The sequence below is a fragment of the Amorphoplanes digitatis genome (assembly GCF_014205335.1).
GTDB lineage: Bacteria > Actinomycetota > Actinomycetes > Mycobacteriales > Micromonosporaceae > Actinoplanes > Actinoplanes digitatus.
Genome location: NZ_JACHNH010000001.1, coordinates 6,276,358 through 6,507,043, shown reverse-complemented (window position 1 = coordinate 6,507,043; position 230,686 = coordinate 6,276,358). Strand labels below are relative to the sequence as shown.

Annotated in this window: 172 protein-coding genes, 1 tRNA gene and 6 pseudogenes (2 of these 179 running past the window's edge); 104 read left to right on the top strand and 75 right to left on the bottom strand. The window is 69.4% G+C overall.

Annotated elements, in window-relative coordinates; all coding sequences use genetic code 11:
• Positions 1-1,494: the start of a TIR domain-containing protein gene (locus tag BJ971_RS28305; protein WP_184996230.1), read on the bottom strand. 1,971 nt of this gene lie to the left of the window's left edge; 1,494 of the gene's 3,465 nt are visible here — the first part of the coding sequence; the start codon lies at positions 1,492-1,494; its stop codon lies beyond the left edge, outside the window.
• Here BJ971_RS28305 and BJ971_RS28300 point away from each other — a divergent pair.
• A complete protein-coding gene (locus tag BJ971_RS28300) occupies positions 1,478-1,951 on the top strand; it encodes a hypothetical protein (RefSeq protein ID WP_239087846.1) in 474 nt (157 codons plus the stop codon). The genes BJ971_RS28305 and BJ971_RS28300 overlap by 17 nt on opposite strands.
• A 1-nt stretch (position 1,952) precedes the next feature.
• Here the strand turns inward: BJ971_RS28300 and BJ971_RS28295 are convergent, their stop codons facing one another.
• Positions 1,953-4,928 carry an AfsR/SARP family transcriptional regulator gene (locus BJ971_RS28295; RefSeq protein ID WP_184996228.1) on the bottom strand — a complete coding sequence of 992 codons (2,976 nt, stop codon included), beginning with the start codon at positions 4,926-4,928 and terminating at the stop codon, positions 1,953-1,955.
• Positions 4,929-5,547: 619 nt separating this feature from the next.
• Here BJ971_RS28295 and BJ971_RS28290 point away from each other — a divergent pair.
• A tRNA-Leu gene (locus BJ971_RS28290) sits at positions 5,548-5,632 on the top strand.
• Positions 5,633-6,640: 1,008 nt separating this feature from the next.
• Here BJ971_RS28290 and BJ971_RS28285 read toward each other — a convergent pair.
• Entirely contained in the window at positions 6,641-6,988 is a 348-nt protein-coding gene (locus BJ971_RS28285) for a hypothetical protein (protein WP_184996227.1), read from the bottom strand.
• 454 nt (positions 6,989-7,442) lie between these two features.
• On the opposite strand from BJ971_RS28285, the gene BJ971_RS28280 reads away from it, so the two are divergent.
• Positions 7,443-7,772 (top strand): PadR family transcriptional regulator, encoded by a 330-nt coding sequence (locus BJ971_RS28280; RefSeq protein ID WP_184996226.1) that lies wholly within the window; start codon positions 7,443-7,445, stop codon positions 7,770-7,772.
• Positions 7,769-9,019: a hypothetical protein gene (locus tag BJ971_RS28275; RefSeq protein WP_184996225.1), complete on the top strand. Its 1,251-nt coding sequence runs from the start codon at positions 7,769-7,771 to the stop codon at positions 9,017-9,019. The genes BJ971_RS28280 and BJ971_RS28275 overlap by 4 nt, the downstream gene beginning before the upstream one ends.
• A gap of 715 nt (positions 9,020-9,734) precedes the next feature.
• On the opposite strand, the gene BJ971_RS28270 is transcribed toward BJ971_RS28275, so the two are convergent.
• Together BJ971_RS28270 and BJ971_RS28265 are read right to left on the bottom strand one after the other, a co-directional pair.
• On the bottom strand, positions 9,735-11,351 hold the full coding sequence (locus BJ971_RS28270; protein ID WP_184996224.1) for a recombinase family protein: 1,617 nt from the start codon (positions 11,349-11,351) through the stop codon (positions 9,735-9,737).
• A gap of 272 nt (positions 11,352-11,623) precedes the next feature.
• Entirely contained in the window at positions 11,624-12,055 is a 432-nt protein-coding gene (locus BJ971_RS28265; RefSeq protein WP_184996223.1) for a hypothetical protein, read from the bottom strand.
• 255 nt (positions 12,056-12,310) lie between these two features.
• Between BJ971_RS28265 and BJ971_RS28260 the strand changes: the two genes are divergently transcribed.
• Entirely contained in the window at positions 12,311-14,920 is a 2,610-nt protein-coding gene (locus BJ971_RS28260) for a DEAD/DEAH box helicase (protein ID WP_184996222.1), read from the top strand.
• A gap of 804 nt (positions 14,921-15,724) precedes the next feature.
• Here BJ971_RS28260 and BJ971_RS41675 read toward each other — a convergent pair.
• The 3 genes from BJ971_RS41675 to BJ971_RS28250 form a co-directional block, all read right to left on the bottom strand.
• Positions 15,725-15,859, bottom strand: a complete 135-nt coding sequence (locus tag BJ971_RS41675; RefSeq protein WP_260415182.1) for a hypothetical protein — start codon at positions 15,857-15,859, stop codon at positions 15,725-15,727.
• A gap of 214 nt (positions 15,860-16,073) precedes the next feature.
• Positions 16,074-17,546 carry a recombinase family protein gene (locus BJ971_RS28255; RefSeq protein ID WP_184996221.1) on the bottom strand — a complete coding sequence of 491 codons (1,473 nt, stop codon included), beginning with the start codon at positions 17,544-17,546 and terminating at the stop codon, positions 16,074-16,076.
• A gap of 227 nt (positions 17,547-17,773) precedes the next feature.
• The gene (locus BJ971_RS28250; RefSeq protein ID WP_203709780.1) at positions 17,774-18,073 is read right to left on the bottom strand and encodes a hypothetical protein; all 300 of its coding nucleotides are present in this window, start codon (positions 18,071-18,073) and stop codon (positions 17,774-17,776) included.
• 319 nt (positions 18,074-18,392) lie between these two features.
• On the opposite strand from BJ971_RS28250, the gene BJ971_RS28245 reads away from it, so the two are divergent.
• Positions 18,393-19,271 carry a S41 family peptidase gene (locus tag BJ971_RS28245; protein ID WP_184996220.1) on the top strand — a complete coding sequence of 293 codons (879 nt, stop codon included), beginning with the start codon at positions 18,393-18,395 and terminating at the stop codon, positions 19,269-19,271.
• A 348-nt stretch (positions 19,272-19,619) separates the two neighbouring features.
• On the opposite strand, the gene BJ971_RS28240 is transcribed toward BJ971_RS28245, so the two are convergent.
• Both BJ971_RS28240 and BJ971_RS28235 read right to left on the bottom strand, forming a co-directional pair.
• Positions 19,620-19,949 carry a hypothetical protein gene (locus BJ971_RS28240; RefSeq protein ID WP_184996219.1) on the bottom strand — a complete coding sequence of 110 codons (330 nt, stop codon included), beginning with the start codon at positions 19,947-19,949 and terminating at the stop codon, positions 19,620-19,622.
• 5 nt (positions 19,950-19,954) lie between these two features.
• On the bottom strand, positions 19,955-22,735 hold the full coding sequence (locus BJ971_RS28235; protein WP_184996218.1) for a transglycosylase domain-containing protein: 2,781 nt from the start codon (positions 22,733-22,735) through the stop codon (positions 19,955-19,957).
• A 405-nt stretch (positions 22,736-23,140) separates the two neighbouring features.
• Here BJ971_RS28235 and BJ971_RS28230 point away from each other — a divergent pair.
• The 3 genes and pseudogenes from BJ971_RS28230 to BJ971_RS28220 all read left to right on the top strand — a co-directional run.
• A pseudogene (locus BJ971_RS28230) lies at positions 23,141-23,392 on the top strand (hypothetical protein); the annotation flags it as partial.
• Between the two features lie 728 nt (positions 23,393-24,120).
• Entirely contained in the window at positions 24,121-24,285 is a 165-nt protein-coding gene (locus BJ971_RS28225) for a hypothetical protein (RefSeq protein ID WP_184996217.1), read from the top strand.
• Positions 24,286-24,470: 185 nt separating this feature from the next.
• On the top strand, positions 24,471-25,976 hold the full coding sequence (locus tag BJ971_RS28220; RefSeq protein ID WP_184996216.1) for a glycosyltransferase family 2 protein: 1,506 nt from the start codon (positions 24,471-24,473) through the stop codon (positions 25,974-25,976).
• A 12-nt stretch (positions 25,977-25,988) separates the two neighbouring features.
• Here BJ971_RS28220 and BJ971_RS28215 read toward each other — a convergent pair whose 3' ends face one another.
• Positions 25,989-26,306, bottom strand: coding sequence for a response regulator (locus BJ971_RS28215; protein WP_260415876.1), 318 nt, complete (start codon positions 26,304-26,306; stop codon positions 25,989-25,991).
• A 252-nt stretch (positions 26,307-26,558) separates the two neighbouring features.
• The gene (locus BJ971_RS41670; protein ID WP_239087795.1) at positions 26,559-27,143 is read right to left on the bottom strand and encodes an integrase core domain-containing protein; all 585 of its coding nucleotides are present in this window, start codon (positions 27,141-27,143) and stop codon (positions 26,559-26,561) included.
• On the opposite strand from BJ971_RS41670, the gene BJ971_RS41665 reads away from it, so the two are divergent.
• Positions 27,130-27,420 (top strand): hypothetical protein, encoded by a 291-nt coding sequence (locus tag BJ971_RS41665; RefSeq protein ID WP_239087794.1) that lies wholly within the window; start codon positions 27,130-27,132, stop codon positions 27,418-27,420. The two genes, BJ971_RS41670 and BJ971_RS41665, sit on opposite strands and share 14 nt — an antisense overlap.
• A gap of 564 nt (positions 27,421-27,984) precedes the next feature.
• Positions 27,985-28,527, top strand: a complete 543-nt coding sequence (locus BJ971_RS28200) for a PLL family lectin (RefSeq protein WP_184996214.1) — start codon at positions 27,985-27,987, stop codon at positions 28,525-28,527.
• A gap of 282 nt (positions 28,528-28,809) precedes the next feature.
• On the opposite strand, the gene BJ971_RS28195 is transcribed toward BJ971_RS28200, so the two are convergent.
• The 4 genes and pseudogenes from BJ971_RS28195 to BJ971_RS28180 all read right to left on the bottom strand — a co-directional run.
• A complete protein-coding gene (locus BJ971_RS28195; protein ID WP_184996213.1) occupies positions 28,810-29,415 on the bottom strand; it encodes a hypothetical protein in 606 nt (201 codons plus the stop codon).
• Entirely contained in the window at positions 29,415-29,933 is a 519-nt protein-coding gene (locus BJ971_RS28190) for a SigE family RNA polymerase sigma factor (protein ID WP_184996212.1), read from the bottom strand. Before BJ971_RS28190 ends, BJ971_RS28195 begins: the two co-directional genes overlap by 1 nt.
• A gap of 122 nt (positions 29,934-30,055) precedes the next feature.
• Positions 30,056-30,334: a hypothetical protein gene (locus tag BJ971_RS28185; RefSeq protein WP_184996211.1), complete on the bottom strand. Its 279-nt coding sequence runs from the start codon at positions 30,332-30,334 to the stop codon at positions 30,056-30,058.
• 371 nt (positions 30,335-30,705) lie between these two features.
• Positions 30,706-30,996 (bottom strand): annotated as a pseudogene (locus BJ971_RS28180) (DDE-type integrase/transposase/recombinase); the annotation flags it as partial.
• 62 nt (positions 30,997-31,058) lie between these two features.
• Here BJ971_RS28180 and BJ971_RS28175 point away from each other — a divergent pair.
• A complete protein-coding gene (locus tag BJ971_RS28175) occupies positions 31,059-32,471 on the top strand; it encodes a TolB family protein (protein ID WP_184996210.1) in 1,413 nt (470 codons plus the stop codon).
• 394 nt (positions 32,472-32,865) lie between these two features.
• Entirely contained in the window at positions 32,866-33,621 is a 756-nt protein-coding gene (locus tag BJ971_RS28170; protein ID WP_203709645.1) for a zinc-binding dehydrogenase, read from the top strand.
• A 99-nt stretch (positions 33,622-33,720) separates the two neighbouring features.
• Here BJ971_RS28170 and BJ971_RS28165 read toward each other — a convergent pair whose 3' ends face one another.
• Complete coding sequence (locus tag BJ971_RS28165; RefSeq protein ID WP_184996209.1) at positions 33,721-35,340, bottom strand: carboxylesterase/lipase family protein; 1,620 nt, start codon at positions 35,338-35,340, stop codon at positions 33,721-33,723.
• A gap of 204 nt (positions 35,341-35,544) precedes the next feature.
• Here BJ971_RS28165 and BJ971_RS28160 point away from each other — a divergent pair, with 204 nt between their 5' ends.
• Positions 35,545-36,144, top strand: a complete 600-nt coding sequence (locus BJ971_RS28160) for a TetR/AcrR family transcriptional regulator (protein ID WP_184996208.1) — start codon at positions 35,545-35,547, stop codon at positions 36,142-36,144.
• Between the two features lie 15 nt (positions 36,145-36,159).
• Here the strand turns inward: BJ971_RS28160 and BJ971_RS28155 are convergent, their stop codons facing one another.
• Complete coding sequence (locus BJ971_RS28155) at positions 36,160-36,663, bottom strand: MarR family winged helix-turn-helix transcriptional regulator (RefSeq protein ID WP_184996207.1); 504 nt, start codon at positions 36,661-36,663, stop codon at positions 36,160-36,162.
• A gap of 84 nt (positions 36,664-36,747) precedes the next feature.
• On the opposite strand from BJ971_RS28155, the gene BJ971_RS28150 reads away from it, so the two are divergent.
• From BJ971_RS28150 to BJ971_RS28130, 5 genes are read left to right on the top strand one after another with little or no spacing between them, the layout of a single operon-like run.
• Positions 36,748-37,323, top strand: coding sequence for an NADPH-dependent F420 reductase (locus BJ971_RS28150; protein WP_184996206.1), 576 nt, complete (start codon positions 36,748-36,750; stop codon positions 37,321-37,323).
• 27 nt (positions 37,324-37,350) lie between these two features.
• Positions 37,351-38,316, top strand: coding sequence for an NADPH:quinone reductase (locus tag BJ971_RS28145; RefSeq protein WP_184996205.1), 966 nt, complete (start codon positions 37,351-37,353; stop codon positions 38,314-38,316).
• An 11-nt stretch (positions 38,317-38,327) separates the two neighbouring features.
• The gene (locus tag BJ971_RS28140; protein WP_184996204.1) at positions 38,328-38,837 is read left to right on the top strand and encodes a VOC family protein; all 510 of its coding nucleotides are present in this window, start codon (positions 38,328-38,330) and stop codon (positions 38,835-38,837) included.
• Positions 38,834-39,469: an alpha/beta hydrolase gene (locus tag BJ971_RS28135; RefSeq protein ID WP_184996203.1), complete on the top strand. Its 636-nt coding sequence runs from the start codon at positions 38,834-38,836 to the stop codon at positions 39,467-39,469. The genes BJ971_RS28140 and BJ971_RS28135 overlap by 4 nt, the downstream gene beginning before the upstream one ends.
• 27 nt (positions 39,470-39,496) lie before the next feature.
• Positions 39,497-40,057, top strand: coding sequence for a 2-keto-4-pentenoate hydratase (locus BJ971_RS28130; RefSeq protein ID WP_184996202.1), 561 nt, complete (start codon positions 39,497-39,499; stop codon positions 40,055-40,057).
• Between the two features lie 35 nt (positions 40,058-40,092).
• On the opposite strand, the gene BJ971_RS28125 is transcribed toward BJ971_RS28130, so the two are convergent.
• Positions 40,093-40,845 carry an IclR family transcriptional regulator gene (locus tag BJ971_RS28125; protein WP_184996201.1) on the bottom strand — a complete coding sequence of 251 codons (753 nt, stop codon included), beginning with the start codon at positions 40,843-40,845 and terminating at the stop codon, positions 40,093-40,095.
• A 112-nt stretch (positions 40,846-40,957) separates the two neighbouring features.
• Here BJ971_RS28125 and BJ971_RS28120 point away from each other — a divergent pair, with 112 nt between their 5' ends.
• The 7 genes from BJ971_RS28120 (at position 40,958) to BJ971_RS28090 (ending at position 50,700) form a co-directional block, all read left to right on the top strand.
• Positions 40,958-42,694 carry a GMC family oxidoreductase gene (locus tag BJ971_RS28120; RefSeq protein ID WP_184996200.1) on the top strand — a complete coding sequence of 579 codons (1,737 nt, stop codon included), beginning with the start codon at positions 40,958-40,960 and terminating at the stop codon, positions 42,692-42,694.
• A gap of 67 nt (positions 42,695-42,761) precedes the next feature.
• Positions 42,762-44,336 (top strand): FAD-dependent monooxygenase, encoded by a 1,575-nt coding sequence (locus tag BJ971_RS28115; protein ID WP_184996199.1) that lies wholly within the window; start codon positions 42,762-42,764, stop codon positions 44,334-44,336.
• Positions 44,333-46,444 carry an acetate--CoA ligase family protein gene (locus BJ971_RS28110; protein ID WP_184996198.1) on the top strand — a complete coding sequence of 704 codons (2,112 nt, stop codon included), beginning with the start codon at positions 44,333-44,335 and terminating at the stop codon, positions 46,442-46,444. Before BJ971_RS28115 ends, BJ971_RS28110 begins: the two co-directional genes overlap by 4 nt.
• Before the next feature lies 1 nt (position 46,445).
• A complete protein-coding gene (locus BJ971_RS28105; protein ID WP_184996197.1) occupies positions 46,446-48,125 on the top strand; it encodes a (2,3-dihydroxybenzoyl)adenylate synthase in 1,680 nt (559 codons plus the stop codon).
• A 42-nt stretch (positions 48,126-48,167) separates the two neighbouring features.
• Positions 48,168-49,286, top strand: coding sequence for a cupin domain-containing protein (locus tag BJ971_RS28100; RefSeq protein WP_184996196.1), 1,119 nt, complete (start codon positions 48,168-48,170; stop codon positions 49,284-49,286).
• Complete coding sequence (locus BJ971_RS28095; RefSeq protein ID WP_184996195.1) at positions 49,286-50,116, top strand: fumarylacetoacetate hydrolase family protein; 831 nt, start codon at positions 49,286-49,288, stop codon at positions 50,114-50,116. The genes BJ971_RS28100 and BJ971_RS28095 overlap by 1 nt, the downstream gene beginning before the upstream one ends.
• Positions 50,113-50,700: a maleylpyruvate isomerase family mycothiol-dependent enzyme gene (locus BJ971_RS28090; RefSeq protein WP_184996194.1), complete on the top strand. Its 588-nt coding sequence runs from the start codon at positions 50,113-50,115 to the stop codon at positions 50,698-50,700. The genes BJ971_RS28095 and BJ971_RS28090 overlap by 4 nt, the downstream gene beginning before the upstream one ends.
• 13 nt (positions 50,701-50,713) lie before the next feature.
• On the opposite strand, the gene BJ971_RS28085 is transcribed toward BJ971_RS28090, so the two are convergent.
• From BJ971_RS28085 to BJ971_RS28055, 7 genes are all read right to left on the bottom strand, one after another.
• Entirely contained in the window at positions 50,714-51,535 is an 822-nt protein-coding gene (locus tag BJ971_RS28085) for a PaaX family transcriptional regulator (protein WP_184996193.1), read from the bottom strand.
• Positions 51,536-51,651: 116 nt separating this feature from the next.
• Positions 51,652-52,758 carry an NAD(P)-dependent alcohol dehydrogenase gene (locus BJ971_RS28080; RefSeq protein ID WP_203709644.1) on the bottom strand — a complete coding sequence of 369 codons (1,107 nt, stop codon included), beginning with the start codon at positions 52,756-52,758 and terminating at the stop codon, positions 51,652-51,654.
• A gap of 19 nt (positions 52,759-52,777) precedes the next feature.
• Positions 52,778-54,232 carry an aldehyde dehydrogenase gene (locus BJ971_RS28075; protein WP_184996192.1) on the bottom strand — a complete coding sequence of 485 codons (1,455 nt, stop codon included), beginning with the start codon at positions 54,230-54,232 and terminating at the stop codon, positions 52,778-52,780.
• A gap of 203 nt (positions 54,233-54,435) precedes the next feature.
• Positions 54,436-54,714, bottom strand: a complete 279-nt coding sequence (locus tag BJ971_RS28070; protein WP_221478848.1) for a muconolactone Delta-isomerase family protein — start codon at positions 54,712-54,714, stop codon at positions 54,436-54,438.
• A 15-nt stretch (positions 54,715-54,729) separates the two neighbouring features.
• Positions 54,730-55,575, bottom strand: a complete 846-nt coding sequence (catA, locus tag BJ971_RS28065; RefSeq protein ID WP_184996190.1) for a catechol 1,2-dioxygenase — start codon at positions 55,573-55,575, stop codon at positions 54,730-54,732.
• 37 nt (positions 55,576-55,612) lie between these two features.
• On the bottom strand, positions 55,613-56,716 hold the full coding sequence (locus BJ971_RS28060; RefSeq protein ID WP_184996189.1) for a mandelate racemase/muconate lactonizing enzyme family protein: 1,104 nt from the start codon (positions 56,714-56,716) through the stop codon (positions 55,613-55,615).
• A 103-nt stretch (positions 56,717-56,819) separates the two neighbouring features.
• Positions 56,820-57,722 carry a LysR family transcriptional regulator gene (locus BJ971_RS28055; protein ID WP_184996188.1) on the bottom strand — a complete coding sequence of 301 codons (903 nt, stop codon included), beginning with the start codon at positions 57,720-57,722 and terminating at the stop codon, positions 56,820-56,822.
• 175 nt (positions 57,723-57,897) lie between these two features.
• Here BJ971_RS28055 and BJ971_RS28050 point away from each other — a divergent pair, with 175 nt between their 5' ends.
• The 5 genes from BJ971_RS28050 to BJ971_RS28030 all read left to right on the top strand — a co-directional run bounded on the left by BJ971_RS28050 (position 57,898) and on the right by BJ971_RS28030 (position 64,343).
• The gene (locus tag BJ971_RS28050; protein ID WP_184996187.1) at positions 57,898-59,241 is read left to right on the top strand and encodes an ABC transporter substrate-binding protein; all 1,344 of its coding nucleotides are present in this window, start codon (positions 57,898-57,900) and stop codon (positions 59,239-59,241) included.
• 60 nt (positions 59,242-59,301) lie between these two features.
• Complete coding sequence (locus tag BJ971_RS28045; RefSeq protein WP_239087793.1) at positions 59,302-60,228, top strand: carbohydrate ABC transporter permease; 927 nt, start codon at positions 59,302-59,304, stop codon at positions 60,226-60,228.
• Positions 60,225-61,079 (top strand): carbohydrate ABC transporter permease, encoded by an 855-nt coding sequence (locus BJ971_RS28040; protein WP_184996186.1) that lies wholly within the window; start codon positions 60,225-60,227, stop codon positions 61,077-61,079. The genes BJ971_RS28045 and BJ971_RS28040 overlap by 4 nt, the downstream gene beginning before the upstream one ends.
• A 109-nt stretch (positions 61,080-61,188) precedes the next feature.
• Positions 61,189-62,745 (top strand): tannase/feruloyl esterase family alpha/beta hydrolase, encoded by a 1,557-nt coding sequence (locus BJ971_RS28035; protein WP_203709643.1) that lies wholly within the window; start codon positions 61,189-61,191, stop codon positions 62,743-62,745.
• A 2-nt stretch (positions 62,746-62,747) separates the two neighbouring features.
• Positions 62,748-64,343 carry a benzoate-CoA ligase family protein gene (locus BJ971_RS28030; RefSeq protein WP_184996185.1) on the top strand — a complete coding sequence of 532 codons (1,596 nt, stop codon included), beginning with the start codon at positions 62,748-62,750 and terminating at the stop codon, positions 64,341-64,343.
• On the opposite strand, the gene BJ971_RS28025 is transcribed toward BJ971_RS28030, so the two are convergent.
• Entirely contained in the window at positions 64,333-65,208 is an 876-nt protein-coding gene (locus BJ971_RS28025; RefSeq protein ID WP_203709640.1) for a PaaX family transcriptional regulator, read from the bottom strand. The genes BJ971_RS28030 and BJ971_RS28025 overlap by 11 nt on opposite strands.
• Positions 65,209-65,441: 233 nt before the next feature.
• Between BJ971_RS28025 and boxC the strand changes: the two genes are divergently transcribed.
• The 5 genes from boxC (at position 65,442) to BJ971_RS28000 (ending at position 70,932) form a co-directional block, all read left to right on the top strand.
• A complete protein-coding gene (boxC, locus tag BJ971_RS28020; protein WP_239087792.1) occupies positions 65,442-67,094 on the top strand; it encodes a 2,3-epoxybenzoyl-CoA dihydrolase in 1,653 nt (550 codons plus the stop codon).
• Positions 67,095-67,096: 2 nt separating this feature from the next.
• A complete protein-coding gene (gene boxB, locus BJ971_RS28015) occupies positions 67,097-68,515 on the top strand; it encodes a benzoyl-CoA 2,3-epoxidase subunit BoxB (protein ID WP_184996183.1) in 1,419 nt (472 codons plus the stop codon).
• Positions 68,516-68,528: 13 nt separating this feature from the next.
• Complete coding sequence (locus tag BJ971_RS28010; RefSeq protein ID WP_184996182.1) at positions 68,529-69,047, top strand: gamma carbonic anhydrase family protein; 519 nt, start codon at positions 68,529-68,531, stop codon at positions 69,045-69,047.
• Positions 69,048-69,807: 760 nt separating this feature from the next.
• Positions 69,808-70,017 carry a hypothetical protein gene (locus tag BJ971_RS41660; protein ID WP_239087791.1) on the top strand — a complete coding sequence of 70 codons (210 nt, stop codon included), beginning with the start codon at positions 69,808-69,810 and terminating at the stop codon, positions 70,015-70,017.
• A 300-nt stretch (positions 70,018-70,317) separates the two neighbouring features.
• Positions 70,318-70,932, top strand: a complete 615-nt coding sequence (locus tag BJ971_RS28000; protein ID WP_184996181.1) for a hypothetical protein — start codon at positions 70,318-70,320, stop codon at positions 70,930-70,932.
• Between the two features lie 59 nt (positions 70,933-70,991).
• Here BJ971_RS28000 and BJ971_RS27995 read toward each other — a convergent pair whose 3' ends face one another.
• Positions 70,992-71,465 carry a DUF1269 domain-containing protein gene (locus BJ971_RS27995; protein WP_184996180.1) on the bottom strand — a complete coding sequence of 158 codons (474 nt, stop codon included), beginning with the start codon at positions 71,463-71,465 and terminating at the stop codon, positions 70,992-70,994.
• A 232-nt stretch (positions 71,466-71,697) separates the two neighbouring features.
• Between BJ971_RS27995 and BJ971_RS27990 the strand changes: the two genes are divergently transcribed.
• Both BJ971_RS27990 and BJ971_RS27985 read left to right on the top strand, forming a co-directional pair.
• Entirely contained in the window at positions 71,698-72,078 is a 381-nt protein-coding gene (locus BJ971_RS27990; RefSeq protein WP_184996179.1) for a response regulator, read from the top strand.
• A gap of 120 nt (positions 72,079-72,198) precedes the next feature.
• Positions 72,199-74,070, top strand: coding sequence for a hybrid sensor histidine kinase/response regulator (locus tag BJ971_RS27985; protein ID WP_184996178.1), 1,872 nt, complete (start codon positions 72,199-72,201; stop codon positions 74,068-74,070).
• Between the two features lie 35 nt (positions 74,071-74,105).
• Here the strand turns inward: BJ971_RS27985 and BJ971_RS27980 are convergent, their stop codons facing one another.
• Together BJ971_RS27980 and BJ971_RS27975 are read right to left on the bottom strand one after the other, a co-directional pair.
• Complete coding sequence (locus BJ971_RS27980; protein ID WP_184996177.1) at positions 74,106-75,476, bottom strand: flavin monoamine oxidase family protein; 1,371 nt, start codon at positions 75,474-75,476, stop codon at positions 74,106-74,108.
• 415 nt (positions 75,477-75,891) lie between these two features.
• Entirely contained in the window at positions 75,892-77,262 is a 1,371-nt protein-coding gene (locus BJ971_RS27975) for a flavin monoamine oxidase family protein (RefSeq protein ID WP_184996176.1), read from the bottom strand.
• A 389-nt stretch (positions 77,263-77,651) separates the two neighbouring features.
• Between BJ971_RS27975 and BJ971_RS27970 the strand changes: the two genes are divergently transcribed.
• Positions 77,652-79,061: a chloride channel protein gene (locus BJ971_RS27970; protein WP_184996175.1), complete on the top strand. Its 1,410-nt coding sequence runs from the start codon at positions 77,652-77,654 to the stop codon at positions 79,059-79,061.
• A gap of 152 nt (positions 79,062-79,213) precedes the next feature.
• Here the strand turns inward: BJ971_RS27970 and BJ971_RS27965 are convergent, their stop codons facing one another.
• A complete protein-coding gene (locus BJ971_RS27965) occupies positions 79,214-80,515 on the bottom strand; it encodes a cation:proton antiporter (protein WP_184996174.1) in 1,302 nt (433 codons plus the stop codon).
• Positions 80,516-80,712: 197 nt separating this feature from the next.
• Between BJ971_RS27965 and BJ971_RS27960 the strand changes: the two genes are divergently transcribed.
• Together BJ971_RS27960 and BJ971_RS27955 are read left to right on the top strand one after the other, a co-directional pair.
• On the top strand, positions 80,713-81,363 hold the full coding sequence (locus tag BJ971_RS27960; protein WP_239087864.1) for a hypothetical protein: 651 nt from the start codon (positions 80,713-80,715) through the stop codon (positions 81,361-81,363).
• 196 nt (positions 81,364-81,559) lie between these two features.
• Positions 81,560-82,411 (top strand): carbonic anhydrase, encoded by an 852-nt coding sequence (locus BJ971_RS27955; RefSeq protein WP_184996173.1) that lies wholly within the window; start codon positions 81,560-81,562, stop codon positions 82,409-82,411.
• 160 nt (positions 82,412-82,571) lie between these two features.
• On the opposite strand, the gene BJ971_RS27950 is transcribed toward BJ971_RS27955, so the two are convergent.
• Together BJ971_RS27950 and BJ971_RS27945 are read right to left on the bottom strand one after the other, a co-directional pair.
• Positions 82,572-84,785: a LuxR family transcriptional regulator gene (locus tag BJ971_RS27950; protein WP_184996172.1), complete on the bottom strand. Its 2,214-nt coding sequence runs from the start codon at positions 84,783-84,785 to the stop codon at positions 82,572-82,574.
• A gap of 774 nt (positions 84,786-85,559) precedes the next feature.
• Entirely contained in the window at positions 85,560-86,024 is a 465-nt protein-coding gene (locus tag BJ971_RS27945) for a DUF2550 family protein (RefSeq protein ID WP_184996171.1), read from the bottom strand.
• A 241-nt stretch (positions 86,025-86,265) separates the two neighbouring features.
• Between BJ971_RS27945 and BJ971_RS27940 the strand changes: the two genes are divergently transcribed.
• On the top strand, positions 86,266-87,849 hold the full coding sequence (locus BJ971_RS27940) for a DUF1254 domain-containing protein (protein WP_203709742.1): 1,584 nt from the start codon (positions 86,266-86,268) through the stop codon (positions 87,847-87,849).
• Between the two features lie 27 nt (positions 87,850-87,876).
• Positions 87,877-88,341 (top strand): GFA family protein, encoded by a 465-nt coding sequence (locus tag BJ971_RS42560; RefSeq protein ID WP_184996169.1) that lies wholly within the window; start codon positions 87,877-87,879, stop codon positions 88,339-88,341.
• Positions 88,342-88,442: 101 nt separating this feature from the next.
• On the opposite strand, the gene BJ971_RS27930 is transcribed toward BJ971_RS42560, so the two are convergent.
• Positions 88,443-90,143 carry a SulP family inorganic anion transporter gene (locus BJ971_RS27930; RefSeq protein ID WP_203709740.1) on the bottom strand — a complete coding sequence of 567 codons (1,701 nt, stop codon included), beginning with the start codon at positions 90,141-90,143 and terminating at the stop codon, positions 88,443-88,445.
• Between the two features lie 496 nt (positions 90,144-90,639).
• Here BJ971_RS27930 and BJ971_RS27925 point away from each other — a divergent pair, with 496 nt between their 5' ends.
• From BJ971_RS27925 to BJ971_RS27900, 6 genes are all read left to right on the top strand, one after another.
• A complete protein-coding gene (locus tag BJ971_RS27925; protein ID WP_184996167.1) occupies positions 90,640-92,211 on the top strand; it encodes a DUF1254 domain-containing protein in 1,572 nt (523 codons plus the stop codon).
• Positions 92,212-92,226: 15 nt separating this feature from the next.
• A complete protein-coding gene (locus BJ971_RS27920) occupies positions 92,227-92,949 on the top strand; it encodes a ZIP family metal transporter (RefSeq protein WP_184996166.1) in 723 nt (240 codons plus the stop codon).
• A gap of 50 nt (positions 92,950-92,999) precedes the next feature.
• On the top strand, positions 93,000-93,428 hold the full coding sequence (locus BJ971_RS27915) for a DUF7144 family membrane protein (RefSeq protein WP_184996165.1): 429 nt from the start codon (positions 93,000-93,002) through the stop codon (positions 93,426-93,428).
• 64 nt (positions 93,429-93,492) lie between these two features.
• Entirely contained in the window at positions 93,493-93,819 is a 327-nt protein-coding gene (locus tag BJ971_RS27910; protein WP_184996164.1) for a carboxymuconolactone decarboxylase family protein, read from the top strand.
• A 366-nt stretch (positions 93,820-94,185) separates the two neighbouring features.
• On the top strand, positions 94,186-95,400 hold the full coding sequence (locus tag BJ971_RS27905) for an AI-2E family transporter (protein WP_184996163.1): 1,215 nt from the start codon (positions 94,186-94,188) through the stop codon (positions 95,398-95,400).
• A gap of 79 nt (positions 95,401-95,479) precedes the next feature.
• Positions 95,480-96,361, top strand: coding sequence for a YhjD/YihY/BrkB family envelope integrity protein (locus BJ971_RS27900; RefSeq protein WP_184996162.1), 882 nt, complete (start codon positions 95,480-95,482; stop codon positions 96,359-96,361).
• Positions 96,362-96,589: 228 nt separating this feature from the next.
• Here the strand turns inward: BJ971_RS27900 and BJ971_RS27895 are convergent, their stop codons facing one another.
• The 5 genes from BJ971_RS27895 to BJ971_RS27875 all read right to left on the bottom strand — a co-directional run bounded on the left by BJ971_RS27895 (position 96,590) and on the right by BJ971_RS27875 (position 100,530).
• Positions 96,590-97,291: a hypothetical protein gene (locus BJ971_RS27895; RefSeq protein WP_184996161.1), complete on the bottom strand. Its 702-nt coding sequence runs from the start codon at positions 97,289-97,291 to the stop codon at positions 96,590-96,592.
• Between the two features lie 73 nt (positions 97,292-97,364).
• The gene (locus BJ971_RS27890) at positions 97,365-98,408 is read right to left on the bottom strand and encodes a tyrosine-type recombinase/integrase (protein WP_184996160.1); all 1,044 of its coding nucleotides are present in this window, start codon (positions 98,406-98,408) and stop codon (positions 97,365-97,367) included.
• Positions 98,405-98,731, bottom strand: coding sequence for an AbrB/MazE/SpoVT family DNA-binding domain-containing protein (locus BJ971_RS27885; protein WP_184996159.1), 327 nt, complete (start codon positions 98,729-98,731; stop codon positions 98,405-98,407). The genes BJ971_RS27890 and BJ971_RS27885 overlap by 4 nt, the downstream gene beginning before the upstream one ends.
• A gap of 222 nt (positions 98,732-98,953) precedes the next feature.
• Positions 98,954-99,517 (bottom strand): universal stress protein, encoded by a 564-nt coding sequence (locus tag BJ971_RS27880; RefSeq protein WP_184996158.1) that lies wholly within the window; start codon positions 99,515-99,517, stop codon positions 98,954-98,956.
• 41 nt (positions 99,518-99,558) lie between these two features.
• Positions 99,559-100,530, bottom strand: coding sequence for a magnesium transporter CorA family protein (locus BJ971_RS27875; protein WP_184996157.1), 972 nt, complete (start codon positions 100,528-100,530; stop codon positions 99,559-99,561).
• 433 nt (positions 100,531-100,963) lie between these two features.
• On the opposite strand from BJ971_RS27875, the gene BJ971_RS27870 reads away from it, so the two are divergent.
• Both BJ971_RS27870 and BJ971_RS27865 read left to right on the top strand, forming a co-directional pair.
• Positions 100,964-101,170, top strand: coding sequence for a hypothetical protein (locus BJ971_RS27870; RefSeq protein ID WP_184996156.1), 207 nt, complete (start codon positions 100,964-100,966; stop codon positions 101,168-101,170).
• A gap of 648 nt (positions 101,171-101,818) precedes the next feature.
• Positions 101,819-104,182, top strand: a complete 2,364-nt coding sequence (locus BJ971_RS27865) for a glycoside hydrolase family 65 protein (protein WP_184996155.1) — start codon at positions 101,819-101,821, stop codon at positions 104,180-104,182.
• Positions 104,183-104,210: 28 nt separating this feature from the next.
• On the opposite strand, the gene BJ971_RS42555 is transcribed toward BJ971_RS27865, so the two are convergent.
• The 3 genes from BJ971_RS42555 to BJ971_RS27855 form a co-directional block, all read right to left on the bottom strand.
• Entirely contained in the window at positions 104,211-104,423 is a 213-nt protein-coding gene (locus tag BJ971_RS42555; RefSeq protein WP_203709738.1) for a hypothetical protein, read from the bottom strand.
• Positions 104,424-104,814: 391 nt separating this feature from the next.
• On the bottom strand, positions 104,815-104,940 hold the full coding sequence (locus BJ971_RS41650) for a hypothetical protein (protein WP_260416112.1): 126 nt from the start codon (positions 104,938-104,940) through the stop codon (positions 104,815-104,817).
• Positions 104,941-104,981: 41 nt separating this feature from the next.
• Positions 104,982-105,287, bottom strand: a complete 306-nt coding sequence (locus tag BJ971_RS27855; RefSeq protein ID WP_184996154.1) for a three-helix bundle dimerization domain-containing protein — start codon at positions 105,285-105,287, stop codon at positions 104,982-104,984.
• A 528-nt stretch (positions 105,288-105,815) separates the two neighbouring features.
• Between BJ971_RS27855 and BJ971_RS27850 the strand changes: the two genes are divergently transcribed.
• Positions 105,816-106,856, top strand: coding sequence for a zinc-dependent alcohol dehydrogenase family protein (locus tag BJ971_RS27850; protein WP_184996153.1), 1,041 nt, complete (start codon positions 105,816-105,818; stop codon positions 106,854-106,856).
• Positions 106,857-107,086: 230 nt separating this feature from the next.
• On the opposite strand, the gene BJ971_RS27845 is transcribed toward BJ971_RS27850, so the two are convergent.
• The 3 genes from BJ971_RS27845 to BJ971_RS27835 form a co-directional block, all read right to left on the bottom strand.
• Positions 107,087-109,873, bottom strand: coding sequence for a cation-translocating P-type ATPase (locus BJ971_RS27845; RefSeq protein WP_184996152.1), 2,787 nt, complete (start codon positions 109,871-109,873; stop codon positions 107,087-107,089).
• A gap of 68 nt (positions 109,874-109,941) precedes the next feature.
• Positions 109,942-110,943: an Acg family FMN-binding oxidoreductase gene (locus BJ971_RS27840; RefSeq protein WP_184996151.1), complete on the bottom strand. Its 1,002-nt coding sequence runs from the start codon at positions 110,941-110,943 to the stop codon at positions 109,942-109,944.
• A gap of 37 nt (positions 110,944-110,980) precedes the next feature.
• Complete coding sequence (locus BJ971_RS27835; RefSeq protein WP_184996150.1) at positions 110,981-113,386, bottom strand: phosphoketolase family protein; 2,406 nt, start codon at positions 113,384-113,386, stop codon at positions 110,981-110,983.
• A 495-nt stretch (positions 113,387-113,881) separates the two neighbouring features.
• Between BJ971_RS27835 and BJ971_RS27830 the strand changes: the two genes are divergently transcribed.
• Positions 113,882-114,514: a DoxX family membrane protein gene (locus BJ971_RS27830; RefSeq protein ID WP_184999135.1), complete on the top strand. Its 633-nt coding sequence runs from the start codon at positions 113,882-113,884 to the stop codon at positions 114,512-114,514.
• Positions 114,515-114,745: 231 nt separating this feature from the next.
• Positions 114,746-117,550 (top strand): bifunctional acetate--CoA ligase family protein/GNAT family N-acetyltransferase, encoded by a 2,805-nt coding sequence (locus BJ971_RS27825; RefSeq protein ID WP_260415176.1) that lies wholly within the window; start codon positions 114,746-114,748, stop codon positions 117,548-117,550.
• 158 nt (positions 117,551-117,708) lie between these two features.
• Here BJ971_RS27825 and BJ971_RS27820 read toward each other — a convergent pair whose 3' ends face one another.
• The 5 genes from BJ971_RS27820 to BJ971_RS27800 all read right to left on the bottom strand — a co-directional run bounded on the left by BJ971_RS27820 (position 117,709) and on the right by BJ971_RS27800 (position 123,300).
• On the bottom strand, positions 117,709-118,410 hold the full coding sequence (locus BJ971_RS27820; RefSeq protein WP_184996149.1) for a GAF and ANTAR domain-containing protein: 702 nt from the start codon (positions 118,408-118,410) through the stop codon (positions 117,709-117,711).
• Positions 118,411-118,424: 14 nt separating this feature from the next.
• The gene (locus tag BJ971_RS27815; RefSeq protein ID WP_184996148.1) at positions 118,425-119,120 is read right to left on the bottom strand and encodes an ANTAR domain-containing protein; all 696 of its coding nucleotides are present in this window, start codon (positions 119,118-119,120) and stop codon (positions 118,425-118,427) included.
• Positions 119,121-119,391: 271 nt separating this feature from the next.
• Positions 119,392-120,411 (bottom strand): NAD(P)-binding domain-containing protein, encoded by a 1,020-nt coding sequence (locus BJ971_RS27810; protein ID WP_184996147.1) that lies wholly within the window; start codon positions 120,409-120,411, stop codon positions 119,392-119,394.
• 409 nt (positions 120,412-120,820) lie between these two features.
• On the bottom strand, positions 120,821-122,377 hold the full coding sequence (locus BJ971_RS27805; protein ID WP_184996146.1) for an ABC transporter permease: 1,557 nt from the start codon (positions 122,375-122,377) through the stop codon (positions 120,821-120,823).
• Positions 122,377-123,300, bottom strand: a complete 924-nt coding sequence (locus tag BJ971_RS27800) for an ABC transporter ATP-binding protein (protein ID WP_184996145.1) — start codon at positions 123,298-123,300, stop codon at positions 122,377-122,379. The genes BJ971_RS27805 and BJ971_RS27800 overlap by 1 nt, the downstream gene beginning before the upstream one ends.
• 408 nt (positions 123,301-123,708) lie before the next feature.
• Here BJ971_RS27800 and BJ971_RS27795 point away from each other — a divergent pair, with 408 nt between their 5' ends.
• The 14 genes and pseudogenes from BJ971_RS27795 to BJ971_RS27740 all read left to right on the top strand — a co-directional run bounded on the left by BJ971_RS27795 (position 123,709) and on the right by BJ971_RS27740 (position 156,237).
• Positions 123,709-124,215: a flavodoxin family protein gene (locus BJ971_RS27795; protein ID WP_239087428.1), complete on the top strand. Its 507-nt coding sequence runs from the start codon at positions 123,709-123,711 to the stop codon at positions 124,213-124,215.
• Positions 124,216-124,295: 80 nt separating this feature from the next.
• A complete protein-coding gene (locus BJ971_RS27790; RefSeq protein ID WP_203709274.1) occupies positions 124,296-131,036 on the top strand; it encodes a type I polyketide synthase in 6,741 nt (2,246 codons plus the stop codon).
• A 23-nt stretch (positions 131,037-131,059) separates the two neighbouring features.
• Positions 131,060-134,053, top strand: coding sequence for a type I polyketide synthase (locus BJ971_RS27785; RefSeq protein ID WP_184996143.1), 2,994 nt, complete (start codon positions 131,060-131,062; stop codon positions 134,051-134,053).
• A pseudogene (locus BJ971_RS27780) lies at positions 134,053-138,545 on the top strand (amino acid adenylation domain-containing protein); the annotation flags it as partial. The gene BJ971_RS27785 and the pseudogene BJ971_RS27780, both read left to right, overlap by 1 nt.
• A complete protein-coding gene (locus tag BJ971_RS27775; protein ID WP_369076837.1) occupies positions 138,528-140,531 on the top strand; it encodes a non-ribosomal peptide synthetase in 2,004 nt (667 codons plus the stop codon). The pseudogene BJ971_RS27780 and the gene BJ971_RS27775, both read left to right, overlap by 18 nt.
• Positions 140,528-146,119 (top strand): type I polyketide synthase, encoded by a 5,592-nt coding sequence (locus BJ971_RS27770; protein WP_184996140.1) that lies wholly within the window; start codon positions 140,528-140,530, stop codon positions 146,117-146,119. Before BJ971_RS27775 ends, BJ971_RS27770 begins: the two co-directional genes overlap by 4 nt.
• Positions 146,116-147,525 (top strand): annotated as a pseudogene (locus BJ971_RS42695) (condensation domain-containing protein); the annotation flags it as partial. The gene BJ971_RS27770 and the pseudogene BJ971_RS42695, both read left to right, overlap by 4 nt.
• A pseudogene (locus tag BJ971_RS42690) lies at positions 147,508-148,899 on the top strand (non-ribosomal peptide synthetase); the annotation flags it as partial. The pseudogenes BJ971_RS42695 and BJ971_RS42690, both read left to right, overlap by 18 nt.
• Before the next feature lie 165 nt (positions 148,900-149,064).
• On the top strand, positions 149,065-151,908 hold the full coding sequence (locus BJ971_RS42685; RefSeq protein WP_438839540.1) for a condensation domain-containing protein: 2,844 nt from the start codon (positions 149,065-149,067) through the stop codon (positions 151,906-151,908).
• The gene (locus tag BJ971_RS27760) at positions 151,905-152,819 is read left to right on the top strand and encodes a thioesterase II family protein (RefSeq protein WP_184996138.1); all 915 of its coding nucleotides are present in this window, start codon (positions 151,905-151,907) and stop codon (positions 152,817-152,819) included. The genes BJ971_RS42685 and BJ971_RS27760 overlap by 4 nt, the downstream gene beginning before the upstream one ends.
• A 347-nt stretch (positions 152,820-153,166) precedes the next feature.
• Positions 153,167-153,646: a universal stress protein gene (locus tag BJ971_RS27755; RefSeq protein ID WP_184996137.1), complete on the top strand. Its 480-nt coding sequence runs from the start codon at positions 153,167-153,169 to the stop codon at positions 153,644-153,646.
• Between the two features lie 104 nt (positions 153,647-153,750).
• Positions 153,751-154,275, top strand: coding sequence for an SRPBCC family protein (locus BJ971_RS27750; protein ID WP_203709276.1), 525 nt, complete (start codon positions 153,751-153,753; stop codon positions 154,273-154,275).
• A gap of 49 nt (positions 154,276-154,324) precedes the next feature.
• A complete protein-coding gene (locus tag BJ971_RS27745) occupies positions 154,325-154,837 on the top strand; it encodes a flavodoxin domain-containing protein (protein ID WP_184996135.1) in 513 nt (170 codons plus the stop codon).
• Positions 154,838-154,878: 41 nt separating this feature from the next.
• The gene (locus tag BJ971_RS27740) at positions 154,879-156,237 is read left to right on the top strand and encodes a wax ester/triacylglycerol synthase domain-containing protein (protein ID WP_184996134.1); all 1,359 of its coding nucleotides are present in this window, start codon (positions 154,879-154,881) and stop codon (positions 156,235-156,237) included.
• Between the two features lie 308 nt (positions 156,238-156,545).
• On the opposite strand, the pseudogene BJ971_RS42550 reads toward BJ971_RS27740, so the two are convergent.
• Positions 156,546-156,911: pseudogene (locus BJ971_RS42550) on the bottom strand (recombinase family protein); the annotation flags it as partial.
• Here BJ971_RS42550 and BJ971_RS27735 point away from each other — a divergent pair.
• Positions 156,807-157,283, top strand: coding sequence for a hypothetical protein (locus BJ971_RS27735; RefSeq protein WP_184999373.1), 477 nt, complete (start codon positions 156,807-156,809; stop codon positions 157,281-157,283). The pseudogene BJ971_RS42550 and the gene BJ971_RS27735 overlap by 105 nt on opposite strands.
• 11 nt (positions 157,284-157,294) lie before the next feature.
• Here BJ971_RS27735 and BJ971_RS27730 read toward each other — a convergent pair whose 3' ends face one another.
• The 4 genes from BJ971_RS27730 to BJ971_RS27715 form a co-directional block, all read right to left on the bottom strand.
• The gene (locus BJ971_RS27730) at positions 157,295-158,017 is read right to left on the bottom strand and encodes a hypothetical protein (protein ID WP_184996133.1); all 723 of its coding nucleotides are present in this window, start codon (positions 158,015-158,017) and stop codon (positions 157,295-157,297) included.
• Positions 158,010-158,513: a SigE family RNA polymerase sigma factor gene (locus tag BJ971_RS27725; RefSeq protein ID WP_184996132.1), complete on the bottom strand. Its 504-nt coding sequence runs from the start codon at positions 158,511-158,513 to the stop codon at positions 158,010-158,012. The genes BJ971_RS27730 and BJ971_RS27725 overlap by 8 nt, the downstream gene beginning before the upstream one ends.
• A gap of 33 nt (positions 158,514-158,546) precedes the next feature.
• Positions 158,547-159,218, bottom strand: coding sequence for a hypothetical protein (locus tag BJ971_RS27720; protein ID WP_184996131.1), 672 nt, complete (start codon positions 159,216-159,218; stop codon positions 158,547-158,549).
• Between the two features lie 98 nt (positions 159,219-159,316).
• A complete protein-coding gene (locus BJ971_RS27715) occupies positions 159,317-160,198 on the bottom strand; it encodes a UbiA prenyltransferase family protein (protein ID WP_184996130.1) in 882 nt (293 codons plus the stop codon).
• Positions 160,199-160,438: 240 nt separating this feature from the next.
• Between BJ971_RS27715 and BJ971_RS27710 the strand changes: the two genes are divergently transcribed.
• The 5 genes from BJ971_RS27710 (at position 160,439) to BJ971_RS27690 (ending at position 170,044) form a co-directional block, all read left to right on the top strand.
• On the top strand, positions 160,439-165,088 hold the full coding sequence (locus BJ971_RS27710) for a glycoside hydrolase family 2 TIM barrel-domain containing protein (RefSeq protein WP_184996129.1): 4,650 nt from the start codon (positions 160,439-160,441) through the stop codon (positions 165,086-165,088).
• An 826-nt stretch (positions 165,089-165,914) separates the two neighbouring features.
• Positions 165,915-168,131 (top strand): glycoside hydrolase domain-containing protein, encoded by a 2,217-nt coding sequence (locus BJ971_RS27705; RefSeq protein WP_184996128.1) that lies wholly within the window; start codon positions 165,915-165,917, stop codon positions 168,129-168,131.
• A 9-nt stretch (positions 168,132-168,140) separates the two neighbouring features.
• On the top strand, positions 168,141-168,626 hold the full coding sequence (locus BJ971_RS27700) for a hypothetical protein (RefSeq protein ID WP_184996127.1): 486 nt from the start codon (positions 168,141-168,143) through the stop codon (positions 168,624-168,626).
• Entirely contained in the window at positions 168,623-169,375 is a 753-nt protein-coding gene (locus BJ971_RS27695; RefSeq protein WP_184996126.1) for a hypothetical protein, read from the top strand. Before BJ971_RS27700 ends, BJ971_RS27695 begins: the two co-directional genes overlap by 4 nt.
• A 243-nt stretch (positions 169,376-169,618) precedes the next feature.
• Complete coding sequence (locus BJ971_RS27690) at positions 169,619-170,044, top strand: DUF2690 domain-containing protein (protein WP_184996125.1); 426 nt, start codon at positions 169,619-169,621, stop codon at positions 170,042-170,044.
• A 136-nt stretch (positions 170,045-170,180) separates the two neighbouring features.
• On the opposite strand, the gene BJ971_RS27685 is transcribed toward BJ971_RS27690, so the two are convergent.
• A complete protein-coding gene (locus BJ971_RS27685; RefSeq protein WP_184996124.1) occupies positions 170,181-170,906 on the bottom strand; it encodes a hypothetical protein in 726 nt (241 codons plus the stop codon).
• A gap of 303 nt (positions 170,907-171,209) precedes the next feature.
• Here BJ971_RS27685 and BJ971_RS27680 point away from each other — a divergent pair, with 303 nt between their 5' ends.
• Positions 171,210-171,608 (top strand): hypothetical protein, encoded by a 399-nt coding sequence (locus BJ971_RS27680; protein WP_184996123.1) that lies wholly within the window; start codon positions 171,210-171,212, stop codon positions 171,606-171,608.
• Positions 171,609-171,755: 147 nt separating this feature from the next.
• On the top strand, positions 171,756-171,956 hold the full coding sequence (locus BJ971_RS42545; RefSeq protein WP_203709278.1) for an HflX-like GTP-binding protein: 201 nt from the start codon (positions 171,756-171,758) through the stop codon (positions 171,954-171,956).
• A gap of 104 nt (positions 171,957-172,060) precedes the next feature.
• On the opposite strand, the gene BJ971_RS27670 is transcribed toward BJ971_RS42545, so the two are convergent.
• The 4 genes from BJ971_RS27670 to BJ971_RS27655 all read right to left on the bottom strand — a co-directional run bounded on the left by BJ971_RS27670 (position 172,061) and on the right by BJ971_RS27655 (position 174,651).
• The gene (locus BJ971_RS27670; protein ID WP_184996121.1) at positions 172,061-172,858 is read right to left on the bottom strand and encodes a hypothetical protein; all 798 of its coding nucleotides are present in this window, start codon (positions 172,856-172,858) and stop codon (positions 172,061-172,063) included.
• Positions 172,859-173,142: 284 nt separating this feature from the next.
• A complete protein-coding gene (locus BJ971_RS27665) occupies positions 173,143-173,700 on the bottom strand; it encodes a hypothetical protein (RefSeq protein WP_184996120.1) in 558 nt (185 codons plus the stop codon).
• Between the two features lie 284 nt (positions 173,701-173,984).
• Complete coding sequence (locus tag BJ971_RS27660; RefSeq protein WP_184996119.1) at positions 173,985-174,152, bottom strand: hypothetical protein; 168 nt, start codon at positions 174,150-174,152, stop codon at positions 173,985-173,987.
• A 58-nt stretch (positions 174,153-174,210) separates the two neighbouring features.
• The gene (locus BJ971_RS27655; RefSeq protein ID WP_184996118.1) at positions 174,211-174,651 is read right to left on the bottom strand and encodes an OsmC family protein; all 441 of its coding nucleotides are present in this window, start codon (positions 174,649-174,651) and stop codon (positions 174,211-174,213) included.
• Between the two features lie 20 nt (positions 174,652-174,671).
• Between BJ971_RS27655 and BJ971_RS27650 the strand changes: the two genes are divergently transcribed.
• The gene (locus tag BJ971_RS27650) at positions 174,672-176,252 is read left to right on the top strand and encodes a calcium-binding protein (protein WP_184996117.1); all 1,581 of its coding nucleotides are present in this window, start codon (positions 174,672-174,674) and stop codon (positions 176,250-176,252) included.
• A 24-nt stretch (positions 176,253-176,276) separates the two neighbouring features.
• On the opposite strand, the gene BJ971_RS27645 is transcribed toward BJ971_RS27650, so the two are convergent.
• Positions 176,277-176,885 carry a TetR/AcrR family transcriptional regulator gene (locus tag BJ971_RS27645; RefSeq protein ID WP_184996116.1) on the bottom strand — a complete coding sequence of 203 codons (609 nt, stop codon included), beginning with the start codon at positions 176,883-176,885 and terminating at the stop codon, positions 176,277-176,279.
• 140 nt (positions 176,886-177,025) lie between these two features.
• Between BJ971_RS27645 and BJ971_RS27640 the strand changes: the two genes are divergently transcribed.
• From BJ971_RS27640 to BJ971_RS27590, 11 genes are read left to right on the top strand one after another with little or no spacing between them, the layout of a single operon-like run.
• Complete coding sequence (locus tag BJ971_RS27640) at positions 177,026-178,039, top strand: NADP-dependent oxidoreductase (RefSeq protein ID WP_184996115.1); 1,014 nt, start codon at positions 177,026-177,028, stop codon at positions 178,037-178,039.
• Positions 178,036-178,791, top strand: coding sequence for an SDR family oxidoreductase (locus BJ971_RS27635; protein ID WP_184996114.1), 756 nt, complete (start codon positions 178,036-178,038; stop codon positions 178,789-178,791). Before BJ971_RS27640 ends, BJ971_RS27635 begins: the two co-directional genes overlap by 4 nt.
• The gene (locus BJ971_RS27630; protein WP_184996113.1) at positions 178,791-179,573 is read left to right on the top strand and encodes an SDR family oxidoreductase; all 783 of its coding nucleotides are present in this window, start codon (positions 178,791-178,793) and stop codon (positions 179,571-179,573) included. Before BJ971_RS27635 ends, BJ971_RS27630 begins: the two co-directional genes overlap by 1 nt.
• A complete protein-coding gene (locus tag BJ971_RS27625) occupies positions 179,570-180,565 on the top strand; it encodes an NADPH:quinone oxidoreductase family protein (RefSeq protein WP_184996112.1) in 996 nt (331 codons plus the stop codon). Before BJ971_RS27630 ends, BJ971_RS27625 begins: the two co-directional genes overlap by 4 nt.
• Entirely contained in the window at positions 180,562-181,221 is a 660-nt protein-coding gene (locus tag BJ971_RS27620; RefSeq protein ID WP_184996111.1) for an HAD family hydrolase, read from the top strand. Before BJ971_RS27625 ends, BJ971_RS27620 begins: the two co-directional genes overlap by 4 nt.
• Positions 181,222-181,226: 5 nt before the next feature.
• Entirely contained in the window at positions 181,227-181,988 is a 762-nt protein-coding gene (gene fabG / locus BJ971_RS27615) for a 3-oxoacyl-ACP reductase FabG (RefSeq protein ID WP_184996110.1), read from the top strand.
• Positions 181,985-182,437, top strand: a complete 453-nt coding sequence (locus BJ971_RS27610; protein WP_184996109.1) for a MaoC family dehydratase — start codon at positions 181,985-181,987, stop codon at positions 182,435-182,437. Before fabG ends, BJ971_RS27610 begins: the two co-directional genes overlap by 4 nt.
• On the top strand, positions 182,437-183,471 hold the full coding sequence (locus BJ971_RS27605) for a phosphotransferase family protein (RefSeq protein WP_184996108.1): 1,035 nt from the start codon (positions 182,437-182,439) through the stop codon (positions 183,469-183,471). The genes BJ971_RS27610 and BJ971_RS27605 overlap by 1 nt, the downstream gene beginning before the upstream one ends.
• A complete protein-coding gene (locus tag BJ971_RS27600; protein ID WP_184996107.1) occupies positions 183,471-184,703 on the top strand; it encodes an acyl-CoA dehydrogenase family protein in 1,233 nt (410 codons plus the stop codon). Before BJ971_RS27605 ends, BJ971_RS27600 begins: the two co-directional genes overlap by 1 nt.
• Positions 184,700-185,896: an acyl-CoA dehydrogenase family protein gene (locus BJ971_RS27595; protein WP_184996106.1), complete on the top strand. Its 1,197-nt coding sequence runs from the start codon at positions 184,700-184,702 to the stop codon at positions 185,894-185,896. The genes BJ971_RS27600 and BJ971_RS27595 overlap by 4 nt, the downstream gene beginning before the upstream one ends.
• Positions 185,893-187,047 (top strand): acyl-CoA dehydrogenase family protein, encoded by a 1,155-nt coding sequence (locus BJ971_RS27590; protein WP_239087429.1) that lies wholly within the window; start codon positions 185,893-185,895, stop codon positions 187,045-187,047. The genes BJ971_RS27595 and BJ971_RS27590 overlap by 4 nt, the downstream gene beginning before the upstream one ends.
• Before the next feature lie 222 nt (positions 187,048-187,269).
• Here BJ971_RS27590 and BJ971_RS27585 read toward each other — a convergent pair whose 3' ends face one another.
• Complete coding sequence (locus tag BJ971_RS27585) at positions 187,270-187,728, bottom strand: MarR family winged helix-turn-helix transcriptional regulator (protein ID WP_184996104.1); 459 nt, start codon at positions 187,726-187,728, stop codon at positions 187,270-187,272.
• A gap of 63 nt (positions 187,729-187,791) precedes the next feature.
• Between BJ971_RS27585 and BJ971_RS27580 the strand changes: the two genes are divergently transcribed.
• From BJ971_RS27580 to BJ971_RS27555, 6 genes are all read left to right on the top strand, one after another.
• Positions 187,792-188,160, top strand: a complete 369-nt coding sequence (locus BJ971_RS27580; RefSeq protein ID WP_184996103.1) for a VOC family protein — start codon at positions 187,792-187,794, stop codon at positions 188,158-188,160.
• Positions 188,161-188,432: 272 nt separating this feature from the next.
• The gene (locus tag BJ971_RS27575) at positions 188,433-189,542 is read left to right on the top strand and encodes an N-acetylmuramoyl-L-alanine amidase (RefSeq protein WP_203709279.1); all 1,110 of its coding nucleotides are present in this window, start codon (positions 188,433-188,435) and stop codon (positions 189,540-189,542) included.
• The gene (locus BJ971_RS27570) at positions 189,539-189,979 is read left to right on the top strand and encodes an NlpC/P60 family protein (protein ID WP_184996101.1); all 441 of its coding nucleotides are present in this window, start codon (positions 189,539-189,541) and stop codon (positions 189,977-189,979) included. Before BJ971_RS27575 ends, BJ971_RS27570 begins: the two co-directional genes overlap by 4 nt.
• Complete coding sequence (locus BJ971_RS27565; RefSeq protein ID WP_203709280.1) at positions 189,976-190,788, top strand: ABC transporter permease; 813 nt, start codon at positions 189,976-189,978, stop codon at positions 190,786-190,788. The genes BJ971_RS27570 and BJ971_RS27565 overlap by 4 nt, the downstream gene beginning before the upstream one ends.
• Positions 190,785-192,596, top strand: coding sequence for an ABC transporter ATP-binding protein (locus BJ971_RS27560; RefSeq protein WP_184996100.1), 1,812 nt, complete (start codon positions 190,785-190,787; stop codon positions 192,594-192,596). Before BJ971_RS27565 ends, BJ971_RS27560 begins: the two co-directional genes overlap by 4 nt.
• Positions 192,597-192,638: 42 nt before the next feature.
• Entirely contained in the window at positions 192,639-193,616 is a 978-nt protein-coding gene (locus BJ971_RS27555) for an ArsR/SmtB family transcription factor (protein WP_184996099.1), read from the top strand.
• Here BJ971_RS27555 and BJ971_RS27550 read toward each other — a convergent pair.
• Positions 193,564-194,622, bottom strand: a complete 1,059-nt coding sequence (locus tag BJ971_RS27550; protein WP_203709281.1) for an ABC transporter permease — start codon at positions 194,620-194,622, stop codon at positions 193,564-193,566. The genes BJ971_RS27555 and BJ971_RS27550 overlap by 53 nt on opposite strands.
• A complete protein-coding gene (locus BJ971_RS40730; RefSeq protein WP_203709282.1) occupies positions 194,619-196,331 on the bottom strand; it encodes an ABC transporter substrate-binding protein in 1,713 nt (570 codons plus the stop codon). Before BJ971_RS40730 ends, BJ971_RS27550 begins: the two co-directional genes overlap by 4 nt.
• Positions 196,332-196,544: 213 nt before the next feature.
• On the opposite strand from BJ971_RS40730, the gene BJ971_RS27545 reads away from it, so the two are divergent.
• On the top strand, positions 196,545-196,961 hold the full coding sequence (locus BJ971_RS27545) for a helix-turn-helix domain-containing protein (RefSeq protein ID WP_184996098.1): 417 nt from the start codon (positions 196,545-196,547) through the stop codon (positions 196,959-196,961).
• 80 nt (positions 196,962-197,041) lie between these two features.
• Here BJ971_RS27545 and BJ971_RS27540 read toward each other — a convergent pair whose 3' ends face one another.
• Both BJ971_RS27540 and BJ971_RS27535 read right to left on the bottom strand, forming a co-directional pair.
• Positions 197,042-201,070 carry an SGNH/GDSL hydrolase family protein gene (locus BJ971_RS27540; protein WP_184996097.1) on the bottom strand — a complete coding sequence of 1,343 codons (4,029 nt, stop codon included), beginning with the start codon at positions 201,068-201,070 and terminating at the stop codon, positions 197,042-197,044.
• Between the two features lie 120 nt (positions 201,071-201,190).
• Complete coding sequence (locus BJ971_RS27535; RefSeq protein ID WP_184996096.1) at positions 201,191-201,655, bottom strand: hypothetical protein; 465 nt, start codon at positions 201,653-201,655, stop codon at positions 201,191-201,193.
• A 328-nt stretch (positions 201,656-201,983) separates the two neighbouring features.
• Between BJ971_RS27535 and BJ971_RS27530 the strand changes: the two genes are divergently transcribed.
• On the top strand, positions 201,984-206,273 hold the full coding sequence (locus tag BJ971_RS27530) for a golvesin C-terminal-like domain-containing protein (protein WP_184996095.1): 4,290 nt from the start codon (positions 201,984-201,986) through the stop codon (positions 206,271-206,273).
• 282 nt (positions 206,274-206,555) lie between these two features.
• Here the strand turns inward: BJ971_RS27530 and BJ971_RS27525 are convergent, their stop codons facing one another.
• On the bottom strand, positions 206,556-206,801 hold the full coding sequence (locus tag BJ971_RS27525; protein WP_184996094.1) for a hypothetical protein: 246 nt from the start codon (positions 206,799-206,801) through the stop codon (positions 206,556-206,558).
• Between the two features lie 2,180 nt (positions 206,802-208,981).
• On the opposite strand from BJ971_RS27525, the gene BJ971_RS27520 reads away from it, so the two are divergent.
• The gene (locus BJ971_RS27520) at positions 208,982-210,418 is read left to right on the top strand and encodes a nitroreductase family protein (RefSeq protein ID WP_239087430.1); all 1,437 of its coding nucleotides are present in this window, start codon (positions 208,982-208,984) and stop codon (positions 210,416-210,418) included.
• Between the two features lie 160 nt (positions 210,419-210,578).
• Here the strand turns inward: BJ971_RS27520 and BJ971_RS27515 are convergent, their stop codons facing one another.
• The 3 genes from BJ971_RS27515 to BJ971_RS27505 form a co-directional block, all read right to left on the bottom strand.
• Positions 210,579-210,830, bottom strand: a complete 252-nt coding sequence (locus tag BJ971_RS27515; protein ID WP_184996093.1) for a hypothetical protein — start codon at positions 210,828-210,830, stop codon at positions 210,579-210,581.
• 388 nt (positions 210,831-211,218) lie between these two features.
• A complete protein-coding gene (locus BJ971_RS27510) occupies positions 211,219-211,395 on the bottom strand; it encodes a hypothetical protein (protein WP_184996092.1) in 177 nt (58 codons plus the stop codon).
• Between the two features lie 90 nt (positions 211,396-211,485).
• Positions 211,486-211,818, bottom strand: a complete 333-nt coding sequence (locus BJ971_RS27505) for a Trp biosynthesis-associated membrane protein (RefSeq protein WP_184996091.1) — start codon at positions 211,816-211,818, stop codon at positions 211,486-211,488.
• 740 nt (positions 211,819-212,558) lie between these two features.
• On the opposite strand from BJ971_RS27505, the gene BJ971_RS27500 reads away from it, so the two are divergent.
• The 3 genes from BJ971_RS27500 (at position 212,559) to BJ971_RS27490 (ending at position 215,325) form a co-directional block, all read left to right on the top strand.
• Positions 212,559-213,797, top strand: coding sequence for a trypsin-like serine peptidase (locus BJ971_RS27500; RefSeq protein WP_184996090.1), 1,239 nt, complete (start codon positions 212,559-212,561; stop codon positions 213,795-213,797).
• A 290-nt stretch (positions 213,798-214,087) separates the two neighbouring features.
• Positions 214,088-214,666, top strand: coding sequence for a TetR/AcrR family transcriptional regulator (locus BJ971_RS27495; RefSeq protein WP_184996089.1), 579 nt, complete (start codon positions 214,088-214,090; stop codon positions 214,664-214,666).
• Positions 214,663-215,325: a maleylpyruvate isomerase family mycothiol-dependent enzyme gene (locus tag BJ971_RS27490; protein WP_184996088.1), complete on the top strand. Its 663-nt coding sequence runs from the start codon at positions 214,663-214,665 to the stop codon at positions 215,323-215,325. Before BJ971_RS27495 ends, BJ971_RS27490 begins: the two co-directional genes overlap by 4 nt.
• 130 nt (positions 215,326-215,455) lie before the next feature.
• On the opposite strand, the gene BJ971_RS27485 is transcribed toward BJ971_RS27490, so the two are convergent.
• The 5 genes from BJ971_RS27485 to BJ971_RS27465 form a co-directional block, all read right to left on the bottom strand.
• The gene (locus tag BJ971_RS27485; RefSeq protein ID WP_184996087.1) at positions 215,456-215,953 is read right to left on the bottom strand and encodes an NUDIX domain-containing protein; all 498 of its coding nucleotides are present in this window, start codon (positions 215,951-215,953) and stop codon (positions 215,456-215,458) included.
• Between the two features lie 124 nt (positions 215,954-216,077).
• Positions 216,078-219,401: a TIR domain-containing protein gene (locus BJ971_RS27480; RefSeq protein WP_184996086.1), complete on the bottom strand. Its 3,324-nt coding sequence runs from the start codon at positions 219,399-219,401 to the stop codon at positions 216,078-216,080.
• A 255-nt stretch (positions 219,402-219,656) separates the two neighbouring features.
• Positions 219,657-221,069, bottom strand: a complete 1,413-nt coding sequence (locus BJ971_RS27475) for an FG-GAP-like repeat-containing protein (RefSeq protein WP_184996085.1) — start codon at positions 221,067-221,069, stop codon at positions 219,657-219,659.
• Between the two features lie 119 nt (positions 221,070-221,188).
• Positions 221,189-221,452 carry a hypothetical protein gene (locus BJ971_RS27470; RefSeq protein ID WP_184996084.1) on the bottom strand — a complete coding sequence of 88 codons (264 nt, stop codon included), beginning with the start codon at positions 221,450-221,452 and terminating at the stop codon, positions 221,189-221,191.
• An 86-nt stretch (positions 221,453-221,538) separates the two neighbouring features.
• Positions 221,539-221,700 (bottom strand): hypothetical protein, encoded by a 162-nt coding sequence (locus tag BJ971_RS27465; RefSeq protein ID WP_184996083.1) that lies wholly within the window; start codon positions 221,698-221,700, stop codon positions 221,539-221,541.
• Positions 221,701-221,958: 258 nt separating this feature from the next.
• Here BJ971_RS27465 and BJ971_RS27460 point away from each other — a divergent pair, with 258 nt between their 5' ends.
• From BJ971_RS27460 to BJ971_RS27445, 4 genes are all read left to right on the top strand, one after another.
• Positions 221,959-222,990: a helix-turn-helix domain-containing protein gene (locus BJ971_RS27460; protein ID WP_184996082.1), complete on the top strand. Its 1,032-nt coding sequence runs from the start codon at positions 221,959-221,961 to the stop codon at positions 222,988-222,990.
• Positions 222,991-223,874: 884 nt separating this feature from the next.
• Entirely contained in the window at positions 223,875-224,369 is a 495-nt protein-coding gene (locus tag BJ971_RS27455) for an RDD family protein (RefSeq protein ID WP_239087431.1), read from the top strand.
• An 827-nt stretch (positions 224,370-225,196) separates the two neighbouring features.
• Positions 225,197-229,069, top strand: a complete 3,873-nt coding sequence (locus BJ971_RS27450; RefSeq protein WP_184996081.1) for a ThuA domain-containing protein — start codon at positions 225,197-225,199, stop codon at positions 229,067-229,069.
• 176 nt (positions 229,070-229,245) lie between these two features.
• Positions 229,246-230,686: the 5' portion of an Ig-like domain-containing protein gene (locus tag BJ971_RS27445; protein ID WP_184996080.1), read on the top strand. The gene runs 71 nt beyond the window's last position; only the first 1,441 of its 1,512 coding nucleotides appear in the window; its start codon is at positions 229,246-229,248; its stop codon lies off the right edge, out of view.

Genomic DNA, 230,686 nt, shown 5'->3' with positions numbered 1-230,686 from the left:
CAGCACCACCCTGCGGTCGAGGCCGACGACCGCCAGGACGCCGTCCGGCCCGTACTCGGCCGATGTCACGTCTGGGATCCTGCCGGCGTAGCTCGTCGCTGTGACGAGGCTGGTGACTTCCCCGCGGGTCTCGATGTCGGGCAGGAGCGCCTGGGCGGCCGCCCCCAGCATCAGGGCCGTCTTCGGTTCGCTGACGATCGTCGCCTTGGCCTGACTGGTCAGCCGCCGACTGATCGCGATCCGCTGCTGGTGGTCCGCCTTGGCCTGCTGCTTGGCGGCTTCCTCAGCCGCCTTCTCGGCCGCGCGCCGGTTCTCCTCGGCGATCTTCGCCAGCCGCTGGGCCTCCGCCTCCAGCCGCTGCGCCTCCTGCTCCAGGTCCTGCGCCCGCTGCGCGGCCTCGTTCGCCAGCCGCTGTTGTTCCCGGGTCCGCCTCGCCGCCTGATCGGCGATCCGCTGCTGTCGCCGTGCCTCGGCCTTCGCCTGGTCCGCCAGCCGCTGCCCCTCCTGCGCCAGCCGCTCCGACCGCTCCGCCTCGGCCGCCGCGGCCGTCGCCAGGGCCTGCTGCTCGCGCGCCGCCTCCTGCTGCCGGCTCGCCTCCGCCTGCTGCCGGCTCGCCTCCTCGGCGGACCGCTCGGCGCTGCTGCGCTGCGTCTCCGCCGCCTGCTGCTGACGCAACGCCTCCGCCGCCGCGGCCGTCGCCCGCTCCGAGTTACGCACCGCCGACACACTGGTCAGCGCCGCCAGCAAGGTCAGCACCACCAACGTCGCCACCGCACCGGACCGCAGCCGGCGGGCCCGGCGATGCTGCCGGACGTCCTCACCCTCCAGCTCGTCCTTGCTCACCCCGTGCATCGGCGCCGCCAGCTGGGCGATCGCGTCCCGGAAACGGGAATGCTGCAGGCTCAGATGCTCGCTGCCGCGCGCCCACCGCAGATCCAGGAACAGCGGCTCCTCGGCGAACACCCCCCGCAGCGCCTCGGGCACCGCCGTCGAGTCCTCGGTGAAGTCGTGACGCTCCCGATCCCACTCCCACTCACCGTCGGTCACCACCGGCAGGATCCGATCCGCCGACTTCGTCGCGATCCAGTGCTCGATCTCCTTGTTCACCCAGTGCGACTGCGCGGCCTCGGGACAGGAGAGCAGCACGAAGTACTCCGAGCCGTCCAACGCGGTCTGGATCGACGACCATAGCCCCGGCGTCACCGCCAGACCGGTCTGATCTCGGAAGATCCACAGGGCGCGCCGTCGATGCCAGGGCTTGGCCAACCTGTGCAGACCTCGCTGCACGGCGGGAGCCAGCCGCCCGTCCGCGGCATGACTGTACGAAATAAACCCATTGAAGGTCATTGCAGGTCCCCCGACGGTCGGCGCGTACGGCGACGACAGATTGTGCCCTGTCTCTGCCCCCATGAGAAAGGCGGGAGACCGTATCGTCATGGTGCGCTCGAGCTGGACGAGCCCTGGTACGGAGGTCGATGTGCGATTCGGTGTCACCGGTCATCGAATTCTCCCGCCGGCCATCGTCGACCACGTGGTGGACCATTGGCGCCGGGTGCTGCCCGCCGGGACCCGGCTGCACGGGGTGTCGAACCTCGCCGATGGCGCTGACCAGCTGTTCGCCACCCAGATCCTGGCGGCCGGCGGCACCCTTGAGGTGGTGCTGCCGTGCGAGGGCTACGCCGGATCGCTGATCGCGGACGACAGCCGGGCGCGGTTCGAGGACCTCAGGCGAGCGGCAGTGACGGTGATCACTATGCCCTACCCGGAGCCCAGCGAGCACGCCTTCCTCGCCGCCGGTCAGGCCCTGGTGGAGCGCTGCGATCATCTCTTCGCCGTCTGGGACGGCCGCCCGGCCCGCGGCCTGGGCGGAACCGCGGACATCGTCGCCTATGCCCGGGCCCGTGGACTCCCGGTCACCGTGCTGTGGCTGGACGGCGTCCTCCGCGCCTGACCTAGGACGAGGACGCGGGAGATCCGAGGCTCGGCGCGGCGGGCACCGCGAGGTCGGCGAAGATGCGCCGGGCGAGCTCCAGGTTCGCCCCGTCGCCGTCTGTGGCAGCGATGCCGTCGTGAGCGCGGGCCTGCTCGTACCGGTCGCCGATCTCCCGGGCCAGGACCAGCGCCTGGTCGTGCTGGGTGCGGGCCTCCGCCGCGTCGCCCGCGGCGCGCAGAACCTGGCCGAGGTCGTTGAGCGCCTCGGCCTCGCTGGCCCGGTCCCCGATCCGCCGGTGCAGGACCAGGGCCCGGCGCAGATGACCGGCGGCGTCGGCGAGCCGGTCACCGCGGGCGTAGACCGCGGCGAGATCGGTCAACACGTACGCCTCAGCGGTACGGTCCTCGGCCTGCCGCACCGCGGCGAGGCTCTGTTCGAGCTGCAAGGCGGCCCGTTCGAGCTGAGCCGGCCGGCGGGACAGCCGCGCGAGCAGGGAGAGCGCGTACGCCTCGCTGAACCGGTCGCCGAGCCGCGCGGAGAGTTCCAGGGCCGCCTGGAGCCGCTCCGTCGCCTGCGCCTCGTCGCCGAGCCGGGCGTCGACCAGCCCGAGCCGTACCAGGGCGTCGGCCTGCCCGGCCTCGTCGCCCAGCTGCCGGTGGTGTGACCAGGCCCGCTGATAGTGGTCCGCGGCCCGCCGGTAGTCGCCGAGTCGCCAGTGGACGCTGCCCAGGTTGCGCAACGCCACCGCCTCGGCGGCGCGCTCGCCGAGGTCGGCGTAGAGCGCCAGGGCCTGCCGGTAGGTCTCGGCCGCCTCGTCGAGGCGACCCTGCCGCCGGTGCAACCGGCCCAGATCGGACAGTGCCCGGGCCTGCGCCGCCCGGTCCCCGACGGCCCGCGCCGCCGAAACGGCGGACGCGGTGACGGTGACCGCCTCGGCGACCGGCCCGCCGGCGTCGAGATAACGGAACAGGGTTCCCGCCAGGTCGATAGCGTGCCGATACCAGCCGTGTGCGGCGCCGTACGTGCAGGCGGCGGCCAGGTTGGGCCGTTCGGCCTCGATCCAGTTCCGGGCCGTGTCCGGATCACCCGCGGCCGCGGCGTGCTCCGGGTAGAGCGCGTCCATCGCCGCGACGGAACCGGCCAGATAATGATCGAAGAGCCGGGTCAGCGCGGCCTTGCGGTCCGGCGCGGCGTCGTGCGCCGTCGCGAGTTCCGCCGCGTACGCCCGCAGCAGATCGTGCATGCCGTACCGCCCGCCGCGCCCGACGTGAATCAGGCTGGCGCGGACCAGCACGCCGAGCAGCCGCCGGGCCTCGCCGACGTCCGTGCCGGTCAGCTCCGCAACGGCCTCGACGTGCACGCTGTCGCCCGGATGCAGCCCGAGCAGCCGGAACGCCCGCGCCGCGTCGGCCGGCAGATGTTGGTACGACCAGGAGAAGACGACCCGGACCGCCGCACGCGGATCGCCACCCGCGTCGAGCAGGTCCAGCCGCAGCCGGTGATCGCCCAGCTCGGCGACGAGCTCGGCCAGCGAGACATCGGCACGCGCCGCCGCCAGCTCGGCGGCGATCCGCAGCGCCAGCGGCAGCCGGGCACACGCCGCGGCCAGGTCCGCCGCGACCGACGGCTCGTGGTCCACCCGCACGCCGATCAGCCGCCGCAGCAGCCCCACCGCGTCCGCCGGCGGAAGCAGATCCAGACTGACCCGCTCGGCGCCGTGTACCGCCACCATCCCCGGCAACGAGTCCCGGCTGGTGATCAGCACCAGGCAGGAACCGGTGCCCGGCAGCAGCGGCCGTACCTGCTCCACCGAGGAGGCGTTGTCGAGCAGCACGAGCATCCGCCGCCCGGTCAGCTCCGACCGGTAGCGGCCGGCACGCTCCTCGACCCCCGGCGGAATCTCCGGCCCCCGCACGCCGAGCGCGGTCAGGAACGAGGCAAGCACGTCGGCGACCGCCACCGGCTGCTCGGCGTCGTAGCCGCGCAGGTTCACGTACAGCTGCCCGTCGGGAAAAGCCTCCCGGACGCGGTGCGCCCACCGGACGGCCAGGGCGGACTTGCCCACTCCGGCCGTACCGGAGAGAAGAGCGACGGTCAGCGGCGGCTCGTCGCCGTCGGGCGGCGCGAGCAACCGGTCGAGCGCGGCGAGCTCCCCGGTACGCCCGGTGAAGGCGCGCACGTCCGCCGGCAGTTGCGCCGGCACCGTCGTGGGAGCGGCAAGCTGGACACCCGGGCCACGGGCGTCACCCACCGGGACGTCCAGGGTGGGGTCGGCGGCGAGGATCCGCTCGTGCAGCCGGCGCAGCGCGGTGCCAGGATCGCTGCCGAGTTCGTCGGCGAGCCCCCGGCGGATCCGCCGGTACTGCTCGTCGGCGTCGGCCTGCCGACCGCACCGGTAGAGGGCGAGCATCGACTGCTCGGCCAGCCGCTCATCCAGCGGATACTCGGCGGCCGCGGCGGACAGGGCGGGCAACAGCTCGCCATGCCGTCCCAGCCGGAGCAACACGTCGTTACGGTCCAGCTCGGCGGCGAACCGCTCGTTGAGCAACAGCCGCCGCGTCGAGTCCAGCCACGGAGTGTCCAGGCCGGCGAACGGCTCGCCACGCCACAAGGCCAGCGCCTCAGTTATCAGATCCGTGGCCGCTTGGTCCGACTCCGACGCCCGCGCCGCCGTGATCAGCCGACGGAAGCGATGGAGATCCACCGTCTGCGGGTCGACGGTCAGGACGTACCCGCTGGGCTGACGCTCGATCGCCGCCTCGGCGCCGGCGACGGCCCCCCGCAACCGGGACAGGTAGCTGTAGAGCGCACCGGCGGCCCGCTGCGGGGCGTCCTGCCCCCACACCCGGTCGATCAGCTGGTCGACCGTGACCGGCCGACCGGCCTCGACCAGGAGAACACCGAGAACGCACCGCTGCCGAGCATGTCCGAGAACGATCGACCGGCCGTCGATCCGGGCCTCCACCGCGCCGAGAACCCCGAACTCCGCCGCCAACTGACCTCAGCACACCCTTCGCCCAGATGGGTCCCACCAGGGGATTCAAGATAACAACAAGGAACAACATCATTGTCCCATGCTTCGCACAAGGTCCGTCGACGACCATTGATCTCGTTGCAGGGATAAGGTCGCCCTCGCCCGGTTACGCGGAGCGTTACGGGGGAATCGGGACGTCAAGGTGAGACCAAGAGCGACGGGCGACCTTCCCTTCGACAAAAGCTCCACCCGGCCCAGAACGTCCCCGCGTCGCGGGTGCCGCCGGTACGGCGTGCGAACCGCTGGTCTCAGGCCCACCCCCAGCGACTCCGCCGGTTCGGCCGGAGCCCCCACCCGCCGGCGCGCTGCGCCGACCGGACGCGCCGCAACCGCCGGCGCCGGGCTCGCCGCAAGATCTCCCGCGACTACGCCTGCCACGCGACATCGCGTACCCGCCGGCCGCTACATCCGGCCGGAGTCGCCCACCGATCCGATGGACCGATTCCTCCCCCCGGCGCGACGGGGTGGCCCGGGTTCGGGTCCGGTGGCGGGCCGTGTAGAGTTCTCTCCTGTGCGGCCCGCCGGGCAGCCGATTGTCGGTGTAAACCGCAGGTCGGCTCGGTTAGGCTGAGCAAGGCAAGTCCGGGTGGCGGAATGGCAGACGCGCTAGCTTGAGGTGCTAGTGCCCTTTATCGGGCGTGGGGGTTCAAGTCCCCCCTCGGACACGTTAACCCCCACCAGAGTCATCCCATCGAGGGACGGCTGTGGTGGGGGTTACCTGTTTCTCCAGGTCGATCGGTTCCAGGCTGAGTGTGTCCAGGCCGCAGGCGATGACCGCGCCCCGGGCTCGGAGATGGGCGATCAGGTCGTCCGTGCCGGCCAGGATTGGCAGCTCGCCGGAGTAGCTCAAGCGGTAGAGCATGGCGTCGATGATTCGCCGTTCGGACCAGTACACGTTCCGCCCGTGGTGGTCGTGTAGTCGGGCGCTGGTACGGCCGTACCGGCAGCGGTAGCCGGCCCGGCCGTGAACCCAGTGAGCTTTCCAGACGCCGACCACTGACCGCGCAGATCATCAGCCCGGTCAGCCGGTAGGTGCGGACGGCCTCACCGGTGGGGGCAGGGATCGCGGTGACCTGCTGTGCGGCCAGGAAGTCGGCCTCGCTGACCAGGGCGGGATGCGCCGGCTGCTGGGAGATCACCCATTCGCTGCGCGGGTTCCAGGCGCGAGTAGGTCCTTGGCTGGTGCGCTTGTCGCCGGGGATCGTCTCGTGGTGGTCGGTGCGCTGCCGGTTCCACACCTGTCAGCCGGTGTAGCGCGGGTTGGCGAGGATCTCCGAGACCGTGCGCACTGTCCAGGCCGTGCCGGCGCGATGCCTGTTGCGCTCGGGATCGTGGGCTGCCGGGGGACGGGATGTTGCGTTCGTTGAGGGCCCCGGGCGATGCCCGCGGTGCTGGCTCCGGCGAGCCTGCGGGCGAAGATCCACCGCACGTGTGGGGCCGTGACCGGGTCGGGGTCCAGGCGGTGCAGGCGCCGCCCCCACCGGGCGCGGATCCGGTTTGGGTGCGGGCCGGCGTTCATAGGCGATAACCGTAGGGAGGCCGGCCACCGAGGTGGCGGCCCTGTTCCCGGGCCTGAGCACGCATCGCGTTGGTGGTCCGCCGTCGCGCCCGCAGCACTTCGCGTGCGGACTGGTGCCCGAGCAACATGAGCAACGCGCGGTGGGCCGGGTCGTCTAGGTCGACAGGCCCATCGAATTCCGGCAGCCACACCGCCACGCCGTGCACGCGCGCAGGTACGGGATGATCTGCAGGGCTTGTCGACCGGTGAACGCCCGCTCGTATTCGCCGATCACCACGGCGTCGAAGCGGCGATCCGACTGTGCCGCTTCGGCGAGCAACTCCGCAGCTCCGGGCCGCTCGTGCCAGGACAGGTTGCGGGAGTATCCGGTGTCGAAGAACTCGACAGCGATGCGGCCCTGGCCCTCGATCGGGCGGGCTTCGAGGTCGAACTGCCACTGCCGTGACGACGCCGGATCCTGGTAGCCGTCGGTGGAGATCCGCCCGTAGAACGCAAACCGCACCTCACGGTCACGTTGCACAGACGCCGACCACGGCGGCGGTCGTCCGGCGATGAGTTCAGCCAGGGCGTGAACAGAGCGTCAGGTGCCGCAACGGCCGTAGCCAGGGGTGTGAACATCGGCATCACCAACCAAGGAGCTGATACGAGGTTGATGTGCTCGTGCTGCGCCACGTCTCTGCGTCCAACCTGCGCCGCACGGGGGTAGGAACTCGGCGCGTCGTTGGGTCGGGCGGGCCGCCTCGGGTTCCCCTTTCCGCAGACCCGCGGCGACCGTGGCCGGGCTGGGCGAGCCTCGGCCCTGTCACCGTGGATGGCTCCGCGGCCAGGGCGTTCCGGCGGCGTCGGATCCTCGGGTTCCGGCTGGTGTGTGCAGGCGTGGGAGCCGCTGTCGCAGCGCCTCATTGTGGAGCAGGTCTACCGTTGACTGCCTAACTCTAAATATATAGAGTTAGGCGATGACCCGGTCCCGGCGTCCGTCCGTCCAGACCACGGCGGTGCTCCTGGCACTGGCCGAGAAGCCGACCGCCTGGCGCTACGGCTACCAGCTATGTCAGCAGCTGGACATCAAGCCCGGCTCGCTGTACCCGATCCTGGTGCGGTTGGCCGATCGGGGCCTGCTCGAGACCGCCTGGGACACCGACGTTCCGCCCGGTCGGCCACCCCGCCACCTGTACCGGCTGACCGGTTCGGGGCGAGCGCTGGCCACCGAACTCGCCACCACTACGGCTGGGGCCGCGACGGCTACCCGACGCACTGGTCTGACAGAGGGGTGGCAGGGCGCATGAGCCGGACCCGACGCAGGCTAGCCACCGTCACGACCTGGGTCGTCACGGTGGCGTGGGTCGTGGTCTACGCCAGCGCCGTCGCGACTTCCGATCAGCCGCCTGAGCCCGTGACTGCCGTGACGCGACTGGTCGTTCCGCCGCTGCTGTGGGTGGCACTCCTGCAGATCAGCTCGGCCGCCGAACTCGCCGCACGGCTCGTGCTGCGCCACTGGCGGTCCGGGGCCGTGTCTCGCCGATCCGCAATGGACCCACCAAGTCAGTTGCTCGCCGCCGCGGTTGCGGCGCTTCCCGAACGTCGACGCGAGTGGGGCAGCGCAATGCTCGGCGAACTGGCCGAGATCCGAGGCCGGTCGGCGCGGTGGCGGTTCGCGCTCAGCTGTGGCCGAGCCACGCTGTGGCTGCCACCGGCGGGCGGGTGGCCGATGCTCGCGTTGATGACCGGGGTGGTCGTGGCCTCAGCCGCGGCCGTCGGGCCTGTAGTCGGCACGGCGGTACCGGGCCTGACGGTGTTCGCGGTGACCTTTACCGCGCTTGTCGGTGCGATGGTGATCCTGGTCGTGGCCCGCTCGCGTCGGCTGCGGCTGCCCGTACCCGTGCCGACCGTCCTGGTGATCGGTGGCGTGGCCGCATCGATCGCCGCAACCGTAATTTTCCTGCGCCGAGAGCCGGCCGCGGCGCAACACCTGCCGCCAACGGCGGCGGTGTATCTCGCCGCCGTGCTCGCTGGCTGCCTATGGATCGCCGTGGCACCCCCACGGTGGCTGGGCACCCAACGGCTTGCCCCACACCTCGGCGCCGCGGCCGCTGTCGTGTTCACGGCCTGGTCTCTGCTGTTACACCGCCTCGAAACGGCGACGGAGCCATCGCTCCCGCTCCTGCTGGTGCTCGCGGCCGTGCTCGTGTCTACACCCTTCGCCGCCTTCGTCGTCCCGGCGTTCACGGCGGGGCGTGCCGGCAGGTCGTTCCGCTCGGGCCTGCAGGCCGCCGTCTGGACCGTGACCGCCACGATGCCGCTCACCTACGCCCTCATGCTGCCCGAGGCGCTGCGTCGTCACGCCATCGATGGCAAGACCCTCGATGGCGAACTGGTGGCCCCGGTCGGCGTCAACCTGCCCTATGCTTTGGTCTTCTGTCTCGGCGTCTTTCCGGTGTTCGGCCTCACGCTCGGGGTGCTCGGCGCTGCCCTCGGCGCCCGCCGCACCCTCCCCAGCGATCCAGGCCAAGCGGGTCCAAATCCGACGACGTGACGGATCCCAAGCGGGTGGCCAGGCCTGCGACACCCGACCCCGGCCCACCTCGGCCACCCGATTACGGCCCAGGGCGCGGTCGGCTGCTCCACCGGAGACCTCCGGCGGACGGCGCGGGCGGGTCTGCGACCGGCGTGTGTGTCAATGCGCTTACCTGCTCCGATTCCGTGGCCGGTTTCGTCCACAATGCCGGGCGGAGCGCTCCCGCGGGCCATTCCGTACGGTGAACCTGCGGCGACGACCCGGACATACACCCAAAGGTGTGGGCCCGACCGGCCATTGGAAACCTCGGCCGCACCCGCGGGTCGGTGTTGGCGTCGCACCACGCGTCGCGCCGTCCTCCCCGAGGTCGCGCACGACCGACGAGGTAGTGGTGGCGCTCGGATACATCCGTTCTCACCCGGAGCTGCCCTTCGGCCCGCAGCGGCGGACACGGTGTGCGTGGCGCTGATCTGCGCCGCGACCGCGCCGGCGCCCGGCGCAGCACCTACCGCAGCGTGATCGCGGCCGGGGCGGCGGCGATGATGGCGGGGGCCCCGTCGAACCCCGATGCGTTCGGTCGAAGAGTGGCCGCACCGAGCTGGACTGTCGCACCCTTCGATCGGCACCCAGGAGACAACAGTCGCAGGCGAAGCGGCCACGGGCCAGGCGGCGTTCGGCAGGCCCGCAGCGCTGCTCTCGGACTCGGACTCGGACACGTTAAACCCCATACAGATCACTCACGTTTCTTGGGAGATCTGGTGGGGTTTTCTGCTGCGTGGCGCCGCTTGGCCATTCGGCTCCTGCGCGTCGCGGGGCGCCGGAGCGGCCGCCGCGCGACCGGTGTCGGGGTCTCGGCCTCGCTGATCGCCGGCTCCGCGGGCGCCGGCACAGCGGCTGCGGTCTGAGCGGCGCCGTGGTCGGCCGCGGCGACGGGTGCGTCCACCTGTATGCCGGCCGTGTCCTCGATCGTGAGAGTGCCGCGACCGCAGACGACCACCATGTCCCGCGTCGTCAGATACGCCGCCAAGTCGTCGGCGTCATCCAGCTCCGCGAGAGCTTCGTGGGTGGCGGTCAGGTCTTCCACGAGGCGTGCCTCGGCCCAGTACACCCAGCGCGGTGCGTCCTCGGATGCGGGGTGGGCGCTGGTGTGTCCGTGGCGGCAGCGGTAGCCGGGACGGCCGTTCACCCAGTGTCCGGCCAGCCGTCTGCCGCAGGTCCCGCAGACCAGCAGGCCGGTCAGCGCGTACCTGCGTGCCTGTCCGTCTTCGGGTGTCGCGCGGGCGGTGATCTCCTGCGCCGTGGTGAAGTCCTGGTCGCTGACCAGCGCGGGGTGGGTCTGGTCGGGGCAGATCACCCACTCGTCGCGGGGGTTCCAGATCCGTACCGGGCCGAGGCTGCTGCGTTTGTCTCCGGGTACCGCCTCGCGGTGGTCGGTGAACTGCCGGTTCCACACCTGCCTTCCGGTGTATCGGGGGTTCGCGAGGATCGCCGCGACCGTCTGTAGGGTCCACACGGCCCGCGGCCGGTGCGGGTTGCGGACCCGGTCGTAGACACCCGGCGACGGAACCCGCCGCTCATTGAGGCCGCGGGCGATCCCGGCCGCACTCATGCCGTCCAGGCGGCGGGCGAAGATCCACCGCACGTGTGGTGCGGTCACCGGATCCACCTCGAGGCGATGCCGGCGCCGGCCCCAGCTCGCGTGCATCTTGTTCAGGTGCGGGCCGGCGTCGACGAGTTGGTAGCCGTAGGGTGGGCGGCCGCCCTGATGGCGTCCCTGCTCGCGGACCTGGGCCGCCATCGCCGCCCGGACCCGGAACCGGGCCCGTAGTACCTCCCGCTGCGACTGGTGACCCAGCATCATCAACAGCGCCCGGTGATCCGGGTCGGTGAGATCGACCGGGCCGTCGGTCTCGGGGAGCCACACCTGCACGCCGTAGCCCTGCAACGTGTCGATGATCCGGCGGGCCTCACCACCGGCGAACGCCCGTTCGAACTCGCCCACCACCACCGCATCAAACCCGCGGTCCGGCTCCGCTGCCGCGGCGAGCAGGGCTGCCGCCTGCCGGCGTTTGCGCCACGGCATGCTTCGCGACGCGCCGGTGTCGAAGAACTCTGTCACGATCCGGCCCCGGCCCGCGGTCACCCGCTGCGCTGATTCGATCTGCCACGCCCGTGACGACACCGGATCCTGATACTCGCTGGTCGAGATCCGTCCGTAGAAGGCGAACCTGACACCGCCCGCACCTGGGCGTACTGACCGGCCTCGGGCCCGCGGCGCTGGGGACGCGGACAGCCAGGCGTCGAACGAATTCGGTGGGGGAGTGGATGGAGTGGAGGCGTGTGCAGGCATCGCCGATCACCTCACCGAAGAGGAGACGAGCCACTGCTATTTCGATAGCAGGCCCGACCCGGGGCGGTCTGCAACGACCTCGGCGGCGTTCACCCCCACGACGCTCCCGGGATCCCAAGAACCACCCGGTAAGGCGAAGAGCCCGAACTGGAGAACCCACTCGTGCCTCCCCGGTTGGCGAGGCCGGCGACACTGACATCGAGGGTGTTCGCACCGTCAAACCGGCACTGTCCTGTTTGGCGCACTGTCCTGTTGGCACACCGTGCCGCCGGTCAGTCGAGCAACCAGTTGTGCAGCTGCCGGCCGTACGGGCTCAGGGTGACGGCCAGCAGCACGACCCAGGCCGCGATGGCGGCGAGGCTGCCGAGGAGCACCTTGCGGTCGCCGACGCGCTGGGCATGCGCTACGGCCGCCACCCCGGATATCAGCCCCACGAGCGCGACCGGGAAGACCAGCATGGCCACCAGCCGGCAGATGCCGAACACCCAGGACAGCGGGTTCCACACCGAGTCCGGGAGGGCGACCTTCGGGTCGTCGAGCCGTTCCAGCCTCGGATCCAGCAGGGCCCCGAGATCGCCGGCTTGCACCACGGCGGCGAGCAGGGTGCCGAAACTGCCGACCAGGTAGGCGGTCAGCAGCCCCCACTGCGCCCACAGCACCACCCGGCCGCCCTGTGTGTCCTGTTGCTCCGGCACCTGCGTCATGGCGGGGAACCTATCTCAGGACGGCAACCACCACTGACAAGGGCATGGCCGATCCGCTGACAACGACGGGCTCTGGCTCGCTTTTGGTGGACTCATCACGCATGGTGACGAGCCGGACAGCAATCCCCGATCGCCTACGAGAACACTCGAACCGCAGCGGCTACGCTGACCCCAGCCGCATAACCCCGTGTCCAAGATCCGGGGGCAAGCCCCCAGGGGGCAACGCCCATTGATGTGCCCAGGCAGACTGGCGTTATGGACCGGACCGAGCTGCGTGCCTTGATGGCCGACTTCACCCAGTGGAGCCGGCAGGCCGCGGCCGTTCAGCGCCGGTATGCCGTCGTGCGGGAGGCTGCGGAGGCCGCCGAACGCCTCCTGGAGTCACGCGCCGTCCTCGTTCAGCACGCACGACGCAACGCTTGGCGGGTGGTGCCGCTGGAGCGCAAGCACAGCTCCGTCGTGCGGCCCCTGCGCGAACGCGCCGTCCTGCCGACGCTCACCCGCGGCGATCAGGCTCTGATCCGGCTGCTGGCGGTCGAGGTGCCCCGTGCGCGGGCCGACGTGAACGCCGCCGTGGGCCTGCGGCGCTATCTCGCCGGGCCGGGGAGGCGCCGGCGGGCCGAGGCGTCGGCCGCGTTCCTGCGCCGTCAGCATGACGTGTTCGCGGAAACGGGTTGGCCGCAGCGGCTCAAGGAGCTGAGCGAGCACACCCTCGACGACGACATCGGCGTCGAGGCGCTGGTCGATCCCATGCTCGGTGTCGTTCCCGAGGATCCGGCCCACAGCCCCGAGGTGATTCAACGGTCCGCGCTCGATGGCCTGTCCAAGGCGCTGGCCGCCATCGACAGGATCGTGCAGGCCGAGGCGGAGTACCGCGCCGCGGCCAGGGACGCCGCGATCACCGTGCGGCGGGTCGACACGATGCGCGTGCTGCGGGAGATGTCGACCGATGCGCTGAAGACAGCGACCCGTGACCGGCTCCGGCTCGGCGGCCTCGCCCCGGCCGGCATCCACACCGTCCAGCAGGTCCTGGCCAACGCCGCCACGCTGTCGACGATGCCGGGCGTCGGCGAGGTGTCGGCGCGACACATTCTCGGCGCGGCGCAGACGTTGCGGCACACGACCTTCGAGGAGACGCCGGTCCGCATCGACGTCATCCGGCGCAGCGCCGAGGAGACCGAACTGCTGCGCTGCCTCGCCGAATGGGACGCCCGCCGCCGCACCAGGGGCGCCGCCGCCGACCTCGAACGCGCGGCCGAACTGGCGCCGATCGTGGCGGGGCTCACCTCCTCCACATCGCATCTGCTGGTGGTTCCGCTGCGGGAGCTGCCGGTGAGCGAGCTGTGGGAGAGCATCAACGTTGTGCGGCACCGGGCCGAACAGTTGCGTCGCACCAAGCCGTCGGGCCACCGGACCCGCGACCCGTGGGAAGACTTCCTGGCCCGGCCGGCCGACTACTTCGCGATGCTCTCCGAACTCGGCTTCCTCACCGGCGACGAGGAGGCCACGCACGGCAATCTTCCCGACGACATCGTCAAGGCGGTGCGCGACCAGCCGCTCAACGGCGAACATCTGAAGGCATCGCTGCGCGGCTATCAGAGCTTCGCGGTGCGTTTCGCCCTCGTGCAACGCAAAGTAATCATCGGTGACGAGATGGGCCTCGGCAAGACGTTCGAGGCGATCGCCGTGCTGGCACACCTGCGCAGCCGGGGCGAGAACCGCTTCGTCGTGGTGTGCCCCGCGGCCGTCGTGACGAACTGGGTGCGCGAGGTGACGAGCAAGTCGACCCTCAGCGCCCACCGGGTGTACGGTGCCGACCGGGACCACGCGGCCAGCGTCTGGGAACGCGACGGCGGTGTCGCGGTCACCACGTTCGAGACGCTGGCCGCGTGGCAGCCCGGTCCCAACCTCGCCTGTGTCGTCGTCGACGAGGCGCACTACATCAAGAACCCGAACGCACAGCGTTCCGTGCGCACCGCCGCTATCGTCGAGCGCGCCGCCCGCGCAGTGCTGCTTACCGGCACACCGCTGGAGAACAAGGTGTCGGAGTTCCGTAGCCTCGCCTCCTACGTGCGGCCCGACCTGACGGTCGACAGCGACGGCGACGCACTGTCGGCGAAGGCGTTCCGCCGCCAGATCGCACCGGCGTACCTGCGGCGCAACCAGGAGGACGTGCTGTCCGAGCTGCCGGGGCTGGTGGAGGTCGACGAGTGGCTGTCTCTGTCGAAAGAGGACGCTACGGTCTATCGGGCGGCGGTCGACAGCGGAAACTTCATGGAGATGCGTCAGGCGGCGATGCGCCAGGGCGCGAAATCCGAGAAGTTGCGGCGGCTTGTCGAGCTCGTCCGCGAGGCGGAGGAAAACGAGCGGAAGGTCATTGTCTTCTCCTACTTCCGAAGCATTCTCGATCTGGTGACGGCGGCCCTGCCGGGACCGGTCTTCGGGCCGCTCACCGGCTCGGTCAGCTCCGACGAGCGACAGCAAATGGTGGACCAGTTCTCAGCGGCACAGCACGGAGCCACTCTCGTAGCGCAGATCGTGGCCGGCGGTGTCGGGCTCAACGTCCAGGCCGCATCGGTGGTCATCTTCTGCGAGCCACAGCTCAAGCCGACCATCGAGGCGCAGGCAATCGCGCGAGCGCACCGGATGGGTCAGGTGCGTTCGGTGCAGGTGCACCGGCTGCTGTCCGAGGAGAGTGTCGACCAACGCATCGTCGAACTGCTGGAGGCGAAGCGAAAACTGTTCGAGGACTTCGCCCGAGGCAGCGACATCGCCGACGCGGCGCCGGACGCGGTCGACCTGTCCGAGGCGCAGCTGGCCCGCGAGGTCGTCGCATCGGAACGGAAGCGGCTCCTGAGCTCCTGAACCGACGACCCAGCAGCGCCGACCTGGGCACCATGGGCTACCTCAACGGCCGGGAGACCGCGGTGACCCGAGCCGCCCGGCGGCTGGGCGTCCCGGCTCTTCTCCCGGCACGCCGAAATCAACGGGCTGCGCCACATTCGCAAACAGGGCTACACCCAGTAAATGTGCGCTGCATATGATGGCCGGTTTCGACTAGGACCTCGGCGAAGATGACAACTACGATCGGGAGCTCGGCTTCGAGGAGGGGGTCCGGCGGGAGCTGCGTCGCTTTCCCGACCTCACTGCCAACAACGTGTCAGCGCTTCGACAACAGGCGCAACATGACGCTGAGGCGACCCGAGCCGCGGTGGCCCGGTTTCACTGAGTGTGACACCCGCGGCGGAATGAGGAGTTCATCCGCCCAAGCACCGTGACGGCGCGGCGCTCGATTGCCCCGGTTGGGCGTCAACCTGTCGCCCAACCGCGCCGTGACGGCGGTATCCGCATGGGCCGGTTCGACTGCCCCCGTTTACCCCTCGATAACCCGTTCGAAGCGTTGACAACGGACGGCAAACGATGATCACGCTGTGACGGCGTTTGTGCAGGTCAACGCCAAACCGCGACGACCACTGGCAAGCCGTGTGCCGTCGCGGCCGGTAACAAGGGGTCGCAGGTTCAAATCCTGTCAGCCCGACTAATCTGACCAGGGGATATGCCGATGAAGGCATATCCCCTGCGATCGTTTCGGAGCCATGTTGTCGCGTGGCTGTCGCAGCCGTGCACGAATCTTGCAACGGCGGTCAGGCTGCCTGGGCGTCGGCGGCGTCAGAGGCCGCGCAGGTGGCTCACACCGTCGTCGGCGGCTTCGCGGGTGAGGTGGCCGTAGAGGTTGATCGTGGTGGTCACGTTCTTGTGCCGCATCGTCTTGGAGAGCACGGCCAGCGGCACGGCATGGGACAAAGCGACGTGCTCTCGTGTCGCTAACCGAACTCCTGCGGTGCCGGGCCGCCAACGGTGAACCAAGATCATCGGTGTTCCCGCCGGGAACACCACATGATTGCTGCGGCCACAGAGGACTACACAAAGCTCCACAGTTGACGGTCCCATACCCGGACAGATAGCGTTTTCCCAGGTTAGCGGCAGTATCATCGTGGGGGTTCAAGTCTCGAACACGTTAACCCCCACCAGAGTCATCCCATCGAGGGATGGCTGTGGTGGGGGTTACTGTTCTTTCCAGGTCGATCGGTTCGAGGCTGAGGGTGTCCAGGCCGCAGACGATGACCTGGCCCTGGGCCCGAAGATGGGCGAGTAGGTCGTCGGCGCCGGCCAGGACTGGCAGCTCGCCGGAGTAGCCCAGGCGGTAGAGCATGGCGTCGATGATCCGCCGTTCGGCCCAGTACACGTTCCGCACGCGATGGTCGCCGGGTCGGACGCTGGCGCGGCCGTGGCGGCAACGGTAACCGGCCCGGCCGTGGACCCAGTGGGCTTCCAGGCGCCGTCCGCAAACCGCGCAGACCAGTAACCCGGTCAGCAGATACCTGCGGACGGCCCGCTCCTTCGGGGCCGGGACTGCGGTGACCTGTTGAACCGCGAGGAAGTCGGCCTCGTCGACCAGGGCCGGCTGCGCCGGCTGCTGCGAGATCACCCATTCGCTGCGCGGGTTCCAGGCCCGAGTCGGGCCGAGACTGGTGCGCTTGTCACCAGCGACCGTCTCGTTGTGGTCGGTACGCTGCCGGTTCCACACCTGCCGGCCGGTGTAGCGCGGGTTGGCGAGGATCTCTGCCAGGGTCCGTAACGTCCACGCCGTGCCGATCCGGTGCCTGTTCCGTGCGGGATCATGAGCGGCCGGTGACGGCACGTTCCGCTCATTGAGTGCCCGAGCGATACCCGCGGCACTGTCGCCGGCCAGCCTGCGGGCGAAGATCCACCGCACGTGCGGGGCTGTTACTGGATCCGGGTCCAGGCGATGCAGCCGCCGCCCCCACCGGGCGTGGATCCGGTTCGGATGCGGACCTGCGTCTACGAGCCGGTAGCCGTAAGGTGGCCGGCCGCCGAGGTGACGGCCCTGTTCGCGGGCCTGGGTGCACATTGCACGGATGGTCCGCCGGCGGGCCCGTAGCACCTCGCGTTCGGACTGGTGCCCGAGCAGCATAAACAGCGCACGATGGGACGGGTCGTCCAGATCGACCGGCCCATCGAATTCCGGCAGCCACACCGTGACGCCGTGTGCGCGCAGAGACGGGATGATCTGCAGGGCTTGCCGGCCGGCGAACGCCCGCTCGTACTCACCGATCACCACGGCATCGAACCGTCGATCCGGTCGCGCCACCTCGGCGAGCAGCTCCGCAGTGCCGGGCCGCTGATGCCAGGGAAGGCTGCGGGAGTAGCCGACGTCGAAGAACTCGGCGGCGATGCGCCCGTGGCTGCTGGTCAGGAGCTCCGCGATGTCGAACTGCCACTGGCGTGACGACACCGGATCCTGATAGCCGTCGGTGGAGATCCGCCCGTAGAACGCGAACCGCACCCCACCGGCCGCCCGGCCAGCGCGCCGACCACGGACACGAGGCTGGCCCGCTGAACGGTCCCACCAAACCGTGAACAGATCGTCAGGTGGCGCGGCAAGAGCAGTCATCAGCGGTGTGAACATCGACGTCACCAACCAGAGAAGCTGATATCGACATCCCGATACCCCGTCCCGCCAGCACCATCACCAGATCATCAAGACTGTCACCCCAAGGAGTGACCTACGCACTGTTGATGATTATCTACGTCGCCGGGTCCCCATCTCGAAGTCGCATCTTCGCCCGACCAACCGCTCAGCTGAGCGTCGTCGGTGCAGAGCCAGTGAGCACATGCAAAGCACAAAGCACGTGATCAGCGCAGTGCGACACATTCGCCGATAAGATCGTGGAGTTCATAGGCCACGCTCATAACTTTGTCGGCCAGCTCGCCCTGGTAAAGATTTGCGTTGGCTTCCGTCGCGGCGAATACATCAACAAGAATGTTCGCTCCGAGGCGCGGGATGGCATCGAACTCGGCCCACGCCTCCGCGCACGCACGAAGACTCTCCTTGAGAGACTTCAAAGCCCCTTCGTTAATCCCTTCCCCAGACCTAAGAGATTCGTCGAATACGGTCCATGAGCCAGCCATTGTTTCTAGCGGATCAGCCGCCATCAAGGACCTCCTCCACTCAGGCGGTTGCTGCCGGCAACACATAATCAGTAACCAATATTTCTCGGAATGACTATATGCGATTGGTTGCAGTCGGATGTGACCCGGAGGCCGCGGGCTCAGGCCAGCTGGTGCCGGGGCAACCACACCCCTCCCGACCCTGTCCGAACGGATGCGAGCCGGTTCACGACTTGTGGAGGGATCGGCACGGGGCGGTGTCCTTGTGCAGCGGGTCGGGCCGCCCGTTCGCTCTCGGCGCAAGGTCCGGGCCACCCTGGCGGCCTAACCTGAGCGAGTGGATAACCTCGCCGACGGAGCGGCCGTGGGTTCCGTGGTCGACCGGCTCGTGGGTTGGCTGCCGCGGCTGATGCCGGACCGGGAGCGCGCCGACGCGTTGTGCGCGGTGCTGACCGCTCGGTTCAGCGGTCGGCGCGATCCCGTCACTGCGGCCGCGTGTGCCGGGATCGAACGGGTCGCGTGGGCGTACTCACGGCATCTGTTGCTGATCTTCGATCCGGACGGCACGTCGCCCGCCGACGTCGACAGTCCCGGTTGGCCCGCCGAGGACCTGAGCGCGGCCCGGCACCGGGCGGGCGCGGTCAGTGGGGTGCGGCGGTTGCCCGACGGCACGTGCGTGGTCAGGATCGACGGCCTGGAGCCGGCTGCCGCTGCGCTGCCGTATGTGGACGCGGCGTTCGCGCTGGCGCGTTCGGCGTCTCGGATCGTGCTCGACCTACGGGCGAACGGCGGTGGCGACCCGGCTACGGTCGCGGCGATCGCCGGGTGGTTGCTCGGCGACGAACCGGTGCACCTGTCCGACGTTCGCTACCTGGACCGGATCCGCCAGTGGTGGACCCCGGCCCGGCCCGCAGGCACCGCCGTGCCCGCGGACGTGCCGGTACACGTACTGGTCGGGCCGGGGACGTTCTCGTCGGGCGAGGCGCTGGCGTACCACCTGCGCGTGCGCCGCCGGGTGACCGTCGTCGGCGAACGCACCCCCGGCGCGGCCGATCACGTGACCCCGGTCCGGCTCGCCCCGACGGTCCTGGGCCTGTTGCCGGAGGCGCGGGTGGTCGATACGCGCACCGGAACGAACTGGGAAGGCGGCGGGGTTCGCCCCGACCGGGAGTGCTCGGCGGACGACGCCTTGGCCATCGCATGTGGACATGACTTCGCCAGCCGCACGGATGGCGGCCCGTAGCTCGACACTTCCGCAATCTTTCAGGAAGGCCTAGTCAGTGCGGACCCGACGGCGGTGGCGCGCGGAGGGCGAACACTGCGCTATCCCGAGTGTTTGGCTCGGACACAGACTGAGTCCCGACGGTGCGCGGCAGGATCCACTTCTGCCCGCACCGTTCGTGTTTCCTAGTCCTGGCCGGGGTTGCTGATAAAGCGTCGTTTCCAACGTGGTTACCGGTTAGGTGACGGCCTCTACTGCGACGCGGGCGGGGCGTGCGCGGTGATCCGAACGGAGATCACCACGCACGCCCCTCACACCCGCGGCCGACAGCACCGCGGGCCGGACTGCGGTCCTGCGGTGACCGGGGACTCAGCCGAAGTAGAGCTTGCCCTGGCCGGTGTTGCCCATGAAGTTGGACCAGCCCTGGGTGAAGATCCGACCGGCGTCGAAGTAGGTGCCCTGGTTGTAGCGCACCGAGATGTCGCCGTCGGTCTCGTGCACGAGCAGGTCGGCCTTGCTGTCGCCGTTGATGTCGGAGTCGTAGAGCCGGCCCTTGCCCGGCGTACCGAGGAAGTTGCCCCAGCCCTGCGTGAAGATCCGACCACCGTCGAAGTATTGCTGGCGTTTGAGGCGGTTCTTCACGGTGGCGGCGAGGGCGACGGCGATGCGGATGCAGTGGTTGGCCAGGCTGCGTTTCATCCTCGTCACCAGCCCAGGTAGCTGCGCGTCAGGGCGGCGATGTTCTCGGCGACCTCGATGCCGCCCTGCTGACTGGAGTGCCCGTGCGAGAGCACGGAGATGGCCACGTCCGTCTTCTCGCCGGAGATCCGGCCGGTGCTGTTGATGATCCAACGGTTCTGCTCGGTCGACCGGGCCAGCCAGCCGTTCTTGAGTGACGTCCGCTCGCCGTCGAACGCCGCCGCGCTGATGCCCCACGTCTGGTCCGCGTTGACCGATGACATGAGCCCGAGGATGTAGTCCCGCGAGCCCTTGTTAAGCGGGCTGTCGGGAGCGGTGAGCGCGTCGATCATCCGGACCTGGTCGTTTGCCGTGGTCTTGCTCAGGCCGGATGACGGCGAGGGTTCCGTGTCGTCAATGCCGAGCCGGTGCAGGGCTTTCCGGAATTTCGCGGCGCCGCCGACCGCGTTGTAGATCTGCTTCGCTGTCTCGTTGTCGCTGGCTCGGATCATCTTGGCCGCCCGGGACTTCTCGGCCTTGGTGAGTTTGCGGTTCTTGTCCTGCGCTCGCAGCAGTAAGGCCGCCAGCAGCTCGACCTTGATGACGCTGGCGGCCTCGAAGCGCTGGTCGCCGTGGTAGTCGTACCTGCGTCCGGTCTTGCGGTCGACGACGGAGACCGCGAAGTCCGGGACCTCGCCCGCGTACTTGTCGAGGGCGTTCCTTAGCCGGTCGACCCGCTGATTCCAGGAGCCACTCGCCAGGCTCTTGTCGACCTTGTCGCCCTTCTGCGGTCCCGGGTAGACGACCCCACGCTCCTTGACCAGGGCGGTCTTGATGTCGGGACCGAGCGTCTTCAGGTCGTCGCCGTTGCGCTTTCCCACCATCGCCGCCGCTGTCATCGCACCCGCGGGCCGGCCTTGCAGCGCGCTGGTCAGGAACTTGCGCCAGATCTGGTACGGCATGCCGTCACCGTTGATCGACTTGCCGTCCTTGGTGCGGATGGGTCCGGGCTTCTCCCTGCCGACCCAGGTCACCGCGGCCAGTCCCGGTGTCCATCCGGCGGTCCAGGCGTCGGATGAGTCGTTGGTGTCGGACCACTGCTGCGAGCCGGTCTTCGCGGCCGCTTGCAGGCCGGGGATCGCACCGTCGCGCTCCACGACCTTCGTCAGAACGGACTGAACGTCTGCCGCCACGCCACTCGACATGACCCGCTCGGAAGACTTTGCCGATTTGTGCAGGACAGCGCCGGTGGCTGTGGTGACCGACTGGACGAAATGGCGCACGGTGCGGCGCCCGCCGCCGGCCAGGGTGGCGTAGACGGTCGCCATGTCCGACGGGGCGACCGGGTAGCGACCCAGTGCGATGTCGGCCCGGGTGAGGCCAGGCTTCGGCTCGCCCTTGATGTCAACCAACGTCCGCTGCTTGCCGTACTTTTCCGGTACGCCGAGACGGTGGGCAAGATCGCGCACGGTGGCCGGGCCGATCTGCTCGGTCAGCGCGTAGAAGGGTGTGTTCAGCGAATGCACCATCGCGGTGTCGAGCGGGCAGACCGGGCACTGCAGGTTGTCCTTGTTGTACAGGGGTGCACCGTCACGATCCTGGAACTGGCGCGGCGAGGTGCCGTTGTAGAGCGACAGGAAACTGATGTCGTGTTCCTCGGCGGCCGCGAGAACCAACGGCTTGAAGGTCGAGGCAGGCGGGCGCGCGGCGATCGCGTCGTCGAAGTAGCCGCGTCCGCGATCACCGCCGTAGTAGGCGCGCACCCCGCCGTCGGCCGGGTCGATGGCCACCAACGCGGTCCGCAGTTCCTTCGGCTGGCTTTTGAGCGCCGCGCTGATGCTGATCGTGGCGGCCTGCTGCGCGGTGGCGTCGATGGTGGTCGTGATGTGCAAGCCGCCGATACGCAGCTGCTGGCGGCTGATTCCCGCCTCGACGAGCTCGTCCTCGACCCGGTCGGTGATCAAACCGGCCGGACCGCTGATGGTGCTCCTGGTGACGCTCTCCGCGGCCACCCGCGGGTACGGCGTCTGCTCGGCGGCTCCGTCGGGGAGCCAGCCCTGCTCGCTCATCGCCCGCAGGATCCACGTCCAGCGGTCCTTCGCCCAGCCGGAATCCACCGCCGGGTCGCCTCGGGTCGGGTCCTTGACCATCGCGGCGAGCACAGCGCCCTGTGCAGCGTTCAACCGACCGACCGACGTACCGAAGAACGCACGCGCCGCCGCCTCGATGCCGTAGGCACCCCGGCCGAAATAGATGGTGTTGAGGTACCGTTCGAGAATTTCGTCCTTGCTGTAACGGTGCTCGACTTTCAGCGCGAGCGCCGCCTCCTTGGTCTTGCGGCTGATCGTGCGATCCTGTGTGAGGTAGGCGTTGCGGACGTACTGCTGGGTGATGGTGGATGCGCCCTCACCACTGTCACGGACAACGTTGGACCACAACGCGCGCAGCAGACCCCGCACCGAAATGCCGGAGTGGTCGTAGAAGCCCCGGTCCTCCGCCGCCAGGAAGGCCTGCCGGACCTGTTCGGGCACCTTGGCAAGGGTGACGTCGGTGCGGTCGGTGAGTCCGACCCGGGCGAGCACCGTCCGGCCGTCGCGATAGTAGAGCACCGATGCCTGCGGCGGCGCCGGTTCCGGTGGCAGGTCCATGCTTGCGACGTAGCCGGATGCGGCGATCCCCAGCGCCAGCGCCACCGCCACCAGAGCCGTCACCGTCCGGCGGCACCACCGCGGCAACCACAGCCACCAGCGCGGCAATGTGGGCTTCCTGCGATGCCGGGTTGGTGAGATGACGTCGGCTGCCGGCATCATCACGTCCCTTCGCCGTCTCCGTAGCGCCGAGTTGCGCTACCCCTGAAGACGGTGAATGGCAGATTTTCGTTGCAATACAGCGAAAACTTTACGAACCGCTAGGACGCGACAACGCAAGGTCATCATCCCCAATTCGTAATGACGATCGTCCACTTTCAAATAGCCGACCCTCGCAGTTGGCGGTGGCCAAGCGGTATCGACGAATGCCGCTATCGGGGAACGCGTCGCCGCGCGGCAAACCCGGCTCGAAGATCCACGTACTGTGCGACAGCACCGGCATCCCGCTGACCGTCCTGCGGCGAGCGTGGGCTACCTGAGCCTCGGCGACGACCTTCTGTCGAGGTTTGCCCGATCGGCTCTGTTGCGTCGGCTGATCCGATGTTCAGGCAGGGTTGACCGGTGATGTCCGCGGCTCGGTCTCGTCCTTGGTCTCCTCCTCGCTCGGCGTTCGCCGGGTTTCGCTTCCCTGCCGAGGTGATCGTGGTGGCGGTGCGCTGGTACCTGCGATACGGCCTGTCGTACCGCGATGTCGAGGAGCTGCTCGCCGAACGCGGCATCGACGTCGACCACGTGACCGTCTACCGCTGGGTGCATCGGTTCACCCTGCTGCTGGCTGACGCCGCCCGGTTCGCGCGGCATTCGCCGGGTGACCGCGTCACCCCAGCGCCCTCGTCCCGGGCAAGCCGAGCAGACCCCCGCCGGCCCGGGGCGCCCAGTGTCAAGGCCGTCTTGACGCGGCGGGAGCCGGCGGGGGCCCGCTCCCACGATGGCGGGTCGAGGGCGATGGGATGGCGCTCAGGGCTCAATCCGTCTGTTCCATCTGCTCAGGTGCCGCCGGATCCAAGGCAGTGGCTGTCTGAACAGTAACTACTTCACGAGCCTTTGCTGTTACTTCCTCACGCACACCGTCATTTATCGAGAGGATCTCTCCCAAGATCGTGTAGGTTTCCAGAAAGAGGAAACGTGCTTCGGAATGGGATACGTCGTTGTCTACTCCCGTAGACACGCGGTCATATATGCCCCGCAAGGTCTGCTTAAGTCGTCTGCGTCGACTTCGCTTTCACCGTCGTCAGAGCGCGTTGATGGCGGCATTGCTTTCGAGCGCTGCAGCGGCATCCGCGTACGTCCAGTGTGGCAGCCAACGCGGCAAGCCAGCCAGTGCGCGAGCCCTCGCTTGTGGTTCTAGGCGCGTCGTCCGGCGACGTCCGCCCGTGACCATGACCTCGAAGGGTTGTCCATCGCTGCGTCGCCCTGGCCGTCCGTCGTCCGCGCCGATTGCTGTCAGCGTTGCTGTCAGACCGGACTCCCACACTCCCAAGGGGGATGGTCAAGCACAAGGTGTCGTAGGGCGCGTCTATGGTTCCCGTGTTCCCACAGGCCCGGTGATCCGGGTCGGTGAGATCGACCGGGCCGTCGGTCTCGGGGAGCCACACCTGCACGCCGTAGCCCTGCAACGTTTCGATGATCCGGCGGGCCTCGCCACCGGCGAACGCCCGCTCGAACTCGCCCACCACCACCGCATCAAACCCGCGATCCGGATTTTGTAGCAGCGGCGAGCAGGACGGCGGCCTGCCGGCGTTTGCGCCACGGCATGCTCCGTGACGTGCCGGTGTCGAAGAACTCCACCACGATCCGGCCCCGGCCCGCGGCGTACCCAGCGTCACACAAGAAACGGTCAAAGGTCCGCGCTCGGACACAAGCCCGTAAACGTTCTCACGTACCGTCGCCGCACGTGGTAATCGATGTGCTGTTACTGACCGTGCCCGCCCTTCTGCTGCTTTATTTCGGATTCTTCGCCGTATACAACTACGCCTACGCGTTCGCCGCGCTGTCCCGGCGGCGCCCGCACACGGTGGATCCGCCGCTCGACGCTCACGTCGCGGTGGTGGTCGTCTCGTTCAACGAGCGCGAGGTCATCGCCGACACCGTCGCGGCGTGTGAGCGCATGACCTTCCAGAACAAGACGGTCATCGTCGGTGACGACTCCAAGGACCCGGAGACGATCGCGATCCTGCGCCGCCTTGCCGCCGAGCGGGGCTGCGTCCGCAGACAGTCCGCCCGGTACGCCGGCACCGATGTCGAGCTCTGGGAGTCGGACTCCTTCGTCGTGTTCCACCGCGCGGACAACGTCGGCTTCAAGGCGGGCAACCTCAAGACCCTGGAGGGCTTCCTCCAGGAGCGCGGCTTCACGCACATGTACCTGCTGGACGCGGACTGGCGCCCGCAGGCCGACGCGATCGAGCGCTGCCTCGAGACGATCGAGGTCGACCCCGCGATCGGGTACGTGCAGACCAAGCGGCTGTACCACTTCGGCCGCACCGACCACTTCCAGCGCTGCCTCGCCATCAACGAGGAGGCCTGCTACCTGTCGGACCTGCCCGGGCGGCAGCGCCTGGGTCACATGATCCTGTTCTCGGGCTGCTGCGCCATGTTCAACCTCAAGGCGCTGTACGCGGTCGGCGGCTTCCACGCCGGGCACCTCACCGAGGACATCGACCTGTCGAACCGGTTCTACCTGGCCGGGTACCGGGGGATCTACCTCGAGGACGTCACCAACGTCGGCGAGGTGCCGCCGAACTACAAGGCCTTCCGCCGCCAGCAGGAGCGGTGGGCGATCGGCTCCGCCCGTACCTTCAAGGAGTATTTCCGGCCCGTCCTGCGCTCCGGGCTCGACCTGCGCACCAAGCTGAGCCTGCTGCGGCAGAACGCCTATTACACGGCCGCCCTCGGCATCGAGCTGGCCGCGGCGTGGAGCCTGATGGTGGTCGCGCTGGTCACCGGCGGCACGGCGGTGGGCCAGAACGTCGTCGAGCCCGCGGTGCTGCGCGTCATCGGGTACGTGCTGCCGCTGGCGATGCTGCTGACGCTGTTCAGCGGCGTGGCACCGCTGCTGGTGACCGTGGTGAAGAAGCGCGAGTGGGCGAGCCTTGCCTACATCCCCGCCGCCTGTTGGATCGCCCTGTCAGTGGTGCACACCTATGCGATCGCGAACATCAAGGGCTTCCGGGACCTGGCGCAGACCTGGTTCGTCACCCCGAAGACCAACCGGAAGAAGGGCGACGTCGCGGTCAAGGCCGCGCGGCGCATCCGGGCGCTCAACCTGGTGACGCTGCTGGCGCTGACCGCGACCTACCTGGGCGTCTACCGCCACGCGCCGAACTCGTCGGCGCTGGTGATGGTCGGCGTGTACGCGCTGCTCTGGATCCCGTCGATGGTCATCGCGTCGGTCAAGAGCTGACGGCGGGCCCCGCTACCGGTGCTCGGGCGCGAGCAGGCCGAGGTAGGCCAGCTTCTGCTTGATTACTTCCTCCGTGAACCGCTTGAGGACGTACTCGTGTGCACCGGCGGCGAGGGCACGCACCATCTGGCTGTGCTCGGCCTCGGTCGTCACCATCATCATGCACATGTCACGCAGCGGCGGCATCTTGCGGATGTAGCGGACCAGCTGGAGGCCGTCCATCACCGGCATGTTCCAGTCGATAAGCGCGACGTCCGGCACCGTGGGGATCTCCACCAGCAGGTCGAGAGCCTCCTGACCGTTGGAGGCCTCGTAGGAGGAGAAGCCCAGTCCGCCAACGGTGCGCTGCAGCTTGCCCGAACACCCTCGTCGATGCCCGATTGGGAGCGCGGATTCGTGGATGTTCTCGGTCGTCCTTCGCTCTCAGCGATCGGCCAGAAAGCGTCAGGTCGAAGGTGATTTAGCCGCACCACTTTATCGGGTGACTAAATGGACCACCGCGGACCAGGTGGTCTACTCTTTACTTAGAGGCCAGCAGGTAAAGTAAAGAGCAAACCCTTGGGCGATAATCACGTCTCGCATTTATGGAGCGCAGGCCAGCACCCTGGATGCGATCTCCGTGTACTTGTCACTCATGTTGGGCCTCGGACACACACTAAGCACACGGCCGAGGTCGGAGACGACCTCGGCCTTCAGTGTCTTCAGGCCCGGCTTGTAGGTCAGCCTAAGCCCGATGCGGCTGTACAGCTCTGCCTTGTCGCGCGGGTCAGCCTCGCGGAGGACACCGAGCAAGCTGCCGAGGCCGTCGACGATCGCGGCGATCTGATCCTCGTTGCGGCGCTGTGGTGGTGCCGCGCTCATCCGCAGCTGCGGGTGCCGGAAATCCCATCCGTGCTGGTCAAGCGGCACGGGCGTACTCGTGTAGTAGTCCGCCGAGCGGTCGTTTCGGCGGACGTTTAGCGGTGTCAACGAGGTGGCTTCGGTGACTGGGTCGGGTAACGGCCGCAGGGGTCGAGCGTTGGCGATGCCCTGGTGCGGCCGATGGCTGTTGTGGTGGCGTTCGTACTCGCGCAGGGCGTGCCGCAGATGGGCCTGATTCCAGATCAAAGTCCGGTCGAGCAGTTGGTGGTGGAAGGCCTGGATCCACCGTTCCATGATCGAGTTCATGCGGGGCATCCGGACCCCGCTGGGCACGACCTCGATACCGGCTGTCGAAAAGGGCTGGGTACTTGCCGTCGCGATCCCGGATCAGGTGCCTGACCTGGCAGCCGGTGTCCTCGAGATCCATGACCAAGTTCCGGGCGGCCTGGGTCACCCAGGCGGCGGTCGGGTGCGCGGTGACGCCGAGGATCCGGATCCGGCGGGTGGCGTGCTCGATCACGGCCAGCACGTACAGGTGGGCGCCGGTCAGCGTCACGGTTTCGAAGAAGGTCCGCGGCAATGATGGCCTGGGCCTGGGAGCGCAGGAACGTCGCCCAGGCGTTGCTCGCACGGTCCGGCGCCGGGTCGATCCCGGCGTCTTTGAGGATCTCCCACGGTCGAGGCGGCGACCTTCACACCGAGGACGAGGAGTTCGCCGTGGATGCGCCGGTATCCCCAGCCGGTGTTCTCCGACGCCAGGCGCAGTACCAGCGTCCGGATCGATCGGATCGTCGGCGGCCGTCCGGGCCGGCGGGGCCGGGACGGTCGGGTATGCCGGCCTCTCGTCGTCCGGTGCCGTCCGGTCTGCGATCCGCTGTGGCCGATGACGAGCAGCATAGTCACCGGCCTCATCCGGGATCGGTCGGCGTTTCACCATGCGGGAGCCGGCGCCGGTTGACTGTGACGGTACGGACGGGGATCGCCGACGTGTCGGTGGCTCGACGGCGGCCGGCACGTCCGGAGACCGAATTCCGGCACCGGAGCCGGAAATGTCATCGATGTTGCTCACTGAGTGAGTGTTTACGAAGTTCTCATGTGGATGGTGTGGCGGCGTGACGGCTGGCGTCAGAGTCGGCAGGGTGGCCGGGTGTCATCGCGCCGCGGGCTGGTGTTGTTGGTCGCCGGATTGGAGACGCAGGTGCAAGTAAAGAAGCTCAAGGGCGCAAGGCGACATGTCGCCAAGGTGCTGATGGTGGCTGTTCTCGGCGCATTGGCTATGCTCCCAGCCGGTAACCCGGCCCACGCGAACCCCGGAGATGTGTGCAAGACCGAGAATGAAAACCGCGCCGGCTACCAGCTGCCGACTGGCAAGTACATTTGCGATCTTGGCATTACCGTTACCTATTATAATTCGGGCTACCACGCCTTCGTTGTCGGCTCGGACTATAAGGTTTGGCACACCTGGACGACTTCGAGCGGCGCGTGGAGGAGCACGTGGGAGAGTCTCGGCGGCACTTCAAAAAGCCGTGTTTATTTGACGCAAGGTACCAAGAGCGGCCGAAATTACGTCAACCTTTACGTGCTTGGCACGACTGACACTTGGTACTGCAAGGCACACAACGGCACCCATCTTGCCAACGCCTGGTGGCCCAGCAAAACCACCTGGGCGACGGGCCAACACTGCGAGTGACCTGGTACGCCGGGCGCCTGCGAACAGCAGGCGCCCGGCGTCATTCATTACCCGGGCTCTGTTGCATTGAGCCATCGCCAAGATCGCTTGCCGCAAGGCTTCCTGCGAGCTCGACTACGGTGCCTCTTCCGCGGGCATAGATCGGGCAGACCACCGCTTGTGCCGCCCCGGCCCTTCGGGAAGCTAGCGCTCGCGGAGGGTACTCCGAAGGATTTGCGGCGCTCGAGACGTTGGATCGCTCAATGCAACAGAGCCTTTCCGGGCAACGGCCTGAGCAGGGGCTCAGTCCACCTGGCAGAACGGCGGGTTGCCGGAGGTGATCCCCAGCTCTGCGCAGTGATATCCGCTGCCCTGGCTGTGGTAGCGCCAGCCCTTGCCGGCCTTGTACTGGAACAGGTAGATGCCGTCGCCGGGCGTCGGGCCCTCCGGGTCGGCCGTCGCCCAGCCCTTCCAGCACTCGACACTGGACGGAACGAAATACCAGCCCTTCGGCAGATCGGCCAGCTTCTCGAGGGCCTTCGCGGAAGGGCAGGCAGGGTAGCGGGGACGGTCGCTCGTCCGGACGGATGAAGGCGTCGAGGACGGCGAGGACGGCGGTGTCGAGGACGGCGGTGTCGGGCTCGGCGCGGTGGTCGCCGCCGAGGTCGGGGCGGCGCTGGGTGCCGGCGGGCGGGTCGCCACCGGGGCCCGTGGGCCCGCCCGGCCGGCGAACGCGATCGCGCCGCCGACGGCGAACACCGCCACCGCGGCCGCGGCCGATGTGGCGACCGCGGTGCGCCGTTGCGACCGGCGCGACTTGTGCAGCGCCCGCTCGTACAGGTCGGTGCTTCCGCCGTGCTCGGCCAGATCGGACATGGCCTGACGCAGCGGCCCGAAATCGTCGGTCATCAGGCTTCCTCCAACACGGCCGAGAGCAGGTCGGGCGCCACCTCGCGCATGCGGGCCAGCGCCTTGCTGGTCTGGCTCTTGATCGTGCCGACCGAGCAGTGCAGCAGCTCGGCGGCCTCGGCCTCGCTTCGATCCTCGAAGAACCGCAGCACCAGCACGGCGCGTTGCCGCGAGGTGAGTCGCGCGAGGGCCTCGTGCAGGGCGAGCTTGAGATCGGTGCGGCGGGCGTGGTCGCTGCCGGGCTGGACCATGTCGGCCAGCTCGCCCGGCATCGACTCGACCACCTTGCGGCGCCGCCACCAGCTCACATGCAGGTGGTACATCGCCGTGCGGGTGTAGGCCTCGAAGTGTCCGGGGTCGTCCAGCCTGCGCCGGCCCCGATGGGTGCGGGCCAGCGCGTCCTGCACCAGATCCTCGGCGAGGTGCCGGTCGCCGGTCAGCAGGAACGCCGTCCGCAGCAGCGCGGGCGAGCGGGCCCGGACGAACTCACAGAAAAGATCATCTATGGACTTCGCCATGCTCCGCCCGCGCTCCCCCGTTGCCGAAATCGTTCAGGCGGCGCCGTCATCGATGCCTCCGGCCGGCCATGCGGCACACCGTAGCCGGTGCGACCGGCTACGGTGTGCCCGAATCGGCACGGTCACTGGTACTGGCAGAACGGCGCGGGCTCGTCGATGCCGAGTTCCTCGCAGTGGTATCCGCTGCCCTGGCTGTGATAACGCCAGCCCTTGCCGGGCTTGTACTGGAACAGGTAGATGCCGTCGCCGGGGGTCGGACCCTCCGGGTCGGCCGTCGCCCAGCCCTTCCAGCACTCGACACTGGACGGAACAAAATACCAGCCCTTCGGCAGATCGGCCAGCTTCTCGAGGGTCTTCTCGGAGGGGCACTTGGGGCCCGCGGCCGGACGGTCCGTCGCCACCGCGGGCGAGGTGGCCGCGGTGGAAGGTGCCGGAGCGGCCGGCGTAGGACCAGCCGACGTGGGTACGGCTGGCGTGGGAACGGACGACGGCGACGGAGCCGCGAGCGGAACAGGAGCCGGCGTGGAACCGCAGGCGGCGAGTCCGAACAGGACAACGGCGGCGGCGGGCGACAGCAGGCGGTGACGTGCGGACATTACAGGTTCCCCCGGATCGTGGCGGTGTCGGCTTACATCCGGGTACATGCGATCCACGGCCCACAGGTTGCCGCCGATCAGAAACAATCTCAGAGAATTTTCCCCGGTGGGGTGACAGAACGGGCGCCGCTGCGTTGCGAGATCAGTGGACGCGTCGATCTCGGCCGGGATGGGCGTCAGATCGCTCGGGCGAGTTCTGTGAACGCAGCGGCGACCCGCTCTGCCGGGGTGACTTCGACTGCGAGCTCGTAGTGACCACGGCGCAGGTTCTGCAGGAAGGCGTGCCCAGCGATCACGACCTGCGCTGTGCGATCGCTCTTTAGCCCGCGCATCGGTCGCAGCCGCCTCTTGAGCTGGCCATGATCGGCCTCGATCGGGTTGTTCGCGTACTGCTCGACGTGGTGCCACGCCGCCGGCACCAGTTCTTTGAGCACTCCCGGGTAAACCGGTGCCGTGTCATCGGTCAACCCTGCCTGGCCCATTCGATCAGCGAACGCAACAGAGCCACAGACCCTCATCGGACGGTTCCTTGGGAACCTGGACGTACATCGACATTGATACCCTCGGCGCCGCTCCCGGCTCCGCCCGGGAGGCATTCATCGATGCACGGGGGAGGAACACGATGCGTCGCATCGTATTGTCAGCTGCTACCGCTGTGACTGTGGTGACCACGGCAGTCGCCGCCTCGCCGGCCGCTCAGGCCGACGAGCCTACGGGCGTGTCCCGGGTCAGCGTCGCCTATGACGGCGAACCCGCCAGCGACTCCAGTCACTTCCCGGTCGTCTCCGGGGACGGCCAGGTGGTCGCCTTCGGGTCCAATGCCGCCAACATCGTCCGGCAGGACTTCAACAATGTGTACGACACCTTCGTCCGAGATCTGAGTACCGGAGTCAGCACACGGGTCAGTGTCGCGACCGACGGCACCCCGGCCAACGCCGCCAGCTACGGAGCCGCGCTCTCGTACGACGGAAGGTTTGTCGCGTTCTACTCGGCCGCCAGAAATCTGGTGCCGGGCGACACCAACAACGCCTCCGACGTCTTCGTTCACGACCGGCAGACCGGCACCACGAGCCGGGTCAGTGTGGCAACCGACGGCACCGAGGCGAACGGTCCGAGCCAGAACCCGCAGCTGTCCGCCGACGGAAGATGGGTCACCTTCAGCACGACCGCGACCAATCTCGCCCCGGGCGCGATCGGCTCGAAGTCCAAGGTGCTGCTGCACGATCGGGAGACCGGCACCACCACCGAGGTCAGTGTCCGGCCCGACGGTACGTCCGGTACCGAGGACAGCCGCCTGCCGAGCATCTCCGCCGACGGCCGGTACGTCGGCTTCATCTCCTCGGACTGGCAGATCGTGCCCTCACCGCGGTTCATCGCCACGAACGCGTATGTGCGCGACATGCAGTCCGGCACCACCGCTCGGGTCAACGCGACATCGCTGTCGAGCCTCGGCTACGCGGTTCCGAAGGCGGGCACCCCCGTGCTGGTGTCCCCGGACGGCCAGTACGCAACCTTCTTCACCGACACGGCCATGGTGCCCGAGGACACCAACCGCGCCGCGGACGCGTACCGCATCGAACTGGCGACCGGCTCGGTAACCCGGGTCAGCGTGGGAGCCGGCGGCGTCCAGGGCGACAAGGCCAGCGGCCTCACCATCACCGGCGCGCCGATGTCAGCCGATGGGCGGTACGTCGCGTTCGACAGCGAGGCGACGAACCTCGTTCCCGGCGACACCAACGGCGTGCGCGACATCTTCGTCCGGGACACGGTGAACGGCACCACCACCCTGGTCAGCACGGGCGAGGCGCCGAACACTCGGCCCTCCTACTACCCAGCGATCTCGGCGGACGGGAGCATCGTGGTGTTCACCACCGACGGAGCCCTGACGGCCGACGACACGAACCTCCGCAATGACGTCTACCTGGCCCGTCACCAGGGCTGATCTCGAGTGAGCAGCACTCGCCAAGATCGCTAAATCCTGAATGCGAACACAGCGGGCCCCGACCTCCTGGTCCGGGCCCGCGGTGGGCGGTGGTGCAGGTCGGATCAGGCGAAACGTTTGCGGCCCCGCCATGTCGAGCCCTGCGGGCGCGACATCGGCTCCGCCGGCGCGGCGTCGGCTCCGCCGATGTCAGCGCCTCTCGGACCAAACCGCCGGTGTACGCCGTGCTTACCAGCGCCGGATCGACGGCTTGAACGGTGCGCACTATCGCGGCCACCTTCACCAAACCTCGCCACACCGGCCGGCCAACGCCAGCTCGCGGGACGCGATCAGCGTGGGCGTATCTCGAGTGTTGGGCCTCGGACACCATTTGCGGTGGATTCTCACGATACTGGTGAGTTTCCACCGTTTTCATTTCCTGTGTCGGCGGTGGGCGGCGTCAGTAGGTCTGACTTTGCCGTTTTTGAGTCATGATCTTCTCGGCGGCGTCACGCTGGGCGTCGTGGGCTCGTCGATGGTGTCGAGTGCCGGGCGTACCGAACAGATGATGGCGGAGTACACCGTGGTGCCGCGCAACCAGGTGCATCACCTTCCCGACGGAGTGCCGCTCGAGCTCGGTGCGCTCGTCGAACCCATGTCCGTCGCGTACCACGCGGCGACCCTTGCCGAGGTCAACGACCAGAGCAGCGCACTGGTGTACGGCGCCGGGCCGATCGGAATCGGCATCTGGTTCGCGCTGCGCGGCATGGGCCTGACGGAGATCGACGTGGTCGAGCCTACGGAGACCCGCCGCCGGTCGATCGAGGCGCTCGGCGCGCGCACCCTCGACCCGACCACCCAGGACGTGCCGGGAATCATCGCCGAACGCTCCGGCGGCGACGGCGTCGATGCCGCCTTCGATGCCGCGGGCGTCGCGCCGGCCATCCAGTCGGCGCTGGACTCCCTGGGCGAACGGCGCGCGTTGATCAGCGTCGCCATCTACGAGAAGCCGCTCGTCACACCCCTGATTAATCTTGTGCTCCGGGAGCGCCGGATCCAGGGCACGATCTGCTACACGGGCGACGACTACCGCGCCGTCATCGACCTCATGGCCCGCGGCCACTACGACACCACGGGTTGGGTCGACACCGTCCCCTCGAGGGCGTTGTGAAGCAGGGGCTCGAGCCGCTGCGCGCCGGCCAGGCGATGAAGCTGCTCGTCGATCCCACGGCCTGAGCCGAACACGACTGAGAGGAAACCGCTGCGCACGTCACCGAGGCCGCCCTGGACGGCTATCCCAAGGGCGCCGGTCCCATCGTTTCCCAGAGGCGCAGTTGTGGTCCTCGCTCGTCGAGGTGGAGACTCGCGGGCCGCCGGGACGTAGGATCAGCGTCCGCTGGTCGCGCTCGTCGTAGGTCGGCCACCGTGGCAGGGTGCGCGCGTTGGGGTCACCATCTTGTGCGAACGATCCCCAGTACCTCTTCATCTGCGTGGCGAGCCGGCGCGAGCCGGGCGGCACCGGCCCGGCACCGAGCGTGAAGTCGAACAGGTATGCGAGTTCGGCGGAGTGGGTGCTCGACATGTCGATACCTGGCGGTTGGAAGCCGTACAGGGTCGGCGAGTTCGGATCGTCGAACTCGTAGCGGAACACCCGGGTCTTCGTCGCCAGCAGGTCTGCCGTCTGCTTGGCAGCACAGTAGAACGCACCGTCGCCCATCGCTTCGGCCTGTGCGTAGAACGGCGCTGGGTAATCAGCCAGGGGATAGCGGGCAGCGACTGCGGCGGCGTTATCGCCGAACGACTCTGTCAGCCATCTCCGGTAATCGTCGGCGGTGATGTCCGGGTTGAGCGACAGGAACAGCTTTCCCTCGTGCGCCATGGCGCCGATGAGGACAGGTACCCGGTTCCACCGGCCGGTCTCGATGGCCGCGACGGACCCGGTCGGCAGAGTCGGCGTGCCGGTTACCGGTCCGGCGCCGCCCGCCACCTGGAAGGCGTCGATCAGCCGTTGCGCGGGCAGTGCCCGCAGACATGCCGGCCGGGTTGCCGTGACCGTGCAGCCGGCCTCGCCCGCAAACGACGCTCCCTGCTGCTGGGCGCTGGCGAGTGGGCGTTCACCGAGCCCGCACGGAGCACTCTGGATGGCGGCGTGCCGGAAGGTTTTCGCCGCCCCGGGCGAGGCGAGCAGTGTGCACACCGCCGAGCCTCCGGCCGATTGGCCGGCGATGGTGACGTTCCGCGGATCGCCGCCGAAGCCCGACGCATTGCGCTGGATCCACCGCAGGGCGGCGATCTGGTCGAGCAGCCCCCAGTTGCCGGATCCGGTCGCGCGATGTTCGGCGTCCAGTTCGGCGAGGGCCAGGTAGCCGAGGGCGCCGAGGCGGTAGTTGATGCTGATCACGACGCTGCGTGTCGTCGCGGCCAGGGTCTGGCCGCCGTAGATGACGCCGGTGCCCTGTGTGTAGCCGCCGCCGTGCAACCAGAGGATGACCGGAAGGGACGCCGTCCGGGTGATGCCATGTGGGCGATACACATCGAGGTAAAGACAGTCTTCGCTGGTGGCCTGGGTTTCCCGGATTCCGCCGGGCGCGAACTGCAGGCACGCCGGAGCCTGCCGGTCAGCAGGCCGGATGCCCCGCCACCTCGGCGGTGGCTGCGGTGGCGCAAACCGAAGCTGCCCCAAGGGTGGCGCGGCGTACGGGACTCCGAGGAAGGCATCGGCAGTGCCGAGTCGCGTGCCACCCAAATCGCCGCTCTCGACTTCGGCGATGGGTGCGCGCGTGGAATGGAGCCCGGGCGCTGCGACAGCCGCTGGGGTGAAGGCGGCCAGCGCTGCGACGAGCAGGGTGAGGGGGAGTACAAGCCGGATTCCCGTGCGCCGTGACGACATGAAGGTGCTCCGATCTCGGAGTACGGCAAGTTCCAGCACGGTAACGCCGAATACCGAGTGATCACTAGGTTTTCAAGCGTTCGATCCGTAGCGCCCTCGGAACGTCGCGGCGCCGCGTTCCGTACGTTGTACCGTGTTCCCCGGGATCGACAACACGATCCCGGACGTCGACGGAAGGGCGCTCCGGCCATCGATGCGCGAGCGGTGCGCGGGGCCAAGCCTCGCGGCTCCTATGCCAAGACCGACGCGAAACGGGACGAGATTCTCGATGCCGCGCTGGTCGTGTTCGGCGAGTCCGGGTATCGGCGCGGCTCGCTGAAGTCCATCGCGGGCCGGGTCGGCATGAGTGATGCCGGCCTGCTGCACCACTTCCAGAACAAGAGCGCTCTGCTGTCCGCGGTGCTGGCGCGGCGCGACTCGAGGTCCAGCAGGCTCCTTGACCTGGATGCCGACGATGGGCTCGTCGTCCTCCGCGGCTTGACCGCATTGGCCGCGCGCAACGCTGGCACGCCGGGCGAGGTCGCGCTGTTCTGCACATTGTCCGCCGAGGCGACGGATCCGGCTCACCCGGCCCACGACTATTTCGCGCGTCGTTACGCCGAGACTCGGCTCACCGTCGGCCGGGCGCTGGGAGATCTCGCGCAGCGCGGACTGCTGCGGGCCGGTGTGGACACGGACTCTGCTGCACGTGTCACCATCGCGGTCATGGACGGGCTGCAGGTGCAGTGGCTGTTGGATCGGTCCGTCGACATGGCCGCGGATCTCCGGCACTTCCTCATGGGCCTGGTGACTGTTGAGCTTTGACCGGTCAGGCCGGCTCTAGGCCGGCTGCGGCGGTTCGTATCGGTGGTAGAGCTGCGCTTTGGCGCCGTCGGGGTCGAGCCGGTGCAGGATGGCGTCGCTGATTTCGCCGAGTTGGGTGATCTGCTCGGGGGTGAGCGCGTCGATCACGTTTTCGCGGACGGTGGCTACGTGGCCGGGAGCGCTGTCGCGCACCTTCTGCCAGCCGGCTTCGGTGAGGCGGGCGTTGGTGGCGCGGCGGTCCTGCGGGCAGGGGAAGCGCTCCAGCAGGCCGCGGGTTTCCAGGCGGTGCACGACGTGGGAGAGGCGGGCCAGGGTGGCGGTGGTGCGTTCGGCGAGCGCTGTCATGCGCAGCGTCTGTTCGGGCGCCTCGGAGAGCATCGCGAGCACGTAGTAGTCGAAGTGGGTCAGTTGGGCGTCGCGCCTGAGTTGGCTGTCGAGGGCTGCGGGCAGCAGTTCCAGGATCGCGGTCAGCCGGACCCAGGACGCCAGCTGCTTCGGGGTGAGCCATTGCGTGTCCACGCTCACATGATGACATTCAAAAGGTTGTTGCTACAACCTCATAAGAAGGTTAGGTTGTAGCTACAACCAATTCAGGAGGCCATCGTGGCGCACATCAGCATCATCGGCAGTGGAAACATGGGACAGGCCATCTCCGGTCTGGTCGCGAAGGGCGGCAACACCGTAGAGCTGGTGAACAGCTCCGACGCCGGCAAACCGGTCACCGGCGATATCGTCGTGCTCGCGGTGCCCTACTCCTCGGTCGCCTCGGTCATCGCCGAGCGTGGCGCGCAGTTGGCCGGCAAGGTCGTCGTCGACATCACCAACCCGCTGAACTTCGAGACGTTCGACTCTCTGACCGTCCCGGCCGACAGTTCCGCGGCCGCCGAGATCGCCGCCGCCCTGCCGGAGTCGCACGTGGTGAAGGCGTTCAACACGAACTTCGCGGGCACCCTGCAGGCCGGGTCGGTCGGCGGGCAGACGACCACCGTCCTGATCGCCGGTGACGACGCGGATGCCAAGGCCCTCCTCGCGGGCGTGGTCGGCGCGGCCGGCCTGCGCTCGGTGGACGCCGGTGGCCTGAAGCGGGCCCGCGAGCTGGAGTCCCTCGGGTTCCTGCAGCTCACGCTCGCCGTCGGCGAGAAGATCTCCTGGACCGGCGGGTTCGCCGTCACCGAATAAGCGACCACGCGAAGCGAAGGAGAAGCGGTGCGCGCCATCTGGTACGACCGGCCCGGCCCGGCCGCCGAGGTTCTGCAGGTCGGCGAGTTGCCCGATCCGGAGCCCGGCCCTGGCGAGGTACGAGTCCGGCTGAGCTTCTCCGGGATCAACCCCGGCGACACCAAGAAGCGTGCCGACTGGGTGGGATACGGCATGCGGTACTCGCGGGTGATCCCGCACAGCGACGGCGCGGGAGTGATCGACTCGGTCGGTGAGGGCATCGATCCGGGCCGCCAGGGACGGCGGGTGTGGGTGTACGGCGCACAGTCCTACCGGCCGTTCGGGACCGCCGCTCAGCTGACCGTCGTCCCGTCGGCTCAGGCCGTCGACCTCCCTCGGGGCGTCGGCGACGAAGTCGGCGCCTGCCTCGGCATTCCGGGGATCACCGCACACCGGGCAGTCTTCGCCGACGGGCCGGTAACCGGCCAGACCGTGCTCGTGCACGGTGTCCTGGGCGGGGTCGGCTCCCTGGCGGCCCAGTTGGCGCTCTGGGGTGGCGCAACGGTCATCGGCACCGTGCGGCACGGTAGGGATCTGCCGACGACCGGCGTGCCGGCAATCGCCTTGGACCAGCCGGACCCGGCCGCCGCGATCCGCGCTCGAGCGCCCGGCGGGATTGATCGCATCATCGAGGTCGCCTTCGCCGAGAACATCGACCTCGACGCCGCCGTCGCACACAACGAGACCATCATCGCGGCGTACGCCACCGGCCGGCAACGGCCCGACCTGCCGTTCTGGCCGATGTTGTTCAACAACGTCACCATCCGGCTGCTCGGCAGCGACGACTTCCCCGCCGAGGCGAAGCGGCAGGCGGCCCACGACCTCACCGCGGCCGCCGACGAGGGCGCGTTGTCGATCCGCGTCGACCCGATGCCCCTGGAACAGGCCGCCGCGGCACACGACCGGGTCGACGGCGGCAGCCGCGCCCGCGTTCTGCTGGCCATACCCCAATGAAGGAGACAGTCATGAGCATCGGCCCGGTGCGGCTCAACCATGCCGTCCTGTTCGTCGCCGACCTCGCCCGCGCCGAACGCTTCTACACCGAAGTGTTCGGCATGGTGGTTGCCGCGCGTGAACCACGCGCGAAGGCAGCCTTCCTGCGCCTGCCGCGCTCCGGCAACCACCATGACCTGGGGCTGTTCGGCGTCGGCCCGGACGCGCCGCCCAAGCAGCGCGGCGGCATCGGGCTGTATCACCTGGCCTGGCAGGTCGACACGATCGACGAGCTGGAGCAGGCCCGCAAGATCCTGGCCGAGGCGGACGCGTATACCGGCGAGTCCAGTCATGGCGCGACGAAGAGCGTGTACGGCGCCGACCCGGACGGCAACGAGTTCGAGATCATGTGGATGCTGCCGCGTACGGAATGGGGCCAGTACGAGAACGCCGCCCCGGTCGACCGGCTCGACCTGGCGGCCGAGGTGCGACGGTGGAGCGGCGTCGGCACGGCCGGCGAGTCCGCAGTGGCACAGCCATGACCACGGCGGGTGTCTTCGCGCCGCCGGTCGTGGCGACCACGGGGTCCGAGGATCCGCTGGCGCCGCTGGTCGTGCTGCTGCACGGCCGCGGCTCCCACGAACAGGAGATCCTCACCCTCTCCGATCACCTTCCGGTCGGTCCGGCGTACGCGGCGGTGCGCGCGCCGATCGCGGAGGGCGGCGGCTACGCCTGGTTCGCCAACCGCGGCATCGGCCGCCCGGTCGCCGAATCGCTGCGCGCGGCCATGGACTGGTTCCGGGACTGGCTCGACAGCGTGGCCCCGGAGGGCCGTCCGGTGCTCCTGATCGGATTCAGCGGCGGTGCGGCCTTTGCCGGCGGACTGCTGCTGGACGACCCTGCGCGCTACACCGGCGCGGCGATCCTCTATGGCACCCTGCCGTTCGACGCCGGCGTGCCGACCACGCCGGCGCGGTTGGCCGGGGTGTCGATCGCGGTGGCCCAGGGCGAGCAGGACTCTGTCATCCCCCGCGAACTGCTCGATCGCACATGGCGGTACCTGCTGGGGGAGTCGGGCGCGGCGACGACGGCCCACCGCGGACCGGGCGGTCACGGCATTACCCCGGACGCGCTGAACGCCGTGGCCGACTGGCTGCGCGAGTGTCTTGCATGACTCCGTTCCTCGCCGCCGAAGCGCTTCGTGCCGTACGAGCCGACCGCAGGCCCTTTAAGCCCTTCACCGACGGCGATTCCAATCTCGACGAGCAGTGGGGCTATCGGGTGCATCGAACCTGAGATCGCCTTCCGGCTCGGTCGCGTCCTGGACCGGCCATTGACCATGGCAGCGGCGGCCGCCGCGATCGACGGGGTCGCCGTGGCCTTGGAAATCATCGACTCCCGCTATGCCGGGTTCGAATTCCGCCTGCCCGACGTGGTCGCGGACAACACCAGCGCCGCGGCCTTCGTTGTCGGCGACTGGGTGGACCCGGCGACGGCAGGCGACCTCACCGCCCTCCGGTGCGTCTTCTCCGGCGACGGCCGCGAGCTGCACAGCGCAACCGGCGCAGCCGTCCTCGGACATCCGCTACGCGCATTGATCCATCTCTCGGAACATCTGGCGAAGCGCGGCGAAGGCCTTCCGGCCGGCGCCATCGTGCTCGCCGGTGCGCTCACGGACGCCGTGCCGATCCGGCCTGGTGTGGTGTACCGCGCCGGCATCGATCGCCTCGGCACCATCTGCTTCAGCACTCCGCATCGATAAGCAGGTCGGGAGCCATTGCCACCGGCCGGACGGGGTTATCCGGCCGTGCCTGCCTCGACCGTCCCGCGGGCGATCGCAGTCGCCGTGTCGGACAGCGCACTCACCCACTCCGGGACCCGATCGCGGTGAAATCGTGCGCTCGGCAATGCGAGCGCGACGGCGGCGATGGGCGGACCCTCCGGGCCGCGTACGGGCACCGCGATCGCGGTGAGCCCGGCCTCGGTGCGCTGTGCGTTGATCGCGAAGCCACGTTTGCGTGCCAGCGTGAGTTCCCGGCGCAACCGGGTGAGGTCGACGTCGGCACATCCCTCGTACAGCGCGGTGATCTTGTCAGGCGGCAGGGCGGCAAGCAGGGTGACACCCCCCGAGGTGAGGTGCGCCGGTAAGGTCCGGCCCTCCCTGCTGCCCACCCGCAGCGTGCGCACGCACTCCGCGGATGCGATGAATCGAGTCTCGGTCCCTGCCAGCACCATCAGGTTGACCGACTCCTGCACCCGCTCGACGAGCGACCGCATGTGCGGCCGGGCGACCTGTCGCAGCAGCGCGACCGGCGCGTGGGTGGCGATCGCCGGCCGTAGTACGTCGCCGGCCTGATAGCGCCGGTCGGGCCGCTGCTCGGCAAAACCTCGATAGACCAGCATGGCGAGCAGGCGGTGCGCGGTCGATGGAGACACCCCCAGTCGCTCGGCCGCGTCGCTGACCCGCAGCGGACTTTCGTGCTGCAACACGATCGCAAGGTGCAGGGCGTGGTCAACCGACGTGATCGGGTAGGGCGGCTCGTTCCTCATAGCAGAAAAAGGTATCCCGCTGACAGGAACATTGTGAAACTTGCGGAGCTTCGCCCGGGCTTTTGGCCGGACACAGCGATCCCCTCTTCGAGACCGATCAGACGGGAACAGGATGGAAACGCACGAGAAGCTCGACCGGCTCGAGCTGGCGCTGATCGCCGGCCGGATCAGTCGCCGAACCTTCATCGCGGGAGCGTTGGCGACGGGGCTTGTCGCCGCCGAGGCGGTTCCCGCGCTGGCGTCCGACCTCGACGCCATGCGTGCCGCTCAGGCGCGTCGCGTCGCGTCGCTGAAACGGTCGTACGACTACGTGGTCGTCGGCGCCGGCAGTGCGGGTTGCGCGCTCGTCGGCACGCTCGCCACGAAGGAACCGTCGGCGCGCATCCTGCTGATCGAAGCGGGTGACTGGGATACCGCGCCGTCCGTCCAGGATCCCCGGCTGTGGTTCACCAACCTGGGCACCGTCCGGGACTGGGGAGACGTCTCGATACCCAGCCCCGGCGTGAACAACCGGGCCATCCCGGAGCACACCGGCCGGGTCGTCGGCGGTGGCAGCAGCATCAACGCGACGATCTGGGCCCGGCCGTTCAAGGCCGACCTCGACCATTGGGCGGCCGAGACCGGCGACTCCCGCTGGGGCTATCGCCATAGTCTCAAGATCTTCAAGGTGGCCGAGGACTGGCAGGGAACACCAAATCCCGCCTTCCGGGGTACGGGAGGCCCGGTCTGGGTGCAGCCGGCCGCCGATCCGCTGCCCATGGCGACCGCCGCGCTCGACGGCTTTCGGGAGGTGGGTCTGCCCGTCGTCGACGATCTCAACGGCGAGCGGGAGCTGACCGGGAACGGCTTCGGCTACATGAACCAGATCATCAAGGACGGCCGCCGGCAGAGCATCGCCCGCGCCTTCCTCTACCCGGTTCTCATCCGTGAGAATGTCACCGTCCTCGTCAACACCCAGGTCAATCGCGTGCTCCTCCGGGGCGACCGGGCGGTGGGGGTCGAGTGCGTCAAGGACGGCAAGGTGGTCTCCTTCGGGGTGGGTCGTGAGGTCGTCCTCTCCGCGGGCGGGTTCAACACTCCGAAGATCCTGATGCTCAGCGGTGTCGGCCACGAGAAGGAACTCCGCGCGGCGCACGTCCCGGTGCGCGTGCACTCTCCCGAGGTCGGTAAGAACGTGCAGGACCACATCCTGCACGGCGGCTGCCTGTACGAGGCGCCGGAAGCGTTCGAGTACCGCAACAGCGCCGCGAACGTTTCGGGCTACTACAAGACCGATTCCCGCCTCGAACTGCCCGATGTCAGCATCGTGCAGATCGAGATCCCGTACGCGAGCGAGGTCATCGCGGAGCAGTACCCGGCGCCGCCCAACACCTGGGCCCTGTGCGCCGGGCTGGTCGCGCCGAAGAGCCGCGGCACCGTCCGGCTGCGTTCCTCCGATCCGGCTGACCGGCCGATCGTGGATATGCGCTTCCTCAGCCACCCGGACGACGTGACCGCCTTGGCGAGGAGCATCGAGATCGCGCGCTCGGTGGCGGCCTCGGCCGCGATGAGGCCGTTCGTGGTCCGGGAGGTCGCGCCGGGCCGTGATCTCGAGGGCGACGAGCTGATCAGATTCATCCGCGACGGAGCGACGACCTACTTCCACTCCTCCGGTGCGTGCCGGATGGGCAGGGACGACAGGGCGGTGGTGGACGCCGAGTTGCGCGTCAACGGAGTGCGGAACCTGCGGATCGCGGACAGCACCGTCATGCCACGGATCGTCGCCGTGCCCACGATGCCGGCGTGCGTGCTCATCGGGCTGCGCATGGCGGAAATTCTGACCGGGCACAGGCGTCACGCCGCACGGTGACGCCGAGCCCATATATGTGTCAGTATTGTGCTTCACGGCTTAGAAATGAAACATTTATGGAGGTCTCATGAGGATCGCGGTGCTGGGCGGAGGCCCGGGTGGCCTGTTCGCGGCTGCCCTGGCCAGGAGCGCCGACCCGACCCGCGAGGTGACGGTCTTCGAACGCAACCGGGCCGACGACACGTTCGGATTCGGGGTCGTCTTCTCCGACGCCACGCTGGCCGCGATCCACGAGGCCGACCCGGTGCTGCGGGACGCCTTGGCGGACCACGGGGTGCACTGGGACCCGATCGAGGTTCGCCTGCGCGGCGAGGCCCTGCGTTGCGGCGGCAACGGGATGGCGGCGGTCGAGCGGCGGGCCCTGCTCCGAGTCATGCAGGAGCGGGCCGCCGCGGCCGGCGTCGATCTGCGATTCTCCACACCGGGCGATCCGGACGACCTGCTCGACGCGGAGTTCGACCTGATCGTCGCGGCGGACGGCGCGAACTCCGCGATGCGGGACCGGTTCGCCGACGTCTTTGAGCCGACCGCCGAGACGGCGTCGGCGAAGTTCATCTGGCTCGGCACGACGTACCCCTTCGAGGGGCTCACCTTCGTGCACGAGCGCGGGGAGCACGGGGTGTTCGCCGTTCACGGGTACCCCATCGGGTCGGGTGTGTCGACCTTCATCGTCGAGACCGACGAACGGTCCTGGCGGGCGGCCGGTCTCGACGAGTTCGACGTGAGCCAGCCGCCGGGTCGCAGTGACGAGAAGAGCCTGGCCTACCTACAGCGACTGTTCGCGGATCAACTCGACGGGCACGCTCTGATCGCCAACAACTCGCGCTGGAGCAACTTCCGCACCCGCAGGGCGGCGCGATGGCGGCACCGGGTCGGCCGCACCGCCGTCGTGTTGCTCGGCGACAGCGCGCACACCGCGCACTTCTCGGTCGGCTCCGGCACGAAGATGGCGATGGAGGACGCGGTCTCCCTTGCCGCTGCCCTCGGCGCGCACGACGACCTCGACTCCGCGCTCGCCGCGTACGAACAGGAGCGCCGCCCCCCGGTCGCGAAGATCCAGAACTCCGCGCGGCCCAGCCTCTCGTGGTGGGAACACTTCGGGCGTACGTATGACGAGCTCCCGCCGTGGCAGTTCGCCTACCACTTCTTCACCCGCTCGCTCACCGATGCCAAGCTGCGTCGCCGCGACGCCGGTTTCGTCGAGGCCGTTCACGAGCAGTGGCGGGCGCGGCACGGGGCCGCACCGCTACAGAGTCCGCTCGACGTCGCTGATCAGTCTCTGAGCGGTCGGCTCGTCGGCGTCGCCGAGAACCTGGTCCGGCTTCCCGAGTTCGACCTGCCGCTGCACCGCGAACCGGTGGACGGCGGCTCCTGGGGCCTGGTCGTGGTGGCGCCTGACGCGGAGGACGACTTGCCGGCTGCCTTCGACGCGGTGGCCAAGGGTGCCGCGGCCGGGGCAGCGCTGATCGCGGTTCGCGGCGGGACCGCCTTGACACGGCGTCTCATCTGCGAGGAGGCGAGGCTCACCCGTCATGCGACGACCCTGCTCGTGCAGGACGCGCGCGATGATGAGGAGGCGCTCACCGAGATCCTCTCCGGGCGTACCGACCTGGTCGGCGTCCCGGCCGGAGATCTGTCATGACGACGGACGCCCGGGACGTTCGCCCGGGAACGGCCGACGCCGGGCCATCCGCCCGGTTGCGGCCGCTCTTCGCCCCTCGCGGCGTGGTGGTGGTGGGTGCGTCCCGCGACTCCTCGAAGCTGGGTGCGGTGATGGCCAGGTCGCTGTCCGCATTTCCCGGACCGGTGGCGGGGGTGAACCCGCGCGACGTTGCTCCTGACGAACGCCGATATGCGGCAGTCGCGGATGCGGCCGACGCGCTCGGCGTACCGCTCGATCTCGCCGTTCTCTGTGTCCCCGCCGCGGCGAGCGCCGGCGCGTTGACGGCGGCGGCCGCCGGCGGTGTTCGCGCCGCCCTGGTCTGCGCCGGCGGGTACGCGGAGGCGGGCGGGCCTGGCATCGGGTATCAGCGCGATCTCGTCGATGCCGCCCGGCGATCGGAGGTGGTCCTGCTCGGGCCGAATACGTCTGGATTCATCGCGCCCGCCCGTGGTTTGACGGCATCCTTCGTGCCCGGCGTTGGTGCGGTACCGGCCGGCTCGGTAGCCGTCGTCGCGGCCAGCGGTGGGGTGAACCACGCACTGGCCTTCATGCTCGCCGAAGCCGGGATCGGCGTATCGCTCGCGGTGGGCCTCGGCAACGCGGTCGACGTCACGGCCGCGGACGTTCTCACCTACCTTCTCGACGACCCGGCCACCCGTGCCGTCGCGCTCCATGTGGAATCCGTCGCCGACGGGCCGGCGCTCGCCTCGGCAGTCGAGGCGCTCTGTGCCCGGGTGCCCGTCGTAGCTCTCGTCGTGGGCAGAAACGACGTCGCCGATTTCGCGCGGTCCCACACGGGCGCTCTCGCGACCTCCTGGCGGGTCACGCGTGCCGCACTGCGCCAGGCGGGCGCCGTCGTGGTGGACGACGAGAGAGCACTGGTCGACGCCGTCACCGCGCTGTCCCTGATCCGGCTCCCCGCCGCCTCGCGGCCGGGCGTGGCCGTGGTGACAGCCCAGGCGGGCCCGGGGCTGCTGCACGCCGACGGGTTGGCCGGAACCGGCGTGCACGTACCGACCCTGGCCGGGGACACCCGCGATCGCCTGAGCGCGCTGCTGCCCGCGCTGACCTATCAGGCGAACCCAGTGGACACCGGCCGGCCGGGGGAGACCTTTCCCGGCGTGCTGGCCGCGGTCGCCGCCGATCCCGCCATCGACGTGGTGAGCGTGTACGCGCTTGCGGAACCGGACTCGCTCGATCTGCCGGCAGCTTTCGCGGCGGCCGGATCCATGGCCGCGCTTGTCGCCACCGGCGGCCCCGCGACCGAGGTGGCCGCGATCCGGGACGCTCTGCTGCCGCTCGGCATCCCCACGCTGAGCAGCCCGGCCGCATTGACCACCGCGGTGACCGCGCTGGTCCATGACGCGCAGGCGCGTGCCCGTGCCGCCGGTCGGCTGCGGCAGCCGAGCACCCCCGCCGAGTCCGATCCGAGAGTGCGCGATGCTCTCGCGCGCACCGAGTTCGACGAGGACGCGGCGAAGGCTCTCCTCGGTATCCTGGGGATCGGCACGCTCGCACGAGCCGCCTGCGACTCCCGGGACGAGGCACATGCCGCTCTGATCGCGCTGGGCGGGCCGGTCGTCGTCAAGCTGCTGGACGCTGCCGTCGTCCACAAGAGCGACATCAGCGGAGTCCACCTCGGCATCCGGGACCCAGCCGAACTCGACCGCGCGCTCGACGCCCTGCACGCCGCCGGCGCCCAGCGATTCCTGGTCGAGAAGCAGGCCGGTCCGGGGATCGATCTGATCGTAGGCGCCACCCGCGACCCGGTGTTCGGCCCGGTCGTCCTTGTCGGCCTCGGCGGGGTGCTGGCGGAGGCCCTGGCCGACGTCGCCACCGCACCGGCGCCGCTCTTCGCCTCCGAAGCCGCCGAATTGCTGGATGAGCTGGTCGGGCGGGCGCTGCTGGACGGCTTCCGGGGCGGCCCGTTCGTGGACCGGGGCGCGGTCGGAAGGATTCTCGCCGTCCTCGGCGATCTGCTCGTGGCCGACGGCCGGCTCGAGTCCGTCGAAATCAATCCGTTGCGCATCACCGCCGACGGCATCCTGGCTCTCGACGCCGTCGTCTCGTTCGAGGAGGTGCCCTGACATGACCGAGTCCACCAACGTCACCGCGATATCCGAGGGCGTTGTCCCCTGGCCGGAGGACGCCGTCCGCGACTACGTCGCGCACGGCTGGTGGCGTGGCCTCTCGCTGGGCGCTGAACTGTGGGCAGCGGCCGATGCGCGCGCCACACACGTCGCGCTCGTCGACGGAGACGTCCGGCTGGACCACGCCGAACTCATCCTGCGCAGCGACGCGCTCGCCGGTCGGCTGGTGGACGAGCTCGGACTCGTGCGCGGCGACCGGATCGTGATGCAGCTGCCGAACTGCTGGCAGTTCGTCGTGCTGACCCTGGCGTGCCTGCGAGCCGGCATCGTCCCCGTGATGGCGCTCCCCGCACATCGGCAGCACGAGCTGCGATACCTCGTGGAGCACAGCGAAGCCCGGGCTATCGCCGTTCCGGACCGCCTCCGCGGCTTCGACCACGAGGCGATGGCCGCGGAGCTCATGAGCGGCTCGGCCACCCTCGAGCATCTCCTGGTGGTCGGCGACAACGTCCGTGCCGGATCCAGCGACCTCACCCGACTCGCCGGCCCACCCGCCGAACCGGCCAAGGCACGGGCCCGCTGGGACAACGACCAACCCGGTTCGCGGGACGTCGCCGTCTTCCTGCTGTCCGGCGGCACGACCGGCCTGCCGAAACTCATCGCACGCACCCACGACGACTACGCCTACAACGCACACGCCAGCGCGGAACTGTGCGGCCTCGGCCGGGACACGGTTTACCTTGTGACTCTGCCCGCGGGACACAACTTTCCCCTGGCCTGCCCCGGCATCCTCGGCACGCTCCTGGCCGGCGGCACCGTGGTGATGCTGCCCTCACCCGAACCGGAGAGGGCGTTCGCCGCGATCGAGGCCGAAGGCGTGACGGCGACGGCGGCGGTCCCCGCCGTCGCGCAACGGTGGCTACTGCACGCCGCCGACCACGGCGCGACGCAGCTGCGCAGCCTGAACCTTCTGCAGGTCGGTGGTGCACGGCTCGCCGACGAGGTGGCCCGCCAGGTGCGCCCGGTACTCGGCTGCCGCCTGCAGCAGGTCTTCGGGATGGCCGAGGGCCTGCTCAACTACACCCGGCTCGACGACCCCGACGGCGTCGTGTGCCGCACCCAGGGCCGTCCGTTGAGCCCTGGCGACGAGGTGCGAATAGTCGACGAGTTCGACAGGGACGTGGCCGACGGCACCCTCGGGTCGCTCTTGACCCGGGGTCCCTACACCCCACGTGGCTACTACCGCGCGGCCGAGCAGAACGCGCGGGCCTTCACCGAGGACGGCTGGTACCGATCCGGCGACATCGTCCGCCGGCTGCCCGACGGGAATCTCGTCGTCGAGGGCCGTGACAAGGACATGATCAACCGAGGTGGCGAAAAGATCAGCGCCGAGGAGGTCGAGAACCTCGTCTACCGACTGCCGCAGGTGGCTCAGGTGGCTGCCGTCGCGATGCCGGATCCCGAGCTGGGCGAGCGGGTGTGCCTCTACGCGGTCCTCAAACCGGGCACCGCGCTGACCCTGGATGAGATTCGCGCGACCATGACCGCCGAAGGCGTGGCGCGCTACAAGATGCCGGACCGCCTGGAGGTGGTCGACGAGATCGCCGCCACGAAGGTCGGCAAGGTCGACAAGAAGGCGCTACGGGCAGACGTCGCGGCCCGGCTCCGCAACCCATGATCCCGCTAGATCAATCACACGACCAGACCCGAGGAGGGCAGCATGACCACGCTCGACCAGACCTCTGGGGGCGCCGCTGCCAGCGGCTTCGACACCCCCGAGCATCAGGCGAAGCTCGCCGCGCTGTACCGCGACTTCGACGCCGCCGGCATGACACCGCTGTGGCGGACCCGCGAGGGACTGATGCCGTTCGCACCGGAACCCAGGGCGGTGCCGCACCTGTGGCGGTGGGCGGACCTGTACCCGCTGGCCGCCCGCAGCGCCGAGCTCGTGCCGGTCGGACGTGGTGGCGAGCGTCGCGCCATCGGTCTCGGCAATCCCGGCCTCCCCGGTGACCCGTATGCCACCCCCACGCTCTGGGCGGCGATCCAGTACCTGGGGCCGCGGGAGAACGCGCCCGAGCATCGGCACACCCAGACGGCGTTCCGATTCGTGCTCGAAGGCGAGGGCGTGTGGACGGTCGTCGACGGTGACCCGGTCGCGATGCGGCGCGGCGACCTCCTGCTGACGCCCGGGTGGCGGTTCCACGGCCACCAGAATGTCTCCGACGTCCCGATGACGTGGCTGGACGGACTCGACATCCCCTTCGTCGCCACCACCGACCAGGGATTCTTCGAGTTCGGACCGGATGTCGTCCGCGACACCACGACGCCGGCCCGCAGTCGCGGCGAACGTCTCTGGGGCGGTCCCGGTCTCACCCCCGTCTCGGCCGTCGGAGCACAACCGTCGTCCCCGCTGATGGCGTACCGGTGGGCGCACACGGACGCGGCTCTGACCGCCCAGCTGGAGCTGGAGGACGAAGGGCATCCCGGCGTCGTCGAAGCGGGACATGCGGCTGTCCGGTTCACCAACCCCACGACCGGAGGGGACGCGCTCACCACGATGCGCACCGAGATGCACCGGCTGCGGGCCGGTGCGGTGAGCAGGCCCGGCCGGACCACCGCGTCGTCCGTCTGGCAGGTGTTCGAGGGTACGGGCACGGTGGTCCTCAACGGCGCCGAGCATTCGCTGACGCACGGCGATGTCGTCGCGATCCCGTCCTGGACGGACGTGTCCCTTCGTACGCACACCGGCCTGGATCTGTTCGCCGTCTCGGACGCGCCGATCCTGGAGCGACTGTCCCTGCTCCGCACACACCCGGCCGAGCAGGTGGAGAGCTGATGAGACTCGCGACGATCCGCACCCCCCAGGGCACCCGCGCGATCCGCATCGACGGCGCGACCGCCGTCGAGACCGGGCACACCGACGTCGGCGCCCTGCTCGCCGACGACGACTGGCCGGCCGTTGCCGCCGCAGCGTCCGGACCGGAGCACGGCTTGGCGGAGCGGGAGTACGCCCCGGTTGTGCTGTCTCCCGGCAAGGTGCTCTGCGTGGGACTGAACTACCGCAATCACATTCTGGAGATGGGTCGCGACCTGCCGGAGTACCCGACGCTGTTCACGAAGTTCGCAGATGCGCTGATCGGCGCCGGCGATGAGATCCTGTTACCGCCCGAGTCAGCGGCGGTGGACTGGGAGGCCGAACTCGCGATCGTGATCGGCCATCCCGTCCGGCGGGCGGACGAGGAGGCAGCGATCCGGGCGATCGTCGGCTTCACCGTGCTCAACGATGTGACCATGCGCGACTGGCAGTATCGGACCACGGAATGGACACAGGGCAAGACGTTCGAGGCGACCACGCCGCTCGGCCCGGTCCTTGTCACCCCGGACGAGCTACCGGGCGGCGTCCGGCCGGCCCTGCCGCTGTCCGCCTCGGTCGACGGCGAGATGGTGCAGAAGGCGGACACCTCCGACCTCGTCTTCGATCCGGTGGCGCTGGTTCGGTACATCTCCACGATCATCACGCTGCGGCCCGGCGACGTCATAGCCACCGGAACCCCCGGCGGTGTCGGACATGCCCGCAAGCCGCCTCGCTATCTGACCGACGGAGCACTCCTGGTCACCGAGATCGGTGGACTCGGCCGGCTCACGAACCGGGCACGCGCGGAGTGACCGCGCGGGACTGGGTGCGCGGCGGCACCGACCTGTTCCTGAGGCAGCTCGACACCATCTCCGACGGGGACCTGGACCGGCCTACGGAGCTGCCGGGCTGGTCGCGGCGGCACGTCGTCGCGCACGTCCACTTCAACGCCGAAGCGTTGCTGCGGCTGGTGTCCTGGGCCGCCACCGGCGTCGAGGCCCGCATGTACGCATCGCCCGAGCAGCGCGCCGCGGAGATCGAGGAAGGGGCGGCGTGGTCGCCCGGGATGCTGCGCTCCGCCGTCAGCGAGTCGGCGGCGGAGCTCGAAAAGGCCTTCGCGGAACTGTCCGCCGACACCTGGCGGAACGAGGTTGTCACGGCACAGGGTCGCACTGTCCCGGCGAGCGAGGTGCCCTGGATGCGCGCCCGCGAGGTCATGATCCACACCGTCGATCTGCGGACCGGAGTGAGCTTCGAGGACCTTCCCGGCGACTTCACGACCACGTTGCTCGCGGACGTCGTCCGTAGGCGATCGGCCGCGGGCGAGGGTCCTGCCCTGGCAGCGTGGCTGACCGGGCGGAGCTCAACGCCTGCGGCCCTCGGTCCCTGGCTCTGAGCGCGGGCCCGAGCTAGGGAAGGGGAGTCTCCGGGAGTTCCCGGCCGATCACGCCTGCGACGTACGCGCGGGCCGCGTCCCCGAGTCGTGCGTGCGCGCTGCGAAAGATCTCGTAGGACTCGACGCCGGGCCACGGCTCGGGCCGCAGCTCCGGCGGCAGGCGCGGGTCGCGGAAAGGGAAGTGCCGGTACGTCGAGATGAGCTCGGTGCGCGCCACGAGCGCGCCCGCGCCGGTGAGCCTGCGGGCTTCACGCAGGAGATGCCGGTGCTCGTCGTTGAACTCGGAGTACTGACTGGCCAGCGCCTCCAGGTCCCAGCAGCGCCGCGCCAGCACGCGGTCGTGCTCGGGCCCCTCGGACATGCAGGAGAGGACATCGACCTGTTCCTCCGTGGACTGGTCCACCAGTTCACGGACCTCCTTGCGGCGGTCTCCGGGCGACAACCACGTCGATGTCGTCAGCGGACCGAAACCGTGCCAGGCGAGCGATTTGCGCAGCTGGATGCGCTCCTGCCGCTCAGACTCGGTCATCTGGTAGATCACCACCGTCCAGACGCCAGCCCAGCGGTCCGCCGGAGGAGCGAAGATCCGGTCACGGCCCTCATCCAGCACGCCGAGGATGTCCGGGGTAAGCGCGTAGATGGTCTCGCGACCGTCGCGGCGGGTTACGAACCATCCCTCCCGGCGCAGTCGCGACAGCGTGACCCGCACGGTCGCGGGCGCGATGTCGAACGCGCCGAGCAGCTCCGTGAGATGACTCAGCCGGGCCTCGGCGTCCGCATACCGGAGGTAGTCCCCGAACAGGTCGAGGATCAGACCACGCGCCTTCAACGTCACCGTCCCATGATGCCGTCAGGCCGTCTGACCGTGACACGGAGGTCCGCCGGCTGGGGTCTATGGTCGCCCAGCGCGCCGGCCGAGAGGCCGGCGCGCCGATGCGGTCCCTTGCGTGATCAGTAGACGATGACCGGCTTGATGGTCCGGCCGGAGTGCGAATCCTCGAAGCCCTGGTTGATGTCCTCGTGGCGGTAGTTCCGCATGATCCGGTCCATCGGGAATCGGCCCTGGCCCCAGAGCTCGATCAGCTTGGGAATGAAGACCTGCGGAACGGAGCTGCCCTGAATCACCGTCTTGAATGTCCAGCCCTTCACCAGCGAGAGCCCGATCTCGAAGCTCACTTCGGTACCCGGGTTCGCGGCACCGACGAGGGCGAGCGTTCCCCGGAGCCCGAGCGCGTCCGCGCCCTTGCGCAGCAGCTCCGGCCGCGCGGTCGTGTCGATCACGTAGTTCGCGCCCTTGCCGCCGGTGAGCCGCATGATCTCCTCGGTGAGGTCGCCCTCCCGGGTGTTGATCGAGTCGGTGGCGCCCAGCTCCATCGCGAGTTCGAGGCGCGACGGGTGGATGTCGACCGCGATCACCTGGGCGCAGCCGGCCACTTTCGCGGCCATGATCGCCCCGAAGCCGACGGCACCGGTTCCGATGACGACGAGACTGCTGTTGAGACTCGGTCTGAGCTCGTTGAGCACCGTGCCGGCGCCGGTCTGTATGCCACAGCCCAGCGGCGCCACAACCTCGAGTGGCACCTGCGGATCGACCTTGATCACGCTCTCCTGAACCACGTTCGCGTGGCTGGCGAACGACGATTGGCCGAAGAAGTGTGACGAGATGGCCTCGCCGTCCTTCGCGAAGGCCGTGCTGCCATCCGGTCGCCTGCCCCCGAAGTCGGCCGCGAACAGGTTCTCGCAGTAGGCCATCTGGCCGGCCCGGCACCGGTCGCATTGGCCGCAGTACGCGGCTGCCAGTAGTACGTGGTCGCCGGGCCGGACGGACGTGACGCCGTCGCCCACCTGCTCCACGACACCGGCGCCCTCGTGACCGAGTACCGCAGGCAGCGGCGTGGGGTAGACCTGGTCGCGGACGATCGCGTCGGTGTGGCAGACGCCGCTCGCCACCATCCGGACCAGGACCTCGTTCGGGCGGAGGTCGTCGAGGTCGAGTTCCTCGATGCTCAAGGGCTCGCCCGGCTTACGGGCAACGGCCGCGGTGACCTGCATGCTCATGGTCGCCTCCCCTCGAGGATCAGAACGGGTAGGGCTGGTCGGAGGGCTCGAGCGTCACCCACTTGAGATCGGTGAACTCGTTGATGACCGCACGACCGTCGAATCGGCCGTATCCGCTCGCCTTCACGCCGCCGTACGGTGCCTGCGCCTCGTTCTGCACGGTCGCGCCGTTCACATGCACGTGCCCGGCCTGGATCCGCAGGGCGACCTGCAGCGCCCGGCCGCTGTCGGCGCCGAACACGGCGGCGGCGAGGCCGTACTCGGTGTCGTTGGCGACCTGCACCGCCTGCTCGACGCCGGAGACCCGCACCACCGTGGTGATCGGCCCGAACGTCTCCTGGTCGTAGATGGCCATGTCCGAGCGCACGTTGTCGACGATCGTGGCCGGCATCGACGCCCCGTCGGCGGGTCCGCCGATCACGACCTTCGCGCCCTTGGACACCGCGTCGTCCAGCAGGCCGTTGATCCGGGTGCCGGACTCCGCCCGGATCATCGGGCCGACGACGCAGGTCGGGTCCTTCATCGGGTCGCCCGCGATCGCAACCGCCTTCGTGCGCTCCACGAACTTCGTGACGAACTCGTCCGCCACCGACTCGTCCACGACGAACCGCTCCGTCGACATGCAGATCTGGCCCTGGTACAGGAACGAACCGAAGACGGCGGCGTTGACCGCACCATCGAGGTCCGCGTCGTCCAGCACGACGAAGGGTGCCTTGCCGCCCAACTCGAGCAGGGCCGGCTTGAGGTGCTTGGCCGACTTCTCCGCGATGATCCGCCCCACCGCGGTGGAACCTGTGAAGTTGACCCGCCGGACCGCGGGGTGAGCGATGATCGCCTCGACAACGCGGTCGGAGTCCTCGGGCGTGCTCGTCACGAAGTTCAGTACCCCCGCCGGGAGACCAGCCTCGTGCATGATCTCGGCGATGATGGCGTGCGTCCGCGGGCTCGTCTCCGAGGCACGGAACACCACCGTGTTGCCACAGACGATCGGGTACGCCATCGCCCGCGCGGCAAGGACTCCCGCCCCGTTCCACGGCGCCATGCTCAGCACCACGCCGGCCGGCTGCCGCACGGTCATGGACAGCGTGCCCGGCTTGTCGGTCGGGAGCGTCTCGCCTTGAATCTGAGTCGCCAGGCCGGCCGCCTCGCGCAGCAACTGCGAGGTGAGGAACGCGTTGAAGCCGGCCCACAGCGGGGCGGCGCCGACCTCGGACATCATCGTCTCGATGAGCTCCTGCGTGCGCCGCTCCATGATGTCGGCGGCCTTCAGCATGACGGCGCGCCGCTCGCTCGGGCCCGTGGTGGACCAGGTGGCGAACGCCCTGGACGCGGACTCCACCGCGTCGATGGCGTCGTCGACACTCGCGGCGGCGCCCTCGGTGACCACCTCGTCCGTCAGCGGGTTACGCCGCTGGAACGTCTTTCCGCCCTCGGCGTCTCGACTCTCGTTGTCGATGATCAACTGGGTCTGCATGGCTGCCTCTCCGTCGCCTTTGACTAGTGCCACCGCCGCCCCGCAGGCGATGTAACGAAATATTGCCGCTACGTTCGAGAGTGTTACATGATGAGCGCGGACGGGTCCAGGGCAAAGGTGGACCGTTCTCACATCAACCTGGGCAAGGCGGCCGACGCGGGCGCCATCGTGCCTTCGATAGCGTTGACGCGCTGGTCACAGCCCTATTCGAGAGTTAGGGACAGATCTGAAGGATGTCGGGCGAGGGGGGTGACCTCGATGGTCATGTACCGGAACAGCGGTAGGTTCCAGAGGATCTCGTGCAGCCGGTCGTTGGACGCCACGTCGAAGATCGACAGGTTCGCGTACCGGCCGGCGATGCGCCAGATGCTGACCCACTCGCCGGCCCGTTGGAGCCCGAGCGAGTAGGCCTTCTCCCGGGCCAGGATGTCGTTGCGGGCGTCGTTCCCCAGGTCGTGGGGGAGTGCGACCTCCATCGTCACCGCGAACAGCATGGGTCAGGCGGGGTCGAGGACGAAGTCGTACTCGACGTCGACGCCGTCACCGGAGGGCCTCGGATCGAGCATGAGTTCGGCCTTGACCGCGGCGGCGATGTCGTCTTCGTTGTGCGGGTCGCCCGGGAAGTACAGCTGTGTGGTGATCAGCTGGTGGCCGTCCGCGGACACCTTCAGGTGTAGGTGGGCTGGCCGCCAGGCGTGCCAGTTCGCGGCACGGATGATCGCGCCAGTGGCCCCGTCGGTCGGGATCTGGTACGGCGCCGGCTGGATGGTGTGGATCGTGAAGTTGCCGTTCTCGTCGGCGGTGACCCGGCCCCGCAGATTCCACTGTGGAATTCCGGGGGCGAACTGTGCGTAGAAGCCGTCGTCGTCGCAGTGCCAGATGTCGACCAGCGCGCCGCCGAGCGGCGTGCCGTCCACCGCCCGGACCTGGCCGTGGAAGGTCATCGGCGTGCCCTTCTCGTCCGGGCGCATCGGGAGGGTGGCCTCGGCGCTGAAGGCGGGCGCGTCGGGAACGTAGAACGGTCCCTCGATCGTGCCCTTGCTGCCCTCGCGGTCCGCGTTCGCCACCTCCTCGACGACGTGCTCCACGAACACATCGAGAAAGAGCGGCCACTCGCCGTCGGCCCCGACCTGAATCAGCCAGGCCTTCAGCGCGTCGTACTCGGCATAGGTCACCTGGTGCTCGCGGATCGTCGCGTGCACGGCCTCGAGTACCTGACGGGCCAGCATGCTCACCCTTTCCGGGGGTGTGTCGCTGGCGTGGGTCTTGTCGACCTGGAAGCGCTCCGTGGCGGAAGCGCCGGTGGCGGCCGCGGTGGCCTTCTCCTCGACGGTCTGAGCCATGTCCGAAAATCCCTTCGTAGAGACGGTGCCGGTCGGGTCAGCCGTCGGTCCGGTAGTGGGTGAGCTTGTCGGAGTCGATGTCGGCACCCAGGCCGGCGGACTCGGCGACGCGCAGCTCGCCGTTCTCGATCAGCAGCGGGCGTTGGAGCAGGTCGTCCGACATGTCGAGGAAGTTGGACAACTCCGCCGGCCGTCGGGTGGTGCGCTCGAAGGCGGCGCCGAACGCGAGATTGCACAGCGAGCCGAGCTGGCCGTCGATCTGGTTGCCGATCACCACATCGACGCCGAGGCCTTCGCAGAGTCCCAGGATCCGCAGCGAGCCGGTGAATCCGGTACGGGCGGTCTTGATGCTGATGCCGGTGACGCCGCCGTCGAGAACCTCCCGGGCGATCTCCGCGGGCCGGGTGGCGCTCTCGTCGGCGAACAGCGGTATGCGTGCCTGGGCGGCGAGCCATCGCCGGCCGATCACGTCGTCGGCGGGGCAGAGCTCCTCGGCGAAGCTGAGCCCGAGGTCGCTCATGGCGTCGAGGGCCCGCGCCGACTCCGCGGCCGTCCATCCCCGGTTGCCGTCGATGTAGAGCGTGATCTCGTCGCCGAACCGGCCGCGCAGGGCGCGGCAGACGTCGATGTCGAGCTGAATCGGCCGGCGGCCGACCTTCACCTTGAAGGTGCGGATGCCGTGCGTCGCGCGCATCCGTTCGGCCTCGGCCACCATGGCGCCGGGCTCCTCGAAGCCGAGCATGTGTGACACCTGGAGACGGTCGGTATATCCGCCGAGCAGATCGGTCACCGAGATGCCGGCGCTCTGCCCGAGGATGTCCCACAGCGCCATGTCGATCGCGGCCTTGGCGGTGTGATTGCCCACGGTGCGGTGCAGCTTGACGGCGACGGCCTCCCGGTCGTACGGATCGTCGCCGATGATCTGGGGCGCGAAGATCGAGTCGATGATCGCCTTGATGGATGCCTGCGTCTCACCGTAGGTGAACGGCCGCGGTGGCGCCTCCGCGATGCCGACGATGCCGTCGTCCGTCACGATCCGCACCAGCACGTGCTCGGCCACGTGCAACTCACCGCTGGCGAAGCGCAACGGCTTGACGTACGGGATGGCGTACGGAATCGCCTCTACCGCCCTGATCTTCATCGCGGTCCCGGCTTGGCGGTCGCCTCGGTCATGTCGCCAGTGTCAGGCGCCGGAGGCGGGCGTGTGAAAGACGCAGTTTGGCTGGATTGAGCCATGCGAGGTCTCAATCGATGCGGTGGGCCTCCGTGGTCAGCGCTATCGCCCGGTCGCGTACCTTCACCGCGAGCGGCGATGCGTCCGCGACCCGGATCGCCACGGCCAGCTCCACGCTCGCCGGATCGCCGACCAACGGCCGGTAGCGGGCGCCGGTCACCCGCAGGTTCGCTACCGACGCGGGCACGAGAGCCACGCCGAGGCCGGCCGCGACGAACGAGATGATCGTCGAGGTCTCGGCGACCTCCTCGACCACGCGGGGCGTGAAGCCGGCGCGGCGGCAGGCGTCCGCGACGAGGTCATGCACGACCGACCTGCCGTGCGAGGGGTAGGAGATGAAGTCCTCGTCGTCGAGATCCTCGAGGCGCACCCGACGGCGATGTGCGAGGGGATGGCTGACCGGCAACGCCACGATGAGCGGCTCCGAGCGCAGTACATGGACATCGAGGCCCGGATCGCGAACCGGTGGCCGCAGAAAGCCGACGTCGAGCTCGCCACTGAGCAGCGCGGCGACCTGATCGGGCGTCAGTAGCTCGCCCTTGAGGTCCAGCTCGATGCCGGGGAAGCTGTTGCGCAGGTCGCGGGAGAGCGTCGGCAGCATCTCGTACGTCGCCGATCCGGTGAACCCGATCGCGAGGTGCCCGGTGTCGCCGGCCGCGATCCGCCGCGCCTCCTCGCCGGCCACCTCGACCCCGCGCAGGACCTCGCGGACGCGTTCGAGGTAGCGCTCGCCGGCCGCGGTCAGCGCGACCCTGCGGGTCGTGCGCTGGAACAGCGCGACACCGAGCTCGTCCTCCAGCTGCCGGATCTGATGCGACAGCGGGGACTGCGCCATGTGCAGGCGCTTGGCCGCTCGACCGAAATGGCACTCCTCCGCCAGCACGACGAAGTAGCGCAGGTGCCGCATCTCCATCGCCCCACCACAGCACCGCCCGCCGCCGAGAGCAAAGCGGCGCGCCCCGATTCCTCGTAGCAGAAAAAGATGTCCCGCCGAGAAGAAGCTTGTAAAACTCTGCGGCACGTCGGCCTCGCCCGGCCTCATGACGATCGACTGATTCGCGCACATCCATTTAGGAGGTAATTCGACGATGGCTCTTTATCGCATAGGTCGCAAGCTGCTCGCCACCGGAGCGATCACCTCGATCGCTCTGCTGACCGCCTGCAGTGGTGGCGACACCCAGGAAACGACTGCGCCGGCCGCGTGCGCGCCGGCCGCCAGCGGGGAGAAGGTCACTCTCACCTTCTCGTCCTGGGTGCCCGGGATGCAGAAGACGGTCGACCTGTGGAACAAGCAGAACCCCGACATCCAGGTCCAGTACAAGGAGGTCGTCGCCGGGCAGCGGGGGACCTATCAGACGTACGCCAATCAGATCAAGGCCGGCAACGCCGGTGACCTCGGCATGGTCGAGTTCGACTCGATGCCCAGCTTCCGCCTGCAGGACGGCCTGGCGAACATCGGTGCCTGTCCGGGCGTACAGGAGGGGGTCAAGGCCTTCGTACCGTGGACGGTGTCGCAGGTCGGTTTCGGGGAAGCGGGTGCCCTTTACGGCGTGCCGCAGGACATCGGCCCCCTGGCCCTCTACTACCGCAAGGACCTGTTCGAGCAGAACGGCATCGCCGTACCGAAGACTTGGGACGAGTTCTACACCGCGGCGAAGCAGGTCAAGGCCAAGGGCGCGACCATCACGAACTTTCCGCCGGACGCCAGCTCATACCTGGCGGCGCTCGCCTGGCAGAACGGCGCCAAATGGTTCGACAACAAGAACGGCACCTGGACCGTCAGCATGACCGACGACAAGACCGAGCAGGTCGCGGAGTACTGGCAGCGCATGATCGACGAGAAGCTCGTCGACAGCGTGCCGGCGCTGACCGACACCCAGTTCAAGGCCCTTGACACCAGCCGGGAATGGTCGGTTGTGGGAGCGGCCTGGACCGCCAAGCTCCTGGAGAACGGCTCACCGGCCACCTCGGGCAAGTGGGCGGTCGCGCCGCTGCCGCAGTGGCAGGCCGGTCAGCAGGCCTCCGGCAACTGGGGCGGCTCGACCACCGTGGTCTTCAAGAACTCCAAGCACCCCGCCGAGGCCGCCAAGTTCGCCCTCTGGGCATTCGGCAACCTCGACGCGCTGGCCCTGAACAACGCCAACGGCGGCCAGTTCCCGGCCACCACCGCCGGCGAATCGGAGCTTCCGGCGCTCAACGAGCCGTACCCGTACTTCGGCGGGCAGGTCATCTGGAAGACCTTCCAGGAGGCGGCGCCGCAGGTCAACCAGTCCTGGCAATGGGGGCCGACCATGACACAGACCTTCGCCGATCTCAGCGACGGGCTCAGCGCGGCCGTCAACGGCAAGGGCACGGTGCTCGACGCACTCACCGAGGCCCAGAAGAAGACCATCACGACGATGAAGTCCCAGGCCCTTCAGGTCGCCGAGTAGAACGCGAGCGGGGTGGCGGGCGATGCGCGCCACCCCTCACACCAAGGAGCACGACGCCTCATGGCGACCATGCAAGCAGTACGCACCGGCTCGGCGGCGGGCGCCAGGAGAAGACGGGTCTCGAAGCGACACCAGCGGCGCGCGATCCTGGTGTTTCTCGGGCCGTTCCTGACCCTCTTCGCCGTCTTCTACCTCGTACCCATCGTCTACTCCGTCTACCAGTCGCTGTTGAAGGTCGAGCGGGTCGGAGCGTTCGGCGCACCCCGCGAGATCTTTGGCGGGCTCGCGCAATACCAGCAGGTGTTCGCCAGCGAGGACTTCTGGGCCAGCATCTCCCGGGTCCTGCTGTTCTTCTGCGTGTCCATCCCCGTGCAACTCGGCCTGGCCCTGGTGTTCGCCCTGCTGCTCGACTCGGCCGTACCCAAGTGGCGCCGCTTCTTCCGGTTGACCTTCTTCGCCCCGTACGCGGTACCGGGCGTCATCGCCGCGCTGACGTGGGGCTTCCTGTACGTGCCGTCGCTGTCCCCGTTCCCCGCCGTCGCCGAGAACGCCAACCTGCTCGGATCCGGCCTGGTCATGTTCTCGATCGCCAACGTCGTCAACTGGGTCTACACCGGCTACAACATGCTGATCATCTATTCGGCGCTGCAGGCGATCCCGGGCGAACTGACCGAGGCGGCCCGCGTCGACGGGGCGGGACAGTTCCGCATCGCCTGGTCTATCAAGATTCCGCTGGTCGTGCCCGCTCTGATCCTCACCGGCGTGTTCTCGATCATCGGCACGCTGCAGCTGTTCAACGAACCGACCGTCTTCCGCCTCTTCTCCAACGCGGTGGCCAGCAACTACACCCCCAACATGATCGTGTACGCGACCTCGAACATCCCGAACTACCACCTCGCGGCCGCCTACTCGGTCGTGCTCGCGCTCGCGACCTGCGTGTTGTCGTTCCTGTTCCTCAAGATCACGCAGAGGCGGGCCTTCGGATGAGCACCTCGACCAGATCGCGGCCGATCGCCACGATCGGCACCACGTTGTTCCTGGTGATCTTCGCCGGGTACTTCCTGGTACCGATCTGGTGGCTGCTCATGGCGGCCACCAAGACCCGGGGCGACCTCATCAACAGCACCGGGCTGTGGTTCGCCGACTCCTTCCACCTGCTCGACAACCTCGGCGACCTGCTGACCCGCGACGGCGGCGTATACCCGCGCTGGCTGGTCAACAGCGCCCTGTACGCCGGCGCGGGCGCGGCGTTCGGCACCCTGTTCGCCACGATGGCCGGCTACGCCCTGGCGAAGTACGTCTTCCCGGGCCGCGAGGCCACCTTCAACCTGGTCCTCGCCGGCGTCCTGGTGCCCGCCACCGCGCTCGCGCTCCCGCTGTTTCTGATGTTCAGCAAGATCGGCGCGGTGGACACCTACTGGTCGGTGCTGCTGCCCAGCATGGTGAGCCCGTTCGGCGTCTACCTCGCACGGATCTACGCGGCCGCGGCCGTACCGGAAGAGGTCCTGGAGGCCGCCCGTCTGGACGGCTCCTCGGAGCTACGGACGTTCTTCACCGTGTCGATCCGCCTGATGGCACCGGCGCTGGTGACGATCTTCCTGTTCCAGTTCGTCGCCGTGTGGAACAACTTCTTCCTCCCGCTGGTCATGCTGCAGGACCAGCGCCTCTATCCGGTGACGCTCGGCCTGTACATCTGGAATTCGCAGGTCACCCAGGATCCCAACCTGCAAATGATGGTCATCGTCGGCTCCCTGTTGTCGATCGCGCCCCTGATCCTGGCCTTCCTTGCGCTGCAACGCTTCTGGTGGAGCGGCCTGTCGGCGGGCAGCGCCAGGTAACAGCCCGGCTCGGCCTCCGCATCGGTCGAGTAAAACGCTACTGATCCTTGACGGATCGTTATCGATATGTAGAAGATGGCCGAATCGTGGAAGAAGGGCGGGAGTCACGATGAGAACGTCCATGGTCGCGGCGGTCGCGGTACTGGCCCTGCCGCTTCTCGTGCCCGGTTCCGCACAGGCCGCACAGCGTCTCGCCGGCGCCGCTCCCGCCTCCGGGCGATGTCCGAGCCTCACCGGTCTAGTGCTGCCGAACACGACAGTCACCAGTGCCTCGGTGGTGCCGGCCTCGGGTGCAACACCTCCGACCTGCCGCGTCCACGCCACCGTGACGCACCCGCCGACCGGTGATGTGGTCAACATCGACGTGTGGCTGCCGGCCGAGGGCTGGAACGGCCGGTTCCAAGGCGTTGGCGGCGGGGGATACGAGGGCGGCAACCCGCGGTCGCTGGCGGTGCCGGTACAGCGGGGGTATGCGGCGGCCTCGACCGACACGGGCCACCCCGGGGGCGACGGCGGATTCGCGCTGGACGAGAACGGGCGGCTCGACTGGCAACTCATCCGAGACTTCGCCTATCTCGGCATTCACGACATGACCGTGGTCGGCAAGGCGGTCACGGCCGCCTTCTACGGGCGCGCCGCCCGATACTCGTACTGGAACGGCTGCTCGACCGGAGGGCGGCAGGGGCTGTCCGAGGCGCAGCGCTACCCGGACGACTACGACGGAATCCTGGCCGCCGCACCGGCGATCAACTGGTCCCGCTTCATCCCCGCCGAGTTCTGGCCCCAGCTCGTCATGTCGCGTACTTCGAACTTCCTGCCGCAGTGCAAGTTCGCCGCCTTCCAGGCCGCCGCCGTGGAAGCCTGCGACAAGGTCGGCGATGGCGTCCGCGACGGCGTGATCGGCGACCCGGCCCGCTGCCGCTTCGATCCGCGCACGCAGATCGGCCGCGCCACACCCTGCGGCACGATCACCGCGCGGGACGCCTCGGTCGTCGCGAGGATTCTGGCCGGACCGCGGTCCTCGACAGGCGAATTCCTCTGGTACGGGCTCACCCCCGGCAGTCCTTTCGGGGCGCTCGCCAACACGGTCACCGCCGGCGGGAGGACCAGGGGAGCGCCCTTCCCGATCGCCCTGACGCACCTGGGCACCTGGGTGCAGCGGAACCCGGACTGGGACTGGGAGTCGACCACGTACGAGCAGTACGACCGGCTCTTCGCCCAGTCGGTCAGGATGTACACCCGCGTGATCGGCACCGCCGATCCCGACCTGCGCGCGTTCCAGCGCAGCGGCGGCAAGGTCCTGATCTGGCATGGCCAAGCCGACCAGCTGATCTTCCCGCAGGGAACGGTCGACTACTACGAGCGGGTGGTGGCCGCGATCGGCGGCACCCAGCGCACCGAGGACTTCGCCCGGCTGTTCCTGGCCCCCGGCGTTGACCACTGCGCGGGCGGTCCGGGGCCGCAACCGGCCGACCCGCTCGGCGCGCTGATCGGCTGGGTGGAGCGGGGACAGGCGCCCGGCACGCTCGCCGGCGTGGTCCGCGACGCCGACGGCCGAATCGTGCGGAGCCGGCCCATCTGCCGCTATCCCGAGGTGGCCGCCTACCGGGGGCGTGGCCCAGTCACCGAGGCCGCAAGCTTCGTCTGTCGGCGTTCCAGGAGCTGACGATGACCGACTACGTCAACGCGAGCGACTATCTGGTCGATCGTCACGTGGCCGAGGGTCGCGGGGCGCGGCTGGCCCTGACCGGGCCGGCCGGCGACATCACCTATTCCGGCCTGCACGCGATGGTCGGGCGCGCGGCGAACGTGCTCCGCGAGCTCGGCCTGCAGCCGGAGCAGCGAATCGTCATGTTCATGGCCGACACACCCGAGTTCGTGACCGTCTACCTCGCCGCGATGCGGATCGGTGCCGTGCCGGTGCCGGTATCGACAATGATCCGCGCCGACGGTCTCACCGAGATCCTGCACGACTCCAGGGCGCGCATGCTGGCCGTGACGGCCGGTTTCACCGACGTGGCGACCGCCGCGGCGCCGAAGGCGCCGGACCTGCGGGCAGTGCTCACGTCCGGCGGGCCCGGCCCGGAACCGAAACGGGACGGCGCGGTGCGCTGGTACGACTGGGACGAGCTCACGATGGCTGCCGACCCGGACGCCACGTGCTATCCGACCACCCCGGACTCGCCGGCGTTCTGGCTGTACACCTCCGGCACGACAGGCAGGGCGAAGGGCGCCATGCACCGGCATGCCTCCGTCGAGGCGGTGTGTTCCACCTATGCCACGCAGGTGCTCGGCATCCGGCCGGACGACCGGTGCCTGTCCGCGGCCAAGGCGTTCTTCGCCTATGGACTGGGTAATTCGGTGCTCTTCCCGCTGTCGGCCGGTGCCGCCGCCATCCTCGAGCCGGCGCCGGCGCGACCCGATCTGCTCGTCCGGCGAACGCGGACCCACGGCGCCACCCTGTTCTTCGCCGGGCCGACCTTCTTCGCGAACATGCTGCGGGCACAGCTCCCGGAGGACTCCTTGCGCGGTGTGCGCCTCGCCGCGTCGGCCGGCGAGCGGTTGCCGTCGGCGCTATACCACCGATGGACCTCCCGTTTCGGGGTGGAGGTGCTCGACGGCATCGGGATGACCGAGATGTTGCACATCTTCCTGTCCAACCGGCCGGGCCAGGTGCGCGCGGGGACAACGGGGGTCGCGGTGCCCGGCTATGACCTGCGCGTCGTCGACGACAACGAGCGGGACGTCCCGGTGGGAACCCCGGGGACGCTGCTCGTGCGTGGTGCGTCAACCGCCACGGGATACTGGTCGCGCTACGACGCGTCGCGGCAGGTCTTCGCGGGCGAATGGCTGCGCACCGGCGATACCTACGTTCGCGACGAGGACGGCTACTTCACCTGTCTCGGGCGGACGAACGACATGCTGAAGGCGAGCGGCATCTGGCTTTCCCCGAGCGAGGTGGAGGCGCGGTTGATGGCGCACCCCGACGTGGAACAGGCTGTCGTCGTCGGCGCTGCCGACCGGGACGGCCTGGAGAAGCCCGTGGCGTTCGTCATCGTCCGGCGCGGCGCGGCGGTCACCGAACAGGACCTCACCGCCTTCTGCCGCGAAGGGCTTCCGGCATACGCGTTACCCCGCCGCGTCCGAATGGTCGACAGGTACCCCACGACGGCCACCGGAAAGGTGAGGCGGTTCGAGCTGCGCGCCGCGGCCTCCGCGCTACTGGCCGAGCCGCCGGGCCGGGCGCAGGCGGTTACGACCTGAGCGCGGCAGGGTCGGTGATCCGCTGCCACTCGGCACGGGCGGCGGCGACCCATTCCTCGTGCCGCCGATGAAACAGCTCGGCCGCCCGGCTGCCGCTCCACCGGGCGGGCAGCAGCTCGCCGGGGAGCTCGGGGTCGATCTGGGGAAACCGGCGCCACGCGTGCACGAGCTGGATGGTCCGGCTCAACGGGTCGCTCGACGGCTCGCGGGCGAACTCGGCCAGGAACTCCTCATACCGCCGCTCGATCGCGTCGAGATCCCAGGCCTGCCGCACCATCGCCGGTAGCGAGCCGCCGTGATGCTCGGCCCGGAACATCTGGGCGTCTTCACGGAGCCCCGCCTCGTCGAGGACCCGCTCGGCTTCGCCGGCCCGGTCCACATGGGTGCTGATCCAGGCCCCGGGGGTCGGGCTGCCGAAACCTGCCCAGGTCAATCGGGTGCGCAGCAGGTGGCGTGCGGCGCGCTCGGTCTCCGGCACCCGCGCAAGGATGAGCAGCCACCGCCCGTCCCAGTCCGGTTGAGCGCCGCGGAAGCCGTAGATGCGCGCGGCGCCGTCGGTGAGCAGCCTCCGGGCGTCCTCGCTCAACGCATAGGCGGTCCGCCGCCCCTGACGTTGGGTGACCAGCCACCCGTCCGCGGCCGTGCGCATCAACGCCTGGCGGGTGGCCTTCTCCTCGACACCGAGCCGGCCGAGGACGTCGATGAAGGCCGAGGTCAGCGTGCAGCGCTCGGCGGGAAGAACCAGCTCGCCCAGGACGGTGAACAGCAGGCCACGCGCACTCTCCGCGCCACCGGCGTGACGGCGATTGAGGGCCGGCGCCAGGTCCGCCGTGCCGTTTCCGGGCGCGGATGGTGCGCTCGCCACCAGGCTCTCTCCTTGCTCGATCAGCTCTCGACCATGCTACGCGGCCCGATCGGCACCCGTGGCTCGTGCGAGGCCGGCTCGACGTTCTACAAGAACTTGACGTACCTTGCCTGTTGTGTAGAACATTGAGTGGAGTATAGAGAACCCCGGGAGGGCGGCAGATGACGACCCAGACCCCAGCCTCCACGTCGACCGGTCTCGGTCGCGCGGCCGAACCGGCTACGCCGGACCATGTGGAATTCCGGACCGATCCGTCGTGCTACCGCCACTGGAGGATCGCCATCGACGGATCGGTGGCCACGCTCACCATGGATGTCGACGAGCGCGGCGGGCTCGCCGCGGGGTACGAGCTGAAGCTGAACTCCTACGACCTCGGCGTCGACATCGAGCTCTACGACGTGGTCCAGCGGCTGCGGTTCGAGCACCCGCAGGTCCGCGCGGTCGTGGTGACGAGCGGGAAAGACCGGATCTTCTGCGCCGGGGCGAACATCCGGATGCTGGCGCTGTCCCCGCACGCCGGGAAGGTCAATTTCTGCAGGTTCACCAATGAGACCCGCAACAGCATCGAGGACGCCACCGCCCACTCCGGGCAGACGTACGTCGCCGCGGTCAACGGCACGGCATCCGGCGGCGGGTACGAGCTCGCGCTTGCCTGCGAGCACATCATGCTGGTGGACGACCGGTCGTCGACGGTGTCCCTGCCGGAGCTTCCGCTGCTGGGCGTGCTCCCCGGCACCGGTGGCCTCACCAGGGTCACCGACAAGCGCCACGTGCGCCGCGACCTCGCCGACTACTTCGCCACCAGATCCGAGGGGATCGGCGGCCGCAGGGCGGTGCAGTGGCGGCTGGTCGACGAGGTTGTGCCCCGGCCCCGGTGGGACGAGTTGGTCTCCGAACGTGCCGCTGACTTCGCCGCCCGTTCCGCTCGCCCGTCCGGCGCGACCGGCGTCACGTTGACCCCGCTGGCCAAGACCAGGTCGGCGGACCGCATCGCCTATCGATTCGTGACCGCGGTGATCGATCGCGCGCGCGGCTGCGCCGACATCACCGTCGCGGGCCCGGACCGCCCGGCGCCCGCCAACGTTGCCGCGCTGCACGAGGAAGGCGCCGAGTTCTGGACCCTCGAGGTGGCACGGGAACTCGACGACCTGATCCTCGATCTGCGCACCAACGAGCTCGATACGGGAAGCTGGGTGCTGCGCACCGACGGCGATCCGCGACTGGTCATCGAGTACGACACGTTGCTGCTCGACAACCGCGACGACTGGCTGGCCAACGAGATCGTCCTGTTCCTCAAGCGCACGCTCAAGCGGCTCGATGTCACGAGCCGGAGCCTGATCGCCCTCATCGAACCACGCAGCTGCTTCGCGGGATCGCTGTTCGAACTCGTGCTCGCCGCCGACCGCTCGTACCACCTCGCCGGGGTTTTCGAGGAGACCGATCCCAGGGCCGAGCCCGCCACGGTGGCCGCCGCCGCGATGAACTTCGGCCCGCTGCCGATGGGCAACGGCCTGACCCGGCTGCAGACGAGGTTCCTCGGCGACCCCTCGGCGCTCGCGGCGGTGGCCGCCGTCGCCGGCGAGGCCATCGCGGCACCCGAGGCCGAACGGCTGGGCCTGGTCACGTTCGCCCCGGACGACATCGACTGGGACGAAGAGGTCCGCATCGCCGTCGAGGAACGGGCCAGTTTCAGCCCGGACGCGCTGACCGGGTTGGAGGCCAATTTCCGCTTCGCCGGCCCCGAGACGATGGAGACCAAGATCTTCGGCCGGCTCGCCGCGTGGCAGAACTGGATCTTCAACCGACCGAACGCCTCCGGACCCGACGGCGCGCTGCGCAGGTACGGCACCGGACAGCGCGCCGAATTCGACCGAAAGCGAGTCTGAGGATGGTTGCCGCGGACTACTCCGACAAGATTCCCAACAACGTCGACCTGCACGAGGATCGCCGTCTGCAGCGCGCCCTGGAATCGTGGCAGCCGAACTTCCTCGGCTGGTGGGACGCGATGGGACCCGCCATGCCGACCCGGGACGTCTACCTGCGTACCGCGGTGAACGTCGGGCGCGAGGGCTGGGCACACTTCGACCACGTGCCGATGCGCGACTACCGCTGGGGCGTCTTTCTCGCCGAGCGCAACCGGGACCGGACGATAGCCTTCGGCCAGCACCGCGGTGAGCCGGCGTGGCAGAAGGTTCCCGGCGAGTACCGGGCAGACCTGCAACGGCTGATAGTCATCCAGGGCGACACCGAACCCGCCTCGGTGGAGCAGCAACGCAACCTCGGCGCCACCGCGCCGAGCCTCTATGACATGCGCAATCTGTTCCAGGTCAACGTGGAGGAGGGCCGTCACCTCTGGGCCATGGTCTACCTTCTGCACGCCTACTTCGGCAGGGATGGGCGTGAGGAGGCCGCGGCGCTGCTGCAACGGAACTCCGGCAGCCAGGAGTCGCCGCGCATCCTCGGCGCGTTCAACGAGGAGACCCCGGACTGGCTGTCCTTCTTCATGTTCACGTACTTCACCGACCGCGACGGCAAGTACCAGCTCGGCACGCTCAAGGAGTCCGGCTTCGACCCGCTCTCGCGCACCTGCGAGTTCATGTTGAAGGAGGAGTCGCACCACATGTTCGTGGGCACCACGGGGATCGACCGGGTCGTCGAGCGGACGGTGCAGTTGATGCTCCAGCACGACACGGACGACGTCGGCCCGTACGGAGGCATACCGCTGGCGGTCGTGCAGAAGTACATGAACTTCCACTACTCGGTCTCGCTCGACCTGTTCGGGTCGGAGACCTCGACCAACGTCGCCAACTACTTCACCTGCGGTCTCAAGGGCCGCTGGTCGGAGGAGCGGCGCCGCGACGATCACCGGCTTACCGGCGATTCCATCCGGGTCGACGCGATCACCGACGACGGCGAGATCGGCACGACCGAGGTCGCGGCGCTGGTGGGGCTCAACACCGACCTGCGCAGCGAGTACATCGACGACTGCCAGATCGGCGTCAACCGGTGGAACAAGATCCTGGAGAGCGCCGGCCTGGCACAGCGTCTGCGGCTGCCGCATCCGGCCTTCAACCGCCGGGTCGGCGCGTTCGCCGGCATCGAGGCCAGTCCGGACGGTGAGCGGATTCCGGATGACGAGTGGGAGCGCCGCAAGAGCGCCTGGCTGCCCACCGCGCTCGACAAGACTCTGGTGCTTTCGCTGATGCGCCCCGTCTACGAGCCGGGAAAGATCGCCGCCTGGATCGCCCCGCCGCGGCAGGGCATCAACGGCAAGCCTTTCGCCTACGAGTACGTCCATTTCACCTGAGTTCGGAGGGCTGATGGTGATCTATGCGCTCGGGGATCTCGTCCCCGACATTCATCCCGAGGCCTTCGTCCACCCGGATGCGGTGGTCATCGGCGCGGTCACGATCGGGGCGTCGGCGTCGATCTGGCCGACGGCGGTGCTGCGGGGCGACTACGGCCGCATCGAGGTGGGCGAGCTCACGTCCGTGCAGGACGGCACGGTCGTACACACCACGCAGCAGTGGCCGACCCTCGTCGGGGCGCGCTGCGTCGTCGGCCACAACGCTCACCTCGAGGGATGCGTGATCGGCGACGACTGCCTCGTCGGATCCGGTTCGGTCGTGCTGAACAGGGCGACGCTGGAGCCCACGGCGGCAGTGGCGGCGGCGGCCCTGGTGGCGGAGGGTGCCTTGGTCCCGGCCGGGCACATCGCCGTCGGTGTGCCCGCCCGTGCCCGTCCGGTGCCCGACCTGACGAAGTGGATTGCCGAAGCGGTGCTGCTCTACCGGGACCTGGCGGGTCGGTACCAGCGCGAACTGCGCCGTATCGCCTGACCGGGCCCCAGAAGCAACATGCTATGAACCATCAGCGTCGCCGACCTACTGGTCGAGCACTCGGACCCGACCACCGTGGCCGAGTATCTACCGCGTGTGCGGGCGGCCGCGAGTGCCGCAGCCAATCGCAGCTATGGCTCGTACTGGAACCGCATGGTCGCGGCGTGGGGCGACCGGCCGCTGACGTCGATCGCCGCGACGGACGTCGAGGCCTTCCAGCGGGAGTGCGCGCGTACCGCTCGCCGGCGGCGCAACGGCAGGGGTGGCCGACACGCGGGGGAGAACGCCATCACCGCGGCCCGGGCCATGTTCAACCGGGCTATCGCCGACGGTCTCATTGCCGCCACTGCGAGCCCGGCGCATCAGGTGTCGAAGCCGCGACGACTGCCGAGCCCACGCCGGGCACTGACACCGCACGAGCTGACCGAGATCAACCAGGTGGTCCGCACCAGCGGTAACGATGCCGTGCTGGACGCGCTGCTGCTGCGCCTGCACACCGAGACCGCCTGTCGGCGCGGCGGCGCCCTGTCCCTGCGGCTGATGGACCTCGACACCGTTCACGGCCTGGTTCTCCTGCAGGAGAAGGGCGAGACGCTGCGCTGGCAGCCGGTCACCCTCGATCTCGCTGCCCGCCTCGTGGAACACGCCGCGACACGCGGCGCGGTCGGGCCGACCGATCAACTGCTGCGTTACCGCCCGGCGCTACGACCACCTCTGGAAACGCATCGGCGACCGGCTGCCCTGGGTCGCGGCCCAGAGCGTGTCGACCCATTGGCTGCGTCACACCACCCTGACCTGGGTCGAACGCAAATTCGGTTACGGCATCGCCTACGCCGGGCACACCGACAACACAGGGCCGGCCACCACGACGTACATCAAAGCCGACCTCCAAGCCGTCGCCACCGCCCTCGCCGCGATGACCGGCCAACCCCACCCACTCGCGGCATCCCTCGAAGACCTCAGCATGTGACGAGGGATCGACTGAACGGGTGTCCACGCCGGCGCAACAACACCAGTCGATGTTCATGTAGCGATCGATGCCGCACGGTCACGACGGTTGGCGGTCGGTCTCGCGGGCTTGTTGCGTCATGGGTTGCGGTGCGTGTCACGCCTACGCCATCGTCGGCCTGGTGACCGCTCCGCCGTTCCGTCCGTCAACGCCCGCTTCGGGCGTCGTCGTCGAGACCGCGTCGGTCGTGGCCGTCAGGCGGTGGTCGCCGACGCCGCCCATCGCCGTTTCTGACCGCCGCGCTCGGGATCCGCGGATCCGATGATCGCGGCTTTCGTGACCACCGCCGCGGTCGCGGCCGTGTCCGCGTTCGTTCCGGCCATACCGATTGAGGCGTACCTGGTCGCAGCGGTCACGACGACCGGCACCGATCCGGTGGCACTCGGCATCGCGGCCGGGCTGGGCCAGACGGCCGGCAAGCTGTTGACCTTCCTTGCTGCGCGGGGTGTCATCCGGTCGAGCCGGCTCAGGCGTTCGCTGGGACGGCGCACCGGTGCGCCCGGATCCGGATCGGCGGACGGTTCGCCGTCGCGCCGCACCTGGGCACGCACTCGTCGGCGCGTCGCGGCGACCCGGGAACGCCTGGCCGCGGCCCTGAATCGCGCCGTACCGCCTGCGCTCCGGCGCTGGTCGAGGGCCGCCACCCGGTACGTAGGTGTCGCGTCCAAGCGGCTGATAGTCCTTCTGGACCGACCCGTCGTCGCGGCGCCGACCGTCTTCCTGAGCGCGCTCCTCGGCGTACCGCCGCTGCTGCTGACCAGTGTCTACGCCGCCGGCACCCACATGTCGGCCGCCACGTTCGGTGCCGTCTGCCTCGTCGGGCGATCGATACGCTTCATCGCCATCGCGCTCGTACCCGAATTGGTCATGAACTGAGACCGGCCTCCTCGAGCGAACGATGTCCGCCCCTTCGAGGATTCGCCGCTTGGGTGATGTCAACCCACGTCGTGCGGCACCTTGGCCACCTCATGGGTCTCAGGGACCCCGCCCAGCTGCTTGAGCTTCTCCGACACCGCCTCTGTCTGGAAGTCCCAGGTGAGCACACCGACCGCTGCGTGATCTGCGTCCAACTCGCGGCCGATCCGGGAGGCATCCTCATCGGTCATCATCAGGCCCTTGTGGAAGAACCCGCCGATGACTCCGCCTCCGGCGGCGCCTGCGAGGACACCGCCGACGAGGGAGAGGCCGCCGGAGGGGATCGCCGCGATCAGGCCGAGGGCGACGCCGACGCCCATCCCACGCTTGCCGGCGCGCTTGCCGAGCTTGTGCTCCTTGACCTTGCCGTCGTCGTCCTTGACGAGCACGCCGACGGCGTCGACCTTCATGTACTCGGTGGTCTTCTCCCAGTCCCTCAGCGCGCTCGCCGCCTGATCGGCGGCGTCCTCGGTGTCGAAGAACGCGAGAACCAATCGCTGTTTGTCCCCGCCGAGGTCCTCCCGGTCCTCTCGGGGGTAACCGCGTCTTCTCGTGAGATCCCGCAGCGTTCGAGATAGGCGAAGACCTTCCGGGCCTGGGGCTGGCCACTGTCTACGGCATCGTCACAGAGGCCGGCGGTGGAATCAGCGTCGACTCCGAACTCAACGTGGGCACCACGTTGCGGCTGCTGCACCGACACGTCCGCCCGCCGTATACGGCCTGCACGTGCTCGTGGTCGAGGACCAGGACGGCGTACGGGATCTCGTCGTGCGCATCCTCGACGACCACGGCTACACCGTTACCGCGGCCGGTGACGGACCGAGCGCGCTGCACCTGGTCGACCGGCAGCGGTTCGACCTGCTGCTCACCGACGTCATCATGCCCACCATGCCCGGCCCGACGCTGACCAAGCTCCTCCAGCAATGCCAAACCCAGCTGCCCATGCTCTTCATGTCCGGGTACACCGAGGGCCTGTTGGGGGAGCGGCGGGTCGGCGAACGACCGATCAGGCCTCCGTCGTCGACGCCACGCGGGTACGGTTTGGGTTATCAGGGCATACTTCACAAAGAGCGCAAGGGGAGCCTGGGGTCGCGCGTGAACGGCTGAGGCTGCCTGCGTGGGGGTCCGGCTATGTTCCACATATCAATGCGTGGGCGCCGCCCGCGACTCGCGCCTGCCGGCGACGCCGATCGCGGCTCGATGTCATCGTCGGCAACCCTGTTGACCGTGGCCGTGGCGGCCGTCACCGTGTCGGCCATCGCGGCCGTGGTGGCGCCGGCAACGCAGCAGTTGTTATTCAGCATGATGGCGGTCGGACCGTGCCTGGCCGTGGGTTCCGCCAGGCCCCGCGCTGTCGCCGCCATCGGTGCTTACACAATGCTGCTGGCCCTGTGGATCTCCACCCCCGCGACGCTGTCGCCTACTTCTCAGGAGATGAAGCGCCTGCTGCTCACCGCCTGCATCACCGCGGTGTGCATCGTCTTGGCGCGTAGTCGGCAGGTCGCGGAGGAACGGGAAGCCAAGGGCAAGGCGAGGTTGGCGGAGATTGTCCGGTCGTCGGGCGATGCGATCATCACCTGCTCCCTGGACGGCACCATGACCGGATGGAATCCGGCCGCGGAACGCATCTACGGATACCTGGCGCAGGAGGCGATCGGCGGCAGTGTCACGATGCTCGGCCTCACGGCGGACGAAATCTCCCTGATGGCTCGGCTGGTTCGCCAGCACCGGATCGAGGACTTCGAGATCGAGCGGAAGCGCAAGGACGGCAGCCCCGCGATCGTGTCCGCCAGCGTCGCGGGCCTGCGCGACCGTGACGGTGGCGTCTTCGAGGTCTGCGTCACCCATCGGGACCTCACCGCCCAGCGGGCCATGGAGGCCCGCGAACGCCTGATGAGTGAGCGGTCGGCGCAGGCCGAACGGCTGGAGAGCCTGGGCAGGCTCGCCGGTGGCGTGGCACACGACTTCAACAACCTGCTCTCGATCATTCTCAACTACACCGACTTCGCCATCGAACAGGGCGCCGGCGTCGGCAGCGCGCAGGACGACCTCGCCCGGGTGCGCAGTGCCGCCGACCGCGCCCGGATGCTCTGCCGCCAACTGCTGATATTCGCCAAGTCCGAGCCGACCGACACCGAGGCGATAGACCTGAACACGATCCTCGCCGGCTCCCGCGACCTGCTCGCCCCGATGCTCGGCGAGCAGGTCGAACTGGTCGTGCACCTGACACCAGAGCCCCTGATGGTCGAGGCCGACCGGACCAAACTGGAACAGGTCATGCTCAACCTCATCATCAACGCACGCGACGCGATGCCGCACGGGGGCACCGTCGTCGCGCAGGCCGGCGTCACCGAGGTCGACGAGGTTCAGCCCGGCATTCACCCGGGAGTTCGACCCGGGCCCTACGTCCAGCTCCTGATCCGCGACACCGGCACGGGCATCGCCCCGGAGGTCGCCGCCCACATCTTCGAGCCGTTCTTCACCACCAAGCCCCAAGACCGGGGCACGGGTCTGGGGCTGGCCACGGTCTACGGCATCGTCGCCGAGGCCGGCGGCGGCATCGGCGTCGAATCCGAACTCGGTGAGGGCACCACGTTCCGGTTGCTGTTCCCGGTCGCCGCCGATCCGGCGACACAGATCGACGCGCCGGCTCCGGCGCGCCCGCCCGTCGCACACGGCCAGCACGTGCTCGTCGTCGAGGACCAGGACGGCGTGCGCGACCTCGTCGTGCGCATCCTCAGGGAGCACGGCTACGCCGTCACCGCGGCCAGTGACGGGTCGAGCGCGCTGCAGGAGATCGAGCACAAGCGCTTCGACCTGCTGCTCACCGACGTCATCATGCCCACTATGCCCGGCCCGACGCTGGCCAAGCTCCTCCAGCAGAGCCAACCCCAGCTACCCGTGCTCTTCATGTCCGGGTACACCGAAGGCCTGCTGGGCGCCGAGCATGGCATCGATCACGACACTGAGCTGATCCAGAAGCCGTTCACCGCCGACGAGCTACTCGACCGAATCCACGACCTGCTGACCGCGGCCGCCACGCCCGGCACCGCCCGCCCGCTGTCCGGCCTCGATAGCGTCGCCCTCCGCCGAGGGTAGGAGAGTGTGCCTGCGGCGCGAGGGCGAGGTCGAGGTCAGGCCTTGATCGGCGAGTTGAGCCTGGCGGGGGACAGGGTCTGGTGACCGGCGGCGGTCAGGTATTCGTCGACGTGGCGGGCGGAGTGGTAGCCGCTTTCGATGGCCCCGTCGATGAAGGAGCGCCACGATTCCGACGAGTCTCCGCTGGCGAAGAACAGCCGGCCTTCGGTGGTGCGCAGCTCCGGTAGGACCTGTGCCAATTGCCCGGGCCGGTAGATGCACCAGGTGCCGAGGGCGTGCGGGTCGTTGCTCCAGTCCCAGCCGACGATGCTTTCCACTTCGACGCCGGGCAGCAGTGGCTGCAGCGCTTCCTGCATGCCGGCGATGTCGTCGAAGCTTTTCATCGGTAGCCGTTTCGGGTTGGCGGCGAACACGATCAGCCACGAACCGTTCGCGTCATGGTCGTAGGTCACCACCCAGTTGACCGACTGGGCCTCGGGGGCCAGCACGGCGACGTTGCCGATGTCGCCCTTGACGCGCACGTAGCACTTCATGCCGGCGCCGGCATGGCGTTCGGCGGACGCGGTCCGCTTGGTCTGTGACAGGGGTGGGTCGAACTCTACGGTGTTCAGTACGTTCATCGGGAGTGTGATCACGGCGGTCGGTGCGGTGATCGTGTCGCCGTCGGTGAGTTCGACGCGGACGTGGTCGTCGTTCTGCGTGATCCGTCGTACCGGTGAGTTGAGGCGGATGTCGGCGAGCCTCGCCTGCGCGGCGATGGCGCCGATCAGCTCGCGGGTGCCTTTCACCAGCTTCGTCGCGGACAACGCGGCCAGCATCTGTTCCGCGCTCCATCCCGACAAGGCGTAAATCCGGAAGTACTCGGTCGCGGCGGCCTGATCGATCGGCCCGAACGCGAGCAGGCTGCACATCGCCTCGACCCAGTCGCGCAGCAACGGCGTCACGTTCAGCGTTTCCAGGTGCTGGCGCATCGATCGGTCGCCGAGGCCGTCCGGGTCCGGGCCCCACGTTTCCGAGTACGGCTCGGGGAACAGCGTCGTGCCGGGCGCGCAGTACTGGGCGAGCGCGTCGATTGCCTGGGCGATGTCGTCGTCGGACAGGTCCACCACGCGGCCGCCGGACACGACTGCCTGCCGCAGCCCTTCCAGCACGGGGAAGGTTTCGGTCTCCACGCCGTAGCGGTCGATCTCGGCCCAGACGTGTGGTTGCAGGGGGTGGACCCAGGTGCCGCCGAGTTCCATCGCGTGCCCGTCGTGATCCGCCGTGTAGGTCCGGCCGCCCAGCCGGTCACGCGCTTCGAGCAGCACCGCGCTGCGCCCACGCTCGGTCAATTCGCGCGCGGCCGTCACTCCGGCGAATCCGCCACCGACGATCACGACATCCGGGCCTGAATCCTTTATGGACACCGTATTCTCCTTTTGATTTCAGCTGATCGCCGGGCGTGCGAAATCGGCCTCCCCTGCGCACCGGCAGGAATGGCGAATCGAAACTCAAAGGGGGATAGGAGCCCACCACATTAGCGGCGACAATGCTCTGTCGCCCAATCCTATCCACCCCGGCCCTCCCTGTCAGGCTGTTGTGAGACCTCCCTGCTGATCGGGGTCGGCTTGTAGGGTGTGACTGGAGACGCGTGAGCAGCAGCAAGTCGCCCGAGCGGGGAGGGAAGGCCGCGGTCGTATCCGATTACGCTGCGACCCCGCGTGGAGAAGTCCGCGGTTCTGCGGCGCGACGGTCTATTCCATTCGTTGGCCAGATCCGGCGTCCGTCACCTGTCTGCGGCTCGGGGCGGTGGCGGTGGCGGTGTGCGACAGAATGTCGAGGTCAGGCCTTGACCGGCGACCTGAGTCCGGCGGGGGACAGAGTCTGGTGGCCGGCGGCGGTCAGATACTCGTCGACGTGCTGGGCGGAGTGGTAGCCGCTCTCGATGGCGCCGTCGATGGAGGAGCGCCAGGATACCGCCGAGTCGCCGCTGGCGAAGAACAGCCGGCCTTCGGTGGTGCGCAGCTCAGGGAGCACCTGCGTCAGCTGCCCGGGCCGGTAGATGCACCAGGTGCCGAGTGCGTGCGGGTCGTTGCTCCAGTCCCATCCGTAGATGCTTTCCACCTGGACTCCGGGCAGCAGCGGCTGCAGCGCCTCCTGCATGCCGGCAACATCGTCGAAGCCGCTCATCGGCAGCCGCTTCGGGTTGGCGGCGAACACGATCAGCCACGAACCGTTCGCGTCATGGTCGTAGGTCACCAACCAATTCACCGACTGAGCCTCCGGGGCCATCACGGCCACATTGCCGATGTCGCCCTTGACCCGCACGTAGCACTTCATGCCGGCGCCGGCATGCCGTTCGGCGGACGCGGTCCGCTTGGTCTGTGACAGGGGCGGGTCGAACTCCACGGTGTTCAGTACGTTCATCGGGAGTGTGATCACGGCGGTCGGTGCGGTGACCGTGTCGCCGTCGGTGAGTTCGACGCGGACGTGTTCGCCGTTCTGCACCACGCGCCGTACCGGTGAGTTGAGGCGGATGTCGGCGAGCCTCGCCTGCGCGGCGATGGCGCCGATCAGCTCGCGGGTGCCTTTCACCAGCTTCGTCGCGGACAACGCGGCCAGCATCTGTGCCGCGCTCCACCCCGACAAGGCGTAGAGCCGGAAGAGTTCGGTCGCGGCGGCCTGATCGAGTGGTCCGAACGCGGTCAGGCAGCACATCCCTTCGACCCAGTCGCGGAGTTCCGGCGCCACCTTCAGCGTGTCCAGGTGCTGGCGCATCGATCGATCGTCCAGGTTCTGCGGGTCCGGACCCCAGGTTCCCGTGTACGGCTCGGGGAACAGCGTCGTGCCGGGCGCGCAGTACTGGTCGAGCGTTTCGACCGCCTTGGTGAGATCGTCGTCGGACAGGTCCACCACGCGGCCGCCGGATACGACCGCCTGCCGCAGCCCTTCCAGTACCGGGAAGGTTTCCGTTTCCACCTCGTAGCGGTCGATCTCGGCCCAGACGTGCGGCTGCAAGGGGTGGACCCAGGTCCCACCGAGTTCCATCGCATGGCCGTCGTGGTCCGATGTGTAGGTCCGGCCGCCCAGCCGATCGCGCGCTTCGAGCAGCACCGCGGTCCGCCCACGCATCGTCAATTCGCGTGCGGTCGTCACTCCGGCGAATCCGCCGCCAATGATCACGACATCCGGACTTGATTCCTTTATAGGCACCGTATTCTCCTCCTGATGTCAGTTGATCGCCACGCGTGTGGAACCGTCCTCCCCTGCGCGCGCAGGAATGGCGGATCGATGAACTCGACGGGGATAGGAGCTCACCACATCGGCGGTGACAGTGCTCTGGCGTTAAATCTTATCCACCCCGACCCTCCCTGTCAGGCTGTTGTGAGACCTCCCTGCTGATCGGGGTCGGCTAGTAGGGTGACCGGAGACGCGTACTTGAGCAGCAAATGGCAGTCGCCCAAGCAGGGTGGGACGCCGCGGCGCCGCATGGGGAGAAATCCCCGGTCCTGCGCCGCTAGGGGTCTAGTCCAATGTTCAGTAAGGGGCAAGGCCCGCGTCACGGTGGTCGATAACATTGAGTACGTCGTAGAGGGGGCACGATGGCCGCCGAGGATGAGCCACGCGCCGCGGCGTCGTCACCGTCCGGTGCACGGGCCGATCAGATGGACCCGGTCGAGCTGATGCGCAGCAGGCAGTATCGGCTACTCCTCGTCGCGGCGGCGGTCATCGGCCTGGTCGTGTCGTTCGCTTCCTGGGTATTCCTCGAGCTCACCCATCTGACACAGGAATGGGTGTATGTCGATCTGCCCGAGGCTCTCGGTTTCCACCGGGCGCCGTGGTGGTGGCCGCTACCAGTGCTCCTGATCGCAGGACTCATCATCGCTTTCGCCGTAACGAGGCTGCCCGGTCACGGCGGTCATGAGCCGTCCGACGGCCTGACGACCGGCACACTCACGACACCCGACGAGCTGCCGGGTGTCGCCATCGCGGCGCTGGCCACCATCGGCCTGGGCCTGGTGCTCGGGCCGGAGTCGCCGCTCATTGCTCTCGCCGGAGGGGTGGCCGTGTTTCTCATCCGGTTGTCCCGCAGCAAGGTCCCCGACCAGGCCACCCAGGTGCTCGGGGCCGCAGCGAGCTTCGCGGCGCTGGCCACCGTCTTCGGCTCTCCGGTCATCGGAGCAGTGATCGTCCTCGAGGCCGCCGGGCTCGCCGGCGCCACCCTCACCCTGATCCTGCTGCCCGGCCTGATCGCCGCCGGCGTCGGTTCCCTGCTGTTCGTCGGGCTCGGTTCCCTGAGCGGGTTGAACACCGACGCGTTCGCCATGCCACCGCTTCACCTGCCGGCCTACCCGGTGCCGACCTTCGTCGACCTGCTGTGGACGATCCCGCTCGCGCTGGCCGCGGCGATCGTCGTGTTCCTGGTGTTCCGGCTCGCGAAGCTGACCAAACGCATCGTCGCGGTGCGGCCGTTCGTCTTCTTCCCGGTGGCGGCCCTGCTCGTGGGAGCGCTGGCCATCCTTTTCGCTCAGGTCAGTGGCAAGGGCGCCGGCGCCGTCCTGTTCTCGGGCGAACACGCGATGGCCGACGTTCTGGAGCAGCAGGACTCCCTGTCCCTGGGGCTGTTCGCGTTGCTACTCCTATGCAAGGCCCTGGCGTGGGCGATCTCCCTGGGTGCGGCCCGCGGCGGCCCGACCTTCCCGGCGATCTTCCTCGGCCTGGTCGGCGGCATCATGGCCTCGCATTTCGTCAACGTCGCGCAGGCACCCGCGATTGCCGTACTGGTCGGCGCCGCCGTCGTCTCGGTGCTGAAGCTTCCGTTGGCTTCGATCGTCCTCGCCCTGCTGATGACCCACGGCGGCGCCGGAGTGGCACCCCTGATCATTCTGGGCGTCGTCGTCGCCCACATCGCCACCCTCGCGTTGACCCGACGTACGCCACGCAAGAGCCCGGAGACCACCGGCGGCGGAGCCGGCCGGGCAAGTGCCGGCGGCCCGACGGTGACGCAGTGAGCAAATTTTCAACCTGGCCTCGGGCCAGAGATATCCGGGCCGTCGACCTCCGCCAGGCGCCGCCGCCCGGGCCACGTTGAAAAAGCTCAGTCAAGATGGCCCCGCTGAGCAGCTCAAGCTGGACAAGATTCCGCTGACCGCGCCGGCAAGCGCTATGACTCAGCCTCGGGTGTCGCCTCCGTCCGCGTCGTCTCCAACGCCGGGTGCCGGCGGGTCAAACCGCGAACCGGCAGTTGTTCAGGCGTTCGCTGTGCGTCTGGTATGGGAGCGGCTGCGCCGGCCCCGTACCGGATTGCGAGCGGCTTGGCGCTCAGGCCGTGCGCGAACACGCTGAGCAGGACGGTCATGCCGATGACGGCTACGGCACGTTCGGCGTCGTTGTGCAGGTCCTCGACGGCCATCAGCGCGAAGATGATCGAGGCTAGGCCGCGTGGCCCGAACCATCCGATGAATGCCACCGTCGGCCGGCTCAGCCCGGTTCCGATCAGGACGAGCGCCACGGGCAGCATGCGGATCACGGTGAGGCTGAGCAGGGCGTAGACGATCACCTGCCAGTCGGCCTGTGCGAGGACGATCGGTACGGCGATGGCGCCGAAGAGCAGCCAGGTCAGCAGCGACACTAGTCCGGAGGTCTGTTCGACGTAGAAGACCTCCTTGACGCCGCCGCGTCCGGCGGCGTGGCCGAACACGAGCCCGGCGACGAACGCGGCGACGAAGCCGTTGCCGTCGAGCCAGAGCGTGCCCGCGTACGCGGCCAGCGCGAGAGCCAGCACGCCCGGCCCGGTGAAATCCTCCGAAACCCAGCCGCGGTCGCGTGCCGTGCGCATCGCGTAGCCCCCGATCAGGCCGGCGCCGATGCCGACCGCGATGCCGATCGCCAGATCGATCAGCGCGTCACCGACGACCTGCGCGCCCTGGATGCTCTCGGCCGCGACGGCGCCGGCGATCGCGACCGTCACTACCGGGGTGGCTATGCCGTCGTTGAGGCCGCTCTCCACGTTCAGGGTCCGCCGCACGCGTTCCGGCACGGTGGGGTCGGACATCACCGCTGCGCCGAGCGCGGCATCGGTGGGTGCGAGGGCGGCTCCGACCAGCAGGGCCAGCCAGAAGCCCAGGCCGTCGAAGAGCCAGGCCGCGAGCAGCGCCCCGGCCGCGATGGTGAGCGGGAGCCCCACGCCGAGCAGCCGGGTGTACAGGCCCGCGTCGGCGCGCAACTTCCGGATCCCGACGCGGGACGCGTCGGCGAACAGCACCCAGACGAGGGTGACCTCCGCGAGCACCTTGACGATCTCCCGCGACTCGTCCGCCTCGCCGAGTTGCAGGCCGTACGAGAGCAGCAGCCCGACCGTGACGAAGACGATGGGCGCGCTCAGGTCCGCGCGACTGAGCCGCGCCGAGAAGAGACCCCAGGCGAAGACCACCAACATGACCACTGCCACGGCTGCGGTATCCATGCTTGCCCTCCTGCCATGCGGCGGGGACCGCCGGCGCCGTTGCGCCTCGTGGTTCACCCTCTGCCACTACCGCGATCGTCGTCTCTCCGGCCCCGACCCGCCTCGCTCACATCGAACGAAATGGCACGATGCCGTCTCCACCTGGGACGGTCGTGTCGGCCGGGCAGGGCGCGACCGATTGCTTTCGTCTCATCTGGATGACGCAGGACGCCCGTCGGTGGTGTCGGCTTGAGATGACAGCTCAGGCAGTCCTTCAGAGAAGCCGACTGCCCGGTACGGCAGCATCGAACAAGGAGCCAACCATGGCAGTCGGACCTGTTCAACTGGTCGTGTTGGGGTTCCCGAACCCCGACTTCCACGGCGAGATCATCGCCGAGCTGGAGCGCCTGCGCGAGAGCGACACGGTTCGGGTGATCGACTCGCTCGTGGTGTACAAGGACGCCGATGGGGCCTTGGCGGTCGAACACCTCAGCAACCTCACCCAGGAAGAGGCGGTCGAGCTCGGCAGCGTCATCGGCGCGCTGATCGGCCTCGGCGTTGAGGGCGAGGAGGGATTCGCCAAGGGTGCCGCCGCCGGCGCGGAAGCGGCCGCCGACGGTGTGCAGGTGTTCGATGACGCGGATGCGTGGGATGTCCTCGAGGACATCCCCAACGGCTCCGCCGCCGCGCTGATCCTGCTCGAGCATCAGTGGGCCGTCCCGCTGCGGGACGCGGTCCTGCGGGCCGGGGGCGTACGCCTGTCCGACGGCTTCATCAGCCCGCTCGACCTGGTCGAGATCGGAATCCTGTCGGCGGCGGAGGCCAAGGAACTGCACGAGGTCGAAACGGCTGGCGCTGCGAAGTCCTGATCTGCGCCCGCCATCCACGAGGAGGGAGTACCAGCATGTTCGGATCACGCAGAGTCGCCCGTCGCACCGGCAGGCGTACCGCCAGGCGAGTCAGCCGTCGTCGGTGACCTTCAGGTAGCCGTACCAACGCGAGGCGATGCTGCCCTGTCAGGTCTGGTGGGACGGGGCAGCATTCGCCGGAAACCGGGAGGTTCTCATGTCTCGTCCACCTTGGATCGGCGCCCACCGGGTCGGTGCCGCACTCGCCGCCGGGTTGCTGGTCGTCAGCCCGTTCGCCTCCGGCGCCGCGCACGGTGCCGAGGCGCCGGCCTGGAACCATGATGTCGCGGACACGGTTCACGGCCCGTCAGCCTGGGGGCGGGTGGACCCGAGCTTCGAGGCCTGCGCATCGGGGCAGGCCCAGTCCCCGGTCGACCTCACCGTCACGCGCCCCGCCCGGTTGGCCCCGTTGCGGCTCGACGACCCGGCCGCGCCGCTGGTGGTGGAGAACACCGGGCACGTGATCGAGGTGCCGATCGCCGCGGAGGTGGGCGCGGAACTGCGAGTCGGCAACGACGTCTACTACCTCGAGCAGTTCCACTTCCACGCGCCGAGTGAGCACACGGTGCGCGGGCGTCATGCCGATCTCGAGGTGCACCTGGTGCACCGGGACTCGACGGGCCGGCTGGCCGTGGTCGCCATCCTGATGAACATCGGCAGGCACCCGAACGCGCTCGTCGACCGGATCGCCGCCGCGGCGCCGCCCGTGGCCGGCGAGGAACGGGACACCGGAACGACCGTCTGGCCGACCGATCTGCTGACTGTCCGATCCCATGCCGGTCGGGCCGCGGTCGCCCGCTACCTCACCTACGCCGGTTCGCTCACCACACCGCCGTGCACCGAGGGTGTCCGATGGTTCGTGGCCGAGCAGCCGACGACGGTGTCCGCGACAGCTGTCCAAAGGCTGCACCTGCGGATCATGCAGTTTCCGGGGTACAACGGCTATCCCGACAACAATCGACCGACCGAGCCTCGCAACGGCCGGCTCGTCCTCCGTAGCGGGCACTGACGCGTTTCCTACAGCCTCGGGGTAGAGCGTCTGATCAGGCTCTGAGAAGCGTACGGCTGAGGACTGGACAGTGACGCGATGTCAGTGGACGAGGCAAGCACGCCGGGGCTCGCGTTGTCCTGAGGTGGCTGGCGGCCATCTGAGTCGTGGTGGACGGCGGTTACCCACCCAGCAGGCCGATCGCGGTTGCCTGTTGTACCGCCTCGCTGCGTAGTGCAACCCCCAGTTTGCGGTAGATCGCGCCGATCTGGGAGCTGGCTGTGCTGCGAGAGACGAACAGCCGCTCGCCGATCTCCCGGATGGTGAGGTGCGTCTGCAGGTACGGGAGCAGCCGGAGCTCGGCTGGGGTGAGCGGCGAGCCGCCGATCGCGCTGGCCTGCGCGCTTGCCGTCAGAACGTCACGGAAGCCCGACACCTGGTCGACGAGCATGCCGAGGTGTGGCCGATGGAGCAGAATGTCGTCGATCTCACGCATCAGATGGCGCGCGGTGTTCTGGTCGCCGCCGGACTGGTAGATCTTGGCGAGCTGCAGCCGTGCGCGCACGGCCAGGAACGGCAGCGTGTATGTACACGTCGGGCGGGCGCGCATCGCCCGCGTGAGCTCGCGGTCCACCCGTTCTCGATCGCCGCGGTGCAGGGCGAGTCGAGCAGCGGCAGCGAAGGCGAGCACGCTGGAGGCGTAGTCGTACATCCCGAGCTTATCGATGACCGTGAGCGCGCCGTCGAGCCGCTCGGCCGCCTCCGCCCACCGTCCGTGATCCATCGCGAGCATCGCGAGCTCGGCCTCGCTGATGGCGATCGTGTCCGCGTTGCCCAGCGTCGCCGCCACCGCCGACGTCTCGGTGAACAACGCCGCGGCCCGGTCCACCTCGCCGCTGAGCAGATGCGCCTCGGCGCAGGCGATAAGTGCGGTGTCCCGCCACACGCTCCAGACCGGCTCCTGCGCGAGCGCGAAGGTCGCATCGGCCATCATCCTCTCGTGGCCGGCGGGGCACATGCATGCCCGCAACATCGCCCGCGCCGAATCGAATGACGCCGCGCCGTCCGGCGAGGCGAGGTCGAACGAGGCCGCCTCGGCAACGGCGCCCCACCGTTGGGCTTCGGCGGTCTGCCCGCTCATCACGGCCATCCAGCCGGCCAGTACGGCCAACGGCGGATACTCCTCGACCGCCGGGGCGCCGAGCGTTGACAGCCACCGCTGCACCGTCGACATGCGACCGGCCTGGTATGTCGGCAGGACGAGCTGGGCCACCAGCTGACGGCACCGGCCAAGCTCGGAGGTGTCCAACAAGTGCTCCAACGCGATCTCCGGCGATTCATGGGACTCGTACCAGTCGGCGGCACGCACGTGCAGCTTCATGATCGCCCCGGGCTCGGCGCGTCGCAGCTCGCCCAGCAGGAACTCCCGGAAGAGGGGGTGATAGCGGTACCACTCCCGGCGACGGTCGAGCGGGACCAGGAACAGGTTCCACGCCTCGAGTCGACGCAGCTGTTCCTGCGCGCCCTGCTTCCTGAGAAGGGCGTCACACAGCGGGGCGCACATCTGGTCGAGCACCGCCGTGCGCCGCAGGAACTTCTGAATGTCCTCCGGCACCCTCGCCAGGGCCTCGTGGTACAGGTAGTCGGCCACGTACGGGTCCTCGCCTGAGACCGTCGGCGCCTCGCCGCTCTCGCGCGCGATCACCGCGGCCAGGTAGAGGCCGACGGGCCAGCCCTCGGTCCGTTCCGTTACGGCGGCGGCAACCTCTCGCGTGACGCGGACCTGGGTACGTGCAAAGATCTCTCCGGCGCCTTCCGCATCCAGGGCCAGGTCGTCCGCCACGAACTCGTGCGTATCGCCCGCCGCCCGCAGCCGTGCGAGGTGCGGCTGTTCGGAGCGACTCGCCGCGACCAGTTGCGCGCCTCGGGGGATGCCTGAGATCACCACCTCGAGTACGTCGTGACAGCCTGCCGACTCCAGCTCGTGCAGGTCGTCCAGCATCAGGACGAACGGGACCGGGCTCGCCTGCAGCGCCGCGGCCAGCCGTGGTGCGGCGCGGCCGAGGGCCGAGATCCCGAGGCCGCTCACGTCGGCTATGAGGTCGGCGTGTCCCGGCACGGCCCCGGCGAACGCACAGGCGAGCAGGGTGAGCAGGGCGCCCGGATCGTCGTCGAAGCGGTGCAGCGACACCCACGCCACCGGCCGATCCTCCGTCAGCGCCCATTGCGTGAGTAGTGTCGTCTTGCCGTATCCGGCCGGCGCCGTGACGGCCACGACACGGCAGTCACTCGCGCGACCCGTCTGGATGAGGTCAGCGCGGCTGACGGACCCCGGCCGGGACTGAGGGATCGAGGTCTTCATATCCCAGAGTGCCTGGGTGAGTTCAGCAACCATGTGGCGTCCCGTCCGTTGACGAGGGAAGCAGCCGAGCGTCCTTCGAGGATTTACGCCGTCCGCTCGGCCCCGGCGCTCTTCATGCCCGACGAGGCTGACCGGCCATGTCGGTGGCCTTGGTGACGACGCGATCGGTTGCCTAGATGTTGGCCGTGACCTGGTCGGCGAGGGTCCCGTGCGGACGATCAAGTTGGCCCGGCCCGTGCCGAGGGTGGCGCCGAGTTCATCCGGATCCCTACGCGACCCCCTGCCGCGCGCGCCTCGTGGTCCGCGACCGCGGTTTGGTGTCGTCGTACGCTCCGGCGATCAGGTATAGAGTGTCGTGGTCATGCTTGGCCATCGTGGACCTCCGTGTCCGGCCTTCACGGCCAGACTGGCTGCGCTGCTACTCCCTCGCGTCATCCGCCTGGGATGATTGCCGCACCGCGCGGCAGGATGGGCGGCGCCTTGGCCTCTCGGGGCAGCCGTAGAGCTCGCTCGGCCGGCTTCAGGCCTTTGTCCGTAGAGCTCGGCGCCGGTGTCGACGGTCATCCGTTGACCGTTCTGTGTGAGTTCGTTATGTACTACAACGATATGAGACGGCGACATCCGATACCCGCACCTGAGCGAACCAGCGCCCAGCGCCCAGCAGCCGCAGCCTCCGCTCGACAAACGAGGGCTGGGCTTGCGTATCGTGCACGCCGCCGATGCGTGGGCGCCATGCCCACCCGCGGGGGCCTATCGGCTTCCGAGGTTTGACGTATCCGGTCATCGCCACCTGGTTGGAGTCCGGGCTCAGTGGTGCGGATGCCCGTCGGTGTCCGCCCGGCGTGCGGAGGTTATGTCGGCGGGTGCTCCCCATGGCCCGAGTGCCCGTCCGCGGTCCTTCGCCGCACTGGCGACCTCGACGCGTGCGCCTTCGTCGCCCGCGAGCGGAACAATCACGGGGTCGTCTCCGAGGCGTTTCACCTCGCCTGACTTGGCGGCTCGCTCCGCTCCGGCGAGCCCGTCGACCGCGACCAAATCATTTCGGAATAGGAATGGTGCCTTCGTCCAGACCAGCACATCGCGGACCCAACGGCCGTAGCCACGCGTCCACTTGGTTCCCAGTCCCGGCACCTCGCCGTTGACAGTGCGGATTGCGCCTTTGAACGCGCCCGGCTGGCGGTTCACCCAGCGCCGGCGGCTCAGCGTGACACCTAGAAGGACGACGATCACGATCAGATTGACGCCGAGTAGTGCGAGCAGTGCGATAGCCACGCTGCGATGGTCGCCTGGTCGGCCGGCTGTGGTATCCCCCGGCGCGGATGAGGCGCTCTGTCGATCACCGTGAGCGGCATCGAGCGGGCGCGGGGGGCAGGTCCAGAGTCTCATGCTATCTGGGGGACGCTGCGCTGCCCGGCGGCCCATAGCGTCGCAGTATGCAGTGTCAGGCCGAGTCCACATGCGTGATTCATCCAGGCGTGAGCTGGTCTCGGTTGGTCGCGTGGAGGGAGTCGCAATGAGTAGCAGCGTGGAGCAAGGGGTGTCGGCCGAGACGCTGAGGTCGATCTCAGTCCCGCACCGGGTCGACAGCCGGCTCGGTACGCTCGACTTCGTCGATGGAGTACCGAGCTCCAAGACCAGTGAACTGGTGTACGACCACCTCGACTTCGTACACGCCCTGAACGTGTTCCTCAATGGCTTCGCGGGAGCCTCGACGTACGCACTGCGCAAGGGCTTCCACGAGGCGGGCGCGAAGGACAACGAGATCCTGATGTTCTCGGAGCTGCTGGGGTCCGAGTCGCTGTTCCTGACGGCGAACGCCGACACGGTCTACTGCATCGGCATCGTCGATCTCTCGTCGGGTCCGATGGTGGTCGAGACGCCGCCGCATTCGCTCGGGATCTTCGATGACATGTGGTGGCGGTGGATCATCGACTTCGGCCTGCCGGGTCCGGATCGCGGCGAGGGGGGCAGGTACCTGCTCGTCGGGCCCGGCTATGACGGGCCGCTGCCGGACAGCGGCTACCACATCGGGCACTCGCGTACGACGAGGGCGTTCATGCTCGGCCGCGCGTTCATCAACGAGAACCCCCGTATGGACCCCGCGCCGACCGTCGAGACGATCAAGCGCACCACGAAGATCTATCCCTACCACCAGGGTGGCGTCGGCACGAGCATCGCCACGCTGCTGGAGGGCCGGGTGCAGGCCGGCCCGGCGTTCGACGTCCCTGAGACGGTGTTCGTCGAGGCGAGCGGGAAGGCGTTCAACACGATCCCGCCGACCGACATGGGTTTCTACGAGCTTTTGAACGAGCTGGTGCAGGAGCAGCCGGTCGGCAGCACGGAGATCGAGCTGATGGGCGAGTTGGCCGCGATCGGGATCGTCAAGGGCAAGCCGTTCGCGCCGGACGAGCGGATGCGTCGCATCCTCGAGGACGCGGCCGCTGTCGGCACCGCGACCTCGCGGGCGCTGGTCTTCGATCCGCGTGCGTCCGAAGGGTTCTCGTATTACGACGGATCGGCGTGGGAAAACAACATGTGGGTCGGGGGGTACGACTTCGAGACGCCGCCGCCGCTCGTGACCGAAGACGGGATCAAACCGTTTCCCCCGACCGGCGTCCGGGCGCTGCACTCCCGTGCCGCCTGGTTCTACGCGTATACCGGGGTCACACCCGCGATGTGCATGCGTCTCACCGGAGTCGGGTCGCAGTACGTCTTCGCCTTCAAGGACGCCGATGGGAACCGCCTCGACGGGTCCAAGACCTATCGGGTGATCCTGCCGCCCGACATCCCGGCGGCTCGGTTCTGGTCGCTCACCGCCTATGACACCGAGACCCGCTCGATGCTGCAGACGCCGCAGCGCTTCCCGCGGGCCGGTAGCCAGTCCTATCCGACACCGGCGGCGACCGCGGACGACGACGGCTCGACGACCGTCGTGTTCGCCCCGGAGCGGCCTGCGGACACCGCGGAGGGTAACTGGATCCAGACGGCCGAGGGCAAGGGCTGGTTCCCGATCCTGCGCCTCTACAGCCCGGGCCAGTCGTTCTTCGACAAGAGCTGGCGGCCGAGCGAGATCGAAGCCGTGACGGCAGAACCATGATCGAGGTGCCAACCGACAGGAGGGGAAATGTCAGTCCGTGAAGCTTCATGCAATTGTGGACAGCTCAGCTTTGTATACGATGGACCCGACCCACAACGCATATCCCTGTGCCAATGCTATGAGTGCCAGAGGCGGACGGGGACCGTGTTAAGCGAGCAGACGCGACTTCCGAGCGAGCATGTGACGATAGCAGGGCAATCGAAGACTTGGACGTTCCCCACCGACAACGGGAAGCCGGTCACCTTCCGCTCCTGCGACAGCGAAGGCGCTACGTATCACTTCTGTCCAGAGTGCGGTTCGACCGTGTACTGGGAGCTCACCATCGCTCCGGGGTTCATCGGGGCCGGAGTCGGCAGCTTCACCGATCCGACGTTTCCGCCCCCAAAAATTTCCGGCTTCGAAGCGTACGGGCCTGCGTGGTTGAACATCTCGGACCTTCCGATGCCGCACTATGACTACGACGGAACATCGCATGGCGGCCCACGGGCGTGACTTACGATGAAATGATGCTCAGCGAGGAAGGCTAACCCCGTTACATCCGGAGTTAGCCTTTCTCGCTGTTTGTCGCGCTATGACCAGCGCCTCGAATCCTGTCATCGAGCCTCGGGTCGGCGTTGTGTCGCCAGCCAATCATTCGCGGCGTGATAGGCCTGGAGGCTGGACTCGCCGACAGTTTCGTCCGCTTCGAATATTCTGACGCCGGTCACCTGTTCGACCGTCTGGTTGCTTCGGAGTTGCTGTAGCGCCAAGGGGTCGATGCCGCTCAGGTAAAGGCGTCCGCCGGCGGTGGCGAGGCGTTCGGCGTAGTCGGAGAGGACGGCGAAGGCGGTCGCGCCGAGCATGGTTCTTCCTCGCAGGCGGAGCACCACGGCGGGGTTCTCGGCCCGGCCGGGGTCGGGCAGCCGGGCCTGGAGGGTTCTGGCGCCTGCGTAGAAGAGGCTTCCGTATACGTCCAGTAGCACGACCCGGCGTGATTCCAGCCGGGGTGCGGCGGGTCGTTCGACGAAGCTGCCGTCGTCGTGCGGGACCAGCTCGACGACGCGCAGGTCGATTGCCTCCTGGTTCAGCTGCATGAGCAGAGATAGGACGAGCCCGATTCCGACTGCTGCGGCGACGGGTAGGAAGAGGGTGGCTATGAAGGTGGCGATCAGGGCGATCTGTGAGATGCGCCCGGTTCGCAGGATGGCTTGTATGTCGCCGATGCGGAATGAGCCGACCGCGGCGTAGATGAGCACCGCGGCGAGCGTCGACATGACGACGGCGCCGACCAGTCCGGAGAAGAGCAGGAGTAGCAGGGCCATCCACAGGCCGGAGAAGATGGCGCCCCACCGTCCGACAGCGCCGGCCGAGACGTTCAGGGCGGTCTGGCCGACCGAGCCGCCGACCGGCATGCCGCGAAACAGGCCGGCGAGCAGGTTGCCGACACCTTGGGCGATGAAGTCCTGGTTCGGGTTGGATCGCGTGCGGTCCGGATTGGGCGCTGCCTCGCTGACCCCGGCGCCCTGTACCAGCACGAGCGCCGCGACGGCGAACGCACCGGCGAGCAGGCTGAGGGAGAAGTCGGCCAGGTGGGGCAGGGCGGGCATCGGCAGCCCGCTGGGAATCTCACCGCCGTCGCGGACGCGGGGCACGGAATCGGCGTGCAGCAGTCCCACGAGCAGGCTGGGTACGACCAGGGCGATCAGCGCGGAGTAGGCGGCCACCCTGGTGCGCTGGAAGGCCAGGAGCACGGCGAGGGCGGACAGCCCGGCGATCGTGGCGGCGATGTCGACTCCGTCGAGGTTCATCAGCAGGTTCCAGGCCTTGGCCAGGGCGAAGGGCCCGCTCGCCTCGGCGCCGACGAGGTCCGGAAGCTGTCCGAAGATGATGTTGGCGGAGACCCCGCTCAGGAAACCGATCATGACGGAGTGGGGTACGAACCTGGTGTAGCGGCCCAGTTTCGCGATGCCCGCGAGGACCATCAACGCTCCGGCCATCATGGTCAGCAGGAACAGGGCTCGTGGCCGGTCGTCGGCGGGGACCGCCGCGACGGCGGAGCCGGCGGCCAGGGCCGCCGCGCTGGTCGTGGTGATGACCATCAGGCGGGTACTCGAGGTGAGGCCGCCGCCGATCGGGCCGAAGATGCTGGCGTAGAGGCCGTGTACGGGGTTCACGCCGGCCAGGACGCTACTGGCCATGCCGTCGGGCACGCTGCTGATCGCCCCGGGCAGCCCGGCGATGAGATTCTTGCGGGTGGTGCCCTTCTCGGGCGCCAGTCCGCGTAGCTGTTGTTTCGCCTTCTTCGCGATACCCACCCGGACATTCTCGGTGCGGCGCTGCCCAGAGGGCATCGTGCAAGCTGAATGAGGATCGCCGGTCGGCTCCGCCCTCCGGTGCCGTACCGGCCGTGCTGTCTCGGCCGCCGAGCCGGGTAAGGCGGCGGACCGTAGTCGTGCGGGCTCCTGCGTTGCGTCCGATGTGGAGGCGGCGGCATCCGCCCCGTATCGCGCCGAGTCCGCCACTCGCTTTCATGTCATATGGATGACGCAGGGAGCCCGCCGGTGGTGTCGGCTGAGGGGACAAGGAGGCAACCATGCCGTCGCCGGTGACCTTGAGGCACAGATACGCGTGTGTCGCCTTCGATGGGTGACTCGAGTCGCGCCGCGACTGTTTCTCACCGAAGGCGACTTCCCTGCACCACCACGCCTGGCGGGGCGTTCTTAGAGCTCGGGTGATGTTCCGGAACGCCTGGGCGCCGGGCCTGATCACAGGCTTGGGAAATGTACGCCGGAGAACTGGAAGGTGACTGCGATGTCAGTGGACGGGGCAAGTAAATCGGGGGTGCCGTCGGCCATCACCACGCCGGCGACCCAGAAGGTCGGAATCGGAACGCTGGAGTTCACGGACGGCTATCCGACGCGTGACACGGCGGCGAAGCTGCGCGACCATCTGGACTACCTGCACGGCATCGAGTCGTTTATGAACTCGATCCAGGGTGTGTCGACCTACGCCATCCGGGAGGGTTTCCTGAAGGCGGGGATCGCGGACGGCGACGTGGCGATCTTCTCCGGGTTGATGGATTCCGCGTCGCTGTTCTTGACCGCGAACGCCGACACGGTCTACTTCTGGACGTTCCTCGACCTCTCGCAGGGTCCGCTGGTGGTGGAGACCCCGGCAGAAACCCTGGGCTGTATCGACGACATGTGGTTCGGCTGGATCAGCGACTTCGGTCTGCCCGGCGCCGACCGCGGCCAGGGCGGCACCTACCTGCTGGTCGGCCCCGGCTACGACGGGCCATTGCCCGAGGGTGGCAGCTACGTCCGCAACTCCCGCACCAACCACATCACCCTCATCGGACGCGCGTTCATCAACGAGAACCCCGGCGACGATCCCGCTCCGACCGTCGATCGGATCAAGGCGCAGCTCAAGATCTACCCGTACGCCGCCGGAGGCGTCGGCAGCAGCATCGGCGCCTACCTGACCGGCCGGGGACGCCTGGGAGCGCCGGGCACTCCCGCATCGCCCCGTTTCGTGGAGGGCACCGGCCTGGTGATGAACACCATCCCGCCCAACGACTTCGGCCACTACGAGCTGCTCGACCGCCTGGTGCAGATGGAGCCGGCCGAGGCCCTCGACCCCGAGCTGGCGGGACAGTTCGCCGCCATCGGGATCGTCAAAGGCGAGACGTTCGCGCCGGACACACGACTGCGCACGATCCTCGATGAGGCAGTCGCGGTCGGCAACGCTGCCGCACGGACCGTCGGTATGGGTGCGCACCCGGGCGACGGCTTCCGCTACTACGACGGTGACACCGCATGGTGGAACATGCTCTTCGTCGGCGGGTTCGAGTTCACCAACCCCCCGCCCGACATCACCGCGGACGGCGTGCGGCCGTACCCGAACAAGGGTGCGCGCCAGCTGCACTCGCGCACGTCGATGTTCTACACCGCGACCGCCATCACGCCCGCCATGTGCATGCGGCTGACCGGCGTCGGCTCGCAGTACCTGCTCTCCAACGTGGATCCCGACGGGAACCCGTTTGACGGCGCGCGGACCTACCGGGTGAGGCTGCCCAAGGACATTCCCGCCGCACGCTTCTGGTCGTTCACCGTCTACGACAATCAGACCCGCTCCATGCTGCAGACTCCGCAGCGCTTCCCACGGGCCGGCAGCCAGGAGTACCCCACACCCGCCGCCGAGGCCGAATCAGACGGCTCCACCGTCGTCCACTTCTCACCCACCCGGCCCGACGGCGTCGCAGCCGGCAACTGGATCCAGACCGACCCCGCCAAGGGCTGGTTCGTCGTCCTACGCCTGTACAGCCCGCTCCAGCCCTTCTTCGACAAGAGCTGGCGGCCCGGCGAAGTCGAACTCGTGGACTGACACGAGCCGACGATCATGTTTGCGGCCTTTGTCTGGGGAGCGCTCGGTGCCTCCGCGCTGTTGATCGGCGCCCTGATCGCGTACCGGTTCGCGCCGGGCCGGCGGGTGATCGCGATCGTGATGGCGCTCGGCACCGGGCTGCTGATCGGCTCGGTCTCGTTCGAGCTCATCGACGAGGCGCTCAAGACTCAAACGGTCGGCTGGGTCGGACTGCTCGTGCTGGTGGGCGGCGCCGTCTTCGCCGCCGGTGACTGGCTGATTTCCCGCAGAGGCGGCGGCCAGCGCAAGGACCCGTCGGGCAAGCAAGAGGACGGGTCTCCGCTGGCGATCGTGCTCGGCTCGGTGCTCGACGGCATCCCGGAGTCGTTCGTGCTCGGCCTGACGGTGCTACAGGGTGGAGTGAGCGTCCCGCTTTTCGCCGGGGTTCTGCTCTCGAACCTGCCGGAGGGTATGTCGTCCTCCAGTGGGCTGAAGGCGGCGGGCTGGCCGAGGGGCCGCGTCGTCGTGATGTGGCTGGCGGTGGTCGCGGTCTCAGGGCTGTCCGCGGCAGCGGGCTATGTCCTGCTGGATCCAGCCAGCGGCCACACCGGCGCGCTGGTGCAGGCGTTCGCGGCCGGCGCGCTGCTGGCGATGCTGGCCGACTCACTGCTGCCGGAGGCCTACGGAGTCGAGGGCGTGATGACCGGACCGCTGGTCGTCGCGGGCTTCGCGCTCTCGCTCGGGCTCTCAGCCATCTGAGTTCGTGATGCACCCACCCCTGGGTGCGGCGAGAGAAGGGAGACTCGGCGATGGCCGAGCAGAGAACGTCACAGCACGGACGCGTTGAAGACAGGCCCCCGAGCGGCTGGGCGATCGGATTCACTACGTTCGCCGGCGTACTCATGATCATGGCAGGCGCCTTCCAGGCCCTCACCGGTCTGGTCGCCATCTTCGAGAACGAGTTCTACGTCTCGACGCGCAACTACCTCCTGCAGTTCGACGTCACCACCTGGGGCTGGATCCACCTGCTGCTCGGGCTGCTGGTCCTGTTCGCCGGCTTCGCGGTGCTGTCCGGTCAGACGTGGGGCCGAGCGATCGGCATCACCCTGGCCGGCCTCAGCGCCTTGGCCAACTTCGCCTTCATCCCGTACTACCCGATCTGGTCGCTCGTGATCATCGCGCTCGACGTCTTCGTCATCTGGGCACTGGCGGCTCACGGCCGCGACATCACGCGATGAACTGACCGGAACACCAACGGTTACAGATGCCGCCCGCTGCCCGCGAGTCGGAGGGATGGGCTACATGGACTACATGGAACGGCTGCGTCGTCTCGCGATCCACGACGCCAGTCTTGCCGATGAACATCTCCAGCTGACCGGATCAGGCTCCGCCCAGCTCGATCTCAAGTCCGTGGCGCTCGTCCGGCTCGCGGCGCTCGTTGCGGTGGGCGGCACGGCGGCGTCCTACGGGGCGTACGCCGATGCCGCCGTCGGAGCGGGCGCCACGGCCGACGAGATCGTCGACGTGCTGTTCGGTGTGCTGCCCGCCCTCGGGCTGCCGCGCGTCGTCGCCGCAGCCCCGGAACTCGCGTTGGCACTCGGCTACGACGTACACGGTGACGTCCCGTAGCTCACCCACCCAGCATGCCGATCCTGTCGCTCGTTGAACCGCCTCGCTGCGTGATGCGACACCGAGCCTGCGGTAGATCGAGCCGATCTCGGAGCCGGCCGTGCCGCGCGATGCAACAATCGTTCGCCGATCTCGTGGACGGTGAGGTCCGCAGGTAGGGGAGCGACCGCAGCTCGGCCGGCGCCGTCGGACGGTGGAGCGCCATCTTCGCGGGCCTGTGGATGGCCCTGTCATGCATCTCGCACGCGGATCCGCCAAGTGATGCACCACAGGTAGCCGCAGCTCCACATCCTGATTGGCGGGGAGCCGTGCGTTTCATGCTTTTCGGATGACGCAGGCGCTTCCTTCGGCGGGCAGGGTCGACGTGTGACCCATTCCGATGGTGGTTCTGCGGAGAGTTCGTCGCGGCCGCGTGGCCTGACCCTCGTGGTTGCGCTGACGGGGCTGCTGGTCGCGTCGCTGGCCCTGCGGCAGTTCGCCGGGATCGCCGCGCCCGCGCTGCTCGCGCTCGTGTTGGTCATTACCGTGCACCCGTTGACCGGGTTCCTGCGCCGACGCGGTCTACCGATGTGGCTGGCGACGACCATCACGGTCATCGCCGTGCTCGGCCTGATCGTGGGCCTGGCGGCGGCGGTTGCGCTGTCTATCGCCCGGCTCGCCACGATCCTGCCCGAGTACCAAGACAACTTCGACGATCTCGTGGCGAACCTGCGGAAGGGGCTCGCGTCGCTCGGGATCGGGCAGGACGAGATCCAGGAAGCCCTGGCGCAGGTCTCGCTCAACAAAGTCGCCGAGCTCGCCGCGACCATTCTCGCGGGGCTCGTCGCAACCTTCTCGAACCTGCTGTTCCTGCTGTTCGTGATCGCCTTCATGGCCCTGGACGCGGCCGGGTTCGCGAGCCGGCTGGCCAGGGCCCGCCGGCGCCACCCCGAGGTCGGCGCGCTGGACACCTTCGTCCACGGTTCCCGCCGCTACCTGGCGGTCGCGACGGTGTTCGGGTTGATCGTGGCAGCCGTCGACGTCGGTTTTCTCTGGCTGGCCGGGGTTCCGCTCGCGTTGCTGTGGGGGCTGCTCGCCTTCATCACGAACTACGTTCCCAACGTCGGCTTCATCATCGGGCTGATACCGCCGGCTCTGCTCGCCCTGCTCGAGGGCGGCCCCGATCTGATGATCCTCGTGATCGTGGCCTACTCGGTGATCAACTTCGTCATTCAGTCGATCATCCAGCCCAAGTTCGTGTCCGACGCCGTCAACATCTCCCTGACGGTGACGTTCCTGTCGCTGGCCTTCTGGACATTCGTCATCGGACCCATCGGCGCGATTCTCGCGGTCCCGCTGACCCTGCTGGTCAAGTCGCTGCTGTTCGACATGGATCCGAGCACGAGATGGATGTCCAGCCTGCTCGAAGGCGGGCCGGCCCCACCCGAGGACATCGACGCCGACGAGGCCTCCGGCCACGAACCCGAGGATTCCCCGGGCGGTGCCCCGTTGGTCGCAGGCGGACAGCACGCTGCGCCAGACCAGGATTCGGCCGGGCCGAACCGAGCGTTGATCAAGAAGCAACCATCGGGCGAAGCCTGAGATCGAACGCCAGGCCGGCAGGCGATCGAAATCTCGAAGGGGCGGTCGGGCAGCCGATGTAGCCGGGAAGGGGCTGTCCATGGAATCTGAGGCCACGATCGGCGGCCGCCTCCGCTCCCTAGCCGAGGGGGCCCGCCGCAAGACGCCGCCGCCATTGCTGCGCACCGCCACCCGGACGGCCACAGGCTTGCAGGAGATCGAGCCGTTCGACCGCGCGATGACGCTGGCCGCCCAGACGTTCACCAGCGTGTTTCCCCTCATCATCGCGGTCGCCGCGCTGCTACCCGCCGGCTCGAAGAGCCTGCCCGACCGCATCTCCGACGGGCTGGGCCTGCCCGACAGCTCCCGCGCCGTCCTGGAACTGGTGCTGCCCGTCCAACCGGAAACCCGAGGCGCTTTCGGCGTACTCGGTCTGGTCATCGTGGTGTTCAGCGCCACCAGCCTGTCCCGGGCACTCGCCCGCATGTACGCGAAGGTGTGGCAGGTGCCGCCCTCCGCCGGCCTGACCAACGGGTGGCGCTGGGTCGCCGTCCTGTTCGGGGTGGCGTTGTCCTTCCTCACGGTGCGGGCGCTCTACGCCGCCAGCCACGGGAACACCTACGGTACGGCGGGCACGCTGCTCCTTACGCTCATCCTGAACAGCCTTCTGTGGATCTGGGCGCCGTGGTTGCTCCTCGCCCGCAGGGTCTCCTGGCGCCGCCTGCTGCCCGGCGGCGTCATCATGGGCGCCTGCACCGTCGTCACGTCGATCGCGGGTGGGGTGTACCTGCCGCGAGCACTGGTCAGCGCCTCCCACCAGTTCGGCGCACTCGGCATCGCCTTCACCTACATCGGCTGGCTGTTCATAGTCGCGTTCGTCCTGGTCTGCTCGACCGTGCTCGGCGCCGTCCTCGCACGCGACGAGAGCCGTCTCGCCCGCCTGATCGTGGGTGAGCGACCGGACCCGGCCGGGCAGGACTGACCAAGAAGCCGAGGATCCGGGCCTTCTGCGCCGCGAGCTCGCCCTCGGTGAGCACACTCAAGACCCTTGAGCCCGCCCAGCTACTCGAGCCGGGGCCAGCTGGTCAGCCGAGGCGCCTGAGCTGGTATCGAAGTAGCAGACGAGGTTGACGTCGCCTGGTTCGGCGACAGCAGCAGGCACACCTCAGAGCCGGACAGCACGCGCTCGATCACAGCGCGAGCGGAACCGTCACCGAGCCTTCCCGGCTGCGCTATCAACGCGGCCCGGCGCTGGCTGCCACTGAAGCCGTCCCGCCGTCTCGAACAATGAGGCTGCCAAGTCCGCCGCGGGCAGCAGTTGAGACACCACCGTCGGGACCAGCAGCGACACGTACCCGCAACGGTGGCAGTACCAGCACCTGTCCCACAGCCAGCGCGCCCGACCGACATCCCGGCCGGTCGCACGTGTGCTGCGGCGCCGCGACCAAACCATCGCCCCGCACAGGGCACCTAACACCAGAAGCGCCATCGCAGCAGGCCACACCCCGAAGCCGCCCTCGCTCGCCACACCGATATTGAGCACGACCAGGAAGAAGAACCCGACCACGCCCAGGCTGATCGCCGGCACCGCCGCCGAGCGCGGCCGGCGCGGCGGTGCCAGCATGCGGGCCAGCGGGGTGACCCGAACCGCACGAGCGCGAATCGGAACAACCCCGGTCGCCGTCCCGAAAGCCTGTCCGCGGACGCTCACCTCCACGCGCCCATCGCGATATATCACCGGCACCCGAGTCAAGAACTCCGCCTGCCCGCAACGCAGACACTGAACTGCCGGGCCGCGACCGCCGCGCGCGTCGGCAATCACGCCAACCCGGGCTACCTGGCCCGACGACGCCGGGCTCTGCTGCGACATGTCGGCATCCGTCGACGGTCGCAACCTGGCCTCTCGTTCCATCGCACTGGCCTCCTCACATGTCGCAATGATCAAATCGGCGGCTGTGCCGCTACAGGACCCTCTGCCTTGCCTTCTACGACTCGGCGTCCCCCGGCAGGGCAAGCGGATGCGGCTCACCGGTCAATGCCGCCAGGGCAGTCGCAACCTCCTCGAGGGTGGCTTTGACGTAGCGGGCGGTGGTCCCGGCGTCGTTGGGGGTCTCGGCGTGCCCGGCATAGGCGAGGGCGACGCCGTAGCCGAAGACGCGTTCGACCCAGGTCAGCGTGGTGTGGCGTAGCCAGTGCGCGGAGACCTGCTGGGTAGCCACCCAGGGCAGGATCTTCCCCAGCCGTTGCCACAGGTAGTCGTACCGGCGCCGGCTGACCGGTCGGGTGTTCGCGTACCGCAGCAGCTGCCCGTCGCCGGCCGCGCGGCGTTCCAGGGCGTGCCGTTGCAGGTACTGCATCAGGGTGGGGGAGACCGGCTGCCAACGGAACGTGCCGCCCTTCTCCCGCAGCATGATCAGACACTGCTCGACGTCCAGGTCCATCGGCCGTAACCCGAGCGCACCGCCACGCCGGCATGCCGTCTCGATATGCAGGCGCACGATCAGGGCGTCCAACTCCGGATCGTTTCCGGTGGTCGAGGCCGCCTCGACCAGTTCGGCGATCCGGCCGTCGGTCAACGCGCTGCGGGTACCGGACAGGCGGGTCGGCTTGGCGACCTTCGCGGCCGGGTTCGCCGCCTCGGTGATGATCCCGTCCGCGACGGCCCGCTTGTACAGGCACCGCAATGCCGCGATCTGATGCTCGCTCGCACTGCGCCCACCTCGACTGTTGCGGCGCTGCAAGGCGTTGGCCTGGGTTTCGCGGGCGAGGGCCTCGATGTCGGTCGGGGTGATCTCGTCCAGGCGCCGATCGCCCCACTTGGTGACGGCCTTGCTCCAGTAGGTGCCATACATCCGGCGTGAACCCGGCGGTACCGCGGCGGCCACGACGGGCACGTACTCGGCGAATGTTGGTGCCGGCCGCCGTGTGCCGCCGACCGCTTGTAGGAGGTCGGTTGCGCTGATGCCGATCTGGGCGAGCATCACCCGTGCGGCGTCGAGGACTTCGGGACGAACTGGGGGCGCGGTCATCGATCCTCACCGCCTGCCACCGTGTCGTGGAGCTCCGCGGTCAGCGTCGCCAGGGTGGCGGGTGGGTAGATGATCAGCCGCTGCCGGGCGGGGAGGGCGGCGAGCAGGATCTGGTCGCCGGCCCGTAGTCGGCAGGCCCGCCGTACCGCGACCGGTAACCGGAGAAGGCCGTTCTCGCCGAGGTCCCGGTGCCCGCAGGGGTCGGTCGCGGCGATGATCAGGCCGTTGCGGATGGTGAACCGGATCCGGTCGCCAGGCGACCACCGCAGGCACGTCACGCTCGCCCGGGCGGTGATCCGGCCACCGGCGTCCAGACGACCCATCCCGAACGTGACGTCCCGGCGGGCGGGTTCCGGCAATAGCGGCAACGACAGCGCAGGCCGGCTACGGGAGCCGCGGCCCGGCTTGCGGTGTCCGCCTTCGCGGTCCTGCGGCGTCAACCGGGGCAACAGTGCAGGCAGCTCGGACACGTTAACCCCCACCAAAGTCATTCACGTTTTGGATGACTTGGTGGGGGTTGAATGCTGTCTGGCGCTGGTACGGGATCACCAAACTCGGTAGGACCGGGTGCCCGGTCCTACCGACGGGCCGCGAGGATCTGCTGCTTTCGTGACCGGGGCGGTCCGTGGCTGTCGCCCGTCTGGTCCTTCCGCTCTTTCCGCCTCGGACTGCTTGTCGATGCCGGTGTCGAGGGTGATGCTGACCGGCGTGCACACGATCATGATCCTCTGGTGGCGGAGCTCCGTGGCCAGCTGCCCAGGATCCAGGGTGCCCGGGTCGAGGCCGGCGAGGTTGGCGAATGTGTCCTTCGCGTGCAGCGCCCGCAGGCCCACACCGCGTAGCGCGGCCTCCTGAAAAGCAAAGCCGATCGCGGCGCCGCCGGCCGCCGAACCGTCCACACCCACCACGACGTCGCCGCCGGCCGGCGGCGGTCCGCGCGTGATCAGGACCGGGCACGCGGCGTGCGCGGCGACCTTGATGGCGACCGAGCCGAGCAGCAACGCGGCGAAACCGCCCCGGCCACGGTGCCCGAGCACGAGCAGGTCCGCCGTGGCCGACTCGCGGATGAGAACATTAGGGCATGTCTGCAGGCGTCCACCGGCGCCCATGCGAAGTCACCTCGGCTGTCAATCCAGGACGGGTTGCCAGGTCAGAGCCAGCCCTTACGGCGAAATATCGCGTACAGCGTGAGCGACAGGGTCAGGGTGACGGCGGTGGAGGTCCAAAAACCGGTCGCATGGCCGTATCCGGGATAGGGCACGTTCTGTCCGTAGAAGCCGGTGATCGCGGTCGGCACCGCGATGATGGCGGCCCAGCTGGTGACCTGTTTCGTGATCACGTTGAGCCGGTTGCTGCGGATGGTCAGGCGGGTCTCCAGGATGGTGGTGACCAGGTCGCGCAGTGACTCGGTCCACTCGGTGGCGCGTAGGACGTGGTCGTAGACGTCCTGGAAGTACGGCTGCATGGCCGGGTCGATGATGTGCAGGTCCCGGCGCAGCAGCGAGTTGACCAGCTCGCGCATGGGCAGCACGATCCGACGCAGCAGCACCAGCGATTTACGCAGCTCGAAGGTGCGCCGTTGCACCTCTCCGTCTCTGGCCTTCTCCTCGAACAGCTCGTCCTGCAGGGCTTCGATCTGCCCGTCCAGGGACCGCACCGCGTCGAAGTGGGTGTCGACCACATGGTCCAGCAGCCCGTGCAGTAGGTACGACACGCCGTACTTGGCGAGGTCGGGTGACTCGTCCCAGCGTTTCACCACCGCCTCGATGTCGAAGCGTTCGTCCGTGCGGACCGTCACCAGGGCGTTGGCGGTGATGAACGCGGAGACCTCACCAGTCACCAACTGCCCCGAGGCCACATCGAGCTGCACCGAATAGGCCTTGGTGAACAGGTGAGTGTCATAGCGATCAAGCTTCGGGCGCTCGTGCTCGTTCGTCGCGTCTTCCACGGCGAGGGCGTGCAGACCCAACTCGTCGCCGATCGCCTGGAGATCTTCGGCAGTGGGCCTGCACAGGTCGAACCAGACGACGCAGGCCTCATCGGCGATGAGACCCGAAATGTCGGCGATGGGAAAGCCTTCGGCTTCCAGGACTCCGTTGCGGTACAGGCGGGTGCGCGGCATGACCGCACCGTAGGCCAGGCGGCGCTCCGGTCAACGTGCCGCCCGCTGACCATAGCCGGGAGGCCGGTTTCGAAGTCGCCATCCGACCCATTAGCTGATCTTGGAGCGCTCCGGACAGTGAACCCGTCCGTCACCACTTTCGCGAGACCATCCTTGGTGGTGTCGGGCTTGGCTATCACCTGGTCAACCCGTGGAGTAGGACCATCGGCCCCGCATGCTCTGTCGCCGCATGGATGTGCCGCAGCTCATGGAGTCGTCCCGGAATGGTGTGGACCTCGATGCCGTAGCGATCGCTTGGCCACCTGCGGGGATGTCGTTCGTCGGACGTCGACCGGACATTCGCGGGTTACCTCTCGTGTGGCTAGCCTCACCGTACGGTGCCGGCGTCTTTGTTCCGCGCGGAATGCGAGCACGCGGAGAAGATCCGAATGTCATGGACATTCGCAGGGGACCGGTACTGTGCGCCGTCGGCACGACACCAGACGAGTTCGAGCTGGACCTGCTGAGCAATCTGTACGAGCGGCGAGGTACGACCCTGGAATCGGCCAGTGCGCAGGACGCGTACTTCAGCCTGGCGGTGACAGTCCGCGACCGGCTGGTCGACCGATACGCGAAGACCGTCGCAACGCGGTCCGGCTGATCAGACGCAACCCGAGTTCGGGCACCCGGGCCGCGTCCAGCGCCGAGTGCTCGGCGGCCAGCGCGAGCCGGGCAGCAACTCCGAGGACTGCCGCACCTACGACGGGGCATCCCGCCGGGCGTGGTCCGCTGTGCCCGCGACTCCACCGAGGCCTTCTAGGTCTGCTCCTCGTGCTTGCCATGCCCAGCGGCCGCGCGGCGCAGCGCTTCGGCCTGGTCGGCGGTGGAGTCGTGGGCCGCCCGGCGCGGATGTCACGCGTCCCGGCAGGCGGGTCGTAACCTCCTAGACGAACCAGCTGCTGTCGTCCGAGTCACTGAACGAGCGAACGAGCCGTGGTTCCGGCGGTCCGACGTCGGGCTGGCCACCCGCGCCTTGGTCTCAGCTGGTGGAACACCCCACCCGCATCGTGAAACATCCGGGGACATCAGCCACGCTATCAAAGCAGGACAGATCACTCTTTGACACAAGTGGATCAGGGTTCGAACTGCTGCCCTCCACACGCGACCCGTCTTGGCATTCATTCGCTGGAGATGCGGTATCGGTCAATGGTTCACCGTGCAGGGCGAAACTGAGCTCAGTGAGCTCCACCTGTGGCGGCGGGTGCGCCGATGCCTGTCTCCGGGCCTACCGAACCGCCTGGGGGACATCTTGTTAGAGCAACGCAGCTTCAGCGTTGAACCTTGGGCGATTCGCGAGATCGGCCTCGATCTTGACAATCTGGGACACGCCGAGTCGGTCTTCGCACTCGCGAACGGGCACATCGGACTACGTGGCAACCTCGACGAGGGTGACCCTCATCGGCTGCCGGGTACGTACCTCAACTCGTTCTTCGAGCACCGCCCCTTGCCGTACGCCGAAGGTGGCTTCGGATATCCGGAGTCGGGTCAGGCGGTCGTGAACGTCACCAACGGCAAATTGTTGCGGCTGATGGTCGACGACGAGCCCCTTGACGTCCGGTATGGGCAGCTTCGGTCGCACGAGCGGGTGCTGGATCTACGGGCCGGAACGCTGACCCGTGAGCTCGAGTGGGTCTCGCCGTCCGGCAAGGCCGTCCGGGTGCGCTCCGAGCGGCTGGTCTCCATCAGCCAGCGAGCGGTGGCCGCGATCAGTTACACGGTCGCCCCCGTCGACGAACCGCTGCTGGTGGTCGTCCAGTCCGAGTTGTCGGCCAACGAGGACCTGCCGTCGGGGGGCCACGACCCGCGGGTGGAGGCGGCGCTGGTCCGGCCGCTGGAGGCGGAGGGGCACTTCGTCGACGACTCGGGGGTGACGCTGCTGCACCACGTACGCGGATCCGGGTTGAGAATGGCCGCGACAATGGATCATGAGGTGGACGGCCCGGCCGGCGTCAACGTGCACTCCACCGCGGCGCAGGACATCGGCAGGACCACCGTCATCTGCCGGCTCGCGCCCGGCCAGCGTCTGCGCGTCGTCAAATATCTCGCATACGGATGGTCGTCACGGCGATCGATGCCGGCGCTCACCGACCAGGTCCGGGCGGCCCTGACGGTAGCGCGCTATCTGGGCTGGGACGGCCTGCTCGCCGAACAGTGGCGGTGCCTCGCCGACTTCTGGGCCAGCGCCGACGTGGAGATCGACGGCGACCCGCAGCTGCAGCAGGCGGTCCGATTCGGCCTCTTCCATGTCCTGCAGGCCGGCGCCCGGGCGGAACGCCGGGCGATCGCCGCGAAAGGGCTGACTGGATCCGGGTACGACGGCCACACGTTCTGGGACACCGAGACGTTCGTCCTGCCGATGCTCAGCCACACCATGCCGGACGCCGCGGCGGATGCCCTGCGCTGGCGTCAGCAGAGCCTCCCGGCCGCCCGGGAACGCGCGGCGCAACTCGGCCTGGCCGGCGCGGCTTTTCCCTGGCGGACCGTGCGGGGCGTCGAATGTTCGGGGTACTGGCCGGCAGGCACGGCCGCCTTCCACATCAACGCGGACATCGCCGACGCCGTGATCCGGCACGGCGACGCCACCGCCGACGTCGACTTCGAGCGGGAGGTCGGGCTGGAGCTGCTGGCGGAAACCGCACGGCTGTGGTCTTCGCTCGGCCAGCACGGCCCCGGCGGCGGCTTCCGCATCGATGGCGTCACCGGCCCCGACGAGTACAGCGCCGTCGCGGACAACAACCTCTACACCAACCTCATGGCGCAACGGAACCTACGCGGCGCCGTCGAGGCCTGCGACCGCCACCCCGAGCAGGCTCTGTCGCTGGGCGTCGACCAGGACGAACTCGCGCTGTGGCGCGACGCCGCCAAGGCCATGGTCCTGCCGTACGACGAGAAACTCGGCGTGCACGCGCAATCGGAGGCCTTCACCGACCACGCGCCCTGGGACTTCGCCAACACACCGGCGGACAAGTATCCACTGATGCTGCACTTCCCCTACTTCGACATCTACCGCAAGCAGGTGGTCAAGCAAGCGGATCTGGTACTCGCGATGCAGTTGTGCCCGGAGGCGTTCACGGCGGAACAGAAGGCCCGGAACTTCGCCTACTACGAGCGCATCACCGTCCGGGACTCCTCCCTGTCGGCCGCCACCCAGGCGGTGCTGGCAGCGGAGACGGGACACCTCACGCTCGCCTACGAATACCTGTGTGAAACGGCTCTGCTGGATCTGGGTGACCTGGCCGGGAACACCGAGCATGGCCTGCACATAGCGGCGCTGGCCGGTGCCTGGTCCGGTGTGGTCGCGGGCTTCGGCGGCCTGCGTCATCTGGGGACCGGCCTGGCGGTCGCTCCCCGGCTGCCGGAGCAGTTGTCGCGGATCGCTTTCCGGCTCCGGTGGCGTGGTCGTCGGCTGCTGGTGGAGATCACCGATGCTCAGGTTGAATACCGTCTGCTGGACGGCGCCGACCTTGAGCTGAGGCACCACGGGACGCTGATCACCGTGCCTCGCGCCGGATCGGTGATACACCCGGTGCCCGCCTTCGGGGCGGTCGAGCCGGTCCACCAGCCGCCCGGCCGTGAGCCCCTCGCCCGCCGGGCCGCAGCCGGGCGGGCGTAGATCGGTGGCAGCCTGTAGCGCCGGCTGTCTACTGGGCGTCCCAGGAGTGGATGTGGCGCATCAGAGTCCGGCTCTTGGTTTGTACTTCGTCCATGCGGGCGAGGATGTCGTCGAGGGTTCGGATGGCCTCGACAATGTACGGGCCCTTGTTGAGCATGACGCACTCGGCGCGTTCGCCGGCCGCAGCGTCGGTGATCTCGGCTCGTGAGGGTTGTCCGGTCTTGGCGAGGGTCTCCAGCACCTGCGTCGCCCAGATGACCGGTACGTGCGCGGCCTCGCACAGGCCACATCCATGCCGGCGTCCACCAGCGAGGCCACGAGCCCGGGGTCGTCCGCGGCTTCGCTCGCGAACGTCACCATGATCCTGGTGGGTCGGCTGGGCCGCGGCGGCCCGAAGACAGCGTCGGAATTGGTTTTCAGGATCGCATCGCCCCCGTCGAGGGCGCTGTTGATCGCGTCGAGGTTCCAGGGCCCGGTGTCGCCGCGCAGCGCGGCCAGCACGTTTCGGGCGGCGTGGACTTTCGCCCGAACGTTGGCCTCTGCCGTCGCCAGTGAGGTGGCACCGATGTCCATAAGGTCGTTCTGCAGTTCTCGTCGATCGTGGCGGCGCAGGCACGTGTAGTGCACCAGGTTCACCGCTCTGCGCGGTGCGCCGGCGCCACGGCGGCGATGGCAGGGCCATTCTCGGCCTCGGCTCGAGTGAGATCGTCGAGCAACGTGTCCAGCCTGGCGATCAACATGTCCAGAGGCTCCGGCATCAACACTCCCGTTCCCTCGGCGTGGTGGTGAAGCGGAATCCCTAGCGACTTGGGAGCGGTGTTTCGATCGACCGGCGCACGAGACGCTCGACGAAAATGCTGACAAAAATGCGGATACGGGCCGCGGCAAAGTCGCGATAGAACCCGCGTACCCGGCTGTCGAGGTCGGCGCTCGAGATCTGTTCTCTGGTGTAGCGTCGCTCGAGCCGGCCGACGATCTCACCGATTTGTTCGTCGTCGTTTCGCTCAATTGTCAGCGATGCCATCCGGCCGGATTCCGTCCCGGGCGGAACTGGAAATGTCGGCTCGGCGGCATTTTGGCGGACACGTTGTTCCGGCATCGTCATCACGGCCTCATCTCGTTGAATTCAAGCCTCGCACGCTTGCTGCGGGTCACCCTCGATGCGGGCATGAACAATGGAAGTCGGCAGGAGCCGGCAAGGTCAATTCATTTGGCTGGAGATCGGCCCGCCACCGGCGGGACTGAAGCCTCTGCCCGACGTCGCGTCGGCGGGACGAGAGTGGACATGACACCGACCGTGCCGGAGAGCGGGAGGAGGCGTACGGTCAAGGCGTCACTCCGGTCCCCGGTGGCTGTCAACACCGCCGCTCGCCGACTCGCCTGCCGAGCCGCAGGACTCATCGACCAAGTCGCCCACCATGGCGCGGTCTTCCCCTCCTATCGGGCAACGCCACGCCGATCAACGGCAGAGTGACGATCGGCGAGGCGGAACCAGCGACGACTCCCACGAGGAACCGCAGGTGCCGACACAATGCCGGGGCGGCCGGTTGCGTGCGCCTGAGTTCGATTGCATGCGCGGCGGAGGCACCCGCGGCGCCATCACCTGGGCACAACCGAACCTGAAGGGCTGGTCATGAAGGCACTCGTCTATCACGGTCCCGGGCAGAAGAGCTGGGACGACGTTGCGGATCCCCGTATCGTCGACGACACCGACGCGATCATCGGCGTCGACGCCACCACGATCTGCGGCACCGACCTGCATATTCTCAAGGGTGATCTGCCGGATATCACGTCAGGGCGGGTCCTCGGCCACGAAGCCGTCGGCACGGTCGAGGCCGTCGGCTCGGCCGTCACCACGGTCCGGCCCGGTGATCGGGTTGTGGTCTCGTGTATCAGCGCCTGCGGTCGCTGCCGTTACTGCCGTGAGGCCGGCTACGGGCAATGCCTCGGGGGTGGCGGCTGGATTCTCGGCCACAAGATCGACGGCACCCAGGCCGAATTCGTCCGGGTTCCGTTCGCCGACACCTCGACCTACCTGATCCCGGCCGGTCTGGACGACGAAGCGGTGCTGATGCTCTCCGACATCCTGCCGACCGGGTACGAGGTCGGTGTCGTCAACGGCGGCATCCGGGCCGGTGACACGGTGGCGATCGTCGGCGCCGGACCGATCGGACTGTCCGCGATCATGAGCGCCCGGCTCTACAGCCCCAGCCACATCATCGCCATCGACCTCGCCGACACCCGGCTGGAGGCCGCGAAACAGTTCGGCGCCGATGTCACGGTCAACCCGGCCCGGCAGGATCCGGCACAGATCATCGCCGGGTTCACCGACGGACTCGGCGCCGACGTCGCGATCGAAGCCGTCGGGCTGAGCGATACCTTCGAGATGTGCACCCGCCTGGTACGCCCCGGCGGCCGCGTCGCCAACGTCGGCGTCCACGGCAAACCGGCGACGCTGCACCTGGAAGACCTATGGACGCGCAACGTCACCATCACCACCGGCCTCGTCGACACCTGGTCCACCCCGACGCTGCTGAAGCTGCTGCGTACGGGACAGCTCACCCCGCAGAGGTTCATCACCCACCGGTTCGCGCTCGACCAGGTCATCGACGCCTACGAGGTGTTCAGCCGCGCCGGCGACACCGGCGCACTCAAAGTCCTACTGCACAAGTAGCGGCCCGGGCGAGGCGCACCCGCTCGGCGAGGCGTCGTCCGGTGGTGCGGTGGTCGCGCCGGTACTGGTCAGCCGGGTGCGGGGTCCGCGGCTTCGCTGCGCTGTGCGTGTTCGGCGGCGGCCAGTTCGAGGACCTGGTCGGGCCGCAGCGTGTACAGCGCGGTGTCCTGGGCCTCGACGGCCGCGGTGACGGCGGCCGCAGGACACGGAAGGTGCGGTTCGGGTCGCGGTCATGATTTACCACCGTCTTTCCGATCGGTGCCGGCCTGTCGCGCGACACCGACAGGAGTGCGGGCGACACGCCCGGTTCCTGACGTCGGCCACGGCCGGGCCGGCTCCGGGCGCGCCGGAGCGGGCCTACCGGCCTTGCCCGGTGCGGGCGGGGTCGGGTGGATGCGGCGGTCCAGGCGGATGGCGGCGTAGCCCAGGGTCGAGACGGCAGTCACGATCAGCAGGTCGGCGGCGGTGACCGGTTCGGTGCCGAGGAGCTGACGCAGCGGCGCGATGTAAACGGCGGCAACCTGCAGCAGCAGGGCGGCGCCGACGGCGGCGAACAGCATGGGGTTGGCCGCCGTGCCGGGGCGGGCGCGTGATCCCAGGGCCACGGCGAGCTGGGCCAGGCCCAGAGCGAGGAACGTCAAAGTTTGCCAGGGCCGGTCGGTGGCATGCGCCCACACGCCGACGCCGATCGTGACGGCGGCGATGACCGCCCCGACGCGCAGGACGCGTTGCCACATGCCGGCGCCGAGGATGGTTTCGGCCGGCGGGCGTGGGGGTTTGCGCATGGCGGCCGGGTCGGCGGGTTCGCTGCCCATTGCCAGGCCGGGCAGGCCGTGGGTGAGCAGGTTGATCCAGAGGATCTGGGCCGGGAGCAGGGGCAGGGGCAGCCCGACGAACGGCCCGGCGAGCATCACGGTGATCTCGGCGGTGCCGCCGGACAGGGCATAGAGCAGGAACCGGCGGATGTTGGCGTAGACGCGGCGGCCCTCCTCCGCGGCGGCCACGACGGTGGCGAGCTCGTCGTCGGCGAGGACCAGGTCGGCGGCTTGGCGGGCGACTTCGGTGCCGCGTTTACCCATGGCCACGCCGATGTCGGCACGGTGCAGGGCGGGGCCGTCGTTGACGCCGTCGCCGGTCATCGCGACGATCTCTCCGGCGTCGCGCAGGGCGTCGATGATGGCGACCTTCTGCTGCGGGGTGGCGCGTGCGAAGACCCGTGCGCCGCGCGTGGCTGCCGGTCCGGGATCGGTGGTACGGCAGTCGACCGCCGCCTCGCCGGCGTCGATGATGTGCAGCTCGGTGGCGATCGCGGTGGCGGTGGCCGGGTGGTCGCCGGTGATGAGGACCGGGGTGATGCCGGCGTCCCGGCAGGCGGCGATGGTGGCGGCCGCGGAGGCGCGCGGCGGATCGAGGATCGCGACGAGGCCGAGCAGGTGCAGGCCGTGCTCGTAGCCTGCGGCATCGTCGGGCACGGTGTCGCGATCGGCCTGGGCCACGGCGAGGACCCGCAATCCTTCGTGGGCGAGCGCGTCGGCGCGATCCGCGGCCTGCCGCAGCACGTCGGGGTGGTCGGTCAGGATCGCCGCGTGCAGTAGCGACTCCGGGGCTCCCTTGCAGATGATCTGTGTGCGGCCGTCGGGCCCGCGGTGTGCGGTGCTCATCCGTTTGCGGTCGCTGTCGAACGGCGCCTCACCCTGCCGGGGCGATGCCTGGTGCAGCGCGTCGACGTCGATTCGGAGTTTGCCGCCGGCGCTCAGCAGCGCCGCCTCGGTGGGATCACCGACGGCCAGCCAGTCGTCATTGTCGGGGCCGGGCGCTCGCAGTGACGCGTCGTTGCAGAGCACCGCCGCCCGTACCAGCTCGACCAGGTCGGGGGCCTGGTCGGGCGAGATGATGTCGCCGTCGCGGTGGATCTGCCCGTCGGGGGCGAACCCGGATCCGCTGATGGATGCGTCGCCGTGTGCGGTCCACAACTGCCGGACGACCATGGTTCCTTCGGTGAGGGTGCCGGTCTTGTCGGTGGCGAGGACGGTGACCGACCCGAGGGTCTCCACCGCGGGCAACCTGCGGATCACCGCCTGGCGGGCGGTCATCCGGCGTGCGCCCAGGGCGAGGCTGAGGGTGACCACGGCCGGCAGGGACTCCGGCACGGCGGCCACCACCAGGCTGACCGCGGTGACGATCATCAGCTGCAACGGTTGTCCACGTACCAGGCCGAGAGCCAGGACCAGCCCGCAGAGCAGCAGTGCGCCGGCGGCGAGCTGCCGGCCCACACCGGCCAGGCGCCGCTGCAGCGGCGTCAGCCCAGGCCGGGTGACCAGCATGGCGGCGATACGGCCCATCGCACTGGCCGGGCCGGTGGCGGTGACGACGGCGTGTCCGCGGCCACGGACGATCACGGTGCCGGCCGAAACGACCGTTGACGCGGGCGCCGCCGTACCCCTGCCGGTGGTGGCGGACTTGTCGACGGGCACGGATTCGCCGGTCAGGGCCGCCTCGTCGACGAGCAGGGCGACCGACTCGACGACGCGGGCGTCCGCGGGCACGACGTCGCCTTCGGCCAGGACCAGCAGATCGTCTATGACGAGGTCGGCGGCGGGGACTTCGCGCTGCCTGCCGTCGCGGACCAACCGGGCGGCCGGGGCGGTCAAGGCGGACAGGGCGGTGATGGCCCGCTCCGCCTTGATCTCCTGCAGCACCCCGACGGTGGTGTTGACGACGATGACCAGCATGATGACGGACGCGTCCGTGAAGTCGGCGGTTGCGAGGGTGAACCCGGCCGCGGCAAGCAGAACCAGGACCAGCGGGTCACGTAACTGCGCGACGATCCTCCGCCACAGCGGGGTGGGCCGCGGTGACGGCAGCACGTTGCCGCCGTCGCGGGCCAGCCGCGCCGCGGCTTCACCCGACGACAGGCCGACGGCGTCGGTCGAGGTGCGGCCCGCGTCGGCGGGCTCCCCGCGTGAGGCGGAGGCGAGGACCGCATCCGGTGCGGTCTGCAACTTCGGTACGGTCATGTCTCGTCCGCCTCCTTGTCGCGATCGTGGTGACGACCCGCGTGGGCCGCCTGGTGTCCCGCGGCGGTTCAGGCTCGCTCGATGACCTGTTCGGTGGGTAGCCGCGGGGTGTGCGGGGGTGCCGTGCCTGCCGGATCGGGGGTGCTGAAGCGCAGCACGAGCTGCGGGTGGCCGAGGTCGGCCAGCAGGCACCGGATGTGTTCTCGGGTGGCAGCCACTTCAATCGTGGCGCTCAGCGGCACGACGGACACGCCGAGCTCGATGGCGGTGAGCCAGGCGGCGGACAGCGTCTCGCCGGCGCGCAGCCAGTCGAGCTTGCCGTCCCCAGGTCCGTAGAGGACCGCGAACCTGGCGGCGTTCTCATGCGCCTCGGAGATGGGCAGGTCGCCGTGGTGCCCGAAGTCGCGACCGGGCACGGTCGTCTGCGGGGCGTGGTCACCGATGGCGGAGTCCGGGATGCCGCTGCCCAGTAGCCGGGTGCCGCCGGTCCAGTAGCCGAGCTCGGCCTGCCAGGCGACGTCCTCTACCTCCGCGCGCTGGGCTTGGTCGGCGGCGGTGGCCAGGTCGTACACCTGGTCGGGGCGGAGCAGATGCAGTCCGGCGCCGGCGGATTCGGCGGCCGCGACGATGGCGCTCAGCGTGTCGGCGTCGACCGGGGTGCTCACGACGGGCCGGCGGTCGGTGTGCCGTACGCCGATGGTCTGCAGGTGGCGTATCGCCGCGGGGGTGACCGGAATCCGGTGGTCGAGGCGTAGTTGCGCGAGGTGGTCGGGGTGCGCGGGGTTCGGCATGCGGGCGATCAGGGTGTGCCAGCCGGCGGCGGCGAGGCTGACCAGGGCGTGGTGCAGGGCGGCGCCGCAGCTCAGGATGGCGAGGCGGGATTCGGGATCGGTGACCTCGAGGCCGCGGCTGTGATCGAGGTAGAGGTCGAGTTGGTTGTCGGTGAGGCGCCAGCGCCACGGTTGGGTGTTGTGGATCGACGGGGCGTGGCCCGCGGTGGTGGCGGCGTTGGACAGTGCCCGGGCCTCGGCGCGGGTGTCGGCGGCTCGGATTGCAGCGTCGGTGTTCATTGTCGGTTCCCTCCAGGAAGGCTGAACCCGGGCCGGGTCAGGGCGTGCGCGGCCAGACCCAGTCGCGGATTTCGGGCAGGTCCTCGCCGGTGCGGCGGACGTAGGCGCGGTGTTCGGCGCGCTTGTCGACCATCTGCTGCCGAAGGACCGCAGCCCGGCGCCCGAGGCCCGGTACCCGGTCGATGACGTCGGTGACGAGGTGGAAGCGGTCCATGTCGTTGACGACGAGCATGTCGAACGGCGTGGTCGTGGTGCCCTCCTCCTTGTAGCCGCGTACGTGCAGGTTCGCGTGGTTGGTGCGCCGGTAGGTCAGCCGGTGGATCAGCCAGGGGTAGCCGTGGTAGGCCATGATGATCGGCCGGTCGGTGGTGAAGATGGCGTCGAACTCCGGGTCCGGCAGGCCGTGCGGGTGTTCGGAGTCGGGTTGCAGGCGCATCAGGTCGACGACGTTGACCACCCGTACCTTGAGGTCGGGCAGATGCTGCCGCAGCAGGTGGGTCGCGGCGAGGATCTCGTAGGTCGGTACGTCTCCGGCGGCGGCGAGGACGACGTCGGGGTCCCCGCCGTCGTTGCTCGCCCAGTCCCAGATGCCGAGGCCGCGGGCGCAGTGCAGGGCGGCGTCGTCCATGTCGAGCCAGGTGGGTGCGGGTTGCTTGCCTGCGACGATGACGTTGACGTAGTCGCGGCTGCGCAGGCAGTGGTCGGTCACCGAGAGCAGGGTGTTGGCGTCCGGCGGCAGGTAGACCCGGACAACCTCGGCCTTCTTGTTGACGACGTGGTCGATGAAACCCGGGTCCTGGTGGGAGGTGCCGTTGTGGTCCTGGCGCCACACGTGCGAGGTGAGCAGGTAGTTCAGCGACGGGACGGGCTTACGCCAGCCGAGGTGCCGGGTGGTCTTGAGCCACTTGGCGTGCTGGTTGAACATCGAGTCGACGATGTGGATGAACGCCTCGTAGCAGGAGAACAGGCCGTGCCGGCCGGTCAGCAGGTATCCCTCGAGCCAGCCCTGGCAGGTGGTCTCGGACAGGATCTCCATGACCCGGCCGCGCCGGTCCAGGTGCTGGTCCACCTCGTCGATGCGGGCCTGCCACGCCTTGCCGGTGGTGTCGAGGACCGCGCCGAGCCGGTTCGACTCGGTCTCGTCCGGTCCGACGACCCGGAAGTTGCGGTACTCGGAGTTGGCGGCCATCACGTCGCGCAGCCAGCCACCGAGAACCCGGGTCGCCTCGGCCGTCTCGCCGGCCTTGACGCCGTAGCCGCGGAAGTCGGGCAGTTCGAGGTCGCGGGGGAACCGGCCGCCGTTGGTGTGCGGGTTCGCCGACATGCGCAGCTCACCGCGCGGTAGCCAATCGACGATCTCCGGGCGCGGTGTGCCCCGGTCGTCGAAGAGCTCTTCCGGCCGGTAGGACAGCATCCATGCCTGCAGGGCGTCGAGGTGGGCGGCGTCGTCGCGGGCCGCGGTCAGCGGCACCTGATGGGCGCGCCAGGTGCCCTCCACCTGCAGGCCGTCAACCGTCGCGGGACCGGTCCAACCCTTGGGGGTACGCAGCACGATCATCGGCCAGCGGGGCCGCTCGACGGTCTCGCCGCAGCGTGCGGCCCGCTGGATCTCGGCGATCTCGTCGAACACCGTGTCGAGGGTCGCGGCGAGGAGCTGATGGACCCTCGCCGGGTCGTCACCGGCGACGAGGTAGGGCTTGTGGCCGTACCCCTCGAGAAGTCTGCTGAGCTCGTCGTCGCCGATGCGGGCCAGGATGGTCGGGTTGGCGATCTTGTAGCCGTTGAGGTGCAGGATCGGCAGGACCGCGCCGTCGCCGACCGGGTCGAGGAACTTGTTCGAATGCCACGACGCCGCCAGGGGACCGGTCTCTGCCTCGCCGTCGCCGATCACGCAAGCGACGACCAGCTCGGAGTTGTCCAGGGCCGCGCCGTAGGCGTGCGAGAGGGAGTAGCCGAGCTCGCCGCCCTCGTGGATCGACCCGGGGGTCTCCGGCGCGACGTGCGAGGGGATGCCGCCGGGGAACGAAAACTGGGTGAACAACCGCCCCATCCCTGTCGCGTCCTGCGAGATGCGCGGGTACACCTCGGAATAGGTGCCCTCGAGCCAGGTGTTCGCGACCAGGCCGGGGCCGCCGTGACCGGGACCCGTCACGTAGATGACCTCACGCCCACGGGCGGCGATGATCCGCGACAGGTGGGCGTAGAGCAGGTTCAGACCGGGCGTCGTGCCCCAATGCCCGAGCAACCGCGGCTTCACCTGCGCGGGCTCCAGCGGCTCACGCAGCAGCGGGTTACCCATCAGGTAGATCTGCCCGACCGACAGGTAGTTGGCGGCCCGCCAGTACGCGTCGAGGTGCTTCAGTTCGTCGACGCCCAACGGTTCGGCCTCCTCGATCTCGAAGATCGAGGAGTCGATGGGAGGTGCGGTTCGGGTTGCGGTCATGATGAACCGCCGCCTTTCCGATCGGTGCCGGCTTGTCGCGCGACGACACCAGGAGTGCCGGCGACACGCCCGGTTCCTGACCTCGGCCACGGCCGGATTGTCGTGCTCGAGAAGAATCGGCGCGAGAAACGCAACTGATCGCCGCAGCGGCGAAGAACGTCGACGTGCCCACAACGGCCGAAGGCCGGCCACCGGGGTCCAGAGCGACACCTTGACCCTACGCCTGCCGGCCCCGGCCGTCGGCGCCGTCGCCCCGGTCAGCCCGCAACGCGAAATGAGCGTACGGTGAGACTTGTCGCTCGAGACCCTGGTGGCCGTCTGCCCGCCGCCGTCGATTTCGCCCTCAGCTGGGGTGATCCTTCCGAGCTGACCAGTCTGTCACTCTGTTGTGCCCGCACCGGCCGATGAGCGGCGTCGCCGTCTGCTTCGTCCGTGGAGTCGCTTGACGCGCCGCGGAACATGTGTACCGAACAAATGCGAAGGAACGTGAGCGCGATGGTCAACATCGCCAAAGGTCACGAAGGCCCTGCCCCCACCACCTCCATCGACCGAACGGAGCGGGAGGCCGCGGACCACCGGCTCCCAACCGCCCGGCACACCACCGCCGGACCGGACACCGCACTGTCCGGGACCGGCTCGGCGGCTACCGCGGCGCGGTACCTGCTGGCCGGTATCCGGCTCGCGCTCGGCTGGATCTTCCTGTGGGCGTTCCTCGACAAGCTGTTCGGCCTGGGCCACAGCACCGTCGCCGCGAAGGCGTGGATCAACGACGGCAGCCCCACCGCCGGGTTCCTCGGCAAGTCCGCCACCGGCCCGTTCACCGGCTTCTACCACTCGATCGCCGGCAGCGCCGTGGCTGACGCGTTGTTCATGGCGGCCCTGCTGGGCATCGGCGTCGCGCTGCTTCTCGGCATCGGCATGCGGATCGCCGCGGGTGCCGGCGCCCTGCTGATGGTGCTGATGTGGACGGCTGTCCTGCCGCCGTCCAGTAACCCGTTCATGGACGACCACCTCATCTACGCGGCGGTCCTGGTGGTCCTGGCGCTGCTGGGCGCCGGCAACACCCTCGGCCTCGGCCGCTGGTGGGCGGCCACCCCGCTGGTGCGACGCAACACCTGGCTCACCTAGGCCGGCACGCGCGGCCCGGGCGCATTGGCCCGGGCCGCGCCCGATCCGCCTGCGCCCGGGCCACCCCCCAACCACGACCGGCACGGCAGCGCCCGATGGCCGCGTGGTCTCGGCCGATGGCGGCGGTCCACCGGGTGGGCCCGCCGGCGCCGAGGTGAACGCGCGGGAGCCGCTCGCGGAGGCGACCTGCGGACATGCTGACGATCGAGTCAGCAGACCTGAGGGGACGCCATGACCAGCGCAATCGTCGATGGTGCCGACGGCACCGAATCGAGCAGGACCGCGATAGGCCGGGAGGCGCAGCGGTGGCCCGCTCCATCAGTCCCGGCCGCCATGACCACGGTCGACGCGGTCGGCGATGGCGTGGACGCGCTCACCGCCGATGGCGGGATCGTCACGATCCGGCCGGTGCGCCCCACCGATCATCGTGCGCTCGCGGCGCTGTACGGAACGGCCTCGCCGGACGACCTGCGCCTGCGGTTCTTCGCCCAGCCAGGTTCCGGCGCCCTGGCCGCCGAGGTGGACCGGTTGTGCCTGCCGGAGACCGAGCGGCACCTCGCGGTTCTGGCAATCGAGGGTGACGATCTCGTCGGGGTGGCTTCCTGTGAGCGCACCGACGAGGTCGGCCGCGCCGAGTTCGCCTTGTTCGTTTCGTCCGCGCAGCGTGGTCGCGGAGTCGGCACTCTGTTGCTGGAACATCTCGCGGCCCGGGCTCGTCGGTGTGGCATCGCCGAACTGGTCGGCGAAGTGCTGCCGGGAAACAGCAAGATGCTGCGCGTCGCCAGGGACCTGGGCGCACACGGATGGTCTCGCTTCAACGACGGAATCGTCGATGTCGGGCTCGGCGTCGACGTCGACGAGGCGACCCAGCTCACCATCGACGGCCGGGACCGGATCGCCGAACGCGCCTCACTGCGCGCCCTGCTCTCGCCCGCCTCGGTCGCGGTGGTCGGCGCTGGCCGTCGGCCCGGCGGCATCGGCCGCGAGACCCTGCTCGCGCTGCGCGACTACGGCTTCGCCGGCAATCTGTACGCGGTCAACCGCACCGGTTCCGACGTCGACGATGTCGCCGGCTACCGCTCGGTCAAGGAGCTGCCCGGGCCGGTCGACCTGCTGGTCATCGCGGTGCCCGCTGACGAGGTGCCGGGCGTCCTCGCCGACGCGGGCGGCGCGGGCGTCCGGGGCGCCGTCATTCTCAGTTCCGGGCTCGGTGAAGCCGGACCGGACGGCGTTCGCCGCCAGCAGGAGGTGCTCCGGCTGGCTCGCGCCCACGGCATCCGCTTGGTCGGACCCAACTGCCTCGGCGTGATCAACACCGATCCGCGCGTGCGGCTCGACGCCAGCTTCGCCCCCGCGCCTCCACCGCCGGGCGGGCTCGCGGTCGCGTCGCAGTCCGGCGCTGTCGGCATTGCCCTGCTGGAGAACGCCATCCGCACCGGGCCGGGTATCTCCACCTTCGTCTCGCTGGGGAACAAGGCCGACGTCAGCGGCAACGACCTCATCGCCTACTGGTACGACGACCCCGCCACCACGGCCGTCGCGCTCTACCTCGAGTCATTCGGCAACCCCCGCAAGTTCGCCCGTACCGTCCGGGCCCTCGCCCGCCGCAAGCCGGTCCTGGCGATCAAGAGCGGCCGCTCCGACGCGGGACAGCGGGCCGGCGCCTCGCACACCGCGGCCGCGGCCGCGCCGGCCGCGACCGTCGACGCGCTGTTCGCCCAGGCCGGTGTCGTCCGCCCGGCGAACCTCGGCGACCTGATGGACGCCGCGCGGATCCTCACCGATCAGCCCTTGCCCACCGGACGTCGCCTCGCCGTCATCGGCAACGCGGGGGGCCTCAACGTGCTGGCCGCCGATGCCGCGGAGACCGCCGGGCTCACCGTGGCCGCGCTGAGCCCCGCGACCCGCCTGCTGCTCGACCAGGCCGCACCGGGTGCCGCGAGCCTCGACAATCCGATCGACCTCGGCGCCGGCGCGTCACCGGCAGCGTTCGCTGCGGTGACCGCCACCGTCGCGGACAGCGGCGAGGCCGACGCGGTGCTCCTGGTCATCATCGGCACACGGGCCAACCGACCCGACGAGATCCTGTCCGCGCTCGCACCCGTCGTGGACGCGCACCCCGACCTGACCGTCGCGGTGACCCTCGCCGGCTGCCCGGAAACCCCGGCCACGTTCGGCGTACGCGAAGCTCCGGTCTACGACGTCCCGGAACGGGCGGTGCGGGCGCTCGGCCACGCCGCGGCGTACGCCCACTGGCGCCGCCAACCGCTCGGCCGCCGCCCGGACCTCGCCGGCATCGACGCCGCGTCGGCCCGCGCCGAGGTCGACCAGGCCCTGCGAGAAGGCGCCGGATGGCTGCCCTACAGCCGGACAGCGGGAATTCTCACGGCCTACGGAATCCCCATCCTGCCCGCAGTGACCGTCGTGAACGCCGACGCCGCGGTCGACGCCGCGGATCAGGCCGGCTACCCCGTGGTGCTCAAATCCGCGGACCCCGACCTGGTCCACAAGACCGACACCGGCGGTGTGCGGACCGGCCTGGCCGACCCGGCCGCGGTGCGGGCCGCGTTCCCGGCCGTCGCCGCCGCCGGCCGGCCCGGCGCCGGCATCCTGGTGCAGAAACAGATCGACGAGCCCGTCGAGCTGTACACCGGCGTCGTCCACGACCCGCTGTTCGGCTCCGTGATCGTCCTCGGCCTCGGCGGCGTCCGCACCGACCTCCTCGACGACCGCAGCCTGCGGCTGGTCCCGCTCACCGACCTCGACGCCGGCCGGATGTGGCGTGACCTGCGCTCGGCGCCCCTGCTCACCGGCTTCCGCGGCGCCCCGCCGGTGGACACGGCAGCACTCGAGGACCTGCTGCTACGGCTCGGCCGCCTCGCCGAAGACCTGCCCGAGATCGCCGAACTCGATCTGAACCCGGTACTCGCCGGCCCCGGCGGTGTCATCGCGGTGGACGCCAAACTGCGGCTCGCGCCGGTCGGCGCCGAGCCGGACCCGACGCTGCGCCGGCTAGGGGCGGCAGACAGCTGCTGAAAGGGGTGCACGGTCCGGATCCAGCTTCCCGCCAGGCACGCCACAGATGATCATCGTCTGCGGCCGGGTCCAATCGAGACCCTGGTAGTTCGGATGACCATGGCCCATCGGCTCGACGCCGACGCCTTGCCGGCGATCGATGCCACTTTGGTCCCGGCCTAGTCCATTCGTTCGGCGCCGTCGACGAGAGCCTGAGCGAGGTCGGACAGCCTGCGGTTGCGGGTGCGGGCGGCGCTGCGCAGGATGGTGAAAGCCTGCTCCACGTCGATCTGTAGCCGCTCGGCCAGCAAGCCCTTGGCCTGTTCGATCAACACGCGGCTGTTGAGCGCGGCCTGCAGTTGTTCGGTCAGTACGTCGCGGGCGTGGATGGCACGTTGCTGAAGCAGGCCCACGGTGGCGATGTCCGCCAGCGCCTGCCCGACCCGCAGCTTCTCCGCATCGAGCGCTCCCGGCTCGGTCTCGAACAGGTTCAGCGCCCCGATGACGTCAGTACGCAGTTTCATGGGTAGCGCGTGTACCGCGGCGAAGCCCACTTCGGAGGCCGCGGCGGTGAATCGGGGCCAGCGTCCGGCGGTGGGCAGATCCGCGACGGACACCGCCGCGCCGGTGTGGTAGCAGTCGACGCAGGGACCTTCGTCGGTCTGCACCTGGAACAGTTCCAAGAGCCGGGTCCGTTCGGAGGACGCGGCCACGACCTGCAGCTTGCCGGTGCCGTCGGTGAGCATGAGCCCTGCGGCGGTGACGCCGAGCAGTTCGACGCATCGTTTGGTCAGCGTGTGCAGGAAATCGAGCAGGTCGAAGTCGTCGACGAGGGTGTCGGCCATCTCGATGAAAACGTCCGATAGCAGGGGCTGGGCCATGTCACTCACCTTCGTCATGCATCGGTGTGGCCACCGGGGTCGGTGACAGTTCTGGTGTCGTGCGGGAACCGCAGGCGGCGGGCGACCACATTGGCGGCGACGTCGCGCAACCGCTGATCGTGGGCGTACGCGTAGGCGCGTAGCCGGACGAGGGCGACTGCCGCGCTCACCCCGATCTGGGCGACGATCATTCCGGTTGCCTGATGCACTTCGGGGTGCTGAAGTCCGGCTTCCTCGGGGCGGCGGCCGTCTGCGGCGACAGTGCCGGCGTCGAGCAGCAGCGCGCAGGCGGTGTCCGCCAACAGCAAGGCGTCCGCGAGCTGCTCCCGATCCAGAGATCCCGGCGCGCTCCGGTAGAGGTCCAGGACGCCGAGGTGGATGCCGCCGACCTGCAGGGGCAGGGCGAACGCGGCTCGCACGCCGAGTGCCACCGCCGCCGGTGCGAAGATGGGCCACCGTGCCTGGCTGGCACTGTCGCTGAGGTCGGCGGCCAGCGCGGGACCGTCGGTAAGGGCCTCGACGCCCGGTCCCTCGCCGAGAGTCGTCGCCAGCTCCTCCATCTCGTCGGCGACCTGATCGCCGGCGTAGATGACCTCGCGAGGTGACGCGGCGAGCGTCACGGCGACGGCGGTGGCATCCACACCGGCAACGGTGGTGACGACGGCACCGACGTGGCCGACGGCGGCGGGCGACCCCCGTGCCTGATCCACCACGAGGCTCCACAGCTGCATCCTGCGGTCAGAACTCGCCATGCGGTCCGCCGAGCGGGTCGGTCGCCATCGTGGATCTCCTCGGAGCCGGGTTGAGTCCTGCATCGGATCAGCCACCGGGTCCAGGGCGACACTACGACCCTACGCCTGCTGGTCCGCGGCGTCCGCCTGCGAGACGCGCACCTGACGAACCTGGTGACGGCTGTAGGCGAGTACGTCTACCGGCCGCGCTTCGCCCGAGTCGGGGTCCAGAGGGGCTGTGATCTGATGATCAGCCAACGAAACAGCCCCTTTCCAAGTCCGCGAAGAGCCGGGCAGCCGCAGCCGCCTGTTTGCGGGCACAACGCATCGACGCGCCCCCGCACCCGTCGCCGGGGTAGTTCAGGGCGGCGATTCGACGGCGTGGGGAAAGACGCATGCCCTTGGTCCTGGCCGGATTCGGGGCGGGGAAGTCGAGGCGGACCGGTGACGCGTACCCGGTCGCAGCGATGATGTGATCGAATTGCTGAACTCTCCCGCCGGAGAACTCAACTCGATCTCCATCGACCTGGAGGACACGGGTCGGCATGATCGTGCAGTGGGTTGAGACCGTTGAGGGGCTCTTGGTGATCACGAATCCGCGAGGCGGTTCACCTCTCGTGGAATATCGCACGCACGTCCCAAGCATGGCGAGGGGGGAGTGCCGGGTTATCAGTCTCACCCTGCGCCCGGTGCACCACGACAGCCGGATGTCGGGCCGTTCCTCGATGATCTCCTCGCAGATCTCTACCCCGCTCTGTCCACCGCCGACCACGAGGACCGACTGGTGGGGTTGAATGCGCGACAGGTCGTGCAGGCCGGAGGCGTGGTAGCAGTTGTCCCCCGTCCGATCGATCGGGACGTGCGGCTGCCCGTAGGGACCCGTCGCAACGACGACGAATGCGTACGGTGTCTCGCCGTGGGGGGTCGCGACGCACACGTGTGAGTCGTACTCCACGACGCTGTCGACGCGGGTGAGGAAACGTCTCCGCTGGAGGCCGGTGTTCTCGTCGGACCAGGACTTCAGGAGAGCGCGAAACTCCTGAACCGTCACAGTCGGCTTCATTCTGAGTTCGGAGGCGATGCACCACCCCGGATTCACCAGCTCGGTGCTTTCGCGGGTCTTACCCCACGGCGTGGCCTGCCAGATTCCACCCGGTTCGGGATCCGATGAGTACCAGTCCACGAAGTTCCCTCGGCGCGTGAGCTCGCGGACGGCCTGGATGCCGAAGATGCCGCTGCCGATCACGGCGCAGTTGTTGTCCGTTGCCATGCGATCGAACTTCCTTCCGGGGATCGACTTGGCACGTGCTCGTAGCCGGTTGAGCGGGCGAGTACGGCGGATCCGGCCGCCGCGATCAGACCAGGCTGACCTCTATCGAGATCGCAGGCCGCCACGCCTGAGCGGGAAGTGGAACCGGAACGTCGACCATCCGGCCAGAGAGCCGCCAGGACGTAGGTCGGCAACGCCGGATTCTCCCGTCGAGGTGCCACGGCTCCAACGACCCGAAGTAGACGCCGAAGGGAGGTGCGGGCCATGACCCGGGCCCTTGGTCGGATCGATGCCCTCGGAGTGAAGAATCGCCATGAGTCGCTCGCTCGAGTGCTATGGCGAGGCATCAGCCACCGGGGTCTCGAGCGACACCACGAGACACTACGCCATCGACGTGCCGGAGACGGACCTAGCCCGCGCTGAGGTCCCTTCGCCGATAGATGAGCGTGGAGGTGACCGCGAGAGCGACGGCGAGCACCGTCATCAAGGCCGCGGCCGGCCGGTCCCAGGCATCGCCGGGCACCGATCCCATCCAGTCCAGCGGGGACAGGTGCCGTGCCCAACCGGGAATGCGCAGCAGGTCGGCGCGCAGGCAGACGATGGTTCCCCAGCCGATGGCCAGCCATGCGAGGGCGACCATCCGCGGGCTCAACGCCGACAGAGCCGCGGCGATGCCGGCGAACAGGATCACCGCGGGGCTGTATGCCAGGGTCGCTGTGAGTCCCCGGCCGAGGTAGCTCCAGTCGTTGAACCCGGCGGTGAGCCCGAGCCCGGTGAACAAACCGGCGCAGCTCAACAGCAGCAGGGACCAGCCGGTGACCAGCACGGTCGCCGAGGTCCACCACCGCGTTCTGCTGACCGGCGCGGCCAGGATGTGGCCGATCCGCCCGGAGGTCTCCTCGCGGGCCAGCCATTGGCTGATCTGCAGCCCGGCGGCAGCCGCGAGCAGAGCGTTCATCTGCACGAAGACGGTCAGGGTGGCATCGACGTTCGAGGCCTGGCCGCCGGCGGCTGACGTCAGGTCACTCATCTGCTGGGTCAGGTATCCGAACGCGAACGCGAACAGCCCCGCTGCGACGATCCAGCCGGCGCCGACGCCCCGGGTCAGGCGTACCAGCAGGCTGAGCGGTGAACGGATCCACGGCGCCGCTGTGGCCGAACCCGGACGGGGGGCGATGATGCCGGCACCTTGGTCACGTCGGGCGGCGACGAGAGCGGCGATGCCGAACAGGGAAGCGGTCAGCGCCAGGAACGCGAACCAGGGCCACCACGGCGGTGCGGCCGAGAAGGGCTGGATCTCGGCCGGCCAGGACTCCGGATTCACCCAGGTCACATTCCAGCCGCGCACGTCGACGACGGCCCGGGTCAGATAGCTCGCCAGCCAGAAGCCGACGGCGAGCACGTACGCGGTCCGGGCGTCCCGGCAGCATTGGGCGGCCACGGCCCCGGCAGCGGTGAACGCGACCATGAACATCCCCAGCCCTCCGGCGTACAGCAGCGAGCCCGTGCCGGGGTAGCCCAGCAGGACCAGGGCGAGCGTGCTGAAGGCGACGGTCAGGGCGGCGGGAACAGCCGCGGCGGTGACACCGGCGGCGGACGGCGCGAGTCGGTGGACGGCGCCGGCCGTGAGGATGTCGAGGCGCCCGGTGTCCTCCACGCTGCGGGTGAACGCGATGGCCAGGTGCAACCCGATCAGGGGGATCAGGATCAGGGTGAGGTAGCCCATCTCGTTGGCGACCATGCCGCCCAACGTGCTCAGATCCCGCCCCCGCCCCTGCAGGGCCGCGCTGGCCTGCATGGCTTCGGAGGCCGCCGCATAGGCATCCCGGTCCGCCTGTCGCGGATAGGTGTCGGCGAGGGTGGAGGCGGTGCTCGCCACCAGCGCGGCCACCAGCAACGGCCAGCCGATCACCTGGAGCCGGGCGGTGCGAAGGCTCAGTACCAGGCAGCTCCAGTACCCGGTCATCACCGTGCGCCGACCGGCTCCGACGCGGCGGCGTCAGCCTGGAAGTTGGTGCGGAACAATTCGTCGAGGCTGGGCGGCTCGACGGTCAGCGTGGCCGGGTCACCGGCCGCGACGTGGCCGACGGCGATCCCGAGGGCATCTCGTCCCGCGCGGAAGCTGGTGTGGACGCCGTCCGGCCGGGACTCGGTGTGCAGGTCGACGACACCGTCGAGGTCCCGCAGCCCCTGCACCGGGCTCGCCGTCACCGCCGTCACGCTGGTGAGCGTGTGACTGCGTAGCTCGGCGAGGGTGCCGTGGCGCACCACCACACCCCGCCGCACGATGCTGACCCGGTCGCACAGGGCCTCCGCCTCGGAGAGGATGTGGCTGCTCAGCAACACGGTGTGACCGTTGTGCTTGAGCTCGCGGACGCACTGCTGGAACACGTTCTCCATCAGCGGGTCCAGGCCCGAGGTCGGCTCGTCGAAGAGGAACAGGTCGGCGTTGGTGCTCAGCGCGGCGACGAGTGCGACCTTCTGTCGGTTGCCTTTGGAGTAGGTCCGGGTTCGCTTGGTCGGGTCCAGCTCGAAGCGTTCGATGAGCTCGCGCCGCCGGACCGGATCGGCGCCACCCTGCAGCCGGCCCAGAATGTCGATGCACGCTCCGCCGCTGAGGCCTGGCCACAGAGACACGTCGCCCGGCACGTAGGCGAGCCGCCGGTGGGCTTGCACCGACTGGTTCCAGCAGTCCAGCCCGAAGATCTGGGCACGGCCGGAATTGAGCCTCAGCTGCCCGAGCAGCGCTCGGATCGTGGTGCTCTTGCCCGCCCCGTTCGGCCCGAGGAAGCCGTGCACTTCACCCTGATCGACCATGAGGTCGAGGCCGTCCAGCGCCTGGGTGTTCCCGAAGCTCTTGCGCAGACCTTGTGCCCTGATCGCATCCATGCCCTCAGAGTGGCACATATATAAAGCATCGGCGTAAATAGACAAGCCAACCTGAGGCCTGTGGCGTTCTGGATGCGAGGTCCGGCAACTTTGTCGCCTTCGAGCGGTATTTCAGCACCAGGGAGAGAATGTCTACCTGCCTCTTGCCAGGACGGCGGGAACTGTGATGTGGGTGTACGGTGGTGATGTCGCTCGAGACCCTGGTGGCTGCAGATGTCCGCCACCGACAAGTCTCTTGAGCCCTCAAGGTCCACTGTAGATGGAACTTCGTCGCGGTGGTTCCTGCTGAAGGATCTGCCTCGATATCAACGCGCTTAGAAATGTCGGCGCGTTCTCCTCGCTGGGTTCCGGCACATTCCAGTCAATCAACAGCACCTTTCGAGTGCTGTTTCTCGCCCATGCGAAGAAGTGGTCGCTGTTCTCGAATTCGGAGCCACGATGAATGTTCTGGTCGTCACTGAAACCTGCTTCGGCAACACCGCACGGGTGGCCGACGCCATCGTCGCCGGCCTGCGATCGCACGGTGCCGTGGTCACCGTCGCCGATGCTGCCTCCGCGCCGGCAGTCGACCACGTGGACCTGCTGCTTGTCGGCGCGCCCACCCACAGCATGGGACTGCCCGGCCCGGGAACCCGTCGACAGGCCGAGGCGAAAGGCGGCAACCCGCCGGCCATCGGTGTCGCGGAGTGGCTCAACGCCCTGCCCGGTAAGCAGACATGCCGCGGCGCCGCGTTCGACACGGTGACCGGCAGGGGGTTCTTCTCCGGATCCGCGGCTAAGGGCATCGAGAAGCGACTGCGCCGCCACGGGGTGGACGTGGTCGCCCGGGAGAGCTTTCTAGTCAATGCGATGGAAGGCCCGCCGGCCGACGGTGAACTGGCCCGCGCCGAGCGGTGGGGCGCCTCGCTCGGGTGAGGCGTTACGCCGGCGACCAGTACCACCTGCGAAAGATGGAGATGCCAGCAATGACGGGGATCCGTACGGACGAGACGCTAGTGGACCGATTCCGAGACGTCCTCGAACGGCGCGCTGACGCGCCGTTCTACCGGTTGCTCGGCGAGGGGGAGGATGAGCCGCGGGTTCTCAGCGGGACGGCCCTCGACCGGAGGGCCCGCGCTATCGCGGTCGCGCTGCGCGAGCGGGCGGCCGTCGGCGATCGGGCACTGATCCTCTGCCCACCTGGCCTCGACTACGTCGCCGCCTTCTTCGGCTGCCTCTACGCCGGGGTGGTCGCGGTGCCGGCCTATCCGCCGGATCCGGGCCTACTCGCGCGGATGCTTCCCCGGTTGCTCGGCGTGATCGAGGATTCCACCCCTGCGGTGGTGCTGGCGCCCGCCTCCGCCATGGCGATGAGCGAGCAGATCGCGGCGCTGGCACCCGGCATCGGGGAACTGCCCTGGCTGGCGGTCGACGAAGTGGACGAGGCCGCGGCGAGTGAATGGCGCCGTCCCGGACTGCGGAGCGAAGATCTTGCCTTCCTGCAGTACACCTCCGGCTCCACGGGCCGTCCCAAGGGCGTGATGCTCAGTCACGCCAACCTGCTCGCCAACCTGTCGGCGATCGACCACCACATGCTGGAAAGAGGCGGCAACGAGCCGAGCAGTGTTATCTGGCTGCCGCCGTACCATGACATGGGACTCATCGGTGGTCTCCTGCTGCCTGCCTACCGCGGCTACCCGGTGACGTTCATGTCGCCGCTCGCCTTCCTGAAACGGCCCGCTCGCTGGCTGCGCGCCGTCTCGGACTTCCGGGCCACCCACAGCGGGGGACCCAACTTCGCCTTCGACCTCTGTGTATCGAAGATCTCCGAGCAGGAGCGCGCCGGTCTCGACCTGAGTGCCTGGCAGGTGGCCTTCACCGGCGCCGAGCCGGTTCGTGCCGAGACAATGGAGCGGTTCGCGCGGTCTTTCGCGCCTAACGGGTTCCGCCGCTCCGCGTTCTACCCCTGCTACGGGATGGCCGAGGCCTCACTGCTCATCGCCGGCGGCGGGCGCACCACCGAACCGCCCATGCTGCGGGTCCGTGCCGCCGCACTCGCGCAGCACCGCGTCGAGCCCGCCGAGCCGGGGGACGACGCCCGGACCCTGGTCGGCTGCGGCCGGATCATCCCCGGGCACCGGCTCGTGGTGGTCGCCCCCGAGACGTGTACCCCGCTGCCGGGCGGACGCGTGGGCGAGATCTGGGTCGCCGGTCCCAGCATCGCGCGGTCGTTCTGGGGCCGTCCGGAGGACAGCGCGGCGCAGCTGGCGGCGCGGCTCGCCGACGGCGACGGGCCGTTCCTGCGCACCGGCGACCTGGGCTTCCTGGACGGCGAGGAGCTGTACGTCACCGGCCGGATCAAGGACCTCATCATCATCGCGGGCAAGAACCACTATCCGCAGGACCTCGAAGCCACGGTCGAGACGACGCATCCCGCGCTGCGCCGTGGCGCCGGCATCGCCTTCTCGGTCGACACCGGCGACGCGGAGCGGCTCGTCGTGGTCCAAGCGGTGACCGTCAACGCCGCCCGTCTCGACACCGAGGCGATCCTCTCCGCTATCCGGACGGCGGTCGCGGCGGACCACGGGCTGCAGGTGCACGAGGTGCTGCTGGTCAAGCCGGGGAGCATCCCGAAGACCTCGAGCGGCAAGCTGCAACGCCATGCCTGCAAGGAGGCCTATCTGGCCGGCTCCCTTCGCGTGGTAGCGGGCTGGAACGCGGACGTCGAAGCGCTCGTCCCGGAAACAACGCCGTCCGAGGTGCGGCTTCCAGCCTTCGCCGCCCGGGTCGCACTGGAGGCACAGCTTCTCCAGGAGATCGCGGCACGCCTGCATGTCGCCCCCGAGCGCCTCGACCCCCGGCGTCCGTTCGCGAGCTACGGCCTGCAATCGCTGGAGCTCGTGGGGCTGATCGGCGATCTCGAGCGTCGGCTGGGCCGCACGCTGCCGGCCACCCTCGCGTGGGAGTACCCGACCGTCGAGGCTCTGGCGGCCTTCCTGACCGCCGACGGTGCCGACGAGCCCGCGCCCGCGTCCGCCCTGCGCGTGGAGGGCTCCGACCCGATCGCCATCATCGGGATCGGCTGCCGGTTCCCCGGCGGCGCCGACGGACCGCACGAGTACTGGCGCCTGCTCCGCGAGGGCACGGACGCGGTGACGGAGGTGCCCGCCGACCGGTGGAAGTTCCAGGACTTCGCCGACGACGACCCGGCCGCACCCGGGAAGACCACCACCCGGTGGGGCGGGTTCCTGCATGGCGTCGACCGCTTCGATCCGGCCTTCTTCGGCATCTCCCCGCGCGAAGCCTCGAGCATGGACCCGCAACAGCGCCTGCTGGCGGAGGTCGCGTGGGAGGCATTGGAGGACGCGGGGATCGTGCCGGAACAGCTGGCCGGCTCGCCCACCGGCGTCTTCATCGGCATCGCCACCAACGACTACGGACACCTGCAGTTCCAGCGGCTCAACCAGATCGACGCGTACACCGGCACCGGTAACGCGCTCAGCATCGCCGCGAACCGCCTCTCCTACCTGTTCGACCTGCACGGGCCGAGCCTGGCCATCGACACGGCGTGCTCATCCTCCCTGGTCGCCGTCCAGCAGGCCTGCACGAGCATCGCACAGGGCGACTGCACGATCGCCCTCGCCGGCGGCGTGAACCTCATCCTCTCGCCCGCGCTCGCGATCAACTTCGCCAAGGCCGGGGCCATGGCCCTCGACGGGCGCTGCAAGTCGTTCGACTCCCGAGCCGACGGATACGTGCGGGCCGAGGGCGCCGGGATGGTGGTGCTGAAGCCGCTCTCCCGGGCGCTGCGCGACGGTGACGCCGTCTACGCCGTCATCCGCGGCGGCGCGGTCAACCAGGACGGCCGGACCAACGGACTCATGGCCCCCAACCCGCGCGCCCAGGAGGCGGTCCTGCGCACCGCCTACGACCGGGCGGCTGTCACGCCCGAAGACGTGCACTACGTCGAGGCACACGGCACCGGCACGCTGCTCGGCGATCCCATCGAGGCCAAGGCCCTCGCCGCCGTGGTCTCGGCACGCCGCGACCGCGCGAACCCCTGCCTCGTGGGGTCGGCCAAGTCGAACCTCGGCCACCTCGAGGCCGCGGCGGGCATCGCAGGCCTGATCAAGGTAGCCCTGATGCTGCGCCACCGCCGCATCCCCGCGAGCCTGCATTTCCGCGAGCCCAACCCGCACATCGCCTTCGAGGAACTGGCGCTGCGCGTCGCCGACGCCGACCAGCCCTGGCCGGCCGGGGACGGCCCGGCCCTGGCCGGGGTCAGCGCCTTCGGGTTCGGCGGAACCAACGCCCACCTGGTGCTCGAGGAACCCCCGCCGCGCGTCCCGTCGCAGCGGACCACCGACGGCCGGACCCATCTGCTGGCCATCTCCGCCCCCACCGAGGCTGCGCTGCGTGAGCTCGCCGCCCGGCACGCGACTCAGCTGGCAGAACCCGGCGCCGAGGCCTTCGTGGCACAGCACTGTGCCGCCGCCGCGGTACGCCGTACCCATCACGCGGAGCGGATGGCCTGCGTAGGCCGAACCGCCGCCGAGCTGAGCGACACCCTCGCCGCCTTCGCCCGCGGTGGAGAACGCCCGGGGCTGATGCGGGGAGACCGGCGCGTAGGCCGCCACTGCCGTGTGGCCTTCGTCTTCTCCGGCCAAGGGCCACGCTGGTGGCCCTTGGCTGCCGATCTGCTCGACCAGGAGCCGGTGTTCCGCGAGATGCTGGAGCGCTGCGACGCCTCGCTGCGACGCCACGTCGACTGGTCGCTCATCGAGCAGCTCACCATGGCGCCGGAACGTTCCCGGCTCGCCGACCCCGGCGTCGTGCAGCCGGCCACCTGCGCCCTGCAGATCGCGCTCGCCGCCCTGTGGCGGTCCCGGGGCGTCGAGCCGGCCGCGGTGGTTGGCCACAGCGTGGGTGAGATCGCCGCCGCCCACGTCAGCGGCGCGCTCGATCTCGACGACGCCCTGCTGGTCGCCCTGCACCGCGGCCGGGTGATCCGCACGGTGATCGGCAAGGGGAAGATGGCTGTCGTCGGGCTCTCCTTCGACGAGACGCAGACAGTCCTGCAGCGACTCGACGACGGGCTGGTCTCGATCGCCGCCAGCAACGGGCCGGCCTCGACGGTCATCTCCGGCGAGGTAGCCGCGGTGGAACACCTCGCCGTCGAACTCGACGCCGAAGGCATCTTCTGCGGCGTCCTCGAGTCTGTCGACTACGCCTCGCACAGTCCTCAGATGGAGCCGCTGCAGCCCCTGCTCCGCGACGCTTTGGCCGGCCTCACGCCGCGGCCGCCGGCACTCACCATGGTCTCCACCGTCACCGGGCGGCCGATCGGCGGCGCCGGCCCCGACGCCGAGTACTGGGCGACGAACCTGCGCCGGCCAGTGCTGTTGGACCGTGCCGTCGACACCCTGCTCGACGACGGATACGACGCCTTCGTCGAGATCTCCGGCCACCCCATGCTCGGCGGCGTGCTCGCCGGCAAGCTCGAGGCACGCGGGCCTCAAGGCACGGTAGCGGCGTCGCTGCACCGCGACCAGTCCGGCCACGTCGCCCTGCTCGGCGAACTCGGCCGGCTGTACTGCGCCGGCTACCCCGTCGACTGGACGCGCCTCTACGGCACCGTCCCGCCCGTGGTGCGCCTTCCCGCGTACCCGTGGCAGCGTGAGCGCTGCTGGCTTGACGACAACGACGCCGAGGTGGCGCCGCCGCCGCGCTCCGCCGTCGAGGATGTGCTCTGGCAGGCGATCGAGCACGGCGACCTCGAGGCGCTGGGCACGGTACTGGGGCTGACCGGCGCGGCCCAGCGCGCCGCCCTCGCCACTGTGCTGCCTGCCCTCTCGGACTGGCGCCGGGACAGCCGCGACCAGGACACCGCCGACGCCTGGCGCTACCGGGTCACCTGGACTCCGCTGCCCGCGCCGGCCGCGCCGTCGCTGGCAGGCACGTGGCTCCTCGTGACCCCGGACAGCCCGGCCGAGGACGAGCTCGCAGGCGGGGTACGTGCCGCGCTCGTCGCACAGGGCGGCGTCGTGGTCGATGTCTGCGCCGCGGACGCCGACCGTGCAGCCATCGTCGCTGAGCTGCGCCGGTCGGCCGGGCATGGGACCACCGTCCGCGGCGTCGTCTCGCTCCTCGCCCTCGACCAGACGCCGTTGCCCGGTCAGCCCGGCCTGACGCGTGGGACGGCGCAGACCATGGCGCTCGCGCAAGCCCTGGGCGACGCCGAGGTGGGCGCGCCGTTGTGGCTCGTCACTCGCGGCGCCGTGTCCACGGGCCCGGCGGACCCGCCCGCGCATCCGCTGCAGGCGCTCGTCTGGGGGCTGGGTCGCGTGGTTGGCCTGGAACACCCGGATCGTTGGGGAGGCCTCATCGACGTCGGCGGCTCGCTCGACGCGGGCACGGTCGAGCGCCTCGCCGTGGCTCTGAGTGGCCCACAGGAGGAGGACCAGCTGGCGGTACGCCCGGCCGGACTCCTCGCCCGGCGGCTGGTGCGGGCGGCTCCCGACGACTCCCTGCCGCCCACCTACCAGCCTCATGGGACGGTGCTGGTCACCGGCGGCACCGGCGCCCTGGGCACCCACCTGGCGCGTTGGCTCGCACGGCGTGGCGCCGACCATCTCGTGCTCGCCACCCGGCGTGGCCCGGCCGCCCCCGGCGCCGCCGGCCTCGAGGCCGAGCTGACCGCACTCGGCGCACGCGTCACCCTGGCCGCCTGCGACGCGGCCGACCCGGATGCGCTCACCGCGCTGCTCGGGCGGCTCGACGCGGACGGCACCCCGGTCCGAGCCGTCTTCCACGTCGCGGGCGACGTCTCGCTGGTCAAGCCGCTCGCCACGACCACCACCTCCGAGCTTGCCCAGGTCGTGTCCGGCAAGGACGCGGGCGCAATGAACCTGCACGAGCTGCTCCCCGGCCGCCTCGACGCCTTCGTGCTCTTCTCCTCCGTCACGGGCGTATGGGGGAGCGGCCACCAGTGCGCATACTCCGCCGCCAACGCCTTCCTCGACGCGCTCGCCGAGCACCGCCGCGGCCTGGGGCTGCCGGCCACCTCGGTGCAGTGGGGCCCCTGGGCCGGACAAGCACACGACACGCACCAGGGTGAGCTCGAGCGTCGTGGCCTACGGCTCATGACGGCCGGCCCGGCCCTGGCCGCGCTTGGCCGCGCGTTGAGCCGCGAGGAGACCACGATCCTCGTGGCCGACATGGACTGGTCGCTCTTCGCCCCCGCCTACTCCGCGGCGCGTGCCCGGCCCCTGCTGTACTCCCTGCCCGAGGCGCAGCACGCCCTCCGGCAGGACGGTCCGTGCCCGATCACCGACGGGGCCCGGCCGGGCGAGCTGCGCCGTGCGCTGCTGGCTGTCGAGCCAGGGCGGCGCCGCCGGGAGCTGCTCGTCGACCGCTGCCGGGTGGAGATCGGCCGGGTACTGAAGCTCGACCCGGCCCGCGTCGATGCGACCGCGCCGTTCGACAGCATGGGCTTCGACTCGCTGCTCTCGCTGGAGCTCAAGAAGTTGCTGGAGAGCGCCGTCGAGGTCGCCCTGCCGGCCACACTCGCCTGGCGCTTCCCGACCATCGACGCGCTCGTCCCGTTCCTCGCCGAGCGAATGGGGATGGCGCTGGACACCGCCACCGTGGACACCGGGCCCGCCGCGCCGGTCCTCGACGTCGAGACGCTGAGCGACACCGACATCGAGGCGCTACTCCTCGATCGGCTCCAGGCCATCGAAGCAGACCCGACATGACGCTGCCGACGAAAGGGCTTGAGATGAGCCAGCCAGACACGACCGGGACGCTCTCCTCGACGCTCAAACGCGCACTCGCGGCCATCGATCGTCTTCAGCGTGAGCTGGAGGAGGCCCGCCGGGGTCGCTTCGAACCCATCGCCGTGGTCGGCGTCGGCTGCCGCTTCCCGGGCGGGGTGGTGGACGCCGACTCGTACTGGAAACTGCTCGAAGGCGGTGTCGACGCCATCCGGGAGGTTCCGCCCGACCGCTGGGACGTCGACGCGTTCTACGAGGCCGGAGCCGGCCGGCCGGGGAAGATGACCACGCGGTGGGGCGGGTTCCTCGACGACATGGACCAGTTCGACGCGGCGTTCTTCGGCATCTCACCCCGCGAGGCCGAGGCGATGGACCCCAATCAGCGCCTGGTACTGGAGGTCGCCTGGGAGGCACTCGAGCACGCCGGCTACGCCCGGATGGCCGGAAGCCGGACCGGCGTGTTCGTCGGTGTGATCGGCAGCGACTACGGCATCCAGCGGTTCACCGATCCCGACGACGTCACGCCCTACGCGGTGACCGGGAACGCACACAGCATCGTGTCGGGCCGCCTGGCCTACCTGCTCGACCTGCGCGGCCCGGCGGTGTCGGTCGACACCGCCTGCTCCTCCTCGCTGGTCTCGGTCCATCTCGCCTGCCAGAGTCTGCGGTCCGGTGAGTGCGATCTGGCCCTGGCCGGCGGCGTCAACGTCATCCTCTCGCCGCTCGCCACCGTCGGCTTCTCGCAGTTCGGAATGATGTCGCCGGACGGGCGGTGCCGGACCTTCGACGCCGCCGCGAACGGGTTCGTCCGCGGCGAGGGATGCGGGATGGTGGTCCTCAAGCGCCTCTCCGATGCCCTCGCCGGCGGCGACGACGTCCTGGCCGTCATCCGCGGTGGGGCCGTCAACCAGGACGGCCGCAGCACCGGTCTCACCGCGCCCAATGTGCTGTCCCAGCGCGAACTGCTGCACAGCGCGCTAGGGGCGAGCGGCGTCGAGGCCGGCCTGGTCTCCTACGTCGAGGCGCACGGCACCGCGACCACCCTCGGCGATCCGATCGAGATGGAGGCGCTGGCCGAGGCCTACCCGGCGGCACCGGGCTCGGAATGGCACCTGGGCTCGGTGAAGACCAACTTCGGCCACCTCGAGGCGGCCGCCGGAGTCGCGGGGCTCATCAAGGTGATCCTGGCGCTACGCCACCGTGCGATCCCCCCGCACCTGCACTTCGAGCGGCTCAACCCGAATGCCGACCTCGAGCGTCCGCCGTTCACCGTCCCGACCCGGCTGACCCAGTGGGCTCCGCGCGACGGCCGCCGCGTCGCCGGCGTGAGCAGTTTCGGCCTCAGCGGGACCAACGTCCACCTCATCGTCGAGGAGGGCCCGGCCCGGCCATCCGTGGGCGAGGACACCCGCCGCCCGCTGTCCGTCCTCGCCCTGTCCGCCCGCAGCGACGCCGGCCTGCGCACCCTCATCGCCGGCCACCGCGAGCGGCTCGGGCACGGAGCGACAGCACCGGCGGCGGACCACTGCTATTCCGCCAACACCGGCAGGGTCCACTTCGCACACCGGCTCGCGGTGGTCGGCGGCTCGCCGCAGGAGCTGGACCTGGCCCTTGCCCGCGCGCTGAAGAGCTCAGCCCTACCCGTGGAGAACCGCAGACCGGAGGTGGCGTTCCTCTTCACCGGTGACGACGGCGAAGGCGCCCTGAACCCGGGTACAGCGCGCGACCTGTACGAGGCAGCACCGGCCTTCCGAGAGGCACTGGAACATTGCGACGACCTGCTCCGGCCGGAGCTGGAGGTTCCCCTGCTCTCGATTCTCTTCCCCGCGGACCCGGACGCGAAGCACCTCCGCCGTCCCGCGCTGGCACAGCCCGCACTCTTCGCGGTCGAGTACGCGCTCGTCGAACTGTGGCGCTCATGGGGTGTGGAGCCCGCTGCCGTACTCGGCGATGGCCCGGGAGAGATCGTCGCCGCCTGCACCGCCGGGGTGTTGAGCCTCGAGGGCGCACTGCGACTCACCACGGCGCGTGCCGCGGCCGCTGAAAGCGCGTGGGACACGGCCGGCCTCGAGTCATTGCGCCGAGCCGCCACTGAGATCACCCAGGTGCCACCGCGGATTCCGTTCGTGTCGAGCATGAGCGGGACGCTGCTGCCGTGGGACGCGGTCCCCGACGCCGAGCACTGGATCCGGCAGGCACGCCGGCCCGCCCGCTTCGCCGACGGCATCTCGGCCCTGCGCGACCTCGGGCTTGTCAACTTCCTCGAGATCGGCCCGGATGAGACCCGGCGCGGCCTCGTCGAAGAGGCCGACTCCGGCGGTGACCTGCGGTACGCGTCCAGCCTCCGCGCGGGACAGGACGACTGGCGCAGCATCCTCCACGCCCTTGCCGGGTTGTACGACCACGGCGTGGAAGTCGACTGGGCCGGGTTCGACAGCAGCTACGTGCGTACGCGGGTACAGGTACCCCACTCGCCGTACGTGCGGTCCCGCCACTGGTACGACCTGCCGAGCGCCGCCAGCGCCGCGGTCGTGTCCCGCGACAGGACCGGACCGCAGGAAGCGCTGGAACCCCTTCTCACCCGCGAGACGCTGCTGGCAGTGCCCGAAGGGCGTTTCGATGTCCTCGCCGGCCAACTCGCGCGCGGTGTGGGGGCGGCACTCACCTTGGGCAGCGGCCCCCGCCGGCGTACCGGAGCCGCCGCCGTCGAGGTGGGACTCGACCAGCCGTTCCTCGAGCTGGGCCTGGACTCGCTCATGGCAATGGGTCTCAGAAACCAGATCCGGACCCAGCTCGGGGTCACCCTGCCCATCGCCACGCTCCTTCAGGGCGCGTCGGTCAGGCGGGTGACGGAGCAGATCCTGGAGCGCCTCGCCGCCGGCGAGGAAACCGGCCCTGCCGCCCCGCCGCAGGCCGACGACGAGACGGCCGCGCTCCTCGCCGACCTGGAACGGCTGCCCGAGGACGAGGCCCGGGCGCTGCTCAGTGAGGGACGCTGATGCCGAGCCTGGGACAGCGACTGGCTGAACTCACACCCGAACAGCGGCTGTCTCTCGCGACGCGGCTCGCGGTTCAGGACCGCGTGAAGACGTACCCCATGTCCTCCATGCAGCGGCGGCTGTGGTTCCTGGAAAGGCTGACACCCGGCACCACTGCCTATGTCGTGCCCGCCGCCGTGCGCATGCGCGGCGCCCTCGACCACACGCTGCTCCGCGGCGTCGTCGCCGAGCTGGTCCACCGCCACGAATCGCTGCGGACGACCTTCGAGGAACGCGACGGAGTCACGGTCCAAGTGGTGGCGCCGCGCGCCGTCGTGGAGATGTCAGAGGAGGATCTCCGGGGTCTGCCCGCACCGGAGCTCGAGACCGCCCGCTCCGCGCGGATCGTCGCCGAGATCTCGGCACCGTTCGACATCGCGGCCGGACCGCTGCTGCGGCTGAGGCTGCTGCGCACGGCGGACGACGAACACATCCTGGTGATCGTCCTGCACCACATCGTCTCGGACGGCTGGTCGGTGAGCGTGCTCTTCGCGGAGTTCGCCGCGCTCTACGCGGCCTTCGCCGAGGGCCGCCCCTCTCCGCTGCCGCCCCTCGAGATCCAGTACGGGCAGGTCGCCCAGCTGGAGGAGTCGGCGGAGGACCTCCACTACTGGACAAGGCGTCTCGCCGGGGCCCCGCCGGTGCTGGAACTGGCGCTGGACCATCCGCGCCCGCCGGCACAGTCGTTCCACGGTGCGTCCTGGCACTTCGACCTTCCGGCCATGCTGGTGGGTGACCTGGCCGCCGCCGGCCGGGCTCACGACGCCACGCCGTTCATGGTCCTGTTGGCCCTGTTCCAGGTGCTCCTGTATCGCCACACCGGGCAGGACGACGTGGTCGTCGGCATTCCCGTGGCCAACCGTGGCCGGGCCGAGCTCGAAGGACTCATCGGGTTCTTCGCCAACACCCTGCCCATTCGTACGGACCTCTCGGGCGACCCGTCCTTCGCCGAGCTGCTGGAGCGCGTGCGTGACACCTGCGTCGGCGCGTACGCCCATCAGGAGGTGGCCTTCGAGAAGCTCGTGGAGGAGCTGAAGCCGCCGCGTGACCTCAGCCGACCGCCCGTCGTCCAGGTCAGCTTCGCCCACCAGACCCAGCCCCTGCCCACCCTGCAGGTGGCCGGTCTCGAGTTCTCGCGGGTCACCATCCGCAGCGTCGCGGCGCGGTTCGATCTGGAGCTGCAACTGGTCGACGACGGCGAGGGCCTGAGCGGCCTCTTCGAGTACAACAGCGACCTCTTCGACGAGGCGACCATCGCGCGGATGGCCGGTCATCTGCGCCGTCTGGCGCAGGCGGCGGCGGCCGATCCGAGCCTGCCCATCGGAGCGCTCCCGCTCCTCGGGGCCGACGAACCGGTCCGCAGCGGGAGCACCCGGCGCACCTGGCCCACACGTGATGCCGCCCACCTGCGGATCGCGCGACAGGCACTCGAGACGCCCGCGGTCGAGGCGCTCAGCTTCGAGCAACAGCGTCTCGGCTATGCGGAGCTGGACAGGCGGGCCAATCAGCTCGCCCATCGGCTCCGTAGGCTCGGGGTGGGCAAGGACGTGCTGGTGGGCCTGTGCCTGGAGCGCTCGCTCGACCTGGTCGTCGCGCTGCTGGCCGTGCACAAGGCCGGCGGCGCGTACCTGCCCCTCGACCCGGCCTATCCACGGGCACGGCTCGCGTTCATGCTCGAGGACTCGCGTACGTCGGTGGTACTCACCCAGCGCCGCGTGCGCGGGGACGTCCCGGCCGGTGCCGCCACCGTGCTGTGCCTCGACGACCTGGCCGAGGAGCTCGCCCACGAGCCGGCATCCGCGCCCGACGGGGAAGTCGACGACGACGACCTCGCATACGTCATCTACACCTCGGGTTCGACCGGCAAGCCCAAGGGCGTACAGATCCCGCACCGCGCCCTGACCAACTTCCTGCACTCCATGCAGGAACGCCCCGGCATCGCCCGCGACGATGTCCTGCTGGCCGTCACCAGCCTGTCCTTCGACATCTCCGTCCTCGAACTGCTCCTGCCCCTGGTCGCGGGTGCCCGCCTGGTGATGGTCCCCCGGGAGGTGACTGCCGACGGCCATGCGCTGGCCGAGGCCCTGGACCGCGCCGGGGCCACGCTCATGCAGGCCACACCCTCGACCTGGCGGATGCTGGTCGCGTCGGGCTGGGCAGGCAACCGGGGCCTGCGGATGCTGTGCGGCGGCGAAGCACTGCCGCGCGGCCTCGCCGACCAGCTCCTGCCCCGGGGCTCGGAGCTGTGGAACATGTACGGCCCCACCGAGACCACCGTCTGGTCGGCGGTGTCCCGGGTCGGCCCCGGACCGGTCTCCCTCGGCGACCCCGTCGCCAACACCGAGCTGCACGTGCTCGACCGGCGCGGGCAACCGGTCCCGGCCGGGGTCTCGGGCGAACTCCACATCGGCGGTGCCGGGCTCGCGCGCGGCTACCTCGGCCGGCCCGACCTCACCGCCGAGCGTTTCGTCGCGCACCCGGCCCTGACCGGTCCGGCCGAACGGCTCTACCGCACCGGCGACCTCGTGCGCCGGCGCGGCGACGGGAGCCTCGAGTTTCTCGGCCGCATCGACCAGCAGGTGAAAGTGCGTGGCTTCCGGATCGAGCTCGGCGAGATCGAACTGGCCCTCGCCGCCCACCCCGCGGTGCACGCGGCTGTGGTCACCACTCGCGAACACGCCGGGGATACCCGCCTCGTCGCCTACCTCGCCTGCGATGAGGCACCGCCGACCGCGCAACTCCTGGCACTTCTCCGGGCACGCCTCCCCGAGTACATGGTGCCGTCGGCGTTCGTGTGCCTGACCGCATTTCCGCTCACACCGAACGGGAAGATCGACCGTGCGGCGTTACCGGAGCCGGAGTTCGGCCGCACCGGCATGCAAACGCCCTACCAGGCCCCCCGAGATCCTCTGGAGCGCGCGGTCGCCGACATCTTCGGCCAGCTGCTCGAGGCCGAGAAGGTGGGCGTCGACGACGACTTCTTCCTGCTGGGCGGCCACTCACTGCTCGCCACCCAGGTCGCCACCCGGCTGCGGACGGTCCTGGGACTTGAGCTGCCGCTGCGGGAGCTCTTCGAACACCCGACCGTCGCCGCGCTGGCAGGCCGGCTGCGCGAGCGAGGCGCGCAGATCGCCGCCGCCCCTCGCCCCGTGACCGTGCCGCGCCGCCCCGATCCCCGCCTCGCGGTTCCGCTCGCCTTTGCCCAGCAGCGGCTGTGGTTCCTGGAGCAGCTGTCACCGGGCAACCGGGCCTACCTCCTGCCCGCGCGCCTGCGGGTGCGCGGGCACCTCGACACCGCGGTGTTCCGGCGGGCCTGCGACGAGGTGATACGGCGCCACGAGGCGCTGCGCGCGGTCTTTCCCGAAGCCGACGGACACCCCCGGCTCGTGGTGCGCCCGGAGGTCCCCGCAGCGCTGGAGGTGCACGACCTCACCGGCACACCGGCAGAAGAGATCGACGCGGAGATCCACGCCAGGGCCGAGCGCTTGTTCACCGACCCCTTCCAGCTCGCCGACGGTCCGCTGCTGCGCTTCGAGGTGCTCAGGATCTCCGAGACGAGGCCGTGGTCCTGCTCGCCATGCACCACATCGTCTCCGACCAGTGGTCCCTTGGCGTTCTGCTCCACGAGGTACTGACCCTTTACACCGCGTTCGCCGCGGACCAGGAGAGCCCCCTGCCCGCCCTTCCCGTCCAATACCCGGACTTCGCCCTCTGGCAGCAGGACACGCTCGGCCACGCGGCGGGCGGAGCCGACCTGGAGCACTGGGTACGGCAGCTGCGCGGCGCGCCCGCCGAGCTCAGCCTGTCGCTGGCGGCCACCCGCCCGCCGGAGAAGAGCTACCGCGGCGCCGTGCTGGAGCTGGACATCGCGGCACCCGTCCTGCGGGAGCTGCGGCTGCTGGGCCGCAGGGAGGGCGCCACGCTCTTCATGGTCCTCGCCGGAGCCTTCCAGGTCCTGCTCTCACGCCTCAGCGGCGCCGAGGACATGGTCATCGGTACGCAGGTGGCCAACCGGCGGCTACCCGAGATCGAGCCCCTGATCGGGCTGTTCGTCAACACGCTGGTCCTGCGCACCGACCTGTCCGGCGACCCGAGCTTCCTTGAACTGCTACGGCGGGTGCGCCAGGTGTGCCTCGACGCGTACGAGCGCCAGGACGTGCCCTTCGAGCGGCTGGTCGAGGCGCTCAAACCGGAGCGCAGTCTGTCGCGTACGCCCGTGTTCCAGGTTGGTTTCGGTCTTCAGAACGTTCCGTTCCCAGCCTGGAGCGCCGGGGGTCTGACCGTCGAGGCGTTGCCGGTCGACGCCGGTACGGCCAAGTTCGACCTCGAGCTGCTTCTGACCGAGGAGGGTGACACCGTCCGGGGGCGCCTGGAGTACAGCCTCGACCTCTTCGACGAGGACACCGCTCACCGGATCGTGCGGTATCTCCAGCGGGTGCTCGCCGGTGCGGCCGCCCAGCCCGGCCAGTCCATCGGCAGCCTCCCGCTGCTCGACGAGACCGAGCACCGCGACGTCCTGGCGCTCGGCGACGGCGGCCGTCGTGAATGGCCCGGAGCCGGCTTCATCCACCAGCTGTTCGAGGCGCGGGCCCGTGCGACGCCGGATGCTGAGGCGCTGCGCTTCGAGGGCGAGCAGCTCACCTACGCAGAGCTGGACCGCCGTGCCAACCAGCTCGCCCACCGTCTCCGCCGGCTCGGTGTGGGCCGCGACGTCGTGGTGGGCGTATGCATGCAGCGCTCGATCGAGATGGTGGTGTCGCTGCTCGCCACGCTCAAGGCCGGGGGCGCGTACCTGCCCCTCGAGCCCGGCTATCCGCGCTCGCGTCTGGAGTTCATGTGCGAGGACGCCCGGGTGCCGGTGCTGTTGACGCAGCACAGCATGCTGGGGCAGCTGGCCGGCGTCCGGGCGGTCGTGCTCTGCGTGGAGGAGCTGGCCGGCGAACTCGGGCGCGAGCCGGGGGAGCCGCCCGCGGTCGAGGTCGGCGGCGAGGACCTCGCCTACGTCATCTACACCTCTGGCTCGACCGGGCGCCCGAAGGGCGTCATGAACGTCCATGCGGGCATCCGGAACCGGCTGTTGTGGATGCAGGACACCTACGGGCTCGATCCGTCCGACCGCGTGCTGCAGAAGACACCCTTCTCCTTCGACGTGTCGGTGTGGGAGTTCTTCTGGCCGCTCATGACCGGAGCCTGCCTGGTGATGGCGCGCCCCGAGGGCCACAAGGACGGCCGCTACCTGCTGGACACCATCCAGCGCGAGGCGATCACCACGGTGCACTTCGTGCCTTCGATGTTGCGCGTGCTCCTGCTGGAGGACGACGTCGAGGACTGCCGCGGCCTGCGCCGGGTGATCTGCAGCGGCGAGGCACTCTCCCGCGAACTGCAGGAGGACTTCTTCGCCCGCTCGGCGGCGGAGCTGCATAACCTGTACGGCCCGACCGAGGCGGCCGTCGACGTCACCGCCTGGGCCTGCCGCCGCGACGGCGACCCCCGGCCGGTACCCATCGGCCATGCCATCGCCAACACGCAGATGTACGTGCTCGACCGGCTGTTGCGGCCGGTCCCGGCCGGCGTGACCGGTGAGCTCTGCATCGGTGGCCGCAACCTGGCCCGCGGGTACCTCAACCGCCCGGACCTCACCGCGGAGCGGTTCGTTGCCCACCCGTTCGACCCGGTACCCGGCGCCCGCGTCTACCGGACCGGCGACCTGGCACGATACCGCGACGACGGGGCCATCGAGTACCTGGGCCGCCTCGACCATCAGGTGAAGCTCCGGGGTTTCCGCATCGAGCTCGGCGAGATCGAACAGGTCCTGGGCGGCCACCCCGGAGTTCGCGAAGCCATCGTCATCGCTCGCCGACACGCCGGCGACACCCGCCTCGTGGCTTACCTGTCCGGTGACGACCCGCCCACGCCAGGTGAGCTCGTCACGTACCTCAAAGCGCTGCTGCCCGACTACATGGTGCCCGCCGTCTTCGTCACCTTGCCCGGCTTCCCGCTCACGCCCAACGGAAAGGTGGACCGCGCCGCCCTGCCCGAGCCGGAGGTGTCCCGAACAGAGCTGGCCACGCCGTACGAGGCACCCCAGGACCGGGTCGAGCGGACCATCGCCGAGGTCTGGACCCGGCTGCTGGGCATCGACCAGGTGGGGGTGAACGACAACTTCTTCGAGCTGGGCGGCCACTCCCTGCTGGTGGCCGAGCTGCGTCACGCGCTGCGAACGCAACTCCAGCGACCTCTCACGCTCGTCGAGCTGTTCCAGTTCCCGACCGTGCGCTCGCTCGCCGAGCACCTCGCCGGCGCCTCCGGCGCCGCGGTGGACCCGATAGTCAACGCCCGCGAACGGGTGAACAGCCGGCGTGAGGCGCTGACGGAACGCCGTCAGGCGGCCGCCCGCCGCGCCCGCTACCGCACCGAATCCCAGGAGAGTGCGCCATGAGCGATGCGACCAACGACCCGTCACAGGTGGCCATCATCGGCATGGCAGGACGCTTCCCGCAGGCGGCCGACGTCGAGGCACTCTGGGCCAACCTTGCCGCCGGTGAGGAGAGCATCTCCTCCTTCACACAGGAGGAACTTCACGAAGCCGGCGTCAGCGCCACACTTCTCACCCAGCCGGGCTATGTCCGTGCCAAGGGCGTCCTGGAGGGCGCAGACACCTTCGACGCTGCCTTCTTCGGTCTGAGTCCTCGCGAGGCCGAGCTCATGGATCCCCAGCACCGTGTCTTCCTGGAATGCGCCTGGGAGGCCCTCGAGTCGGCGGGACACGACCCGCGTGCCTTCCCGGGGCGGATCGGGGTCTTCGCCGGCGCGAGCCTCAACACCTACCTGCTCTTCAACCTGCTGTCGAACCGGAACCTGGTCGAGGCCCTCGGGCCGTACCAGACCCAGCTCGCCAACGACAAGGACTTCCTCGCCACCCGCGCCTCCTACAAGCTCGGCCTGCGTGGCCCGAGCATCACCGTGCAGACCGCCTGCTCCACCTCGCTGGTAGCGGTTCACCTCGCCTGTCAGAGCCTGCTGTCCGGGGAGAGCGACATCGTCCTCGCCGGCGGGATCTCCATCAACGTTCCCCTTCGCAACGGCTACCTGTACCAGCAGGGCGGCATCCTCTCCCCGGACGGCCACTGCCGCCCGTTCGACGCCGCCGCCAAAGGCACCGTCATCGGCAACGGCGTGGCTCTGGTGGTGCTGCGCCGACTCGCCGACGCACGCGAGCAAGGCGACATCATCGACGCGGTGATCCGGGGCTCGGCCGTCAACAACGACGGCGCCCTCAAGGTCGGCTACACCGCCCCCAGCGTCGAGGGCCAGGCCGAGGTCATCGCCGAGGCACTGGGGATGGCGGGAGTCTCGCCGGAGTCGGTGGGCTATGTGGAGACACACGGCACCGGCACAGCACTCGGCGACCCCATCGAGATCGCCGCCCTCACCCGCGCCTACCGCGAGGGCACCGAGTCGCGGGGCTTCTGCGCCATCGGCTCGGTGAAGAGCAACCTGGGCCACCTCGACGCCGCCGCCGGTGCCACCTCCCTCATCAAGGCCACCCTCGCGCTCAAATACGAGGCCATCCCGCCGAGTCTGCACTTCGAGTCGCCCAACCCGGAACTCGCGCTGGAATCCAGTCCCTTCTTCGTGAACACCACCCATCGTCCCTGGGCCCGCGACAGCCGGCCGCGCCGCGCCGGGGTGAGCTCGTTCGGCATCGGCGGGACCAATGCCCACGTGGTGCTGGAGGAAGGGCCTGTGCCCGACAGCGGCGAGCCGAGCCGCCCGTGGCAGCTCCTGCCCCTGTCCGCACGGACCGCACCGGCCCTGGCACAGGCGGCGGAACGGCTGGCGGAGCACCTCGAGCAGCACCCGGAGCAGGAGCTCGCAGATGTCGCCTACACCCTCGGCTCACGGCGGCGGACGTTCGAGCAGCGCCGGGCGGTGGCCTGCGTGGACCGCGCCGACGCCGTTATCCGGCTCCGGCAGGCTGCGCGCGACGGCGTGGCAGTCACCGCGGAGCGAGCCGCGAAGGTCGCCTTCCTGTTCCCCGGCCAGGGCACGCAGTACGGCGGCATGACGCGCGGGCTCTACGCCGACGAGCCGGTCTTCCGCGTCGAGCTGGACCGCTGCCTGGACCTGTTCGCCCCGCACCTCGGCGAGGACCTGCGCGCGGCCCTGTTCTCCGGGCAAGGGGCGGACCTCGATCAGACCGCGCTCGCCCAGCCCGCCCTCTTCGCTGTGGAGTACGCCCTGGCCCGCACCTTGATGGCCTGGGGCGTTGTGCCGCACGCCATGGCCGGTCACAGCATCGGTGAGTACGTGGCCGCCTGCCTCGCGGGGGTGTTCAGCCTGGAAGACGCCACCGCCCTGGTGGCGGCGCGCGGCCGGCTGATGCAGGCGACACCCGGAGGGGCGATGCTGGCCGTTTTCCGGCCCGAGGCCGAGACGAAAGCACTCCTCGATGAGCGGCTCTGCCTGGCCGCCGTCAACTCGACGTCGCTCTGCGTCGTCTCCGGCCCGGCCGGGGCCGTGGACGAACTGGAGCAACGCCTCGCCGCGGACGGTATCGGCCACCGGCGTCTGCACACCTCGCACGCATTCCACTCGGCCCTCGTGGAGGGCGCGGTAGAGCCCTTCACGGCGGAGGTACGCAAGATCCGGCTGCACGCACCGCAGACCCCGTTCACCTCCAACGTGAGCGGGACCTGGATCTCGGACGAGCAGGCCACCGACCCCGAGTACTGGGCCGCGCACCTGCGGTCCGCTGTCCGCTTCGCCGACGACCTGTCGACGCTACTCGCCGACCCCGACCTTCTTCTGCTCGAGGTCGGCCCCGGCCAGACACTGTCCACCTTCGCGCGCCAGCATCACTCCTGGACGCCGGAGCATGTCGCCGCCGGCACCCTCCACCAGCCCCGCGAGCAGCTCGCCGACCGGCAGGTGCTCCTCAACGGGCTCGGCGCGATGTGGGCCGCCGGCGCGGACGTCAACTGGGAGGCACACCACGCGGTCGGGCACCGGGCCAGGGTGCGCCTGCCGTCCTACCGCTTCCAGCGTCAGCGTTACTGGGTGGAGCCCGGACCGGCCGGCGCCTCCGCTGCCGATCCCGTTGACTGGACCTACTGCCCGAGCTGGCGCCGCCTGACGCCGTCTGCGGTCCAGCCCTCAACACCGGCGGGACCCTGGCTGGTGCTCGGGGCCGACCAGCCGTTCGGCCATGCGCTGTCGCAGTGCCTGCAAGCAGCCGGCAGCGCTGTCGTACGGGTATCCGCGGGTGCGGGATTCGCCCGGGAAGGCGAGCGCGTCTTCACCGTCGATCCGGCGAACCGGGAGGACTACCAGAGCCTGTTCGCGGCACTCGACGCAGACGAGGTCCAGCCGGAACGGGTCCTGCATCTGTGGAGCCTCGCCAATGAGCCCGGTCCTGCGCTCGACCCCGCCCGGCTGGAGCAGGCGCAGACCGGTGGCTTCTACAGCCTCCTGGCACTTGCCCAGGCGCTCTCGGAGCGTCCGGGACACCCGCCGACCGCGCTCGACGTGCTCACCCGTGGCGTCTTCAGCGTGACGGGGGAGGAGCAACTGCAGCCGGAGAACGCCACCGTGCTCGGGCCGTGCACGGTGATTCCGCAGGAGATCCCTGGTGTCGCCTGCCGCGTCCTCGACCTGACCAGCGCGACACCTGACACGCCGCTCGGTCCGTTCCTGGAAGGGCTGCGGTCCTCGGTGGCCGATCCGGTCCTGGCCTGGCGTGGTCACCACTGGTGGGCACGAACCTATGACACCGTTCATCTGGACCCGGCCGAGCCCGGCGGCGGGCGACTCCGCGACGAAGGCGTCTACCTCATCACCGGTGGGATGGGTGGGATCGGCCTCGCGATCGCCGAGCACCTGGCGCGCTCCGTGCGTACACCGGTGATCGGGCTGCTCGGGCGTAGTGCCTTCCCGGCGGAGGAGGCCTGGGAGCAGTGGCTCGCCACCCACGACACCGACGATGCGACCAGCGTCCGGATCCAGCGGCTTCGAGCGCTCCAGGGCCTGGGCGCTCGCCCGGTCGTGCTCTGCGCCGATGTCACCGACCTCGAGGAGACCAGCCGCGTGGTCGACGAGTTGCGGGCGCGCTTCGGCGCGCTCGCCGGCGTCGTGCATGCCGCCGGGGTCCCCGCACAGGGACTCCTGGCCGGCACCTCGCGAGCCGCCGCCGACGCTGTCCTCGCCGCCAAGACGCGCGGCACGCTGGTGCTCGACGCGGTGTGCGCCCGGGACCCGCTCGACTTCTTCGTCCTGTTCTCGTCACGGACCGCGATCCTGGGCGGTCCCGGCCAGGCCGACTACAGTGCCGCCAACGCCTTCCTGGACGCCTTCGCCGCCTCGAAGGCCACGGACGGCTCCGCACCGGTGACGGCCGTGGCCTGGGACACCTGGCGGGATACCGGCATGTCGACGGCTCTGCCCGCGCTGCCGGGCGACGGCGAGGACTTCGGCCACCCCCTGTTGCAACGCCGGCTGCAGAAGACCGAGGCCGCCGAGGTCTTCCGCACCACCCTGCGCACCTCAGACAGCTGGATCGTCGACGAGCACCGGATGCTGGGACACGGCCTGGTCCCCGGCACCACCTACCTGGAGATGGTCCGGGCCGCGGTGGCGCCGGAGGCCGCGGGCAACGAGATCGAGTTCCGCGACGTGCTCTTCACCCTGCCGGTGATCGTGCCCGACGGGCAGACCCGCGACCTGTATACGACCCTGGAACGCAAGGACGGCAACCTGAGCTTCCGGATCCAGAGCCGGGCACCGGGGCCGGCCGCGGGCTGGCAGGAGCATGCCACTGGTTCCGTGCTGCTCCGCGAGCCTGTGGAGCGTTCGCGTCGTGAGGTTACCGAGCTTCTCGAGGCGTGCGGAGCCGGGGAAGTGATCGAGGGGGAGGAGCAGCTGCGGCGCCGGCTGCGCCTCGACTTCGCCGCCGGGGACGGGATCATCCGTTTCGCGGTCCAGGGCCGCTGGCGCTGCCTCACCCGGATCCACGTCGGCCCGCGAGGCATGATCGCCACCCTCGAGCTGCCGGAACAGTACGCCGCGGACCTCGACACATACCTGCTGCACCCGGCGCTGCTGGACGTGGTGGGCGGAGCGTCCCGCGTGCACGCCGCCGAGGGCTACTACCTGCCCTTCTGGTACGGGAGCCTGCGTGTCATCCACGGCCTCACCCGCCGCATGTCCTGCCACATCCGCATCAAGCAGGACGGCGACTCCTCCGGCGAGACCCTTGTCTGCGACGCCGACGTCTACGACGACCAGGGCAAGCTGCTGGTGCAGCTCGGTGAATTCATGATGAAGCGCATCCACGAACCCGAGGCGATGCGCGATCAGATGGAGAGCGCTGCGGCGGAACCGGCTGAGGCACCGACCGCGGAGACCGGCGGGCTGGCCGCGCTCCACGCGCTGGCCACGGGCATGAGCGTGGCACAGGGAACCGAACTGTTCGGGCGAATCCTTGCGGCACGTCCATTGATGGCGCAGCTCGTCGTCTCCACCCAGGACCTCGCCACGGCCCAACGCCTGGCCGCCGCGATCGATCCGGCCCGGCTGGCCGCCGAGCTTGAGCACACACCAGCCCCCACCGCAGTACACCCGCGCCCGGAGCTGGACACCCCCTACGAGGCGCCGGTAACCGAGGCCGAGCAGGCCATCGCCGGTATCTGGCAGGACACGCTCGGCGTCGAACGGATCGGTCTGCACGACGACTTCTTCGCCCTCGGCGGCCACTCACTCGCCGCGGTCCAGCTCGGCACCAGGCTGCGCGGGCACTTCGGCGTGGACCTGGCCCTGCGCGACTTCTTCGACCTGCCCACCGTGGCCAACACCGCCCGGCTGCTGGCCGGCGCGGGAGAGCCGGCGCAGGCGCCCGCCCCCATCGCGCGGCTGGCCCCGGACGAGCCGGGCGAGGCCCCGGATGTGGACGGGCTCTCGGACGATCAGGTAGACGCCATGCTGCGGGACCTTCTCGCCGCTGAGGCGGCGGAAGGGGGAACGGGCGCATGAGCACCATCGACCTGAACGGCCTCTCGGCGAACGAGAAACGCAGGCTCCTGACCGAGCGGCTGCTGCGACCGCCGCGCGTGCGCGAGTTCCCGCTGTCCTTCTCGCAGCAGCGGCTCTGGTTCCTGGAACAACTGGTTCCCGGCAGCGCCGCCTACAACGTCCCCACGGCGGTACGCATCCACGGGCCGCTTGACCTCGGCGTGTGGCGGCGCAGCTGCGACGAGATCGTGCGGCGCCACGCTGCGCTGCGCACCACCTTCGCCGAGGTCGGCGGACGGCCCGTGCAACGGGTGGCCGAGACCGGGCGGGCCGACTTCGCGGTGGTCGACTGCACCCACCTGTCCGGCGACGACCGCGAGCGGGAGGTCCAGCGGCTGGCGCGCGAGCAGGCCCAGCGGCCCTTCGCGCTGGGCGACGGTCAGCTCATGCGGGTGAGGTTCCTCCACCTGGCGCCCGAGGAGCACGTCCTGGTGCTCACCATGCATCACATCGTCGCCGACCTGTGGTCGATGGCGGTGGCGGTCCAGGAGCTGACGGCCCTCTACCCGGCGCTGCTCGCCGGCGCCCCCGCACCGCTTCCCGAGCTCCCCGTCCAGTACACCGACTACGCCGCCTGGCAGCGCGACCGGCTGCAGGGGCCCGGTCTGGCCGACGACCTCACCTACTGGAAGGAGGTCCTCAACGATGCCCCACCGGTCCTCGACCTGCCCACCGACCGTCCACGCCCGCCCGTGCAGACCTCACGGGGTGGCTCGACGGCCTTCGAACTTCCCGGCACCCTCATGGAGGACCTGCGCGCGTTGAGCCGCCGCGAGGGCGCGACGCCCTTCATGACGCTGCTGGCCGCGTTCACCGTCCTGCTGTGGCGCTATTCCGGCCAGGACGACCTCGTGATCGGCGCGCCCATCGCCAACCGGACCCGGCCCGAGACCGAGCGCCTGATCGGCTTCTTCGTCAACACGCTGGCGCTGCGGGTGGATCTCAGCGGTGACCCCACCTTCCGCGAGCTCCTGGTACGGGTACGCACGGCGTCCCTCGGCGCCTACGCCCACCAGGACCTGCCCTTCGAAAGGCTGGTCGAGGAGCTGCACCCCAAGCGCGACCTGTCCCGGTCACCGCTGTTCCAGGTGTCATTCGTCTTCCAGAACATCGCCATGCCCGACCTCGACCTCGACGGCCTGCGGGTCACCCCGATGACGCTCGAGAGCGCCACCGCCCGCTTCGACCTGGAACTGCAGGTCTTCGACCGCCCCGACTCTCTGAGCGGCTGGTTCGAGTACAACGCCGACCTCTTCGACAGAGCCACGATCGAGGCACTCTCCGCGGCGCTGCGCCGGCTGGCCGAGCAGATCGCCGAAGACCCCGACCGCCGGCTCTCCGAACTCAGCCTGCTCGGCGAACCGGCCCGGCAGCAGCTGGCGCGGGAACCCAACGACACCCACCGCGCCTGGCCCGACCTCGCCTGGGCGCACCGCGGCGTCGAGGCGCGGGCGCACGCGACCCCCGGGGCAGAGGCACTGCGCAGCGGCGATCGAACACTGACCTACGCCGACCTCGACCGCCGCGCCAACCAGCTCGCACATCACCTGCGCAGGCTGGGTATGGGGCACGGGGACCTGGTGGGGATCTGCACCGAACGCACCCCGGAGATGGTGGTGGCCGTTCTCGGCACGCTCAAGGCCGGCGGTGCCTACGTGCCGCTCGACCCCGGCTACCCGCGCGAGCGGCTCGCCTTCATGCTCGAGGACTCGGGACTGAAGATCCTGCTGACCCAGCGCAGCCTCGTCGCCGGGCTGCCCGAGCCGTCCGCGCGGATCGTGTGCCTCGACGAGGCCGCCGCCGAACTGGACACCGAGGACGCGACACCACCGGACGTCAAGACAACCGGCGACGATCTCGCCTACGTCATCTACACCTCCGGCTCGACCGGCGAACCCAAGGGCGTACAAGTCCCTCACCGCGCCCTGGCCAACTTCCTGCGCTCGATGCAGGAGCGGCCGGGTATCACCGCCGACGACGCTCTCCTCGCGGTGACCACCCTCAGCTTCGACATCTCCGTGCTGGAACTGCTCCTGCCGCTCACCACCGGCGCCCGGGTCGTCCTGGTGAGCCGCGACGTGGCCGCCGACGGAGACCAGCTCCGCGAGGCGTTGTCCAGGTCCGGGGCGACGCTCCTGCAGGCCACCCCCGCCACCTGGCGAATCCTGCTCGACGCCGGGTGGACGCCACCGCCCGCATTCCGCATGCTCTGCGGCGGCGAAGCCCTTCCCGCAGACCTGGGACGCCGGCTGACCCGCACCGGCGCGGAGCTGTGGAACATGTACGGCCCCACCGAGACCACCATCTGGTCGGCCATCTCCCGGGTCGGCACCGGGCCGATCTCCCTGGGCGAGCCCATCGCCAACACCGAACTCCACGTGCTCGACGCCCGCGGTGCGCTCGTCCCGCCAGGCGTACCCGGAGAACTCCACATCGGTGGTGCCGGACTGGCACGCGGCTACCTCGGCCGGCCCGAACTCACCGCGGAGCGTTTCGTGCCCCATCCGTTCCCCATCGGCTTGGGTGGCCGGCTGTACCGCACCGGTGACCTGGTCCGCCGCCGCGGCGACGGCACCCTCGAGTTCCTCGGCCGGATCGACCATCAGGTGAAGCTACGCGGATTCCGCATCGAACTGGGCGAGATCGAGGCGGCTCTGGCCCGGCAGCCGGCCGTACGCCAATCCGTCGTGATGGTCCGCGAGGACGCACCCGGCGACCAGCGCCTGGTGGCGTACGTGGTGGCCGATCCGTTCCGCGCCGAGCCCGACGCGTACGCCGACGATCTGGACCAATGGCGCAACATCTGGGACACCGCCTACGACGAGCCCGGTCCCGGCGTCGACCCCACCTTCGACATCAGCGGCTGGAACGACAGCTACACCGGCGAGCCCCTCTCCGCCGAGGACATGCACGACTGGGTGGACCGGACCGCCGAACTGGTCCTCGACCGCGCGCCGCAGTCGGTGCTAGACGTCGGCGCCGGCACCGGCCTCATCCTGTACGCGGTCGCACCCCACTGCGAGCGTTATTGGGCCACCGACTTCTCCGCTGTCGCGCTGACGCGGTTGCGGGAGACGGCGGGTGCCCCCGGCCGCTTCACCGGCGACGTGCAGCTGCACGAATGCGCCGCCGATCAGCTCGAACAATTGCCGGAGCAGCTCTTCGACATCGTCCTTCTCAACTCGGTGGTGCAGTACTTCCCCGACGAGGAATACCTCGCACGGGTCATCGCCGGAGCGCTGAGCCGGCTCGCGCCCGGCGGTGCCGTCGTGATCGGCGACGTCCGCAGCCTCCCGCTGCTCGAGGCCTTCCACGCCTCGGTCGAGCTGTATCGGGCGGCTCCTGACCTGTCCGAGGAAACCCTCCGCAAGCGGGTGCACCGCAGGGTCGCCGAGGACGAGGAACTTGTCATCGATCCCCGCTTCTTCCTCGCGCTGCAAGCACGGCTGCCCGGCATCGTCGACGTGCGGGTTCTTCCCAAGCGTGGCCGGTACGCCAACGAGCTCACCCGCTTCCGATACGACGTGATCCTCACCAGCGGCCCCGCGCCCGATCGCGTCGAGCACGCCTGGCTCGACTGGCGTACCGAAGGACTGGCGCTTTCGACCCTGCGCGGGCAACTCGTCGCGGCGCCCGTGGACGTCCTCGCCATCCGCGACGTGCCGAACGCGCGCGTGAGCACCTTCGCGGAGCGGAATCCGGCCGGCGCGGTCGACCCGGAGGACCTCTTCTGTCTGGCCGGCGAGACCGGCTACCTCGCCGAGCTGGACTGGTCACGGCACGGCGCGGACGGCGCCTTCGACCTCATCCTGCGCCGGCTCGGCCCCGACGGCCGACCCATCGCCCCCAGGCCCCCGGCTCAGCCGCCGCCGGCGCCCGGACCGTTGTCGGCCTGGGTGAACCCGGCCGCACCGCGCCGCGCCCGGAAACTGCAGGCGGAGCTGCGTGCCGCGCTCAGCACGACGCTGCCCGAGTACATGATCCCCTCGAGGTTCGTGTTCCTCGACATGCTTCCGCTCACGCCCAACGACAAGGTGGACCGCAAGGCGCTGCCCGAACCCGACCTGCTCCGGCCCGACTCGCAGACGACCTACGAGGCGCCCCGCAACGACCTGGAACGCGCCCTCGCCGAACTTTGGGGCCAGTTCCTGCGCGTGGACCAGATCGGCATCCACGACGACTTCTTCGACGCCGGAGGCCACTCACTGCTCGCCACCCAGGTCACGTCGCGCATGAGAGCAGGGCTCGGACTCGATGTGTCGCTTCGGGATCTCTTCGAGTACCCGACCGTCGCCGCGCTGGCCGATCGGCTGGCCGATCGAGGCGCCCCGCCCACGGGTTTCGCACCCATGCCGAAGGTCGCGCGAGGTGGAGATCTTCCGCTGTCATTCGCCCAGGAGTGGCTCTGCAACGACTACCCGGACGCGCCTGACAATCCCGTCCACAACGTGGTGACGGCCGCGCGCCTGCGGGGACCGCTGGACGAGGATGCCCTGCTGCGAGCCTTCGCTCACGTGGTGCGACGGCACGAGTCACTGCGTACCCGCCTAGTGGCGCGGCCTGCCGGGCTGGTGCAGGTGATCGAGACCGAGGGGGTCTGGCCCGTCAGCCGGTCCCGGCTCGAGGGGCTCGCGGAGCCGCTACCGGCGATCCGCCGGATCCTCGACGAAGAGAGCCGACGGCCGTTCCACCTGGCACAAGGCCCGCTGATCCGTGCCCGCCTGGCCACCCTCGGCGAGGAGGAACGCATCCTCGTGCTGTCCATCCATCACGCTGTCACCGACAACTGGTCGTACGGCGTGCTGCTGCGCGACCTGGCCATCGCCTACGACGCGTACGTCGAGGGACACGACCCCGCTCAACCGCCCCTGGACATCCAGTTCGCGGACTTCGCGGCATGGCAGCGCCACGAGGTCGAGAGCGGCGCACTCGACGGGCACCTCCGGTACTGGCGGCACCTGCTCGGCGAGCTTCCCGCTCCGCCACGCCTGGTCGACGACCACCTGTCCGAGGAGGAACCGGTAGCGGTGTCGGGCAACGCCTTCGCACTCACCCCGGAACTGACCGTCGCGCTGCGGGTGCTCGCTCAGCGCGAGGGCGCCACCCTCTTCATGACGCTGCTCGCCGCCTTCGGGGCGCTGCTCACCGCGTACACCGGGAGCCGGGACCTTGCCGTGGGCTTTCCCACCGCCGGCCGGGACCGGCCCGAGGCCGAGGAACTCATCGGCTTCTTCGCCAACTCCCTCGTCCTGCGCGCGGACCTCAGCGGAGATCCCACCTTCCGGGCGCTGCTCGCCCGCGTCCGGGAACAGACCGTCGAGGCGTACGCCCATCAGGAGGCTCCGCTGCAGCCGTTGCTACGGGAATTCGCAGCAGAGCACGACCGAATCCGACTGGGGTTCAACCTGCTCAACGCCCCCCTGGCGACGCCGGTGCTGGGCGAGGTACGGCTGGAGCCGCTGTCCGACGACTGGGGTTTCGTCCACGTGCCACAAGGCGTGGAACCAGGCACGGGCGACCTCAGCCTCATCATGCTCGAAGACGCTGGAGTGCTCCGCGGGACCTGGCTGCACGCTGTCGATCGGGTCGGCCCGCGGCTGGTGAACCGGCTCGTCCGCCAATGGAGTCAGCTCTTGAGAACCGTGGTGGCCGATCCTGATATCCGGATCGAGGAGCTGGGCCGGCGACTTCGCGAATCGGGAACGCCTCCCGCACGAGACCTCCCCGGCAACCAGAGGAAGCAAGGATGACCGAGCCCTGGTTCTGGGCACGCCAGGAACGCCCGGCCGCGGTGACCCGCCTCGTGTGCCTTCCGTACGCAGGCGGGATCGCCTCGGCGTATCGCACGTGGGAAAGCCTCGTCCCGCGCCACATGGAGGTGTGCCCCGTCGAACTGCCCGGCCACGGTGCACGCATGAGCGAGGAACCCTTCCACCGTCTCCAGCCTCTTGTGCATGCACTGGCGGACGCGCTCGAACCTCTCCTCGATCGGCCATGCGCCCTCTTCGGCCACAGCATGGGCGGACTGGTGGCATTCGAACTGGCCCGACTGCTGCGTCGTCGCGGGTGGCCCGCGCCCTGTCACCTGTTCATCTCCGCGACTCCGGCGCCGCTACGGCGCCGTGATCCCGTCGGCGGCCACGACGCCTCCGATGCCGGACTGAAGGCGCGACTGCGCACACTCAACGGGACACCCCATGAGGTTCTGGAGAACGACGAGCTCATGGCGCTGGCCCTCCCGGTGCTCCGCGCGGACTTCGCGGTACTGGAGACCTATGAGTACCAGGAGGAACCGCCGCTCAAGGTGCCGATCACCGTCTTCGGCGGCATCGACGACCGCACGGTACGGCCACAAGAACTGGAGGGATGGCGCGCGCAGTCAACCAGCTCGCGCGTGCGACTGCTGCCCGGCGACCACTTCTTCATCCATGACCTCGCCCCTGAACTCATGGGCCTCGTCGTCGAACACCTCACCATGCGCTGGCCGCATATCGTCCGCGGCGGAAGAGCGAAGGCATCGATCGGTGCCGAGCGCTTGCCGGCCGGGGACCTCGAGTATGTCGCCCAGGTCGATCTCGCATGCGGACAGCGCGACGGGCTCGGTGCTGGGGAGAGCCATTCTGGCCATCCCTCTGAACTGGGCCCCCAGCCAGATGAGTGAAATGGTCTGGCGATGGAGGTCCATGCGTGTGCCGTGAGCACTGATACAAAGGTCGGTCAGCGCTTGGGGCTGCGCTCACGAGTCCGCAGCGACTTGAGTTGGTGGTCCGAGCAGCAGATCTTGCGGGCTGCGCTGAGCGTTTCGGCCGGCACCGACGCACCGTGGGACGCGGCGCAGGTGCCCCCGCCATCGGCTTCACGCCGCGACTTCCGGCGCAAAAGACGCGGTATGGGCGCGAGGGTTCTGGTACAGGATGGGCCGTTTGGCACTGACCGCTTGCGGGGATGCGGCGTTCTACTCGAGGTAACAGATGCCGGAGATGCGAACAAACATACGTGGAGGTAGCGATGACCGATCAGACATATCCCGAGGGCCGATACATCGTCGTGGGCGTCGACAGTTCGCACGGCTCCAGGACCGCGTTGCGCTGGGCGCTGGGCCAGGCCCGGCTGACCGGCGCGACTGTCGAAGCGGTAGCCGCCTGGCGGCAACCGCCGACCTACGAATATTCCTACGGTGCGATCCCGTACCCGTCTCCCGGCGACAGCATCGCCGCCGTCACCGAGAAGGTCCTCACCGAAACCGTGGCGGATGTCGTCGGGACGGGGGATCAGCCCGTCGACGTACGTATCAAGGTCGCTCACGGGCCGGCCGCTCAGATTCTGTTGGAGGCCGCGGCCGGTGCGGAGCTCTTGGTCGTCGGCAGCCGCGGGCACGGCGCCTTCGCCGGCATGTTGCTGGGATCGGTCAGTCAGCACTGCATCCAACACGCTCCCTGCCCGGTGATCGTCATACCGGACGCCGAGCAGTCCAAGATCGCGTCGTGACCAGGACGCCGCGCGTTTCATCGCTCATCACGTCGATGGCTGTCGTCGCGGCGGTTTTCGTCTTGCGGAGGTGGCAGTTGCGGTGGGGCGCGACCGATGCCGAGATGACCGAGCCCCTGCCCGGCGATGAGCTGGTTCCTGATCCGGACCTGGCGGCGACCCGGGCAATCACGATCGACGCCCGTGTCGACGACGTGTGGCCCTGGATCGTCCAGCTCGGTCAGGGACGAGGCGGCTTCTACAGCTATGACCGTCTGGAGAACCTTGCCGGCTGCGACATTCACAGCGCGCTGCAGGTCAACCCGGACTGGCAGCGACTCGACGTCGGTGACGCCGTCCGGCTCGCGCCCGAGCTCGCCGTGAACGTCGCCGTCGTCAAGCCACCAAACGCGCTGGTCCTGCAGGGCGCGGTCTGGCCCGGAGCCGCCGCGCCGTACGACTTCTCCTGGACCTTCGATCTGTCGCCGGTCTCGGCGACCACGACCAGGCTGGTCGTGCGGGAACGGTACGCGTACACGCGGTGGTGGGCGCGTTTCGTGGTGGAGCCGGTGACGGTCGTCAGCTTCGTGATGAGCCACCGGATGCTGCGCGGCATTCGTGATCGCGCCGAGCAGTCCGACCAGCGATGACCGAAGGCAGTGGCCCGAACACGACAGCCCACAGATTGGAGCGACAGCCATGAGAATTCTGGTCAGTGCCGCGAGCAGGCACGGCTCCACCGCCGAGGCTGCGACCCGCATCGCCGGGTCGCTGCGCGCCGGGCTGCCCGCCGACGTCGTCGTGGATGAGCTTCCCGCCGCTGACGTCGGCGACCCGACGCCGTACGACGCCGTGGTCCTGGGTAGTGCCGTATACCTGGGCCGGTGGCTCGACGACGCCCGAAGGCTCGCGGAACGGATCGCGGCGCACCCTCCGCGACTGGTTTGGCTGTTCTCCGTCGGCCCGATCGGTGATCCGCCCAAGCCGGACGAGGATCCGGCCGAGGTCGGCGACATCGTCCGGGTGACCCATGCTCGCGGTCATCGCCTCTTTGCCGGGCGCCTGGACCGGCACAGGCTCGGCTTGGGGGAGAAGGCCGTTGTCATGGCTCTGCGGGTGGCGGACGGAGACTTCCGCGACTTCGATGCCCTCGACGCGTGGGGTACGCAGATCGCCGCTGACCTCAGACGGGCGAGGACCGGGACGGCGTGATGCCCGGGGCCGTGGCCGGTGGCGCTGGGGTGCGGGGGAGGGTGTCGATCGAGCGGACGAGCCCGACCGACCTGATGCAGCTCGCCTGCGACCTTCCCGGCTCACCGATGCAGGTCGCGGCGGTCCTCGTCCTCGGCACCACAACGGCGTTGGACCTCGCGGCGGTGCGCGAGGCGATCGGCCAACGCATCCACGGGGTACCACGGCTGCGGCAGCGCCTGGTCCGGGCTCCGCTCGGGGGCGGGCGTCCGGTCTGGGTCGACGATCCGGACTTCGATATCCGCGACCACGTCAACGCCGTCCGCTGCCCCGCGCCGGGCGACGAGGCCGCGTTGCTCGGTGCCGTCGCGGAGACCACCGCTCGCAGGCTTCCCAGGAACCGGCCGCTGTGGTCGGCGACCCTGGTCACCTCACTGTCCGGCGGCCGGGCCGCGCTGGTCGTGATGCTGCACCACGTCCTCGCCGACGGGCTCGGCGGCCTGGCAGTCCTCGCCCGCCTCCTCGACCATGCCCCCACCACGCCGGACACAGAGTTCCCGCGCCCGGAGCCCCGCCGGCGCAGCTTGTTCCTCGACGCGTCGGGCACCCGGCTCCGGGCGCTGGGCCACCTCCCGGTGAAAGCTCGGCAACTCCGCTCGGCCATCGCCGAACTCGCCACGGGCGGCGTCAACGGCCCGCCGCGGTCCTCGCTGAACCAGCCCATCGGAGCACACCGCGGCCTGGCCGTGGCTCGCGCCGACCTGGCCGGCGTGCAGCGGCTGACGCACGCACACGGCGCGACGGTCAACGACGTCGTCCTCGCGGCGGTGACCGGCGCCCTGCACGCGGTGCTGCAGCACCGTGGGGAGAGCGTCGACCGGTTCGTCATCTCTGTGCCGATCGCCGGCCGGCGCGAGGCGACGGCCGGGCACCTCGGCAACGAGGTCGGGGTCATGACAGTTCCGGTGACCGTCGCCGGCGACCTGCATCAGCGGCTTACGGCGATCGCCCGTACCACTCGCAGCCGCAGGCCGGCCAGCCCGGGCGCGTCCACCGCATTGCTCGGACCGGTGTTTCGCATCCTGGCGTGGTGCGGCGCCTTCCGATGGTTCGTCAACCGGCAGCAATCGGTGACCACGATGGTCACCGACCTTCACGGCCCGGACGTCCGCCTGTCCTTCCTCGCCGCGCCGATCACCGAGATCATTCCGGTGTCGCCGATCACCGGGAACGTTACGGTCGGATTCGCGGCGCTGTCGTACGCGGGCACACTTACTGTCACCGTCACGGCGGATCCGCAGCGCTGCCCCGATCTCGCCGTCCTGCTGGCGCAGCTGCAAAGTGAACTCGACCTGCTCACCACGGACTGGACGCCGAGCCCCGCGCCCTCCGCTTGGCCGCCGGTGTCTGAGGCTGGGTGACGAGGTGTCGTTCGGCCTGTGTTTCGGCGATCCAGGCGGTGACCACGGCGGGGTCTGCTCCGGCGTCCAGGCGGCGCGGTAGCGGGCGAGTTTGGCGTCGATCTCTGCGGTGATTGCTCTTGGGGGAGTGGCCGGGGCTGTGTGGGGGCGCCGATGGCGGCTTGGTTGATGAGGTCGGCGATTGTTTGCCGGCGTTGTGAGGGTTCGAACAGCTGGACGAGCCAGGTGTCGAGGGGCGTGATGAGGATGTCTTCCCGCAGGAGGACGTTGCGCGGGTGGTTGATCTTGTTGGCGAGGGCGTACTCCAGGGGGTAGCGGCAGCGGTAGTAGGCGACGCCATGGGAGTGCTGGCCCTGCATTTTCCGTCCGCAGGCTGCGCAGCTGACCAGGCTTTTGAAGACGTAGGGGTGGCGGGTGCGGCGCGACCGTTTGGGTGAGGTGCCGGTCCGTGCCCGCCGGGCGAGTAGTTCTTGGGTTCGGTCGAAGGTTCCCTGGTCGATGAGGGCCTCGTGGGCGGGGTTCTTGGAGGCGACCCACGGGTCCGGGCGGTTCCATCGCATGATCGGGGTGTGGCCGAGGGCGACGTCGTTCACGTCGAGCAGGACCTCGTCGGTGCGCTGCTTGTTCCAGATCTGCCGGCCGGTGTAGCGCGGGTTGGTGAGGATTACTCGCACGGCCTGCTCGTCGGAGATGTCCGGAGGCTGCGAGCCCACCCGATCCGCGGCACCGCCGTCAGATTGGGGGGCCGCCGCCAGCGCCGCCGCGCGTTTCTCATGCGCCTGCCGGTAAGCCGCGAACACCGCCTCGCCCAGCCGGTCCCCGGCCAGCCGCTCGACCCACTGCCGGCTGATTCTCACATCCACGACCGCGCCATCGGAGGCGACGATGACCCATACCGAGCTAGAAGCATCTTCGCCTTCCTGGTGCGCGCCGGGCCGCAGATCCGGTGCGAGCCTGGTCATCGCCGCCTCGGCACCGTGTCCGCGCGGACCTGGAACGTCTGGGCGATCAACTGCGCAGTCTCCGACGACATGCCAGCACGATAACCACCACCGCGTCAGCGGTTGAAGGGGATGGTCTGCAGGCCGGTGCGGCCGGTCTGGTCGGCGTCGACCAGTCCCTGGTCGACGGTCAGGATGCCGAATTGCCCCTGTAGCTGGAACTGGCCGGAGTCGCCGGCCGGCACCACCCCCCAGGTCTGCGCCGGGTCGCCGTCGCGGCACGGCCGCAGGATCAGCGGCGCCTGCGGCGTGTCCGTGACGCAGGAGCCGGGCCGCGCCGGCGGGGCGATCACCACCCGGTTGCGAGCTGTCACCGGAGCGGGCACGAGCGACATCTCGGTGGACGCGTCCTTGGCCGCGCCGGTGAAGTCGACCACGTCGTCCGGGCCGACCTGCATCCACAGGTCCACGCCGTCGTCGGCGACGTCGATCAGGACCCCGGTCTCCAGGTCGACGCCGAGCTCGCGCAGCTGGCTCACGTTCGACGACTTCGTGCCGCGCTTCGGCGGCGCGGATGCGGAGGTGGACGGCGACGCGGAGGCGGACGGGCCGGGGGTGCCCGAGGCGGCCGGGGTCGGCGGCCGGCCCGGGTCGCGGGCCAGGGCCGTACCGAGACCGACCGCCGAGATCAGCACGGCGGCGAACGCGGCACCGGCCGCGCGGTTGCGCCGGCGCCGGACGGCTCGCCGGCGTACCTCCCGGGCCGGCGCCAGGCCGGCGGTGCGCTGCAGGTGTTCGGCGTACGCGTCGAGGCCCTGCTGGATGCGGTCGTCAGACATCGCGGTGCTCCCGGTCCGTCTCGTTGTCGGACAGATGGGCGGCCATGGCCCGGCGCCCGCGGGCCAGCCAGGTGGTGACTGTTCCGGCCGGTACGCCGGTCTCGGCCTTGATCTCGGCGACGCTCAACCCCACGAGATGATGCAGGACGATCACCCGGCGCTGGTCGGCGGGGATCCGGCGCAGCGCCGCGACGATCGCGACGTGGTCCGGGCTCAGCGCCTCGACGTGCCCGTCGCCGGCGTCGCGCCGGTGCGCGTACAGCCGGTTGACGGCCTTACGCCATGCGCTCACCGCGTGCCGGTAGGCGACCTGGCGCACCCAGGCCTCGGGGTTGTCGTACCGGCTGATCCGGTGCCAGCGGTTCCAGGCGCGCAGGTACGCCTCGGCCACGGAGTCCTCGGCCTCGGCGCGGCCGCCCACCATCATCGCGACGTGCGCGAGTACGCGACGTGAGGACGTCGCGTAGAAGGTGTCGAAGTCCTCAGCGTCGCGCATGGATGGACGGGCTCCGTCTTCGGCGGGCGAGGCTCAGCTCGCGAACGGGATGGTCTGCAGGCCGGTGCGGCCCGATCCCCCCGTGGTGATCTTCCCGTCCTCGACGCGGATGACGCCGTACTTTCCCTGCAATTCGAACTGGCCGGAGTCGCCGGCCGGGACGATCGTCCACACCTGCGCGGCCCGGCCGCTGCGACAGGCCTCGAGCCGCAACGCGGCGCCGGAGGTGTCCGCGACGCAGTGGCCCGCGCCGACCTCCTCGTTCCAGAACGGCGGCTTGATCAGCACCCGGTTCTTCTCGCGTACCGGCGCGGCCTTGAGCGACATCATGGTCGAGTCGGTCCGGGTGGTGCCGGTGAAGTCGACGCCAGTGCGGCCGACCTGCAGGTAGCGGTCCACGCCGTCGTCCGCGACGTCGATGAGCACGCCCTCGTTCAGGTCGATGCCGAGTCGCTCGAGCTCGCTCAGATCCGAGACCGCGGGCCTCGCCCTGCCCGCGGCGGTGGTCCCGCCCGACTTCGCCGCCGCGGTCGGCGCCGGCGACTCGCCGCTGCCGGCGGCGGTGCCGCCCAGCTTCGCCGTCCCGGCCGCCTGCGGGCGGGCAGCGGTCGCGGAGGGTGCGGCCTGCGGGGCAGCGGTGGTGGTGCAGGCGGACAGCGTGGCGGCGGTGGCGAGGCCGGCGGCTCCGAGGACGAACGATCGCATGGGTGGTGTCTCCTTCGAGGGGTGGTGCTGGTATGCCCTGGACACGCGCCGCACGCCCCGCCGATTTCACCGACTACATAACGAACAGATAACGGGCCTCACCCGATGTAGGCGAGCGCGAAGCCGACGGTCGGCACCCCGAAGAGCACGGAGACCACGGCCAGCTTGGCGATGGTCGGGCGGCGGGTGAGGATCGCGTACGCGGCCAGCAGCATCGGCGCCATGACCAGCTGCGCCGTGAGCGTCGATCGGGGCACCAGCACGTCGAGCGCGGCGCACACGATCGAGACGGCCAGCGCGCAGCCCCACAGCGCGACCCCGATGCGGTGCGCGAGCCGGTGGCCGTAGCGGACCGCGAACGTGGTGTAACCGGCATCGCGGTCGGCGGCGAGGTCGGTCACCGTGGTCGGCACGTAGAGCGCGGCGGCGAACAGGACGCCGATCAGCGCGAACTGCCACGGGAACCCCCACGGCGGCCGGGTGATCGCCCAGCCCGCGGCAGGCGACACCACGCCGACCACCAGCGCGTTCACCGCGACGTCCCAGCCCGGCCGGGTCTTCAGCCGCAGCGGCGGCACGCTGTACGCCCAGCCGAGCAGCAGCACCCCGGCGACGCCGAGCACGAACAGCGGCCCCACGAACAGCGCCACCGCGACGCTGCCGATCGCGAGGCCCGCGTACCAGATGCGCAGCCGCCGGGCCGAGACCGCGCCGGTGACCAGGGGTGCGGTGGCCTTGCGCGGGTTCATCCGGTCGCTGGGCAGGTCGTGCAGGTCGTTCTGGGCGAGGACGGCACCCCAGATCAACGGGCCGAGGACGAGCAGCGCCGCCGCGGCCCGCGGCGCGTCGGCCCGGGCCGGCAGCCAGGCGTGTCCGGCCAGGACGGTGCCGAGGTATGCGGGCACCCAGGAGACCGGCCAGAACCACGGCCGCGAAACCGCGAGCAGCAGTACGGTCGGGCGTTGCAGCACCGTGGTCATGCCCGCATCATTCGCGCCGGCGGCTGTGCGCGCGCCGAAGGGGGCCGCGGGTGACGCCTGGATCACCCCCAGCACCGTGCGGCCGGGTCGTAGAACCATCGAACACACACGTTGACACGAAATCCCAAGCAAGTAAACATAGACACACCTGGATTGAATGTGTCCTCTCGACCGGTCCGGGCTCGTGCTTGCGATATGCGCCGTGCTACCGACGTGCCCTGACCAAACAGGAGCGGCCCGATGCGCCGTACGTTCTTGGCCCTTGTCCTTGCCGGCGCCATGTTCGGCCCGCCTGCGGTCGCCGCACCGGCCGGTGGCTTCGCCGCCGAGCCGTCCGCGGCCGAGATGCGCGCCGCGACCGCGGCAGCCGCGACGGCCCAGGCGGCGCTCAGTGGCGCGGTCGACCCGACCGGTGGACCGAAGACCAGCGAGGACGTCTACCGGTACCTGGAGAATCCGCAGCTGACCGGCGAAGGTCAGCAGCCGCCGCACTCCGACCTGCGGCCTTACGCCGGCGCGGCGGCCGCGATCGCCGATGTGTCCGAGCACAGTGCCCGCAATCCCCAAGTGGCGCCTCTCGACGGCGACTGGAAGCTGAAGATCTTCAATCGACCCGACGACGTGCCTCCGGCCTTTCACGCGGCCGGCTTCGACGCCTCGTCCTGGCCGACGGCCAAGGTCCCGCACACCTGGCAGTCGGACTTCATCGACCATCCGATGTTCCGCAACATCCCCGAGGAGATCTCGCCGGACAGCCCGCCGAACGTGCCGCGCGACGTCAACCCGACCGGGGCGTACGTGCGCACCTTCGATCTGTCCCCGCAGTGGGACGGCGACCGGATGTTCCTGCGCTTCGAGGGTGTCACCAGCGGCTACCTGGTCTGGGTCAACGGCGGCTACATCGGATACGACCAGGGCGGCTACACGCCGGCCGAGTTCGACGTCACGGAGCGGCTGCATCCCGGCCGCAACCAGATCGCCGTGCAGGTGCATCGCTGGGGATCCGGCGCCTACCTGGAGGACTACGACCAGTGGCGGTTCAGCGGCATCTTCCGCAGCGTCTCGCTCTACCGCACCGGGCAGACCCGCCTGCAGGACGCGTACATCACGACCGATCTTGATGCGGACTACCGCGACGCCACCCTGCGGGCCCGGGTCGACGTGGCCCGCAGTGCCCGCGGTGTTCCCGGCCGCTACGTCGTGCGGGGGACGCTGCGCGACGCCGGGAAGAGGATCGTGACGACCCTGACGGCCCCCGTCGACCTGACCGCCGACGGCACCGGCGCACAGGTCACCCTCGCCGGCCGGGTCGCCGACCCGGCGAAGTGGAGCGCCGAGGAGCCGAACCTGTACTCGCTGGTGCTGGAGCTGGTCGGGCCGGACGGCCGGTCCCTGCACATCACCGCGCAGGCGATCGGCTTCCGCGAGATCGAGGTACGCGACAAGCAGATCCTCGTCAACGGCAAACGCATCATGGTCAAGGGCACCAACCGGGCCGAGACCGATCCGGACACCGGGCGGTACAACACCCGTCAGCGCCAGCGCGACGACGTCTTCGGAATGAAAAGGCTGCACCTCAACGCGGTACGGACCTCGCACTACCCGTCGGATCCGTACCTCTACAAGCTCGCCGACAAGCACGGGCTGTGGATCGACGACGAGGTGGACATCGAGACCCACGCCCACGAGAGCTGCCCCTCGGCCTGCCTCGCCGCCAAGCCGGAGTGGCAGGCCGCGTTCGCCGACCGCTTCCAGGCGATGGTCGCCCGGGACAAGAACCACCCCAGCGTGCTCATGTGGGACACCGGCAACGAGGCCGGTCTCGGCACCGCGCACTACGCGATGGCCGCGTGGGCCGACGCCAACGAGCCGACCCGGCTGCTGTACCACCAGTCGAACAGCCCGGACGGTGACGCACCCTTCGCCGATGTGGATGGCCCCCGCTACAACACGCCGGCGCGCCTGGCCGCCCGTACGAACAGCTCCGCCAAGCCGATCGTGATGGGCGAGTACGCACACGCGATGGGCAACGGGCTCGGCAACTTCGACCAGTTCTGGGCACTCGCCCGGCGCAACCCGCAGATGCAGGGCGGCTTCATCTGGGACTGGGCCGAGCAGAACCTGCGCCAGCCGCTGGTGTTCACGCCGGACTCGTCGAAGAGCAGGATCCAGACGTTCCTGGTCGGCAAGGCCACCGCAGCCCCCGGCCGGCGCGGCCAGGCGGTCGACCTCTCCAGCCTGGACGACTTCGTCGACGTCTTCCGCGACCGCCGGCTCGACCTCACCGGTCCGCTGACCCTCGACAGCTGGGTCAAGCCGGGAGAATGGGCCGGCAGCTTCCCGATCCTCACCAAGGGCCAGGGGTACGGGTTGCAGATGCGCGACCGCGACACGCTGGAGTTCGGCGTCGACGCCGGCGGGTGGGCCACCGCGTCCGCCGACGTGCCGCCCGACTGGTACGGCAACTGGCACCGGGTCTCCGGTGTCTACGACGGTGCGGCGCTGCGGCTGTACATAGACGGCCGGGAGGCGGCGACCACGCCGCGCACCGGGGCGGTCGATCCCGGCCTGTTCGAGGTCAACCTCGGCCACAACGCGGAGACCCAGCGGGACAACGACCTGTGGAGCGTCCGGACGGCACGGGGGCTGATCGACGACGCCCGCGTCTACGCCGCCGCGCTGACCCCGGCCCAGCTCGCCGGTGACCCCACCGGGCAGGCCGTCCTCGCGCTGAACTTCGACGCGTTCCAGCGCAAGGGCGACTTCCTCAGCCTCGGTATCAGCCTGTCGGGCACCGACGGTCTCGTCGGCTCCGACCGGTACCTGCAGCCGGAGACCCGGGAGATGGCGTGGGCACAGGCGCCGATCCGGTTCACCGCCGTGGACGCCGTGAACGGCAGGGTCCGGGTACACAACGAGCAGCAGGCCGGCGCCTTCCGGCTCCGGCTGCGGTACCAGATCATCGAGCAGGCCCGCACGATCCGTTCCGGCAGCCGGCCGCTCACGCTGGCCCCCGGCCAAGCCGTCGACCTCGACCTCGGCGGGGTGCCGGCCAACCCGGACGACCGGGAGCGGTTCCTCAACATCAGCGCCGAGACCACCACCGACACCGCCTGGGCCAAGCGCGGGTGGATCGCCGGGTACGACCAGTTCTCCGTCGGCGGTCGCTCGGTGCCCGGCATCCTGCCGGCACCGGTCAACGGAGCACCCGCCGTGGCGACCCGCGGCGACGTACTGACCGTCTCCGGCCCCGGCTGGACGTACCGCTTCGACGACGGCGACCTTGCCTCGATGAAGGCGCACGGGCGGGAACTGCTCGCCGGTGGACCGCGTCTGGACGCGTACCGGCCGCCGACAAGCAACGAGACCTACGACTGGGGCACCGACGACCGCCGCATCTGGCACGACATCGGCCTCGACCGCCTGCAGACCACGATCACCGACGTGCGGAGCAGCACCGAATCCGACGCCGTCGTGGTGGAGGTACGCAGCACCGTCGCCGGGGCCGGCACCGCCGCCCTGCTCTCGTTCGATCAGTCGATGCGGTACCGCATCGACCGGCGGGGCACCGTCACGCTGAAGCAGGACGTGGTCCCGAGGGGTAGCCGCGTCGGCTCCCTGCCCTACCTGCCACGGATCGGCGTCCAGCTGCGGCTGCCGGACGAGATGCAACGGTTCGCGTTCTATGGCCGCGGCCCGCACGAGTCGTACAACGACCGGCGTAGCGGTGCACCGATGGGCGTCTACCGCAGCACCGTTGACGGGGAGTACGTCCGCTACTCCCGTCCGCAGGCGTACGGCAACCACACCGACACCCGGTGGGCGTCGCTCAACGACGGACGTTCCGGGCTGCTCGTCGGCGGCATGAGGGACGTCAGCGTCACGCCCTACGACGACCTGGACCGGGCCGAGTACGACCACCAGCTGCCACTGGTCCACAACAACGGCTGGGTGACCCTGCACGCGGAGGCCGGAGAGACCGGCATGGGTGAGACGCCGAACTCGGTACTCGACCCGTTCAGCCTCTCGCCGACCAGGCCGTACTCCCACGAGTTGGTGCTGCGCCCATTGACCCGGGCCGAGGTCGCCGTCGGCGGCGTGCCGGACTCCGACGTGCCGGCGCCCTGCCCGCCGGACGTCACCGCGACCACTGACGGTCAGATCGCGGCCGGCACGGAAGAAACCGTGGAGATCAAGGTGTCGGCCCGGTGCGCCGGAGGGCTGCGCGCGACCACCGTCCGGCTCACCGCGCCGGAGGGCTGGACGGTGACCCCGGCTCAGGCCGACCTCGGCGACGTCGCCACGGGCAGCCCGGAGACGACGGCGTTCACCGTCATCGCCCCGGCCGGCACGGACTTCGGCAGCTACGACCTGACCGCCTCCGTCACCTCCAGCACGGCATCCGGCTTCACCACCACGGTCGCCGCCACCACGACCACCCAGGCGCCGCTGCCGGCCGGCTGGGAATGGCTCAGCGACCGGCCGTATGTGCAGCAGGCGAACGGCTGGGGCCCGGTCGAGAAGGACCGCAGCAACGGCGAGCAGGGCGCCACCGACGGTCGCACGCTGACCATCGCCGGCGTCACCTACGCCAGGGGCCTCGGCGTGCACGCCGTGTCCAACGTGCTGGTGGAGCTGGGCGGGGACTGCACCCGCTTCCGGTCCGATGTGGGCGTCGACGACGAGGCGTCCGGCTCGGTCGGCTTCGAGGTCTGGGTCGACGGGGTACGCAAGGCGCAGAGCACGATCCTCACCGGGGCCGGCGGGGCTGAACGAATGGACGTCGACCTCACCGGCGGCCGGCGGATGGAGCTGCGGGTCACCGACGGCGGGAACGGTGTCGGCAGCGACCACGGTGACTGGGCCGCGGCCCGGCTCACCTGCTCCTGACGTACCGCCGTCGTGGCTCAAGCGGGCCTCGCGGTCGTTCAGCTCGCGGGTGATCTGGGCGACGCTCTCTCGTAATCCCCGACTGCCGCGGGCGGCGAACACGGAACTGACCGGAGCGGACAGAGGAGCCCGATTCTTGCGGTGTCGGGAAATGCTGAACCGATTGAAGGTCCACCCGGGCTGGAAATGGATGTACGACCAACCCGCCACCCCGTAGTAACGGGGATTTTCCTGGGCGTAGGCCGACGAGAAGGCCGGCAGGAAATAGCGAACGCCGTGGTACTCGAATTCCCAGGTCCCGCTCGCCGTGCACTCGCGGAGATCGACGTTCACTTGCAGTTTCGGATATGCCGATGCTTTCGGCTCGGAGCCGAGCCGGTCGCGGCGTTCCACATTGGCCGCAGTGTCAGCGACGTCCAGGCTGGTCGCGTCGATCGCCGTCAGCCGGCGCCGGGCCGGCCAGGTGCCCTTCGTGCCCGGCCCGGCGAGGGCGCGCATGCCCTTTCGAACAGTTCCGCGAGGGTTTGCGGGCCGAACTCTAGCTGTTCAAGCCTCTTCGAGCAGGTCACGCTCGAGCGGGGCCGACACCCTCCCGGCCCGATGTGATCAGTAAACCGGCCCTGAGACCGCCCCTGGCTCCACTGAAGACGACGCCACGGCCCGACACGCTGCCGGGCCTGCTATCGCACCGTCACCTCACCCGCGGACCAGCGCCGAGGCCCTTAACCGAAGGGCATTGACTCTTGACGGCCAGTTGATCAACTGTCATTGTGTCATCGTCCGCTGTGGATTGATGGCAAGGGATTTGTTAGGGAGTTGTGCATCCGTGGCGGATGAGATGGTCTTGCAGGCGCAGCGTTTTGTGAACACAATCTATGGGACCCGCATCGGCATGACAGTCGATGAGGACGGCAAGACGAGCTGGACCATGATGTACGCCTTGACCAGGGCGCTGCAGTGGGAGCTCGGCATCACTGCATTGTCCAACAGTTTTGGACCCACGACGCTGTCGACCTTGACCTCCAAATACCCTGCGTTGAATCAGAACACGGTTCCTTACGCCAACTTCACCCGCATCATCCAGTCAGCCCTGTATTGCAAGGGATATGACGGCGGTGGCGTCGACGGAGTCTATGGTGCCCGTATTCAGGCGGCGGTCAGCCAGCTCAAGTCCGACATGGGCGTGGGCGGGACCACCCCGAACGGCGATCTCACTCCAAAGGTCTTCAAGGGTCTGCTCAACATGGATCCCTACGTTAAGGTCGCCACGGGCTCGGATGCGGTTCGCGGTGTTCAGCAGTGGTTGAACGGCCGGTACCTGGGCCGAGCGGACTTCTTCGTCATTCCCTGTGACGGTCGGCATTCGCGAGACGTGGCCAAGGCCATGCTGCTGGCCGTGCAGTACGAACTCGGCATGGCGGACGGCGTGGCCAACGGCGTATTTGGCCCAGGAACGCAGTCCGGCTTGAAGACGCACCCCGTTGCGACGGGGGCGACCGGTGTGTGGGTCTCGCTCTTCTCGGCGGCGATGATCCTCAATCAGCGTGCCGTGACATTTTCGTCGACCTTCGGATCTGCGCTCGTATCTGAGACCACCGCATTTCAGTCCTTCGTCAAATTGCCGGCCACCGGCAAGGGCGACTATGCGACCTGGGCATCGCTGTTGATCTCGTACGGAGACCAGGCTCGCAAGGGTGCCGCCTGCGATGGGGTCACAAAGATCACGACCGCACGGGCGACGAGCCTGAAGGCCGATGGAATCACCTATGTGGGACGCTATCTGACGAGTGTCAGCAGCACGCTGCCGGAGAAGGTGATTCAGCCGGGGGAGTTGCAGACGATTGCTTCCTCGGGGCTACGTTGCTTTCCTATCTATCAAACCCAGGGCAGGGATGCGTCGTCGTTCAACTACCCACTCGGCCGGGCGGCGGGCTATGCGGCGATCAACGCGGCTCAGGACCACGGCTTCAAGCCAGGGACGCGGATCTTTTTCGCCGTGGACTTCGACGCCCTCGATGACGAGGTGACGTCGAACGTCCTGCCACATTTCAAGGGCATCGTGGACTCGGTGGCGGAGGCTGGAGGCCAATACCTGGTCGGCGTGTACGGCGCCCGCAACGTCTGCTCGCGCGTCGCAGCTGCCGGGCATTCGACCGCAAGTTTCGTCTCCGACCTGTCGTCCGGATACTCGGGTAACTATGGTTACGCGCTTCCGGCGGACTGGGCTTACGACCAGTTCGTCACGCGCGTCGTCGGGACGGGCACGGGGAGCATCGAGATCGACAACGACATCGCATCGGGGCGTGACACCGGACAGGATTCGTTCAATCCGGCGCGCGCAGTGGTCGCGGACGTCCGACTCGACTCCTCGCTGCACAACTCGCTGATGATCGACATCGGGAAGTACATGGAGTCGATCGGGTACCCCAATGACGGCGGTCTCAAGAACTTCCAGCACTGGAAGTGTTTCCAGTCCACAGTGCTGGATCACGATGACGTGATCACGCAGCAATCTAATCTGTACAGGATGCGAAAGGCTCTCATTCAGACCTCCGCCTACTGGGAGATGCGCCATTGGGGGCCTGAGGACGACGTCCAGGACGCCCGCGTGGAGGCATATCACCTCGGAGTCCCTGGGGGCGTGCGGGACTCCTCGACGGGGATCGCACAGATCACCGGCGAGGCCGCAATCCGGGCCTGGAATTATTGCATCGCGAAAGGCCTCGTGACGGGGTCGACCAGCGATCCTGCGAACGACGGCGACGTCTACGCCATGTGGAAGAAGGTTCAGGACGAGGCCTTCGCGTTGCAGACGGTTTCGCTGCTGCACCTCTGGGGTGCGGCGGGCAAGCCGGGGGGCAGCAACCCACCCGAGGGAGAGACGGTTCTGCGGCCCATGGCTCTGGACTACAACGACAAGGAGAATTTCGAAATCTTACGCCGCTACCAAGGCTGGGGTGATGTTGCCGTGGACGGCGGTCAGAAGCGCATGGCGCTCTACTACATCTTCGAGAAGTACAACGGTATCGCCCGCCACTTCTGAAGGGTTGCTGTGTCGCAGGATCCGTTCGCCGTGCCGAACCCGGTCGTGCTGTTCGCCGTCGTGTCGCTGAGTGCCGCGGGCTTCATCGCGCTCCTTGTCTACGCGCGGCTGACACTCAGGCGTGCTCGCGGTCCGGAGCCCGCGCCCGGTGCCGTGTGGCGTTGCGTCGCGGCGCTTGTGGCCGCGGTAGCCCTTGGTGTCTACATCTGGGGCGCGCTGCACCTGGTGATGGACGAGTCCGCGGCTGATCAAGCCTGCAAGACCGCGGTCGGGCCTGCACACGCGGGAAGTGTGGATGCGTACCGGACCTCGCTGGTTCCGCTCCGGTTCGGCTGTCACGTCGCAGGCAAGGGGACCGTCGAAGGCGCGATACCCAGCCATGTCAATTCCGTTCTGGCCATAGCTGCCATTCTCGCGGGCGCTATGACCCTGATAGCTCTATTCGTATCCGCACATCACAAGAGTCCCGACCAGGCCGACGGGAAACTGACATGACCACCAAACCGCGGTTGACGCGCCGTTTCTTTCTCATCCGCACCGCTGCGGCGGGTGCGGCTGTATCGCTTCCCGCGCTGACGTCCTCACCGGCGCACGCCTCGTCCAGCGATACGGCTGCGGCCAGGCTCGCCGCCAAGATCCGACGTCTGCGTAAGCCGGATAGCCGAGCCCTCACCGGAGAGCGGTCGCTCAACGGCTGGGAGATGGAGAAGGTGGCCGACGATCGTGGGAGCGTCTACACAAGACCGGTCGTCGGAACGCCGCTCGCCGGAGTCCAGATGCGCATGGGTGACGTCGAGACGATCCTCGTACACCTCGTCCGACGCTTTCACTACGAGGTAGAGGAATTGCGCGCAGGTGACGTGACCGGGTGGCGAGCCCCGACAGGCGAGCGCAAGCCAACGGCCGAATCGAACCTGGCCTCCGGCACCGCCGTCCTGATCAGGCCCGATCACTACCCCGTGGGCGCACGGGGGAACTTCTTCGCCCTGCAGCAGATCGTGATCCGCGACATCCTGGCCGAACTCGACGGCGTTGTTCGCTGGGGAGGAGATGACCGGAGGCCGAACGAGGCGCTGTTCTCGATCGACGTCCCCCCGGACGACTCTCGCCTGGCCCTGATCGCGAGCAGGCTCCGGGGGTGGCAGGACGTGGCCGGCCGTGGGGCAGGCGGTCACGTCGACGTGATGGCGCACGGTCGGCGCAGCGCGGCCAAGATCGTGGAGAAGCGTCAGCGCTCCGCCTGACCAAAGCGGTCTGAGAAGTCTTGCGACCATTCGATCCGGGCGTGTCGTACCCGGATTTGCTTCTGCGAGAAGGCCGTCGATCTCTGTCGCGACTATCGTGCCAAATTTCGCGAGTCCCCGAGCCCAGGCTCGATTTCGGGGACTTCACACACGCCCTCGGGACCCCCGGAGGGTATTCCAGGAATCGATCTCGAAAGAACAGGTACATCAATGCGACGTCGTTTGACGACCATCCTTGTCACCATGCTTCTCGCCGCCGGAGCCATACTCGCCGCCGGATCGCCCGCCTCGGCCATCAGCTGCTCGGGAAACAACTGCAGCGGCAAGAACCCCGACTCGACCGGCTGCTCCACCGCCTCTGCGTACACCCAGACGACTGCCAACGCCGGGTACGGCGACTGGAACCTGGAATTGCGGCGGTCCAACCAGTGTGACTCCTACTGGGCGCGCGTTACCGGATATCACCAGGTGGCATACGTCGGTGCCACGATCAGCGTCGACCGCCGGTACAACTACAACGGCTACATGACCTACCAGTCGGTGCATGTCGACCACGGTCAGGCGTTGGCATACACGAACATGTGGGGCCGCTTGGCCGGCTACAGCGTCCGCGCCTGCCTCTCCTTCGACCAGGGCCTCGGCACGGTGTGCACGGGCTGGTACAGCTGAGCCTTCACTGACCAGGCTGGCCAGCCGCAGGTTCGACCGCCGAGGGGCGGGATTCGCCGTGCGAACCCTGCCCTTCGGGCGTCGCGTCGCGTCCCATGTCGCGTCGTGATTGCCGCCGTCTTCTGTGGGCCTGCGTTCAGGGCGTGTAAATCTCGTCCGCCTTGGTGATCTGGCCCGCCTTCACGGTGAAGACGAAGACCCGACCGGTCGACAGCAGCGTCGCCCGGAACTTCTTGAGATCGGCGTCCGCAAGGTCCGTTCCGGTGGTCCCGACGATGCGCAGGCTCGCGCCCGGTGCCACCGGATAGGTGCGCACCTTCTTGTTGTTGTTGCGGATGTACCAGCCGGTGCACCAGTCGTTCTCGGCCGGCTCGACGCCGTCCGCCTTGCAGGCGTTCGCCGCGGCCTTGCCTTCGAACCATTCGACCAGGTCGAAGGTGATCGTGCCCTTCGCCGTGTCGGCCGCCTTGAGGTATGCGTGCTGCGTGCCGGTGAGCTGATCGGCGGCGTCGGTCGGTGTACCCGGTGTGGGCGTCGATGCGGACGACCGCCCGGCCGGCGTGGCGCCTGGAGCGGTGGTGCCTTCCGGCGCGCGGCTGCCTGTCGGTGCGGCGCCTACTGCCTGGGTGCTGCCCGGTGCGGCGTCGGCGGGCTTGCCCGCGCCGGTGGAATGCCCGCACGCCGCGAGGGGCAGCAGCAGGAACGAGGCGAGTGTCAAGCGCCGAAGCACCGCGGTTTCCCCAATCTTGAAGTGATCTGGGGCTAACCCTAGAGCGCGACCGCAAGCAATCCGCCTGGCTTGCCGGATCATCGGCGTGTCGGTTCGACTGTTGTGCCTAGTGACGATCCGGCTGGTCGGCACTCTGGGGCTGTTGGTCCATGGACAGGGCGGTGCTGGCGGAGGTTGGATCGGTTCGTCGAGCATCTCCCGACGTGGATGGCATGCTCGAAGGACAGTGTTGGATCCGGCTTTTCCATGCACAAATCCGCTGTTGTCGCACGGCGATAGCCATCACCTGGCGAGTTCTTCGCACGCGTGGCTCCAAGAGCGAGAGTTGGGCCCGGCCAGGAACGAGTTTTGGCCCCATTACGCGATCGCCCGGTCCATGGTCACGGGTGAGTTCTGGCCCCACCACGGGTGATCGGCAGCGGGCATGATCTAAGGGTGCTGGTCGATATTGAGCAGGTGGCCCGGTTCGCTTGGAGTCCGTTCCCCATTGTGCAGGTTCAGACTCCGGTGGGCCGGACGGCGGTGCCGTGGTGTGGTGCGCCGGATGCTGTCCTGGGGCGGTATGACGTCGAGTGGACGATCAACATGGAGATCAGTTGGGGTCTGAACGCGAAGCTCGCGGCCGAGCCTGGGCCGGCGATCTTGGCGGGTGGCCATTGCGTGATCTTGCGCGGGCGTTTGGGTTTGACTCCCGACGGTGGCGGCGTCCTGGACCTGGACGGGTCGATGATCCTGCTGGACTTCGTAGAGCCTCCGCCGGCGGAGGTGGACGCCAGCTGGGTGCAGATCCACGTTCCTCACAAGGATGTCCAGCTGTATCCATTCGAGCTCTAGGCTGCCATCGCCCGCTTGTCCTCGGGCGGACGTCAACCGCCTCCCCTTTCGAGCCTTCCAGCCGGTGGCGGTCGGGTGGTGGGCCGATATGTTCAGCGTCGGGGCGCTTCCGACCGGTGGAAGGAACGTCCCGGCGGGGCTGCCCGGATGTCCCGGCCTTTCTCTCGCCGGACGCTGCTGACACATGGCAAGGTCCGCGAGATTGCCGAAGTCTGCCGAAAGGCAGATGTCGGAGCCGCGGTCTTCGTGAACACCTTGACGCCCGTTCAGCGGGCGGTCTTGGCCAGCATGTTGGGCTGTCTCGTATTCAGCGGCGAGGACCTCGCCGTCTACGGCGGGACTGCGTAGCGGCCGGCCGCCAAGTGCCGCGACGCGGGCCACACGCGCACGCGTCCGGAAACTCGATACCCGCCGTCCTGTTCCGGAGCCGTGGGTACTCGCTTGCGCGGCGCTCAGCCGCGGGGCTTTGCGTCGAGCCCGAGCATCATCCGAAACCGGGCGAAGTGCTCGAACGGGAAGCGGCTGTGGTCGGTATTGCGGTTGGAGTAGCAGCTATAGGCGCCACCGAACATCCAGCCGTGGGTGTCGGAGCAGGTCCAGGTGTAGTCGTCGTCCGGCGGTGCGACGACCATGTTCTCGGCGATCCGCCGCGCCTGCGCCGGGTCGAACACGCCCATCCGGACGAACTGCGCCGCCACCTGGGCGCGGTGCGCCTCCAGGCCCTCGGTGTCGCCGGATTCGTGGCCGACGAACCGGCTCAGCAGCAGCATCGCCATGTCCGGCGAAACCGTGCACTCGTTGTCGAAATCCTCGTTCGGCTCGTAGGTCGACGGGTTGGCACGCATGTGCGCCACCACGGCCTGCGCCTCCTCCCAGCGCAGGCACCACGGGTGCCACCGGGCCTGGTCCCAGTGGCCCATCTCGTACACGTAGCCGGTCCAGTCCTCCCGGTCGTCGGTGTCCTTCTCCGCGCCGTCGACCTCGTTGTCCACTTCCTCGTCGACGTCGTCGTACTCGGCGGCGACATACAGGTTCAACTCGTGCAGGGCCACGTCGAACGACGGATCGAGCCGCAGACGGTACGGACCGGCGACCGGCATGAAGATTCGCACGCCCCCCTTGAGCTTCTCGTCAATGCGCTCACCCGCCCGTTCGAAGTTGAATCCGTCCGCATCGTCGAAGGCGTACGCTCGCCAGAACCGACGCCTGGCCATCGCCGCTTCGAGCCGGTCACCAGGCTTCTTCGCCATCTCATCTCCCGAGGGGTAGCGGACTTCTCCGGGCATCATCCTGACCATCACGCGCAGCCCGGTCGACCACCGGTCCGCGACGAGCCACCGGGCGGTGACACCGGTGGCTCGCTGTTCCGAGGTTCAGCGCAGGTACGACCCGTCGGCGAGGAGCAGGATCGAGGACAGCCGCCTACTTGGCGTTGCCGTTGTGTAGCGCATGACCATCTGATGCGGGCGGCGCCGCTGCCGGCGGCGGGGCGGGTCGCCGGCCGGTACGGCTGCGAGCGCTTCCGCGCGGCCGCTCAAAGGCGAGCGATCACTCTTTTGGCGAGGTCCGCCGTGAGGACGATGTCGGCCTCACGCTTCTGCGCGTCGGGCGCACCACCCATGTAGTTCCTCGTTATCTTGCCTACCTTGTCACCTTTGTAGAACACCACCATGGTCTCCATTTCTTGAGAGGTGTCCGAGATCGCGCCGTCGCCGACCCCGCTCAGCGGCTTGTGATCTGAGGCTTCCTCTCGGAGCTCATCGAATTGCGTGGATCCGGGCCGGCCGTCATTCGTGACCCTCAACTCCAGCCAGGACCGGCCACCGTACGGCTTGAACGAGCAGGCCTGATCGTCAAGGAACAGTTCTGTGTGGTAGCCCTTGCCGTAGGTGTCCTTCGCCTCCACCTCCACTAGGTCGGCGGCCGTCAGGAGCTCGCATGCGCCGCCCGTTTCTCCCTCCCTCGCGGCGGCTGCGTCGGCGGCATCGGCCGCGCCGGATTCCGTCCCGGTGTCGTCCGCCGATCCGCAGCCGGTCACGACCAGCGTGGCCGTCAAGAGGGCGCTGAGAGCGGTGAGCTTGCCGTATTTCATAGTCCATCTCCGATTTGCGCACGATCAACTTCGCGGAGTGATCCATACCCGCACGCCGGCGGGTCGGCGCTGGCAGGACCCTAGGGCCGGCGACCTGCGATCGGGGATAGCGCAAATGACATATTCACCCACCTGCGACCCGGCGATCACCTGCCGTAGCTGCTAGTGCGGCTCACTTGATGGACTGTCGCACCGCCCGCATGTCCGGGCGGAGCGCTGCACGCCGGTGAGGGCGCTGTTGCGTTGCGAGATCAGCGGACGCAGTCAGCCCTGCCGGGCGGGTGTCAGATCGCTCGGGCGAGTTCGGTGAACGCCGCGGTGACCCGTAGCGCCGGGCGAGCAGCGACGCCGAGAGCGTAGTGGCCGCGGCGCAGATTCTGGACGAAAGCGTGCCCGGCGATGACCACCTGCGCCGTCCGATCGGTCTGCAGCGACGCATCAGCATGCCTCACAGGTCAAGCCTGCCCGGGCCCGTCCGATTGGCGAAACGCGACAGAGCCCGCCTACCTTTCAGCCGGCTGGCGACGGCGCGGTGCGGGTGTCGACCGGAGTGCCGTGCTCGACCGTGCGTGAGACGGTGCAGAGCCGGTCATGCGACATCCGCGCCGCGCGCGGCAGCGCCTCCCTGGCCGCGTCGCCGGCGGCACCCTCCGGAAACGTGACGCGCAGCTCGATGGCCAGGTTGACCAGCCGGTTGCCGCCGGCCTCGTCCCGGACTTTGTCGCCGGTGACGTGGACGACGAAATTCTCCGGCTCCGCGCGCTTACTGGTGATGTAGTCAACGTCGGCACCGGTGCAGCCACCGAGCGCGGCGAGCAGCAGCTCTACCGGGGTGAAGTCGGTACCGTCCCCGGTGCCGACGGTTATCGTGCCGCCGCGGGCGTTGCGCGCCTCGTACTGGCCGAGGCTCGTGCGCTTCAGGTCCACCGAGCGCTGGGTGTCGTCCGCCATACCGGCGAATCTATCCCACCATGATCGCGGTCGGTGGGCTCCCCGAGATGCGCCGCTCTATAGTGACACTCATCAATCTGACGCGCGTGAACCGTTACCGCACTGCCTTCAGGAGGCGATCAGTGACCGGTTCGGCATCCGGAAGGACCCGATCTCGTATCCGCGGAGTGCTGGCGGCGGTCATGGTCGCGGCTTTCGCGCTCGTGGCGTCCGGTACGGCGCAGGCCCGAACCCCCGTGGTGCAGACCTTTGCCCAGCTGCCACCGGGCCCTTGGCGGATCAACGAGCCGGCGACCGTCGCCGGCAACGTTCTGACCCTGGGCCCGTACGGGTACGTCGGCTTGTTCGACGGATCGTCGAGTGACTGGTCCGGCAACGCGGACAACGACCTGGGCTGGACCGTCGAAGCGAGGATGCGCCTCGATGAGTCGGTGACCGAGGAGTGCGGCTACGCGGAGCCGGCCCGCATCTGGGCCGGCGACCACCTGACCGTCGTCACGGTCGGCTTCGCCCGCGGGCAGGTCTGCCTGACCTATCCCGTCCAGGTGGCTTACGCGATGGACACCCAGAGCGCCTTCCACACCTACAAACTCGACGTACGCCGGGAGCGGGTGCAGCTGTCCGTCGACGGTCGCGTGGTCATCGCCCACATGCTGCCCTGGTCCGGCGGGGGGACACCGGCGTTGATGGCGGAGAGCCTGACCGGGACATCGCACTGGAAGTACCTCCGCTACGACACCACACCGTCGCTGCCCCGGTGCACGATGCGCGGGACGCCCGGTCCGGACCGCCTGGTCGGCGGTCCTGGTGCGGACGTGATCTGCGGCGGCGACGGTACGGACGAGCTGATCGGTGGTGGCGGCGACGACGTGCTGATCGGGGGCCTCGGCGCCGACGTGCTCCACGGCGGCCCGGGGCGCGACACGTTGGTCGGTGGGGACGACACCGACGTACTCGACGGGGGCGCCCAGGACGACACCCTGTACGGCGGGACAGGCCAGGACCAGTTCCCGGCACTGCCGGAACACGACGGCGCTGACGTCCTGTCCGGCGGCGGCGGGTACGACACCGCCGACTATCTCGCCCGGACGACTCCGGTCACGGTCAGCCTTGACGGGCAGGCCAACGACGGTGCCGTCGGCGAGAGGGATCTGGTCGGCAGGCAGCGGTGGTCCGGCGATTCCGAAATCGAAGCGGTGCTCGGTGGTGCCGCAGCCGACACGTTGACCGGGGACGACTGGCGCAACTCCCTGACCGGAGGTGGCGGCACGGACGTTCTGCGCGGACTCGGCGGTGAGGACTCCCTCGACGCCATGGACGGCGCGCCCGGCGACCTCGTCGACGGTGGGGACCTCATCGACTCCTGTCAGGCTGATCCGGGCGACGTTCTGAACTCATGCAACGAGCCTCGGTGCTTGCCCACGACAATGACGATGCCGCCGCCACCGACTTCAGCTACGCCGCGGCCGGCAACCCCGATCCCCACGCCGTCGTGCCCGACGCCTCCGCCGACCTCCGCTGTCAGCACGCCGACGCAGAGCACGGCGGCGGTACGCGGTGAATCCGGCGCGTGGACGGTGGGCCCTGCGCCGGTCGGCTGAGGGTGCCGATCAGCGGGTGGCGCTCTACAAGCTCGACAGGTCCACTCCGACGATCCGCAGGGCGAGCTCCGCGTAGTGGTCGCCGATGTCCTCCGGCGTCCACGTGCCCTCGTCCCGGTACCAGCGGGCGATATCGATCCCCAGCGACAACAGCGCCAGGGTCGTCATCCCTGCATCTCTGACCTGAAAGACACCAGCGGCCATACCGGACTCCACCAGGCGTCGCACCTCGTGGTCGATCTCCTGGCGGATCTGCCGGATCTCCTCGAAGTGCTCGGGGCTGAGCGCTGCGAGTTCGTAGTTCACGACCCGGGCCACCGTGTGCCCGCGCGCGTGGTCGATGGCGAACCGCCGCACCACGCTGACCAGCTGCTTCACCGGATCTTCGGAGCCGATCAGGCCGTCGCGTACGAGCGCGAGCGTGCGTTCGTGGCCGGACCGGGCGATCAGGTAGAGCAACTCTTCCTTCGACTGGTGGTGCACGTACAGGGCCGCGGGACTCATCCCGGCCGCCGCTGCGATGTCGCGGGTCGTCGTGGCGTGAAAACCGCGTTCGGCGAACGCGCTTACCGCGGCGTCGAGAAGCCTTGCGCGGGTAGCCGCAGCCCGGGGCAGGTCCGTGGTCTCGGTCATAGCGCTTTCATCCTCTCAGGTGCCTGACCGTGTGAGATGGGCCACGTCATGCGGCGACCGAACCTCTTGACGGACCGGGGCGCTTCTCGCAAGCTGGGCAACTAAGCAAGCGCTTAGTCAGCAGTGTAGAGGAGGGGTATATGGGTCGCACAAATCGCCAGTACCGGCTCGCCAAGCGACCGGTCGGCCTGCCGGCGCCCTCGGATTGGGACTACGTCGAGCAGCCGGTCGCGGAGCCGGGCGAGGGCCAGCTGCTGATCGAGGTGATCTATCTGTCGCTGGACCCGGCCATGCGCGGCTGGATGAACGAGGGCAGGTCCTACATCCCCCCGGTGGAGATCGGTGCGGTCATGCGCGCAGGCGGGGTGGGCCGGGTGATCGCCTCCCGCAACCCGCAGTACGTGGTCGGTGACTACGTGTCGGGAGCGCTCGGCGTGCAGGAGTACCACCTGTCGGACGGCCGGGGCCTGACCAAGGTCGATCCCGAGCAGGCGCCGCTGCCGGTGTACCTCGGTGTCTTGGGCATGCCGGGCATGACCGCCTACTTCGGGCTGCTCGACATCGGACGACCCGAGCGCGGCCAGACCGTCGTGGTCTCCGGCGCGGCGGGCGCGGTCGGCAGCGTGGTCGGCCAGATCGCCAAGATCAACGGATGTCGGGTCATCGGCATCGCCGGCGGCGAGCGCAAGTGCCGTCTGGTCGTGGAGGAGCTCGGTTTCGACGCCTGCATCGATTACAAGTCCGAGGACGTGCGCAAGGCTCTGCACGAGGCGGCACCCGACGGCGTCGACGTCTACTTCGACAACGTCGGCGGCGACATTCTCGACGCCGTGCTGACCCGTCTGGCGCGGGGCGCGCGCATCGTCATCTGCGGCGCGATCTCGCAGTACAACGCGACCGATCAGGTCAAGGGCCCGGCCAACTACCTGTCGCTGCTGGTGAACCGCGCCTCCATGACCGGGATGGTGGTGTTCGACTACGCCGGCCGGTACCCCGAGGCCACCACCGAGTTGGCAGGGTGGCTGTCGACCGGAAAGCTGCGGTCGCTGGAGGACGTGGTGGACGGCGGCGTGCAGGCGTTCCCCGACACCCTGCTTCGGCTCTTCAACGGCGACAACACCGGAAAGCTCGTTCTCCAGGTCGGTACCGCGTGAGCGGCCGGTTCGCCGGGCGGACGGCGATCGTGACCGGTGCCAGCCGGGGGATCGGGCTCGCCATCGCCGAGCGGCTGGTGGCCGACGGTGCGAAGGTCGTCGTCACCGCGCGCAAGCAGGAGGCGCTGGACGCCGCGGTCGCGCGGCTCGGCGGGCCCGGACACGCGGTCGGCGTGGCCGGCCACGCTGCGGACGTCGACCACCAGGCGGAGGCGGTCAAGCGCGCGATCGACGTGTTCGGCGGCGCCGACCTGCTGGTCAACAACACCGGCATCAACCCGGTGCACGGGCCGATGGTCGAGCTGGACCTGGATGCGGCCCGCAAGATCGTCGAGGTCAACTGCCTGGCCGCGCTGTCGTGGGTGCAGCAGGTCCATCGGACCTGGATGGCCGAGCACGGCGGCGCCGTCGTCAACGTCTCGTCGGTGGCCGGCATCCGCCCGGCACCAGGTATCGGCTTCTACGGCGCCAGCAAGGCGATGCTCACCCACATCACCCAGGAGCTCGCGGTGGAGCTCGGCCCGGACATCCGGGTCAACGCGGTCGCTCCGGCCGTGGTGAAGACGAAGTTCGCCGCGGCGCTCTACGAGGGACGTGAGGAAGAGGCCGCCGCCGCCTACCCGCTCAAGCGGCTGGGCATGCCGGCTGACATCGGCGGCGTGGTCGCGTTCCTGCTCTCGGATGACGCCGCGTGGATCACCGGGCAGGTGCTCGTCGTCGACGGCGGTGTGACGCTGACCGGGGGTGTCTGATGCCGGTGGTGGGACAGCGGGTGGTCGTCACCGGTGCCGGGCACGGCATCGGTCGGGCGCTGGCCACCCGGCTCGCAGCCGAGGGCGCGCAGGTCGTGGTCAACGACCTTGACGCCGCCGCGGCGACCAGGGTGGCCGACGACATCGGCGGGCACGCCGTCATTGGTGACGCGGCTTCCGAGGCGGGCGTTACCGCGCTGGTCGATGCGGCTCGCCATCACCTGGGCGGTATCGACATCTGGTTCGCCAACGCCGGCATCGACCGCGGCGAGGGTCTGCAGGCGTCCGAGGCGGACTGGGCGGCGGCCCTCGACGTCAACGTGCTCGCGCACGTGCGCGCAGCGCGGCTACTGGTGCCCGAGTGGCTCGAGCGGGGCGCCGGTCGGTTCGTGGTGACGGCGTCCGCGGCAGGCCTGCTCACCATGCTCGGCAGTCCAACGTACTCGGTCAGCAAGCACGCGGCCGTCGCGTTCGCCGAGTGGCTCTCCGCGACCTACCGGCACCGGGGTGTGGTCGTGCAGGCGATCTGCCCGCAGGGCGTCCGCACCCGGATGCTGGACAACGCCGGCCCCCTGCAGGAGCTGCTCAGCCACGACACCGCGATTGCGCCCGAGGAGGTCGCCGAGGCGATGTGGCAGGCGCTGGCCGACGACCGGTTCCTGGTGCTCCCGCACCCCGAGGTGGCGGGGTACTACGCCAACCGTGCTGTGCAGACCGACCGCTGGCTGGCCGGCATGAACAAGCTGCAGCGCCGGCTTGAGGCGAAGGGAATCACCGCATGAGGGCGTGGCAGGTGACCGAACTCGGCCAGCCGCGTGACGTACTGCGGCTGGTCGACGTGGCCGACCCCGAGCCGGGCCCGGGCCAGCTCGCGGTCGCCGTGCTGGCCGCGCCCGCCAACTTTCCCGACGTCCTGATGTGCCGGGGGGAATATCAGGTCAAGCCGGAGCTGCCGTTCACACCGGGCGTGGAGCTGTGCGGCGAGGTGATCGCGCTGGGCGAGGGCGTCACCGGGTTCGCCGTCGGCGACCGGGTGCTGGGCGGCGCCGTGCTCCCGTACGGCGGGTTCGGCGAGCGCGCGCTGATGAGCGCCGCCACGACCTTCGCGGCGCCGTCGGCGCTCGACGACGCCGAGGCCGCGTCGCTGTACATCGGGTACCAGACCGGCTGGTTCGGCCTGCACCGCAGGGCCGGGCTGCGGGCGGGCGAGACGCTGCTTGTGCACGCCGCGGCCGGCGGGGTCGGCAGCGCTGCGATCCAGCTCGGCAAGGCCGGCGGCGCGCGGGTGATCGGCGTCGTCGGCGGGCCGGCGAAGGCCGAGGTCGCCCGCAAGCTGGGCGCCGACGTGGTGGTGGACCGGCACGAGCAGGACTTCGTCGAGGTCGTCAAGGCCGAGACCGGCGGCCGGGGCGCCGACGTCGTCTACGACCCGGTCGGCGGTGAGACCTACCAGCGCTCCACCAAGTGCGTCGCCTTCGAGGGCCGGATCCTCGTCGTCGGCTTCGCCGGGGGCCAGATCCAGTCGGCCGCGCTCAACCACGCACTGGTGAAGAACTACTCGATCATCGGACTGCACTGGGGCCTGTACAACCGGTACGACCCGGCGGCCGTGGCGCAGTGCCACCGCGATATCACCGCGCTGGCCGAACGAGGCGCCGTGCGGCCGCTGGTCAGCGAGCGGCTTGCGCTGCACGAGGTGGCCGACGGCGTGCAGCGGCTCGCCGACGGAGCCACAGTCGGCCGCGTGGTCTACGTGCGGGGAGCACAGCGATGAGCGCCCAACGCCTCGTGGACGCCGTCATCTTCGACTACGGCGGCGTACTGACCGGACCCGTCCGCGACTCCATCGCCGCCTGGATCGAGTCCGATGGCATCGACCCGGCGTCGTTCTCCCGCACGCTGAAGGCCTGGCTGTCCCGCGACGCCCCGGACGGCACCCCGATCCACCGGTTGGAGACGGGGCAGCTGTCCGTCACGGAGTTCGACGCGCTGCTCGCCGCCGAACTGACCACCGTCCACGGCGACCCGGTGCATCCCGTCGGCGTGCTGGGCCGGCTTTTCGCCGGATTGCGGCCGGACCCGGAGATGTTCGCGCTGGCCAGGAGCCTGCGCGACCTCGGCGCGCGCGTCGGGATGCTGTCCAACAGCTGGGGCAACACCTATCCGCGCGACCGGATCGATGCGCTGCTCGACCCGGTCGTCATCTCCGGCGAGGTAGGGCTGCGCAAGCCGCTCGCGCCGATCTACCACCTCATGCTCAAGCGGTTGGGTCTGCGGGCCGAGCGCGTGCTGTTCGTTGACGACGCCGAGCCCAACCTGGCCGGCGCGCGGGCGGTGGGCATGCGGGCACTGCTGCACACCGATGCGGCCACCACCCGGACGGCCATCGCCGAGCTGATCCCCGGCCTGACCCCGCAACGACAGGAGTGACCTACATGACCACCACCACCACCCGCATCGCGATCGTCACCGGCGCGGCCCGTGGCATCGGCGCCGGCGTCGCGAAGCGGCTCGCCGCGGACGGCCTCGCCGTCGCCGTCGTGGACCTGGACGAGGCGGCCGGCAAGCCCGTCGTCGAGGAGATCGAGCGCGCCGGGGGCCGGGCCGTCGCGCTGGGCATCGACGTGAGCGACGAGCGGGCCGTGCGAGCCGGCGTCGCGCGGATCGCCCAGGAGCTGGGCGCGCCGACCGTGCTGGTCAACAACGCCGGCATCCTCCGCGACAACCTGCTGTTCAAGATGACCGCCGACGACTGGGACGCGGTCATGAACGTGCACCTGCGCGGCTCGTTCCTGATGTCCCGCGAGGTGCAGAAGCACCAGCTGGAGGCCCGCTGGGGCCGGATCGTCAACCTGTCCAGCACCTCCGCGCTCGGCAACCGCGGCCAGGCCAACTACTCCGCGGCGAAGGCCGGTGTGCAGGGCTTCACCAAGACGCTGGCCATCGAGCTGGGCAAGTTCGGCGTCACCGTCAACGCGATCGCGCCCGGCTTCATCGAGACCGAGATGACCGCCGCCACCGCCGAACGCATCGGCGTGCCGTTCGAGGAACTCAAGAAGGCCGCGGCCGCGGAGATCCCGGTGGCCCGCACCGGCACGCCGGAGGACATCGCGCACGCCGTGTCGTTCTTCGTCAGCGAGGGCGCCGGCTTCGTCTCCGGCCAGGTGCTCTACGTGGCGGGAGGGCCGAAAGCATGAAGGTGTTCCAGGGCATCGAGGAGTTGGAGCGGGCCGTCGGCACCCACCTCGGGTACTCCGGCTGGCACACCGTCACCCAACGGCAGATCGACACCTTCGCCGAGGCCACCGGCGACCACCAGTGGATCCACGTCGACCCGGCGAAGGCCGCGGCCGGCCCGTTCGGCGGCACCATCGCGCACGGGTACCTCACGCTGTCGCTGGTGCCGACGCTGGTCTGGCAGGTGTTCACCGTCGAGGGCGTGCGGATGGGCGTCAACTACGGCGCCAACAAGGTCCGCTTCCCCTCACCGGTGCCGGTGGACACGCAGGTGCGGGCGGGGGTCGAACTGCTGTCGGTGCAGCCGGGCGGCGGCGGGCACCAGGTCATCACCCGGGTCACCGTCGAGCGCGAAGGTGCGGACAAACCGGCCTGCGTGGCCGAGACGGTCAGCGTGCTGGTGGCGTGATGTCCACGATCGCGCACGACCCGCCCGGCCTCGACCTTGCCCGGCTCGCCGCCTGGTTCGCGGCAACGGTGCCCGGCGCGGCCGACGGGCCGCTCAGGGCCCGGCTCATCGCCGGGGGACGGTCCAACCTCACCTACGAGGTGACCGACGGCCGGGCCACCTGGATCGTCCGGAGGCCGCCCCTGGGGCACGTGCTCGCGACCGCGCACGACATGGCGCGCGAGTTCCGCGTGATGTCGGCGCTGCGGGACACCGGGGTGCCCGTGCCGGGGACCTACGCGCTGTGCCGGGACGAGGGCGTGCTGGGTGCGCCGTTCTACGTGATGGAGCGTGTCGCCGGTACGCCGTACCGGTACGCCGCCGAGCTCCAGCCGATCGGCGCCGAGCGGACCCGGGCGATCTCGATCGGGCTGATAGACGTCCTGTCGATCCTGCACGAGGTCGACCCGGCCGCGATCGGGCTCGGCGACTTCGGCCGCCCGGAGGGATTCCTGGCCCGGCAGGTGCGGCGCTGGCGCAAGCAGCTCGACGCCTCGCACAGCCGCGACCTGCCCGCCGCGGACGAACTGCACGCCCGGCTCGCGGCAGGCGTGCCGGCGGAGACCGCGCCCGGTGTGGTGCACGGCGACTACCGGCTCGACAACGTCCTCGTCGACGACAACGACCGTCCCGTCGCCGTCATCGACTGGGAGATGGCCACGATCGGCGACCCGCTCACCGACCTGGCGCTGTTGGTGGTCTACCAGCGGCTCGGCACGCTGCTCGGCGGAAACGTCGTGGCCGACGCGTCGTCGGCGGCGGGCTTCCTCAACGAGGACGAGCTCATCGAGCGTTACACCGCGCGCAGCGACCGCGACCTGTCCCGGTTCGGCTTCTACCTCGGCCTCGCATCGTTCAAGCTGGCCGCGATCCTCGAGGGCATCCACTATCGCCATCTGCGCGGCCAGACGGTCGGTTCCGGTTTCGACCGCATGGGTGACGCCATCTTTCCCATTCTCGACGCGGGGCTCGCGTCACTGAAGGAGCAGTACTGATGGATTTCCAGTTCGATGCCAGGACCGAGGAGCTGCGGGCCGGACTGCTCGAGTTCATGGACAGCCACGTCTACCCGGCCGAGCCGGTCTTCCACGAGCAACTCGGTCAGCTCGAGGACCGGTGGGCCTGGGACTCGGTGCCGGTGCTCGCCGAGCTGCGGGCCGAGGCACGCCGCCGCGGCCTGTGGAACCTCTTCCTCCCGGGGGAGCACGGCGCCGGGCTGACCAACCTGCAGTACGCCCCGCTGGCCGAGATCACCGGCCGCAGCAGCCACCTGGCCCCGCCCGCGCTCAACTGCTCCGCACCCGACACCGGGAACGCGGAGGTACTGGCGCAGTTCGGCAGCGAGGCGCAGCGCAAGGAGTGGCTGCAGCCACTGCTCGAGGGCCATATCCGCTCGGCCTTCGCGATGACCGAGCCCAAGGTCGCATCCTCGGACGCCACCAACATCGCCACCCGGATCGAACGGGACGGCGACCACTACCTGATCAACGGCCGCAAGTGGTGGATCAGCGGTGCGATGAACCCCAACGCGAAGATCCTCATCGTGATGGGGAAGACCGACCCGGCCGCCGACCGGCACCGCCAGCAGTCGATGATCCTGGTACCCCGCGACGCACCGGGCGTGGAGATCACGCGCGGCATGGAGGTGTTCGGGTACGACGACCACAGCCACGGCGGCCACGCGGAGCTTGAGTTCCGCGACGTCCGGGTGCCTGCGGAGAACCTGATCGGTGGAGAGGGTGACGGGTTCGCCATCGCGCAGGCCCGGCTCGGCCCCGGCCGGATCCACCACTGCATGCGTTCCATCGGCGTGGCCGAGCGGGCGATCGAGCTGATGTGTGCCCGAGCCGAGGAGCGGATCGCCTTCGGCAAGCCGATCTCCGAGCAGGGGGTCGTGCGTGACTGGATCGCCGAGTCCCGGGTGCGGGTCGAACAGCTGCGCCTGCTCGTGCTCAAGACCGCCTGGTTGATGGACACCGTCGGCAACAAGGGCGCGCACACCGAGATCCAGGCGATCAAGATCGCCACCCCGGCGACCGTGCAGTGGATCCTCGACAAGGCCATCCAGGTGCACGGCGCCGCCGGCCTGTCGCAGGACTTCCCGCTGGCGTACGCCTACGCCCAGATCCGCACGCTGCGCTTCGCCGACGGACCCGACGAGGTGCACAAGAACGCCCTGGCCCGCCACGAACTGCGCCGCCAGGCCACCGCACGGGAGTCACGATGACCGCAGACGAAACCGCGATGCATGCGGACCTTCGGCGCCGGGTCGCCGACTTCCTGGCCGCGCACGACCCCCTGACGAGCGACCGGCTGGAGTTTCTCCGGGCCCGCTACGACGCCGGGCTGGCCTGGGTGTCCTTCCCCGATGGGCACGGCGGGCTGGGGCTGCCGCGGGCCTTGCAGCTCGAGGTCGACCAGCTCTTCGACGAGGCCGGTGCGCCCGACAACAACCGGTTGGCGAACGGGATCGGCCTGGGTATGGCGGCGCCGACCATCCTCGCCTTCGGCACCGAGAAGCAGAAACAGCGATTTCTCAAGCCACTGTGGACCGGCGAGGAGGTGTGGTGCCAGCTGTTCAGCGAGCCCGGCGCCGGCTCCGACCTCGCCGCGATGGCCACCCGCGCGGTGCGCGACGGTGACGAGTGGGTGGTCAACGGCCAGAAAGTGTGGACCACGGGCGCGCATAGCGCCCGGTTCGCGATTCTGGTCGCCCGTACCAACCCCGACGTGCCCAAGCACCGCGGCCTCAGTTACTTCCTCTGCGACATGACCGTCCCCGGCGTCGATGTGCGACCGCTGCGGCAGCTCACCGGCGAGGCGGAGTTCAACGAGGTCTTCCTCACCGACGTTCGGATCCCGGACGCCCAGCGGCTCGGGGCCGAGGGGCAGGGTTGGGAGGTGGCCACGGCCACCCTCAACAACGAGCGGGTGGCCATCGGCGGGAGCGCCGGCCCGCGCGAGGGCGGCATGGTCGGGGTGGTGGCGCGGACCTGGCGCGAGCAGCCGCACCGGCGCACCCCGGAGCTGCACGACCGGCTGCTGCGGCTCTGGGTCGAGGCGGAGGTCGCCCGGCTCACCGGCGCGCGACTGCGGCAGAAGCTGGCGCTCGGCCAGCCCGGGCCCGAGGGGTCGGCGATGAAGCTCACCTTCGCCCGGCTGAACCAGCAGCTGTCCGGACTGGAGCTGGAGCTGCTGGGTGAGGACGGCCTGCGCTACTCCGATTGGACCATGGTGCGGCCTGAGGTGGTCGATTTCACCGAACGGGACGCGGGCTACCGCTACCTGCGCGCCAAGGGCAACTCCATCGAGGGCGGCACGTCGGAGATCCTTCGCAACATCGTTGCCGAGCGCGTGCTCGGACTGCCCGCCGAACCACGTGTCGACAAGGACGTCCCATGGAAGGAGCTCCGAAAGTGAGCGACCCCGACCTGCTCTACTCCGACGTCGAGGACGACTTGCGCGCCTCCGTGCGCGACCTGCTCGCCGACCGCTGCGAGCCGGCTGCGGTGATCGCCATGTACGACGGCGACCGGTCGCTCGTGGACGGTCTATGGAAGGCGCTCGCCGCCGAGATGGGCCTGGCCGGGCTGCTGGTGCCGGAGGAGCGCGGTGGGGTTGGGGCGTCGGCCCGCGAGGCGGCAGTCGTCCTGGAGGAGCTGGGCCGCGCGGTCGCCCCGGTGCCGTTCCTCACCAGTGCGGTCATTGCGTCCGCGGTCCTGCTCGACGCCGAAGGTGACCTTCTGGCCGCGCTCGCGTCGGGCGAGCGCACCGCCGCGCTCGCCGTGCCGCTGTCGACCGCACCTGACGATGCCATCCCGGCGGCCCGCGCCGACGCCGGCGGCCGGCTGACCGGCGCGTTCACGAGCGTCGCCGGGGCACTAGAGGCCGACGTGCTGCTGGTGCCGGCCGCCAATGGCGAGTCCGTCGGCGTCTACGCGGTACCGGCTTCCGCCGCGAGCATCCGCCCTGTGGTCTCGCTGGACATGACCCGGCAGCTGGCCGACGTCACCGTCGACGGTGCGGCCGGGGAGCTGGTCGTCGCCGATGGGGAGCGCGCCGTGCGTCGTGCACTTCAGGCCGGGGCCGCGCTGCTGGCGTCGGAACAGGTCGGTGTCGCGCGATGGTGCCTGGACACCACGGTCGCCTACCTCAACGAGCGGCGTCAGTTCGGCAGGGTCGTCGGCGGTTTCCAGGCGCTGAAGCACCGGCTGGCCGACCTGTACACCGGCGTCGAGTCCGCCAATGCCGCCGCCCGCTACGCCGCCGTGACCCTCGCGACCGGGGACCCGGACGCGTCGATCGCCACCGCCGTCGCGCAGGCATTCTGCGGCGATCTCGCGGTGACGGCGGCCGAGGAGGCGGTGCAGCTGCACGGCGGGATCGGCATGACGTGGGAGCACCCGGCGCACCTGTACCTCAAGCGCGCGAAGGCCGACCAGCTCGCGCTCGGCACGCCCGGGGTGCACCGCGCCCGCCTGGCCAATCTCATCGACATCTCGGCGCCCAGAATGACGGCCGAACCTGCAGGCGTCGCGACGGCGGTGGATGATTCTCACCTGACAGGGTGACGGCGGGCTGGCCGGTGATCCGGTCATGAAGGCAGCGGCCAAGGTCAAGGTGTTGCGGCAGAGCATGCATACCTGGCTGCCGCTATGCCGACGGGCGCTGGCAACCGTGGCGGCCTGGTGTACGCCAGCGCGGCTATGGACGCGCTGATCGCCGAGCGTCGGTCGCAGACGCTGCGCTCGGGTCCTGGGCGAATCGTGCCGAGGATGACGCCGGGAACAAATTCACACGCCCTCGTCAGGGTCCCTCAGGGAACGGATCATGTTCTGCAGAATGGCGTACGCAGCCGACTGCTCGGCCGCAGTCATACCGCCCAGCATCCTGACCTCGACGGATCGGACCGCGGTGGACGCCTTCGCGAGGCTTCGCCGACCGCGTGGCGTGAGCCGCGTCGGCAGAACCTTTCCAAAGGGTGCCTCCGCCGGCCTGGTCACATACCCGTCTCGTTCCAAAGTCTGAAGCAGTACGTTCATCGACTGCCTTGTCACGAACGCTCCCCGCGCAAGCTCGGAGTTGGACAAGCCCGGGCGTTGCGCCAGCAGCTCGAGGCAGGAGTAGTGCGTCACGGTCATCCCAAGCGGCCGCAGCACCGCCTCCATGGCTACGCGGAGGGCACTCGACGCCTCTTTCAGCAGGTAGCCCAGTGAAGTCTCCAGGTCGACGCCAGGATCGTCTTGACTCATGTCAGCATTCTGACATACCTTCGTGTGTGTCAGGAGACTGACACAACCCGAAGGAGCGCCATCATGCCCGCCACCGGCCCCGACTTCATCTCCCTGCAAGCTCGCGACCTCGACGCGTCGCAGGCGTTCTACGAGCAGTACCTTGGCCTCGTTCGCTCTCAGGCGGGACCTCCGCACGCCGTCGTCTTCGAGACCAAGCCGATCGCTTTCGCTCTCCGCGACATCGTTCCTGGCACCGATCTCGCCTCCGTCGCTCAGCCCGGCATCGGTGCAGCGATCTGGCTCCATGCCACAGACGTCCAGGACATTCACGATGCCCTCGTCGTCGACGGCCACACCATCGTCTCCGCACCGATCGACGGACCCTTCGGCCGGACGTTCACGTTCGCCGACCCCGACGGCTACCGGATCACTCTCCACGACCGCGCCTGATACGCCCAACGCGCCGCACAGCCACTACGCCAGACGTTGAGTAAGTATCTGCGGTCATGTGGCCGGCGGCGGGCCGCGGGGTCGCGGGCGTTGTTGCTGCCCAAGAAGGCGGGCGCGGTTGTAGGCGGACGGGCATGAGATCCCGTGCTGGTCAGGCCGCGAGGCCCGGGCATCATTTGGCCAGGGCTGAAAGGTATTGCCGCGTCGCCCCGCGAACCACGACGATCCCACCGAACCGGCGAGCGAGCCGGCGGGCGCAGAGGGAGCAGCTTGTGGAAGGCAACGGTGACGGCGTCGGTCGGCGTGCTCTGATCGGCGCGCTGGGTGCGGGTGCGGCCACGGTCCTCGTGGGTGCCCGCCCGGCGCGGGCGGGCGGCGATCGGCCGTTTCCGAGGACCCTGGCCTCGCCGGCTACGGACGGGGGGACGGCGCGGCCCGGGTTCGCGGTGCAGACGGTCGGCGTGCGGTGGCCCGCGCACGCCGCGGCCGGACGGCTGCGCTTCGCCGACCGGCAGGGCGGCTGGGGCCGGTGGGGCACAGTGGTGGAGGGTTGCCCGGCCGGCGCCGGCGACGCCGGCCCGGCAACCGAGCGGCTGGCCTTCGCGACGACCCCGGGTTCACCGGCCTACGAGCTGGACCTGCCGGCCGGTGCCCGGGCGGTCGCCCTCAACGGCACGGACGGGCCGGCGCTGACCGCCGCGCCCGCGGCGGCCACGGACTGGCGTACCCGCCTGGCCGGGCGGCCGTTCCTGACCCGGGCCGCCTGGGGTGCCGACGAGTCCCTGCGGTTCGACGCGAACGGCGCAGAGCGTTATCCCCCTGCCTACTGGCCGGTGCAGACCTTCACCGTGCACCACACGGCCACCGGCAACGACGATCCCGACCCGGCCGCGCGGATGCGGTCCATCTACCGGTACCAGGCGATCGACCTCGGCTACGGCGATTTCGGCTACCACTTCCTCATCGACGAGGCGGGCCGGGTCTACGAGGGACGGTGGTCCGGCGGGGACGCGCTACCCGGCTTCGACCCGGCCGGGTGGATGGTGAACGCCTCGCATGTGGGCGGATACAACGCCGGCAACGTTGGCGTCGTCCTGCTGGGAAACTTCATGCAGCGCGAGCCCACCGCGGCCGCTCGCCGCAGCCTTACCCTGCTGCTCGCCGCGCTGGCCGGCTGGTGCCGCGTCAACCCGGTCGCCGCCGTCGACTACGTGAACCCGATCAGCGGGCTGCGCCGGTCGGTGCCCGCCATCGCCGGGCATCGGGACTGGGGAGCGACCGAGTGCCCGGGTGACGTCCTGGCGGGCTGGTTGTCCGGCATCCGCACGGACGTCGCCGCCGCCCTGGCGGCCCCCGCCCGCAGCGCACTCTTCGCCGGGTGACGGCGGTGACACACGACGCCAACCCCGTACTGATCACCCGCGACGAGATCATGGCCCGCGCCCGCACCTGGGTGGCGGCGCCGCGGCGCTACAGCCAGGTCGACAACGACCCGGTCAGCGGCTACCGATTGGACTGCTCCGGCTACGTGTCCATGGCGTGGCGGCTCGATCGGCCCGGCCTGACCACAGTCGAGCTGCCCGACTACTGTGAAGTGATCGACAAGGACGAGCTGCGCCAGGGTGATGCGGTGATGAACGGCGGACCGGGCACGGACGGTGACGCCGGGCACGTGATGCTCTTCGACGCGTGGGCGGACGCGGGCCGCACCTCCTTCTGGACCTACGAGCAGGTCTCGGTCGGCACCGTACGCCGGGTCAGGCCTTTCCCGGACCTGCCGTACAGGTCGTACCGGCCGCGGGCGGTCGCGGACGAGTGAGCGGGGCTCGGCGATCCGTCCGCCTGCTCGGCCCGGTGACGCTCGGCGTGCTCGCGGTGATCGCCGTCGTCGCGCCGCTGCTGGTGCCGGCCCGCGAGGTCAGCCCGCTGCGGCAGGGCGGCCCGGCGCTCGCCAGGCCCAGCTGGCAGTATCCGCTCGGCACCGACGAGCACGGCGTGTCGGTGCTGGCGTTGATCATCCGGGCCACGCCGACGTCGTTGTTCGTCGGGCTGGTCGCGACCGCCGCCGCGGTGGCCCTCGGCGTAACCGTCGGCGTCCTCGGCGGGTACCTGCCGGGTTGGCCCGCGGCCGTGCTCAACCGGCTGACCACGGCGTTCCTCGTGCTGCCGCAGGTGCCTTTCGCCGTCGCGCTGGGTGCCGTGCTCGCCCCTGGCACGACCACCGTGATCGTCGCGGTGGCCCTGACCTCCTGGGCAACCGTCGCCCGTCCCCTGCAGGCGGGCGTCGCCGAGGCCACGGTCCAACCGCACCTGGAGCGGGTTCGGGCGCTGGGCGCCGGACACCTGCACCAGCTCCGGGCGCACGTGGTGCCCGCCGTCCTGCCGCTGATCCTCGCCAGCGCGACGCTCACCGTCGCGAACGCGATCCTGGCCGAGGCCACCCTCGCGTTCCTCGGCATCGGAGACCCGGCCGCGATCTCCTGGGGGACGATGCTGCGGCACGCGGCGACCGCGGGCGCCGTCACGGCGGGCGCGTGGTGGTATCTGCTCGCACCCGGCGCGGCCGTGATCGCGGTCGTCCTGGCCTGCGGCTGGTGCGCCCGCGAGATCGAGGCGCGGCAACCGTGACGGCGCTGGAGATCTCCGACCTCGAGGTGACCTACCCCGGCGACCCGCCGGTGCAGGCGGTGCGGGGCCTGTCCTTGCGGGTGCGCAGCGGTGAGGTCGTCGGTCTGGCCGGCGAGTCCGGCTGCGGCAAGTCCACCGTCGCCCACGCCGTGCTGCGGCTGCTCCCGGCGCAGGTCCGGGTCAGCGGGCAGGTCCGGCTTGACGGCGAGAACCTGCTGGCCATGCACTGGGGCCGCTTGCGGGCCGTCCGGTGGGCGGGCGCCTCGATCGTTTTCCAGGGCGTGCGGCGCAGCCTCAATCCGGTACACCGGGTACGCACCCAGCTGGCCGAACCCATGCGCCTGCACGACCGCCTCGGGCGGCGGGAGGCGGCGGCCCGAGCGGCGCACCTGCTGGACCGGGTCGGGCTCGGCGCCGAGTTGGGCAACCGGTTCCCGCACCAACTCTCCGGCGGCCAGCAGCAACGAGTCATGATCGCGATGGCCCTGGCCTGCGCGCCGCGCCTGGTCGTCGCGGACGAGGCCACGAGCGCGGTCGACGCGGTCACCCGCGGGCATCTGCTCGGCCTGCTCACCGATCTCGTACGCGACGAGCGGGCCGCCCTGCTGCTGATCGGGCACGACCTGCCCGCGCTGGCGGCGAACTGCGATCGCCTCGCCGTGATGTACGCCGGGCGCGTCGTCGAGGACGGCCCCGCTCGGGCGGTGACCCTGGCACCACGCCACCCGTACGCGAGGGCTCTGCTGATGGCCGCCGGACCCGCCGGCGATCCACGGACCCGCCGGCAACCCCGGCCGCTGGCCGGCGACCCGCCCGATCCCGCGCGCCCGCTGCCGGGGTGCGCGTTCCAGCCCCGCTGCGCCGCGGTGGCGCCGGACTGCGCGCACGGGCCGATCCCGCTGCGACCCGACGGCGACCGGGACGTCGCCTGCCTGCATCCCATGGAGCCGGCCGCGGAGGTGCGGGTCGCGAAGCCGGCGGCCGTCGAGCCGCCGGTGGCGACGCCCGGCGGCGCGCCGCTGCTGTCCATCCGGGATCTGACCGTCCGCCTCGGCGGGCGGCGCGGCGTCCGCGCGGTGCAGGAGGTGGCGCTGGACGTGGCTGCTGGGGAGATCGTCGCGCTGGTGGGCGAGAGCGGCGCCGGCAAGAGCACCCTGGCCCGCAGCATCGTCGGGCTGTGCCGGCCCGAGGCCGGCGTCATCACCGTCGGCGGCCGGCCCATGCCCCGCACGGAACGAGAGCTGCGCCGGTTGCGACGCGAGGTGCAGTACCTGCCGCAGGATCCGGGCGGCGCGCTGCATCCGGGGCACACCGTGGAGCAGGCCGTGACCGAGGGCCTGCGCATCCGCGGTCACCGCCGGCGCGACGCCGTGGGGCCGGCAGTCGCGGCGATGACCCGGATGGGGCTCCGCCCGCCGGAGCGCTTTCTGCCGTGCCGACCCGGCGAGTTGTCCGGCGGCCAGCAGGCGCGGGTGGCCCTGGCCGCGGCGATCGCGGTGGGCCCGCGCATCCTGGTCGCCGACGAGCCGTCCGCCGCGCTCGACGTCACCGTGCGCGCCGAGATCCTGGCCCTGTTGCTGGATCTGCGAACCACGACAGGGATGTCGGTTCTGCTGGTGACCCACGATCTCGCCGCCGCCTGGCAGATCGCCGACCGGATCGCCGTCATGCGGCACGGCCGGCTGGTGGAGACCGGGCCGGTGGAGCGAGTGTTCGCCGGCCCGGATCATCCGTACACCCGAATGCTGCTTGACCAGGTGGGTTCTGCTGCGGACGGTGCATTGCCAACCGGGCACGCCGCCGGTTAGCGTGACCGCCGTATATGCGGATCGCTTCGGGGGGCGTCCACTGTGCTGCGAATACATTTCACCGCCGAGGACGTCGGCCGGGTACGGGTGCAGTCGCAACCCGACCCCATGTGGGAGACGGTGCTCAGCATCTTCCGGCTGCAGGACCGCGGCCTGCCGCTGGTCTTCCACGAGTGGCGCCGCACCGCCGCGCTGACCTGTTCCCGCGACGACCTGGCGATGCTGCGCCCGCTGATCCACGGCGGATACTTCCCCGACTTCCTGACCCCCAGCGAGGGCCAGCACGGGCTGGACGCCGGCATCGAGGCGCTGCTCAGCACGCCCCGCTTACGTCTCCGCACCGAGGTCGGCATTCTGGCCGGCCAGCACCGGCTGCCGTCGTGGGCCGGGCATCTCGCCGACGGCGATCGGGAGACCGTGCAGCGACTGGCCGACGCGATCCGTGGCCACTTCCGTTCCACCGTCGAACCATATTGGCAGCAGGCGCGGGCCCACATCGACGCCGACCGCGCCCGGCGCGCCCGGGCCTTCCTGGACGGCGGCACCGACGGGTTGCTGAGCAGCTACCTGCCGATGATGCGGTGGTCGTCGCCGGTCCTGTCCGTCGACGTGCTCCAGGAACAGGACGTCCACCTCAACGGTCGCGGGCTGCTGCTGGTCCCGTCCTTCATGTCGGTGGGCACCCCGGACTTCCTGCACGACACCACCCTGCCGCAGGTGTTGGTCTATCCGGTCGAACACAGCCTGGCCGTGTCCGCCGCGACGCTCGCGCCGCGCCTGTCGCTGGCACCGCTGATCGGCGAGACCCGCACCGCTGTCCTGGAGTCCATCGGCGGGGGCAGCAGCACCACCGAGCTGGCCCGCCGGGTCGGCGTCAGCGCCGCCTCGGTCAGCCAGCACACCGCGGTGTTGCGCAGCGCCGGGCTGATCCGCACGGGCCGCGTCGGCAAGGCGGTCCTGCACACCCTCACGCCCCTCGGGAACGCCCTGCTCGAGCCGAGACTCCCGGCCACGGCTTGACGTCGTCTCCGCCGCCGCGTTGATCGGCCAGCCTCGGGTCGAGGCGACCCCGCAACCGGTCGGCGAGCAGCGTGGCCACGACGACCGGCACGGCGAAGACGAGGAACGTGGCGTGCAGTACCGGCAGGTCCGGTGTCTGCAAGGCCTCGTATGCCAGGTAGCCCAGGCCGGGCCAGCTGAACACCGACTCCACCGCGACCGCGCCGGAGACCACGTAGCCGGCGTTGACCAGGGCGAGAGTCGCGGTGGGCAGCAGCGCGTTGGGCAGGACGTGCCGGCGGCGTACGGTCGCGTCGGGCAAGCCTTTCGCCCGGGCCAGCCGCAGGTACGGGTGTGCTCGTTCGGCCGCCGTCGAGGAGCGCATCAGCAGGTGGTACTGCCCGTACTGGACCGCGACCAGGCTCAGGCACGGCAGTGCCAGGTGGCGGGCGACATCCCAGGTGGCGGCCAGTAGGCCGGCCGGCGGATCCGTCGAGCGCATGCCGCCGACCGGGAACCAGTCCGTACCGGAGCCGAACGCCACCAGCAGGATCAGGGCCAGCCAGAAGGACGGCGTCGCCCACAGCAGCAGCGCCACCGTCGTGGACGAGCGGTCGAGCGGGCCGCCGGGCCGCCAGCCGGCCAGCATGCCGCCGTATCCACCGAGCGCGATGGACACCACGGTCGCCGTGCCCACCAGCAGCAGCGTTGGCCCGAGCCGTTCCATGATCAGATCGGCGACCGGGCGGTGGTATGCGTACGAGATGCCGAGATCACCGTGCAGCAGGTCGCGGAGGTGATCGGCGAACTGGACGGCGGGCGACCGGTCCAGTCCGAACTCGTGGCGCAGCGCCGCCAGTTGCTCGGGTGTGGTCGGCCGGCCCCGGGTCAGCGCCAGCACCGGGTCGCCGGGTATCACCCTGAACAGCAGAAAACCGACCACGACGACGAAGAACAGGTGGCCGGCGAGATCGGCGGCGGGCACGAGCACAGTGCGCAACACCCGCGCGCCGGGTGCGATTCTCACTCGCGCAGGTGCCGGCCGGACCGTCGCCGGTGCACCGCCAAGCCCGCCGCCCCGGCCAGCAGCACCGCCAGGAGCACGCCCACCACCACGCCGGTGCGGTCGTGGGCAGGTGCGGCCGCCGTGATCACCGGCGTCGCGGTGACGTAACTCCAGGCTCCGACCAGGCTGCCGCTGGCCGTCGGTCGCCGGGTCAGCCCCCGAAAGTGGTCGCTGCGGTACGCCTCCAGCACCGAGGGGTAGTACAACGGCACCAGCGTGGCCGCCTCGTACAGGCGCTGTTGCATCTGCTGGACCAGCGCGACCCGCCGCGTGGGGTCGAGTTCGTGCGACTGCCGGCGGTAAAGCTCGTCCCACTGCGGGTCGCAGGTGAAGGAGTCGGTCGTGCCGTTGCCCGCGGCGTCGGGCCGGGCGGCGCAGGTGTGCACCGACAGCAGGAAGGCCGGATCGGGGTCGAGGATCCACCCGCTCAGGAACAGGTCGTACCGGCCGGCGCGAACCCGCTGCCCGAGTTGAGTGTCGGCCATCGTGGTCACCTTGACGGTGATGCCGACCGCGGCCAGCCACTCCGTGATGAAGGCGGCGGACTGCTGGTAGTGGGCCCGCTCGACGGGTGCGAACAGCCGGAACTCCAGCTGCCGCCGACCGTTGGGGCCGCGCGGGTATCCGGCCGCGTCGAGCAGCCGCTCGGCGGCCGCGGGGTCGAAGGCGCGCGGCGGTCGCGCCGGGGTCCAGGCCCACGGCTGGTAGGTCGGGGGGAAGTACGCCAGGCCCGGGTCGCCGTGCCCGAGCAGGACCCGGTCGACCAGGGTCCGGCGGTCGATGGCCTGCTCGACGGCGGTACGCACCCGCGGGTCGTGCAGGGCCGGATGCCCGTCGCCGATCGCCGTGCCGTCCGCTCGGGCGGCGCCCGGGTTGAAGCCCAGGTGGGTGAACCGGGTTCCGCGGGCCTCGTTGGTGGCGATGGCCGGATCGTCGGTCAGCGCATCGAACTGGGCCGGCGTGAGGTTGCCGACCACGTCAATCTCGCCGGTGCGCAGCGCCTGGGCGGCCGCGTCGCTGTTGGTGAACTGCCGGAGCACCACCGTGGCCGGGCCCGGCGTGCCGCGCCAATGATCCGGCCGGCGTTCGAGCCGGTACTGTTCCCCCGGGCGGGCCTCGACCAGCCGGAACGGTCCGCTGCCGACCATGGCGTCCGCGGTCGGCGGCTCCGCCATCGGATCGCGGGTGCGCCAGATGTGTGCCGGGACGATCGGAATGTCGAGGTTCAGCATCGTGGGTGTGTACGCGGACGTCTCGATCACCAGGGTGGTGGCGTCGGGCGCGGTGACCGAGGTGAACGCGGCCACCATCGACGCGTTGACGGACGTCGGCTCCCGCATGATCGTCGTGTAGGTGAACGCGAGGTCGGCCGCGGTCAACGGCGTGCCGTCGGACCACCGCACGCCGCCGCGGATGGTGAAGGTCCAGGTCCGGCCGTCCGCCGAGGTGCGCCAGGACTCGGCGAGGCCGGGCGTCGGCCGGTTGTCGGTGTTGCGGTAGTCGGTCAGCCGGTCGTAGGCGAGGCCGAAGATCTGCTGGGCCGATGCGGAGATCCCGACGAACGGGTTGAGCGAGTCGACCCGTTGCAGCAGGGCGACGTCCAGGCGGCTGTCCGATGTGGCGGACGTCGCGTGGGCCGGCGCGGCCAGTCCGGAGCCGAGCAGGAGCACACCGGCGGCGGACCATCCTGCGACACGCGATCGGCACCTGCTCATCAGCACGGCACATGCTCTCACGTTCGCCGAGTCCGGGAACGCCGGCCGTCGATGTGCCGGCACCGCAACCTTTCAGCCACGGCCGAACAGCATCGACGACCGTCACGGACCGGGTCCAAGCTGGGTCATCGGCGAGGGTACGGAGGAACCGCGGCGGAGGGATCACGGATGTCGACCGAGCCTGGATTCGGAGACCTCGTTCGCGCGTATCGCCAGAGAATCGGGCTCAGTCAGCAGGAGCTCGCCGAACTCTGCGGCCTGAGCGTGCGTGGGCTGCGCAACATCGAGACCCGCAAGAGACTGCGGCCCCGCCCGTCGACGGCGCGTATCCTCGCTGACGCCTTCAAGCTCACCGACGAGGAGAGAAGCGGGTTCTTCCGACTCGCCGTCCACAGTGTCACCGAGCCGACGGCCCAGGCTGCCACGGTGCCGCCCGCTGTGGCCGTGGTCGCCGTCGTCGGCCTCGGTGGAGTGGGAAAGACGGACGATGCGCTGGTCATCCTGTTGCGGAGCCTCGGCATTCCGGATGCCGCCATCCCCTCGGGCCTGGAGGGGCGGATCGGCTTCTCCTGGTCGCGAGACTGACCTCTCGACGAATCGTGACACCCGCGGTGAACGGCCGTGGGTGCGGGCCCGGTCCGGTCGGACCGGGCCCGCACCCGTCGTCACCAGGTGTATCCGATGGGTCCCATGCGGTTGGAGATCGCTCGGGCGTACGCGCCGAATCCCGCGATGGTGGGATGCCCGGAATGCGGGCTCTTGGAGGACTCGCTGGGCTCGCCGTCATCGTCGACCGGGAAGTACGTGTCTCCCGGAACCCACAGCTCGTTGAAGTAGATGCCGTTGGTCGCCGGTGCGCCGTGTTCGTGTCCGGCGAACTCGCCGCGTACATCGACGCCGTTGATCCGGTCCGCCAGGTCGAACGAGGCTGTCACGGTGGTGAGCAGCAGGCCGGTCATCTCGTTGAGGAAGGCGACCTCGGCCTGGCTGAAACCGCCGCTCGGCGCGCCCGGCAGGTTGTAATACGGCAGGTCGTAGTGCCCGCCGGTGGTGAAGATCTGCGGATACCCGGCCAACATGATCATTGCATTGGGTGCCAGCCGCCGGATCTCGGCGACGACGCGCTGGGTGTCGGTCTTCACCGATCCCCGGATCCGGCTGGTGACCATGTCACGGAGCGGCCAGGGATCGCCCTCACGGACGAATCCGGGTGTCGAGCAGTCGACCGCCGTCGCGCACGCCAGCAACGCGTCGGACCACTTCAGGTCGTTACCGCCGATGGTCAGCATCACGAGTGTGGTGTTCTCGTCGATCCAGCCCTGGTCGAGCTGGGTCAGCTCGCCGTACTTTCCGCGGATCTTGTCCTTGGACTGCGGCTCCGGCGCCGGAGCCCCGGTCGACGTCCTGCTCAGCATCACGTTGGCGGTAACGGCGCCGCTGCAAGCGGCGAGGTGGTAGTCCATGTTCGGATCCCTGGAGGAATCGAGCAGCCCGATGCTCCAGTTGTGCGGCTCGCCGGGAATCCTGACCGAGGACGCCCACGCATAGCTGCTGCGGTGGCAGGCGTTGCGCAGGGAGGGGTCGTCGCCGTACTGGTCGGTCACCCGGGAGTAGTAGCCGGCGCCCTCGCCCGAGCTGAACGAGTCGCCCAGTCCCACGACGAAGTGGCGTGGCTTGGCGCTGAGCGCCTGGACCGCGATCGCGTCGAACGCCACGTCGGAGGTGTAGCTGCCGTCCTGGGTGAAGTTGGTCAACCGCACCTTGGGGGTACCGTCGCCGCGGAAGTCGAACACGCCGAGCGGGATCCACCAGTTCCCCTCATAGCGGGTGGGCATGACCCGGTGCCGGGGCTTGTCGTCCTGTCCCGGCAGGATGACCTCGTACCGTGCCTGCGGAGTCCAGGCGGCGGCATCCGGGATGTGTACGAAGACGCGTGTCCACGCATTCGTCGGGTTGATGGTCCAGGTGCCGGTGACCTTGAGCGGTGCGTTGTCGACGTTGTCGCCGGGGTCCCTGGGTTGCATCGTGTGCGCGAAGTAGACGTGCCCGCCGAAGCCGTGCGAGCTCTGGTGGAAGTCCACCTTCGACGGGAAGATGGTCGCGCCGCTCACCCCGGTCATCGAGCCGAACTGCAGGCCGAACTTGCCGCCCTTGGTGTATGTCGGCCGGCACCCTTCCGGCCCCACCGCGCTGGTGACGTCGATGTCGTCGATGATCCGTGCGTCCGACGGCAGGCCGGTCACCTTGCACGAGCCGTCATCGTTGCGCGGTGTCGGATACATGTTGTACGCCGATGGCTCGGAGTTCCCGGAGGGGTAGCGCCGGTTCTCCTCGCCGCACTTCAGAGCGCAGTCCACCCAGGTCACCGGCGCGTGCCACCAACACTTCAGGTCGTCGCGCTGGCAGGCACCGGCCTTGGTGTTCGGGTAGTTGCCCGGCACCTTCGGCGGCAGGTTCTGATCGCACTGGTTCACGTCGGAGCGGCAGAACGTGTAGAACCCGTTGTAGGCCGGCTGTGCCTCACGCTTGCCCCGGTCGTTGGCCTCGTTGTAGGTCTGCCGCCAGTACTTGTCCTCGTAGTCGTAGCGGCGCAGCGACGTGTACGCGAAGCCGGTCACCCGTTCCGGGTAGGACCAGTGGTTCGGGTGCTTGGCGTTGTCGTAGCCGTTCACGTCGGTCCGGGGCGGATCGCCGTACGGCACGGAGCTCGGCTCGGTCAGGAACATGGCCCGGTCCATCGGGTAGTCGGTGTTGGCGATGTTGTTCGCCCACCCGACGCCCCACGGCTGCGAACCGTTGGGGGAGTAGAAGCCGGTGTTGTACGCCCACAGCGCGAACCACCAGTTCTCGATGTACCGCGGATCGCCGTTGTTCGCGATGATCCCGTTGCTGCGGGTCTGGTTCCACTTGGTCTGCAGGATCCGCAGGGACGCGGCGACGTTCACGGCATAGTCCAGCGCGACCGCCTTCTGCCGGTCGTACGTCCAGTGGATGCCGTCGACGGTGGTGTCCGTGTCGGCCTTCCGCATGCCCGTCGTGACCTGGCCGACGCCGTACCCGCAGTCGGTTTTGGTCCAGTCGATCTTGCGGGCGGTCAACCGGTCGCCGGAGCTGATGCCGTAGAAGCCCATGCTGGTCAACGGGTTGCCGCCGGAACCGTCGACGATGTGCCAGCTGGCCTGCCACATGTTCGACTCCTGGGCGAGGATGCCCAGCAGCACCTGCGCCGGAACCGAGCCGCCGCCGATCAGCGGCACGGGTGGGAACATGCTCCCACCCTGTGGGGTATAGGCGGACATGCCGTTGTTCTTCCAGTTGGCCGGGCGTTGGTGGCCGACCAGTTCGTTGTGCACGGCCTCGCCCACGGCCCATTCCACCTGCTCGGGCGTGGGCTGGTAGACCTGCAGGTTGCTGTCGTTGCGCGGCACGGCGCAGGAACGGTCCATGTCGTAGGCGGTCGTCCCGTTGACCACGGGGTCCGCGGCGGCCGCGCTTGCGCCGGAGCGGGCCTCCGGTGCCTCGCCGGCCGGCTCCGGAACCGCGGAGAAGCGCAGCGCCTTGGCCGCGCCGGTCAGCCGCGCCGAGATCGCGACCCGCTGCGCGCCGGGCTCGGTCGGAGCGCCGCCGGCCGGTCCGGCCGCCTCGCGACCGGTCACCGCGCTGGTCACCACCAGCGCACCGGTGGTCGACACCTCGCTGTCCGCGGGGGCGTCGAGCGCGCGCCAGCTGCCCGGCACGCCCGAGCGCAGCCGGGTACGAGCGGTGTCGCCCACCGCGTACACCTTGCCGCCGGCACCCGGCCGCAGCCGGACCGCACCGGACGGCACCCGCCGCACCGCCGTCACCTTGCCGCCCGTGTAGCGGCTGAGCACCACGTCGCGGCCCTTCATGACCTGGAAGGCCAGCGCCTGGTCACCGTCGGCGAGCAGGCGGTGCGGCACTCCGTCGGTCTCGGCCAGAACCTTCGTACGGCCCGCGGTGTCCAGGCGCACCAGCGTGCGGCCGTTGGCGCCGGCCAGGGCGCCCTGGTACGGCACGACCGAGGTGACCTGGCCGGGTGTGCGCACGGTGGTCGTACGCACGCCGCGCCTGGTGTCGACGACGCCGATCCAGGTTTCCGCCGTCCCGTCGGCGCGGGTGTCACGCCGCGACAGCGTGGCGGTCTCGCCCGCTGAACAGCCGGGGTTGTGGTAGGCCAGCGACACCCGGTCGGGCAGTTTGTGCACGGCTCCGGTCCGCAGATCGACCACGGCTGCGAAGGCGCCGCCGGACATGAGCTCGTCGTGGTTGGAGAACTCCCGCGGGGCGTACACCACCACCGCGCGGCGGCCGGAGCCGGTGAGGCAGTACTGGCCGATCCACTGGTCGGTGGGGAATCCCGGCTCCAGCAGGGTCGCCACCGTCCGCCAGCGGTAGGCGGCGCCGGCGTCGGCGACGAGCAGGTGCAGTCCGGTGCCGTCGCTGGAGGTGGTGACGGCCCGGTCGGCGGAGGTCCGCCAGTTTCTGCCCAGCGTGCGATCGGGGTCGGTGACCCGGTTCGCGGCGTCCGGCGCCCGGTCGGGAGCGCGCGCCGGCCCGGCCGGGGTGGGCGACAAGGGTGCGGTGGGGGTGGGTACGGCGCCGGCGCGAGCCGGGACCTGTATGAGCGCTGCCGCGACGGCCACGGCCATCGCGCAGGCTAGACGACGAATCATCGAGACCTCTCCAGGAATGCACGACTGAGCCATTTGAATGGGGTGTGGAAAGAAATGTGGGCCGGGCCCGAGACGGGTCCGGCCCACACCACCCACTTGGTGATCAGAGGGTTATGCGAATCAGTAACCGGCCCATTCCGTGCAGGTCCAGCTGTACGGGCCCGAGCCGTTCACGTCCCCGGAACCGAAGCACGCCCGGTGGTCGTCCTCGGCGCCGCCCGGAGCGTTTCCATTGACCGTGCCGGTCCTCTTGTCGAGGTAGCTCCCCCAGAGGGTCGAACCCGACTGGGTCGCGGTGACGAAGTAGCCGTACGAGGTCAGCTCGAGACGCTCCACCTTGTAGAACCACCTGTATCCGGCGCCGTAGGCGGCGTCGCTACCGGTGGAGAAGCGCGCGTAATACGTACATGAGGAGTTGCGGCCCAGCCGGATTCCGATGTTGGCGGGCCACCTGCTGGCGACACTGGAATTCGCGGTACAGGCCGCGGCCTGCGCCGGCGTCGCCGCCGGCACGGCCACCATCGCCAACCCCGCGAAAAGGGCCATCGCTGCCCGTCCGACCAATCCAACCTTCACGGTCTTCATCATTTCTCCTGGTTTCCCTTCGCCCACAGTGGAAGGTGCGTGTGCCAGGAAGCGTGGATCACGGCGGTCCGCGGCGGCAATTCCTTTAAGCGCAGCCCGAAAGGATCGGCGTGGCGGCCGGTCCGCCGGGCCCATGAAGGCACGGGCGTACCGGACGCCGTGCCCTGCGCATCGCTGCTGGACAACGCCGGCGCCGTGCGGTCGTACCGGCCTTTGCGAATGCCGGTCAAGTGCCGGTCGAGTACCTCGATTGTGCGAGTCGCGGGTGTCAATGTGCTTTTGCGCGAACCGTCCTGGGCGACGCAGCGGAACAGAAATCGAGAACTTCATGCGTGATGCGGAAGACATCCAGGTGGATCCGGCCCTGCGCCGGACATCGAAGTGGTGGGCGGGGCGGCACGCCGTCCTGCGTACCGTCATGGCGGCGACCGTGATGGTCGCCGTGGCCGGCCTGATCGGCCGGTCCGCGGCGGCCGAACCGCCGGAACCCGCAACGCCGGCGGCGCACGGCTCCCACGCCGGCGGCGAGGCGCCCGCCCGGGACCTGGCGCTGGTGTCGCCTCGCTGGTGGGAGGGTACGGATCTGATCGTCACCGGCCGGGGTGACAACGAGGGCTATCACCTGTGGATCGGCCGGGAGCGGGAACGGTACGCGATGAGGCCGCTGGCCTCGATCCAGCCCAACGGCTTCACCGACGACACCTGGCTGGGCTATCAGTGCGTCACCGGCGACGGCCTGCACGTCGTCGTGACGGTGGCGCCGCGGATGGCCGTGAACAAGCCCGAACTGCGTGATCGCGGCGGACTGACGTACCTCGTGAACATCCGTACCGGCAAGGTTCGCCCGGCCGTGCGGGGCATCGCGTTCAAGTACCACGCCACCGGCTGCGGCACCGGGTCCGACGTCGCCCTGCTCCGGCACCTTGACCGTGATCAGCGGCGCAGCGAGCTGCTGCGGCTCGACGCCGGCACCGGCGAGGTCAGCCTGGTGAGCACCGTGAACGGCCAGCTCACCTCGCCGGTGCCCAGCGGCGCCGGCATCCTGGCGCTGCGCGGGCGCACCCTGGTGCGGGTGGCCAAGGGGCAGCCCGTGCCCACCGTGGTGGCCCGGGTCGCCGGAGAGCCGTACCGGTTGACCGCGACGCCCACCGGCGCCGACCTGCTGGTCGACAACGGGAACGACGTGCGGGTCCAGCGGTGGGACACCGCCGGGCTGCGCGAGGTGGCCGCGGGCCCGGCCGGAGGCGTCCAGCTCTTCCCCGGCAGCCGCGGCGCCAACGTGACGCTGGGCGCCACCCCGGCCGGCGCCGCCGGAACCGGCCGCCCCAGGCTTGCCCGCCTGCCGGACCCGCACGCCGGACACGCCGGATACGCCCGTTCCGGTGCGGACGCGAAGGGCCTGCCGGCGCAGGCCGTCAGCCTGCAGGGCAAGGTCGTGCTGGCCGCGGTGGAACCGCCGGCCGCCCATGGCGACCACCATGCGGGCCCGGACCTGTCCGGTGCGGCGCTGTTCGCCGCTGACGGCTCCCGGCTGGATTGGGAGGCTCCGGTCGGCCGGGCGGCGACGATCACCCAGGCGCTGCCGAGCACGATCGGCGGTACCGCCGCGCCGAAACGGGCGCTCGCCGGCCTGACACCCAAGTGCGGCGTCGCGCGCAACGACCCTCGCCGGCAGGCGTACAGCTCCACGCCCGAGCAGACCCGCTGGGCGGTCGAGATGGCCAGCCGCAACCAGCTGACCGGCTCACGTTCGCGGCCGGCCAATTACCTCGGCTCCGGGCTCGCCGCCTACAGCCCGAGCACCGATTTCCCCGTGCCCAGCCTGCAGCCAAACGGCGGGCGCATTCCGCCCCCGGTGATGAACGGCGTGCTGGCGCAGGAGAGCAACTACACCCACGGTTCCTGGCGTACGCTGCGCGGCTCCGGCGGCAACCCGCTGATCGGTGACTACTACGGCTCGCACTACACCATCGACGTCATCGACTTCGCCAACGCCGACTGCGGTTACGGCGTCGCGCAGGTGACCACGGGCATGGCCGCGGCCGACACCGGCATCTCGGCCAACGGCAAGGCCAAGATCGCCATCGACTACGCCGAGAACATCCAGGCCGGCCTCGGCATCCTGGCTCGCAAGTGGAACGAGCTCAGCGCCGCCGGCGTGCGGATGAACAACAACGACCCGCAGTACCTCGAGAACTGGTACATGGCGCTGTGGGCGTACAACACCGGGATGAACCCGCAGGCCAGCACCGGCAACACGTCCGGCTGCACGCCCGGGCCGTCCTGCACGGACGCGGATGGCAACTGGGGCCTGGGCTGGACGAACAACCCGATGAACCCGGACTACCCGCCGGGCCGCGGCGTGTTCCTGCGCGAGTCGTACGCCGACGCGGAGCGCCCGTCCGAGTGGGCCTACCAGGAGCGGATCCTGGGCTGGGCCGAAACACCCATCCAGATTCCCTGGGGACAGAGCGCCTACCAGGCGGCGGAGGCCGGACCGGATGGTGACGCGGAACGGCCGATCACGTACCCGCGGCGCGAGCAGTTCTGCGACAACACCAACCGTTGCGACCCGGCGCACGACCCGGCGGGCGAGGACGACGACTTCTGTACGCGGGCCGACAACCACTGCTGGTGGCACGAGCCGGTGCAGATGGCGACGTGCCAGGGCCCGTGCCCGATCTACGACTGCCCGCGGATGTGTGCGCGTACGCCGTTCAGCGCGTCGCTGCCGGCGAGTGAACCCGCCGGCGTCAACGCCTGGAAGCCGGCCTGCGACTCCGACCTCGGCCCGAACGCGGTGATCGTGGACGATCTGGCCGATCCGAGCGCGAACCTGTGGTGCCCGAGCCGGAACTGGACGACTCGCGGCGGCTTCACCTATGAGGTGGGACGACATCCTGTCTCCGGCGCGCCGATCGGTGAGATCGACTTCCACCAGGTGGCAACCGGCTTCGGCGGGCACACCTGGATGACCGGCAACCGGCTGGCCTCCGACGCGGTGCACCGGGTCACCGGCACCTGGACCCCGAACGCGCTGGCCGCCGGCACGTACGTGGTCAAGGCGCACATCCCGGTCGGGGGTGCCTCGGCGGGCTCGGCCGTCTACGACATCACCACGGCCAACGGCGAGGTCCGCCAGAAGGTGATCAACCAGCACGAGCACTGGAACCACTGGAAGAGCCTCGGCACCTACCAGTTGGGCGCGAACGCCAACGTGGTGCTCTCCAACGTCACCCGCGACGACCGCAGCGGAGGACTGGGCACGGTCGCGTTCGACGCCGTCGCGTTCGTACCGGTGACCGGGCGACCGGTCGAGGAGCGCATCGACGCGATCGCGTACTTCGACGAGGACCAGAACATCGACATGAACCTGTACAGCCGGTTCGTCGACACGCCGCTGCGCAACCACACCACGATGCACAACTGGGCGCGCGAGCACGCCGGCAACGTACTGGCCCTGCCCGCCTGCACCGCGGGACCGCGAGCCGACTGTGTCATGCCCGCCACCCGGCAGGCCGCACTGAACTGGGACCAGGAGGTCGCCGCCGCGGGCACGGACCCGGTGAACCACACGGACGGCTTCAGCATTCCGGCATGGATGTCGTTCTCCAACGACTTTCGGCACCGGCCGACCAGCGCCAACAAGCCGGCTCATTTCGACACGAACGACGACTCGTACAAGTTGCGCAGCGGCATGCGGATCACCTATGTGGTGGGCCCGGACGGGAAGATCGTCGACGGCAGCGCCGACATCGACTACCACCAGCGCACCGCGGACACACACCTGCCGAAGTTCGTCATGGAGTATCTGCGGGCCGTGCAGAGCGACTACGGCATCGCCCTGCCCGATCTCACCTACACGACCACGAACCTGCGCCAGTACGACCACATGTACACCACGGCACATCCGCAGCTCGACGGGCGGGCGCCGGGACGGTCGTACCGTTTCGCCGGCTGGAAGCCGATCGTCACCGACGCGACCGGCGTGCCGGTGCAGACCGGCGGCCGGTGCGTGGTCGGCCTGTTCAGCTCCGGCGGTGTCATCGGGTTCCGGCCCATGATCGGTACGCGGACGCCGTCGACCGCGATGGAGGCCTACCACCAGAGGCTGGCCAATGACGCCGCCGTTCCGGACAACGTGGCGACGGTCGCCGGCGAGATCTACAACATGTTCTTCAAGTGGGGAATCGACGGTTCCATGTTCGGCGCGGGCCCACCCATCTGGCAGGAGCTGTATGTGCGTGCCTGCACGGACGGCACCACCGAGACCATCCAACCCGGCAACTCCGGCTCGAACGCCAAGCCGATGGTGCAGTACAGCTTCATGCCGAGCCAGTACCTGTACCGCAACGGGAAGGCGATGGGGCCCGCGGGCGGCGCCTGGCCGGATGCCAGTCCGATCAATCGCGGCGACTTCAACAGCTTCACCCGGATGCCTGGCGCTCCCGGCGGCGGCAATCCGTTCGGTCAGTGCAACGTCGGGAGCCCGACGAGTGGGGGCAACCCCTGGAATCTGACGGTGTTGACGGACAACAAGTTCATGCCGGAGATCGAGCCCGGGGCAGTGCACTTCTGCACCGATCCCACCTGGGAGTCGGACCCCGACATCAGCTGACCTCTTCCCGAGAACTCGTCGCGTCCGGTGGCGCCGCATTTCGCGGCGCCACCGGACGGTCGATCAGCTGAACGGTCTTGGCCGTGCGCAGCGCGCGGCCGTCCGCCGAGGTAGCGGCCTTCCAGCTCGGTCCGTGCCTTCATCGCCGACCGGACGCGAATCTTGATGCGATTGCGTTCACTTTTGCTCATGCCGCCGTAGAGCGCCATGACCAGATCGTGAGCATCGGAGCCGGGGTCGATCGCGCCGCCGACCTCGGGTACCCACAGGGTCGCCTCATGGCTACGCAACCGATCCGGTTCCTGATCTAGCCACCGCCTGCTCCTTCGGCTGTCCGCCGCTCGCCGCCTGCCACATCCGCTTGCGCCCTGAGCCGACATCCGTCCGCTCGTCCGTCCGCGCGCTGATCTGCGCAGACGCGCGCGAGCGGACGGACGTCCGCGCGGACGGTCGGGTCAGGCGCGCCAGCGCCCGCGGGTGACTTGCCGGAATGGTGAGGCCATCGGCGGGCGCCTGGTCGAGCGCCATCAGAAGAGCTCTCTCCGGATGGCCTGCGGACGCCGATCGAGCGCCGCGAGGGAGAGCGGGTCGAGGTCTGGGCGGTCGTTGGGTAGCGAGCGTGCCAGCCGGCGGCGAGCATGGCTTTGTCGAGGAGGAGGTCGACGTCGCGGCGTTCCCGGACGCGGATGCTCATATGCGTGCGCAGCGCGCCGCCACCCATGGCTTTCTGGGCAGGCGGCGAGGTTGCAGCCGACTTGCCCACTCCCTCCCAGGAGAGCCGGCCGAATGGGCTCAGATTGCTGCCGGAGGGTGCCGCGTGTCCGGCGTGAACGGCGCCCGACGTTCGACGCGGCGCACACCAACGCCTTGTTGGGGCGTCACAGCAGGTGACAAGCTGGGCGAAATCACCGTTTTAACCCCTGATGTCCGATAAATATGGACCACCGAGATCTCAGGGCCTGCCGCTGCGACGTTGTGCGGGGCCGGCCCGCTTGCCATGACCGCAGAGGACTGAAGCATGCGCAACGTGCACGACGACGCCGCCGCCGAGGCGCCACCACCGGACCACGACCCGAGCGCGGTGTACTTGTCGGAGGACTCTCGCCGAAACCGGCTCCGGAGGCAGATCGTCCTGATCGGTGCGTTCGGGCTGTTGTCGACCCTCGGGTGGAGTGTGCTCGTAACCGACCGAATGATCGATGCCCGCGATACCACCGGCGCCTCGCGTGCCGGCGGGCTGGGCGACGCCGCATCCGCGCCGAGCCCCGCGCCGTCCACCACCCCGCGCCCCCGCGCCGCGGCCGGCCCCAACGCCGCGACGACCGCCGACACGCGCCCGAGTCCCAGCGTCGCGCCAATCACGGCGGTCCGCTCCGCGCCCATGAAGGCCGGCACCTGGCCGGGGGCCGACCTTCCCGGCCGCCCGGGCGCCGGCCTTGTCGAACTCCCAGGACTCGGCTTTCCCGGACCCCCGAGTACCGACTTTTCCGGACTCCCAGGACTCGGTCTTCCCGGACCCCCGAGCACTGGCCTTTCCGGACTCCCAGGACCCGGCCGTCCCGCAGACCCAGGAGGACTCGGCCTTCCCGAACTCCCAAGGCCCGACGTTCCTGGACACCCAGGAGGACTCGGCCTTCCTGCACGCCCGAGGCCCGACGTTCCTGGACACCCAGGAGTACCTGGCCTTCCCGCACGTCCAAGGCCGGACCGTCCCGCACACCCAGGAGGACTCGGCCTTCCTGCACGCCCGAGGCCCGATGTTCCTGGACACCCAGGAGCACCTGGCCTTCCCGCACGTCCAAGGCCCGATCGTCCCGCACACCCAGGAGGACCTGGCCTTCCTGCACGTCCAAGGCCCGATCGTCCCGCACACCCAGGAGGACTCGGCCTTCCCGAAATCCCAAGACCCGACCTTCCCGAATTCCCAGAACTCGACCTTCCCGAAATCCCAGAAATCGGCCCTCCCGAACTCCCGGAGCTCGCGCTTCCCGAAATCCCGGAGCTCGAGCTTCCCGAACTCCCAGAGCTCGACTTTTCCGGACTCCCGGAGCTCGACCTCCCCGAACTCCCGGGCGCCAGAGCCCGGGCGCTGGCGCACCCGCGGGACGGCCGGTAGCTGTAGACAGACGTCCATGGAGAAACGCGCGCTGGTGCTGGGCGGTGGCGGCGTCACCGGCATCGCCTGGGAGATCGGCCTGCTGCACGGCCTCGCCGACCTGTTCGTCGGCACCTCAGCCGGTTCGGTCGTGGCCGCCCAGCTGACCGGCGGGGCCGGCGTCGCGAGCTCTACGAGCACGAGTTGGCCGTCGCGGCCGGCAACCGCAGCGCCGCCATCGGCACGCGGGTGCTGCTCGGCTTCGTGCTGGCCCGGCGGCCGGGCCCGCGGCCGGGCGCGGCTGCGCCGGGCCGCGCTGAAGGCCCGCACGGTGACGGAGTCCGAGCGGCGCACGGCCATCGCCTCGGGCGTGCGATGCGACGTTCTGTTATGTCCCGAACTTCGCTGTCGCTGCCTAGGTACGCCTCGGCGAGGACCCCGTAGGGGTCGTCCGGTGGAGGCCGTGTCCGGTGATGCATCCTCCGCCGAGGTGAGTGCGTTCGGTCATGCCGAGAGACCGCCCGGAAGGCGAATTGCCGGGGCCGGGTCGCCGTCGCTCGCTCCATCGCGTTATCCGCGGCGCTTGACGCGTGACACACCTACAGTTGGCTCAGTGGAGACCGCGACCCAGATCCTGCACAGGCTGACTTCCTACGAGCCGGGACGGGAGTGGGACGACGTCATCTCCGACCCGCGTCTTGTCGTCGAACTGAAACCCAACGACTTCGACAAATTCCCGCTGTTCTACAAGCGATACACCGGGAAACTGCCGCGCTTCGAGCTGCCCCGTGGCCTGCCGTCCACCGAGGCATCGACCATCGATGTGCTGGCCGGCACCGCGAAGGTTGCCGCCGGCGACCTCGACCTGCCGCATCTCGCCCGGCTGCTGCACCTGTCCGCGGGCATCGTGCGTACCTCCACGCGCAGCAACGGGATCACTCACCTGTTCCGTGCGGCCGGCTCGGCCGGCGGGCGCTTCCCGCTCGAGCTCTACGTGCTCATCCCGGAGGATCATCGGGGGCTTCCGGCCGGCGTGCACTGGTACGACCCTGCCGGTCACGCCCTGGTGCAGGTGGCGCCCGCACCGAGCGGCGGCGGCGTGGCGATCGTGGTCACCGGCGTCCCTTGGCGGACCGGCTGGCGGTATCGCGAGCGCGGCTACCGGCACGTCTACTGGGACGCAGGCACGATGCTGGCCCAAACCCTCGCCCTGGCCCAGTCCGCGGGGATCCCGGCACGGCTGTACACCACGTTCCCCGACCGGGTGGTCACCGAGTTGGTCGGCGCGGACGGCGTACACGAATGGCCGGTCGCCGTGGTCGCACTGGGCTCGCAGCGGCCCGCGTTGACGCCGACCGGCCCCGCGGTCGGCGGCGAGGTCGACGCAGATCCGGTGGAGTTTCCGCTGGCAACGGCCGCGCAGCGGGCCGGTGACAGGACCGTGCTGGGTGCGCCGTGGCCCGAGGGCGACCCGGGCGACGTGCCGGAAACAGGGGCCGAGCCGGTCGAGGCGGTTGTGCTCACCCGCGGCTCGCAACGGCGGATGGACCCGACCCGCGGGGTACCGAAGAACGTGCTCACCACCGGTCTGCGGGTGGCAATGCGGGGAATCGACCTGCCGCAGTTCGTGGCGGTGCACGACGTGGACGGCGTGACGCCGGGCGTGTACCGGTGGCCTGATCTCGGTACGGCAGTTCATGCGGGCAATCAGCGCGAGGAACTCTACCGGGTGAGCCTGGAGCAGGGGTTGAGCAGGGACGCGGCCTTTGTGGTGATCACTGCGGCTGAGGTGGCGAGCCTGGATGACCGCGAGTACCGGGCTGCGCAGCTGGCTGCCGGGCTGGTCGAGGGGCGGTTGCACCTACTGGCGTACGCGATGGGTGCGAGCGCGACCGGAATGACCTTCCTCGACAGTGAGATCCCGGCACTTCTCGGAGCGCCGCTGGACGCAATGATCTTCACGTGCGTGGGGGTGCCGGATTACCGCGCCACGCCGGGCGGGCTGCCGGGGGCGCCGGCCGACGTGCGCCCGATGCAACACCGGGATTGAAGGCGCTCCGCACCGGCCTCCATCACTCGACGGCGGTCACTCCGCTGTCGGCCGGAGGTGCTGAGGCGACTTGGCGGCCGGTCCACCGCGCGTACCGGACATCGAGATGGACAACGCCTTCAACTACGCCGCCGCGGGATGAGAGGTCCGGCTGGGTGGCTTAATCCGAGGCACGGTGCCGTCCACCGCTGCTTGGTTTGGAGGCGTCCGTATCGCGTTGGCCAGGGATAAGCGGGCTGTGCTCAACCGCTTGGTCGTTCGGCTGCTCGCCGACGGGATCCTTGTTGATCCATCCAGACAGGTCAGCGGACACTTCGGTGCGCAGATCCGACAGCCAGTGTTCCAGATCGTCGCTTGGTCGGTCCGGACCGGCAGGCGCACGGCTTGATTCGGGATCCTCGATGGCGCTCATCGCAGCGCATGCTCCGATCGGTCGGGTGCGGTCAGTGCGACAGTAGCGGGCTGACGCGAGGCGCTGATGTCGCTTGATTTCCGTCCCGCAGGCCTACACGAGTGACCGGAACGCGCGTGCCGGATGCATCCACTACCACGGCCTTACCTTCATCGAGTCCGTTGCGTTGCCTGATCTGACGACCAGGCAGAGTTGATCAGTGAAGTCCGCGGAGCGCCTCACCCGGCGGTCGCCCAGCGATCGGTGGTTCGTCGACGCCGGTTTCTTCACCCGGGCGTTCCGGACGCTGAAGGGCATCCCGAGCGAGGTGGCCGCCCGTCTATCCCGGTGCGCTCGTGACACGGCGGCGCGACGCGATCGATTCCGCCCTCGGGCGACCTCCACGCGATCAGGCCTTCTTGCCGGACAGGTCGATGATGTCCTTGGCCGCGGGCAGCGCCGCGATGCCGTTGTCGGCCGGCTTACTCACGACGGGGTTACGGCAGCCTTCGGCGTCCCGGCGGCCTTGCCGCCGCACCCCCGCGAGCACCAGCGCACCGACGCCGACAGCGGCGGCCAACCTCATCACGTTCATGATTTCCCCGTACGCAGAGAGCGTCGCGGCCGAGGCGTGATCCCCCGGGTAGGGCGCCGGTTGCCTACCCGGGGGTCGCAATCAGACGGTGGCGGCCGGCGCGGCCTCGGTGGCCTCCTCGGAGCGGCGGCGGGCACGCAGCACGAGCTGAGTCGCGCCGACGAGCACCAGCACGCCGCCGACCCCGGCGAGGATGTAGCCGCCGGTGGTGTCGCTCTTCTTCTGCTCGTCGTAGGAGCGCGCCGTCGTGGAGCCCCGCCGGCTCGTCTCGCAGGTGTCGCCCTGGCTCATCACCTGGCTACCGCAGGTGACCGTGCCGGTCGAGGTCGCGTTGTACAGACCGAGCGGAAGCAGTACGAGGCCGACGATCAGCGCGGCCCACCGGTTCTTGGCGATCGTGAAAAGCAGGTTCATGGTTTTCCTTCCCCGTTTGGACGGCACACCGTAGCGCCGAGAGGGCGAAGCGGGAATCGCACCAAACCGCCACACCACCCCAAACGGATCTTGGTGTGACCCACTTCACATTCGCCTGTCGACGGCGGCCGCGGCCGGGTGGCGGGTATGGCCGCCGGTTCATCGCCGACGTGCCGGACCGCCGGCTGGTCCCGCTCTGCCTCGAGAAGCTCGAGACTGGAGTGTGGTGCCACCGCGGCATGTTCGCCGAGTGGTGGACCGAGCACACCGCGGGCACCGCCCGAGAGCTCGTCGCCGCGGCGGCTCGCTCGCGGGCTCGTTGCCGCTCATTGTGCCGTCGGTGATGAAGTCGCCGCCGTACCCGCGACGATGGCGGCCTCCAAGCCGCACCGGACGCTTCCCGATCCGGGCGACACCCCGATCGGGAAGGGGTATGACTCCGCCGCCTTGCCCTCTCGCAAGTCATCCCCTCGAAGTACGGCCGCGTCCGTAGATCGTCGGACCTCCCGAGCCGTCAGCCACGGGGATGTCGCGCAGGCTCGGTCCGATAGCTATGGCCGAGCACTTTCATAGCCGCCTGTTCGGTCTCGGCGGAGGGTGTCTACAGCCGTACCGCGCGGTGTCGTATGAGCCGATCGATATCTACCAGCGTCTATGTATTGCTCGTAGCGTGGCGCTAACTTGGTCGGACTCCGACAGGCGGAAACACCGACCGGTGCTACTGCTGGGGAGGAACAACCATGGCACATGCTTTGCGCTCGCTTCGGACGGCGATGGTCCTGGTCGGGGCCTGTGCGCTTGGACTGGGACTGCTATCGACGGCGCCCGCTCAGGCCGACGTGCAATCGGCCCGACCGCTCGCGCCGGACTCGGTGCGCGCGCCCGAACCGGACCAGTTCTCGGTGGAGGGTGTCACCACCGTCGGCGAACTTCGCACCCTCAGCGCCTCGCTGTCCGACCACGGCGGCAACCGCACACAGATCATTCGGCACCCCGGCGCGACGTACATCAAGGTCCACGTCAGTGCGCTCCGACTGGCCCCCGGCGACTTTGTCACCGTGTCGAGCCCTGATGGCCGTGAGAGCTACCGGTACGCCCGAAACCTTGACCGGGCCACCAGCTCTGACTTCACCACCGACGGGCAGCCGGGCTTCTGGGCGATGTCGGTGGAGGGTGACACCGCGGTGGTGACCCTGCACAGCAGCCGCGCTCGCAACGCGAGTGCCGTGACCATTGACCGTTTCTGGCGGGGCTACGACCAAGCGGAGATCACCCAGTACAACGTCTCGCTCATGTCCGTCTGCAGCACCGATGCTCGCCGCGACGTGGTCTGCTACCAGAGCAGTCACCCAGCCGAGTACGCCCGCGCCGGGGCCGTGGCGCGGCTGCTGATCAGCGGTGGTGGACTGTGCACCACCTGGCGAGTCGGCAACACCAACCGGATGCTGACGAACAAGCACTGCTTCTCGACGCAGGCTGCGGTCAGCGGCAGCGAGATGCAGTTCGACTATCAGTGCGCCACCTGTGGAGGCGCGAATCCCGGGGCGGGCACCAAAGTCAGCGGCGCCACCCTCTACCGGGTGAGCAGCGGTAGCTCCAATCAGCTGGACTACACCCTGTACTCGGTGAACAACTTCGCCAACATCCAGAAGTTCGGCACGCTGTACCTGGCGACGGCCGCCACCAGCACTGGCACGCGCATCTACATTCCCGGACACGGCGACGGCACCGCGAAGCGAGTGGCGATCTACGAGGACGCCCAGAACGGCCCGACCTGCGCCGTGAAGAACGCGAACTACAACACGTATAACATCAGCTACAGCTGCGACACGTCAGGTGGCAACTCGGGCTCGCCGGTGCTGAACAGCAGCCACCGCGTGGTCGCGCTGCATCATCTTGGCGGCTGCCCGTCCAACCAGGGCGCAAAGGCACATCTCATCTACAACGAGATCGCCAGTCTGATCGACAACAACGGCTGACGGCTCGCAAGCTCTCGCCGAGCGGGCGCTACGGGTCCGGTACCTGCGGCGCCCGCACAGCGCGGTGCCGGGCAGGCAGGTCACCGGGCGGCCGCTCGGAACCGCCACCGCGGCCGGTTCCACGCCGGCGATGACGCCATCCCGGACCAGCACCATGGCGCCCCCCGCCAGCACCCGCTCGCCGTCGAACGCGACATCCGCGCGATAGGCCTCCATGACGCCAATTACTACGATCGTAGTCACCAGTACGACTATTGAAGTCGAGGCCACTGCTAGCGTAGTGTGCGAGCATGGCGACCCGACGTGAGCAGCTCCTCGACGCCGCGATCACCGTGCTCGGCGATCGCGGCATCCACGCGCTCACTCACCGCGCCGTCGACGCCCAAGCCGGGCTGCCGGCCGGCTCGGCCTCCAACCACTTCCGCACCCGCGACGCGCTGCTCGACGCGGTGATGGACCGGTTCGTCACCCGCGAGCGGGCACTGTGGGAGGAGCTGGCGATGCGGATGTATCCAACGACGCCGCACGAGCTGGCCGAGGTGCTCGTCGCCGCCGCCAAGACCGCGACCGGCCCGCAGCGCACGCTGACCCTGGCCCGGTACGCGATCCTGGTCGAGGCCGGCATCCGCCCGGCCATGCGTGCACACCTGCTCGCCGGCGGAGCCCGGGTCAACGCCTGGTTCATGACCTGGCTACGCGTCGCCGGTTCGACCGACCCCGAGCGCGACGCGCCGATCATCATGAACCACTACACCGGCATCGTCCTGCACGACCTGGCCATCCCTGATCCGACCTTCGACCCGACCGACCAGATCACCACGCTCGTCACCACCGTGATCCGTTCACAGTCCACGGAGGTACCGTCATGACTCCCGACCAGGTTTGGCAGGCCATCGACACCCAACGGGCCAACCTGTGCGACCTTCTCGCCGATCTCGGCGACGACCAGTGGCGGCAGCCGTCACTCTGCGCCGGCTGGACCGTCCGCGACGTCGCCGCCCACCTGACACTTCAGCAACTCGGCCCCGCCGCCGTCCTCGCCCAGATGCTCAAGTGGCGGGGCAGCATCGACCGCACCACCGCGCACGCCGCCCGGTTACGCGCCACCGCCCTGACCACCGAGCAGACCATCGCCGAGATCCGCGCCACCATCGGCTCACGGCGGCACATCTTCGGTGTCACCCACCTGGAAACCCTCTGCGACATCCTCGTGCACAGCCAGGACATCGCCATCCCGCTCGGCCGCAGCCTCGACATGCCGGCCGACGCCGCCGCGGTCGCCGCCGGCCGGGCGCTGTCGATGCGGTGGCCGCCGCCGCTGCCCTCGGTGAAGGCGATGGCCGGGTTCCGGCTCACCGCCACCGACACCTCGTGGTCGACCGGCGACGGCCCCACCGTCCAAGGCCCCATGGCCGCCCTGCTCCTCGCCTGCTGCGGCCGCCTCGCCGCCCTACCGCAGCTCTCCGGCGACGGCGCCGCCGAGCTCACCACCCTCCTCACAGCGCAGTCCACCGCCCGCCGCCCATGACAAGGAGCCCACCTTTCAGCGTCGACGTCCCGGTGCAGCTGTACGACGCCTTCCACGCCGCCAAGGGAGGAGATCTTGGTAGCCCGGTGCCGTCCGCTCCTCCTCGATTGCGGTCGCCGGTTCCCGACCGCTAAGGGCTGATCCCCGGCACAGGGCGGCCGTCCTCGAGATAGCGCACCCGTTTCGTCTTCCAGGCGGCGCGTACCCGGCGTCGGACCGGTCCGCTGAGCAGAGGCAGCGCCGTGTCGATCGGCAGGATCCGGCTTTCGGTGATCTCGACCGGCTGGATGACCACCGTGTCCAGGACGGTGTCGTCGTACACGCCGCAGTCGAAAAGGAAGCGCATACCACCCGGACGGCCAGGCCGAGGGCGCAGGAAGTCCACGCACACAAGCCGCCCCGTGGTGATGTCGAGGCCGCACTCCTCCTTGGTTTCGCGGCGACACGCATCCCAGGGTGACTCGCCGATCTCGACAATCCCGCCCGGGATCGTCCAGCCGCCCTTGTACGTCGGCTTCAGGATGAGCAATCGGCCCTTGCGGCCACGTACCAGAGCTCCGGCAGAGGCCGGGATGGTCGGCAGTACGAACGCCGGCTCGGGTAGCTCACCAGCGTTGACGTCGCTCATGGAGATCATGCTAGATCTGGCGCGACCGATCGGCCATCCGCCGGACATCACAGCTGGCGGCCTTCCAGTTCGGTTGTGCCTTCCTGCGTTCGCCGCGGAGGCCGGACTGCCGGGTCCGGCCGAGCTACCCCGGGCAGGTCGGCTGGTATGCCACCTCCGGGATGTAGGCGACCCATTCGTCCGCCATGAAACCGCCGCCCGCAGCCCCGCAGGCGACCGCCGCGGGCTCGTCCCGCAGCGCGATCAACGACGAGTAGTCCCACAGCACGGCGCGCCTGCCCCCAGGTTCCCCACCGCTGGCCGTCAGTGTCCGCCCGTCCGGATGCGGCAGCAACGACTTCGACCCCAGCGAGGCGCGCCGCATCGACGTCATCCGGACCGGCCCGGACAGCTCTCCCACGTCCCAGAACACCACCGAGCCGTCCTTGGACCCGGTGATCAGCGTCCGGCCGTCCGGCCCGAACGCCACCGACCACACCGCGGCTTTGGTGCCGGTCAGGATCGCCTGCCGGCGGGCTCGGCCGGTGAGGTTCCAGACCGCCGCCGTCCGGTCGGCGCTGCCCGTCGCCAGCGTGCGCCCGTCCGGGCTGAACGCCGCGGCGAGTACGGCGTCGGAGTGTCCCTTGAGGGTCATGCGCCGCACCGGCTTCGTCCGGTCGGTCACGTCCCAGAGACCGACCGACCGCCCTTCGCCCACCGCGACTGTGCTTCCGTCCGGGCTGTAGGTGATGGCCTCGACCCAGTCCTCGCCGTCCAGGTGGGATATCGGGTCAGGCCGGGACGGCTCGGTGACGTCCCAGAGCATGACGGTGTACGCCCCGATGTCGAGTGCGAGCGTGCGCCCGTCCGGGCTGAACGTCATCCGCCCGTCCGGTTCCCCGCCGGGCACCCCGCCGACTGCTTTCGGCGCGCTCGGGTCGCTGACGTCGGTGAGCGTCACCCGCGCGCCGTCCGTCAACCCGCCCGCGGCGATCAGGCCGCCGGACGGGCTGACGGCCGCCATGCCGATGCCCCCGTCGCGGACGCGCACGGTAGCGCGCGCGACCGGGCGGGCCCGGTCCGAGACGTCCCACACCGTCGCCATCCCGTCGGCGTGCACGGTGGTCAGCCGCCGCCCGTCCGGGGTGAGGGCCGCCGTCACCGTCCGTCCGGCGGTACCGTTCGCCTGGCCGATCGCCGTCGGCTCACCGTGCGCCACCGCGTTCCACAGGCTCAGCGTGCGGAGGTCGCCGACCGTGGCCAGCGTCCGGCCGTCCGAGCTGAACGACATCGATCTCTGAGAACCGCCGTGGTCGTTGAGTTCGAGCATGGGTACCGGCGCGTCGGTCAGGTCCCAGAGCCGTACGGTCCCGTTGTCGTCGCTGCCGGCCATCGTGCGGCCGTCCGGGCTGAACGCCACGGCGTTGGACCGGGCCGGCGCCGTGTTGTCCCGCTGCGGCTTCGCCGGGTCGTCCAGGTGCCAGAACGCCAGATTCCCCTCCTGGTCGTTGGTGGCCAGCAGGGCTCGGAGCGGGTGGACGGCGACCCGCGCCCAACTGCCGGGCAGCGTGCCCACCTCCGTGGGACGGGTGCGGTCGGTGATGTCCCAGACGGTTCCGGGCGCGCCGGCGGTCACCACGCTACGGCTGTCCGGGCCGAAGCCCAGAGGCGCCGGATATCCCTTGGTCTGCCGGGTGAGCAGGGCGGGACGGGCGGGGTCGGCCACGTCCCACAGGGACCACACGCCGTCGAAGTCGACGACGCCGAGCATCTGCCCGTCCGGGCTGAAGGTGGTCCATTTGCCCATCGACTCGGGCACGGTGCCGACCAGCACCGGATGCGCCGGATCGGACACGTCGAAGAGATGCGGCGCGAGCTCGTAGCCGCCGGAGATTACGAGCATCCGGCCGTCCCGGCTGAAGACGGGCTGGGCGGTGAAGAGGAAGCCGTCGAGCGGGGCGAGCCGGACCGGGTTCGCCCGGTCGGACACGCTCCACAATGCGGCCGTGAAATCGGACTCGACGACGGCAATGACGTCGCCGGGCCCGTGCGCGGCGTACCAGGTGCCGTTCATCGTGCCGGCCCGGCGGGTGGAGGCGACGACTCCCGCCAGCTCCGTGCGGGCCTCGGTGCCCGGCTGGATCCGCTGTGCGGCGATTCCCAGCCGCAACGCCGTCACCGGGTCGTTGTCGATCGTCGCTTTCGCCTGATTCATAAGGCGTCGTCCGGTGGTGATCTTCTTCTGCTCCTCGGCGTTGGCCTCCTGCCGGCGCGCCTCCTCGGCGGCCTCCTCTGCCTTCCGCTCGTTCTGCTCGGCGATGGCCTTCTGCCGGCGGGCCTCAGCCGCGGCCTCCTCGGCCATCCGCTGCTGTTGCTGGGCGTTGCGACGCTGCCGTTCGGTCTCCGCGGCGGCCTCCTCGGCGAGACGTTGCTGCTGCTCCGCGATGATCCGCTGGCTTGTCGCCTCCCGCGACGACTGCCGCGCCAGTTCGCGTTGTTCCCGGGCCACCGCCTCCTGCTGTCGCGCCAGCGCCTGGGCGCGTTTCGCCAGCGTCTGCTGGCGGCGTGCGGCTGTCTCCTGCCGTTCCGCTTCGGCCGCCGCCCGCTGCGCCGCGGCCTGCTGTTCCCGGGCGCGTTCCTCCTGCTGCTTGCGCTCGGTAGTGGCTGCGCGTGCCCGTGCCTCCTGTGTGTGCGCGTTCTCCTCCTGCGCCCGGGCGTTCTGCTCCTGGCGGCGGGCCTCCTCGGCGTACCGCTCAGCCTCGCCGCGCTGGTGTGAGGCGTCCTGCTGCTGGCGCTGAGCCTCCACCGCCGCGGCCGTGGCCCGGTCGGCGTTGTGGTCCGCTAGCACGGCGGTCCCGGACGCCACCGCGGTCAGCAGGGCGACGATCGCCACTGCCACCCGGCGCAGCCGGCGGCCCTGTCGGTGCTGCCGGAGATCCTCGCTCTCCAGCTCGTCCTTGCCGACCCCGTGGATGGGTGCGGCCAGCTCTGCGATCGCGTCCCGGAAGCGGGAGTCGCGCAAATTCAGCTTCCGGTCGTCGTGCACCCAGCGCAGGTCGAGGAAGAGCGGCTCCTCGGCGAAGACGCCACGCAGCGCGTCCGGCACGGCCGTCGAGTCCGCGGACAGGTCGCCGCGCTCCGCGTCCCACCGCCACTCGCCGTCGGTCACCACGGGCAGGATCCGGCCGGCCGGCTTCGTCGCGATCCAGTACTCGATCTCCCGATTCACCCACGGCGACCGGGCCGCCGCCGGCGAGGCAAGCAGCACGAACCACTCGGAGCCGTCCAGCGCCTTCTGGATCGACGACCACAGCCCAGGCGTCACCGACAGGCCGGTCCGGTCGCGGAAAATCCACAATGCCTGGCGGCTGTGCCAGGGCTTCGCGAGCCGGTGCAGTCCACGCTGGATCGCCGGCGCCAGCTTGCCGTCCGCTGCGTGGCTGTACGAGATGAAGCCGTCGAAGCTCATGCCCGGGCCCCCGTCGTCCGTTGTCAACGCCGACCGATTGTGCACTCCGAAAGGCCATCGGCGGAATCAGGGACGCGGCCCGGCTGCCGGAGCGCCTCGCAGGTCTCGTGTGTTTCTCCCGTTGTGTGCCCGGGCAATGCCGGCGGTGCCGGCTCCGGCGAGTCGGCGGAGCGAAGATCCACCGCACGTGCGGCACCGTCCGGACGGCAGTTGCCGGGATCCTCGACGAGGACCCCGGCAACCGTACGGGCGTTGTCAGATGATGGAGTTGAAGTTGTTCCAGCCGTTGCCGATCTGCCGGGAGCTGGCGCTGGAGTACGGGACGCCGTTGTCGCGCTCGATGTTGTTCGAGTAGAGCCACAGCGTGCCGTCGGGCTTGCGGGCGACCAGGTCGGTGTAGCCGTCGCCGGTGACGTCGGCGGCGGTCACATCGAGGGTGTTCCAGCCGCTACCGATCTGCCGGAGGCTGGCGCTGCTGTACGGGACGCCGTTGTCGCGGACGATGTTGTTCGAGTACAGCCACAGGGTGCCGTCGGCCTTGCGGGTGACCAGATCCGTGAAGCCGTCGCCGGTGACGTCGGCGCCGATGACGGCGGTGAAGCCACCCCAGCCACTGCCGATCTGGCGGCCGGCGCTGTAGGGGACGCCGTTGTCGCGGACGATGTTGTTGGCGTACAGCCACAGGGTGCCGTCGGGCTTGCGGGCGACGAGATCCGTGAAGCCGTCGCCGGTGACGTCGGCACCGATGATGGTGTCGAAGTTGTTCCAGCCGCTGCCGATCTGCCGGGAGCTGGCGCTGGAGTACGGGACGCCGTTGTCGCGCTCGATGTTGTTCGAGTAGAGCCACAGCGTGCCGTCGGGCTTGCGGGCGACCAGGTCGGTGTAGCCGTCGCCGGTGACGTCGGCGTTCACGATCTGGTCGAAGTTGTTCCAGCCGCTACCGATCTGGCGGTTGGCGCTGTAGGGCACGCCGTCGTCGCGGATGAAGTTGTTGGCGTAGAGCAGGAGAGTGCCGTCGGTGGTGCGGGCGACCAGGTCAGCGAAGGAGTCACCGGTGACGCTGTGGCGGATCATCGGCTCATCGGCCGGCTGTTCGGGCTCAGATCCGCCGCCAAGACCGGCGGGGGTGACGTAGCCGATGATGTCCGTGTTGGTGCGGGAGTAGCTGGAGCGGCTCACCTTGCTCTGGGAGGTCTGGTTACCGCCGATCGTTCTGACCTGGGAAGCGGTAGCGCTGGTGACGATGGCGACGTGATCGATGGGGTGGCTGTCGTTGGAGTCATGGTTCCAGTCGAAGACGATGGCATCACCGGGCTGAGGGTTGTAGTCGCTGGTGCGGGAGTGGTAGAGGCTGCGGCCCTGCCCATAGGTCTTGAACGACTGGGCCCAGGAGTCCAGGCCTTGCAGGTCGGCCACGCCGCCCTCGGACCAGCCCCAGCGGGCGAACTCGGCGCACCAGGCAATGCCGCAGCTGTTGAAGTAGCCGGGGTTGCAGGCGGTGCCGCCGAGCTGGCTCTTGACCGCGTCGACGATCTTCTGGCGGCTGGGGGCCGCGGCGGCGGGGCTGGCGATCATGCTGAGGCTGCCGACCGCGACCATGGTGGCGGCCAGTACCTTGCGCCCGAGCCGTCGCCGTGCGGGAGACTGGGTAGCGGAGTGTCGCAACATTGTGGGTTCCTTTCGAGGGGCTGACTTTGAAGAGCTGCGGACCGGTCGTTTCAATGGCGCGGTGGAGTGATCCCCGACTCGAAGGGGATCGCCTTTTCCTGTGCGGGAGACGAATAGGGCTAGAACAGTGGCTGCAAGGCCCAGCCGACGGTGTCCGGGTTGGAGGCCAGGGCCCCATTGCAGAGTCGGGCACCCACGGCCCGGGCCTTGTCGCCGCTGTCGGCCATCAGCAGGATTCCGACGTCCAGCCAACATTCATGAAGATCACTGCCAGGGTCCGGTGGCCCGGTCAGGGGCGGATCGGGCGGCCGGACGCGGATGTGCTGCACCCGGTCCTCTTCGGTGGACTGTTCCCATAGCCGGGCCGCGAACTCACTGGCCATGGCCCGCTTCGCTGCCTCGCCACGCCACCGGATCGGACCGTGGACCCGGAACCCGCAGAGCAGAATCCATCCAGTGCCGGCATCGCTCATCCCCACTCCGCCCCGCCTGCGAGCACGGTCACGGCCGGATCGGGACCGCCGGGCCGCTGCACGGCACCCGCCGCCGAGGACAACGCGATCAAGGTGAGCATCGTCGAGGCCAAGGTCAGACCCGCCACCGAAACCGTCTTGGTGATCGCCTTACTCATGACAGACTCCTCCTGCTGTACGCATTCATTGATTGATGCGAGACAATTCTCGAACAGCTACGGGAACCGTTCGTTTTCCGTGTCGCGTTCCTTGCTGAAAACAACAATGCGGCACCGTCGGAGAGAAGTCGATGGATCGGACCGGGCACCAAGGTGCCGTGGCACCTTCGGGACACATCACGGCTCGGGACTTGCTCGCGCGTGTCTTGATCCACATACTTGTTGCGCTGCGCCGTAACTCGGGGGAGGGGCAAAGCCATGTTGAGTGCCATCGGTCTTTCCGCGGATGCGGAGCTCGTCTATCTCGGCATGCTCAGCGCACCGCACCTGGACCTACCGCAGCTCGCTGCCCACATAGACATGCCCGAGGATGCGGTCCGAGCCACGCTCGACGAACTCATCGACCTGTCTCTGGTCGTCCACGGCAACGACGGCGCCAGACCACGCACCATCGGACCCACTGTCGGCCTCGCCTCGCTGATCGCTCGCGCGGAGGCGGAGGTAGAGGAGAAGCAACGCCAGCTCGAAGCCACCCGCACCGTAGTGATGTCCCTTGCCGCCGCGCATGAGGAGACCCGCGACCGCGAGCAGATCACCAAATGGGCCGGCGTGGATGCGGTCCGCGGCCGTCTCGAGGACCTGGCCGCGCGCACCACGGTGGAATGCGTGTCGCTCAACCCGCACGCCGCGCAATCCCCTGAGGGCAAGAGCGCCAGCCAGCCACTCAACCAGCGGATGCTCGAACGCGGCGTGGCCATCCGCGCCGTCTACCAGGACAGTCACCGGCACAACCCGTTGCTGCACGAGTACGCCGTCTGGATGACCGCAATGGGCGCCGAACTCCGCACCGCGCCCACCCTGCCGATGCTGCTCGTCATCTTCGACCGGCGCACCGCGCTGCTGCCCATCGACCCGACCGACAGCAGCAAGGGCGCCCAGGAGGTGCACGCGCCGGGCATCGTCGCCGCCGTCTACGGATTGTTCGCCCAGATCTGGTCCACGGCGACACCCCTCGGCCAGGCACCCGCGTGCGACGACGCCGACCTCGACCCTCAGCTACGCGAACTGTCCCGACTCCTCGCCTGCGGCAGCACCGACGAGATGATCGCCCGCAAGATGGGCCTCTCCCTGCGCACCATCAAGCGCAAGTCAGCCGAATTGATGGATCGACTCGACGCACGCAGCCGGTTCCAGGCCGGCGTCATCGCCGCTCAGCGCGGCTGGATAGAACCCGGTGACACCTCCGCGCGCCGAGCCGACGCCGCCCTCGCGCCTTCCTCAGACGTCTAGCCAACTCCCGGTATGCGATGACTACGGAAGGCGATCAGCTAAGCACTAGCGGTCAGTATGTCGTTTGCTAGATCCAAATGGCAGGCCGATGACGCTAGGTTGGCCGTCGGCGCCGGACCGCCGGTGTCCGCGGATACATCACTCCGCGAGGTTGAGCGTGTGCCGATCGGGGATGGCTGTGAGTACGGCAAGAGCAGCGCTTTCGGCGCCTTCTTGACGGCGACGCTGGTTCTGGGCGGCTGCGGATCGGGGAACGACGCCGGGACGGAATCCGGCGCGGGGCTGAAATCACTGATGCATGCGAGTTCCTGATCGCCGCCGACCTGCCGGAGGTAGAGGGGGAGAGTCGTGTTCGGCAAAGACGGCTACGAACCAGAACTGTCGATGCTGAACAGTGGGTCGACTTGCACTTTCAAGCCGAACAGCGCCCCGTTCCATGTGTACATGACGGTCCAGGATGACGGCAGGCCCGGGAAAGACGCGCCGCCCCAGGACATCGCCCCGCATGTCGGACGTCTCCAACGGCGTGATCGCTCGGCTCTGACGACATGCTCTGTCCGGGCTCGGCCTCGGATTTCCTGCTGGAATCTGGAGTACGGCATTGGAATTCAAAGCCGCATGTAGGAAGGTGTCTAAACCTCTTCAGCTTCTCGAAGGCGTATTCCCAACCGGGGACGTTCACCCCAACCGCATCGTACCTACCAGAATTGGAACACAATATGGTCAGTCCCGAGCCCTTCCCGGGGTCGCGCGGCGATGAGCCGGCTCCCTATGGACCTCCCGCAACTCCGCCGCCGCCTGCCTACGGTGCGCCGCCCCCGCCGCCTGCCTACGGTGCCCCGCCATCGGCGCCCGGTTACACGCCGCCGCCCTACACGCCGCCGATGGGTGGCGCCGGGGGAATGCCCGTGAACGCAGTTGGCCAGCCGGGCAACTTGATCGACCGGTTCGTGGCGAGGTTCATCGACGGTGTCATCGTCGGCGTCGTGGGCGTGGTCCTCAACATCGTGCTCGCGTTCGTGTCGGATTCCTGGCTGCTCACCGGGTTCATCTCCGCGGTGGCGACCGCAGCCCTGTATCTCGGCTATTTCGCCTACTTCGAGTCGACCCGGGGCCAGACGATCGGTAAGCAGGTGATGAAGCTCAGGGTGTTCGGGCCGGGTCACGTCGGCAACCCCACGCTGGAGCAGGCCGCCCGCCGGAACATCTTCATGGCGTTCGGCATCGCCGGCGTTGTTCCGATCATCGGCAGCGTCCTGGGCGGGTTGGCCGGGCTGGCAGCAGTGATCTTGATTGTGGTCAACATCAACAGCGACCCGCAGCGTCAGCACTGGTTCGACAAGTTCGCCGGCGGCACCCAGGTGCTCAAGGTCGGCTGATCGGTGCCACGCTCACATCAGTGACATGTTCACGCCGGCCGGCCCGTGCTCAAGTTGTCTTCCGCTTGAGCACGGGCCGGCCGACGTCGGTATGAGCTCGAGCCAGGTCGCACACAAAACTCTCCGGCTGCGATCACGGTGTGCGTATCCCTGGTGTTGGCTCGGACACGTCAACCCCCTTGGTGGGGGTTGAATGCTGTCTGGCGCTTGGATGCCAGCCTGCCTCACGTAGAGGGGTCCCGGCCCGATCCGATCGCCGGGATGCAGAAGCTCTTGGGGAAGCGCTCCATCCAGCGAGAGTCGGATGCCGCGGTGCCTGAACGGGTGGATGTGGCGCGCGCTCCTGCCGCGCACCGTCTGCCGACAATGGATCGTCGTTAGACCCCCATCGGCCAGGGCATCTTCGTCGAAGCGTCCCGTAGATCACCGCTGCGCGCTCTCCGACCGGAGTGGACTTCGGTTGGCGGATTTTCACGACGGTCGATGAAACCGTTGTTGGGTGATGGCGAATCTGTTAACTTTTTCACACCTCGATGAGAAAGCGCTCTCCCGGGATCGAGGTCCAAAGAAGACAACGGCACCGCACCCCCGAGCAGTCGCCGTCAACAGCCGTCCACGTCCATCCGACCCCACCCCCGTCCCCATCACGGCGCCGCGCGACCTTCACCGAGGCGCGACGTGCCGATGACCCTCCACCGCCGGGACAGACGCGGCACTGCCATGGGCGTCCCGGGACCTATCCGCGCGGGGTCGCCCACCGCGGCCACGTTCGAGACGTGATCGGCGCACGTCTCGGCTGCTTCCTCACGAGAGGTACCCAACCGATCATGATTCGCAGAGTGCTGCTGATCGTCGCTCTTGTACTGGCCGGGACGGGCGTCAACGCCGCCCCGGCATTCGCGGCCGACTTCTCGGTGCTGATCTTCAGCAAGACCGCGGGGTTCCGGCATGACGCGATCCCCGCGGGGATCACCGCGATCCAGCAACTGGGCACGCAGAACAACTTCACGGTCGAGGCGACCGAGGACGCCGCCCAGTTCACCGACACGAACCTGGCCAGGTTCAGAGCGGTCATCTGGCTGTCCACGACCGCCGACGTGCTCGACGCGACCCAGCAGGCCGCGTTCGAGCGCTACATCCGCGCCGGCGGCGGCTATGTCGGCGTGCACGCCGCTGCCGACACCGAGTACGACTGGCCCTGGTACGGCAACCTCGTCGGCGCCTACTTCGCCAGCCACCCCGCGATCCAGCCGGTCACCGTCCGCATCGAGGACACCGCCCACCCGTCCAACGCGGGCATCCCGGTGAACTGGAACCGCACCGACGAGCTGTACAACTACCGCACCAACCCCCGCTCGCAGGTGCACGTCCTCGCGAATCTCAACGAGGCCACGTACACCGGCGGCACCATGAACGGCGACCACCCGATCTCGTGGTGCCGGCCCTACGACGGCGGCCGCTCCTGGTACACCGGCCTCGGCCACACCCAGGAGAGCTACACCGAGGCCAACTTCCGCACCCACCTGCTCGGCGGCATCAAGTACGCCGCGCAGAACATCGGCAACTGCTCGGTGCCGGCACCCGTCGGCACGTTCAGCCAGGTGAACCTGGCCAAGGGCGTGGCGGAGACCGGTGAGCCGATGGGCCTCACCGTGCTGCCCAACCGGGGTGTGCTGCACACCGCGCGGGACGGCGTCATCCGGTACACCGACGTCAACGGCAACACCAAGGTCGCCCTGACGCTGCCGGTCTACAGCCACGACGAGGAGGGTATGCAGAGCATCAAGGCCGACCCGAACTTCGCCAGCAACCACTGGGTGTACGTCTACTACGCGCCACCGCTGAGCACGCCGGGCGGCGACGCCCCGTCCACCGGCACGGCGGCGCAGTTCGCCCCGTTCAACGGCTCCAACAAGCTGGCCCGGCTCACCGTGCGGGACGACAACACGATCGACCCGGCCTCGCTGGTGACGATCCTCGACGTGCCGACCAGCCGTGGGCTGTGCTGCCACGTCGGCGGTGACATCGACTTCGACGCCGCCGGCAACCTGTACCTGTCCACCGGTGACGACTCCAACCCGTTCGACTCGGCCGGTTCCGCGCCGCTCGACGAGCGGGCCGACCGCAACCCCGCCTACGACGCGCAGCGCACCGCCGCGAACAGCAACGACCTGCGCGGCAAGGTGCTGCGGATCAAGCCAGGTGCGACGGGCGGCTACACCATCCCGGCCGGCAACATGTTCGCCCCGGGCACGGCGAACACCAGGCCCGAGGTGTACGCCATGGGCTTCCGCAACCCGTTCCGGATGAGCGTGGACAAGGCAACCGGGGTCGTCTACCTCGGTGACTACGGCCCCGACGCCGGCACTGCCGACCCGCAGCGCGGGCCGGCCGGCACCGTCGCGTTCGAGCGGATCACCCAGCCGGGCTTCTACGGCTGGCCGTACTGCTCCAACTACAACACCCCCTACCAGGAGTTCACGTTCCCCGACGGGCCGTCGGCCGGACCGTACAACTGTGCCGGTGGGCCGACGAACAACTCCCGGAACAACACCGGCATCACCACGCTGCCGCCCTCGCAGGCGGCCTGGCTGCCGTACGGCGGGCAGGGGCCCTGGCGGCCCGAGTTGGGTGGGGGCGGGCCCATGGGCGGTCCGGTCTACAACTTCAACCCGGCGCTGGCCTCCGATGTGAAGTTCCCGGCGTCCTACAACGGGAAGGCCTTCATCGGCGAGTTCACCAGCCGCTGGATCAAGGCGGTCACCCTGAACGCCAACGGTACGGCCGGCGCGATCGAGCCGATCCCGTGGACCGGAACCGCGATCATGGACATGGAGTTCGGGCCCGACGGCGCCCTGTACGTGCTCGACTACGGCACCACCTGGTTCGGCGGCGACGCCAACTCGGCCGTCTACCGGATCGAGTACAACAGCGGCGGCAACCGGGCGCCGATAGCGCAGATCAGCGCCACCCCGTCCTCCGGCGCGGCGCCGCTGGCCGTGCAGTTCAGCTCGGCGGGCAGCAACGACCCGGACGGCGACCCGATCACGTACGCCTGGGACTTCACCAGCAACGGCAGCACCGACTCCACGGCGGCCAACCCGACGTTCACCTACCCGGCGAACGGCGAGTACACCGCGACGCTGACGGTACGGGACAGCGGCGGCAAGATCTCGACGGCCAGTACCGTCGTCGGGGTCGGCCGACCATCCATCCAGTTGATCGCACCGCCCGACGGATCGGTGTTCCAGTTCGGTGACCTGGTGCCGTTCGAGGTGAGGGTCACCGATCCGAACGCCGGCACCATCGACTGCAGCCGGGTCGTGGTCAATTACATCGTGGGCCACGACAGTCACGGTCACCCGATCACCAGCAAGACCGGCTGCACCGGGTCGATACAGACCACGGTGGACGGTGAGCACGACGCGAGCGCGAACATCTTCGGGGTACTCGCCGCCGTGTACACCCCGGTCAGCGGGGTCGCGGTCCAGGACCAGCACGTGCTACAGCCGCGGACCCGGCAGGCCGAGCACTTCGGCACCATGAACGGCGTCCAGATCGCCGCCAAGCCCAGCGCGCACGGCGGCAACGCCGTCGGGTACATCGAGAACGGCGACTGGATCTCCTTCACGCCGTACAACCTGGCCGGCGTGACCGGTGTCAAGGCGCGGGTCGCCTCGGCCGGCGTCGGTGGCACGCTGACCGTGCGGGCCGACTCGCCGACCGGCCCGGTGGCCGGCACGGTGCAGGTCGCCCCGACCGGTGGCTGGGAGACGTGGGTCGACGTCACCGGGACGATCAGCCCACCATCCGGCACGCGCCAGCTGTACCTGGTGTTCACCGGCGGCGCGGGGTCGCTGTTCGACATCGACGACTTCACGTTCACCTCCGGCGGCACGCAACCGCCTTCGGCGAACCTGGCGTTGAACAAGCCGGTGACGGCGTCGAGCACGGAGTCCGGCACATACCCGGCCTCGGCCGCGGTGGACGGTTCGCTGACCACCAGGTGGGCGAGCACCTTCAGCGATCCGCAGTGGATCCAGGTGGACCTCGGCCAGTCGACCTCCATCGACCGGGTCAAGTTGACCTGGGAGGCGGCGTACGGCTCGGGGTACCAGATCCAGACGTCGGCCGACGGGACCACCTGGACCACGGTCCGGACGGTCACCGGCGGTGACGGTGGGGTGGACGACAACACCGCGCTGGCCGCCACGGGTCGTTACGTGCGGATCAACGGCACGACCCGCGCCACGGCCTGGGGCTACTCGCTGTTCGAATTCGAGGTGTACGGCGGCGGCGTCGTCCAGCCGCCCTCGGGCAACCTGGCGTTGAACAAGCCGGCGACGGCGTCGAGCGCCGAGGCGGTCGCCTACCCGGCCTCGGCCGCGGTGGACGGCTCGCTGACCAGCAGGTGGGCGAGTGCCTTCGCCGACCCGCAGTGGATCCAGGTGGACCTCGGCCAGTCGTACCCCGTCAATCGGGTCAAGTTGACCTGGGAGGCGGCGTACGGCTCGGGGTACCAGATCCAGACGTCGGCCAACGGGACCACCTGGACCACGGTCCGGACCGTCACCGGCGGCGACGGTGGGGTGGACGACAACACCGCGCTGGCCGCCACCGGCCGGTATGTGCGGATCAACGGCACGACCCGCGCCACGGCCTGGGGCTACTCGCTGTTCGAGTTCGAGGTCTACAGCTGATCGGGTAGACCGCGCACGATGGGGCGCGGGGACCTTCGACGGTCCCCGCGCCCTGGTCTGTCCCGGCCATCCCCGCATGACGGGCGCGGTGGCCGGTGCCGCTCCCGTCGCCGCGCGTGGTGCGACGGTGAACGCGCTTTGGTAGCCTGTGCAACCCTCATGATCTTGGAGTATCGATGTACGAACCATCGCGGATCGCCTGGCGCCTCGGTGTTTCGGCGGCCGCGGCTCTCTCCCTCGTCCTCGCCGGCACCGCACCTGCCCTGGCCGACGACACCATCGCACCCGACACCACCCCTCCGGTCATCACCAGCACCGGGCTGACCGATGGCCAGACCGTCCTGCGGCAGTCGGTACTGCATCCCGTGGTCACCGATGATGTCGGGGTCACCGCCGTCTTTGTCCGGGTCGGCACGGGCAGCTCTTTCCGCTGCACCGTCGATGCCTCCCAGGGTTTCAACTGCCCCATCACCGTTCCCGTCGCGCTCAACGGCACCGACGTCGACGTGACGGTTCGCGCCTTCGACGCGGCGGGCAACCGCACCGACCAGATCACCCGGGTGCACGTTGTCGCAGTGGCCTTGTCCGGTGCGCTCGCGCCGAAGGCGGGAACGGCGATGCGTAGCGGGCCCATGACCGCCACGCTGAGCGACGTCTCGACCGAGACAAGCAAGATCGAGATGACGGATGGACCCGCCGGCGCCGTCCTCGCCACGCTCACGGCTGCTCCATGGGCTTTCACCTGGAACGCCTCCGCAACCGCCACCCCGCCGTGCTTCCGGCTCAGCGAACCGGCCGGCAACAGCACGACCTACTGCTCGAACTACGTCGTCTCCGACGAAGCCCCCGTGATCAAATCGGTCTGGGTCTTCCACGAATATGGCGGCAATCTGGCCTGGTCCAGCCGGCTCGACGAGGGCAAGGGTTGGATCGGCACCGACGGCACGATCAGTTCGAGCGCTACGGACAAGGTCGGAATCGATCACACCGAGCTGTGGGTCGACGGCGTGTTCCACAGCAGCGCCACCGGGCAGTCGGCCTTCTTCTACTGGCACGACGCGACGCGCGGAAGGACCTTCGCGAACCTTGAGGTGCGCGTAACGAACCGGGTGGGTCTCACCACCACCAAGGCGTTTCGGCTGAATATCGACAACGTCGGGCCGGTGCTGCAGATCTCGCCGCGAGCCGGCACGCTGCTGCGCGGCAAGCAGGTCATCGTGACCAGAACCGCGACCGATCAGCACCGCATCGTCGTGCCCGACTCGGCCGGTTTCAGTTCTCCGTGGCAGCCCTCCCCGTTGTCGTACATCGAGTACGTGGCCCTGCGCGGAGACGGCCCAATCGGGCTGGACTTCGCCGTCCATGACGAGCTCGGCAATCCAGCCACGCTCAGCAACCGGGTGACCGTGGACAACACGAAAGCCACCGTGGCGTTCGCGAAAGCACCGAAGAACAAGGCGAAGGTCAAGGGAACCGTCAAGGTGACCGCCACAGCGCGCGACAAGTACGGTGTCGCGCGGGTCCAGCTGCTGATCAACGGCAAGGTCGTCGCAACAGACACCACGGCGGCCTACAAGTTCTCGATCAACACCAAGAAGTACGGCAAGAAACTCAAGG

What these genes read in the sequence shown, in the direction of transcription:
- BJ971_RS28280 (WP_184996226.1), top strand. Translation starts at nt 7,443, where the DNA reads ATGACCCGGTCCCGGCGTCCGTCCGTCCAGACCACGGCGGTGCTCCTG.
- BJ971_RS28275 (WP_184996225.1), top strand. Translation starts at nt 7,769, where the DNA reads ATGAGCCGGACCCGACGCAGGCTAGCCACCGTCACGACCTGGGTCGTC.
- BJ971_RS28270 (WP_184996224.1), bottom strand. Translation starts at nt 11,351, where the DNA reads ATGCCTGCACACGCCTCCACTCCATCCACTCCCCCACCGAATTCGTTC.
- BJ971_RS28265 (WP_184996223.1), bottom strand. Translation starts at nt 12,055, where the DNA reads ATGACGCAGGTGCCGGAGCAACAGGACACACAGGGCGGCCGGGTGGTG.
- BJ971_RS28260 (WP_184996222.1), top strand. Translation starts at nt 12,311, where the DNA reads ATGGACCGGACCGAGCTGCGTGCCTTGATGGCCGACTTCACCCAGTGG.
- BJ971_RS28255 (WP_184996221.1), bottom strand. Translation starts at nt 17,546, where the DNA reads ATGTTCACACCGCTGATGACTGCTCTTGCCGCGCCACCTGACGATCTG.
- BJ971_RS28250 (WP_203709780.1), bottom strand. Translation starts at nt 18,073, where the DNA reads ATGGCGGCTGATCCGCTAGAAACAATGGCTGGCTCATGGACCGTATTC.
- BJ971_RS28240 (WP_184996219.1), bottom strand. Translation starts at nt 19,949, where the DNA reads ATGAAACGCAGCCTGGCCAACCACTGCATCCGCATCGCCGTCGCCCTC.
- BJ971_RS28235 (WP_184996218.1), bottom strand. Translation starts at nt 22,735, where the DNA reads ATGCCGGCAGCCGACGTCATCTCACCAACCCGGCATCGCAGGAAGCCC.
- BJ971_RS41665 (WP_239087794.1), top strand. Translation starts at nt 27,130, where the DNA reads ATGATCGAGTTCATGCGGGGCATCCGGACCCCGCTGGGCACGACCTCG.
- BJ971_RS41670 (WP_239087795.1), bottom strand. Translation starts at nt 27,143, where the DNA reads ATGAACTCGATCATGGAACGGTGGATCCAGGCCTTCCACCACCAACTG.
- BJ971_RS28195 (WP_184996213.1), bottom strand. Translation starts at nt 29,415, where the DNA reads ATGACCGACGATTTCGGGCCGCTGCGTCAGGCCATGTCCGATCTGGCC.
- BJ971_RS28190 (WP_184996212.1), bottom strand. Translation starts at nt 29,933, where the DNA reads ATGGCGAAGTCCATAGATGATCTTTTCTGTGAGTTCGTCCGGGCCCGC.
- BJ971_RS28165 (WP_184996209.1), bottom strand. Translation starts at nt 35,340, where the DNA reads ATGTCGTCACGGCGCACGGGAATCCGGCTTGTACTCCCCCTCACCCTG.
- BJ971_RS28140 (WP_184996204.1), top strand. Translation starts at nt 38,328, where the DNA reads ATGAGCATCGGCCCGGTGCGGCTCAACCATGCCGTCCTGTTCGTCGCC.
- BJ971_RS28135 (WP_184996203.1), top strand. Translation starts at nt 38,834, where the DNA reads ATGACCACGGCGGGTGTCTTCGCGCCGCCGGTCGTGGCGACCACGGGG.
- BJ971_RS28125 (WP_184996201.1), bottom strand. Translation starts at nt 40,845, where the DNA reads ATGAGGAACGAGCCGCCCTACCCGATCACGTCGGTTGACCACGCCCTG.
- BJ971_RS28120 (WP_184996200.1), top strand. Translation starts at nt 40,958, where the DNA reads ATGGAAACGCACGAGAAGCTCGACCGGCTCGAGCTGGCGCTGATCGCC.
- BJ971_RS28115 (WP_184996199.1), top strand. Translation starts at nt 42,762, where the DNA reads ATGAGGATCGCGGTGCTGGGCGGAGGCCCGGGTGGCCTGTTCGCGGCT.
- BJ971_RS28110 (WP_184996198.1), top strand. Translation starts at nt 44,333, where the DNA reads ATGACGACGGACGCCCGGGACGTTCGCCCGGGAACGGCCGACGCCGGG.
- BJ971_RS28105 (WP_184996197.1), top strand. Translation starts at nt 46,446, where the DNA reads ATGACCGAGTCCACCAACGTCACCGCGATATCCGAGGGCGTTGTCCCC.
- BJ971_RS28100 (WP_184996196.1), top strand. Translation starts at nt 48,168, where the DNA reads ATGACCACGCTCGACCAGACCTCTGGGGGCGCCGCTGCCAGCGGCTTC.
- BJ971_RS28095 (WP_184996195.1), top strand. Translation starts at nt 49,286, where the DNA reads ATGAGACTCGCGACGATCCGCACCCCCCAGGGCACCCGCGCGATCCGC.
- BJ971_RS28080 (WP_203709644.1), bottom strand. Translation starts at nt 52,758, where the DNA reads ATGAGCATGCAGGTCACCGCGGCCGTTGCCCGTAAGCCGGGCGAGCCC.
- BJ971_RS28075 (WP_184996192.1), bottom strand. Translation starts at nt 54,232, where the DNA reads ATGCAGACCCAGTTGATCATCGACAACGAGAGTCGAGACGCCGAGGGC.
- catA (WP_184996190.1), bottom strand. Translation starts at nt 55,575, where the DNA reads ATGGCTCAGACCGTCGAGGAGAAGGCCACCGCGGCCGCCACCGGCGCT.
- BJ971_RS28060 (WP_184996189.1), bottom strand. Translation starts at nt 56,716, where the DNA reads ATGAAGATCAGGGCGGTAGAGGCGATTCCGTACGCCATCCCGTACGTC.
- BJ971_RS28055 (WP_184996188.1), bottom strand. Translation starts at nt 57,722, where the DNA reads ATGGAGATGCGGCACCTGCGCTACTTCGTCGTGCTGGCGGAGGAGTGC.
- BJ971_RS28050 (WP_184996187.1), top strand. Translation starts at nt 57,898, where the DNA reads ATGGCTCTTTATCGCATAGGTCGCAAGCTGCTCGCCACCGGAGCGATC.
- BJ971_RS28045 (WP_239087793.1), top strand. Translation starts at nt 59,302, where the DNA reads ATGGCGACCATGCAAGCAGTACGCACCGGCTCGGCGGCGGGCGCCAGG.
- BJ971_RS28040 (WP_184996186.1), top strand. Translation starts at nt 60,225, where the DNA reads ATGAGCACCTCGACCAGATCGCGGCCGATCGCCACGATCGGCACCACG.
- BJ971_RS28035 (WP_203709643.1), top strand. Translation starts at nt 61,189, where the DNA reads ATGAGAACGTCCATGGTCGCGGCGGTCGCGGTACTGGCCCTGCCGCTT.
- BJ971_RS28030 (WP_184996185.1), top strand. Translation starts at nt 62,748, where the DNA reads ATGACCGACTACGTCAACGCGAGCGACTATCTGGTCGATCGTCACGTG.
- boxB (WP_184996183.1), top strand. Translation starts at nt 67,097, where the DNA reads ATGGTTGCCGCGGACTACTCCGACAAGATTCCCAACAACGTCGACCTG.
- BJ971_RS28010 (WP_184996182.1), top strand. Translation starts at nt 68,529, where the DNA reads ATGGTGATCTATGCGCTCGGGGATCTCGTCCCCGACATTCATCCCGAG.
- BJ971_RS28000 (WP_184996181.1), top strand. Translation starts at nt 70,318, where the DNA reads ATGATCGCGGCTTTCGTGACCACCGCCGCGGTCGCGGCCGTGTCCGCG.
- BJ971_RS27970 (WP_184996175.1), top strand. Translation starts at nt 77,652, where the DNA reads ATGGCCGCCGAGGATGAGCCACGCGCCGCGGCGTCGTCACCGTCCGGT.
- BJ971_RS27965 (WP_184996174.1), bottom strand. Translation starts at nt 80,515, where the DNA reads ATGGATACCGCAGCCGTGGCAGTGGTCATGTTGGTGGTCTTCGCCTGG.
- BJ971_RS27960 (WP_239087864.1), top strand. Translation starts at nt 80,713, where the DNA reads ATGACGCAGGACGCCCGTCGGTGGTGTCGGCTTGAGATGACAGCTCAG.
- BJ971_RS27955 (WP_184996173.1), top strand. Translation starts at nt 81,560, where the DNA reads ATGTCTCGTCCACCTTGGATCGGCGCCCACCGGGTCGGTGCCGCACTC.
- BJ971_RS27950 (WP_184996172.1), bottom strand. Translation starts at nt 84,785, where the DNA reads ATGGTTGCTGAACTCACCCAGGCACTCTGGGATATGAAGACCTCGATC.
- BJ971_RS27940 (WP_203709742.1), top strand. Translation starts at nt 86,266, where the DNA reads ATGAGTAGCAGCGTGGAGCAAGGGGTGTCGGCCGAGACGCTGAGGTCG.
- BJ971_RS42560 (WP_184996169.1), top strand. Translation starts at nt 87,877, where the DNA reads ATGTCAGTCCGTGAAGCTTCATGCAATTGTGGACAGCTCAGCTTTGTA.
- BJ971_RS27925 (WP_184996167.1), top strand. Translation starts at nt 90,640, where the DNA reads ATGTCAGTGGACGGGGCAAGTAAATCGGGGGTGCCGTCGGCCATCACC.
- BJ971_RS27920 (WP_184996166.1), top strand. Translation starts at nt 92,227, where the DNA reads ATGTTTGCGGCCTTTGTCTGGGGAGCGCTCGGTGCCTCCGCGCTGTTG.
- BJ971_RS27915 (WP_184996165.1), top strand. Translation starts at nt 93,000, where the DNA reads ATGGCCGAGCAGAGAACGTCACAGCACGGACGCGTTGAAGACAGGCCC.
- BJ971_RS27910 (WP_184996164.1), top strand. Translation starts at nt 93,493, where the DNA reads ATGGACTACATGGAACGGCTGCGTCGTCTCGCGATCCACGACGCCAGT.
- BJ971_RS27900 (WP_184996162.1), top strand. Translation starts at nt 95,480, where the DNA reads ATGGAATCTGAGGCCACGATCGGCGGCCGCCTCCGCTCCCTAGCCGAG.
- BJ971_RS27895 (WP_184996161.1), bottom strand. Translation starts at nt 97,291, where the DNA reads ATGGAACGAGAGGCCAGGTTGCGACCGTCGACGGATGCCGACATGTCG.
- BJ971_RS27890 (WP_184996160.1), bottom strand. Translation starts at nt 98,408, where the DNA reads ATGACCGCGCCCCCAGTTCGTCCCGAAGTCCTCGACGCCGCACGGGTG.
- BJ971_RS27885 (WP_184996159.1), bottom strand. Translation starts at nt 98,731, where the DNA reads ATGGGTCGTCTGGACGCCGGTGGCCGGATCACCGCCCGGGCGAGCGTG.
- BJ971_RS27880 (WP_184996158.1), bottom strand. Translation starts at nt 99,517, where the DNA reads ATGGGCGCCGGTGGACGCCTGCAGACATGCCCTAATGTTCTCATCCGC.
- BJ971_RS27875 (WP_184996157.1), bottom strand. Translation starts at nt 100,530, where the DNA reads ATGCCGCGCACCCGCCTGTACCGCAACGGAGTCCTGGAAGCCGAAGGC.
- BJ971_RS27870 (WP_184996156.1), top strand. Translation starts at nt 100,964, where the DNA reads ATGGACATTCGCAGGGGACCGGTACTGTGCGCCGTCGGCACGACACCA.
- BJ971_RS41650 (WP_260416112.1), bottom strand. Translation starts at nt 104,940, where the DNA reads ATGCCGGAGCCTCTGGACATGTTGATCGCCAGGCTGGACACGTTGCTC.
- BJ971_RS27855 (WP_184996154.1), bottom strand. Translation starts at nt 105,287, where the DNA reads ATGACGATGCCGGAACAACGTGTCCGCCAAAATGCCGCCGAGCCGACA.
- BJ971_RS27850 (WP_184996153.1), top strand. Translation starts at nt 105,816, where the DNA reads ATGAAGGCACTCGTCTATCACGGTCCCGGGCAGAAGAGCTGGGACGAC.
- BJ971_RS27845 (WP_184996152.1), bottom strand. Translation starts at nt 109,873, where the DNA reads ATGACCGTACCGAAGTTGCAGACCGCACCGGATGCGGTCCTCGCCTCC.
- BJ971_RS27840 (WP_184996151.1), bottom strand. Translation starts at nt 110,943, where the DNA reads ATGAACACCGACGCTGCAATCCGAGCCGCCGACACCCGCGCCGAGGCC.
- BJ971_RS27835 (WP_184996150.1), bottom strand. Translation starts at nt 113,386, where the DNA reads ATGACCGCAACCCGAACCGCACCTCCCATCGACTCCTCGATCTTCGAG.
- BJ971_RS27830 (WP_184999135.1), top strand. Translation starts at nt 113,882, where the DNA reads ATGGTCAACATCGCCAAAGGTCACGAAGGCCCTGCCCCCACCACCTCC.
- BJ971_RS27825 (WP_260415176.1), top strand. Translation starts at nt 114,746, where the DNA reads ATGACCAGCGCAATCGTCGATGGTGCCGACGGCACCGAATCGAGCAGG.
- BJ971_RS27820 (WP_184996149.1), bottom strand. Translation starts at nt 118,410, where the DNA reads ATGGCCCAGCCCCTGCTATCGGACGTTTTCATCGAGATGGCCGACACC.
- BJ971_RS27810 (WP_184996147.1), bottom strand. Translation starts at nt 120,411, where the DNA reads ATGGCAACGGACAACAACTGCGCCGTGATCGGCAGCGGCATCTTCGGC.
- BJ971_RS27805 (WP_184996146.1), bottom strand. Translation starts at nt 122,377, where the DNA reads ATGACCGGGTACTGGAGCTGCCTGGTACTGAGCCTTCGCACCGCCCGG.
- BJ971_RS27800 (WP_184996145.1), bottom strand. Translation starts at nt 123,300, where the DNA reads ATGGATGCGATCAGGGCACAAGGTCTGCGCAAGAGCTTCGGGAACACC.
- BJ971_RS27785 (WP_184996143.1), top strand. Translation starts at nt 131,060, where the DNA reads ATGAGCCAGCCAGACACGACCGGGACGCTCTCCTCGACGCTCAAACGC.
- BJ971_RS27770 (WP_184996140.1), top strand. Translation starts at nt 140,528, where the DNA reads ATGAGCGATGCGACCAACGACCCGTCACAGGTGGCCATCATCGGCATG.
- BJ971_RS42685 (WP_438839540.1), top strand. Translation starts at nt 149,065, where the DNA reads ATGCACGACTGGGTGGACCGGACCGCCGAACTGGTCCTCGACCGCGCG.
- BJ971_RS27760 (WP_184996138.1), top strand. Translation starts at nt 151,905, where the DNA reads ATGACCGAGCCCTGGTTCTGGGCACGCCAGGAACGCCCGGCCGCGGTG.
- BJ971_RS27755 (WP_184996137.1), top strand. Translation starts at nt 153,167, where the DNA reads ATGACCGATCAGACATATCCCGAGGGCCGATACATCGTCGTGGGCGTC.
- BJ971_RS27750 (WP_203709276.1), top strand. Translation starts at nt 153,751, where the DNA reads ATGACCGAGCCCCTGCCCGGCGATGAGCTGGTTCCTGATCCGGACCTG.
- BJ971_RS27745 (WP_184996135.1), top strand. Translation starts at nt 154,325, where the DNA reads ATGAGAATTCTGGTCAGTGCCGCGAGCAGGCACGGCTCCACCGCCGAG.
- BJ971_RS27730 (WP_184996133.1), bottom strand. Translation starts at nt 158,017, where the DNA reads ATGTCTGACGACCGCATCCAGCAGGGCCTCGACGCGTACGCCGAACAC.
- BJ971_RS27725 (WP_184996132.1), bottom strand. Translation starts at nt 158,513, where the DNA reads ATGCGCGACGCTGAGGACTTCGACACCTTCTACGCGACGTCCTCACGT.
- BJ971_RS27720 (WP_184996131.1), bottom strand. Translation starts at nt 159,218, where the DNA reads ATGCGATCGTTCGTCCTCGGAGCCGCCGGCCTCGCCACCGCCGCCACG.
- BJ971_RS27715 (WP_184996130.1), bottom strand. Translation starts at nt 160,198, where the DNA reads ATGACCACGGTGCTGCAACGCCCGACCGTACTGCTGCTCGCGGTTTCG.
- BJ971_RS27710 (WP_184996129.1), top strand. Translation starts at nt 160,439, where the DNA reads ATGCGCCGTACGTTCTTGGCCCTTGTCCTTGCCGGCGCCATGTTCGGC.
- BJ971_RS27695 (WP_184996126.1), top strand. Translation starts at nt 168,623, where the DNA reads ATGACCACCAAACCGCGGTTGACGCGCCGTTTCTTTCTCATCCGCACC.
- BJ971_RS27690 (WP_184996125.1), top strand. Translation starts at nt 169,619, where the DNA reads ATGCTTCTCGCCGCCGGAGCCATACTCGCCGCCGGATCGCCCGCCTCG.
- BJ971_RS42545 (WP_203709278.1), top strand. Translation starts at nt 171,756, where the DNA reads ATGTCCCGGCCTTTCTCTCGCCGGACGCTGCTGACACATGGCAAGGTC.
- BJ971_RS27670 (WP_184996121.1), bottom strand. Translation starts at nt 172,858, where the DNA reads ATGGCGAAGAAGCCTGGTGACCGGCTCGAAGCGGCGATGGCCAGGCGT.
- BJ971_RS27665 (WP_184996120.1), bottom strand. Translation starts at nt 173,700, where the DNA reads ATGAAATACGGCAAGCTCACCGCTCTCAGCGCCCTCTTGACGGCCACG.
- BJ971_RS27655 (WP_184996118.1), bottom strand. Translation starts at nt 174,651, where the DNA reads ATGGCGGACGACACCCAGCGCTCGGTGGACCTGAAGCGCACGAGCCTC.
- BJ971_RS27650 (WP_184996117.1), top strand. Translation starts at nt 174,672, where the DNA reads ATGATCGCGGTCGGTGGGCTCCCCGAGATGCGCCGCTCTATAGTGACA.
- BJ971_RS27645 (WP_184996116.1), bottom strand. Translation starts at nt 176,885, where the DNA reads ATGACCGAGACCACGGACCTGCCCCGGGCTGCGGCTACCCGCGCAAGG.
- BJ971_RS27640 (WP_184996115.1), top strand. Translation starts at nt 177,026, where the DNA reads ATGGGTCGCACAAATCGCCAGTACCGGCTCGCCAAGCGACCGGTCGGC.
- BJ971_RS27630 (WP_184996113.1), top strand. Translation starts at nt 178,791, where the DNA reads ATGCCGGTGGTGGGACAGCGGGTGGTCGTCACCGGTGCCGGGCACGGC.
- BJ971_RS27625 (WP_184996112.1), top strand. Translation starts at nt 179,570, where the DNA reads ATGAGGGCGTGGCAGGTGACCGAACTCGGCCAGCCGCGTGACGTACTG.
- BJ971_RS27620 (WP_184996111.1), top strand. Translation starts at nt 180,562, where the DNA reads ATGAGCGCCCAACGCCTCGTGGACGCCGTCATCTTCGACTACGGCGGC.
- fabG (WP_184996110.1), top strand. Translation starts at nt 181,227, where the DNA reads ATGACCACCACCACCACCCGCATCGCGATCGTCACCGGCGCGGCCCGT.
- BJ971_RS27610 (WP_184996109.1), top strand. Translation starts at nt 181,985, where the DNA reads ATGAAGGTGTTCCAGGGCATCGAGGAGTTGGAGCGGGCCGTCGGCACC.
- BJ971_RS27605 (WP_184996108.1), top strand. Translation starts at nt 182,437, where the DNA reads ATGTCCACGATCGCGCACGACCCGCCCGGCCTCGACCTTGCCCGGCTC.
- BJ971_RS27600 (WP_184996107.1), top strand. Translation starts at nt 183,471, where the DNA reads ATGGATTTCCAGTTCGATGCCAGGACCGAGGAGCTGCGGGCCGGACTG.
- BJ971_RS27595 (WP_184996106.1), top strand. Translation starts at nt 184,700, where the DNA reads ATGACCGCAGACGAAACCGCGATGCATGCGGACCTTCGGCGCCGGGTC.
- BJ971_RS27585 (WP_184996104.1), bottom strand. Translation starts at nt 187,728, where the DNA reads ATGAGTCAAGACGATCCTGGCGTCGACCTGGAGACTTCACTGGGCTAC.
- BJ971_RS27580 (WP_184996103.1), top strand. Translation starts at nt 187,792, where the DNA reads ATGCCCGCCACCGGCCCCGACTTCATCTCCCTGCAAGCTCGCGACCTC.
- BJ971_RS27545 (WP_184996098.1), top strand. Translation starts at nt 196,545, where the DNA reads ATGTCGACCGAGCCTGGATTCGGAGACCTCGTTCGCGCGTATCGCCAG.
- BJ971_RS27540 (WP_184996097.1), bottom strand. Translation starts at nt 201,070, where the DNA reads ATGATTCGTCGTCTAGCCTGCGCGATGGCCGTGGCCGTCGCGGCAGCG.
- BJ971_RS27535 (WP_184996096.1), bottom strand. Translation starts at nt 201,655, where the DNA reads ATGAAGACCGTGAAGGTTGGATTGGTCGGACGGGCAGCGATGGCCCTT.
- BJ971_RS27530 (WP_184996095.1), top strand. Translation starts at nt 201,984, where the DNA reads ATGCGTGATGCGGAAGACATCCAGGTGGATCCGGCCCTGCGCCGGACA.
- BJ971_RS27525 (WP_184996094.1), bottom strand. Translation starts at nt 206,801, where the DNA reads ATGGCGCTCGACCAGGCGCCCGCCGATGGCCTCACCATTCCGGCAAGT.
- BJ971_RS27515 (WP_184996093.1), bottom strand. Translation starts at nt 210,830, where the DNA reads ATGAGCGCCATCGAGGATCCCGAATCAAGCCGTGCGCCTGCCGGTCCG.
- BJ971_RS27510 (WP_184996092.1), bottom strand. Translation starts at nt 211,395, where the DNA reads ATGAGGTTGGCCGCCGCTGTCGGCGTCGGTGCGCTGGTGCTCGCGGGG.
- BJ971_RS27505 (WP_184996091.1), bottom strand. Translation starts at nt 211,818, where the DNA reads ATGAACCTGCTTTTCACGATCGCCAAGAACCGGTGGGCCGCGCTGATC.
- BJ971_RS27500 (WP_184996090.1), top strand. Translation starts at nt 212,559, where the DNA reads ATGGCACATGCTTTGCGCTCGCTTCGGACGGCGATGGTCCTGGTCGGG.
- BJ971_RS27495 (WP_184996089.1), top strand. Translation starts at nt 214,088, where the DNA reads ATGGCGACCCGACGTGAGCAGCTCCTCGACGCCGCGATCACCGTGCTC.
- BJ971_RS27490 (WP_184996088.1), top strand. Translation starts at nt 214,663, where the DNA reads ATGACTCCCGACCAGGTTTGGCAGGCCATCGACACCCAACGGGCCAAC.
- BJ971_RS27485 (WP_184996087.1), bottom strand. Translation starts at nt 215,953, where the DNA reads ATGAGCGACGTCAACGCTGGTGAGCTACCCGAGCCGGCGTTCGTACTG.
- BJ971_RS27480 (WP_184996086.1), bottom strand. Translation starts at nt 219,401, where the DNA reads ATGAGCTTCGACGGCTTCATCTCGTACAGCCACGCAGCGGACGGCAAG.
- BJ971_RS27475 (WP_184996085.1), bottom strand. Translation starts at nt 221,069, where the DNA reads ATGTTGCGACACTCCGCTACCCAGTCTCCCGCACGGCGACGGCTCGGG.
- BJ971_RS27470 (WP_184996084.1), bottom strand. Translation starts at nt 221,452, where the DNA reads ATGGCCAGTGAGTTCGCGGCCCGGCTATGGGAACAGTCCACCGAAGAG.
- BJ971_RS27465 (WP_184996083.1), bottom strand. Translation starts at nt 221,700, where the DNA reads ATGAGTAAGGCGATCACCAAGACGGTTTCGGTGGCGGGTCTGACCTTG.
- BJ971_RS27460 (WP_184996082.1), top strand. Translation starts at nt 221,959, where the DNA reads ATGTTGAGTGCCATCGGTCTTTCCGCGGATGCGGAGCTCGTCTATCTC.
- BJ971_RS27455 (WP_239087431.1), top strand. Translation starts at nt 223,875, where the DNA reads ATGGGTGGCGCCGGGGGAATGCCCGTGAACGCAGTTGGCCAGCCGGGC.
- BJ971_RS27450 (WP_184996081.1), top strand. Translation starts at nt 225,197, where the DNA reads ATGATTCGCAGAGTGCTGCTGATCGTCGCTCTTGTACTGGCCGGGACG.